Annotated in this window: 224 protein-coding genes, 6 tRNA genes, 2 other RNA genes and 1 riboswitch (2 of these 233 only partly in view); of the genes, 93 read left to right on the top strand and 139 right to left on the bottom strand. The window is 61.4% G+C overall.

Annotation, left to right across the window (positions count from 1 at the left end):
- The 4 genes from ACJ8HA_RS10580 to ACJ8HA_RS10595 all read left to right on the top strand — a co-directional run.
- On the top strand, window positions 1-490 hold the 3' portion of the coding sequence (locus tag ACJ8HA_RS10580; RefSeq protein WP_025302050.1) for a helix-turn-helix transcriptional regulator. It extends 164 nt beyond the left edge of the window; the window shows 490 of its 654 coding nt (coding positions 165-654); the start codon falls outside the window, past its left edge; it ends in the stop codon at window positions 488-490.
- A gap of 176 nt (window positions 491-666) precedes the next feature.
- A complete protein-coding gene (locus ACJ8HA_RS10585) occupies window positions 667-1,161 on the top strand; it encodes a DUF2878 domain-containing protein (protein WP_025302049.1) in 495 nt (164 codons plus the stop codon).
- Between the two features lie 110 nt (window positions 1,162-1,271).
- Complete coding sequence (yedA, locus tag ACJ8HA_RS10590) at window positions 1,272-2,192, top strand: drug/metabolite exporter YedA (RefSeq protein ID WP_049203915.1); 921 nt, start codon at window positions 1,272-1,274, stop codon at window positions 2,190-2,192.
- A gap of 106 nt (window positions 2,193-2,298) precedes the next feature.
- Complete coding sequence (locus tag ACJ8HA_RS10595; RefSeq protein ID WP_165698097.1) at window positions 2,299-2,475, top strand: hypothetical protein; 177 nt, start codon at window positions 2,299-2,301, stop codon at window positions 2,473-2,475.
- Here ACJ8HA_RS10595 and ACJ8HA_RS10600 read toward each other — a convergent pair.
- Window positions 2,463-3,374, bottom strand: coding sequence for a LysR family transcriptional regulator (locus tag ACJ8HA_RS10600; RefSeq protein WP_025302047.1), 912 nt, complete (start codon window positions 3,372-3,374; stop codon window positions 2,463-2,465). The genes ACJ8HA_RS10595 and ACJ8HA_RS10600 overlap by 13 nt on opposite strands.
- 134 nt (window positions 3,375-3,508) lie before the next feature.
- Between ACJ8HA_RS10600 and ACJ8HA_RS10605 the strand changes: the two genes are divergently transcribed.
- Window positions 3,509-4,228 carry an SDR family oxidoreductase gene (locus ACJ8HA_RS10605; protein ID WP_151429127.1) on the top strand — a complete coding sequence of 240 codons (720 nt, stop codon included), beginning with the start codon at window positions 3,509-3,511 and terminating at the stop codon, window positions 4,226-4,228.
- A 6-nt stretch (window positions 4,229-4,234) separates the two neighbouring features.
- Here ACJ8HA_RS10605 and ACJ8HA_RS10610 read toward each other — a convergent pair whose 3' ends face one another.
- The 9 genes from ACJ8HA_RS10610 to ACJ8HA_RS10650 all read right to left on the bottom strand — a co-directional run bounded on the left by ACJ8HA_RS10610 (window position 4,235) and on the right by ACJ8HA_RS10650 (window position 11,984).
- Complete coding sequence (locus ACJ8HA_RS10610) at window positions 4,235-4,996, bottom strand: phosphate/phosphite/phosphonate ABC transporter substrate-binding protein (RefSeq protein ID WP_442515369.1); 762 nt, start codon at window positions 4,994-4,996, stop codon at window positions 4,235-4,237.
- 28 nt (window positions 4,997-5,024) lie between these two features.
- Window positions 5,025-5,798, bottom strand: a complete 774-nt coding sequence (locus ACJ8HA_RS10615) for an ABC transporter permease (RefSeq protein ID WP_060432689.1) — start codon at window positions 5,796-5,798, stop codon at window positions 5,025-5,027.
- Window positions 5,795-6,730 carry an ABC transporter ATP-binding protein gene (locus ACJ8HA_RS10620; RefSeq protein WP_049203911.1) on the bottom strand — a complete coding sequence of 312 codons (936 nt, stop codon included), beginning with the start codon at window positions 6,728-6,730 and terminating at the stop codon, window positions 5,795-5,797. The genes ACJ8HA_RS10615 and ACJ8HA_RS10620 overlap by 4 nt, the downstream gene beginning before the upstream one ends.
- Window positions 6,727-7,887, bottom strand: a complete 1,161-nt coding sequence (locus ACJ8HA_RS10625) for an ABC transporter permease (protein WP_164099767.1) — start codon at window positions 7,885-7,887, stop codon at window positions 6,727-6,729. The genes ACJ8HA_RS10620 and ACJ8HA_RS10625 overlap by 4 nt, the downstream gene beginning before the upstream one ends.
- A 61-nt stretch (window positions 7,888-7,948) precedes the next feature.
- A complete protein-coding gene (gene osmF / locus ACJ8HA_RS10630; protein ID WP_025302041.1) occupies window positions 7,949-8,878 on the bottom strand; it encodes a glycine betaine ABC transporter substrate-binding protein OsmF in 930 nt (309 codons plus the stop codon).
- A gap of 40 nt (window positions 8,879-8,918) precedes the next feature.
- Window positions 8,919-9,950: a fatty acid desaturase gene (locus tag ACJ8HA_RS10635; protein ID WP_060432685.1), complete on the bottom strand. Its 1,032-nt coding sequence runs from the start codon at window positions 9,948-9,950 to the stop codon at window positions 8,919-8,921.
- An 89-nt stretch (window positions 9,951-10,039) separates the two neighbouring features.
- On the bottom strand, window positions 10,040-10,516 hold the full coding sequence (locus ACJ8HA_RS10640; protein ID WP_193402658.1) for an OsmC family protein: 477 nt from the start codon (window positions 10,514-10,516) through the stop codon (window positions 10,040-10,042).
- Window positions 10,517-10,656: 140 nt separating this feature from the next.
- The gene (locus tag ACJ8HA_RS10645) at window positions 10,657-11,031 is read right to left on the bottom strand and encodes a cell envelope integrity TolA C-terminal domain-containing protein (protein WP_049208916.1); all 375 of its coding nucleotides are present in this window, start codon (window positions 11,029-11,031) and stop codon (window positions 10,657-10,659) included.
- A 41-nt stretch (window positions 11,032-11,072) separates the two neighbouring features.
- Window positions 11,073-11,984, bottom strand: coding sequence for a LysR substrate-binding domain-containing protein (locus ACJ8HA_RS10650; RefSeq protein ID WP_025302038.1), 912 nt, complete (start codon window positions 11,982-11,984; stop codon window positions 11,073-11,075).
- 140 nt (window positions 11,985-12,124) lie between these two features.
- Here ACJ8HA_RS10650 and ACJ8HA_RS10655 point away from each other — a divergent pair, with 140 nt between their 5' ends.
- Genes ACJ8HA_RS10655 through ACJ8HA_RS10665 form a run of 3 tightly spaced genes read left to right on the top strand, consistent with a single transcriptional unit; the run spans window position 12,125 to window position 15,256 of the window.
- Window positions 12,125-12,769 carry a hydrolase gene (locus ACJ8HA_RS10655; RefSeq protein WP_004939390.1) on the top strand — a complete coding sequence of 215 codons (645 nt, stop codon included), beginning with the start codon at window positions 12,125-12,127 and terminating at the stop codon, window positions 12,767-12,769.
- 48 nt (window positions 12,770-12,817) lie between these two features.
- Window positions 12,818-13,363, top strand: coding sequence for an antibiotic biosynthesis monooxygenase (locus tag ACJ8HA_RS10660; RefSeq protein WP_099816756.1), 546 nt, complete (start codon window positions 12,818-12,820; stop codon window positions 13,361-13,363).
- Window positions 13,364-13,384: 21 nt separating this feature from the next.
- Window positions 13,385-15,256 carry an amidohydrolase gene (locus tag ACJ8HA_RS10665; RefSeq protein ID WP_049203907.1) on the top strand — a complete coding sequence of 624 codons (1,872 nt, stop codon included), beginning with the start codon at window positions 13,385-13,387 and terminating at the stop codon, window positions 15,254-15,256.
- A gap of 101 nt (window positions 15,257-15,357) precedes the next feature.
- Here ACJ8HA_RS10665 and ACJ8HA_RS10670 read toward each other — a convergent pair whose 3' ends face one another.
- From ACJ8HA_RS10670 to ACJ8HA_RS10680, 3 genes are all read right to left on the bottom strand, one after another.
- The gene (locus ACJ8HA_RS10670; RefSeq protein WP_049203906.1) at window positions 15,358-16,488 is read right to left on the bottom strand and encodes a Gfo/Idh/MocA family protein; all 1,131 of its coding nucleotides are present in this window, start codon (window positions 16,486-16,488) and stop codon (window positions 15,358-15,360) included.
- Window positions 16,489-16,716: 228 nt separating this feature from the next.
- Window positions 16,717-17,340 (bottom strand): glutathione S-transferase family protein, encoded by a 624-nt coding sequence (locus ACJ8HA_RS10675; RefSeq protein ID WP_025302034.1) that lies wholly within the window; start codon window positions 17,338-17,340, stop codon window positions 16,717-16,719.
- Between the two features lie 15 nt (window positions 17,341-17,355).
- The gene (locus tag ACJ8HA_RS10680; protein WP_193402659.1) at window positions 17,356-17,538 is read right to left on the bottom strand and encodes a DUF1127 domain-containing protein; all 183 of its coding nucleotides are present in this window, start codon (window positions 17,536-17,538) and stop codon (window positions 17,356-17,358) included.
- Between the two features lie 180 nt (window positions 17,539-17,718).
- On the opposite strand from ACJ8HA_RS10680, the gene ACJ8HA_RS10685 reads away from it, so the two are divergent.
- The 3 genes from ACJ8HA_RS10685 (at window position 17,719) to ACJ8HA_RS10695 (ending at window position 20,924) form a co-directional block, all read left to right on the top strand.
- Window positions 17,719-19,155 carry an aminotransferase-like domain-containing protein gene (locus ACJ8HA_RS10685; RefSeq protein WP_049203904.1) on the top strand — a complete coding sequence of 479 codons (1,437 nt, stop codon included), beginning with the start codon at window positions 17,719-17,721 and terminating at the stop codon, window positions 19,153-19,155.
- 81 nt (window positions 19,156-19,236) lie between these two features.
- Window positions 19,237-20,262, top strand: coding sequence for an AraC family transcriptional regulator (locus ACJ8HA_RS10690; RefSeq protein WP_025302032.1), 1,026 nt, complete (start codon window positions 19,237-19,239; stop codon window positions 20,260-20,262).
- Entirely contained in the window at window positions 20,259-20,924 is a 666-nt protein-coding gene (locus ACJ8HA_RS10695; protein ID WP_060447572.1) for an epimerase, read from the top strand. The genes ACJ8HA_RS10690 and ACJ8HA_RS10695 overlap by 4 nt, the downstream gene beginning before the upstream one ends.
- Window positions 20,925-20,934: 10 nt before the next feature.
- On the opposite strand, the gene ACJ8HA_RS10700 is transcribed toward ACJ8HA_RS10695, so the two are convergent.
- Window positions 20,935-21,357 carry an NUDIX hydrolase gene (locus ACJ8HA_RS10700; RefSeq protein WP_049203903.1) on the bottom strand — a complete coding sequence of 141 codons (423 nt, stop codon included), beginning with the start codon at window positions 21,355-21,357 and terminating at the stop codon, window positions 20,935-20,937.
- A gap of 106 nt (window positions 21,358-21,463) precedes the next feature.
- Between ACJ8HA_RS10700 and sseA the strand changes: the two genes are divergently transcribed.
- Entirely contained in the window at window positions 21,464-22,309 is an 846-nt protein-coding gene (sseA, locus tag ACJ8HA_RS10705) for a 3-mercaptopyruvate sulfurtransferase (protein WP_043136964.1), read from the top strand.
- On the opposite strand, the gene ACJ8HA_RS10710 is transcribed toward sseA, so the two are convergent.
- Window positions 22,306-23,175, bottom strand: coding sequence for a LysR substrate-binding domain-containing protein (locus tag ACJ8HA_RS10710; protein ID WP_025302028.1), 870 nt, complete (start codon window positions 23,173-23,175; stop codon window positions 22,306-22,308). The genes sseA and ACJ8HA_RS10710 overlap by 4 nt on opposite strands.
- A gap of 105 nt (window positions 23,176-23,280) precedes the next feature.
- Here ACJ8HA_RS10710 and ACJ8HA_RS10715 point away from each other — a divergent pair, with 105 nt between their 5' ends.
- From ACJ8HA_RS10715 to ACJ8HA_RS10735, 5 genes are all read left to right on the top strand, one after another.
- Window positions 23,281-23,850: a DUF4865 family protein gene (locus ACJ8HA_RS10715; protein WP_127146423.1), complete on the top strand. Its 570-nt coding sequence runs from the start codon at window positions 23,281-23,283 to the stop codon at window positions 23,848-23,850.
- Between the two features lie 76 nt (window positions 23,851-23,926).
- Window positions 23,927-25,162, top strand: coding sequence for an FAD-dependent oxidoreductase (locus ACJ8HA_RS10720; protein ID WP_049208920.1), 1,236 nt, complete (start codon window positions 23,927-23,929; stop codon window positions 25,160-25,162).
- A gap of 68 nt (window positions 25,163-25,230) precedes the next feature.
- Entirely contained in the window at window positions 25,231-25,491 is a 261-nt protein-coding gene (locus tag ACJ8HA_RS10725; RefSeq protein ID WP_193402661.1) for a type II toxin-antitoxin system Phd/YefM family antitoxin, read from the top strand.
- A gap of 1 nt (window position 25,492) precedes the next feature.
- Complete coding sequence (locus ACJ8HA_RS10730) at window positions 25,493-25,798, top strand: type II toxin-antitoxin system RelE/ParE family toxin (RefSeq protein WP_072270879.1); 306 nt, start codon at window positions 25,493-25,495, stop codon at window positions 25,796-25,798.
- A 24-nt stretch (window positions 25,799-25,822) separates the two neighbouring features.
- Window positions 25,823-26,335 (top strand): GNAT family N-acetyltransferase, encoded by a 513-nt coding sequence (locus ACJ8HA_RS10735; RefSeq protein ID WP_442515329.1) that lies wholly within the window; start codon window positions 25,823-25,825, stop codon window positions 26,333-26,335.
- 21 nt (window positions 26,336-26,356) lie between these two features.
- On the opposite strand, the gene ACJ8HA_RS10740 is transcribed toward ACJ8HA_RS10735, so the two are convergent.
- Window positions 26,357-26,869 carry a DUF2165 family protein gene (locus tag ACJ8HA_RS10740; protein WP_004939438.1) on the bottom strand — a complete coding sequence of 171 codons (513 nt, stop codon included), beginning with the start codon at window positions 26,867-26,869 and terminating at the stop codon, window positions 26,357-26,359.
- Window positions 26,870-27,003: 134 nt separating this feature from the next.
- On the opposite strand from ACJ8HA_RS10740, the gene ACJ8HA_RS10745 reads away from it, so the two are divergent.
- Entirely contained in the window at window positions 27,004-27,267 is a 264-nt protein-coding gene (locus ACJ8HA_RS10745) for a type II toxin-antitoxin system ParD family antitoxin (protein WP_004939442.1), read from the top strand.
- The gene (locus ACJ8HA_RS10750; RefSeq protein ID WP_049295232.1) at window positions 27,252-27,551 is read left to right on the top strand and encodes a type II toxin-antitoxin system RelE/ParE family toxin; all 300 of its coding nucleotides are present in this window, start codon (window positions 27,252-27,254) and stop codon (window positions 27,549-27,551) included. The genes ACJ8HA_RS10745 and ACJ8HA_RS10750 overlap by 16 nt, the downstream gene beginning before the upstream one ends.
- A gap of 7 nt (window positions 27,552-27,558) precedes the next feature.
- Here the strand turns inward: ACJ8HA_RS10750 and urtE are convergent, their stop codons facing one another.
- From urtE to trpS, 15 genes are all read right to left on the bottom strand, one after another.
- Window positions 27,559-28,257 (bottom strand): urea ABC transporter ATP-binding subunit UrtE, encoded by a 699-nt coding sequence (gene urtE / locus ACJ8HA_RS10755; RefSeq protein ID WP_260515377.1) that lies wholly within the window; start codon window positions 28,255-28,257, stop codon window positions 27,559-27,561.
- Between the two features lie 12 nt (window positions 28,258-28,269).
- Window positions 28,270-29,076 carry an urea ABC transporter ATP-binding protein UrtD gene (gene urtD, locus ACJ8HA_RS10760; protein WP_015377102.1) on the bottom strand — a complete coding sequence of 269 codons (807 nt, stop codon included), beginning with the start codon at window positions 29,074-29,076 and terminating at the stop codon, window positions 28,270-28,272.
- On the bottom strand, window positions 29,073-30,149 hold the full coding sequence (gene urtC / locus ACJ8HA_RS10765) for an urea ABC transporter permease subunit UrtC (RefSeq protein ID WP_442515330.1): 1,077 nt from the start codon (window positions 30,147-30,149) through the stop codon (window positions 29,073-29,075). The genes urtD and urtC overlap by 4 nt, the downstream gene beginning before the upstream one ends.
- On the bottom strand, window positions 30,149-31,729 hold the full coding sequence (gene urtB / locus ACJ8HA_RS10770; protein ID WP_060447578.1) for an urea ABC transporter permease subunit UrtB: 1,581 nt from the start codon (window positions 31,727-31,729) through the stop codon (window positions 30,149-30,151). Before urtB ends, urtC begins: the two co-directional genes overlap by 1 nt.
- Before the next feature lie 56 nt (window positions 31,730-31,785).
- Entirely contained in the window at window positions 31,786-33,054 is a 1,269-nt protein-coding gene (gene urtA, locus ACJ8HA_RS10775) for an urea ABC transporter substrate-binding protein (protein WP_049208925.1), read from the bottom strand.
- Window positions 33,055-33,089: 35 nt separating this feature from the next.
- Entirely contained in the window at window positions 33,090-33,800 is a 711-nt protein-coding gene (locus ACJ8HA_RS10780; protein WP_049208994.1) for a GntR family transcriptional regulator, read from the bottom strand.
- A gap of 14 nt (window positions 33,801-33,814) precedes the next feature.
- Complete coding sequence (gene uca / locus ACJ8HA_RS10785) at window positions 33,815-37,435, bottom strand: urea carboxylase (protein WP_442515331.1); 3,621 nt, start codon at window positions 37,433-37,435, stop codon at window positions 33,815-33,817.
- Between the two features lie 2 nt (window positions 37,436-37,437).
- The gene (atzF, locus tag ACJ8HA_RS10790) at window positions 37,438-39,267 is read right to left on the bottom strand and encodes an allophanate hydrolase (RefSeq protein WP_442515332.1); all 1,830 of its coding nucleotides are present in this window, start codon (window positions 39,265-39,267) and stop codon (window positions 37,438-37,440) included.
- Between the two features lie 223 nt (window positions 39,268-39,490).
- The gene (locus ACJ8HA_RS10795) at window positions 39,491-42,058 is read right to left on the bottom strand and encodes a putative mucin/carbohydrate-binding domain-containing protein (RefSeq protein WP_442515333.1); all 2,568 of its coding nucleotides are present in this window, start codon (window positions 42,056-42,058) and stop codon (window positions 39,491-39,493) included.
- Between the two features lie 177 nt (window positions 42,059-42,235).
- The gene (locus tag ACJ8HA_RS10800; RefSeq protein ID WP_004939471.1) at window positions 42,236-42,700 is read right to left on the bottom strand and encodes a DUF1456 family protein; all 465 of its coding nucleotides are present in this window, start codon (window positions 42,698-42,700) and stop codon (window positions 42,236-42,238) included.
- 231 nt (window positions 42,701-42,931) lie between these two features.
- On the bottom strand, window positions 42,932-43,831 hold the full coding sequence (gene phnE, locus ACJ8HA_RS10805) for a phosphonate ABC transporter, permease protein PhnE (RefSeq protein ID WP_025302015.1): 900 nt from the start codon (window positions 43,829-43,831) through the stop codon (window positions 42,932-42,934).
- Complete coding sequence (phnE, locus tag ACJ8HA_RS10810) at window positions 43,828-44,691, bottom strand: phosphonate ABC transporter, permease protein PhnE (protein WP_021503954.1); 864 nt, start codon at window positions 44,689-44,691, stop codon at window positions 43,828-43,830. Before phnE (ACJ8HA_RS10810) ends, phnE (ACJ8HA_RS10805) begins: the two co-directional genes overlap by 4 nt.
- A 78-nt stretch (window positions 44,692-44,769) precedes the next feature.
- The gene (gene phnD / locus ACJ8HA_RS10815) at window positions 44,770-45,702 is read right to left on the bottom strand and encodes a phosphonate ABC transporter substrate-binding protein (RefSeq protein ID WP_025302014.1); all 933 of its coding nucleotides are present in this window, start codon (window positions 45,700-45,702) and stop codon (window positions 44,770-44,772) included.
- Between the two features lie 47 nt (window positions 45,703-45,749).
- Complete coding sequence (phnC, locus tag ACJ8HA_RS10820) at window positions 45,750-46,583, bottom strand: phosphonate ABC transporter ATP-binding protein (protein WP_019454697.1); 834 nt, start codon at window positions 46,581-46,583, stop codon at window positions 45,750-45,752.
- 117 nt (window positions 46,584-46,700) lie between these two features.
- Window positions 46,701-47,708: a tryptophan--tRNA ligase gene (gene trpS / locus ACJ8HA_RS10825; RefSeq protein WP_049208928.1), complete on the bottom strand. Its 1,008-nt coding sequence runs from the start codon at window positions 47,706-47,708 to the stop codon at window positions 46,701-46,703.
- Window positions 47,709-47,998: 290 nt separating this feature from the next.
- Here trpS and ACJ8HA_RS10830 point away from each other — a divergent pair, with 290 nt between their 5' ends.
- Window positions 47,999-48,874 (top strand): NAD(P)-dependent oxidoreductase, encoded by an 876-nt coding sequence (locus tag ACJ8HA_RS10830; RefSeq protein ID WP_025302011.1) that lies wholly within the window; start codon window positions 47,999-48,001, stop codon window positions 48,872-48,874.
- Window positions 48,875-48,906: 32 nt separating this feature from the next.
- On the opposite strand, the gene ACJ8HA_RS10835 is transcribed toward ACJ8HA_RS10830, so the two are convergent.
- The 3 genes from ACJ8HA_RS10835 to ACJ8HA_RS10845 all read right to left on the bottom strand — a co-directional run bounded on the left by ACJ8HA_RS10835 (window position 48,907) and on the right by ACJ8HA_RS10845 (window position 51,599).
- A complete protein-coding gene (locus ACJ8HA_RS10835) occupies window positions 48,907-49,434 on the bottom strand; it encodes a cysteine hydrolase family protein (protein WP_049295228.1) in 528 nt (175 codons plus the stop codon).
- A 25-nt stretch (window positions 49,435-49,459) separates the two neighbouring features.
- On the bottom strand, window positions 49,460-50,563 hold the full coding sequence (locus tag ACJ8HA_RS10840) for a suppressor of fused domain protein (RefSeq protein WP_025302009.1): 1,104 nt from the start codon (window positions 50,561-50,563) through the stop codon (window positions 49,460-49,462).
- Between the two features lie 163 nt (window positions 50,564-50,726).
- Window positions 50,727-51,599, bottom strand: a complete 873-nt coding sequence (locus ACJ8HA_RS10845; RefSeq protein WP_442515334.1) for an oxygenase MpaB family protein — start codon at window positions 51,597-51,599, stop codon at window positions 50,727-50,729.
- A 242-nt stretch (window positions 51,600-51,841) separates the two neighbouring features.
- Here ACJ8HA_RS10845 and ACJ8HA_RS10850 point away from each other — a divergent pair, with 242 nt between their 5' ends.
- The 4 genes from ACJ8HA_RS10850 (at window position 51,842) to ACJ8HA_RS10865 (ending at window position 55,072) form a co-directional block, all read left to right on the top strand.
- Entirely contained in the window at window positions 51,842-52,285 is a 444-nt protein-coding gene (locus ACJ8HA_RS10850) for an acetyltransferase (RefSeq protein ID WP_016928596.1), read from the top strand.
- A gap of 262 nt (window positions 52,286-52,547) precedes the next feature.
- Window positions 52,548-53,573: a methionine ABC transporter ATP-binding protein gene (locus ACJ8HA_RS10855; RefSeq protein ID WP_049295227.1), complete on the top strand. Its 1,026-nt coding sequence runs from the start codon at window positions 52,548-52,550 to the stop codon at window positions 53,571-53,573.
- Window positions 53,566-54,234 (top strand): methionine ABC transporter permease, encoded by a 669-nt coding sequence (locus tag ACJ8HA_RS10860; RefSeq protein WP_004939505.1) that lies wholly within the window; start codon window positions 53,566-53,568, stop codon window positions 54,232-54,234. The genes ACJ8HA_RS10855 and ACJ8HA_RS10860 overlap by 8 nt, the downstream gene beginning before the upstream one ends.
- Before the next feature lie 19 nt (window positions 54,235-54,253).
- Window positions 54,254-55,072 carry a MetQ/NlpA family ABC transporter substrate-binding protein gene (locus ACJ8HA_RS10865; protein ID WP_049208930.1) on the top strand — a complete coding sequence of 273 codons (819 nt, stop codon included), beginning with the start codon at window positions 54,254-54,256 and terminating at the stop codon, window positions 55,070-55,072.
- 35 nt (window positions 55,073-55,107) lie between these two features.
- Here the strand turns inward: ACJ8HA_RS10865 and ACJ8HA_RS10870 are convergent, their stop codons facing one another.
- The gene (locus ACJ8HA_RS10870; protein ID WP_025302005.1) at window positions 55,108-55,752 is read right to left on the bottom strand and encodes a TetR/AcrR family transcriptional regulator; all 645 of its coding nucleotides are present in this window, start codon (window positions 55,750-55,752) and stop codon (window positions 55,108-55,110) included.
- A 176-nt stretch (window positions 55,753-55,928) separates the two neighbouring features.
- On the opposite strand from ACJ8HA_RS10870, the gene bhsA (ACJ8HA_RS10875) reads away from it, so the two are divergent.
- From bhsA (ACJ8HA_RS10875) to dapF, 3 genes are all read left to right on the top strand, one after another.
- Complete coding sequence (gene bhsA, locus ACJ8HA_RS10875; RefSeq protein ID WP_016928600.1) at window positions 55,929-56,186, top strand: multiple stress resistance protein BhsA; 258 nt, start codon at window positions 55,929-55,931, stop codon at window positions 56,184-56,186.
- A 191-nt stretch (window positions 56,187-56,377) separates the two neighbouring features.
- On the top strand, window positions 56,378-56,635 hold the full coding sequence (bhsA, locus tag ACJ8HA_RS10880; protein WP_016928601.1) for a multiple stress resistance protein BhsA: 258 nt from the start codon (window positions 56,378-56,380) through the stop codon (window positions 56,633-56,635).
- Between the two features lie 113 nt (window positions 56,636-56,748).
- Window positions 56,749-57,663, top strand: a complete 915-nt coding sequence (gene dapF / locus ACJ8HA_RS10885; protein WP_337148036.1) for a diaminopimelate epimerase — start codon at window positions 56,749-56,751, stop codon at window positions 57,661-57,663.
- On the opposite strand, the gene ACJ8HA_RS10890 is transcribed toward dapF, so the two are convergent.
- Entirely contained in the window at window positions 57,599-58,897 is a 1,299-nt protein-coding gene (locus tag ACJ8HA_RS10890; RefSeq protein ID WP_043136891.1) for an SLC13 family permease, read from the bottom strand. The genes dapF and ACJ8HA_RS10890 overlap by 65 nt on opposite strands.
- An 84-nt stretch (window positions 58,898-58,981) precedes the next feature.
- Entirely contained in the window at window positions 58,982-59,887 is a 906-nt protein-coding gene (locus ACJ8HA_RS10895; RefSeq protein ID WP_038629042.1) for a bifunctional helix-turn-helix transcriptional regulator/GNAT family N-acetyltransferase, read from the bottom strand.
- A gap of 500 nt (window positions 59,888-60,387) precedes the next feature.
- Here ACJ8HA_RS10895 and amyA point away from each other — a divergent pair, with 500 nt between their 5' ends.
- Together amyA and ACJ8HA_RS10905 are read left to right on the top strand one after the other, a co-directional pair.
- Window positions 60,388-61,878, top strand: a complete 1,491-nt coding sequence (gene amyA / locus ACJ8HA_RS10900) for an alpha-amylase (RefSeq protein WP_319869000.1) — start codon at window positions 60,388-60,390, stop codon at window positions 61,876-61,878.
- Between the two features lie 120 nt (window positions 61,879-61,998).
- Entirely contained in the window at window positions 61,999-62,847 is an 849-nt protein-coding gene (locus ACJ8HA_RS10905; RefSeq protein WP_099816737.1) for a PA4780 family RIO1-like protein kinase, read from the top strand.
- Between the two features lie 9 nt (window positions 62,848-62,856).
- On the opposite strand, the gene ACJ8HA_RS10910 is transcribed toward ACJ8HA_RS10905, so the two are convergent.
- Complete coding sequence (locus ACJ8HA_RS10910) at window positions 62,857-63,075, bottom strand: DUF7661 family protein (protein ID WP_049203872.1); 219 nt, start codon at window positions 63,073-63,075, stop codon at window positions 62,857-62,859.
- Window positions 63,076-63,144: 69 nt separating this feature from the next.
- Here ACJ8HA_RS10910 and ACJ8HA_RS10915 point away from each other — a divergent pair, with 69 nt between their 5' ends.
- Window positions 63,145-63,972 (top strand): AraC family transcriptional regulator, encoded by an 828-nt coding sequence (locus tag ACJ8HA_RS10915; RefSeq protein ID WP_149570886.1) that lies wholly within the window; start codon window positions 63,145-63,147, stop codon window positions 63,970-63,972.
- On the opposite strand, the gene ACJ8HA_RS10920 is transcribed toward ACJ8HA_RS10915, so the two are convergent.
- The 3 genes from ACJ8HA_RS10920 to lsrG all read right to left on the bottom strand — a co-directional run bounded on the left by ACJ8HA_RS10920 (window position 63,948) and on the right by lsrG (window position 65,908).
- Entirely contained in the window at window positions 63,948-64,538 is a 591-nt protein-coding gene (locus ACJ8HA_RS10920) for a LysE family translocator (protein WP_049295221.1), read from the bottom strand. The genes ACJ8HA_RS10915 and ACJ8HA_RS10920 overlap by 25 nt on opposite strands.
- A gap of 83 nt (window positions 64,539-64,621) precedes the next feature.
- Entirely contained in the window at window positions 64,622-65,527 is a 906-nt protein-coding gene (locus ACJ8HA_RS10925; RefSeq protein ID WP_025301996.1) for an EamA family transporter, read from the bottom strand.
- Window positions 65,528-65,614: 87 nt separating this feature from the next.
- Entirely contained in the window at window positions 65,615-65,908 is a 294-nt protein-coding gene (lsrG, locus tag ACJ8HA_RS10930) for a (4S)-4-hydroxy-5-phosphonooxypentane-2,3-dione isomerase (RefSeq protein WP_049203869.1), read from the bottom strand.
- A gap of 193 nt (window positions 65,909-66,101) precedes the next feature.
- On the opposite strand from lsrG, the gene lsrK reads away from it, so the two are divergent.
- The 6 genes from lsrK (at window position 66,102) to ACJ8HA_RS10960 (ending at window position 71,652) form a co-directional block, all read left to right on the top strand.
- Window positions 66,102-67,667 (top strand): autoinducer-2 kinase, encoded by a 1,566-nt coding sequence (gene lsrK / locus ACJ8HA_RS10935; RefSeq protein WP_025301994.1) that lies wholly within the window; start codon window positions 66,102-66,104, stop codon window positions 67,665-67,667.
- Window positions 67,668-67,887: 220 nt separating this feature from the next.
- Window positions 67,888-69,072, top strand: a complete 1,185-nt coding sequence (locus tag ACJ8HA_RS10940) for an MFS transporter (RefSeq protein WP_049295219.1) — start codon at window positions 67,888-67,890, stop codon at window positions 69,070-69,072.
- Window positions 69,073-69,131: 59 nt separating this feature from the next.
- On the top strand, window positions 69,132-70,049 hold the full coding sequence (locus ACJ8HA_RS10945) for a LysR family transcriptional regulator (protein WP_043136865.1): 918 nt from the start codon (window positions 69,132-69,134) through the stop codon (window positions 70,047-70,049).
- A 54-nt stretch (window positions 70,050-70,103) separates the two neighbouring features.
- Complete coding sequence (gene yajD, locus ACJ8HA_RS10950) at window positions 70,104-70,445, top strand: HNH nuclease YajD (protein WP_004939576.1); 342 nt, start codon at window positions 70,104-70,106, stop codon at window positions 70,443-70,445.
- A gap of 272 nt (window positions 70,446-70,717) precedes the next feature.
- Window positions 70,718-71,353: an AAA family ATPase gene (locus ACJ8HA_RS10955; RefSeq protein WP_025301991.1), complete on the top strand. Its 636-nt coding sequence runs from the start codon at window positions 70,718-70,720 to the stop codon at window positions 71,351-71,353.
- Window positions 71,350-71,652: a hypothetical protein gene (locus ACJ8HA_RS10960; RefSeq protein WP_033642294.1), complete on the top strand. Its 303-nt coding sequence runs from the start codon at window positions 71,350-71,352 to the stop codon at window positions 71,650-71,652. The genes ACJ8HA_RS10955 and ACJ8HA_RS10960 overlap by 4 nt, the downstream gene beginning before the upstream one ends.
- Before the next feature lie 40 nt (window positions 71,653-71,692).
- On the opposite strand, the gene ACJ8HA_RS10965 is transcribed toward ACJ8HA_RS10960, so the two are convergent.
- The 5 genes from ACJ8HA_RS10965 to ACJ8HA_RS10985 form a co-directional block, all read right to left on the bottom strand.
- Window positions 71,693-73,936 carry a molybdopterin cofactor-binding domain-containing protein gene (locus tag ACJ8HA_RS10965; RefSeq protein ID WP_442515335.1) on the bottom strand — a complete coding sequence of 748 codons (2,244 nt, stop codon included), beginning with the start codon at window positions 73,934-73,936 and terminating at the stop codon, window positions 71,693-71,695.
- Window positions 73,937-73,938: 2 nt separating this feature from the next.
- Window positions 73,939-74,391 (bottom strand): (2Fe-2S)-binding protein, encoded by a 453-nt coding sequence (locus ACJ8HA_RS10970; RefSeq protein ID WP_043136855.1) that lies wholly within the window; start codon window positions 74,389-74,391, stop codon window positions 73,939-73,941.
- A 16-nt stretch (window positions 74,392-74,407) separates the two neighbouring features.
- Window positions 74,408-75,739 carry a c-type cytochrome gene (locus ACJ8HA_RS10975; protein WP_080350746.1) on the bottom strand — a complete coding sequence of 444 codons (1,332 nt, stop codon included), beginning with the start codon at window positions 75,737-75,739 and terminating at the stop codon, window positions 74,408-74,410.
- The gene (locus tag ACJ8HA_RS10980) at window positions 75,736-76,260 is read right to left on the bottom strand and encodes a MarR family winged helix-turn-helix transcriptional regulator (protein ID WP_273830483.1); all 525 of its coding nucleotides are present in this window, start codon (window positions 76,258-76,260) and stop codon (window positions 75,736-75,738) included. The genes ACJ8HA_RS10975 and ACJ8HA_RS10980 overlap by 4 nt, the downstream gene beginning before the upstream one ends.
- Window positions 76,261-76,428: 168 nt before the next feature.
- Window positions 76,429-77,184 carry a CDP-diacylglycerol diphosphatase gene (locus tag ACJ8HA_RS10985; RefSeq protein ID WP_442515336.1) on the bottom strand — a complete coding sequence of 252 codons (756 nt, stop codon included), beginning with the start codon at window positions 77,182-77,184 and terminating at the stop codon, window positions 76,429-76,431.
- Between the two features lie 238 nt (window positions 77,185-77,422).
- On the opposite strand from ACJ8HA_RS10985, the gene ACJ8HA_RS10990 reads away from it, so the two are divergent.
- Window positions 77,423-78,223, top strand: coding sequence for an alpha/beta fold hydrolase (locus ACJ8HA_RS10990; protein ID WP_080350744.1), 801 nt, complete (start codon window positions 77,423-77,425; stop codon window positions 78,221-78,223).
- 28 nt (window positions 78,224-78,251) lie between these two features.
- Here ACJ8HA_RS10990 and ACJ8HA_RS10995 read toward each other — a convergent pair whose 3' ends face one another.
- From ACJ8HA_RS10995 to ACJ8HA_RS11030, 8 genes are all read right to left on the bottom strand, one after another.
- Entirely contained in the window at window positions 78,252-78,977 is a 726-nt protein-coding gene (locus tag ACJ8HA_RS10995; protein ID WP_089180661.1) for a substrate-binding domain-containing protein, read from the bottom strand.
- Window positions 78,970-79,749: an ABC transporter ATP-binding protein gene (locus ACJ8HA_RS11000; RefSeq protein ID WP_197758593.1), complete on the bottom strand. Its 780-nt coding sequence runs from the start codon at window positions 79,747-79,749 to the stop codon at window positions 78,970-78,972. Before ACJ8HA_RS11000 ends, ACJ8HA_RS10995 begins: the two co-directional genes overlap by 8 nt.
- Entirely contained in the window at window positions 79,742-80,743 is a 1,002-nt protein-coding gene (locus ACJ8HA_RS11005) for a FecCD family ABC transporter permease (protein WP_164099941.1), read from the bottom strand. The genes ACJ8HA_RS11000 and ACJ8HA_RS11005 overlap by 8 nt, the downstream gene beginning before the upstream one ends.
- The gene (locus ACJ8HA_RS11010; RefSeq protein WP_025301980.1) at window positions 80,740-81,789 is read right to left on the bottom strand and encodes an ABC transporter substrate-binding protein; all 1,050 of its coding nucleotides are present in this window, start codon (window positions 81,787-81,789) and stop codon (window positions 80,740-80,742) included. The genes ACJ8HA_RS11005 and ACJ8HA_RS11010 overlap by 4 nt, the downstream gene beginning before the upstream one ends.
- Before the next feature lie 186 nt (window positions 81,790-81,975).
- Entirely contained in the window at window positions 81,976-82,368 is a 393-nt protein-coding gene (locus ACJ8HA_RS11015; RefSeq protein ID WP_025301979.1) for a hypothetical protein, read from the bottom strand.
- Between the two features lie 971 nt (window positions 82,369-83,339).
- Entirely contained in the window at window positions 83,340-84,263 is a 924-nt protein-coding gene (locus ACJ8HA_RS11020; RefSeq protein WP_043136840.1) for a DUF7916 family protein, read from the bottom strand.
- 75 nt (window positions 84,264-84,338) lie between these two features.
- Complete coding sequence (gene bglX, locus ACJ8HA_RS11025; RefSeq protein ID WP_025301977.1) at window positions 84,339-86,636, bottom strand: beta-glucosidase BglX; 2,298 nt, start codon at window positions 86,634-86,636, stop codon at window positions 84,339-84,341.
- Window positions 86,637-86,748: 112 nt separating this feature from the next.
- Window positions 86,749-87,669, bottom strand: coding sequence for a LysR substrate-binding domain-containing protein (locus tag ACJ8HA_RS11030; protein WP_060432645.1), 921 nt, complete (start codon window positions 87,667-87,669; stop codon window positions 86,749-86,751).
- Window positions 87,670-87,787: 118 nt separating this feature from the next.
- On the opposite strand from ACJ8HA_RS11030, the gene ACJ8HA_RS11035 reads away from it, so the two are divergent.
- Together ACJ8HA_RS11035 and ACJ8HA_RS11040 are read left to right on the top strand one after the other, a co-directional pair.
- Entirely contained in the window at window positions 87,788-88,942 is a 1,155-nt protein-coding gene (locus ACJ8HA_RS11035; RefSeq protein ID WP_164099940.1) for a methionine aminotransferase, read from the top strand.
- A gap of 34 nt (window positions 88,943-88,976) precedes the next feature.
- Entirely contained in the window at window positions 88,977-89,756 is a 780-nt protein-coding gene (locus ACJ8HA_RS11040; RefSeq protein WP_164099939.1) for an ABC transporter substrate-binding protein, read from the top strand.
- Window positions 89,757-89,790: 34 nt separating this feature from the next.
- Here the strand turns inward: ACJ8HA_RS11040 and ddlA are convergent, their stop codons facing one another.
- Window positions 89,791-90,894, bottom strand: a complete 1,104-nt coding sequence (gene ddlA / locus ACJ8HA_RS11045; protein ID WP_015377061.1) for a D-alanine--D-alanine ligase — start codon at window positions 90,892-90,894, stop codon at window positions 89,791-89,793.
- A gap of 169 nt (window positions 90,895-91,063) precedes the next feature.
- Here ddlA and ACJ8HA_RS11050 point away from each other — a divergent pair, with 169 nt between their 5' ends.
- The 5 genes from ACJ8HA_RS11050 to ACJ8HA_RS11070 all read left to right on the top strand — a co-directional run bounded on the left by ACJ8HA_RS11050 (window position 91,064) and on the right by ACJ8HA_RS11070 (window position 96,073).
- Complete coding sequence (locus ACJ8HA_RS11050; protein ID WP_006324220.1) at window positions 91,064-91,267, top strand: ParD-like family protein; 204 nt, start codon at window positions 91,064-91,066, stop codon at window positions 91,265-91,267.
- Window positions 91,264-92,058, top strand: a complete 795-nt coding sequence (gene map / locus ACJ8HA_RS11055; RefSeq protein WP_043136821.1) for a type I methionyl aminopeptidase — start codon at window positions 91,264-91,266, stop codon at window positions 92,056-92,058. The genes ACJ8HA_RS11050 and map overlap by 4 nt, the downstream gene beginning before the upstream one ends.
- A gap of 125 nt (window positions 92,059-92,183) precedes the next feature.
- The gene (dld, locus tag ACJ8HA_RS11060) at window positions 92,184-93,890 is read left to right on the top strand and encodes a D-lactate dehydrogenase (protein ID WP_043136819.1); all 1,707 of its coding nucleotides are present in this window, start codon (window positions 92,184-92,186) and stop codon (window positions 93,888-93,890) included.
- Between the two features lie 228 nt (window positions 93,891-94,118).
- Window positions 94,119-94,544 carry a PAS domain-containing protein gene (locus ACJ8HA_RS11065; protein ID WP_023447580.1) on the top strand — a complete coding sequence of 142 codons (426 nt, stop codon included), beginning with the start codon at window positions 94,119-94,121 and terminating at the stop codon, window positions 94,542-94,544.
- Window positions 94,545-94,549: 5 nt separating this feature from the next.
- Complete coding sequence (locus tag ACJ8HA_RS11070; protein ID WP_442515337.1) at window positions 94,550-96,073, top strand: flavodoxin domain-containing protein; 1,524 nt, start codon at window positions 94,550-94,552, stop codon at window positions 96,071-96,073.
- Between the two features lie 13 nt (window positions 96,074-96,086).
- On the opposite strand, the gene ACJ8HA_RS11075 is transcribed toward ACJ8HA_RS11070, so the two are convergent.
- Genes ACJ8HA_RS11075 through ACJ8HA_RS11085 form a run of 3 tightly spaced genes read right to left on the bottom strand, consistent with a single transcriptional unit; the run spans window position 96,087 to window position 98,780 of the window.
- Window positions 96,087-97,094, bottom strand: coding sequence for a FecCD family ABC transporter permease (locus ACJ8HA_RS11075; protein ID WP_442515338.1), 1,008 nt, complete (start codon window positions 97,092-97,094; stop codon window positions 96,087-96,089).
- Entirely contained in the window at window positions 97,091-98,047 is a 957-nt protein-coding gene (locus ACJ8HA_RS11080) for an ABC transporter substrate-binding protein (RefSeq protein WP_025301970.1), read from the bottom strand. The genes ACJ8HA_RS11075 and ACJ8HA_RS11080 overlap by 4 nt, the downstream gene beginning before the upstream one ends.
- Before the next feature lie 16 nt (window positions 98,048-98,063).
- Window positions 98,064-98,780 (bottom strand): ABC transporter ATP-binding protein, encoded by a 717-nt coding sequence (locus ACJ8HA_RS11085; protein WP_049203840.1) that lies wholly within the window; start codon window positions 98,778-98,780, stop codon window positions 98,064-98,066.
- A 64-nt stretch (window positions 98,781-98,844) separates the two neighbouring features.
- On the opposite strand from ACJ8HA_RS11085, the gene ACJ8HA_RS11090 reads away from it, so the two are divergent.
- Window positions 98,845-99,135 carry a hypothetical protein gene (locus ACJ8HA_RS11090; RefSeq protein WP_127146440.1) on the top strand — a complete coding sequence of 97 codons (291 nt, stop codon included), beginning with the start codon at window positions 98,845-98,847 and terminating at the stop codon, window positions 99,133-99,135.
- 243 nt (window positions 99,136-99,378) lie between these two features.
- The gene (locus ACJ8HA_RS11095) at window positions 99,379-100,260 is read left to right on the top strand and encodes a DMT family transporter (RefSeq protein ID WP_442515339.1); all 882 of its coding nucleotides are present in this window, start codon (window positions 99,379-99,381) and stop codon (window positions 100,258-100,260) included.
- 54 nt (window positions 100,261-100,314) lie between these two features.
- Here ACJ8HA_RS11095 and ACJ8HA_RS11100 read toward each other — a convergent pair whose 3' ends face one another.
- The gene (locus ACJ8HA_RS11100; protein ID WP_019453944.1) at window positions 100,315-100,905 is read right to left on the bottom strand and encodes a Yip1 family protein; all 591 of its coding nucleotides are present in this window, start codon (window positions 100,903-100,905) and stop codon (window positions 100,315-100,317) included.
- Window positions 100,906-101,110: 205 nt separating this feature from the next.
- Here ACJ8HA_RS11100 and ACJ8HA_RS11105 point away from each other — a divergent pair, with 205 nt between their 5' ends.
- From ACJ8HA_RS11105 to ACJ8HA_RS11135, 7 genes are all read left to right on the top strand, one after another.
- Window positions 101,111-101,578, top strand: coding sequence for an acyltransferase (locus ACJ8HA_RS11105; RefSeq protein WP_025301966.1), 468 nt, complete (start codon window positions 101,111-101,113; stop codon window positions 101,576-101,578).
- Window positions 101,578-102,120, top strand: a complete 543-nt coding sequence (locus ACJ8HA_RS11110) for a GNAT family N-acetyltransferase (protein ID WP_025301965.1) — start codon at window positions 101,578-101,580, stop codon at window positions 102,118-102,120. Before ACJ8HA_RS11105 ends, ACJ8HA_RS11110 begins: the two co-directional genes overlap by 1 nt.
- Window positions 102,121-102,224: 104 nt before the next feature.
- Window positions 102,225-103,076: a DUF1460 domain-containing protein gene (locus ACJ8HA_RS11115; RefSeq protein WP_049295210.1), complete on the top strand. Its 852-nt coding sequence runs from the start codon at window positions 102,225-102,227 to the stop codon at window positions 103,074-103,076.
- A 129-nt stretch (window positions 103,077-103,205) separates the two neighbouring features.
- On the top strand, window positions 103,206-104,018 hold the full coding sequence (locus ACJ8HA_RS11120) for a MetQ/NlpA family lipoprotein (protein ID WP_049295209.1): 813 nt from the start codon (window positions 103,206-103,208) through the stop codon (window positions 104,016-104,018).
- 152 nt (window positions 104,019-104,170) lie between these two features.
- Window positions 104,171-104,620: a type II toxin-antitoxin system PemK/MazF family toxin gene (locus ACJ8HA_RS11125; RefSeq protein ID WP_442515340.1), complete on the top strand. Its 450-nt coding sequence runs from the start codon at window positions 104,171-104,173 to the stop codon at window positions 104,618-104,620.
- A 315-nt stretch (window positions 104,621-104,935) separates the two neighbouring features.
- Window positions 104,936-105,475: a GNAT family N-acetyltransferase gene (locus ACJ8HA_RS11130; protein ID WP_060432638.1), complete on the top strand. Its 540-nt coding sequence runs from the start codon at window positions 104,936-104,938 to the stop codon at window positions 105,473-105,475.
- 103 nt (window positions 105,476-105,578) lie between these two features.
- Window positions 105,579-105,662, top strand: a complete 84-nt coding sequence (locus tag ACJ8HA_RS11135) for a membrane protein (protein ID WP_016928643.1) — start codon at window positions 105,579-105,581, stop codon at window positions 105,660-105,662.
- A 42-nt stretch (window positions 105,663-105,704) separates the two neighbouring features.
- Here the strand turns inward: ACJ8HA_RS11135 and ACJ8HA_RS11140 are convergent, their stop codons facing one another.
- The 5 genes from ACJ8HA_RS11140 to ACJ8HA_RS11160 all read right to left on the bottom strand — a co-directional run bounded on the left by ACJ8HA_RS11140 (window position 105,705) and on the right by ACJ8HA_RS11160 (window position 110,295).
- Window positions 105,705-106,625: a DUF808 domain-containing protein gene (locus ACJ8HA_RS11140; protein WP_147822935.1), complete on the bottom strand. Its 921-nt coding sequence runs from the start codon at window positions 106,623-106,625 to the stop codon at window positions 105,705-105,707.
- A 122-nt stretch (window positions 106,626-106,747) separates the two neighbouring features.
- On the bottom strand, window positions 106,748-107,665 hold the full coding sequence (locus ACJ8HA_RS11145) for an AEC family transporter (RefSeq protein WP_025301959.1): 918 nt from the start codon (window positions 107,663-107,665) through the stop codon (window positions 106,748-106,750).
- An 11-nt stretch (window positions 107,666-107,676) separates the two neighbouring features.
- Window positions 107,677-108,681, bottom strand: a complete 1,005-nt coding sequence (locus ACJ8HA_RS11150) for a TauD/TfdA family dioxygenase (protein WP_342102625.1) — start codon at window positions 108,679-108,681, stop codon at window positions 107,677-107,679.
- A 184-nt stretch (window positions 108,682-108,865) separates the two neighbouring features.
- Entirely contained in the window at window positions 108,866-109,771 is a 906-nt protein-coding gene (locus ACJ8HA_RS11155; RefSeq protein WP_072271526.1) for an alpha/beta fold hydrolase, read from the bottom strand.
- 119 nt (window positions 109,772-109,890) lie between these two features.
- Window positions 109,891-110,295 (bottom strand): VOC family protein, encoded by a 405-nt coding sequence (locus ACJ8HA_RS11160; protein ID WP_049203833.1) that lies wholly within the window; start codon window positions 110,293-110,295, stop codon window positions 109,891-109,893.
- A 76-nt stretch (window positions 110,296-110,371) separates the two neighbouring features.
- Between ACJ8HA_RS11160 and ACJ8HA_RS11165 the strand changes: the two genes are divergently transcribed.
- Entirely contained in the window at window positions 110,372-110,827 is a 456-nt protein-coding gene (locus tag ACJ8HA_RS11165) for a GNAT family N-acetyltransferase (protein WP_033637538.1), read from the top strand.
- Window positions 110,828-110,861: 34 nt separating this feature from the next.
- Here the strand turns inward: ACJ8HA_RS11165 and pbpG are convergent, their stop codons facing one another.
- The 3 genes from pbpG to ACJ8HA_RS11180 form a co-directional block, all read right to left on the bottom strand.
- On the bottom strand, window positions 110,862-111,791 hold the full coding sequence (gene pbpG, locus ACJ8HA_RS11170; protein WP_025301951.1) for a D-alanyl-D-alanine endopeptidase: 930 nt from the start codon (window positions 111,789-111,791) through the stop codon (window positions 110,862-110,864).
- 151 nt (window positions 111,792-111,942) lie between these two features.
- A complete protein-coding gene (locus ACJ8HA_RS11175) occupies window positions 111,943-113,046 on the bottom strand; it encodes an adenosylhomocysteinase (protein WP_025301950.1) in 1,104 nt (367 codons plus the stop codon).
- Window positions 113,047-113,090: 44 nt separating this feature from the next.
- Window positions 113,091-114,035, bottom strand: coding sequence for a GlxA family transcriptional regulator (locus ACJ8HA_RS11180; RefSeq protein ID WP_049203829.1), 945 nt, complete (start codon window positions 114,033-114,035; stop codon window positions 113,091-113,093).
- Between the two features lie 91 nt (window positions 114,036-114,126).
- Between ACJ8HA_RS11180 and ACJ8HA_RS11185 the strand changes: the two genes are divergently transcribed.
- A complete protein-coding gene (locus ACJ8HA_RS11185) occupies window positions 114,127-114,804 on the top strand; it encodes a DJ-1/PfpI family protein (protein ID WP_442515341.1) in 678 nt (225 codons plus the stop codon).
- A gap of 50 nt (window positions 114,805-114,854) precedes the next feature.
- The gene (locus ACJ8HA_RS11190; protein ID WP_025301947.1) at window positions 114,855-115,418 is read left to right on the top strand and encodes a DedA family protein; all 564 of its coding nucleotides are present in this window, start codon (window positions 114,855-114,857) and stop codon (window positions 115,416-115,418) included.
- Window positions 115,419-115,434: 16 nt separating this feature from the next.
- Here the strand turns inward: ACJ8HA_RS11190 and ACJ8HA_RS11195 are convergent, their stop codons facing one another.
- Complete coding sequence (locus tag ACJ8HA_RS11195; RefSeq protein ID WP_025301946.1) at window positions 115,435-116,328, bottom strand: LysR family transcriptional regulator; 894 nt, start codon at window positions 116,326-116,328, stop codon at window positions 115,435-115,437.
- A 112-nt stretch (window positions 116,329-116,440) separates the two neighbouring features.
- Between ACJ8HA_RS11195 and ACJ8HA_RS11200 the strand changes: the two genes are divergently transcribed.
- Window positions 116,441-116,878, top strand: a complete 438-nt coding sequence (locus ACJ8HA_RS11200) for a PACE efflux transporter (RefSeq protein ID WP_004939694.1) — start codon at window positions 116,441-116,443, stop codon at window positions 116,876-116,878.
- A gap of 437 nt (window positions 116,879-117,315) precedes the next feature.
- Window positions 117,316-118,782 (top strand): L-asparagine permease, encoded by a 1,467-nt coding sequence (gene ansP, locus ACJ8HA_RS11205; protein WP_025301945.1) that lies wholly within the window; start codon window positions 117,316-117,318, stop codon window positions 118,780-118,782.
- Between the two features lie 37 nt (window positions 118,783-118,819).
- Here ansP and ACJ8HA_RS11210 read toward each other — a convergent pair whose 3' ends face one another.
- Entirely contained in the window at window positions 118,820-119,599 is a 780-nt protein-coding gene (locus ACJ8HA_RS11210; protein WP_025301944.1) for a HalD/BesD family halogenase, read from the bottom strand.
- 116 nt (window positions 119,600-119,715) lie between these two features.
- Between ACJ8HA_RS11210 and ACJ8HA_RS11215 the strand changes: the two genes are divergently transcribed.
- Together ACJ8HA_RS11215 and ACJ8HA_RS11220 are read left to right on the top strand one after the other, a co-directional pair.
- Window positions 119,716-120,615: a LysR substrate-binding domain-containing protein gene (locus ACJ8HA_RS11215; RefSeq protein WP_197758569.1), complete on the top strand. Its 900-nt coding sequence runs from the start codon at window positions 119,716-119,718 to the stop codon at window positions 120,613-120,615.
- Between the two features lie 197 nt (window positions 120,616-120,812).
- Window positions 120,813-122,633: a hypothetical protein gene (locus ACJ8HA_RS11220; RefSeq protein ID WP_049203821.1), complete on the top strand. Its 1,821-nt coding sequence runs from the start codon at window positions 120,813-120,815 to the stop codon at window positions 122,631-122,633.
- 32 nt (window positions 122,634-122,665) lie between these two features.
- Here ACJ8HA_RS11220 and ACJ8HA_RS11225 read toward each other — a convergent pair whose 3' ends face one another.
- Window positions 122,666-123,418, bottom strand: a complete 753-nt coding sequence (locus ACJ8HA_RS11225; protein ID WP_060447604.1) for an SDR family NAD(P)-dependent oxidoreductase — start codon at window positions 123,416-123,418, stop codon at window positions 122,666-122,668.
- A 151-nt stretch (window positions 123,419-123,569) separates the two neighbouring features.
- Here ACJ8HA_RS11225 and ACJ8HA_RS11230 point away from each other — a divergent pair, with 151 nt between their 5' ends.
- The 8 genes from ACJ8HA_RS11230 (at window position 123,570) to ACJ8HA_RS11265 (ending at window position 132,762) form a co-directional block, all read left to right on the top strand.
- Window positions 123,570-124,334, top strand: coding sequence for an arylamine N-acetyltransferase family protein (locus tag ACJ8HA_RS11230; protein WP_319868993.1), 765 nt, complete (start codon window positions 123,570-123,572; stop codon window positions 124,332-124,334).
- A gap of 122 nt (window positions 124,335-124,456) precedes the next feature.
- Window positions 124,457-125,086: a response regulator gene (locus ACJ8HA_RS11235; protein WP_442515342.1), complete on the top strand. Its 630-nt coding sequence runs from the start codon at window positions 124,457-124,459 to the stop codon at window positions 125,084-125,086.
- Window positions 125,086-126,627, top strand: a complete 1,542-nt coding sequence (locus tag ACJ8HA_RS11240; protein ID WP_060447605.1) for an MASE1 domain-containing sensor histidine kinase — start codon at window positions 125,086-125,088, stop codon at window positions 126,625-126,627. The genes ACJ8HA_RS11235 and ACJ8HA_RS11240 overlap by 1 nt, the downstream gene beginning before the upstream one ends.
- A 60-nt stretch (window positions 126,628-126,687) precedes the next feature.
- Window positions 126,688-128,016: an MFS transporter family glucose-6-phosphate receptor UhpC gene (gene uhpC, locus ACJ8HA_RS11245; RefSeq protein WP_227257841.1), complete on the top strand. Its 1,329-nt coding sequence runs from the start codon at window positions 126,688-126,690 to the stop codon at window positions 128,014-128,016.
- The gene (locus ACJ8HA_RS11250) at window positions 128,013-129,044 is read left to right on the top strand and encodes an ABC transporter substrate-binding protein (RefSeq protein WP_043136733.1); all 1,032 of its coding nucleotides are present in this window, start codon (window positions 128,013-128,015) and stop codon (window positions 129,042-129,044) included. Before uhpC ends, ACJ8HA_RS11250 begins: the two co-directional genes overlap by 4 nt.
- Before the next feature lie 67 nt (window positions 129,045-129,111).
- Entirely contained in the window at window positions 129,112-131,190 is a 2,079-nt protein-coding gene (locus tag ACJ8HA_RS11255) for an ABC transporter permease (RefSeq protein ID WP_060447606.1), read from the top strand.
- 11 nt (window positions 131,191-131,201) lie between these two features.
- Window positions 131,202-132,248 carry a ferric ABC transporter ATP-binding protein gene (fbpC, locus tag ACJ8HA_RS11260; RefSeq protein ID WP_025301935.1) on the top strand — a complete coding sequence of 349 codons (1,047 nt, stop codon included), beginning with the start codon at window positions 131,202-131,204 and terminating at the stop codon, window positions 132,246-132,248.
- A gap of 247 nt (window positions 132,249-132,495) precedes the next feature.
- Window positions 132,496-132,762: a hypothetical protein gene (locus ACJ8HA_RS11265; protein ID WP_004939738.1), complete on the top strand. Its 267-nt coding sequence runs from the start codon at window positions 132,496-132,498 to the stop codon at window positions 132,760-132,762.
- A gap of 41 nt (window positions 132,763-132,803) precedes the next feature.
- Here the strand turns inward: ACJ8HA_RS11265 and dusC are convergent, their stop codons facing one another.
- From dusC to rhlE, 3 genes are all read right to left on the bottom strand, one after another.
- Complete coding sequence (gene dusC, locus ACJ8HA_RS11270) at window positions 132,804-133,736, bottom strand: tRNA dihydrouridine(16) synthase DusC (protein WP_025301934.1); 933 nt, start codon at window positions 133,734-133,736, stop codon at window positions 132,804-132,806.
- Window positions 133,737-133,820: 84 nt separating this feature from the next.
- Entirely contained in the window at window positions 133,821-134,780 is a 960-nt protein-coding gene (locus tag ACJ8HA_RS11275) for a D-2-hydroxyacid dehydrogenase family protein (RefSeq protein WP_043136722.1), read from the bottom strand.
- 114 nt (window positions 134,781-134,894) lie between these two features.
- On the bottom strand, window positions 134,895-136,274 hold the full coding sequence (gene rhlE / locus ACJ8HA_RS11280; protein WP_025301932.1) for an ATP-dependent RNA helicase RhlE: 1,380 nt from the start codon (window positions 136,272-136,274) through the stop codon (window positions 134,895-134,897).
- A 297-nt stretch (window positions 136,275-136,571) separates the two neighbouring features.
- Here rhlE and cecR point away from each other — a divergent pair, with 297 nt between their 5' ends.
- Genes cecR through ACJ8HA_RS11305 form a run of 5 tightly spaced genes read left to right on the top strand, consistent with a single transcriptional unit; the run spans window position 136,572 to window position 142,290 of the window.
- On the top strand, window positions 136,572-137,270 hold the full coding sequence (gene cecR, locus ACJ8HA_RS11285; protein ID WP_049208961.1) for a transcriptional regulator CecR: 699 nt from the start codon (window positions 136,572-136,574) through the stop codon (window positions 137,268-137,270).
- A gap of 18 nt (window positions 137,271-137,288) precedes the next feature.
- A complete protein-coding gene (gene hlyD, locus ACJ8HA_RS11290) occupies window positions 137,289-138,275 on the top strand; it encodes a secretion protein HlyD (RefSeq protein ID WP_060447608.1) in 987 nt (328 codons plus the stop codon).
- 8 nt (window positions 138,276-138,283) lie between these two features.
- Entirely contained in the window at window positions 138,284-140,020 is a 1,737-nt protein-coding gene (locus ACJ8HA_RS11295) for an ATP-binding cassette domain-containing protein (protein WP_060447609.1), read from the top strand.
- Complete coding sequence (locus ACJ8HA_RS11300; RefSeq protein ID WP_049203801.1) at window positions 140,017-141,171, top strand: ABC transporter permease; 1,155 nt, start codon at window positions 140,017-140,019, stop codon at window positions 141,169-141,171. The genes ACJ8HA_RS11295 and ACJ8HA_RS11300 overlap by 4 nt, the downstream gene beginning before the upstream one ends.
- Window positions 141,172-141,183: 12 nt before the next feature.
- Window positions 141,184-142,290: an ABC transporter permease gene (locus tag ACJ8HA_RS11305; protein ID WP_049208965.1), complete on the top strand. Its 1,107-nt coding sequence runs from the start codon at window positions 141,184-141,186 to the stop codon at window positions 142,288-142,290.
- Between the two features lie 70 nt (window positions 142,291-142,360).
- Here ACJ8HA_RS11305 and ACJ8HA_RS11310 read toward each other — a convergent pair whose 3' ends face one another.
- The 6 genes from ACJ8HA_RS11310 to moaA all read right to left on the bottom strand — a co-directional run bounded on the left by ACJ8HA_RS11310 (window position 142,361) and on the right by moaA (window position 146,046).
- On the bottom strand, window positions 142,361-143,071 hold the full coding sequence (locus tag ACJ8HA_RS11310) for a Bax inhibitor-1/YccA family protein (protein WP_033637508.1): 711 nt from the start codon (window positions 143,069-143,071) through the stop codon (window positions 142,361-142,363).
- Between the two features lie 130 nt (window positions 143,072-143,201).
- Entirely contained in the window at window positions 143,202-143,669 is a 468-nt protein-coding gene (gene moaE, locus ACJ8HA_RS11315; protein WP_004939764.1) for a molybdopterin synthase catalytic subunit MoaE, read from the bottom strand.
- A 2-nt stretch (window positions 143,670-143,671) separates the two neighbouring features.
- Window positions 143,672-143,917, bottom strand: coding sequence for a molybdopterin synthase sulfur carrier subunit (moaD, locus tag ACJ8HA_RS11320; RefSeq protein ID WP_004939768.1), 246 nt, complete (start codon window positions 143,915-143,917; stop codon window positions 143,672-143,674).
- Complete coding sequence (moaC, locus tag ACJ8HA_RS11325; RefSeq protein ID WP_004939770.1) at window positions 143,914-144,393, bottom strand: cyclic pyranopterin monophosphate synthase MoaC; 480 nt, start codon at window positions 144,391-144,393, stop codon at window positions 143,914-143,916. The genes moaD and moaC overlap by 4 nt, the downstream gene beginning before the upstream one ends.
- 3 nt (window positions 144,394-144,396) lie before the next feature.
- The gene (gene moaB, locus ACJ8HA_RS11330) at window positions 144,397-144,912 is read right to left on the bottom strand and encodes a molybdenum cofactor biosynthesis protein B (RefSeq protein WP_122016865.1); all 516 of its coding nucleotides are present in this window, start codon (window positions 144,910-144,912) and stop codon (window positions 144,397-144,399) included.
- A gap of 147 nt (window positions 144,913-145,059) precedes the next feature.
- Window positions 145,060-146,046, bottom strand: coding sequence for a GTP 3',8-cyclase MoaA (gene moaA, locus ACJ8HA_RS11335; RefSeq protein ID WP_004939778.1), 987 nt, complete (start codon window positions 146,044-146,046; stop codon window positions 145,060-145,062).
- Window positions 146,033-146,177: riboswitch (molybdenum cofactor riboswitch) on the bottom strand. (Overlaps the previous gene by 14 nt.)
- A 260-nt stretch (window positions 146,178-146,437) precedes the next feature.
- Between moaA and ACJ8HA_RS11340 the strand changes: the two genes are divergently transcribed.
- Window positions 146,438-147,355 (top strand): gluconeogenesis factor YvcK family protein, encoded by a 918-nt coding sequence (locus ACJ8HA_RS11340; RefSeq protein WP_442515343.1) that lies wholly within the window; start codon window positions 146,438-146,440, stop codon window positions 147,353-147,355.
- Window positions 147,356-147,361: 6 nt separating this feature from the next.
- Here the strand turns inward: ACJ8HA_RS11340 and ACJ8HA_RS11345 are convergent, their stop codons facing one another.
- Together ACJ8HA_RS11345 and uvrB are read right to left on the bottom strand one after the other, a co-directional pair.
- Window positions 147,362-147,628 carry a VF530 family DNA-binding protein gene (locus ACJ8HA_RS11345; protein WP_004939783.1) on the bottom strand — a complete coding sequence of 89 codons (267 nt, stop codon included), beginning with the start codon at window positions 147,626-147,628 and terminating at the stop codon, window positions 147,362-147,364.
- 100 nt (window positions 147,629-147,728) lie between these two features.
- The gene (gene uvrB, locus ACJ8HA_RS11350) at window positions 147,729-149,741 is read right to left on the bottom strand and encodes an excinuclease ABC subunit UvrB (RefSeq protein ID WP_025301925.1); all 2,013 of its coding nucleotides are present in this window, start codon (window positions 149,739-149,741) and stop codon (window positions 147,729-147,731) included.
- Window positions 149,742-150,853: 1,112 nt separating this feature from the next.
- On the opposite strand from uvrB, the gene ACJ8HA_RS11355 reads away from it, so the two are divergent.
- Window positions 150,854-151,576, top strand: a complete 723-nt coding sequence (locus tag ACJ8HA_RS11355) for an ATP-binding cassette domain-containing protein (RefSeq protein WP_442515344.1) — start codon at window positions 150,854-150,856, stop codon at window positions 151,574-151,576.
- A 30-nt stretch (window positions 151,577-151,606) separates the two neighbouring features.
- On the opposite strand, the gene bioD is transcribed toward ACJ8HA_RS11355, so the two are convergent.
- From bioD to bioB, 4 genes are read right to left on the bottom strand one after another with little or no spacing between them, the layout of a single operon-like run.
- Window positions 151,607-152,281 carry a dethiobiotin synthase gene (bioD, locus tag ACJ8HA_RS11360; protein ID WP_060447611.1) on the bottom strand — a complete coding sequence of 225 codons (675 nt, stop codon included), beginning with the start codon at window positions 152,279-152,281 and terminating at the stop codon, window positions 151,607-151,609.
- Complete coding sequence (bioC, locus tag ACJ8HA_RS11365) at window positions 152,274-153,041, bottom strand: malonyl-ACP O-methyltransferase BioC (protein ID WP_049208970.1); 768 nt, start codon at window positions 153,039-153,041, stop codon at window positions 152,274-152,276. The genes bioD and bioC overlap by 8 nt, the downstream gene beginning before the upstream one ends.
- Window positions 153,025-154,176: an 8-amino-7-oxononanoate synthase gene (gene bioF, locus ACJ8HA_RS11370; RefSeq protein WP_025301919.1), complete on the bottom strand. Its 1,152-nt coding sequence runs from the start codon at window positions 154,174-154,176 to the stop codon at window positions 153,025-153,027. Before bioF ends, bioC begins: the two co-directional genes overlap by 17 nt.
- Entirely contained in the window at window positions 154,176-155,213 is a 1,038-nt protein-coding gene (bioB, locus tag ACJ8HA_RS11375; RefSeq protein WP_025301918.1) for a biotin synthase BioB, read from the bottom strand. The genes bioF and bioB overlap by 1 nt, the downstream gene beginning before the upstream one ends.
- 88 nt (window positions 155,214-155,301) lie before the next feature.
- On the opposite strand from bioB, the gene bioA reads away from it, so the two are divergent.
- Window positions 155,302-156,576 carry an adenosylmethionine--8-amino-7-oxononanoate transaminase gene (gene bioA / locus ACJ8HA_RS11380; protein WP_049208971.1) on the top strand — a complete coding sequence of 425 codons (1,275 nt, stop codon included), beginning with the start codon at window positions 155,302-155,304 and terminating at the stop codon, window positions 156,574-156,576.
- Between the two features lie 4 nt (window positions 156,577-156,580).
- On the opposite strand, the gene ACJ8HA_RS11385 is transcribed toward bioA, so the two are convergent.
- Window positions 156,581-156,982 carry a YkvA family protein gene (locus ACJ8HA_RS11385; RefSeq protein WP_025301916.1) on the bottom strand — a complete coding sequence of 134 codons (402 nt, stop codon included), beginning with the start codon at window positions 156,980-156,982 and terminating at the stop codon, window positions 156,581-156,583.
- Window positions 156,983-156,984: 2 nt separating this feature from the next.
- Window positions 156,985-157,260, bottom strand: coding sequence for a metal/formaldehyde-sensitive transcriptional repressor (locus ACJ8HA_RS11390; RefSeq protein WP_025301915.1), 276 nt, complete (start codon window positions 157,258-157,260; stop codon window positions 156,985-156,987).
- 78 nt (window positions 157,261-157,338) lie between these two features.
- On the opposite strand from ACJ8HA_RS11390, the gene dmeF reads away from it, so the two are divergent.
- On the top strand, window positions 157,339-158,307 hold the full coding sequence (gene dmeF, locus ACJ8HA_RS11395; RefSeq protein WP_342102659.1) for a CDF family Co(II)/Ni(II) efflux transporter DmeF: 969 nt from the start codon (window positions 157,339-157,341) through the stop codon (window positions 158,305-158,307).
- Window positions 158,308-158,339: 32 nt separating this feature from the next.
- On the top strand, window positions 158,340-158,822 hold the full coding sequence (locus ACJ8HA_RS11400) for a kinase inhibitor (RefSeq protein ID WP_442515345.1): 483 nt from the start codon (window positions 158,340-158,342) through the stop codon (window positions 158,820-158,822).
- 67 nt (window positions 158,823-158,889) lie between these two features.
- Here ACJ8HA_RS11400 and pgl read toward each other — a convergent pair whose 3' ends face one another.
- Entirely contained in the window at window positions 158,890-159,885 is a 996-nt protein-coding gene (pgl, locus tag ACJ8HA_RS11405) for a 6-phosphogluconolactonase (protein WP_025301912.1), read from the bottom strand.
- A 178-nt stretch (window positions 159,886-160,063) separates the two neighbouring features.
- On the opposite strand from pgl, the gene ACJ8HA_RS11410 reads away from it, so the two are divergent.
- Window positions 160,064-160,882 (top strand): pyridoxal phosphatase, encoded by an 819-nt coding sequence (locus ACJ8HA_RS11410; RefSeq protein WP_043137190.1) that lies wholly within the window; start codon window positions 160,064-160,066, stop codon window positions 160,880-160,882.
- A 31-nt stretch (window positions 160,883-160,913) separates the two neighbouring features.
- On the opposite strand, the gene modC is transcribed toward ACJ8HA_RS11410, so the two are convergent.
- From modC to ACJ8HA_RS11455, 9 genes are all read right to left on the bottom strand, one after another.
- Complete coding sequence (gene modC, locus ACJ8HA_RS11415) at window positions 160,914-161,981, bottom strand: molybdenum ABC transporter ATP-binding protein ModC (RefSeq protein WP_049203786.1); 1,068 nt, start codon at window positions 161,979-161,981, stop codon at window positions 160,914-160,916.
- Window positions 161,982-162,671, bottom strand: coding sequence for a molybdate ABC transporter permease subunit (gene modB, locus ACJ8HA_RS11420; protein WP_019454005.1), 690 nt, complete (start codon window positions 162,669-162,671; stop codon window positions 161,982-161,984).
- Window positions 162,668-163,441, bottom strand: a complete 774-nt coding sequence (gene modA / locus ACJ8HA_RS11425; protein ID WP_049208975.1) for a molybdate ABC transporter substrate-binding protein — start codon at window positions 163,439-163,441, stop codon at window positions 162,668-162,670. Before modA ends, modB begins: the two co-directional genes overlap by 4 nt.
- Before the next feature lie 158 nt (window positions 163,442-163,599).
- Window positions 163,600-163,749: an AcrZ family multidrug efflux pump-associated protein gene (locus ACJ8HA_RS11430; protein ID WP_004939813.1), complete on the bottom strand. Its 150-nt coding sequence runs from the start codon at window positions 163,747-163,749 to the stop codon at window positions 163,600-163,602.
- A gap of 146 nt (window positions 163,750-163,895) precedes the next feature.
- Window positions 163,896-164,657 (bottom strand): ABC transporter ATP-binding protein, encoded by a 762-nt coding sequence (locus tag ACJ8HA_RS11435; protein ID WP_405050716.1) that lies wholly within the window; start codon window positions 164,655-164,657, stop codon window positions 163,896-163,898.
- Window positions 164,658-164,680: 23 nt separating this feature from the next.
- A complete protein-coding gene (locus ACJ8HA_RS11440) occupies window positions 164,681-165,706 on the bottom strand; it encodes a FecCD family ABC transporter permease (protein WP_197832616.1) in 1,026 nt (341 codons plus the stop codon).
- A 1-nt stretch (window position 165,707) separates the two neighbouring features.
- Complete coding sequence (locus ACJ8HA_RS11445) at window positions 165,708-166,463, bottom strand: class I SAM-dependent methyltransferase (protein ID WP_148123203.1); 756 nt, start codon at window positions 166,461-166,463, stop codon at window positions 165,708-165,710.
- A gap of 1 nt (window position 166,464) precedes the next feature.
- Entirely contained in the window at window positions 166,465-167,460 is a 996-nt protein-coding gene (locus ACJ8HA_RS11450; RefSeq protein WP_442515346.1) for an ABC transporter substrate-binding protein, read from the bottom strand.
- Window positions 167,461-167,464: 4 nt separating this feature from the next.
- The gene (locus ACJ8HA_RS11455; protein ID WP_089180639.1) at window positions 167,465-169,627 is read right to left on the bottom strand and encodes a TonB-dependent receptor; all 2,163 of its coding nucleotides are present in this window, start codon (window positions 169,625-169,627) and stop codon (window positions 167,465-167,467) included.
- A gap of 188 nt (window positions 169,628-169,815) precedes the next feature.
- On the opposite strand from ACJ8HA_RS11455, the gene modE reads away from it, so the two are divergent.
- The 9 genes from modE to gpmA all read left to right on the top strand — a co-directional run bounded on the left by modE (window position 169,816) and on the right by gpmA (window position 178,874).
- Window positions 169,816-170,607, top strand: coding sequence for a molybdenum-dependent transcriptional regulator (gene modE, locus ACJ8HA_RS11460; RefSeq protein WP_442515347.1), 792 nt, complete (start codon window positions 169,816-169,818; stop codon window positions 170,605-170,607).
- A 90-nt stretch (window positions 170,608-170,697) separates the two neighbouring features.
- On the top strand, window positions 170,698-172,185 hold the full coding sequence (gene modF, locus ACJ8HA_RS11465; RefSeq protein WP_325977799.1) for a molybdate ABC transporter ATP-binding protein ModF: 1,488 nt from the start codon (window positions 170,698-170,700) through the stop codon (window positions 172,183-172,185).
- Window positions 172,186-172,280: 95 nt separating this feature from the next.
- On the top strand, window positions 172,281-172,853 hold the full coding sequence (locus ACJ8HA_RS11470) for a cysteine hydrolase family protein (protein ID WP_148123199.1): 573 nt from the start codon (window positions 172,281-172,283) through the stop codon (window positions 172,851-172,853).
- Between the two features lie 167 nt (window positions 172,854-173,020).
- Window positions 173,021-173,839 (top strand): CPBP family intramembrane glutamic endopeptidase, encoded by an 819-nt coding sequence (locus tag ACJ8HA_RS11475; protein WP_049203774.1) that lies wholly within the window; start codon window positions 173,021-173,023, stop codon window positions 173,837-173,839.
- A 284-nt stretch (window positions 173,840-174,123) separates the two neighbouring features.
- Window positions 174,124-175,176 (top strand): galactose-1-phosphate uridylyltransferase, encoded by a 1,053-nt coding sequence (gene galT, locus ACJ8HA_RS11480; RefSeq protein ID WP_099816699.1) that lies wholly within the window; start codon window positions 174,124-174,126, stop codon window positions 175,174-175,176.
- Entirely contained in the window at window positions 175,173-176,324 is a 1,152-nt protein-coding gene (gene galK / locus ACJ8HA_RS11485; RefSeq protein ID WP_060447621.1) for a galactokinase, read from the top strand. The genes galT and galK overlap by 4 nt, the downstream gene beginning before the upstream one ends.
- On the top strand, window positions 176,318-177,361 hold the full coding sequence (gene galM, locus ACJ8HA_RS11490; RefSeq protein ID WP_025301897.1) for a galactose-1-epimerase: 1,044 nt from the start codon (window positions 176,318-176,320) through the stop codon (window positions 177,359-177,361). Before galK ends, galM begins: the two co-directional genes overlap by 7 nt.
- A 197-nt stretch (window positions 177,362-177,558) precedes the next feature.
- On the top strand, window positions 177,559-177,906 hold the full coding sequence (locus ACJ8HA_RS11495) for a PsiF family protein (RefSeq protein ID WP_442515348.1): 348 nt from the start codon (window positions 177,559-177,561) through the stop codon (window positions 177,904-177,906).
- 215 nt (window positions 177,907-178,121) lie between these two features.
- A complete protein-coding gene (gene gpmA, locus ACJ8HA_RS11500; RefSeq protein WP_004939834.1) occupies window positions 178,122-178,874 on the top strand; it encodes a 2,3-diphosphoglycerate-dependent phosphoglycerate mutase in 753 nt (250 codons plus the stop codon).
- Window positions 178,875-178,926: 52 nt separating this feature from the next.
- Here gpmA and ACJ8HA_RS11505 read toward each other — a convergent pair whose 3' ends face one another.
- The 3 genes from ACJ8HA_RS11505 to aroG form a co-directional block, all read right to left on the bottom strand.
- Window positions 178,927-179,967, bottom strand: coding sequence for a M48 family metallopeptidase (locus ACJ8HA_RS11505; protein WP_197770556.1), 1,041 nt, complete (start codon window positions 179,965-179,967; stop codon window positions 178,927-178,929).
- A gap of 7 nt (window positions 179,968-179,974) precedes the next feature.
- The gene (locus ACJ8HA_RS11510) at window positions 179,975-181,165 is read right to left on the bottom strand and encodes a YjgN family protein (RefSeq protein ID WP_025301894.1); all 1,191 of its coding nucleotides are present in this window, start codon (window positions 181,163-181,165) and stop codon (window positions 179,975-179,977) included.
- A 257-nt stretch (window positions 181,166-181,422) separates the two neighbouring features.
- Window positions 181,423-182,475, bottom strand: a complete 1,053-nt coding sequence (gene aroG, locus ACJ8HA_RS11515; protein ID WP_025301893.1) for a 3-deoxy-7-phosphoheptulonate synthase AroG — start codon at window positions 182,473-182,475, stop codon at window positions 181,423-181,425.
- A gap of 212 nt (window positions 182,476-182,687) precedes the next feature.
- On the opposite strand from aroG, the gene ACJ8HA_RS11520 reads away from it, so the two are divergent.
- Genes ACJ8HA_RS11520 through zitB form a run of 3 tightly spaced genes read left to right on the top strand, consistent with a single transcriptional unit; the run spans window position 182,688 to window position 187,452 of the window.
- The gene (locus tag ACJ8HA_RS11520; protein ID WP_025301892.1) at window positions 182,688-183,293 is read left to right on the top strand and encodes a response regulator transcription factor; all 606 of its coding nucleotides are present in this window, start codon (window positions 182,688-182,690) and stop codon (window positions 183,291-183,293) included.
- A complete protein-coding gene (locus ACJ8HA_RS11525; RefSeq protein ID WP_442515349.1) occupies window positions 183,290-186,490 on the top strand; it encodes an ATP-binding protein in 3,201 nt (1,066 codons plus the stop codon). Before ACJ8HA_RS11520 ends, ACJ8HA_RS11525 begins: the two co-directional genes overlap by 4 nt.
- Window positions 186,490-187,452 carry a CDF family zinc transporter ZitB gene (zitB, locus tag ACJ8HA_RS11530; RefSeq protein ID WP_049208985.1) on the top strand — a complete coding sequence of 321 codons (963 nt, stop codon included), beginning with the start codon at window positions 186,490-186,492 and terminating at the stop codon, window positions 187,450-187,452. Before ACJ8HA_RS11525 ends, zitB begins: the two co-directional genes overlap by 1 nt.
- Before the next feature lie 35 nt (window positions 187,453-187,487).
- On the opposite strand, the gene pnuC is transcribed toward zitB, so the two are convergent.
- The 21 genes from pnuC to cydA all read right to left on the bottom strand — a co-directional run bounded on the left by pnuC (window position 187,488) and on the right by cydA (window position 199,825).
- Window positions 187,488-188,213, bottom strand: coding sequence for a nicotinamide riboside transporter PnuC (gene pnuC / locus ACJ8HA_RS11535; protein WP_025301889.1), 726 nt, complete (start codon window positions 188,211-188,213; stop codon window positions 187,488-187,490).
- A gap of 20 nt (window positions 188,214-188,233) precedes the next feature.
- Complete coding sequence (gene nadA / locus ACJ8HA_RS11540) at window positions 188,234-189,295, bottom strand: quinolinate synthase NadA (protein WP_015376982.1); 1,062 nt, start codon at window positions 189,293-189,295, stop codon at window positions 188,234-188,236.
- Window positions 189,296-189,619: 324 nt separating this feature from the next.
- A non-coding RNA gene (locus ACJ8HA_RS11545) (RtT sRNA) lies at window positions 189,620-189,744 on the bottom strand.
- A gap of 76 nt (window positions 189,745-189,820) precedes the next feature.
- Window positions 189,821-189,896: transfer RNA gene (locus tag ACJ8HA_RS11550), tRNA-Lys, on the bottom strand.
- A 6-nt stretch (window positions 189,897-189,902) separates the two neighbouring features.
- A tRNA-Val gene (locus tag ACJ8HA_RS11555) sits at window positions 189,903-189,978 on the bottom strand.
- A gap of 35 nt (window positions 189,979-190,013) precedes the next feature.
- A tRNA-Lys gene (locus tag ACJ8HA_RS11560) sits at window positions 190,014-190,089 on the bottom strand.
- Window positions 190,090-190,240: 151 nt separating this feature from the next.
- A non-coding RNA gene (locus ACJ8HA_RS11565) (RtT sRNA) lies at window positions 190,241-190,365 on the bottom strand.
- 15 nt (window positions 190,366-190,380) lie between these two features.
- Window positions 190,381-190,456 (bottom strand) — tRNA-Lys (locus ACJ8HA_RS11570).
- Between the two features lie 7 nt (window positions 190,457-190,463).
- Window positions 190,464-190,539 (bottom strand) — tRNA-Val (locus ACJ8HA_RS11575).
- A gap of 131 nt (window positions 190,540-190,670) precedes the next feature.
- Window positions 190,671-190,746: transfer RNA gene (locus ACJ8HA_RS11580), tRNA-Lys, on the bottom strand.
- Between the two features lie 178 nt (window positions 190,747-190,924).
- Window positions 190,925-191,719: a cell division protein CpoB gene (gene cpoB / locus ACJ8HA_RS11585; RefSeq protein WP_004939852.1), complete on the bottom strand. Its 795-nt coding sequence runs from the start codon at window positions 191,717-191,719 to the stop codon at window positions 190,925-190,927.
- 9 nt (window positions 191,720-191,728) lie between these two features.
- Window positions 191,729-192,238 carry a peptidoglycan-associated lipoprotein Pal gene (pal, locus tag ACJ8HA_RS11590; protein WP_025160033.1) on the bottom strand — a complete coding sequence of 170 codons (510 nt, stop codon included), beginning with the start codon at window positions 192,236-192,238 and terminating at the stop codon, window positions 191,729-191,731.
- Between the two features lie 44 nt (window positions 192,239-192,282).
- Window positions 192,283-193,575 carry a Tol-Pal system beta propeller repeat protein TolB gene (tolB, locus tag ACJ8HA_RS11595; RefSeq protein ID WP_025301887.1) on the bottom strand — a complete coding sequence of 431 codons (1,293 nt, stop codon included), beginning with the start codon at window positions 193,573-193,575 and terminating at the stop codon, window positions 192,283-192,285.
- Window positions 193,576-193,711: 136 nt separating this feature from the next.
- On the bottom strand, window positions 193,712-194,938 hold the full coding sequence (gene tolA, locus ACJ8HA_RS11600) for a cell envelope integrity protein TolA (protein WP_025301886.1): 1,227 nt from the start codon (window positions 194,936-194,938) through the stop codon (window positions 193,712-193,714).
- Window positions 194,939-195,019: 81 nt separating this feature from the next.
- Window positions 195,020-195,448 carry a colicin uptake protein TolR gene (gene tolR, locus ACJ8HA_RS11605; protein WP_004939859.1) on the bottom strand — a complete coding sequence of 143 codons (429 nt, stop codon included), beginning with the start codon at window positions 195,446-195,448 and terminating at the stop codon, window positions 195,020-195,022.
- A 12-nt stretch (window positions 195,449-195,460) separates the two neighbouring features.
- A complete protein-coding gene (gene tolQ, locus ACJ8HA_RS11610; RefSeq protein ID WP_004939862.1) occupies window positions 195,461-196,144 on the bottom strand; it encodes a Tol-Pal system protein TolQ in 684 nt (227 codons plus the stop codon).
- On the bottom strand, window positions 196,141-196,545 hold the full coding sequence (gene ybgC / locus ACJ8HA_RS11615; RefSeq protein WP_025160034.1) for a tol-pal system-associated acyl-CoA thioesterase: 405 nt from the start codon (window positions 196,543-196,545) through the stop codon (window positions 196,141-196,143). Before ybgC ends, tolQ begins: the two co-directional genes overlap by 4 nt.
- Before the next feature lie 130 nt (window positions 196,546-196,675).
- Window positions 196,676-196,972 (bottom strand): cyd operon protein YbgE, encoded by a 297-nt coding sequence (gene ybgE / locus ACJ8HA_RS11620; protein ID WP_025301885.1) that lies wholly within the window; start codon window positions 196,970-196,972, stop codon window positions 196,676-196,678.
- Entirely contained in the window at window positions 196,972-197,085 is a 114-nt protein-coding gene (cydX, locus tag ACJ8HA_RS11625; RefSeq protein ID WP_004939868.1) for a cytochrome bd-I oxidase subunit CydX, read from the bottom strand. The genes ybgE and cydX overlap by 1 nt, the downstream gene beginning before the upstream one ends.
- A 17-nt stretch (window positions 197,086-197,102) precedes the next feature.
- On the bottom strand, window positions 197,103-198,242 hold the full coding sequence (gene cydB / locus ACJ8HA_RS11630) for a cytochrome d ubiquinol oxidase subunit II (RefSeq protein WP_019454033.1): 1,140 nt from the start codon (window positions 198,240-198,242) through the stop codon (window positions 197,103-197,105).
- A gap of 14 nt (window positions 198,243-198,256) precedes the next feature.
- Entirely contained in the window at window positions 198,257-199,825 is a 1,569-nt protein-coding gene (gene cydA / locus ACJ8HA_RS11635) for a cytochrome ubiquinol oxidase subunit I (protein WP_019454034.1), read from the bottom strand.
- A gap of 683 nt (window positions 199,826-200,508) precedes the next feature.
- Between cydA and ACJ8HA_RS11640 the strand changes: the two genes are divergently transcribed.
- Window positions 200,509-202,407, top strand: a complete 1,899-nt coding sequence (locus ACJ8HA_RS11640) for a bifunctional metallophosphatase/5'-nucleotidase (protein ID WP_025301884.1) — start codon at window positions 200,509-200,511, stop codon at window positions 202,405-202,407.
- A gap of 72 nt (window positions 202,408-202,479) precedes the next feature.
- Here the strand turns inward: ACJ8HA_RS11640 and sucD are convergent, their stop codons facing one another.
- The 8 genes from sucD to sdhC all read right to left on the bottom strand — a co-directional run bounded on the left by sucD (window position 202,480) and on the right by sdhC (window position 212,235).
- Window positions 202,480-203,352, bottom strand: coding sequence for a succinate--CoA ligase subunit alpha (sucD, locus tag ACJ8HA_RS11645; protein WP_004939878.1), 873 nt, complete (start codon window positions 203,350-203,352; stop codon window positions 202,480-202,482).
- Window positions 203,352-204,518 carry an ADP-forming succinate--CoA ligase subunit beta gene (sucC, locus tag ACJ8HA_RS11650; RefSeq protein WP_025301883.1) on the bottom strand — a complete coding sequence of 389 codons (1,167 nt, stop codon included), beginning with the start codon at window positions 204,516-204,518 and terminating at the stop codon, window positions 203,352-203,354. The genes sucD and sucC overlap by 1 nt, the downstream gene beginning before the upstream one ends.
- 122 nt (window positions 204,519-204,640) lie before the next feature.
- Complete coding sequence (gene odhB, locus ACJ8HA_RS11655; protein WP_060447623.1) at window positions 204,641-205,858, bottom strand: 2-oxoglutarate dehydrogenase complex dihydrolipoyllysine-residue succinyltransferase; 1,218 nt, start codon at window positions 205,856-205,858, stop codon at window positions 204,641-204,643.
- 63 nt (window positions 205,859-205,921) lie between these two features.
- Window positions 205,922-208,729, bottom strand: a complete 2,808-nt coding sequence (gene sucA / locus ACJ8HA_RS11660) for a 2-oxoglutarate dehydrogenase E1 component (RefSeq protein WP_049208652.1) — start codon at window positions 208,727-208,729, stop codon at window positions 205,922-205,924.
- 275 nt (window positions 208,730-209,004) lie between these two features.
- Window positions 209,005-209,721 (bottom strand): succinate dehydrogenase iron-sulfur subunit, encoded by a 717-nt coding sequence (locus ACJ8HA_RS11665; protein ID WP_025301880.1) that lies wholly within the window; start codon window positions 209,719-209,721, stop codon window positions 209,005-209,007.
- Between the two features lie 16 nt (window positions 209,722-209,737).
- Window positions 209,738-211,504: a succinate dehydrogenase flavoprotein subunit gene (gene sdhA / locus ACJ8HA_RS11670; protein ID WP_015376974.1), complete on the bottom strand. Its 1,767-nt coding sequence runs from the start codon at window positions 211,502-211,504 to the stop codon at window positions 209,738-209,740.
- Window positions 211,505-211,852 carry a succinate dehydrogenase membrane anchor subunit gene (gene sdhD, locus ACJ8HA_RS11675; RefSeq protein WP_004939891.1) on the bottom strand — a complete coding sequence of 116 codons (348 nt, stop codon included), beginning with the start codon at window positions 211,850-211,852 and terminating at the stop codon, window positions 211,505-211,507.
- Window positions 211,846-212,235 carry a succinate dehydrogenase cytochrome b556 subunit gene (gene sdhC / locus ACJ8HA_RS11680; RefSeq protein WP_004939893.1) on the bottom strand — a complete coding sequence of 130 codons (390 nt, stop codon included), beginning with the start codon at window positions 212,233-212,235 and terminating at the stop codon, window positions 211,846-211,848. Before sdhC ends, sdhD begins: the two co-directional genes overlap by 7 nt.
- 729 nt (window positions 212,236-212,964) lie before the next feature.
- On the opposite strand from sdhC, the gene ACJ8HA_RS11685 reads away from it, so the two are divergent.
- The gene (locus ACJ8HA_RS11685; RefSeq protein WP_016928730.1) at window positions 212,965-214,257 is read left to right on the top strand and encodes a citrate synthase; all 1,293 of its coding nucleotides are present in this window, start codon (window positions 212,965-212,967) and stop codon (window positions 214,255-214,257) included.
- Between the two features lie 57 nt (window positions 214,258-214,314).
- Here ACJ8HA_RS11685 and nei read toward each other — a convergent pair whose 3' ends face one another.
- From nei to phrB, 10 genes are all read right to left on the bottom strand, one after another.
- Window positions 214,315-215,106 carry an endonuclease VIII gene (nei, locus tag ACJ8HA_RS11690; RefSeq protein WP_099816697.1) on the bottom strand — a complete coding sequence of 264 codons (792 nt, stop codon included), beginning with the start codon at window positions 215,104-215,106 and terminating at the stop codon, window positions 214,315-214,317.
- Between the two features lie 54 nt (window positions 215,107-215,160).
- Entirely contained in the window at window positions 215,161-215,805 is a 645-nt protein-coding gene (gene pcp, locus ACJ8HA_RS11695; RefSeq protein WP_016928732.1) for a pyroglutamyl-peptidase I, read from the bottom strand.
- A gap of 8 nt (window positions 215,806-215,813) precedes the next feature.
- Window positions 215,814-216,833, bottom strand: coding sequence for a DUF979 domain-containing protein (locus ACJ8HA_RS11700; protein WP_049205782.1), 1,020 nt, complete (start codon window positions 216,831-216,833; stop codon window positions 215,814-215,816).
- Complete coding sequence (locus ACJ8HA_RS11705; protein WP_016928734.1) at window positions 216,830-217,561, bottom strand: DUF969 domain-containing protein; 732 nt, start codon at window positions 217,559-217,561, stop codon at window positions 216,830-216,832. The genes ACJ8HA_RS11700 and ACJ8HA_RS11705 overlap by 4 nt, the downstream gene beginning before the upstream one ends.
- Window positions 217,562-217,623: 62 nt before the next feature.
- Window positions 217,624-218,364 carry a 5-oxoprolinase subunit PxpA gene (pxpA, locus tag ACJ8HA_RS11710; protein ID WP_043136590.1) on the bottom strand — a complete coding sequence of 247 codons (741 nt, stop codon included), beginning with the start codon at window positions 218,362-218,364 and terminating at the stop codon, window positions 217,624-217,626.
- Window positions 218,354-219,286, bottom strand: a complete 933-nt coding sequence (gene pxpC / locus ACJ8HA_RS11715) for a 5-oxoprolinase subunit PxpC (protein ID WP_025301875.1) — start codon at window positions 219,284-219,286, stop codon at window positions 218,354-218,356. The genes pxpA and pxpC overlap by 11 nt, the downstream gene beginning before the upstream one ends.
- Window positions 219,280-219,936, bottom strand: coding sequence for a 5-oxoprolinase subunit PxpB (gene pxpB / locus ACJ8HA_RS11720; protein ID WP_025301874.1), 657 nt, complete (start codon window positions 219,934-219,936; stop codon window positions 219,280-219,282). The genes pxpC and pxpB overlap by 7 nt, the downstream gene beginning before the upstream one ends.
- Window positions 219,937-220,095: 159 nt before the next feature.
- Window positions 220,096-220,839, bottom strand: coding sequence for a type 2 GTP cyclohydrolase I (locus ACJ8HA_RS11725; RefSeq protein ID WP_025301873.1), 744 nt, complete (start codon window positions 220,837-220,839; stop codon window positions 220,096-220,098).
- An 18-nt stretch (window positions 220,840-220,857) separates the two neighbouring features.
- Window positions 220,858-221,838 carry an MBL fold metallo-hydrolase gene (locus ACJ8HA_RS11730; RefSeq protein ID WP_043136583.1) on the bottom strand — a complete coding sequence of 327 codons (981 nt, stop codon included), beginning with the start codon at window positions 221,836-221,838 and terminating at the stop codon, window positions 220,858-220,860.
- A 22-nt stretch (window positions 221,839-221,860) separates the two neighbouring features.
- Window positions 221,861-222,071, bottom strand: partial view of a deoxyribodipyrimidine photo-lyase gene (gene phrB, locus ACJ8HA_RS11735; protein ID WP_099816696.1) — the end only. 1,220 nt of this gene lie beyond the right edge of the window; 211 of the gene's 1,431 nt are visible here — the last part of the coding sequence; its start codon lies off the right edge, out of view; its stop codon occupies window positions 221,861-221,863.

A 222,071-nucleotide genomic window follows, 5' to 3' on the forward strand; every position in this document is an offset into this window, starting at 1 on the left:
AGAGGGGCTGGTCGAAGCGGTGGCGGAAACGCGCGGCGTAGGCCGCCCGGTACAGCTGTGGCATTTGACCTCGGCCGGCAATGCGCGCTTTCCCGATACCCATGCGGACCTGACGGTTCAGCTGCTGCGCACCGTGCGCGACAAGCTGGGCGAACAGGCGCTCGACGTGCTGATCGAAACCCGCGAGCAGGAAAACCGCATCAACTACAAGCAGGCGATGATTGGCGCCGCCGATCTGCAGGAGCGCGTGGCACGCCTGACCGAGATCCGCTGTCGCGAAGGGTATATGGCCGAATGGCGCCAGGAGGAGGACGGTGCCTATCTGCTGGTGGAAAACCACTGCCCGATCTGCGCCGCTGCCACCGTCTGCCAGGGCTTCTGCCGGGCGGAGCTGAGTATCTTCACCGAAGTGCTGCAGGCGCAGGTGGAGCGCGCCGAACACATTCTGGCCGGCTCGCGCCGCTGCGCCTACCGGATTTCGCTCCTGTAACACCGGTTTTTGCCCACGTTTTCAACCGGTACAGATTATTCTGCTTGTGCACCCCACACCTTCCCTTCTAAGGTTGAATTAACGAACATTCAGGCAAACAGCGGGCCTCGCGCCCGCTTGGCAAATCCGTCGGCGCTAAGCGCGCAGCGGCAGAGTAACCCCACGGGAGTTGAACGATGAAGAAGCCGCATGCCGGATTCTGGCTGGCGACGCTGGGACTGGGCGTTTGCTGGCTGCTGGCGCTGCTGACTCGCGATCGGCTCAACGGCCTACTGCTGGCCGGCGCGGCGCTGGCGCTGATCTTTACCCCTGCCACCCGCCGTAAGGGCGCGGCTCTGGCTGCCCTGGGCGGTATCGGCATGGATGGGCTATGGAGCTACAGCGGCGTGCTGCACTACAGCGGGCAACACGGCCTGCCGCTCTGGACCCTCGCGCTGTGGATCGGCTTCGGCTGCTGGTGGTATTGGCTGCTGGACGTGGTCAGAGCGGCGCCCTGGCCGCTGGCGGTGCTGGGCGCCGCCGTCGGTCCTTTCGCCTACGCCGTCTCCTGGAAGCTGGGCGTGTTACTGCCCGGCGTGCCGCCGGAGTTCATGCTGCTGTTGCTGGCCGTCGGCTGGTCGATTTACCTGCCGGCCGTCAGTTGGCTGCAGTGGAAGCGGCGGAACAGCTGAACGGCTTGCGGCAGTCGGGAAAAATAATGCCGAAAGCCATTGCTTATCGGTTGCCCAATCGGGTTTACTGAGCGTTCTAATAATAATCATCCCTGCAAAAACACATCCCTATGCTTAGCCAACAAAGCCGTAGCGTCCTGCCGTTGATCGGGGCGTTGTTCACGTTATATATCGTTTGGGGTTCCACCTATTTCGTCATTCGCCTCGGCGTCGCGCAGTGGCCGCCGCTGATGATGGCCGGGATTCGCTTTCTGATTGCCGGCATCGTGCTGTTCAGTTTCCTGGCCTGGCGCGGCCACGCGCTGCCGACGCCGAAGCAGTGGCTGGCCGCCGGCGCCATTGGCATTCTGTTGCTGGCGGTAGGCAACGGCCTGGTGACGGTGGCGGAACACCAACATGTGCCGTCCGGCATCGCCGCGGTGATGGTGGCGACGGTGCCGCTGTTCACCCTCTGCTTCAGCCTGCTGTGGGGCATGCGCAACACCAAACTGGAATGGGCCGGTATTGCGCTCGGGTTAGTGGGCATCGTGCTGCTCAACACCGGCAACAACCTGGTGGGCAACCCGACCGGCGCGCTGTTGATCTTGCTGGCGTCGGCCAGTTGGGCCTTTGGCTCGGTATTGGGATCGCGCATCTCGCTGCCGGCCGGGCCGATGGCCGGCGCGGCGGAGATGCTGGTCGCCGGCGTGGTGTTATTGGTCGCCAGCCGGCTGAGCGGCGAGCACCTGGCTCAGATGCCGAGCACCGGCGGCTTTCTGGCGCTCGGGTACTTGATTGTCTTCGGCTCGATGCTGGCGATCAGCGCCTATATGTTCTTGTTGAAGAATGTGCGCCCGGCGGTCGCCACCAGCTACGCCTACGTCAACCCGGTGGTGGCGGTGCTGCTCGGCATCGGCTTTGCCGGCGAATCACTGGCGCCGCGCGAGTGGCTGGCGCTGGTGATCATCGTGGCGGCGGTGGTGCTGGTGACGCTGGGAAAATACCTGTTCGCCCGCCCGGCCCGCGTGCAGGCCATCGACAGCGAACGGTAGCGATCGCAAAGGGCGGTCAGCGGGCCGCCGTTAAAAACGATTCTTGTTTCACCCGGCGAAGGGGCTATAATTCCCGCTGTTCCAAGCAACCTGCGAAATTATTCCTATGCTGAAAAAAGCGTTCCTCATCGTCATCGCCCTGTGCGCCTTCGGTTCTCTGGGCGGCGTATTCCTCGCCGGGTTGAACATCTACACCCGTTCCACCACCCCGCATGAAGAAAGCGCGCCTGCCGGGGATAGCGCGGCCACGCCGGCGCAAACCGAAACCCTTCAGGCCAAGTGATCGTCCATCCAACGCTGACAGCGCTGCTGTAAAAAGCGCTGCAGCTGCCTGACGCGTTCCGACACCTGCGAGCGATGCGGGCAAACCAGATTGATCGGCACCGCGTCGCTGCGCCATTCCGGCAACAGCTGCACCAGCCGCCCGGCGCGAATGTCGGCCACCACGTCGATCGCCGACTTGCGCACCACCCCATGCCCGGCCAGCGCCCAGCGCCGCGCCACCTCGCCGTCATCGGTAAAATAGCTGCCGTTCAACGGCACTTCGATCAGTTCCTCACCGCGCCATAGCCGCCATTCCACCTGTCGTTTGCCGCTGGGCTGATACACCAGAATGCTGTGCCGAACCAGATCGGCCGGCGTTTGCGGCGCGCCATGCCGCCGCAGGTAATCCGGGCTGGCGCAGATCAGCCGCCGGTGCTGCGGCAAAATGGGCAGCGCCACCAGCGAAGAGTCGGCCAACGGCCCGAAACGGAGCGCCACGTCCACCGGTTCGCGAAACAGATCGGCCTGCCGATCGTTGATCAGGAGCTGCAGCTGAATATGCGGGTGCTGCAGGCGGAACTCATCCAGCCAGCAGAGCAGCAAATTGCGGCCAAAATCCGACGGCGCGGAAATCTGCAGTACCCCGGACAGCCCCTGATGCTTCTCGCGGATCGCCTGCTCTCCTTCGGCCAACGCGCCCAGCGCCAGGCGCGCGCTGTCGAGATAGCGGGCGCCCTCCTCCGTCAACCTCAGGCTGCGGGTGGAACGCACCAGCAGCCGCGCGCCCAGCTGCTGCTCCAGCCTTTTCACCGCGATGCTGGCCGCCGCCGGCGTCATGTCCAGCGCGCGCGCCGCGGCGGAAAAACTGCCGCCGTCCACCGTGCGGACAAACACCTCGAGATCGACAAATGAGGTCATGTATTTCCCCTCTTTTTAGCCCAATCAATTATTAATATTAATTTACAAGTGTTTGCTATTAGGCGGGCTTTTTTCCTCATTTTCAATCAGGAAAGATAGATCCCGTTGAAACTTACCTAAAAAGAGGCCTTAACATGACGATTCCCGACTCCCCCCTGAAACGACAAAAGCTGGTGATCCTGGGCGGCACCAGCGGCATTGGCGCCGCGGTGGCCTACGCGGCGGCGGCGCGCGGCGCTGAAGTGGTGCTGGCTTCACGTCGCCTTCCCCACGCCGGGGAGAAAAACGACGCGCTGCATCTGATGCAGGCCGACCTGACCGATGAAGCATCACTGCATGCGCTGTTTGCCGCCATCGGCGCTTTCGACCATCTGGTGATCACCGCCGGGCCGTTGGTGGACGCGAAACCGCTGGCGGAAACTGCCTTTGAGCAGGCGCAGGCCGACTTCAACGTCAAATTCTGGGGCAGTTTGCGCGCGGTGCAGGCGGCGCTGCCGACGCTGGCGCCGCAGGGCTCCATCACCCTGACCTCCGGCCAACTGTCGCGTAAATACCTTGGCGGTCAGTTGATCAAAACCGGCATCAACGCCGCGCTGGAAGCGGTCGGCAAACAGTTGGCGAAGGAGCTGGCGCCGCGGCGGGTGAACGTGGTCAGCCCCGGCATCACCGCCACCGAAGCCTACGACGGCATGAGCGCCGCGCAGCGTCAGGCGCTGTTCGAGCGCGTAAGCGGCAGCCTGCCGGTCGGCCGGATCGGCCAGGCGGCCGACGTCGCGGCGGGTTACCTGCTGGCGATGGAGAACGGTTTCGTCACCGGCAGCGTGATCGACATCGACGGCGGCGGCCTGCTGTAACGGCGGCTAGAGCGCCGTCACGCCCTGTGCGGCGGCCTGCTGCTCCAGCACGGTGATAATCTGGTAGGCCGAGCGCGGCACCAGGCTGAAATCGCCGATCAGCAGGCGGTCGCTGACCGCCTCATCCAGCATCGCTCGGGCGCCGGCGCGCAGGATGTCCACCTGTTCCGGCGGCGTGCCGGCTGCGGTGATCAGCGGCAAACCGGGCACCGCCGCCGTGCGGCCGATGATTTTCAGTCCCTCCAGCGCCTGTGGCTGCGCGCGGCGCAGCAGTTCCATGCTGATGGAATCGATGGCGGCGATATCCGCCTGCCCGCTGCGGATCAGCTTCAGCGACTGATAATGCGCGCCGGAGGCGATAGCCGCACCGAAGAATTTCCCGTCCTGCACCAGCGGCGCGATCAGCGCGCGCAGGCCGTTGTAGCCGGACTGGGAATCGGTGCTGTTATACGCCGCCGTTCGGCCGCGAAAATCCGCCAGCCGCTCGCCGGGATCGTCCGCGCGCACCACCAGCCAGCTGCGGTAATTCGGCCCGTCGCACCCTTCCACCCGGTAGTGGTAGGTGCCGATTAGCTGCACCTGCGGCAAGGTGCTGACCAACGGATAACCGCAGGTTTGGCTGAGCAGCAGATCCTCGCGCCGCCAGTGTTGCGCCAGATCGTCCGGCCAGCTAAGCCGTTCCGGCGCCGCCGGCAACCCCAGCCGCAGCAGCTTGCCGCGCAAGACCTGCCAGAAGGATTCGGCCTGCTCCCGGCCAACGCCGTACATCGGTAGAGACACCTGCATCATTTCCCCCTTACCCCGCCGGAGTGGCCGCCAGCGTCTGCTGGCGCCAGGCGGTGAGATAACGCACCCAACGTTCGAACAGCATATCGGTGATAATAGCCAACAACGCCACGACCGCCGCGCCCTGGATCACATAGGCGGTGTTAAACCCGCTCAGGCCGATGATGATCGGCGAACCGAGCGTTTTGGTGCCGACGGTGGAAGCGATGGCCGCCGTACCGATGTTAATGATCACCGACGTGCGGATCCCGGCGACAATCACCGGCGCCGCCAGCGGCAGTTCAACCCGCCACAGAATTTGCCAGGCGCTCATCCCCACGCCGCGGGCGATCTCGCGCGTGGCGGGCGGTACCGATTCGATGCCCGCCAGCGTGCCCTGCAGGATCGGCAGCAGGCCGTACAGCACCAACGCAATGATCGCCGGCTGCTCGCTGAAGCCCATCACCGGCACCGCTACCGCCAGCACCGCCACCGGCGGGAAGGTCTGCCCCACCGCCACTACCGTTTCCACCAGCGAACGAAACTCCCGGCCGCTGCGTCGGGTCACAGCGACGCCCGCCGCCACGCCGATTACCACCGCGATCAGGCTGGAGATCGCCACCAGCGACAGGTGCGCCCCCACCAGCGCGATAAAGCTGTCCTGCTGATAAATGGGCCGCTCCAAATCAGGGAACCAGGCGGCGAACAGGCCGCGCAGATGATCCATGCCGAACACCAGCGCCAACAGCAGCGCCAACGTCCAGGGCAGCGGATCGCGCAGCAGGCGCCCGATGCGCCCGCTCATGACAGCGCCTGCCCGGCGATCAGATCGTTGAAATGCAACACCCCCAACGCTTCGCCCCGTTCATCCACCACCGGCAGGCAGTCGCTGCCGCGCGCCACGAACACCGACAGCGCCTCGCGCAGGCTCATGGCGGCGGCGATCGGCTCGCCCCCAGCGACGCCGGGCCGCACCCGCTCCGCCACCGTACCCAGCGACAGCAGCTTGATGCCGCGATCGCTGCGCCCGAAGAAATCGCGCACGAAGTCGTTGGCCGGGGCGGTCAACAGCGCCAGCGGCGTGCCCTGTTGCACCACGCGCCCCTGATCGAGCAGCACCAGGCGATCCGCCAGGCCCAGCGCCTCGTCGATATCGTGCGTCACCAGCACGATGGTGCGGCCCGAGAGCTGATGAATGCGGGCGATCTCCGCCTGCAGCGCCGCGCGGGTGACCGGATCCAACGCGCCGAACGGTTCGTCCATCAGCAACACCTCGGGATCGGCGGCCAGCGCACGCGCCACCCCCACCCGCTGCTGTTGCCCGCCGGACAGCTGGTGCGGGTAGCGACGGCGAAACAGATCCGGTTCCAGGTGCAGCAGCTCCAGCAACTCGGTAACCCGATCGCGAATGCGCGCGCGCGGCCATTTCAGCAGCTGCGGCACGGTGGCGATGTTCTCCTCCACCGTCCAATGTGGAAACAGGCCGATCGATTGGATCGCATAGCCCATGCGTCGCCGCAGATCCTGCGGTTTGAACGACTGGATCTCTTCGCCGGCAAAGAGGATCTTGCCCCGATCGTGTTCGATCAGGCGATTGATCATTTTTAACGTCGTGGACTTGCCAGAACCCGAGGTGCCGATCAACACGGTGAATTCGCCCTCGGCGATGTGCAGCGTGAGATCGTCGACCGCCGGCTTGCCCTGAAAAATTTTGCTGACTTGCTCAAAGTGAATCATCGGCGCGATACGTCCAGGATTGAAACCCAAAATTTAAACAGCGAATCGACGATGACCGCCATCATGACCACCGGGATCACCCCCAGCAGAACCAGATCCAGCGCGCTGCTGAGCAGCCCCTGGAACACGATGGCGCCAAAACCGCCGGCGCCGATCAACGCCGCCACCACCGCCATGCCGACGGTTTGCACCGCCAGGATGCGCACGCCGGTCAGGAACAGCGGCAGCGCCAACGGCAGCTGCACGCGCAGGAAAATCTGCCCGCGCGTCAACCCCATGCCGGTGGCGGACTCAATCACCCCGGCCGGCACGCTCTGCAGCCCCGCCACCACGCTGCGCACCAGCGGCAACAGCGCGTACAGCACCAGCGCCACAATCGCCGGCGCCATGCCGATGCCGCTGACGCCGTGCTCCGCCAGCCAGGGCACCGCCGCCGCCAGCCCCGCCAGCGGCGCAATCAGCAGGCCGAACAGCGCGATGGAAGGCACGGTCTGGATAATGTTCAGCGCGGAAAAAATCGGCCTCTGCCAGCGCTCGGAGCGAAAACACAGCACCCCGAGCGGCACGCCGATCGCCAGCGCCGGGGCCATCGTCGCCAGCAGAATGGTCAGGTGCTGCAACAGCGCGGCGTCAAACACCTCCTGACGATTGTGGTACTCCTTCAGCAGCGACAGCTGATCGAGCTGATGCCCGAACAGCAGCAGCGCCGGCGGCACCAGCACCAGCGCGTTGCCCAGCATGCGCCACAGATGCGACGCGGTGAGGCGCGCCATGGCGTCGGCAGCGATCAGCAGGCTCAGCGCCATCGTCAGCCAGCAGCCGCTGCCCCAAGAGGTGCGCGCCAGGCGCGACCCCTCCTGCGCCAGACGCCCGGCGGCCTGCCCACTGATCCAGAACGCCAGCGTCAACACCCCGCAGGCGGCCAGCGCCGCCAGCAGCGCCCGCCCCCGCGTCGGCGGCAACAGGCTGAGGCTCGCCAATGCCGCCAGCGGCAACAGCAGCCACAGCGCCGGGCCGTGCAGCAGGGAGAACAAGGAGAGACTTTTGCCCGACAACAGGCGATTGGGGGCATAACTGAGGAACGGCAGGCCGAACGCGGCCAGCAGCAACAGCATGAACAGCGTCAACAAGACGCGATGTTTTACGGCGATAGTCAAAGAAACGCTCCGGCTCCCTCGGTTAACCCCCTCTCCCGACGGCAGAGGGGGCACCTCGGCATTATCCCTTAACAAACCCTTTCTCTTTCAGATAAGCGGCCGCCACCTGTTTGGCGTCCTGGCCTTCCACGGCGATCTGGGCGTTGAGTTTTTGCAGCGTCGGCCCGTCCAGCGAGGCGAACACCGGCTTCAGCAGCTCAGGCAGATTGGCGTGCGCTTTCAGCGCCGCTTCGCGCACGATCGGCGCCGGCGCGTAGATCGGCTGTACGCCTTTCGGGTCCGCCAAGGTCTGCAACCCCAGCGCCGCTACCGGGCCATCGGTGCCGTAGGCCATCGCCGCGTTGACGCCGGAGGTCTGCTCCGCCGCCGCCTTGATGGTCACCGCCGTATCACCGCCGGCCAGGGACAGCAGCTGATCCTGATTCAGTTTGAAACCGTAGGCACTCTGGAACGCCGGCAGCGCATCCGGCCGTTCGATAAATTCCGCCGAGGCCGCCAGCTTGAACTTGCCGCCACCGTTGATCCACTTGCCGAGATCCGACAGCGTTTTCAGATGATTGGCCTCCGCCACGTCCTGGCGAATAGCGATGGTCCAGGTGTTGTTGGCCGGCGCCGCGTCCAGCCAGACGATTTTGTTTTTGTCGTAGTCGAGCTGTTTCACTTTCTCGAAGCCGGCCTGGGCGTTCTTCCACGCCGGATCTTTCTCATCGGAGAAGAAAAACGCGCCGTTGCCGGTGTACTCCGGGTAGATGTCGATCTCACCGGAGGTGATGGCGCCGCGCAGCACCTTGGTGGTGCCGAGCTGCAGCTTGTTGGTGGTCTTGATGCCGTTGGCTTCCAGCACCTGCACGATGATGTTGCCGAGCAGCGAACCTTCGGTATCGATCTTGGAGCCGACGCGCACCGAGTCGGCCGCCTGCGCCAGGCCGCCGGTGGCCAGCAGAGCCAGCGCGACGGCAAAGGAACGTCCGCGTGATAAGGTGATTGCCATACTTTTCCTCTGGTTATACGTTTTCCGGCTCATGGGCCAGTTAGGTTGGAAAATCCTGAGAAACGCGCTTCCAGCGCGCAATAAATTTTTCCGTCGGCAGGGCATCGCCTCCCCCCTGCGGTTCACCGGCGCGCAACGGATGCACGCCGACGTCGATCGGCGTCAGGGCGTAATCGCGCAGCCACTCGCCGTAACCTTGCGCGACAAATCCCTGACTGCGCCGCTGATACGCCTCACGCTCCGCCAGATAGACTTCGCGCAAACCATACCAGGGCAGGCCGGGCAGATCGTGATGCACTAAATGGTAGTTCAGATTGAGAAACAACAGCCGCCACGGCCAGCCCGCCTCATTAATAATAGAACGTGCCTGCGGTGCGTCCACGGCGCGATGCTCAAAAAACGATCTCACCTTGGTCAGCGCCAACGCCGGATAGCTGATGGCCAACAGGTAAAACGCCGTGCCGATACCCTGCATCTGCAACCAGTGCAGCAGTACCACCAACAGCGACAGGTGCGCTAACCACCTCGCCCAGGCGCGCCACTCCCCTCCGGCGAGCGCTTTCACCGCCCCGGCCAGGGTCGCGGCAATATCCAGCGCCGGGCCGAGGAGCACCCGGCCGATCAGCGTATTGCGCACGGCGGCCAACAGCGGCAACAGGCGGGGATAACGCCGCCACTGCGCGGCGCTGAAGTAATAGCTTTCGGGATCTTCGTGCGGATCGGTCAGGTGGTCGTTGCGGTGGTGGCGCAGATGCGAATCGCGATACAGCCCATAGGGATACCACACCGCCAGCGGCAACAGGCCGAACAGCTGATTGACGCGCGGCCAGCGCGTCGGGTGGCCGTGGATCAGCTCGTGTTGCAACGACAGGTACCAGGTGGTCAGGAGGATCAGCAGCGGTGCGCCAAGCCACGGGCCCAGCGCCTGCCAAGAATACGCCACGCCGAACCAGCCGCCGTACACCGCCGCCATGATCCCCCAGGTGGGCAGCTCCAGCCGCCAATGCCGGCGCCGATAAAGCTGCCTGATTCGTTCGCGCTGTTCGGGGTGCAAATAGTGGGCGTGGGACATGCTGCGGCTCGCGGTAAGAGATTTTCTCTCAGTATCCGTGAGCCGTTGCGGCGTTCAAAATAACGAAAATGGCAAAGCTAAGTGAAAATTCAGCGGGTTGCGTACGCGGCCTGCGGTTCGCACGCCACCGGGAAATTCACCGAATTGGCGATAAAGCACAGGTGATGCGCCTTCTCATGCAGCTGTTGCGCCAGTTGCAGATCGTCGCCATCGCGCACCGTGACCTGCGGCCGCAGCGTCACCGAGGTGAAAAAGCCGCCGCGCGCGGCGTCTTCGCGCATCACGCCCACGGCATCGTCCTGATAGGCCAGCACCGAAATCCCCGAGGTGGCGCACAGATGCAGGTACCATAATTTGTGGCAAGCGCTGAGCGATGCCACCAGCAAATCCTCCGGATTCCAGCGCGTCGCGTCACCGCGGAAGGCCGGATCGGCTGAGCCGGCGATATCTGCCTTGCCCACGGCGCCGATCCTGTGATCGCGTCCATAAGCGCGATAATCTTCCGTGCCTGCGCCTACATTCCCCTGCCAGGTCACCGAGACCTGATAATGATGCTCGCCTTTCATGTCTTTTGCTCCCGTTGGCCGGCCAATGAAAAATTGTCTGGGTGCATGCCCGGAGAACACTATTGGCGGAAAAGCGTGAATACGCAAACGGCGAAACGAGAAAAAACGGGCCGCGCAGGCGGCCCGTCGGTCACATCCCTTCAGGGAACGAAATCGAGCACCACGGCGTTGAACAACGCGTATTCAGTGGCGCTGGCCATCGGCGGAAACTGCGCGCGCTGCACCGCCGCGTTGGCCGCCGCGCACAGCGGCGCATCGCCTCTTACGATCTTGCTGCTCGCCAGTTTCCCGTCCGGCCGCAGCCGTATGCTGATGGTGCAGCGTTGGCCGCGCGCGTGCTCCGGCAAACGCAGCTCGCGGCTCACCGCGTTATGCACCCGCACCGGATAGCTGAGCGGCGCCGCAACCGGCGCCTCGGCCTGCGGCGACGGCAAGGGGGTGCCGGCCTGACGCCCGGCACCCGCGCCGCAGCCGCTCAACAACAACAGCGCCAACAGGCCTAGTGTCTTTTTCATTCCCGATGTCCTTATTGGGGATTAATCTTTATCGAGCGCCCTTACTGCGCCGCTGGGTAAGCCTCACCGTCATCCGCGTAACGCTGCAGGCGCTCGCGCCACCACTTGGCCGCCAGGCCGCTGGCGCTTTCACGCCAGCCGAAATAGGCAGCGTCGCTGCAGCGCTCAGATTCAACGCGTTTCGCTACCAGTTCGCCGCTGTTCAGGTAAGGTTCCGCCAGAGAACGCGGCAGATAGCCACAGCCCAGCCCGGCCAACTGCGCCTGCAGTTTGGCGTCAAAGCCGAAGACCGTCAGCGTATCCTGTTCTTCCAGCAGGTTCAGGCTCTGCGGCGCGTTGACGCGCGAGGTATCGCGCACCACCACCGCCCGGTGCTGACGGATCTCATCCTTCGGCAACGGTTCCGGCAGCGCCGCCAGCGGATGCTGCGGCGCGACGGCGAACACGTAATCCAGCTGCCCCAGGCGGCTGAACGCATAGCCCACCCGCGACGGCGGCTCGCAAATGGCGCCGATGATAATGTCGGCGCAGCCGTAAACCAGCGACTCCCAGGAACCGGCCAGCACCTCGTGGCTGAAGCGCAGCCGGGTATGGTGATGCTGCCGATAGAACTCGTCGATCAGCGGCAACAGGCGGGCAAACGGGAAGGAGGCGTCGATCCCGAGCGTGATCTCGCTTTCCCAGCCGTTCTCCACGTAGCGCGCCTGCTGTTCCAGATCCTGCGCCGCGCGCAGCAGCACCCGCCCTTTTTCCAGCATCAGCTTGCCGGTATCGGTGAACTTCGCCCGATGGCCGGAGCGGTCCAGCAGGGTGATGTCGAGATCGTTCTCGAGCTTTTGCACCATATAGCTCAGTGCCGAAGGGGTTTTAAACAGTGCAGCGGCCGCGGCGGCGAAAGATCCGTGCCGGTCCAGCGCGTCCAAAATCAGCAGCGCTTCCAGGTTTAATCTCATGCTTTCTCCCGTGTATAAAAAAACTCAACAAGTCGGCAAAAATTCTGCGGTATCTTTGAAATCGCCCTCTGCCTACCATGGGTTTTATCGGCGTTACACTCATCAGATGTTCAACCGAAATATCACTGGGAAGGTAAATTATGTCCAAGTTTCAACTGCTTGATAAAGACAATTCCGCACTGATTTTTATCGATCATCAACCACAAATGGCCTTCGGCGTGGCTAATATTGATCGTCAGCAACTGAAAAACAACGTTGTTGGTTTGGCGAAGGCAGGCAAAATTTTCAACGTCCCCACCCTTTTCACCTCGGTCGAAACCGAAAGCTTCAGCGGCTATATCTGGCCGGAACTGCTGGCGGTACACCCTGAAATCACCCCGATTGAACGTACCTCGATGAACTCCTGGGAAGACGCGGCCTTCGTTAAAGCCGTGGAAGCCACCGGCCGCAAAAAGCTGGTGATCTCCGCGCTGTGGACCGAAGTTTGCTTGACCTTCCCAGCGCTGATGGCGCTGGAAGCCGGCTATGAAGTGTATGTGGTGACCGACACCTCCGGCGGCACCTCCGTCGATGCGCACGAACGCTCGATCGATCGCATGGTGCAGGCCGGCGCCGTACCGGTGACCTGGCAACAGGTGCTGCTGGAGTACCAACGCGACTGGGCACGCAAAGACACCTACGACGCGGTGATGGCGCTGGTGCGCGAACACAGCGGCGCGTACGGCATGGGCGTCGACTACGCTTACACTATGGTGCACCACGCACCGGCCCGCACGGTGAAATAATTCCCCCTGCCCCGGCCCCGCGCCGGGGTATTTTCAGGAGTCGGTTTTATGGCCCATCCGCAGCATGTCACGCTGGTGATCACCCACCGTTTGGCGCCGGGGAACGAGCAGGCCTATGAGGCCTGGCTGAACCGCATCATGCCGGACGCCGCGGGCTTCACCGGCCATCTGGGCGTCAACGTCATCCGCCCATCCGACAGCGAACAGGCCTATACGGTGCTGGTCCGCTTCGACAATGTCGACAATCTCTACCGCTGGCTCAACTCGCCGCTGCGCAAGCAATACATCGAAGAAGTCACTCCGTTGTTGCTGGAGAACGACCATATCGAGATCCGCCCCGGCGCGGAGTTCTGGTTTACCCCACCCAACCCCAACGTGCGCCAGCCGCCCCAGTGGAAGCAGTTCATCATCACCCTGCTGGTGATCTTCCCTTCCACCAATCTGGTGCCCTGGTTTTGGGGGCTGGCGCTGCCGCAGTTGAACGGCACGCTGCTCGGCCATTTTCTCAATGACGCCACCGTGGTCGCCCTGGTGGTGTACCTGTGGATGCCCATCGTGACTCGCGTTTTTCATCAATGGCTGACCCGCCGCTAGGCGGTTCGCCGGGAGAATGTTATGAACCACCACGCTTCATTGATCATCACCAACGGCAAGTTTCACACCGTCGATCGCCAAAATCCTACCGCACAGGCGGTCGCCATCCGCGACGGCAAGTTTCTGGCGGTCGGCAGCGAAGGCGAAGTCATGCAGCACGCCGGGCCGGAAACCCAGGTGATCGATCTGCACGGCCACACCGCCATTCCGGGCCTGAACGACTCGCACCTGCACCTGATCCGCGGCGGCCTGAACTACAACCTGGAGCTGCGCTGGGAAGGCGTGCCTTCGCTGGCCGACGCGCTGCGCATGTTGAAAGAGCAGGCGCTGCGCACGCCGAGCCCGCAATGGGTGCGGGTGGTCGGCGGCTGGACCGAATTCCAGTTTGCCGAACGCCGCATGCCGACACTGGACGAAATCAACCAGGCGGCGCCGGACACGCCGGTATTTATTCTGCATCTCTACGATCGCGCGCTGCTCAACCGCGCGGCGCTGAAGGTGGTCGGCTACACCAAAGACACGCCGAACCCACCGGGCGGCGAGATCCAGCGCGACGCCAACGGCAACCCGACCGGCATGCTGATCGCCAAACCCAACGCCATGATCCTGTACGCCACGCTGGCGAAAGGGCCGAAGCTGCCGCTGGAACAGCAGGTCAACTCCACCCGCCAGTTCATGCGTGAGCTGAACCGCCTCGGCCTCACCAGCGCCATCGACGCCGGCGGCGGTTTCCAGAACTACCCGGAGGATTATCAGGTGATCGCCGAGCTGCACGAGAAAAAGCAGCTGACCATCCGTATCGCCTATAACCTGTTCACCCAACGGCCGAAGCAGGAACTGGAAGACTTCGAGCTGTGGACTGATATGCTCAAGCCAGGCCAGGGCACCGATTTCTATCGCCACAACGGCGCCGGCGAGATGCTGGTGTTTTCCGCCGCCGACTTCGAAGACTTCCTGCAGCCGCGCCCGGATCTGCCGCCGGGCACCGAAGACGAGCTGGAGCGGGTGGTGCGCCATTTGGTCGAGCACCGCTGGCCGTTCCGCCTGCACGCCACCTATGACGAGTCCATCAGCCGCATGCTGGACGTGTTCGAGAAGGTGAACCGCGACATTCCGTTCAACGGGCTGCACTGGCTATTCGACCACGCCGAAACCATTACCGAACGCAATATCGAACGGGTCAAGGCGCTGGGCGGCGGCATTGCGGTGCAGCATCGCATGGCGTTCCAGGGCGAATATTTCGCCGATCGCTACGGCATCGAAGCCACCAAACATACGCCGCCGGTAGCGAAAATGCTGGCGGCTGAGCTGCCGGTCGGGCTGGGCACCGACGCCACCCGCGTCGCCAGCTACAACCCGTGGACGGCGCTGTACTGGCTGGTCTCCGGCCGCACCGTCGGCGGCATGGCGATGTACGACGACAGCGCCCGTCTGGATCGCGAAACGGCGCTGATGCTGTGGACGCAAGGGAGCGCCTGGTTCTCCACCGAACAGGGCAAGAAAGGCCAGATCAAGGTCGGTCAGTTGGCGGATATGGCGGTGCTGTCGCAGGACTATTTCAGCGTGCCGGAAGAGCAGATCAAAGGCATCGAGTCGGTGATGACGGTGGTGGATGGCAAAGTGGTCTACGCCGCTGGCAGCTTCTCGCCGCTGGCGCCACCGCCGCTGCCGGTGCTGCCGGAGTGGTCACCGGTCACCCAAGTGCCGGGCCATTACCGCTCCGCGCCGCCGTCGGCGGCAGCTCGCGTCGGGGTCGTGAGCCAGGCGCACCAATGCTGCGGCCCGTGCGGCGTACACGCGCATCAGCATGACATTGCGCGCCGCTCCAGCATCCCGGTGTCGGACGAGAATGCCTTCTGGGGCGCGTTCGGCTGTTCGTGCTTCTCGTTCTAAGTTGCCAGCCCAGCAACTTATTACGTAACTAGCTTAATAAGATACTAAGTTAGCAAAGTAGCAAATTAATGGCGCTGTCCGCGGAGAGCGCCATTTTATTGTCAATCGCGGTTGATCTCCAGCCAGCACCGCTGCTCGGCGGAGGCGGCTATCGCATCCAGCACGCAAGACACCTTCCAGCCTTCTTCAAAGTCCGGCCACATGCGATCGCCCGCGGCGATGCCGTTGACCAGATCGCGGATCTCCACCGTCTTCTGATCGTTAAAACCAATGCCGTGCCCGGCGCTGATGCAAAACGCCGCATAGTCCGGGTGCTTCGGCCCCACCAGCAGCGTCTTGAACCCCTGCCGCTCCACCGGTTCATCGTGCCGATACAGCTTCAGCTCCGCCATCCGTTCCTGGGTATAGCTCAGCGTGCCTTTGGTGCCGGTGACCACATAGGTCAGCCCCATCTTGCGCCCGCAGGCGATGCGCGACGTTTCGATCGTGCCCATCGCCCCGCCGGCGAAACGCAGCAGTGCACTGGCCTGATCTTCGTTTTCCACCGGCAGCAGGCGCGCCGGGTCTTGCGGGTCCGGGCGCTGCTTGATCACGGTCTGCATATCGCCAGAGACCGCCACGATATCGCCCACCAGGTAGTGCGCCATATTGACGATATGCGCCGCCAGATCCCCCAACGCGCCCAGCCCGGCGCTGGCGCGGCGGCAGTGCCAGTCGATCGGCGTGCGCGGGTCGGCCAGGTAATCCTCATTGTGGGTGCCGTAAAAATGCACCACCTCGCCGATTTCGCCGTTGGCGATGATCTCGCGCGCCAGCTGGCTGGTCGGGTTCTTCATGTAGTTGAAACCGACCAGCGTTTTCACGCCCTTGGCGCGGGCGGCCTGCACCATCTCCGCCGCGTCGGCGGCGTCCAGCGCCAGCGGTTTTTCCGAATATACGTGCTTGCCGTGGCGGATCGCCGCCAGCGCCATCTCTTTGTGCAAGAAATTAGGGGCGCAGATGTCTACCACGTCGATCGCCGGATCGGCCACCAGCTGCCGCCAGTCGCCGGTCGAACGCGCAAAGCCGAACTCGGCCGCGCGCTGCGCCGCCAGCTCGGGCGTCACCTCCGCCAGCATCTCCAGCACCAGATCCCCTTTAAGGGGAAAGACCGTGGGGGCCTGCGCATAGGCGATAGCGTGACAACGCCCGATATAGCCGGTGCCGATTAACCCAACGCGTACCTGTTTCATCATTTTCTCCCGTGACCGAAATTCTGTGTAGAACCAGGCGCGGCTCAATGAAACGCGCCGATTGATAACGGGTTTATATGGAATATAAATTTCAATAACAAGCACGCGGGAAAATAAAGTTCATATTCGTGATGCCGTTCATGAAACGTTGACGGGATGATGCAATGAGGAAAGCCCGGACGCGGCTGGTCGTATCCGGACGGGATAAAATGAACCATTTATTTCATATTACGGCAAACCGTTGGCACCGTGTTGCACGTAGCCAGGGCGTTGCAGCAGGCGCTGCTGATAGGCCGCCAGCGCCGCATAATTCGGCCGCTCGAACGGCGTCATCAGCCAGCGGTTCAGCGACAGCCCCAGCACCACGTCCGCCAGCGTGAAGGTGGCGCCGGCGGCATAAGGGCCGTGCTGCGCCAAATGCCTGTCCAGCAGCCCCATCAGCCGATTCCACTCGCGTTCGGCGGCGGCCAGGCTGGCGGCATCCTGGTAATCCGCATGCCCGCGCACGCGCGACATGAACACATAGCGCCAGGCGCCGTTCAGATCGGTGGCCTGCCAGTCCATCCACATCTCCACCGCCGCGCGCGCGCCGGGTTCCTGCGGCAGCAGATCGCGGCGCCCTTCCCGCCCCACCAGATAGCGGCAAATGGTGTTCGACTCCCACAGCACCCGCTCGCCGTCAATCAGCACCGGCACCAGGCCGTTGGGATTCAGCGCCAGAAACGCCGGCTCCTGCGTGGAGCGAAAGCCGCTGCCCCAGTCTTCCCGTTCCAGCGTCAGCCCCAGCTCCTGACAGGTCCATAACACTTTGCGCACGTTGATTGATGAAGCCTTGCCCAAGACTCTCAGCATCGGTTTTCCTCTTATCTATTCTTTCCAGAAAGGTTTACATCCTTCACGCAGCGCTTCTGCACGCGACAAACCAATATCGATCAGCCGCGCATCGTCCAGCAATAATAATTCTTTTCGCGTCCTGTAGCGTTGCAGATACAGACGCCAGCGTGCCCCACCGAATGAGCGCCGCCGCGGCGCGCCAGTAAACAGAGCCATCTTGTTATTCTCCCTGATGTTTTCGCGTTGCAGTCATCATGCTCGCCGAGAGAAAAACAATACAGATTCACGCTGGCGCTATTTTTTTCATACAGCTGCACCAAAAAACCCACTGAATGGTTTACTTTGAAAGCATCTGTACCGGTTTTTTAATTCTTACCGCCGATGAGAGGCCTCTGTATGACACGCTACGCCACGCTGGCCGCCATTCTCAGCCAACGCATTCAGCAAGGGTTGTATCCGGCCGGCCATCGCCTGCCTTCGGTGCGCGCATTGAGCCAGGAGCACGGCGTCAGCATCAGCACGGTGCAGCAAGCCTACCGGCTGCTCGAGGAACAGCGCCTGGTGGAAGCGCGGCCGAAGTCGGGCTACTTCGTGCATACGCGGCGCGCGCAGGCCGAGCTGCCCGCTATGACGGCGCCGGTGCAGCGGCCGGTGGACATTTCGCAATGGGAGCAGGTGCTGGAGCTGGTGCGCAGCCGGCCGCGCGAAGGCCTGATCCAACTGGGGCGCGGCATGCCGGACGTCGCCGAGCCGACGATGAAACCGCTGATTGTCGCCCTGCGCAACGCCGCCCGCCACGGCGACCTGCGCAGCCTTTATTACGACAGCATTCAGGGCGTGACCGCGCTGCGTGAACAGGTCGCTCGTCTGCTGCTGGATTCCGGCTGCCATATCGGTGCCGATCAGTTGCTGATCACCACCGGTTGCCAGGAAGCGATCTCCGCCGGGCTGCGCGCCGTTTGCCAACCCGGCGACATCGTGGCGGTCGATTCCCCCTGCTTCCACGGCACCATGCAAACGCTGAAGGGATTGGGCATCAAAGCGCTGGAAATCCCCACCGATCCGCTCACCGGCGTCAGCCTGGCCGCGCTGGAGATGGCCCTTGAACAGTGGCCGATCAAGGCCATTCTGCTGACGCCCAACTGCAACAACCCGCTGGGCTACATCATGCCCGACGCCCATAAACAGCGGCTGCTGACGCTGGCGCAACGCCACGATGCGGCGATCATCGAGGATGACGTTTACGGCGACATCGCCTATCACTACCCGCGGCCGCGCACCATCAAGTCGTTCGACGACGACGGCCGCGTGCTGCTGTGTAGCTCGTTTTCCAAAACGCTGGCGCCGGGGCTGCGCGTGGGCTGGATCGCGCCCGGCCGCTATCTGGAGCGGGTGCTACACATGAAGTTCATCGGCTCCGGCGCCACCGCCACCCAGCCGCAGCTGGCGATCGCCGAATTTATCCGCAGCGGGCACTATCTGCAGCACCTGCGGCGCATGCGCGCCCGCTACCAGCAGAACCGCGATCGCATGACCGATCTGATCCTGAAACACTTCCCGGTCGGCACCCGCGTCAGCCGGCCGCGCGGCGGTTTTATGCTGTGGATCGAATTGGACGAGGCGTTCGATACCCTGCGGCTAAACCGCCATCTCGAGCAGCAAGGCGTACAAATCGCCGTCGGCAGCATTTTTTCCGCCGCCGGCAAGTACCGCAACTGTCTGCGCATCAACTATGCGCCGACGCTGACGACGGAGATCGAACAGGCGGTACAACGGGTCGGCGCCACCATCCAGGCGCTGATGCCAACCGACAGTTTGGCGCAATCGGATTAAATCTTGACGCGATCGGATTATCGGCGCACGGACAGGCTGTTTTAGAGTAATGCCTTCTCTTACCACTGGCAGGCAACAACCATGAGCAGCGATCAAATTCCGGTTTCCAACGCGTTGGCGGTGCGCCTCGCGGCGCAAGGCGTCGATCTCGAACGGGTCGGTCAGTTAGCCGGCTTGCCCGCCGGGCTGCTCAGCGAGCGGCGCGTAAAAGTGCGGTTGACCACCCACCAGTTCTTCGCCGTCTGGCGCGCCCTCGCCCAACTGAGCGACGATCCCGCCTTTGGTCTGCGGCTGGGCGGCGACGTCGCGCCGGAGCATTACGATATCGCGTCAGTCGCCGCACTGCACTCCGCCACGATGGGCGAGGCCCTGCGTAAAGTCGCGCGCTACAAACGGTTGGTGTGCCCGGAAGAACTGATGCTGGAGGAAGATGGCGACAGCGTTCGGCTGCATACGCGTTGGACGATGATCGAGGACCATACGCCGGAATTGCTGATAGACACCATGTTCGCCTCTATCACCACCCTGTGCCGCCGTGGCACCGGTTTACCGCTGCAGCCCAAGGCGCTTGAGGTGACCCGCCGTCGCGATCCCCACTCACCGCTGCTGCGCCACTTCGGCTGCCCGGTGCGATTCGACGCGCCGCTGGACGTGCTGGTATTTGACCGTGCGCTGATGCAGCAGCCGCTCATCACCCACGACCAGGACATGCTGGCGCTGCTGCTGCCGGAGCTGGAGGCCGAGTTGGCCGAAGCGCGCGCCGAGCAAGACTTGCCCACACAGGTGATGACGATCCTCGGCCGCAGCATGCGCGGCCAGCGCCCCAGCGTCAACAGCGTGGCCGCGGAGCTCTATCTCAGCCCGCGCACGCTGCAGCGCCGTCTGCAACGGCACGGCTACAGCTACCAGCAGCTGCTGGACAAAACTCGCCATCGTACCGCCTGCCGCTTGTTGGCGGATACCGATCTCGAGCCGGGCGAAATCGCCTTTGTGCTGGGATTCGAAGAGCTGAACTCGTTCAGCCGCGCCTTTATTCAGTGGGAAGCGCTGACGCCCAGCCGCTGGCGCACTCAGCGTGCAGCCGACCATCGGGAGGACAGAGCATGAAAGTGATTATCTTCGGCGCCAGCGGCATGGTGGGCCAGGGCGCGCTGCGAGAATGCCTGCGCGATCCGCGGGTCAGCAAAGTGCTCAGCATCGGCCGGCGCCCGTTGGCGCAGAGCCACGCCAAACTGCGCCAGCTCTCCCTGCCCGACCTGCGTGACCTGTCGGCGCTGGAGCCGCAGCTCGCCGGCTACGACGCCTGTTTCTTCTGTCTGGGGATTTCGTCCGCCGGCCTGAGCGAAGCCGAGTATCGCTCGGTAACTTACGACCTGACGCTGGCCGCGGCTCGCCCGTTGGCGACGCTGAACCCGACGATGGTCTTCATCTACGTTTCCGGCGTCGGCACCGACAGCAGCGAACGCGGCCGCAGCATGTGGGCCAGGGTCAAGGGCGCCACCGAAAACGCGCTGCTGGCGCTGCCGTTCCACGCGGTGATGTTCCGCCCCGGCGCCATTGTGCCGCTGCACGGCATTCGCTCCAAAGTCCGTACATACGATCTGATTTATCGGCTGTTCAAACCGCTGTGGCTCGGCGCATTGCGGCTGTTTCCCTCGCAGGTGAGCAGCACCGAACGAATCGGGCTGGCGATGCTGGCGGTGGCGCGCCGGGAAACCGCCTTGCGCATCCTGGAGCCGCCGCAGATCAATCAACTGGCGACGCGCTGAAATACCGTCATCAACCGCGCCGCCGCCAATACGCCGCCACCCGGCGGCGCAGATGCTCGATGCCCTGCGGATGCTCAATAAACTGCGCCACCGGCATCATCCGCCAGCGCTGGCCTTCGTCGCCAAAGCGAATGGCGGCGATCTGCGCCGGGGCGATCTCGCCGGCCATAAACCAGGTCGGCGGGGAGCCGGGCAGAACGCCATCGTAGCGCCGCCGCCAGACAACCTGACATTCCGCGATCGTCACGCCGAACTCTTCCTGCGTTTCCCGCTGCACGCACTGCAGCGGCGTTTCGCCGTTTTCCCGCCCGCCGCCAGGCAGATCCCATTGACCGGGCCATGGAATGCCCGGCTTGTCGTCCCGTTGGTAAACCAGCAAGCGATCGTCGCACAGCAGCGCGATCTTGGCCCCGCCAAACGCCTCGTCCGTCATGATTTCTCCGCTCCCGGCCCATCGCCTTTGACCGAACATCATACTTCATCCCCGCGCGGCCTGGTGTATAGTGAAAATCCGTTTTCACAACAGGCGAACAATAACGATGAACTCTCCGTTTCTGGTGACTCCCCAATGGCTTGCGCAACATATCAACGATGAAAATCTGGTGGTGATCGACGTTCGGATGTCGCCGGTGGGGCTAACGCCGAAAAAGGACATGCTTGCCGAGTTCGAACGCGGCCATATCCCCGGCGCGGTCTATTTTGATATCGACGACGTGGCGGACAAAAACACCGCGCTGCCGCACATGCTGCCGACGGCGGCGGAGTTTGGCGCGGCGGTGGGCAAACTGGGCATCAGCGAGCGCGATACCCTGGTGATTTACGACGAGGGCAACCAGTTCTCCGCACCGCGCGGCTGGTGGACCTTCCGCAATTTCGGCGCCGAGCATGTTTACGTACTGGACGAAGGGCTGAACGGCTGGACCGCGCTGGGGCAAGCGCTGGCAACCGGCCCGGCGCAGCCTGCCCCGCAGACGTTCAACGCCCGGTTCAACGCCGACGCGGTGGTGGATATGCGGCAAGTGGAACAGGCGCTAGGCACGCCGGTGCAAATTCTCGACGCGCGCGCCGCGCCGCGTTTCCATGCCGAAGCGCCGGAGCCGCGTCCCGGCCTGCACCGCGGCCACATTCCGGGCAGCATCAACATTCCGTACGGCGAGCTGCTGGAGAACGGCCGTTTCAAATCGCTGGAGGCACTGCGCCAAACCTTCAGCGACAAGGGGGTGGACATCAACGGCCCGATCATCACCAGCTGCGGCTCCGGCGTGACGGCGGCGGTGCTGGCGTTTGGCTTGTTGTCGCTCGGCGCGCCGCAGGTCAAGCTGTATGACGGTGCCTGGAGCGAATGGGGCCAGCTGAGCGGCAAGCAGCCAATCGCCCAAGATTAGGTTTCGATCCGCTCGACCACGATCTGCGCCAGCCGCTGCACGGCGGCCGAAGGCTGATCCTCGGCGCGGTGCAGCACCACGCCGAGTTGGCCAAGAGCGGGCAGCAGATCGGGGGCCAGCGGTGACAGGCCGGGCGGTAAGCCCGCCGCCGTGCGCACCGTGACGCCCAACCCGGCGCTCACCGCCGCCCAAACGCCATTCAGGCTGCGGCTGGTAAAGGCGATGCGCCAGGGAATACCGGCGCGATCCAGCGCCTGCGTCGCCGCGCTGCGCATCAGACAGGGCGCGTCGAACATCACCAACGGCAAGGGCTCATCCCCTTCTCGCCACGGCGCCAGCGCGAAGCCGGGCGAGGCGATCCAGTGCAGCTGCCGCTGCCCCAGCGCCTGATGAAACGGCGTGCTCAAACCGCCATCCCACGCCAGCGACAGGTCCAGCTGGCCTTTCAGCACCCAGTCGATCAGCTCGGCATTGCGGGCGATGCGCGCCTCGATGCGCACCTTCGGATTGGCGCGCGCGAAGCTGCCCAACACCTGCGGCAGAAACGTCTCGCCGAAATCCTCCTGCAACCCCAGCCGCACCGTGCCCTGCAGATCCAACCCGCGCACCGCGGCGGCGGCTTCGTCATTGAGCTCCAGCAGACGGCGCGCGTAGCCGAGCAGGGTTTCCCCCGCCTCGGTCATCACCATGCCGCGCCCAGCCTTGCGCAGGATCGGCGCGCCGACCTGCTGTTCCAGCTTTTTCAGGTGGGCGCTGACCGCCGACGTCGAACGCCCCAGCCGTTCAGCCGCCTTGGCGAAGCTGCCCAGCTCGACGCCGGTGACGAAGCTGCGCAAATCCTCGAGATCGAACGTTATTCGCCCCATGCTGACCGTCCTGATTTTTTGAACCATCAATCAAAATAATACCGATTTTACTGATAAAGATGGCGTGTCACGCTCTCCGGGTCAATGTCTTTCCGGAGAATCCTTATGCTCGCGATGCAATACCGTTTCACCCTGCCCGCCGATTACGACATGGCGATCGTCCGCCGCCGTATCGCCGATGTCGGCCACCGGCTCGACGCCTGCCCGCAGCTGATCGTCAAAGCCTATTTGTACGCGCAGCGCAGCGAAGGCAGCGCCGAGAATCTCTACGCCCCCTTCTACCTGTGGAACAGCAGCGCCGGCATGAGCGACTTCCTGATCGGCGAAGGTTTCAGGGGCCTCAGTCAGGCGTTCGGCTGGCCGCGCGTCAATCACTGGCTGCCGTGGCTGACGCATTTCGATCGCCCTCATTTGGCCGAGGCCGCCTGGGCGACCTGTCAGGAGCAGATTATCGCCCCCTACAGCGATCTGCCTGCGCTGCGGCGGCAACAGCAGGCGGCACCTGGCGCGCTGGCCTCCATCGTGGCGTTCGATCCCGCCGAGTGGCGATTAGTGCGGCTGGATGTCTGGCGTGCCCCCCCGCAGGCACGGCCGCAAAACCGCCAACTGTTCCGCGTCGGCCATCTGTCTGCCCCCTTTGACCACACTGCGCCGCGGGTTGACAGCCAAACTTGATATTGATAATCATTATCAACATTAAACATTCACTTGCGGCTCGCGGGATGCGGGCCGCTCTCCGGGGTCAACCGCCATGTCGTCATCACCGATCACACCTTACGCCACCACCTGCTGCATCGTGGGGGGCGGCCCCGCCGGGCTGATGCTCGGCTATCTGCTGGCGCGGGCGGGGATCGACGTGACGGTGCTGGAGAAGCACGCCGACTTCCTGCGCGATTTTCGCGGTGACACCATTCACCCATCGACGCTGGAAGTCATGCATCAACTGGGCCTGCTCGACGAGCTGCTGACGCTGCCGCATCAGCGCGCGGAATCTCTGCACGCCGAAGTCGCCGGACGCGACATCAAGCTGGCGGATTTCACCCGCCTGCCGACGCGCTGCAAATTTATCGCCTTTATGCCGCAGTGGGAGTTCCTCAACTTTTTGGCCCAGCAGGCCGCCGCCTTCCCCAACTTCAGGCTGCTGACCTCAACGCAGGTTCACCAGTTGCTGTACGACCGCGGCCAGGTGTGCGGCGTGCTGGCCGACACGCCTGAAGGGCCGATCCGCGTGCGCAGCCAGTTGGTGGTCGGCACCGACGGCCGCAACTCGGTGGTGCGCGAACAGGCGGCGCTCAGCAGCCGATCCTTCGGCGCGCCGCGCGACGTAGTGTGGATGAAGCTCAGCAAGCAGCCGGGCGATCCGGCCTGGTCGATGGGCCATACCGGGCCGAAGCAAAACTTCATCATGATCGATCGCGGCGACTACTGGCAGTGCGGCTACTCGATCGATAAAGGCAGCTTCGACGCGATCCGCCGCAGCGGCCTGGAGAAATTTTTGCTGCACCTCGCCGAGGTGGCGCCATTCCAGGACGATCGCCTGCAGGAGATCGTCGAGTGGGATCAGGTGAAGTTGCTGAGCATCCGCATCGATCGTCTGGATCGCTGGGCCAAACCGGGGGTGCTATGCATCGGCGACGCCGCGCACGCCATGTCACCGATCGGCGGCGTGGGCGTCAACCTGGCGATTCAGGACGCGGTGGCCGCCGCCAATGCCCTGATCCCGCCGCTGCGCCAGCATCGGCTGCAGCTGAAGCATCTGCTGAGCGTGCAGCGCCGGCGCGAATTCCCCACCCGGGCCATCCAGTTTTTGCAGATAAAAATGAGCCAGCGCAAGCCGGGCGAACGCCGCGCGGCGGGCGGTTCGCGCCTGATCGCCCGCGTCGGCAACAGCCGCTGGCTGCCGCGCCTGTTCGGCCGCATCATCGGCCTGGGTTTTCGTCGTGAAACGCCGCGACATCTGTCCAACGAAACCTGCCCGCCGGAATAGCATTGGTGATTTTTTCATCGCGCCGTATAATGGTTAAATCGAACGATTTAATTAACTGGAGCGATTAAATGTACGCACTCACCGCGAACGAGGCCAAAACCCAATTCGGCGATTTGCTGCTCAAGGCGCAGCGTGAACCGGTGCAAATCAATCGCAACGGCAAACCGGTCGCCGTCGTCATGTCTGTAGAAGATTACCAGGCGCTGGAAGATCTCAAATTAAGCGCACTGCAGCAAAAAATCGCGCAGTCTACCGCCGAGGAAGACGCCGGTAAGGCGGTAGACGGCGATGCCTTCTTCAACCGTCTGCTCACCGATGAAACAGACTGAGATGCCCGCGTTTCGCCTCACCCCGCAGGCCCAACAAGATCTGCTGGCTATTCGTCATTTCACCATCGAGCACTGGGGCCAAGCGCAATCTCGCCGCTATCTTGAGCAGTTGAGAGAGGTGATGCATCATTTGGCAGATATGCCGGAAGCGGGTAAAGCTCACTTCCACGATCTGGGCGAAGAGATACGCAGTTTTCCTTACGCCAGCCATAGGATCTACTACCGCAGCCGCCCTGCCGGCATCACCGTTCTCGCCATTTTGCATCAGGCGATGGTGCCCCACCGGCATCTGGAACAGCGGCTGTAATTTTTCTTACTCAAAGGAGCACTGATGTTCACCGTTCGTCAGGCATTGCTGGAAGATTTAACCCTGGTGCGCGATATCGGCATCCGCACCTATCGCGCCCACTTCGGTGAGCTGTGGCGCTACCCGCACGAGCTGGAGGCCTTTCTGGCGGAGGATTTTTCCGTCTCCGCACTGGAACGGACGCTGCGCGATCCCGACGTGTGCTGGCTGTTGGCCTATGAGAATGACGCCCTCGTCGGCTATGCGCGGCTCAACGTCGACAGCCTGCTGGCGCCAACGCAAACCCGCGGCGCAGAGCTGCAGAAAATCTATTTCCTGCCGGGCCATGCCGGCAATGGCTATGGCCAGCGCCTGTACGAACAGGTGCAGCAACGGGCTATCGAGCGCCGGCAAAAAACGCTGTGGCTGGAAGTGCTGCAACGCAACACCGGCGCCCAACGCTTTTATCAGCGCCAGGGATTGAGCATTTGTGGCGAGACCTGCTACACCAGCGCCCAGGGCTCGATAGGCATCTGGTATATGAGCAAGGCGCTGTAACCGCGCCCCGCTCCGCCGTCGTTAGCGCGGCTCCCGCTGCAGCATCAGGAACAGCAAGGCAAACGCATTGGGCGCCAGGTAGATCAGCGCCCCCAGCTGCACCGCCAGCGGATCCTTCTTGGCCTGCCAGGCCATAAACCAGTCGCCGGCGACCACCATAAAACCGACGCCCCACACCGCAATTGCGCAAAGCGCCCCCAGCATCGCCCAGGCTTTGCCCTTGGCGAAGGCGGCGTAAGGGCCTTTCAATCGCCCGATCATCAGCACCACGCCCGCGGCCGCGAATAGGCCGGCCAGCGTTTCCAGCGTGGTGATGACCGCCAACCCCAACATGCAGGCCCAGTCGGCGCGGATCGCGCGCCACATCAGCCCCGGCGTTTGATAAGTATCCTGCATGGCAAGCAGCGGCCCCACCGCATTGCGCGCGGTGCCGGCGAAATCCGCCGTATTGTTCAACAGGCTGAACAGCCCCCACAGAGCCGGAAACAGAGACAGGACGATGCAACCGAGGCGTGACACAGTGATTTCGTTCATGGTTATCCTTAATGAATAAACGGGTGGCTCCCGTCCTCATGACGGGACCGCTATTGAGATCCTGATAGTTTGACGTGCACAATGTAAGAACTAATCTTACAATGACGCAGCATAGCCGAAAGTGAGGAGGAACAATGGGCAGAACACTAACGGTAGATCTGGGTGACGAACTGCGTAGCTTCGTCGAAGACCTGGTGGCCAGCGGCGATTACCGAACGCCCAGCGAAGTCATCCGCGAATCCGTGCGCACTTTGCGCGAACGTACCGCCGCCTCAAAACTGGAAGAGCTTAGGCGCTTGATCGCCGAAGGAGAGAACAGCGGCGAAGCCGTCGAATGGGATCGTGATGTGTTCATGGAAAGAATACGGAGCAAAGCAAAAGGATGCGCAGGAGAGTAACCGTTCGTCCAAAAGCGTTGGACGATATGGAAGAGATCTATTTTTACGGGTTGGCGCACTTTGGCTTGCAGGTGGCCGAAGATTATCTGCGCCGCCTGCATCAGGCTTTCGATAACCTTAGCCACCACCAACTCGGCAGAAACATCGATGCAATCGGCCCCGGCCTATGGGTATTGCCCGTCGCCAACCACCTGATTTATTTTCGACAGCACAGGCGGGAGGTGAATATCATCAGAGTGCTGCATCATTCCCGCGATCCGCTCAGCCAATCCTTTTTCAGCTGACCCAACGTTAAATCGCCACCAGCGCGCGGACGCCGTCCTGTTCCATAGCGCTGCCGGCGCCGCGCTGCACGATGCTGCCGCGCGACATCACCAGATAGCTATCCGCCAGGTCAGCGGCGAAGTCATAGAACTGCTCCACCAGCAGGATCGCCATATCGCCCCGCGCCGCCAGCTGTTTGATCACCGCGCCGATCTCCTTGATCACCGAAGGTTGGATCCCTTCCGTCGGTTCGTCGAGGATCAACAGCTGCGGCCGGCAGGCCAGCGCCCGGCCAATCGCCAGCTGCTGTTGCTGCCCGCCGGAGAGATCGCCGCCGCGCCGCTCCTTCATCTGCCGCAGCACCGGAAACAGTTCATAGATCGGATCCGGCACCGCGCGCGCGTCAGCGCCGGAAAAACGCGCCAGCCCCATCAGCAGATTTTCCTCCACCGTCAGGCGCGGGAAAATCTCCCGCCCCTGCGGCACATAGGCGATGCCCGCCTGCACCCGCTGATGCGGCTTTTTACCGGTGATGGTTTCGCCCCGCCAACGGACGCTGCCGCTGCGCGCCGGGATCAGCCCCATCAGGCATTTCAGCAGCGTGGTCTTGCCCACGCCATTGCGCCCCAGCAGGCAGGTCACCTCGCCGATACGCGCCTCGAACGACAGGCCGCGCAGAATGTGGCTGCCGCCGTAATACTGATTCAATTCCTCTACCTGCAGCATGATTACGCCTCCTCAGCGCCCCAGATATACCTCAATCACCCGTTCATCGGCCTGCACCTGCGCCAGCGATCCTTCCGCCAGCACCTGCCCCTGATGCAGCACCGTCACGCGATCGGCAATGGTTTCCACAAACCCCATGTCGTGCTCCACCACCATCAGCGAATGCTTGCCCGCCAGCTCGCGGAACAGTTCGGCGGTGTAGTCGGTTTCGGCGTCGGTCATGCCGGCCGCCGGCTCGTCGAGCAGCAGCAGGTGCGGCTCCTGCACCAGCAGCATGCCGATCTCGAGAAACTGTTTCTGCCCGTGGGACAGCAGCCCGGCGGGCCGGTGGCGCTCATGCCCCAGCCGCAGGGTCTTCAGCATCTCGTCGATGCGGTCGCGCTGCTCGCTGCTTAGGCGGGCGCGCAGGCAGGCCCACACCGACTTACGGGTTTTCTGGGCGATCTCCAGATTTTCGAACACCGTCAGCGCCTCGAACACCGTCGGTTTTTGAAACTTGCGGCCGATGCCGGCGTGGGCGATCTGCATCGGCGCCAGCCGGGTCAGATCGACGGTCTGATCGTAAAACACCCTGCCGCTGTCCGGCCGGGTTTTGCCGGTGATCACATCCATCAGCGTGGTCTTGCCGGCGCCGTTGGGGCCGATCACGCAGCGCAGTTCGCCGACGCCAATGCGCAGCGACAGATCGGTCAGCGCGCGAAAACCGTCGAAGCTGACGTTGACGTTGTCGAGCTGCAGCACCGGATCGGTTTGCTGCCGGTATTTGTCCGCCGGCAGCGGATGGGTAAACAGTTCGTCGGTCACTTGCATCGCCTTCATGAGCTTTTCCTCCGCCGCAGCAGGCCAATCACTCCTTTCGGGAGAAACAGCGTGACGACGATAAACATCAGGCCGAGGAAAAACTGCCAGTATTCAGGAATGGCCATGGTGAACCAGCTCTTGGCGCCGTTGACGATGCCGGCGCCGAGCAGCGACCCCACCAGGGTGCCGCGCCCGCCGAGGGCGACCCAAATGGCGGCCTCGATCGAGTTGGTCGGCGACATTTCGCCGGGGTTGATGATGCCGACCTGCGGCACATAGAGCGCGCCGGCCAGCCCGCACAGCACCGCCGACAGCGTCCAGACGAACAGCTTGAAGCCCTTCGGATCGTAGCCGCAGAAGGTCAGGCGGTTTTCCGCATCGCGCACCGCGGTCAGCACCCGGCCGAACTTGCTGCGCGCCAGCGCAAAGCCGATGGCCAGGCTGGCGGCCAGCAGCAGCACCGTCGCCAGGAACAGCGCCACCCGCGTGCCGGCGGCGGTGATGGGAAAGCCGAGCAGCGTGGTGAAACCGGTAAAGCCGTTATTGCCGCCGAAACCGGTCTCGTTGCGAAAGAACAGCAGCATGCCGGCATAGGTCAGCGCCTGGGTCATGATCGAGAAGTACACCCCTTTGATTTTCGAGCGAAAGGCGAAGTAGCCGAACAGGAAAGCCAACAGGCCCGGCACCAGCACGATCAGGCACAGCGCCCAGGCGAAATGCTGGGTGCCGCTCCAGAACCACGGCAGCTCGTTCCAGGAGAGGAACGCCATAAACGCCGGCAGCCCGTCGCCCGCCGCCTGCCGCATCAGGTACATGCCCATGGCGTAGCCGCCGAGCGCGAAGAACAGCCCGTGGCCGAGCGACAGCAGCCCGGCATAGCCCCACACCAGATCGAGCGCCACCGCCACCACCGCGTAGCACAGGATCTTGCCCGCCAGCGTCAGGGTATAGGTGGACACCGCCAGCGGATGATCCGCCGGCAACAACGTCATGAACGGCATGACCAGCAGCGCCAGCAACGCCAGCCCGCCGATGCTCAACGCCAGCCGGGGCGCTTTCTGCACGCCGGTTACGGTCAATGGTTGGCTCATCAGTCAATCACCCTGCCCTTAAGGGCGAACAGCCCCTGCGGACGCTTTTGAATAAACAGAACGATCAGCACCAGGATCAGGATCTTGCCCAACACGGCGCCGATCTGCGGCTCGAGGATCTTGTTGACGATGCCGAGGCCGAAGGCCGCCGCCACCGTCCCCGCCAGCTGGCCGACGCCGCCGAGCACCACCACCAGGAACGAGTCGATAATGTAACCTTGCCCCAGCTCCGGCCCGACGTTGCCCAACTGCGACAGCGCCACCCCGCCAAGCCCGGCGATGCCGGATCCCAACCCGAAGGCCAGCATGTCCACCCGCCCGGTGGGCACGCCGCAGCAGGCCGCCATCGCGCGGTTTTGCGTCACCGCGCGCACGTTCATGCCGAGCCGGGTTTTGTTCAGCAGCAGCCAGGTCAACGCCAGCACCAGCAGCACGAACGCGATCACCGCGATACGGTTCCACGGCAACACCAGGTTCGGCAACAGCTGCACGCCGCCCGACAGCCACGCCGGGTTGGCGACCTCGACGTTCTGCGCGCCGAACAGCACCCGCACCAGTTGGATCAGCACCAGGCTGATGCCCCAGGTGGCCAGCAGGGTTTCCAGCGGCCGGCCGTACAGGTGGCGGATCACCGTGCGCTCCAGCAGCATGCCGATCCCGGCGGTGATGGCGAACGCCACCGGCAGCGCCGCCAGCGGGTAGAGCGCCAGCCACTGCGGCGCAAATTGCTGAAACAACCCCTGCACCAGATAGGCGGAATAGGCGCCGAGCATCAGCATTTCGCCGTGCGCCATATTGATGACGCCGAGCAGGCCGTAGGTGATCGCCAGACCAAGCGCCGCCAACAGCAGGATCGAGCCGAGCGACAGGCCGCTGAACGCCTGGCCGAGCAGATCGCCGATCATCAGGCGGTGCTGCACGCGCTGCAGGCTGCGCTGCGCCTCGGCGCGCACCGCGGCGTCCGGCTCATTGGCCGCGTCGGTCAAGGCTTGCAGCCGCGCGCGGGTTTCCGGCTCGCCCGATTCCCCCAGCAGCCGCACCGCATTGAAACGCACCTGCGGGCTGGCGTCGGCCAATTGCAGGTTCGCCAGCGCAATGCTCAGCGCGTCGCGTACCTGCGGGTCTTTCTCCTGCGCCAGCCGCCGGGTCAACAGCGGCAACTGCTCGCCCTGCGCCTCGCGCTGCAGCGCGGTCGCCGCCTGCAGCCGCACCGCCGCGTCCGCGCTGACCAACCGCTGCGCCGACAATGCGTTGGCGATCAGAATGCGTAGCCGGTTGTTCAGCCACACCTTCTTCGGCTCGCCAACCGGGGCCGCCTCACCTTCAAGCGGCAGATAGCGGTCGCCCTGGCGGATAAAGGCGCGTTTCGCCCCGTCGATCGCCACGGTTTCCTGCTGCAGCCCCTGCAGCAACGGCAGGCGCGCGGCGTCCGGCTCGGCCGCCCACGCCTGCAGCAGTTTAGCCTGCTGCGCGCGAGTGGCCGCCGCGAACTCATCGGCCGGCCCGGCCTGCGCCAGCAGGGGCCAGGCGCACAACAGCCACAGCCCGGCGCGCAGAGAGGATAAAAACGGAGATTGCATCAGCTGCCTCTTCTGTTGGGCCGGCGCGCGTCGAGCCGCGCCGGCGCTGAGTGACGTTACTTGCCGCCTTTCACCGGGTAATCCGGTTTTTTGTCGTTGCCGGCAATATACGGACTCCACGGCTGCGCGCGCACCGGCGCCTCGGTCTGCCACACCACGTTGAACTGGCCGTTGCCCTCGATCTCGCCGATCATCACCGGCTTGTGCAGGTGGTGATTGGTCTTGTCCATGGTCAGCGTGAAGCCCGACGGCGCGGCGAAGGTTTGCCCAGCCATCGCCGCGCGCACCTTATCGACGTCGGTGGTGCCGGCCTTTTCCACCGCCTGCGCCCACATGTGGAGGCCGACGTAGGTGGCCTCCATCGGATCGTTGGTCACCGCAGTGGCGTAATTCGGCAGATTGTGCGCCTTGGCGTAGGCTTTCCACTGGCTGACAAACTGTTTGTTGGTCGGGTTATCCAGCGATTCGAAGTAGTTCCAGGCCGCCAGGTTGCCCACCAGCGGTTTGGTGTCGATGCCGCGCAGCTCCTCCTCGCCGACCGAGAAGGCGATCACCGGCACGTCCGTGGCCTTGACGCCCTGGTTGGCGAGTTCTTTGTAGAACGGCACGTTGGAATCGCCGTTGATGGTGGAGATCACCGCGGTATTGCCGCCGGCGGCGAACTTCTTGATGTTGGCGACGATGGTCTGGTAATCGCTGTAGCCGAACGGCGTATAGACCTCTTCGATATCCTTGTCCTGCACGCCTTTACTGTGCAGGAAGGCACGCAGGATCTTGTTGGTGGTGCGCGGATAGACGTAATCGGTGCCCAACAGGAAGAAGCGCTTGGCGCCGCCGCCGTCCTCGCTCAGCAGGTATTCCACTGCCGGGATCGCCTGCTGGTTCGGCGCCGCGCCGGTGTAGAACACGTTCGGCGACATCTCTTCGCCTTCGTATTGCACCGGATAGAACAACAGTCCGTTCAGCTCCTCAAACACCGGCAGCACCGACTTGCGCGACACCGAAGTCCAGCAGCCGAACACCGCCGCCACCTTGTCCTGGCTCAGCAGCTGGCGCGCCTTTTCGGCGAACAGCGGCCAGTTGGAGGCCGGATCTACCACCACCGGCTCCAGCTTTTTGCCGAGCACCCCACCTTTGGCGTTGATCTCGTCGATGGTCATCAGCGCCACATCCTTGAGCGGCGTCTCGGAAATCGCCATGGTGCCAGAGAGCGAACTCAGAATACCGACCTTGATGGTGTCGGCGGCCTGCGCGCTCCAGGCCAGGCCCATGCCGACAGCGGCGGCGGACAGCGCAAAAGCTTTGATAAAACGACGACGTTGCATAGTTCAAACTCCTGATGTGTGTGAAATCAAAATCGTTACGCCGAGCGCGCAGGCTGCTGAGCCCGCGCCTGGTGCAACATGTGCAGCGTTATTTTTCGCACTTCTGCCTTGCTGACGGCGATGTGCTCGCCGAGCAGCGTTTGCGCCTCCTCACTTTGCCGCTGCAGGATCGCCTGCAAAATGGCGGCGTGCTCGCGGTAGGTGGCGTCCACCCGCGCCTGCTGGGTGAAATCCAGCCGGCGAATGATGCGGATCTTTTCGGTCAGCTCGCGGTGGATGCGCGCCATTTCACCGTTGCCCGCCGCGGCCACCAACGCCTGATGAAACTGCTCATCGTGCTGCGACACCGCCTTGCCGTCCGCCAGGCGCGGCGCTTCGGTCCAAAAACGGCTCAGCGCCGCCAGCGCGTCCGGCGTTTCCCCGGCCGGGCGTTCGCACAGCCGTTTCACCGCCTCTTGTTCCAGCACGATGCGCAGGTCATACAGCTCTTCGAAGTAGGCGAAGTCGAACGGCCGCACCTGCCAGCCGCTGCGAAACAGCACCTCGACATAGCCTTCGCGCTCCAGCCGAAACAGCGCCTGACGCACCGGCGTGCGGCTGGCCGCCATGCGCTGCGCCACGTCGCTTTCGCTGAAGCGATCGCCCGGCAGCAGGCGAAACTCGAAGATGTCGGCCTTGAGCTGCAGATAAATGCGCTCCGCCAGCCCTTCCGGACGCGCCTTGTGCTCTCCGTTGGTGATTTGCATCATAGCCCCTCCGTTCAGACCGCTTTTTCCAGCCACAGCAGGGCGTCGCCCGGCCCGACCGGCCGCCCCTGCCGGCAGCTGATGCGTTTAACGACCCCGGCGCGCGGCGCGGTGACCGCCAGCTCCATTTTCATCGCCTCGACCACGATCAGCGGCTGCCCGGCCGCCACCGCCTGCCCCGGTTCCACCAGGATCTTCCACACGCTGCCGTTCAGATCGGCGCTGACCAAATCGCCGTCGATGGCGTCTTCTTCCTCCGGCGGCAACAGCTGCGCCTCGGCCTCGTCGTCATCGCTGCGCCAGCGCGCCACTTCGGCGCTGAACGCCTGCTGCTGGCGATGCTGGAAGTCGGCGATCGCCCCGGCGTTGTCGGCCAGGAAACGGGTGTAGGCGGCGAAGTCGAACTCGCTCTCTTCGATGCGCACCTGCATGCGCCCTTCACGGAACGCTTCGCGCTGCTCGTCCAACTCTTGCTCGCTGACCGGATAGAAGCGCACCTGATCGAAGAAGCGCAGCAGCCAGGGTTCACCGGCGGTGAACTGCGGGTTTTTGAGAAACTTGTTCCAGATCGGCAGCGTGCGCCCCACCAGCTGGTAACCGCCCGGCGAGTCCATGCCGTAGATGCACATGTACATGCCGCCGATGCCGACCGTCCCTTCGGCGGTGTGGGTGCGCGCCGGGTTATATTTGGAGCTCAGCAGGCGATGGCGCGGATCGAGCGGCACCGCGCAGGGCGCGCCGAGGTAGACGTCGCCCAGCCCGAGGATCAGGTAGCTGGCGTCGAACAGAATGTCGCGCACCTGCTCGCGTCGGCTCAGGCCATTGATGCGCTGAATGAAATCGACGTTGTTCGGCAGCCAGGGCGCCGAGGCGCGCACCGTCTGTTGATAGCGATCCACCGCCCCCAGCGTGGCCGAATCTTCGAACGCCATCGGCAGCCACACGGTGCGCGTCGGCACCTTCAGGCGGCTGACGTCCCCCAGCGCCCGTTCACGCGCCAGCAGGCGCTGCAGCAAGTCGGCCTGGCTAATCTGCCGGCTGTCGTAGCGGATCTGCAGTGAACGCACGCCCGGCGCCAGCTCCGCCACGCCCGGTATCACCTCCTCCCGCAGCGACTGCATCAGCAGATGAATGCGCAGCCGCAGCGCCAGATCGAGCACGTTGTCGCCGTACTCCATCAGGATGTAGCCGTCCCCCGCCTGGCGATACGCCACCGCCGGGCGCCCGTCCGCCGCCGGCAGCGCCGCCAGCACCGCGGCGGAAACGGTCTCCGCCGGGGCCAGATCCGGCGGCGGCAGGGTGATGGCCTTCACCGCCGCCAGCGCTTCGATGCTGCCGAGCTGCGCCTGCTCCAGCGACTGCGCCTGCCGGAAGCCGATCGGATGGAAACGGATGCGGTCGCCCGGCTTCACCTGCCCCACTTTCCACAGCTCGGCCTTGGCGATGGTCACCGGGCAGACGAAGCCGCCAAGGCTGGGCCCGTCGCGGGTCAGGATCACCGGGAAGTCGCCGGTGAAGTTGATGGCGCCGATGGCGTACTCGCAATCGTGCACGTTGGAAGGATGCAAACCGGCCTCGCCGCCGTCCTCCCGCGCCCACTCGGGCTTTGGCCCCGCCAGGCGCACCCCGAGGCGGTTGGAGTTGTAATGCACCTGCCAGTCGGTGGCAAAAAAGGCCTCTATCGATTCAGCGGTGAAAAAGTCCGGCGCGCCGTGCGGCCCGTACAGCACGCCGATGTGCCACTGGTCGCCGTAGTGCGGGATCAGGCTGTCGTCCATCGCCTGCGGCGCGGCGATCGGCGCCGGCGTAGTGCTGGCCGCCAGCGCCGGTTGGGCGATCGCCAACATGTCCGCCACGCGCAAGGTGCGCCCGGCGTGGCCGCCGAACTGGCCCAGCGCGAAGGTGGAGCGGCTGCCGAGATACACCGGCACGTCAAAGCCGTTACGTACCGCCAGATAGGTGCGGCAGCCTTGCGTGGCGCGCCCCAGCGTCAATACCTGCCCGGCCCGCACCGCGATCGGCCGCCAATACGCAACCGCTTCACCGTCCAGAGCGGCCGGGCAGCTCGCGCCCGTCAGCGCGAGGGTGGCGTCGCAGTGAAAGCGCAGCGTCGGCCCCTGCAGGGTAAACTCCAACCCGGCGGCCGCCGGGTGGTTGCCGACGATGCGGTTGGCCAGCCGAAACGCGAAGTCGTCCATCGGGCCGGACGGCGGCACGCCGATGTCCCAATAGCCGAGGCGGCCGGGATAATCCTGCACGCTGCTGTAGGTGCCGGGTTGCAGCACTTCGAGGCAGTGCGGCTGGAAACGCACATCGTCCAGCAGGCGCGTCCAGACGTCGCCGCACTGAAATTGCGGCGTGGCGATCACCTGCCGCAGATAGTCGAGGTTGGTGGCGATGCCGTGCAAACGGGTCGCCGCCAGCGCCACGCGCAATTTTTCCAGCGCCTGCGCCCGATCGGCGCCGTGCACGATCAGCTTGGCGATCATCGGGTCGTAAAACGCCGACACTTCGCTGCCGGTCGCCACCCAACCGTCGAGGCGCACGTCGTCAGGGAAATGCACCTCGGTCAGCACGCCGGGGCTAGGCTGGAAGTTTTTCAGCGGATCTTCGGCGTAGAGGCGCACTTCGATCGCCGCGCCCTGCGGCGCGCGCTGCAACGCCGCCCAATCCAGCGCGTCGCCCGCCGCCACCTGCAGCATGCATGCGATCAGATCCAGGCCGGTGACCATTTCTGTAACCGGGTGCTCGACCTGTAAGCGGGTGTTCACTTCCAGGAAATAAAACTCGTCGCGCGCGGCGTCATAGATAAACTCTACGGTGCCGGCGCTGCGGTAATTCACCGACTCGCCCAGCGCCACCGCCGCCCGATGCAGCGCCTGGCGAGTCGCCGCCGGCAGGTGCGGCGCCGGCGTTTCCTCCACCACCTTTTGGTTGCGCCGCTGCAGCGAACAGTCGCGCTCGCCGAGCGCCGCCACCCGCCCCTGGCCATCGCCGAAAATCTGCACCTCGACGTGGCGCGCCCGATCGACAAAGCGTTCGATAAAGGCGCCGGCGTCGCGGAAGAATTGCTCTCCCAGCCGTTTGACGCTGTCGTACGCGTCGCGCAGCGCCGCCTCGTCGTCACAGCGCGTCAGGCCGATGCCGCCGCCGCCGGCGGTGCTTTTCAGCATCACCGGGTAGCCGATGCGCGCGGCGGCCGAGACCGCCTGCTCAACGCTCTCCAGCAAGCCGGTGCCCGGCGTCATCGGCACCCCGGCCAACGCCGCCAGCTCGCGCGCCCGGTGCTTGAGGCCGAACTCGCGGATCTGCGCCGCCGTCGGGCCGATAAAGGCGATGCCCGCCGCTTCGCAGGCATCGGCAAACTCGGCGCTCTCGGACAAAAAGCCGTAGCCGGGGTAGATCGCCTGCGCGCCGGTGGCCGCTGCCGCCGCGAGGATCTTGTCGATGCGCAGGTAGCTGTCGGCGGCCTTGTCGCAGCCAAGCGCCACCGCCCTGTCGGCCTCGGCGACGTGCGGCGCATTGCGGTCGGCGTCGGAATAGACCGCCACGCTGGTTACGCCCAGGCGTTTCAGGGTGCGAATGGCGCGGCAGGCGATTTCGCCGCGGTTAGCGATCAGTACGGTAGTAAACATGTTCATGCCCCCTTAACGCTGGCGAGATAGTCGCGCCAGCCGCCAAACTCAGTGATATCCGTCGCGTCTTCCAGCGCCCAGGCTTCGCAGATAAACCCCTTCACCCGCCGGCCGTCCGCCAGCAGCAGCGTGCCGATGCCCAATGGCGCCGGGATTTCCGCCACAAACTCGCCGAAACGGGCCAGCGGGATGTCCCACAGCTCAACGCGGATCGCCGCCCCCTGCGCCGCGCGCGCCAGCCCCGGCTTCGGCGGCTCGGTATCGGCCAGCGCATACAGGCGATAGCAGGGGGCGGTAGCGGTTTGCTCCACCTGCACCGCGTCGCGCTGTGTCAGCTGGACGTTGAGCGGCATGCCGCTAAGGTGAGCGCCCACTACCGCCAGACTCACGTGCCCTGTGGACGGCGCAGGCACAGGCTGCGGCGGCAATGCCCGGCCGATAGCGCCGAGCGGCAAGGCGCTTTGCCGTTGCCAGCGCAGGCCAAACGCCGCCAACGCCCGGTCATGCCAGGCGGGCGCAATCAGGGTGATGCCCGCCGGTAGACCGTCTTCGCGCAGCGGCCCCGGCAGCGCCAGCGCGCTCAGATCGGCCAGGTTGGTGAAATTGGTGTAAGTGCCGAATTGCGAGTTGAACAGCACCGGCTCCTGCGCCATCTCCGCCAGGGTGCGGATAGTGGGCGCGGTCGGCACCACCAGCGCGTCGAACGGCGCCAGCCGCTGGGCGATTTGCCGCGCCAGCTCGGCACGCAGGTATTCCGCCTTATAGGCGTCGCAGGCGCTGTAGCCGAGGCCGTTGCCGACGATGCCGCGCACCACCGGATCGATGGCCTGCGGGCTCGCTTCCAGCACCTGCTCAATGGCTACCGTGCGCTCCGCCACCCAGGGGCCGTAATACAGCTGTTCCGCCAGAGTGCGAAACGGCGCGAAATCGAGGGGTTCCAGCGTGGCGCCGCCCGCCTGCAGCTGCGCCAGCGCACGGTGAAACGCCCGTTCGGCCTGAACGTCGCCGAAAAACTCCAGCTGGGCGGGAACGGCGAAACGCGGCGCGGCGGAGATATCCGCCGGCGCGGTATGCGGATCGGGGCGGGAATACGGATCTGCTTCGTCAAAGCCGCTCGCCAACTCCGCCACCTGCGCCGCATCGGCCACGGTCAGCGCGAAGACCGACACCGTATCGTTCAACCGGCAGGCCGGCACCACGCCGCGGTTGGACAACCGCCCTTTGGTCGGCTTCAGCCCGACGATGTTGTTGAACCCGGCGGGCACGCGCCCCGAACCGGCGGTGTCGGTGCCCAGCGCGAACGGCACCAGGCCGCGCGCCACCACCGAGGCGGAGCCGGAGCTGGAACCGCCGCTGACGTAGCGGCTGTCGAAGCTGTTGACCACCGCGCCATACGGTGAGCGAGTGCCCACCAACCCGGTAGCGAACTGGTCGAGGTTGGTTTTACCGAGGGCGATCGCCCCGGCGGCGCGCAGGTGGGCGACCACGGTGGCGTCCGCCGCGGCCTGATAGGTGAACGCCGGGCAGGCGGCGCTGGTCGGCCAGCCGCCGACGTCGATATTGTCTTTGATGGCGAAGGGCACGCCGAACAGCGGCAGGCGGGTGAGATCGCCGGCGACTGCTTCCAGCCTTTGCGCCAGCTGCCGATACTGCTGCTCGCGCTGCGCCGGCGTGGCGAGATACAGCCAGGCGTTATCGTCTGGGCTCAGCCCGGCGACCAACGTTTCGATCGTCGCACTGACGCAGGCAAGGCGCTCGCCCGCCGGGCGGGTTTGGTAATGGTGTTGCCATTCACTGAGGGTAAAACCGCACGCTACAACAGATTCGCTCATCGACTGAATTCCATCTGGTACACAAGATGGGATTCAACAGAGCAACCGGCGTGCCAATTTTTAATCTCATGATTTCAATAAATTATAATTAAAACTTATGACGACGAAGGTGAACGGCCTGCACCAGCGGCGCGCAGCGGGAGAACAAAAAGAGTGCAATAAGGGGATGATGCAGAGGAAAATCGGGGCGGCGATACTTGCCGCCCCGGGAGGCCGATGGGGATCAATCCTTGATGCGTTTCAAACCGACCGGCGTAATGCAGTAGGTCTGTTGCTTGCCCTTCTCCGCCAGCCGCACATGCTGCATCTCGTTGACGATCGCCAGGCGGTTGTCCGGCTCTTCATGCCGCAGATGGATCACTTCACCGCCGTAGCCTGACAACGGCAACACCCAGGTTTTGGCCGATTGATTCTGGCTGCCGATGACGTCGTAACTGAGCAAGACGTTGCCGTCCGCATCCGTCACGCTGAGGAAGGCGTAGCTGTCGGTAAAGTAGTGGTGAGCAATCCCCGCCGCCAGCGTCACGGTCACGGTTTTCTTCACCAGATCGACGGCGCAGGTCAGAAACTGGCGATCGCCAATCCCTTTGCACGCCACGGTAAACGCATTGCCGACGTTAGCGCCCGGCGGCGTATTGTCGGCCGGCAGGCAATCCCGATAGGTCGCCAACAGTGACTCGCGCTGCGGCTCGGCAAAGGCGCCGATCGCCAGATAAATATCGTCCTTGAACGACGACGATGGCGCATAGTAAGCCGGCAACAGGCGACGCAAACGCTGCGCCGCCTGTTCCAGGCGCGCCAGCAGCGCCTGCTCGGGATCGCCGGGCAACGCCGGGTTTTTCAGCCCGCTGGTTTCGATACGCAGCACGTTGGTTTTGTTTTTGTTATCGATGACGCCGGCCGCCGCCGGATTCAAACGCACCCGGCTCGGCTCCACATGGTAAATCTCGATGTCATCACCCTCGGCAAACGGCAGCTCGTCATGACTCAACGTAGCCTGAGTGCCCTGAATCTCTTTGCTGAAGCGCACCGCACCCTGCCGATCGCGCAACGTCACCCGGGCATAGGTTTCACCGGGGAAGTAGGCGTGCGGCGTGGTGCTGGTCACGTCAACCACCACCGCCCCTTTGGCGCGATCGACGACCACGGTGGCGAAGACCGCATCGCTCAGGCCCAACAGATTGATCTCCTGCGAAACGATCGGCGAAGCGGCTTTGCGCTCAAAGCGAAGCGTCATCGCGTTTTTCCCCTGTTTCACCGTCAGGTATCCCGCCGTCGGCCGATATTTACGATCTTTGCCGGTCGGCAACCGCAAGGTATACACGCCGATCGGCAGCGCAGTCAGCGCCAGGGTCGGCGTGTCGATACGGACTTTGTGGGCATAGCGCGCCCCTTCCATCAGAATCAGGTCTTCACCGTAGATCTGCGCAAAGTCATCGATATCCAGACTCAGGGTGACGTCGCCTTTCAGTCCGCTGGCCTTGAGCTGACAGGAGTCGACCAGCCGCAGCGAGGAATCCAGCTTCAGCTGTGCCTGCACCACCGGCAGACTCTGCGCGTCCACCAGTTGATACAGCGGATACACCGCCTTGGCGTGGCTGAACGCGTTGCGGTCGCGCTGCGCTTGGGTGATCACGCCGCCGGTCAGCTCGACGAACGGCGTCACGTCGATTTGCTCGCCGGCTGCGGCGAAGCTTGCCGACAGCAGATCCAGCAAGGCATGTTCCGACGGCACGAAACCCGCCGTGTTGCAGCTTTGGCGATACTGCTGATTAAAGTGCGTGAAGGCGTTCTTGCCTGCCTTGTCGACCATCAGCATCGCGAAGAACAGCTTGGAGCGCAGATCCCACTGGTTGAGTGGCGTGCCCTGAGCGATCAGATCGATGATTTTCTTCTCGACGCCGGCCGCGTTGCCGTAGTTATACAGCCACCCCTCCTGGTATTTACGTTCCCCCAGCATCACGTCCTGATAGCAAGCGGCATAAATATTGTTCCACATCTCACCGGTGGAGAAATATTTGTCGCCCATAAAGTGCCCCTGATAGCCGTGCGCGATCTCATGCAGGCTGCCCCAGTTGCTGTCTTTCGGCGTCAGCCAGAAGCTGCTGACCGAGCTGCTGGTTTCCGCCGTCCAGCGGCCGCCGTAATACGCGGCGCCGGAGCCGTGCTTATCGGCTTTCATAAAGTAGCGGTTGCGAATATTGCGATCGGATTCGTGTTCAGCCTCGAACGAGACGCCGGTCAGCGCATTGTAGAAGGTGAAAATGCGATCGTAGTAGGCGATCAGCCCGTCGATGTTTTTCGCTTCGCCCAGCGACTTCAGCGCCGGTTTACTGATTTTCGGCACCAGCAACACCGCGTATTCCGCATCGACCAGGGCAAACTCGGCGTCCCGATCGTCCCAGCGGGCAAAGAATGCGGCTTCGTTTTCGCCACGGCGATAAACCGGCAGCGCTTTCGCCGTGTCCGGGTACTCGAACTCCAGCACCGGCTCGCCCTGCCCATACGGCGTATCGATGAACGGCACCGAGACGGCATTGACCTGGGCCTCGACCCAGCTCGCGCCGACGCTGAATTCCGCCTCCGTTTTGCTGTCGTCATTCAGCAAGCGCAGCGTTAACTTGCCGGTAAACGCCGCGTTGGTCTGGCGCACTCGCAGCACTTGCCCGGCGGCGAGAATGACGCCCAGGTGCTGGCGATCGTGATCGATGCCTTTGCTCATGCCTGCCGCATCCAGCCAGACTGGCCGGGTCAACGTGTAAAGTGATTGGGTTTTCGTGATGGTTGGCATCCTGCTTTCCTCATGGTTTGGGTGATTGAATTGACCATGAAAAAGTAACCGGACGGGCGGCACGCCCTCCATCGATGACGGGTGGCTGAGGGCCAGTACAACAACGGCGAGCGGGAGAGCGGCAATAAAAAAGGCGCAACCTTACGATTGCGCCTGATGTTCGGTGAACGCTGCGCGTTACTCGCCGCGAACGCGCTGCGCCAGCCCTTTGAGGAAGTAGCGCAGCATCTGATCGCCGCACGGGCGGTAGTTCTTGGTGCCCTCTTTGCGGAACAGCGCACTCAGCTCCGGCTTGGAGATGCGGAAGTCCACCGCGGTGAAAATCTGATGCATGTCGGTGTCTTTCAGCTCGAACGCCACGCGCAGCTTTTTCAGCACCAGGTTATTGGTGATCGGCAGTTCAACCGCCGGCGCCGGGAACTTGTCGTCCTTGCCGCGCTTGAAGAACACCAGGCCGTTGAGGAAGTGCGCCATCACTTCGTCAGGGCACTTCTCGTAGCCCGGCTCGCCTTCTTTGATCACGTAAGCGTCCATCGCCGACACCGCCACCTCGAAATCGTCCAGTTTGATAATCTCGACCATTTTGGCGTTGTTAATGCTCAGCATATAGCGCACGCTGCGCAGCACGTCGTTGTTCATCATGGGATTGCATTGCCTTTACTTGTCTAACGGGGACGTGCGCATTGTAAAAAAATGCCCCATACCCAAAATAATTGGAGTTGCATCGCGGCGGCAAATTTGTAAGCCCCCGGAGCATAGTTAACTATGTGACCGGGGCGCGCAAATGCAGCCAACAAAGAGGCAGCTCCAAGTATGACGGGTATGGCCGCACACCTTGAATGTGCGGCAGTATAGGGATCGGCAAGGGGTTTCTCAATCGATTTGGCTTTTTTGCTGATACAGCGGGATGTCTTCGCCGATGATGTACTTGTTGCGCAGCATCGACGAGACCTTGTCCATGATCATCACCACCACCACCAGGATCAGGGTGATGAACATCACCACGTCCCAGTTCCACAGCCGCATATTCTCCGCATACACCAGGCCGATGCCGCCGGCGCCGACGAAGCCCAGCACCGCCGCTGAGCGGGTGTTGGACTCAATCTGGTACAGGCTGAGCGCCAGGAAGGTGGGGAACGACTGGGTGAAGATGCCGTAGCGGTGCTTCTGCAACCCGTTGGCGCCCACCGCCGTCAGGCCGCGGCTGGGGGACTTGTCCACCGCCTCATGGCCTTCGGCGTACAGTTTGCCCAGCAGCCCGACGTCCTGCATCACGATAGCCAACACCCCGGCCAGCGGCCCCATGCCGACGGCGCGCACGAAGATCAGCCCCCAGATCGCCATGTCGATGCCGCGCAGCACGTCCAGCAAGCGGCGCACCAGCACGGAGATCGGCCGCAGCAGCGGCGTCGACATCACGTTGCGCGCGGCGAAGAACGACAGCGGCAGCGCGATCAGCGACGCGGTGATGGTGCCGGCGAACACAATGGCGATGGTGATGCCGATCTGCTGGAAGTAGTACATGAACGGCCAGTTGGCGAAGTCGTGCCAGACGAACATGCGCAGGAAATAGCGCCCCAGCTGCTGGCAGCCGTTGATAAACTGCGGCCAGCTAATGCCGAAGACCAGGAAGAAGAACACATAGTACAGCACGATCGCCAGCGCGATCAGGCCGACGGTGCGCAGGTAGCGCCCCTGCTGCGCGAAGATCGCCGGATGCTGCTGTTTCAACTGGCGCAGCGTTTCCGCCGATGCCGGAGTGCCCGCTATCATTTTGCCCCCTCCACCACACGCTTGCGCAGCTCGCCCGACACGTAGTCGAGCACGGAAACCACCACGATGATCAGCAGCAGCGTCATGCTGACCTGATCGTAACGGTCGAGTTTAATGTTGGTCATCAGCTCCTGGCCGATGCCGCCCGCGCCCACCAGCCCCAAAATGGTCGACTGACGAAAGTTGATCTCCAGCCGCATGAAGCTGTAGGAGAGAAACACCGGCTTCACCTGCGGCCACAGGCCAAAGCGCATGCGCTGCAGCGGCGTGGCGCCGCAGGCCGCCAGCCCGCGCACCGGCTTGTTGGAGGCGGTTTCGATCGATTCGTAGAACAGCTTGGTCAGGCTGCCGATGGTGTGCAGCGCCAGCGCCAGGAAGCCGGGAATGGCGCCGATGCCGAACGCCATCACGAACATCACCGCCCACGCCAGCTCCGGCATGGTGCGCAAGAACGCCACCAGCGTGCGGATTGCCAGCCGCACCGAGGCCGGGGTATAGGTATTGCCGGCCGCCAGAAACGCCAGCACGGTCGCCACCAGCACCGAAAAAATGGTCGCCGCCAGCGCCAGCTGCAGGGTCTCCCAGATCAGCGGCAGCTGGATGTTCAGGCGGTAACCCCAATAGGCCAGCGAACCTTCGGTGCGCCCATCGGCGAACAGCAGGTGCCAGTGCAGCGTCGGCACGGTTTCGGCCAGGTAGTCGAAGAAGTGCGGAATAGACACCCAGACGGTGTGCAGGTTGAACTCGGCGAGGTTGCCGGCGCCCAGGTACAGCACCACCAGCCCGAGCGACCACAGCAGCGCTTCGCGTTTTTGCTTGCTGCGGATCCGTTGGTAATAGTGTGCGAAATCGGTATTCAAAGCAGGTCTTCCATCTTGATGGAACAAGGGGTTCAGCACGCTGAACCCCTTCATTCGGACGGCCGAGGCAGCCGGGAATTAACGGTCGCCTTTGGTCAGCTCGCGCTTCATATCGATGATGGTCTGGTATTCCGCCAGGGTAGTGTCGCCGATGTGCTGTTTGCCGCCCATCGCTTTGATAAAGCACTGGTGATCGTCTTTATCCAGCTTCTTGATGGCGGTGACCACTTTGGCTTTGAAGTCGGCCGGCAGCGAGTTGCTCACCAGGATCGGGCCGTTCGGGATCAGCGGCGACTGCCAGATGATGCGGATCTGTTTCATCAGGTCCGGGTGATCCATGCGGATCATGCGGGTGAACGCGCCGCTGGTGTAGCCGGTGTTGTAGTCGCCGATCATCGACGCCCAGGTCACCGCGCCTTCGAACTGGCCGTTCAGCACGCCAAGGATATCCTGCTCGTGGCCGCCGGAGAAGGTGACGCTGGAGAAGGTGTTGTTGTATTTGTTGTCGACCGTGCCGCCGAACAGCTTTTTAAACGCCTGATTCGGGATCAGGAAGCCGGAGGTGGAATCCGGATCGGCGAAGCCGATGGCCTTGCCCTTCAGATCTTCCAGTTTCTGGTACGGGCTGCCGGCCTTCACCACCACCACCGAGTGGTAGCCGCGCGACTGGTCGACGTCGTCGACCGCGATGCCGACGATGTCCACCGCTTTCGGATCCTTGATGTAGACCGAAGCGAACGATGACGGCGACATGCTCAGCACCAGGTCAATCTTGCCGCCCAGCAGGCCCTGGATCACGCCGGAATAGTCGGACGAGTTGCGCAGCTTGGTATCGACATTCAGTTCCTTGTCCAGGAACTGCTTCACGCACTGGTTATCGCCGATCTGCTGGGTGGCGTTCTGGCCGCCGAGAATGCCCAGGTTCAGCTCTTTCGGCGCATCCGCTGCGGCAGCATTAAATACCATCATCGCGCCGGCCATCAGGGTGGTCAGACTCAATACTTTTTTCATTAGGTGTGCCTTGTGTGTAAAGGTAAAGGGTAAAGGTCAAAAGTGCTTCAATGGATCTGATTGGCTTCTTCGCCATACAGCTGGTGCAGGATCCGTTCGTTCAGTTGCGAAGGATGCCCGTCAAACACGATCTTCCCGTGGGCGATGCCGATCACCCGCGAGCAATACTCTTTCACCAGTTCGACCGAGTGCAGGTTCACCATCACCGCGATGCCGTCTTCGCTGATTTTCTGCAGCGCGTCCATGATGCGGCGGGTGTTTTTCGGATCGAGCGACGCGACCGGCTCATCGGCCAGCAGGATTTGCGGGTTTTGCATCAGCGCGCGGCAGATGGCGACTCGCTGCATCTGGCCGCCGGAGAGGTGCTCGGCGCGCTGCAGCGCGTGCGGCAGCATGTTGAGCCACTGCAACAGCTCGATGGCGCGAGCGCGGTCGGCGTCATCGAACAGTTTGAAGAAGGATTTCAGGGTGGAGGTGTGGCTCAGGCGCCCCAGCAACACGTTGGTCATCACGTCCAGCCGCGGCACCAGGCAGAAGTCCTGGAAGATCATGCCGCAGCGCGCGCGCCATTGGCGCATCTGGCGGCCGGCAAGCTGGGCGATATCCTGCGCCACGCCATCGTCTTCGAAGTGCAGCATCTCGCCGCAGCTGGAAGGAATGGTGCCGTTGAGGGTATGCAGCAGCGTGGACTTGCCTGCGCCGGAGCGGCCGATCACCGCCACGAACTCGCCGGCGTGCAGATCGAAATTGATGTCATCCAGCACGCGCTGCTGCGCTTTATAGGCCTTGCCGAGTCCCTTTACCGATAATACTTTGCGGGATGCGGCGGCGTGCTGCCCTGGAAAGTCGTGCTGTGCCAATTTTAACAGTGCCTGAGCCATATGATTTCTCTGGTTTCAGTGGCTAATCATTATGGGCACCTATTAACGGATAAGTTTATGACAGTGGGATGATCGTTTTATGGCCGGGGCGTGACGCGTGCCGCCCCGGCGTGCGCATCATTCCAGGCTAAAGAAGTCCAGCCCCAGCGCCATCTTGACCTGCTGCAGCGTCTGCTGGCTGACCTGATGCGCGCGGCGGGTGCCGTGCTGCAGGATACGCGTTAGCTCGCCTTTATCGGCAATGAATTCGGTGCGGCGGGTGCGGATCGGCTCGAGCAGGCTCTGCAGGCAATCCTCCAGCAGCCGTTTGATTTTCACGTCCCCCAACCCGCCGCGCCGATAGTGCGCCTTCAGCTCCGCCACCAGTGCGGCGTCTTCGCAGAAGGCGTCCAGATAGGTGAACACCATGTTGCCCTCCACCCGGCCGGGATCGCTGACGTTGAGATGGCCAGGATCGGTGAACATGCTCATCACCGCCTTGTGAACCTCGTCGGCGCCGGCGCCAAGCGGGATGGCGTTGCCGCGCGATTTCGACATCTTGCCCTGCCCGTCCAGCCCCGGCAGACGCCCGACGTTGCTCAACAGCGGCTGACACTCCGTTAATATCGGTTGGCCAACGATGTGGTTGAAGCGCCGCACGATCTCGTTGGTTTGCTCCAGCATCGGCAGCTGATCCTCGCCGACCGGCACGTGGGTGGCGCCGAAGGCGGTGATGTCCGCCGCCTGGCTGACCGGATAGATCAGAAAACCGGCCGGCAGGCTGCGGGCGAAATCCTTCTCGGCGATTTCGTTTTTCACCGTCGGGTTGCGTTCCAGCCGCGCCACGCTGACCAGATTGAGGTAGTACATCGTCAGCTCGGCCAACGCCGGCAGCGCCGACTGCAGGCAGATCGTGGTCTTGTGCGGATCGATGCCGACCGCCAGATAGTCGGCCACGACATTGAGCACGTTGGCGCTGATTTTTTGCGGGTTGTTGCCGTTGTCGGTCAGGCCCTGCAGATCCGCCACCATCACCGTTTGGTTATGCTGGTGCTGCAGTTCGACGCGTTGGCGCAGCGAGCCGACAAAGTGACCTAAATGCAGTGGGCCGGTAGCGCGATCGCCGGTAAGAATGGTGTAGCTCATGACAGTGCTCCTGAAGGTCTGTAGACCGCCGGATCAACGCCACAAAAGATAATGCCGCCAAACCGGCGGCATTAAAAAGAGATGTGAATACTCGTGCCGCCTCAGAAGAGGCGCCACCATGACTGATTGTGGGTGGAGTGCATCGATATATTCATGCCATCAAGGTATACCCGCAGCGGCAATGCGTCAATAGCCCGCCGCCGGCGCGTAAGAAGGCGTTACACTCCGGCATTTGCGTTCCTGGCCCGGCGCGCTAGGGTAAAACCTTCAACCTGAAAAAGGAGCGCATGATGAAGATCGGATTTGCCGGACTGGGTGGGATGGGCAGCGCCATGGCAACTAACCTGGTGCAGGCGGGCTTCGCGTTGACGGTATGGAACCGCTCGCCGCAGGCGGCGCAGCCGCTGGTAAACGCCGGCGCGCGGCAGGCCGAACGGCCAGAACAGTTGGCCGATGCCGACGTGCTGATCACCATGCTGGCCGACGATGCCGCCACGCAACAGGTGGTGGTGGACAGCGGATTGCTGCAGCGGATGAAACCGGGCGCGCTGCATATCAATATGGCGACCATCTCGGTCGAGCTAGCCAAACGCCTGACGACGCTGCATGCGGAACACGGCATCGGCTATCTCGCCGCACCGGTGCTGGGGCGGATCGACGTGGCCGCCGCCGGCAAGCTGAATATTCTGGCAGCCGGCGATAGCGAACGGCTGAAGCAAGCGCAGCCGCTGTTCGATGCCCTCGGCCAGAAAACCTGGCACTTCGGCGCCGACCCGGCGCAGGCCAACGTGGTCAAAATCGCCACCAACTTTACGCTGGCCAGCGCCATTGAAGCGATGGCGGAAGGCAGCGCGCTGGTGCGCAACTACGGCGTTTCCGGCGCCGACTACCTGCAGATGCTGAGCAGCACCGTCTTCGCCGCCCCGGCTTACCAAGGCTATGGTGCGCTGATCGCCGCCGAGAAGTATTCACCCGCCGGATTCCGGCTGGCGCTGGGGCTGAAGGACGTCGGGCTGGCGCTGGCCGCCGGCGCCGACAGCCATACGCCGATGCCGTTCGCCGGAGTGCTGAAGGACAACTTCCTCGACGCGATGGCGCAAGGGGATGCGGATCTGGACTGGGCCGCGCTGGCCAAGGTGGCGGCGCGGCGGGCGGGCCTGAAATAACGAACGGGGGCGCTGGCCCCCGTTTTCCGTTATCAGAACACGATGTCCGCTGCGGGCACGGCGCGGATCGGCACGCCGAAGCTGTCGATATTCGACAGCGTCTCGTTATGGTGGGTACGGATCAGCAGGCCGTCGGCATAGGATTTGTCGTGGCAGGTGTGGGCATCCGCCGCCAGCGTCACCGGATAGCCGTGCGCCGCGGCGCTGCGCACCGTGGTATCGATGCAAAACGGCGTGGAGTAACCGCAAACCACCAACTGCGATACGCCGTTGGCGATCAGCAACGCGCCAAGCGAAGTGCGCAGGAACGAGTCCGGCGTGGTTTTATCCACCCGATGGTCGCCCGGCGCCACCTTCAGCGCCGCGAGCACTTGCCAGGCGGCGCTGCCGTGCGGCAGCTCGTCGTCCGGCGTATGGTGCTGAATGACGACAACCGGCACGCCCGCCCGGCGGGCGCGCTCGCTCAGCTGATTAATGCGCGTAACGGTGCCCGTGGCATCCGCCGGCGGCGGCGTAAACAATCCTTCCTGCACATCGATAATCAACAACGCGGTGGTCATGGCGGCTCCCGAAGATTAAGCCGCGTCAGCACACCGGCTGGCGCGGGCGGAAAATATGATCGACGCCCTGCTCACGCAACCGGTTCACCAGATCGTGCCCGCCGTTCGGCGTGGCGTGCGCCAGCTGGCGCTCGGCGGTAAACACCGGGCTGGCCCAAAACAGGTTCACCGGGTCGCCGTACTGCTGCGGCAGAGTCAGGTGCGCGTGATGCGGGTAGAAGGACGACGATAAAATATAGCCCTCGTAGCCCAGCGGCGCCACGTCCGACTCCAGCGTATGCCCTTCGCCGATCCAGGTCAGCCGCGCCCAAGGCGCGTGCGCGAAACCGGCCAGCGCGCTGGCCATCTGCACCGCGTTGTCTTCGGTCATGTATTGGCTGTCGATGGCGATCGCCATCTCCATGCGGCGATAGCGCGAAGCCTCGTCGTTGAACAGAATCTCCACCCACGGCATCGGCCGAATGCTGACGCCCATGGTGAGGAAGTAATAGATGCCGTCGCGCTCATGCTGGGTGATGGCCATCGGCGGCCACTTGCCCTGATCGATGGCGTAGTATTTTACCGACGGGCCGAAATGCGGCTCATAGCGCGCCTGAAAATCGCGCTGCATCTTCGGCCACGGGTTGCCCTCTTCACGCTGCCAGCTGCGCCAAAACTGGCGGGTGCTTTCCGCCTGCGCATATTGCGTGTTGGTCGAGGCCGAGCCGAGCGGATAGGCCAACGGGCTCTCCTTGATGCAGCTGGCCGAATAGCACACCGAATGGTCGATATACAGGCTCCAGCCGGGGATCACCGCCAGCAGCTGGCCGTAATACCACAGGGCCGCGCCGTCGTCGCTTTCGCTCCACACCACCATCAGCCCTTCCGGGTTCAGCGGCGCTTCCCCTTCCAGGTTGCGGCAAAATTCCGCCGCCAGCATCGGCGGCTGCCCCTGCTCGAGCGCGGCGCGGTCTTCCTGCAGCGGCGCGGCGGCCAGGTTGCGCAGCCAGCAGGCGCGCACCTGATAGCGATCGCTGTAGGCTTCGGCGGGATAGATGTAAAAATAGGCTGCCCGGTGATCTTGCTGAACCACCGCGACCAGCGTCTGGTTCTCATTGCTGACTTCAGCAAGTACGTATGACTCGTTCATATCACCTCAATAGGGTCAGGGCGCGGCAGAATCGGCTGCGCGCAAAAAATGGAATGTGGCTTTGCCCCCAAGTGTAAAACGCATTACTGGCCGGATCACCCGTAAAAGTCTCAAAAGCGGCCGTAAACGAAGATAAACAAAGACTAATTATAGCGGCTGTGGCTCATGACGGCCGAGTAATGCGCCTCACCGCGCGCTGATAGGAACCGTTGCGCATCGACGCGCCCAGCACTTTGCCGAGGCCTGCGGCCCCCGTTCGCACCAGCCGCCGCCGCAGTGCGCCCGGATGAAAGCCGAACTGCCGCTGCGCCCAATCGGGCAACAGATCGATGCCTGCCTGCATCACCACCCCGCCGAGCGGGCGCGCCAATGCGCTCGGCGCCGGCGCTTTCAGCAGAATGCGCGCCACCTCTTGCGTGCGTTCATCGCAGACCAGCTGCGGCCGCATCGCCTGCAGGTACTCTTCGACCTCCGCGCAGGACTGAGGAATGGCGGTCGCCCCCAGCGCGGCGGCCACGCGCGCCGCTTCGCGGTAGTATTGATCCTGCAAATCGCGGGAAAGATGCGGGTTACGGTAGCGCAGGTGGCTGGCCAGAAAACGGCTGCTCTCCGCCACGTGCACCCAGGTGAGCAGCGCCGGATCGCTGGCGGCATAAGGCGTGCCGTCGCTGCCGACGCCGGTCACCCGCAGATGGATGGCTTTGACTTTGGCGATCAGCCGCTCCGCCTCGGCGGTCGGACCGAAGGTGGTGACCGACACGAACTGGCTGGTGCGGCGCAGGCGGCCAATCATATCGTCGCGGAAGTTGGAGTGATCCCATACGCCGGCCAGCGCCAACGGGTGCAGCATTTGCAACAGCAAGGCGCTGACGCCGCCGCACAGCATCGGGGTGAAATCGCGGTGTACCTGCCAGATGACCGACTGCGGGCCGAACAGCCCCGGATCGCCGGGCGGATTCTCAAAATCGACGCCGCCGAGCGCCAACCCGGTCATGCTGAGCACCTGTTTTTCTATCGCTGCACGTACCGCTTCCATCCTGCCGCCCTCTTGCTCATTCAGCGGCCAGTGTATCACGCGGCGAGCGCCTCATTGCGCCCTGCGGCGGTTGAAAGCATTAACTTACTGAATTACAGTTGTTATACCGCTTGCAACCAGGCGGGCCTATTCGATCCACTGCAGAGGCGCTTTGCAGGGCGTTAACCCACGTTAATTCGGCACTAACCCCACAAAACCTCTATCTAGTTTCTTTTCCTTCAACTTAGATAGCAGAGAGTTCGATGATTACCATCAGAGCACGCGCGGCGGAAGACAACGCGCAATTGGCAGATATCTGGCTGCGTTCGGTGCGCGCCACTCACCACTTTTTAACCGAAGACAACATCGCACAGCTGTTCCCGCTGGTGCTGAACGACTACCTGCCGGCGGTCAACGTTTGGGTGGCCGAAGAGCGGCCGGGGCATCCCTGCGGCTTTATCGGTCTGAACGGCAACAAGGTGGAGATGCTGTTTATCGACGCCGATCAGCGCGGCAAAGGGGTGGGCAAAGCGCTGCTGACCCACGCGGAAACGCTGCACGATGAGCTGCAGCTGGACGTGAACGAGCAAAATCCGCAGGCCAGCGGCTTCTACCGCCACTACGGTTTTGTCATCACCGGCCGCTCGCCGCTCGACGGCCAGGGCAACCCGTTCCCGCTGCTGCACATGAAGCTGGAAAAACGCTAGCCCTCCACCGGCCGCCCAGCGGCCGGTTTTCTCCCCCCATGGCGCCCGCCGTTTAATATATCAAATCAGAATAAGTAATAGATTTTACATTCTTCCTGTCACTATCAACCCTCGGTAGGATTGCCCGGTATTCACCCGCAACAGAGGTTCCGTCCGCCACTTCCCGCCGGGTCGTGCCCCGCCGAAAAGCCGAACGATCCCTGTCCGGCGCAACGCGCTCCGGACGGAATGCTGTGATGTATCGATAAGGATCCGCTTCGTTATGATCGTTCTTTCGAACGTTTGCAAAACTTTTGACAGCGCACAGGGCCGCGTCGTGGCAGTTGACGACGTCAGTCTGGCGATAGAGGCCGGGCAAATTTACGGCATCATCGGCTACAGCGGCGCCGGGAAAAGCACGCTGATCCGCCTGCTCAACGGCCTGGAAACGCCCACCAGCGGCCGCATTGACGTGGGCGGTTTCGATATCGCCCGCGCCAAAGGGAGCCATCTGCGCCAGGCGCGCCTGAAAATCAGCATGGTGTTTCAACACTTCAACCTGCTGTGGTCGCGCACCGTCAGCCAAAACATCGCTTTTTCCATGCAGATCGCCGGCGTGCCCAAGGCGCAGATTGCGCCGCGCGTGGCGGAACTGATCGCGCTGGTCGGCCTGCAGGGGCGCGAAAACGCCTATCCGTCGCAGCTCAGCGGCGGCCAGAAACAGCGCGTCGGCATCGCCCGCGCGCTGGCCAATAACCCGAGCGTGCTGCTGTGCGACGAGGCCACCTCGGCGCTCGATCCGCAAACCACCGACGCCATTCTCGACCTGCTGCTGGACATCAATCGCCAGCTGAAATTGACCATCGTGCTGATCACCCACGAGATGCACGTGGTGCGCAAAATCTGCCACCGCGTGGCGGTAATGGAAAACGGCCGCATCGTCGAAGAAGGCCCGGTGCTTGACGTGTTCACCCGGCCACAACAGCCGATCACCCGGCAATTCGTCAAACAGGTGTCGCAGTATGCGGACACGGAAGAGAGCTTCAATCCACTGCTCACCGCTCATCTGCCGGGGGCGATTTTCAAGCTGACCTTCGTGGGCGTGCAAACCCATCAGGCGGTGATCTCCGAAGTGATCCGGCGCTACGCCCTGACCGTCAACATTCTGCACGGCAAGATCAGCCACACCCTCAACGGTTCGTTCGGCGAACTGTACATTCACGCCGAAGGCAACGAACAACAAGTCGCCGACATGCTCAGCCTGCTGCACGAAAGAGATATCGCCGTCGAGGTTATCCAACATGATTGAATCCCTGTTCCCCCACCTGCGCCTGGACCAACTGTGGGACGCCACCTGGGAAACGCTGTACATGACCGGCATCGCCGGTTTGGCCACGCTGGTGCTGGGCATCGTGCTCGGCGTGCTGCTGTTTTTAACCTCGAAGGGCCAGTTGCTGCAGAACCGGGCGGTCTACTCGCTGATCTCCGTACTGGTCAACGTCTTCCGCTCCATTCCGTTCATCATTCTGATCGTGCTGCTGATCCCGTTCACCAAGTCGCTGATCGGCACCATTCTCGGTGCGGACGCCGCCCTGCCGGCGCTGATCGTCGGCGCCGCGCCGTTCTACGCCCGGCTGGTGGAGATCGCGCTACGCGAGGTCGACAAAGGGGTGATCGAAGCGGCGCGCTCGATGGGCGCCAAAAACCGCACCCTGATTTTCCGCGTATTGCTGCCGGAGAGCTCGCCGGCGCTGGTTTCCGGCATCACCGTCACCCTGATCGCGCTGGTGAGTTACACCGCGATGGCCGGGGTGATCGGCGCCGGCGGCCTGGGAAATTTGGCCTATCTGGAAGGCTTCCAACGCAACCACAGTGACGTGACGCTGGTGGCGACGCTGACGATCCTGCTGATCGTTTTCGTCATTCAGTTCATTGGCGACACCCTGACAAGAACGCTCGATAAACGTTAATTAACCAAGGAAAACGATGATGAAAAAGCACCTACTGATGTTGGCTTTCGCCTCTGTCGCCACCCTCGCCTCTTACGGCGCCGCCGCGGCGACCAAGCTGGTGGTCGGCGCCTCCAACGTGCCGCACGCCGAGATCCTCGAACAGGCCAAACCGATACTGGCGAAGGAAGGCATCGATCTGCAGATCAAGCGCTTCCAGGATTACATTCTGCCGAACACCGCCTTGGCCAGCCACGACATCGACGCCAACTACTTCCAGCACGTGCCTTACCTGAACTCGGTGCTGAAAGACCACGCCGACGACAAGAGCTACGACTTCGTCAGCGCCGGCGCGATCCATATTGAGCCTATCGGCATCTACTCGAAGAAGTACAAGAGCCTGAAAGATCTGCCGGAAAACGGCAAAATCATCATGCGCGACGCGGTGGCGGAAGAAGGCCGCATTCTGTCAATCTTTGAACAGCAAGGCGTGATCAAGCTGAAGCCAGGGGTGAGCAAGGTGGATGCACGCATCGCCGACGTGGTGGAAAACCCGAAACACCTGAAGTTCCAGGCGAACGTTGAAGGCGCGCTGCTGCCGCAGATGTACAACAACAACGAAGGTGACGCCGTGGTGATCAACGCCAACTACGCCATCGACGCCGGGCTGAATCCGACCAAGGATCCGATCGCGGTCGAAAGCGGCGAAAACAACCCGTACGCCAACATCATCACCGTGCACAAAGCCGACGTGAACAAGCCGGAGATCGTGGCGCTGGTGAAGGTGCTGCACTCCAAGCCGATTCAGGACTTTATCCGCGAGAAATACCAGGGCGCGGTGATCCCGGTCAACCAGTAGTAGGTTATACGGCCCGGTGAAAACCGGGCCTGTTGTTACACCTTATTGCCAATCTGGCTGAGCCGCGGCCACACCAGCATCAGCGCCTCCAGCAACCGCAACAGATCGCTCCGGCTTGCCCCTTCTCGCGCCTGCACCGACATGCCTTCAATGGTGCAAATGACGTATTTCGCCAGCAGCGCAGTATCGGTTTTCGCCAGCAATTCGCCCTGCTGCACCTTGCGATCGAAGCAGACTTTCAGCGCCGCTTCCTGGGCATGATGTTTTTTGCGCAGCATCTGGGCGACGTCGTCGGAAGCGGACGACAGTGCCGCGGAGGCGCACACCATAAAACAGCCTGACGGCGTATCGGGGTCGGTAAACACTTCGACGGAAGAGCGCACGTAGGCCTCGACGATCTCGGCCACCGGCACATCCTGTTCCAACAGCTGGTTGGTGCAGGTGGTGTATTTTTGCAGATAGCGTTCCACCGCCGCGCGGAACATCCCCTCTTTGTTGCCGAATTCCGCATACAGCGTCGGCGCCTTGGCGCCGGTCACTTCCACCAGATCGGCCAGCGAGGTGGCTTCATAACCGTGCCGCCAGAACAGATCGAGCGCGCTTTCCAGCGCCCGGTCGCGATCAAATTGTTTTGGTCTGCCACGGCTTTTCTTGCCGCAGACCGCTTCATTGATGCTCATCGTTCCTCTCCTATCCCGCTCCACGGCAGGCTTAGCACAAATAACTTAACGATCATTATAAAAAAATATTGCGCGCTCGTCGAGAACCGATTAGCATTTAGTTATCGATCGTTAAGATAATTTAACGAAGCAGATTAAAACCCTCTATTGACCGTTATCGGAAAGGAATTAACATCATGAAAAACTTAAAATTAACCTTAGCAGCTCTCACTCTGGCCAGCGTTTCCTTCGGCAGCTTCGCCGCCGATTTAGTCCAGAACCAACCGGCAGACCAGCAGAAAGTGGGCGTTATCACCGTCAGCGGCGCATCCGATCTGACCTCGCTGGAAAACAGCCTGGCCGCCAAAGCCGATCAGGCCGGTGCAAAATCCTTCCGCATCATCGGTGCCGGCGGTAACAACCAGCTGCATGGCACCGCAGAAATCTATCAATAACAAAGTATTAAGCCAACTGATTGCCTGTCCTTTTGCTCACAACGCCAGGGCGTAAAAAAATTAATTAACGAGCATTAAAAAAATACTTGCAATCCGTCAAACCGGCATCTAACATTAAATTATCGATCGTTAATCAATTTAACGACCTTACAAAACAAACATCGTAAAGAACAAAGATAGGAAATAAGACCATGAAAAACCTGAAAATGACCATCGCAGCCATCGCACTGGCTTCCGTCTCCTTCGGCAGCTTCGCCGCCGATCTGGTTAACGCACAACCCGCCGACCTGCAAAAAGCCGGCGTCGTCACCGTCAGCGGTGCGTCCGACCTGAGCAGCCTGGAAAACAAACTGGCGGCCAAAGCCGACGCGGCGGGCGCCAAATCCTTCCAGATCATCGCCACCACCGGTGACAACAAACTGCACGGCACCGCGATCATCTATAATTAATGGCCAGATAGGCAATCGTGCAAAAGGGCGGCTCAGGCCGCCTTTTGTTTGTTTTGACGCCAACGTTCTGTTGTAAGCTGTAGCCACCTTTTCTTGCTGAGCCGAGCAACGCCATGACTCCCCTGCTGTTTCACAAATATCACGGCCTGGGCAACGACTACCTGGTCTGCCATCGTTCGGTCGCCGATCGTCTGAGCCAGGAACAGATCCGCCTGTTGTGCCACCCGCATTACGGCATTGGTTCCGACGGCCTGCTGATCGACAGCGGTGACGCCGTCAATCCCACCCTGCGCATCATCAACCCGGACGGCTCCGAAGCGGAGAAAAGCGGCAACGGCCTGCGTATCTACGCGCGGTATCTGTTCGACAGCGAGCGCGTAGTGCATCAGCCGTTTCTGGTGCACACCGCCGGCGGCGACGTGCGTTGCCAGGTGGCGGAAGACGCGCATCAGATAGCCGTGGAGATGGGGCGCGCCAATTTCAGCCCGGCGGCGCTGCCGGCCTTGATCGATCTGCCGGAGGCGCTGAACTATCCGCTGCCCCTGAAGGAGGAGACGTTAAGCGTTTCGCTGGTGTCGATGGGCAACCCGCACTGCGTGGTGCCGGTGGAAAAACTGGATCTGGCGCAGGTGCATCGGCTGGGACCGCAGATTGAGCGCCATCCGCTGTTCCCGAAACGCACCAATGTACAACTGGTGGAAGTGGTCGATCGCCAGACGCTGCGCATCGGCATCTGGGAGCGCGGCGCCGGCTTTACCCTCGCCTCCGGCAGCAGCAGCTGCGCCGCCGCCAGCGTGATGCGCAAGTTGGGACGAGTCGGCGATCGGGTTAGCGTGCGGATGCCGGGCGGCGAACTGCAGATCGCCTTCAGCGGCGATTTTCAGGTCAGCATGCGCGGGCCGGTGCATAAAATCGCCACCCTGACGCTGGACGAAGATTGTTTTGCCGGCGGTGCGGGGCTGTTTACGGGATCCACCCCAGCAGCCGGAACCACAGATAATCCAACGGCACCAGCAGTGCGAAGCTAAGCGCGGCCAACAGCAGGCACAGCTTTAGCCCTTCGCGTGCCGGCACTTTGCCCATCCCCATCGCCACCACGATCGGCGAGGCCTGATACGGCAACAGCGGTGTGGCATAACCGATCACCTGGGTCATCAACACCGTCAGCAGCGGCAGGCCGCTGCCCGCGGACAGCGCCTGCGCCAGCGGGGTAAACAGCGCCGGTACGCCGTTGGCGGTCACCACGAAATTCAACAGCGCGGTGATCCCCACCAGCGAACCGAATGCGGTAAACGGCTTGCCGTGCAGATCCGGCATCATCGCCAGCAGCGCGCCACCCAACCGATCGCCGAGCCCCGAGTGGCTGACCAATGCGGTCAGCCCCAGGATCCCCGCCACGTAAATACAGGTGCGCACGTTAACGCCGGCGGCGAACTGTTCGCCGTTGAGAAAACCGAGGCGCGGCAGCAGGCAGACGCAGGCCGCCGCCAACCCGATCCAGGCGGGGGCGATGCCGTGCCAGCTGTCGGTCATCCACAGCAGCACCGTAATGCCCAACAGCGCGATCAGTCGCCACTCGGCGGCACTGAGCGGCGTTTGCCCCGCCTCGGCCACCACCGGTTGCGGCCGCGCCCGGAACAGGCCGCAGATGCACAGTGTCAACAATGCGCCTTTGGCCACCCCGAGCACCGGGGCATGCAACAGCAGATAAGAGAGATAAGCGAAGTGGCTGCCGTAGGCGCTTTCCGCCGCACCGCTCATCACCAGGTTGGGCACGTTGGCCGGCAAAATGCTGGCGGAGAGCTGGAAGGTGCCGAACCCCACCGCCAGCGCCAAACCGATGCGGCCGCGCGAGCCTTCCGCCAGGCCGGCGCGCTCGGCCAACGCCATGACGATCGGCATCAGCAGCGTAATCCGCCCCATGTTCGAGGGCATGACAAACGCCAACGCGTAGCTTATTGCCACCACGCCGCCCACCAGGCGCGGCCAGGAACCGGCCAGATGCGGCAAGAGCCGGTTGGCCAGACGATCCGCCAAGCCGGTGCTGCGGATGGCGCTGCCCAACACGAAACCGCTGAGCACCAGCCAGAATGCGGAGGACGCGAAACCGGAAAAGGTCACCGCGGCGGGCGCCAGCTGCAATACCATCACCGCCGCAAAGAACAGCAGCGCGACCAAATACTCCGGTAAGCGGGCGCTGGCCCATAGCGCGATGACCACCAGCGTGACCAGCGCGGACAGCGCCATCGGATCCCCCAACATAGTTTCCTCCCTGATAAAACGTTGTGATTGTTATCAAACGGTTAACAGGGTGACACAAGGCGCAGGCGTTAACCTTGAAACCGCTCACATATCGTCGTTCTGCAGATTTTTCAGCATGCACACATTGCAGCCGTGGTGGCCGGTATTGCCGCGCCGTTCCGTCAACAGCGTGAAACCCAGCGCGTAATACAGCCCAATCGCCTCTTTCAACTGTTCGGTGGTTTCCAGATAGCAATAGCGATACCCTGCCGCCCGCGCCGCCTTCATCGCCTGCACCACCATATAGCGCGCCATGCCCAGCCCGCGCGCGCCGGGCTTGAAAAATAGCTTCTGCAGCTCGCAATAGCCGGGCTCTTCGCCCGCCAGCGGCGCCATGCCGACGCCCCCCACCACCTGCCCGTCCCGCTCCAGCACCCAGTAGCGGCCGCCGTTGTCGCGATACAGGCCGGTCAGCCGATCGAGATCCGGATCGTGCAGGCTGACCCCTTCCATGTTGTCCATGCCGTACTCGCGAAACACATCGCGAATGATCGCCGCCATCGCCGCATCGTCGCGCACGGCGATCGGCCGCACCCGCAGATTGGCGTCGCGCTGTTTGCGCGCGCTACGCAGCGCCGCAGTCATCTTTTTCATCGCCGCAGTGGTGCTCGCCAGCTCATCGTCGTCCAACTGCGCCAGCGCCGCCTGCATAAAGCCGTCGGCGTCGCTCTCGATGCCGGCCAGCGCCTTGCCGCCCTGTTTACTCAGCCGATGCAGGTTGTGCCGCTTGTCATCCGGATGATCCACCGTTTCTATCACGCCGGCGGCGACCAGGCTGCGCAGCGCCCGGCTGGCGCTGGCCTTGTCGATGCAAAGTCGGGCCGCCAGCTCGGTGACGCCCAGCGGCTGCTCGCTGACTTCGATCATCAGATGGATCTGCAGCGGCGAAAAGCGCGAGCCGTTGCTCTGCTTGTTCAACATGCCGAATTCTCTGACCAAACTGCGCGCCAATGCTCTGAAATCCCTGATGTTCACGGCGTTATGCTCCCCTGTACTTCCACCTTCACGCTGCGTTGGATGGATTATTGGTTGATAGTGTTACCTAATTTAGAACATAACGATAACGCATAAACAATTGCGAATGAATAACCAACGGGGCATCTGAATATGTCAAAACATTTCATTAACCAGAATTTAAAACCATTTAATTAATTATTTTAAAAACTTAAATACAAATTAATATTTAAAATTAAAATAAAAAACCAATAAAAATGAGAGTAAAAACATCAAAATTTGACATAACAAAAAACAAAGCAAATATCTATTTGAAAAATAGTTAATAAAAACTAAAACGTGAAAACTTGATAGCAGCAACTTAATCGCTATCCCGTCAATATCGGTTACATATTTACGCCTGCCTTCGCGCGCCTCCCTACGCCATTGTCCCTTTTGCCAAAAGTAGCCCATGCTTTAACTGCTCCTTTCCTTCTGGCTAACCGGGACGCTGGCTCATGACGAAAAAAACCACCCTGCTGCAATTCTTCCACTGGTACTACCCCGACGGCGGCAAACTGTGGCAGGAGGCCGCCGAGCGTGCCCCGCACCTTGCCGAACTGGGCATCACCGATCTGTGGCTACCCCCCGCCTGCAAGGGCGCTTCCGGCGGCTACTCCGTCGGCTACGACACCTACGATCTGTTCGATCTGGGCGAATTTGACCAGAAAGGCAGCGTGGCCACCAAATACGGCGACAAGGCGGCGCTCGAACATGCCGCCACTACGCTGCGCGAACACGGCGTGGGGGTGATCTACGACGTGGTGTTCAACCACAAGCTCGGCGCGGACGAAAAAGAACGGGTACACGTGTTCAAGGTGGACGCCAACAACCGCAACGACATCGACGACCAGGGCTTCGACGCGCTGGCCTACACCCGCTTCACCTTTCCCGGCCGCCAGGGCGTGCATTCCGAGTTTATCTGGGATTACAAATGCTTCAGCGGCGTCGATTACGTTGAGCAGCCGGACGACAAAGGGGTGTTTAAAATCGCCAACGACTACGGCGACGACGGCTGGAACGATCAGGTCGACGACGAGAAAGGCAACTATGACTATCTGATGGGCGCCGACGTGGAGTTCCGCAATACCGCCGTGACGGAGGAGCTCAAATACTGGGCGCGCTGGCTGCTGGACACGCTGCCGTGCGACGGCTTCCGCCTCGACGCCGCCAAACACATCCCCGCCTGGTTTTTCAAAGAGTGGGCGGATCACGTGCGCGACAGCGCGCAGCGCGATCTGTTTATCGTTGCCGAATACTGGTCGCACGACCTCGGCGCGCTGCAACAATACATCGAGTTGGTGGACGGCAAGGTGATGCTGTTCGACGTGGCGCTGCACCTGAAGTTTCATCAGGCGTCAAAACAGGGCGACGGCTTCGACATGGCGCAGATCTTCACCGATACCCTGACCGCCGCCGATCCGGCCCACGCGGTGACGCTGGTCGCCAACCACGATACCCAGCCGCTGCAATCGCTGGAGGCGCCGGTGGAACCCTGGTTCAAACCGCTGGCCTACGCGCTGATCCTGCTGCGCGAACAGGGCGTGCCCTGCGTGTTTTACCCCGACCTGTATGGCGCCAGCTACCGCGACAAGGGGCGCGACGGCGGCGAGTACCAGATTGACATGCCGGCGATCCCGGAGCTGGAGAAGCTGATCGCCGCCCGCCAGCGTTTCGCCAACGGCCCGCAAACCGACTACTTCGATGACAGCCACTGCGTGGCCTTCAGCCGCGCCGGCACCGCCGAGGCCCCCGGCTGCGTGGTGGTGCTGACCAACGGCGGCGAGAGCGGCAAGACCGTCGCGCTGGGCGCCGATTTGGCGCACACTGCCTGGCGCGATTTCCTCGGCAACCGTCAGGAGGAAATCACCACCGACGACCAGGGCAGCGCCCATTTCCCGGTCAACGCCGGCAGCGTCAGCGTCTGGGTGCCGGCCGCCAGCCTGTGAGGACCCGCCGCCGTGCAATGATGCCGCGGCGGCAAAACTAATGTTTGCCTTTCGGGTCTAACTTACGCTATCAACTGCGCAAGCCATTCACACCGGAGCCTAAATAGGGTACAAGGCTGCATGAAAATTCCAAAACGACTCCAGCCGCTGGTTGATGACGGGTTAATCGACGACGTCATCCGCCGGTTGAAAAGCGGCAAAGAAGCCGACGTGTTTATCGTGCGCTGCGGCGATGAGATCCGCTGCGCCAAAGTGTACAAAGAGGCCGAGAAGCGCAACTTCAAGCAGGCCGTTCACTATCAGGAAGGGCGCAAGGTGCGCAACAGCCGCGACGCGCGCGCCATGAGCAAAGGCTCCAAATTCGGCCGCCAGCAGCAGGAAGAAGCCTGGCAAAACACCGAAGTGGACGCGCTGTATCTGCTGGCCAAGGCCGGGGTGCGGGTGCCGCAGCCGGATATCTGCCTGGACGGCGTGCTGCTGATGGAGCTAATTACCGACGAAGAAGGTCTGGTGGCGCCGCGCCTGAGCGATGTCATCCTGACGCCGGAACAGGCGCGGGCCGATCACGCCCTGATGATGAACTACGCGGTGCGCATGCTGTGCGCCGGGCTGGTGCACGGCGATCTGTCGGAATTCAATGTGCTGATGGATAAAGACGGGCCGGTGATCATCGATCTGCCGCAGGTGGTGGACGCCGCCGCCAACAACCACGCCAAAAGCATGTTCGAGCGCGATATCAACAATTTGGCGGAATATTATGGCCAATTCGCGCCGGAACTGCGCGACAGCCAATACGCCAAAGAGATTTGGGCGCTGTATCAGGAAGGCAATCTGACGCCGGACAGCGCCCTCAGCGGCCGGTTCAGCGAAATCCAGAAGTGCGCCGATGTCGGCTCGGTGCTGGAAGAGATCCAGGCCGCCAGCGAGGAACACCAGCGCCGCATCATGGCGCGCAACGCGGAAGAGTAACGCGCCGCGCTATTCGACGCGAAACACGTCCGGCCGCTGCGGCGTCGCGGCCTCGTGATAAATATCCCCCAGATAGCCGGCGATCTCCTCTTCGTGCAGATCGGCCGGCAGCACGATATCGTGGCTGGGGGCATACTTGCGCTCCGGCAGCGTCACGCGGAACAGCCGCCACTCATCCCCGATGCGCTTCACGCCCAGCAGACGGCCGAACACGTTAAAAATCATCATCCGCCATTCCCCCTCTCGTCGCTTTCAGGCTATAACACTGTGATGCCACCGCAGTGAAAAGGAAAGCGTATGAGTGAAAAAACGCCGCAGTTCTGGCGCGATCCGCAGTTGCCGTTCGTCGAAGCCCGCGCCATCGCGGATGGCCGCCAGGCGTGTTACAGCCTGCACAGCCACGAATTCTTTTCCATCGGTGCCATCACCGGCGGCGTCAGCACCTATGTCAACGGCGAGCGGCGCATGCAGGTTAGCGCCGGCGATCTGGTTGTCATCAACCCGCAGCAGGCGCACGCCTGTAATCCGATCGCCGACCGCCGTTGGTCATACATCATGTTCTATCTCGATCTCGCCTGGATCGGCGCGCTGCAGCAGGAGCTGCTCGGGGGCGAAGGCGAGCGTTTTGTTCCGTTCAGCCAGCCGCTCAGCCGCGATCCGGCGCTGTTCCACGGCCTGAATCGGCTTTATGCGCTGCTGACGGATCCGCTGTGCAGCGCGCTGGAAAAACAGATCGCCATGGTGGAGTATTTCAGCGCCCTGCAGCTCGGGCTGGGCAGCGGCCGCCAGCCGGAGACACCGCCGCATGCCCGGCTGGAAGCGGCGGCGGCGTTTATCGACGCGCACTGCACCCGGCCGCTGACGCTGGACGATATTTGCCGCGCCGCCGCGCTCTCGCCCTCTTACCTGATCCGCGCCTTCCGCCAGCGTTACGGCATGACGCCGCACGCTTATCTGGTCAATCGCCGCGTGCAGCACGGCCATCGGCTATTGAAAAGCGGCCTGCCGATCGCCGCGGCCGCCAGCGAAAGCGGCTTTGCCGATCAGGCGCACTTTCAGCGCACCTTCAAACAGCTGCTGGCCGCCACGCCCGGCCAGTATCAAAAACCCTCCGCCAACAGATAGCAGGCGCTGGCCGCCAGCAACGCCGCCATCACGCGGTTGAAACGCTGTACGTTGCGTGCCTGCCTGAGCAGGCCGCGCAGCATCGCACCGACATAGGCCCAGCAGGCCACTGAGGCATAGCAAATCACGAAGTAGAGCCCGGCGAATTGCCACAGCAGCCGGATGTCGCCGTCGCCGACAAAAGCGCCGAGGCTGGCCACCGACGCCAACCATGCCTTGGGATTCAGCCATTGCATCAGCGCGCCGTACCAACAGGAAGGCGCCTGCGCCGCGCCGTTGCCCAGCCTGCCGTCGTCAAACGCCAGCCGGTAGGCCATAAACAGCAGGAAGGCCACGCCGGCCCACTGAATCAAGCGCGTCAACGCCGGCCACAGGATCAGCAGCTGGTGCATGCCCAATCCCAGCAGTAACAGCAACAGGGTAAACCCCAGCGTGGCGCCGAATACGTGACGCTGGGTCGCGCCAAAGCCGAATTGCGCCCCGGCGCTCAATGCGACGATGTTGACCGGGCCGGGGGTGATGGAGGCCGCCAGCGCGAACGCGGCCATGGAAAAGTAGATATTCATGATGGGCACCTGAGAAAATATTCACAGGTGCCAGAGTGCCGGGCCGCGCCGACAACGTATTGAACAGAATTGCCCTGTTCAATTTAGCGCACGGCGACGGCCCGGCGGCGCGGCAGCCCAAAGGTGTTGACCGCCATGCCGGCCAGCACCAGCAATGCGCCGCCGAACTGCGCCGGCGACAGCGCTTCGTCCAGCAGCAGCCAGGCGGCAAACAGCCCGACCAACGGTACCAGCAGCGTCAACGGCGCGACGCGCCAGGTTTCGTAGCGCCCCAGCAGGCTGCCCCACACAGAATAACCGAACAGCGTGGCGGCGAACGCCAGATAGGCAATCGCCAGCCAGGTGCCGACCTGCACATGGCTCAGGCTGGCGAGCACCACCTGCGGGCCGTCGAACAGCCAGCTGCAGACCAGGAACGGCACGACCGGGATCGGCGCGCTCCACACCACCAGCGACAAAATGTTGCGCTGCGGGAAACCGGCCAGGATCTTCTTGTTGGTCAGGTTGCCCAGCGCCCAGGAAAACGCCGCCGCCAGGGTCAGCAGCAGGCCCGCCAGGGGGACCGCGCCGCTGCCCGGCTTATGCAGGCTGGCCTGCGCCAGCACCAGCATGCCGCCGCTGGCGATAGCAATGCCGACGAAATGGTTGACGCGCAGCTTTTCGCCCATCAGCACGACACCCAACAGCAGGGTGAAAAACACCTGCGCCTGCAGCACCAGTGAGGCCAGCCCCGCCGGCATGCCCACCTTGATGGCGACGAACAAAAACGCGAACTGCGCGAAGCTCATGGTCATGCCGTACAGCAACAGCCATTTCCACGGGATCGTCGGGCGCGGAATAAAGAAGATCGCCGGCAACGCCACCAGCAAAAAGCGCATCCCAGCCAGCAGAAACGGGGGCATGCCCTGTAAACCGAACTTGATGACGACGAAATTCACACCCCAGATCACCACCACCAACAGCGCCAACAGCCGATCGCGCAATGTCATCCTCGCCCCGCTTATCCCATTGAAAATTCGCTTTACCTTGCAGATTACAACCAAACCGGGGACATGGACACCGGCAAACGCCGGCGCTTATTCCGGCAGCAGGCCGATAAAGGTGGTTTTCTTGCGCGGGCCGGTCATCAGCGCTTCCAGCTTCTCCACGCACTGCAGGTAATGCGGGGTCTGCTTGTGCGCCGCCACCGCCTGCTCGTCGCGATAGGCTTCGTAGATGTAAAACCGCGTCGGAATATGCTCATCCTGCAGCACGTCGAAGCGCAGGTTACCCGGCTCTTCGATCGCCCCCAGATGATTGGCGCGGAAAACGTCGATAAATTCGTCGATTTTGTCCTGTTTAACGTTGATCTCTACCAATGTGACGTGCATGACAGCTCCTTGTTTGAACGGCGCGCCGTAGCATGGCGCTTTCCAACCATAGGTTCATTCCCGTCGATTGCCCTGCCGCAACGGCAATTTTGCCGCCTGGCTCACAAATCGCACCGGCGATGCCCACCCCACCCCCGGCGAGGGAAGATGGCGGCATCTATAGTTAACACTCCTCCCCCTGAGAGCATAGGCTATGGATAACTACTTGATGGCGCTGGATGCAGGAACAGGCAGCATTCGCGCCGTGATCTTCGATTTGGCGGGTAACCAGATCGCGCACGGCCAGGCGGAGTGGCAACACCTGGCGGTGCCGGGCGTACCCGGCTCAATGGAGTTTGACCTCAACCGCAACTGGCAGCTGGCCTGCCAGTGCATCCGCCAGGCAATGCAACGCGCTGGATTGAGCGCTCAGGCGATCCGCGCGGTGGCCTGCTGCTCGATGCGCGAAGGCATCGTTCTGTACGATCGCAACGGCGTGCCGATCTGGGCCTGTGCCAACGTCGATGCGCGCGCCAGCCATGAGGTCAGTGAACTGAAAGAGCTGCACAACCACGGCTTCGAACGCGAGGTGTATCAATACTCCGGCCAGACGCTGGCGCTGAGCGCCATGCCGCGCCTGCTATGGCTGGCGCACCACCGCCCGGACATCTATCGCCAGGCGGCGACGCTGACCATGATCAGCGACTGGCTGGCCAACATGCTGAGCGGCGAGCTGGCGGTCGATCCTTCCAACGCCGGCACCACCGGCATGCTGGATCTGAGCAGCCGTGACTGGCGGCCGGCGCTGCTCGATATGGCCGGGCTGCGCGCCGATATTCTGTCGCCGGTGAAAGAGACCGGCAGCGTGCTGGGGTGCGTCACCGAACAGGCGGCGCAGGAAAGCGGGCTGCTGCGCGGCACCCCGGTGGTGATGGGCGGCGGCGACGTGCAGCTCGGCAGCCTGGGGCTTGGCATCGTACGCGCCGGGCAGACGGCGGTGCTCGGCGGCACCTTCTGGCAGCAAATCGTCAACCTGCCGGAGCCGGCCATCGATCCGGAGATGAACATCCGCATCAACCCTCACGTCATTCCCGGCATGGCGCAGGCAGAATCCATCAGCTTCTTTACCGGCCTGACCATGCGCTGGTTCCGCGACGCGTTCTGCGCCGAAGAGAAACTGCTGGCGGAGCGGCTGGGCGTCGATGCCTATAGCCTGCTGGAAGAGATGGCGGCCAGAGTGCCGCCGGGCGCCTACGGCGTGATGCCCATCTTTTCCGACGCCATGCATTTCAAAACCTGGTATCACGCGGCGCCGTCGTTCATCAACATGTCTATCGATCCGGAGCGCTGCAACAAACAGACGCTGTTCCGCGCGCTGGAGGAGAATGCCGCCATCGTCTCCGCCTGCAATCTGGAGCAGATCGCCGCCTTCTCCGGCGTGCAGGCGCGCTCGCTGGTGTTCGCCGGCGGCGGTGCCAAGGGCAAACTGTGGAGCCAGATCCTCAGCGACGTCACCGGGCTGACGGTACGGGTACCGGTGGTGAAAGAGGCCACCGCGCTGGGCTGCGCGATCGCCGCCGGCGTCGGCGCCGGGTTATACGAGTCGCTGGCCGAAACCGGCGAGCGATTGGTGCGCTGGGAGCGCGAGCATCAGCCGGACATGACCCACCACGCGCTGTATCAGGAACAGAAAGAAACCTGGCGGCGGGTCTACGCCGATCAGCTGACGCTGGTGGACAACGGCCTGACCACCTCGCTGTGGAAAGCGCCGGGGCTATAAGCGCCACGCGGCATTCGGTCATAACCTTATGCCGTTTTATTCCTTTCTCTTAGGCGCGGCGCGAGCCGCGTTTTCACTCGCCGCCGCGATTGTTTCCCTTCAGAAACAGTGTAACCACCGCAGATGGATTTATCTGCGCCTTCGGCCTGCCGTAGATTGTGACTTTGATCACGCCGCGCCCCGAGCGCGGCCTGCGCATTCACCTGAGACGAGCGGCATTATGCTGAATAATAAAGATAACTCTGCATTATCCCCGTGGCCGGCGATCTTTTCGCTGACGGTCGCCTGTTTTGTCATGGTCACCACCGAGTTCTTGCCGATCGGCCTGCTGACCAACATCGCCCCTTCACTTGGCGTCAGCACCGGCACCGCCGGGCTGATGGTCACCATGCCCGGCATCGTGGCGGCGGTGGCCGCTCCCGCATTGAGCCTGATTTCCGGCCGTCTGGATCGGCGTTTACTGATGCTGGGGCTGTCGCTGCTGCTGATGGTGTCCAACCTGGTGGCGGCGCTGGCCGTCAACTTCCCGATGATGCTGCTGGGCCGCGTGCTGCTGGGCATCTGCGTCGGCGGTTTCTGGTCGTTCGCCGCCAACTACGGCCGCCATCTGGTGCCGGAAGCCAGCCAGGGCCGCGCCACCGCGCTGATCCTCAGCGGCATCTCGGTCGGCGCGGTGTGCGGCGTGCCGGCCGGGGCGCTGATCGGCGATCTGTTCGGCTGGCGCGCCGCCTTCTTCGGCGGTGCGGCATTGGCGGTCGGCGTGCTGTTGGCGCAGCTGCGTTTGCTGACCTCGGTACCACCGTCCCGGCCGGTCACACCGCGCGATCTGGTACTGCCGCTGCGCCTGCCGATGGCGCGCATCGGCCTGATCGCCATCGTGCTGTTGTTCATCGGCCACTTCGCCGCCTACACCTACCTGCGGCCCCTGCTGCAGCAGGTGTTCGTCCTCAGCCCATCGGCTATCTCACTGCAGCTGTTGGCCTATGGCGCCATCGGCCTGCTGGGCACCTTCCTCGGCGAGCGTCTGGGGGAATACAGCCTGCGCGCCACCTTCATACTGATCGCCGCCATGCTGGCGGGCATTTTGATCGTTTCGCCGCTGCTCAGCGGCCTCGCCGGCGCCACGCTGATGGTGCTGGTATGGGGGCTGGCCTTTGGCGCCGTGCCGGTCTGCGCCACCAACTGGATGTTCGCCGCCGTGCCGCAGGCGCCGGAAGCCGGTCAGGCGCTATTGGTGTGCGTCATCCAGATCGCGCTGGCTTCCGGCGCCCTGCTGGGCGGCGAGGTGGTGGACTGGCAGGGCGTCAGCAGCGCCATGCTGTTCGGCGGCGCGCTGATCCTTTCCGCCACGCTGGTATTCGGCCTCAGCTTGCGCTCCGGCGCGATTGGCGCTAAACAGTGTTAATCATTATCTATCTGCAGAAACATGCCCCGGCCGTCGCCGGGGCATGGCGTTGAGAACCTATGGACCATCATTTGCTCGCTATCCGGGTATTTAACCGCGTGGTGGAAACCGGCGGCTTTACCCGCGCCGCCGAGTCGCTGGGCATGCCGAAAGCGACGGTCACCAAGCTGATCCAGAATCTGGAGGATCACCTGCAGACCAAGCTGTTCCAGCGCACCACCCGCAGCGTGTCGGTCACCCGCGAAGGTGAATGCTATTACCAGAATACGGTGAAATGGCTGGCGGATTTGGAGCAGATGGAAGGCTGCCTGACCGAATCGCAAAGCTCTCCGCAGGGCGTGCTGCGTATCGACACCGGTGGTGGCACCGCACGTCGCTTACTGCTGCCGGCACTGCCCGACTTTCTGGCACGCTATCCGCAGATACAGATCGATCTGAGCGTCGGCGACCGCGTGATCGATCTGATCAGCGACAGCACCGACTGCGTGATCCGCAGCGGTCCGTTGGCCGACTCCAGCCTGATCGCCCGGCGCCTGTTCGATTTGGACTGGGTCAGCTGCGCCACCCCAGCCTACCTGGCGCTTCACGGTACGCCGCGCCACCCGTGCGATCTGGAACAGGGTTTTCCGATGGTGCACTATCGCCACCCGCTTAACGACCGCATCCACCCGCAGCGCTATGCCGAACACGGCAAAGAGATCGCCATTCAACAGCGCTCCCCGGTCAGCATCAATGAAGGCAACGCGCTGCTGGCGGCGAGCCTGGCCGGATTGGGCATCATCCAGATCTATCGGTTTATGGCGCAGCCGCACCTCGACAGCGGCGAGCTGGTCAGTCTGCTGCACGATTGGCAGCCGCCGCCGGAGCAAATGTACGTGGTCTACCCGTCCAATCGCCACCTCAGCGGCAAGCTGCGGGCGTTTATCGACTGGGCGGTGGAGACTTTTGACAACGGCAAGATGAGCCGCACGTTGTAGCCGCACGCAGTGTGGTATTATTTGCCGCATAGCGATTCACGACGGACAACCACCATGGCCTATATCCCCAAAAACTATGCGAAGCTGGAAACCGGCTACCGCGAAAAAGCGCTGAAACTGTTCCCCTGGGTGTGCGGGCGCTGCTCACGCGAATTCGTTTATTCCAACCTGCGCGAACTGACGGTGCACCATATCGATCACGATCACAGCAACAACCCGGAAGACGGCAGCAACTGGGAAATGCTGTGCCTGTATTGTCACGACCACGAGCACTCGAAATACACCGAGGCCGATCAATACGGTTCAACGGTGGTGGCCGGTGAAGACGCTCAGAAAGATATCGGCGTCGCCACCCACAACCCGTTCGCCAACCTGAAGGCGATGATGAAGAAGTAACGCCATCGACAGCTTAATGAGCCACTAACTTATTAAGCTGTTAAATTAACAAAAACTCTCTTCCGTTCCGCCACTTCCCAGAGAATTCCTACTTACCCACCCGGCCGATTCACCGCAAAATAAGCTGCGCAGTTAACAACATACTGGCTTGGCAAGCCGCCGCAGTTGGTGCATATTGTTCGCGAGTTGTTCTTGTTAACCTGTTTGATTATCAACCTAATAAGCACATTAACTTAATAAGTTATCAGCTTAATAACTTGAGAGATGGCAGCATGATTGTCCTGATTGGCTCGCAAAAAGGCGGCGTCGGCAAGTCGACGAAAGCGGTGAACATCGCCGGGTATCTGATTCTTAAGCAAGGCAAAACGGCGATCATCGTCGATGCCGACGACCAGAAGTCGATCATGACCTGGTACAACGACCGTCAGAATGTCGAAGGGCTGCCGCACATTCCGGTGGTGGCCGCGTCGGGTAAAATCAAGGAAACGCTGCTGGAGCTCGATCGCCATTACGACTACGTGATCGTCGACACCGCCGGCCGCGACAGCGCCGAACTGCGCTCCGGCCTGCTGGCCGCCGATCTGTTCCTCTCGCCGCTGCGCCCTTCGCAGATGGATCTCGACACCATTGGCTATCTGTCGGAGATGTTCTCCACCGCGCAGGAATACAACGAGAAGGTCAAAGGCTACATCGTATTGAACATGTGCCCGACCAATATCTTCATTAATGAAGCCAACGAAGCGGCGCAGGTGCTGAGCGAATACCCGGAGTTCACCCTGGTGAGCAACCGCCTGTGCGACCGCAAGATTTACCGTGACGCCTGGGGTGAAGCCATCACCGTGCACGAGGCGAACAACGAAAAGGCGCAGAGCGAAATTGAATGCCTGGTGAAAGAGGTGATCCTGTGAAAAAACGCACCCCCACCCACCGCATGTCGGAAGACGAATTCATCAACAGCGCCACCTCGCACACGCTGCCGGTCGCGGCGCCCGCGCCAGAAGCCAAACCGGCCGGCCGCAAGCGCACCTATAAGGCGATCTCCGTCAGCCTGACGGACAACCACATTGAGGCTATCGATGAAGTGATCGTGCAGGCGGCGCGCAACGGCATCGTGCGCATCACCCGTTCCGACATCATCAAACTGGCGATCGACGGATTGGCGGAGAAAAGCGAAGCGCAACTGCTGGCGCTGCTGAAAAAGCTCTGACCTCAGGACAACCGCCGGCTGGCCAAACCGGCGGCTGCCGTTACACCGACGAGAACTCGCGTGGGAACGGCATAGTACGATAGGTTTTACCGGTGGCCTTATGCAGCGCGCTGGCTATCGCCGGGGCGACCACCGCAGTCGATACTTCCCCGCATCCCTGCGGTGCACGCGCGCTATCGAGCACCACGACCTCCACCTTGGGCATTTCGGCGATCGCGAGCAGCGGATAGCGATCGAAATTCCCTTCCACCACGCCGCCCCGTTCAAAATGCAGCTCGCTGTGCAGACAGGTGGTCAGCGCAAAGCCGATGCCGCCCTCTACGTTGGCACGCACCAGGTTCGGGTTTATCACCTTGCCACAGTCAATCGCACATACCGCGCGCAGCACCCGTAGTCGCCCCCCCTGGATGGCGATTTCAACCACCAAACCGACGTAGGTGGTGAAAGCGTTATTGCGGCCGACCCAAATATTGCACGCCATACCGCGATAAACGCCCAGCGGCGGCTCATGCTGCCAACCGGCCGCCGCCGCGGTGGCGTCCAGGACGCGCAACGCTTCCGGGCTGTCTTGCAACAGATGCCGCCGATACGAATATTCGTCCCGGTTGGCCTTATGGCTGAGTTCGCTGATAAAGCTTTCCAAAAAGAACAGGCTGGCGACGCTGCCGACACCGCGCAGATAGCTCAGGGAGATCGGCTGTTCGACGATGCCGGCCTCCACCTTCAGGTGTGGGATGCGATACGGCGTGCTGTAAACGCACTCCACCATACTTTCATCCCATCCCCCGGCCTCGTTGACCGTTTCGCGCCGCATTTGCCAGAAGAGAGACTGCCCGGCATAGCGCGCCCACAGCGCCTGCGGATAGTCGTTTTCATCCAACAGCGCCCGATAATGGCTGATGCAGGCCGGACGATAGTATTCATGCCGCATGTCGATCTCGCGCGGATAGATCACTTTGACCGGTTTCCCCACCGCCCGGGAGGCGGCGGTAGCATGCATCACGGCATCCGGCAGATATTTGCGCCCAAAGCTGCCCCCCAGATAGGTCGTATTCACCACCACATCCGTCGGCTTCAGCCCGAACATTTTCGCCAGAACGTTGCGTACCATGTCCTGGCCCTGGAAAGGGCCCCAGGTTTCGATACGGCCCTCGCCGTAATGGCTGGTGGCATTGCAAGGCTCCAGGGTGGCGTGCGCCACATAAGGTGCGCTGTAACGCGCCTCATGCAAGCGTGAACCTTGTTCAGCGCCACGAATCAACGCCGACGCCTCGCCGCGATCGACCGCCGGCACCAGCGTATCGCCATCCAGCATCGCCAGATTCTCTGCCGCAATCGCACTATCGGTCAGCGCTTTTCCTACGCCCGGCAGCCAGTCGACCTCCAGCAAATCCGCCGCCTTTTTGGCCTGCCAGTAGCTCGCCGCCACCACGATCACCGTATTGAGCGACATATCGTGATCCAATCCGACCATGTTGTTCATCGACCACTGCCGGGTCAGCACCAGATCCACCACGCCCGGCATGGCCCGAATCTGCCGTTCATTGCGCACGGCGACCAGCTTTCCGCTGAGATCGGGCACCATCCAGGGAACGCCGATCAGCATCTCCGGCAAGTCGATATCGATACCGTAAATCGCACTGCCGTCCACTTTCTCCGGCGTATCAACCCGCAACAGCGGCTTGCCAATGACACTCTCTCGCTCTTGCGCCTCACTCTTTAAACCAGGCTGCGGATCCAACGGCAGCTCGGCGGCATAGCGCACCAGATCGCCGTAGGCGACCTTGCGCTGCCCGCCTTTCTCAAGCACCCAGCCTTTCTCCGTGCGGCACTGCGCCGGTGAAAGCGCGAAATGTTTTGCGCCGGCCCGCAGAAAAAAATCTCTCGCCTGTGCGCCGGCCAGCCGGGCACGCTGATAAAATTTGGTCATGGAGGTTGAGGCGGCGACAAACTGTGCGAAAGCCTCGCCCCCGGCAACCTGACGGTAAGCGTCACGGCCGGTGACGAATTTCACCGTCACCTGCGCCCAATCGGCATCCATCTCCGCCGCCACCACTTCGGCCAGGCCGGTGTAAATCCCCTGCCCGACCTCACATTGCGACACGCCGATAACGATGCGCCCATCGCGATCGATCCAGATCCAATCGTTCAATTCATGCTGACCGTCCGGTGGCGCCACGTCCTGTGAAACCACGGCCGCCAGGCTGCGCGTCGATATCGGCAGCAGCATGGCGGCCACTGCCAACGCGCTGCCTTTTATCAAGGCTCTGCGGGTGAGCGCCATACTCAAGATCCTCCCTTGTCCGCGGCGCGGTGCACCGCCGCACGGATCCGGTGGTAGGTGGCGCAGCGGCACAGATTGGTCAGGCCCGCATCTATCTGCCGATCGTCCGGCCTCGGGTGTTCCGCCAGCAGCGCGCTGACCGCCATGATCATGCCTGATTGGCAGTAGCCGCACTGCGGCACATCCTCCGCAATCCAGGCCTGCTGCACCGGATGACGGCGATCGAGGGACAGCCCTTCGATGGTGGTCACCTGCCGATCGCGCACCAATTGCAGCGGATAGCAACATGAACGCACTGCCTTACCGTCGACATGTACCGTACAGGCGCCACAGGCGCCAATACCGCAGCCGAACTTGGTGCCGGTTAACTTAAAATGTTCTCGGATCACCCACAGCAGCGGCGTATCCGGCTCGCCGTTAAATTCGACCGCCTGGCCGTTCAAATTGAACTTCATGCCATCCTCTCTTGGATCAATGCTTCACCCGACGTTTCACCCACGCCCCAATGACGATCAATACCAGCAATACGCCGCCCCAGAACACATAAGGCAATGACGTAATCAACAACGGTTTTTCACCGCCAGCCCGCTGCAGAGCCACTTGCTCCGGCGTTATCCTGACCGCCGGATTGCCGAATTGCTGCAATACGTAATTGCCCAACTCGGCCAGTTGCCGGTCATCCAGGCTATCGGCGAACCCCGGCATCCAGGTCTGCAGCGTCTCCCCCTGGCGCTGCACGCCATGCAGCATCACCATGATCAGGTTATTGGCCTGCTCGCTGCCTACGGTGGAGTTGTGCGTCAAAGAAGGGAAATGGCCGTCGTAAGCCCCCTCGCCGCCCAGGCGATGGCAGCTGGCGCAGGCAGCAGCATACAGCGCCTGCCCAGCAGGGTCGCCTTGGCCGCCTCCCTGATAGTGATAGGCCGCTTTCGTTCCTTGTACGGTGACGATCGGCGGCGTTTGTTTAAGCCAATCGGCGATAGCGTCGAGATCATCGTCACTCAGGAAACGCAGGCTATGCTCCACCGCCTCCGCCATGCCGCCGGCCGCCTGGGCTTTGTCATTGCGCCCGGTACGCAGATACTGCACCAATTCTTCCCGGCTCCAGCCGCCGATGCCGCTCACGGGATCCGAGGTGATATTCGGCGCGATCCAACCGCCTGCCTCCCCGCCCGCCAGGTAGCGATCGTCGCGTTCAGCCATCATCCCATTACGTGGGCTGTGACACGCCGAGCAATGCCCCAACACATCCACCAGATAGCGACCACGCGCCTTCTTCTCGTCTGCATCGACGGGCGTTTTTTTCAGAAACAGCCAGTTCCAGCCGTGGATCGCATAACGCCAGGAAAAAGGGAACCTCAGTTGGGTCTCAGGCACCGCACGATCGACCGGTGCGACCCCGGCCATAAAATAGCGATACAACGCGTGCAGATCGTCATCGCTCAACCCCTGATAAGCGGTATAGGGCATGGCGGGATACAAGGGTTGACCGTCCCGCCGAATGCCCTGCGTTAAGGCGCGGCGAAACTCCGGTTCACTGTAGTCGCCAATGCCGGTTCCTTTGGCGGGCGTGATATTACTGGCGATGATGTCGCCCATCGGCGAAGCGATGGCATAACCGCCGACATAGGGGGCGTCCTGTTGGGCGCTGCCGCGGTGACAAGCCGCGCAATCTGCGGCGGTAGCCAGATATTTTCCCCGTGCGATGACCTGTTGGTCATTCTGGCTGGCGAAGACCGAGCAGGAGAAGATCCCCAACGCGATAACGCACCGCTGTTGTGCTCTCCGCCAGCGGCCGTTCACGCTTCACCTTCCGGCTTCATCGCCCCCGCTCGCTCCTCCGCCAACAGCGCAAACTCGTCCGGCAACAGATTGTCCTGTTCGAGCATCGCTATCGCGTTATGTTTGATGCCAAACAATACGCGGTAAAAAGCCTCCAGATCGTCGGCCGAAATACCGTTGAGCAGTTTTTCCCGCGCTTGCTGGCTGGAATGATCCAACTGCGCCAGCATCTCCTGCCCGGCCTCGGTCATTCTCACGCCTTTGGCGCGCTTATCTTCGGACAGAGCATCGCGAGCGATAAGCCGATTTTTTTCCAGAAACAGCAGCGCGCGCGACATCGTCGAGACTTCGGCGTTCAAATGCTGCGAAACGTCTTTCAACGTGCAGCCCTCCCCCAAGTCGGCAATCGCACTCAGCGCCAGCCAATGCGGGCGCGTCAGATTGGTCATTTTCACCGACTGGTCCATCGCCGTGCGCCACAGGCGATTGGTCACATCCAGATGGATGCCCAGTGCAGCAGGAAGTTTACGTGGTTGTGGCATATCGGATTGCTCTCGATTATTTATTTGCTTGTGCAAACAAATAGTAGATCGAACATGAGAACAGGATCAAGCAGATGAGGGAAAATAAAGTAAAAACGAGTTAATACAATTGGTTAGTTCGTATCGCACGGCATACGCTCCCCCACGACGGGGAGCGATAAGAAAAATTCAGTTCCCCGCCACCTCGCACCGGTAGTCCTGAATTTCACCGGCCGAGCCCAGGTTGAGATCGGTCAACTTCAAACGGTTTGCCAACAGCAGCATTTCGCCCTGCGGGCTGACCACCAGCGCCAGGCCGTAATTGCCGATGCTGTCGCCCTGCTCGACCACGTAGTTTTGCAACAAGCGGAAAGGATCTTCCTGGGTTAAATCGGTGCCCGCCAATTTTCTGGCCAGATAGTGATGGCCGACTAATTTCACCGCCAGCGGCCGCCACTGTTGATCTAATTGCTCCGCCTGTTCCCCCAGCGCGTTATAGACATCCTGGCGCAAGCAGGCAACGTGAATATGCAGCTGATTTTGAGAGCGGCCATATTTCGAATTGACCGCCAGAGAAACCCATGCGTCTTTTAACGGTTTACCCAGCTCGCCGGATATATGTTCCCTATTATTCCAGGCCAGGGAGAAATAAGGCGGCGTCCGATCCGCTTGCAATATCGGGCTCTCGATGCCGCTAACCTTTTCGGTCGGCATCACCAGATCGTGATAGGGGCCTTTGCTGTCCTTAAACAGCACATAATCCTCGGTTAAATCAACCTTTAAGCAGGGCGCCGGATCGTGGTTCTGCTGCTGATTGGGCACGCACTGTTGGCTGATGATTTGCCACAGCGCATTCGGATTGCCGCGCCCAAAGAACCACCACAGCACCGCCGCCAGCAGCAAAATGACAAGCAAAATAATTAATAGTCTGAAAAGTCTTTTCATCGTGACGCCCTGTTTATCTATTCCATACCGAAAGGAGCGCCAGCATAAACCAAGGCTCTGGCATCGACCAGAATATTATCCTTAATGTCACCTTTCATTGACGTCTTGTTAGCAATGGATAATTAAAAATAAGCCTCCACCTGAGTAATTTAAGGTAAATTAATACCGCAGGTTGAATATGAGTGTGATATAAGCAGCCGGGACTCTCTTTATATAAGGAACCGATAAGATGCCAACGATGGGCAAATCCCTCCATTACCTCGACGTAGGGTCGGGCTTTCCGTTGCTGCTGGGCCACAGCTATCTGTTCGATCTGAATATGTGGGCGCCGCAGTTCGAAGCGCTGGCTAAACGCTACCGCCTGATCGTGCCGGATCTCTGGGGCCACGGCGATTCACCGGCGCTGCCGCCCGGGCGAAACAGCCTGTCGGATATCGCCGCCGACCATTTGGCGCTGATGGATCGTTTGGATATCGAAGAGTTCGGCATCGTCGGCCTGTCCGTCGGCGGCATGTGGGGCGCCGAACTGGCGGCGCTGGCGCCGGAGCGGGTGAAAGTGCTGGCGCTGCTGGACAGCTACCTGGGCGACGAAACCCCAGAAGCGCGGCAGCGCTATATGGGCATGTTGGCCGCCGTGGAGCAGGCCGGCGCCATCACGTCGCCCCTGCTGGAACATGTCGCGTCGCTGTTTTATTCCGATGATGTCCCCGATGCCTTATTGCAATCGCTGTTGTGTCAGCTCCAGAGCCTGCCTGCCGATCGCCTGCGCGAGAGCATCGTACCGCTGGGCCGGATGATCTTTGGCCGCCCCGACAAGCTGGCGCTGCTGGAACACATCACCGCCGCCAGCATCGTCATTACCGGCGCACAGGATAAGCCGCGCCCACCGGCAGAGGGCCAGCGCATGGCGGATCTTCTCGGCTGCCAACATGTGCTGATCCCCAACGCCGGGCATATCAGTAACAAGGAAAACCCGGCGGCGGTCAACGAAACGCTGCTGGCATTTCTGGCTGAAAACACCACGCCGCTGTTCTGGTAAGATTCTCCGGGCCGCCAGGCCCGGCGAGTCATTCCGTACGCCTCATAAATCCGTGTCGGCTCAGTATGCCCTGCCCTTGTTCGCTCAAGATAAATGCGGCCAACCGCTGCGCACCGTCATCCAACAGGCATAAACCATAATCCGCCTCGATATCCAACGGTGGCGCCAGCGGCCGCACCGCCAACGCCGGGTAGGCCGCCAACGCCGGAGCATAGCTGGCGTAGCCGAGAAAAATATCTGCCTGCCCGCCGGCTATCAGATATTCCGCCGCCAGTCGGCCTGCCGGCACCGGGGCAGAATCTATCCCGCCGACTAACGGTAACGCCCGGCGGCGTAGCGCTTCCCCCTGCCCTGGCCAGTATTGCTCGCAGCGTTCAAAAAGCTGCAGCGCATAATCGCCGGAAGGATCCGCTCCCGGTGTCGAAGTGGCCAGCCGCCAGCGCGGATCGCACAATACCTCAGGAAGCGGACGCTCGGTTAATGCCGGCACGTTGCGTACCGTGGCGCATAGCCGATTGCGCGCAAAAACTTGCACCGCCCCCGCCATCCCGAGATCCGCCAACCTTTGCGGGTGCGCCACGTTGGCCGAGGCGAACAGCTGTGGCCGCTCGCCGTTCTCTATCCGTTGGCGCAACAACCCCGCCGGGCCGAATTCCGCCGAAACCTTTTGCCCGGTGTCGCGCTGAAATGCCGACAGCAGCGGCGTAAACGCCAGCCGCAGGCTGCCGGCGGCAAACAGCAGGATATCACTCATCATGTCGCTCCAATTGGCTGCGATACAGCGGCACCAGCGTCGCGTAGCGGCGGCCCGCCACCGTCAGCGGCACCCGTTCGATCGCCAGGCCGAACAAGGGTGACAGGGAATGTGCCGTTAACACCTCGCGGCAGGCACCGAGCTGGCTGCGCCCTTCCTTGCCCAGCAGCAAAGCCCGATCCGCCACCGCATGTGCATGGTTGGGCTGATGCGTGGAGAACACCACCGCCAACTGCTGTTCCCGCGCCAGGCGCGCCATCAGACTCAATACCCGATCCTGGTAGTGCAGATCCAGCGCCGAAGTCGGTTCATCCAGAATCAACACCTCGCAGCGCATCGCCAATGCGCGGGCGATCATCACCAACTGGCATTGGCCGCCGGATAGGCTGCCAAACTCACGCTCTGCCAGGTGCTGTAAATCCAACGACTGCAACGCTTCTCTGGCCAGCCGATGATCCTTGGCTGACGGTGAACGGAACAGGCCAACATGGCGTGCTCGCCCCATCAACACGATATCCAGCACCCGGTAGGCAAACGGCGGCGAAAAGTGCTGCGGGACAAAGCCTATCTCGCCGCGGCGCTCAATCTCGCCGGATTGCGGCGTCAGGCTGCCTAACAGCAGCTGCAGCAGCGTGCTTTTACCGCGCCCATTCGGGCCCAATACCGCCAGCACTTCACCGCGCCGCAGCTGAATATCCAGGTGTTGGAACAGCGGGGGCCCGCCAGGCCAGGCAAAACTCACGCCCTTGGCGGCCAATAACGTGTCAGTCATGCCAGCCTCTCACTTGCGCGCGGCGCAGCAGCAGTGCGAACAATGGCGCGCCAATCAGCGCAGTCAAAATGCCCAGCGGGATTTCGCTGCTGCTCAACGTGCGCGCCAAATCGTCGATCAACAGCATGTACAGGGCGCCCAGGCAAAGCGAAGCCGGCAACAGGCGCCGGTGATCCGGCCCCACCAGTCGTCTTGCGACGTGCGGGATCACCAAGCCGACCCACCCGATGCTGCCGCTGACCGCCACCTGAGCGGCCACGATGGCGGCACACAGCGTCAGTATCAGCCAGCGGGTACGCTCAACGTTGATGCCGAGCGCACCGGCATCTTCATCGCCCAGCGACAGCAGATTGATGCGCCAGCGCAGCGCCAGCAGCAAGCCGCCGGCCAACAGCAAAGGCAAAAACAGCATCAGCAGCTTTTGCCGATCGGCGGTGGCAAAGCTGCCGAGCAGCCAAAACACAATGCTCGGCAGCTTCTCTTCGGTATCCGCCAGATATTGCATCAGGCTGACGCAGGCGGAGAAAAAACCGCTGAGGATCACCCCCGCCAGTACCAACGAGAGAATATTGCGCCGTGCAATGGCGCTGGTGAGGGTGAAAATCAACAGCAGCGCCGCCATGCCGAAAACAAAAGCCGACAGCAGCAGCGCCGCCAACGGCAGGCTGAGCAGGATAGCCAGCGTACCGCCAAAGGCCGCGCCGGAAGACACGCCGATAATATGCGGATCGACTAGCGGGTTGCGAAAGACGCCTTGCAAAGCCGCGCCACACAGGGCCAGCGCCGCGCCGGCGCCCATCGCCAACAGCACCCGCGGCACGCGCACCCCCAGGATCACCTGGCGTTGGACAGCATCGATGCCTGCATAATGCTGCCCGGTGAACGGCTCCAGCAAAATCATCAGGCTGTGCGTAATCGGCACCTGAAAGCGGCCAACGCCGAGCGAAAACAGCGCGCAGCACAGCGTCAGCAGCGCCAACCAACCCAGCTTCATTGCCCGCTCTGGCAACAGGTGGCGCGGTAATAGCGTTGATAGTAAGTATCGACCCGCTGCTGCAGATGGATATCGGCAAAACGCTGCGGGTAAAGTTTTTTCGCCATCCACAACTCACCCAACGCCATCGCTTCCGGCATCGGATATCCCCAGGCCTTGGCGTACTCCGGCATCAGGTAGACCCGCTTATTCTTCACCGCGTCAATCGGCTGCCACTGCGGTGACGTCAGGATCTGTTTCACCACGTCCGGGTAGCGTTCTTGCACGAAAATCACCGCCGGATCCCACTTCAGGACATCCTCGATAGAGACCTGTTTAAACCCCTGGATCTCTTTCGCCGCCACGTTGAGCGCACCCGCGTGCCGCATCATCAACCCGGTATATTTGCCGGCACCGTAGGTGGTGAGATCGGGGTTGGCCATATACACCCGCACCCGCCGATCGTCCGGCAGCGTGCCCAGCCGTTCGGCGACCAGGGCACGCTGCTGAGTGACGTCCTTAATCAGCGCTTCGGCCTGAGGCTGACGCTCCATCACCTCGCCAATCAGCCGAATACCGTCCTGCAGCCCCAGCGTATAGGCCCGATCTTCATCGCTCAGTTGAGGGTTCATTTTGCCCGCCTGATCGGCCGCCTCGCGGCGCAGCGAGATAGCCACCACCGGAATGCCCACCCGTTCGATCTGTGCAATCATTTCCGGCGGCGCATAGTTGGCCACAAACACCACCTGTGGATGCAGGCCGAGCAGGCTTTCAATATTCACCGAAGTCAGATCGCCCGGCATCGGCAGGGTTGCCAGCGTCGGTGCCAGCCGCAGGTAGTTTGGCCCCAGCTGCTTTTTCCAACTGCTAAGCACGCCGACCACCTGCGGCATCGCATCAAGCTGCACCAATAGGTTCAGCGTCTGGTGTTGCAACACCACGGCACGGGTAATGTGATCGGGCAGCGTGACCTGACGGTTGAGCTGATCGGTGACCTGGCGATCCGCCAGGGCGGCGGTAGAGAACAACGCGAGCGCCAGCATCAGGCGCGGGAGAAAGTTAAACATGGCAGTGACCGGTTGATTATCGTTATATATCTAATAATATAGCGATGGGCATGGCGAAACAATCAGCGAGATCAAACCCTATTCCATGTATGTAGGAAGAAAAACGAGGAGATAACGATGGGAAAGAAGCGGATCCGCCGGAACGCCGGCAGATCCTGAGCACCAGAACGAGCGCGTGAAAAGCGCTTATTGGCCGATAGACGTCAGGCCCTGGCGGATCCCTTCGTCAGCCTGCTGGCACCACGCCTGCAGCCCCTGCGGCGCTTCCTTCTCCAACGCGACCACTTTGCCGTCGTCGTTCAGCACATTGCCTTCACGGCCCATCGCTTCACGCTTGTCGCCATCGCGGGTATCAACGCCGCCCGGAATAGCCGCCACGTAGGCCACCATTTTCTTGGCGTTGTCGATGCTCTCCGCTTTCAGGAAACCTTTATCGACGCAGTAGGACATCAGCCCGGCGGTATTACGCGTGATGTCATAGACGTTCTTCAACGCGGCAGGATCCATCCCTTCGGCATTGGCGGTGTTAAACAGGCCCAGAGTCGCGGCAATCATGCCGGTCAGAATGCTCTTTTTCATTGTTATCTCGTTTTAATAATGAAGTAGTTAATTTTTAATTATTCACAAAAAAATGTGAATACCGGTACGATATAACGGCGCCCTAGATTAACACAACACTAACGCGTTAATAACTGTGGTTAAGTTAGCGCCTAATAAAATAAAAACGCATGGTGGGGTTATTGCCTCCTCCCGGCGTCAGTTTTTTACGTTCGACATTGACCGCGCTCAATTCAAATTTAAAATAGTCTCATCATGGAATTATTCGTAACGAAATCGTTGGCCCGCGGTCAATCACGTTCCGCACTTTGCCAACCCGCCCCGGCGTGGCATAGCCTGTTAAGACGCGCCATGCCATAGTGGAAGGGGATTCGCTTGAACCCTTCCGTCCGGCCGCCGCAATGCGACGATAAAACCCTTCTCGATATCACGATGAATTTATATCTTTATCCGGCGGTGCTTATTGCGTACCGCTTGGGCATCTTTGAGTTTATTGCTCAGCCCCCCGCAGCCTGGCCAATATATGCACTCAGGCCAATCTGGAAAGACGCCCAGCGGAAACGTTGGCCATGGCGCTATTGGCATTGAAATTGATCGCCAGAGACGGCGATACATTCTCTCTCTAGCCGGAAGCGGAAACCTTTTTGTTAAAAAACAACCCGCATTACTTCGGTTATTTTTGGGATTTGATGATTGAAAACAGCGAGATTTTCTCGCTGAAAAACCTGGAAAACGCCATCAGAAAAAATACCTCGCCGATCTACGACGAGCAGGAGCTGTTCGAAGCGCATACGCTCGACGCCGACAGAATGCGGCGTTTTACCCACGCCATACCCAGCCTGAGCGTGGGATCGGCCAGCGTTTGGCCGCGCTGCCCCCCCTCGCTCGGCGCTGGATATCGCCGACCAACTGCTCGACGTCGGCGTCGGGCCTGCTCAATTACTGCCGTCGCTCGGCTACTACAGCATCGTGACGGCGCAAAAAACCCAGGCTTAGCGGTTCACCGAACGCGCCATGCGGCTGTAGGTGTGGCGCACGCCGCGAATCGCCACGCTGTAGGCGAAGATGTTTTCCGGCAGCGCCAGCCCCAGATAGCCGGTATCGCCGATATGGTGCAGGTCCGCGCCGGCCATTTTGCTCATCAGCGCAATCTGCCGCACGGTCTGCACGTCGGCCCCCTCTTGCGAGGTGCCGATCGCCGTCATCGCCAGCGCTCCCTGCCGCTGGGCATAGGCGATCAGCGCCGCCACTTTTTCCTGCGACATGCCGGGAATGGTGCCCGGCGCCGGCAACAGCACGATGTCGGCACCGTTTTCCACAAACAGCGCGATGTCCTGCTCGCCGATCAGCTGGCTGCCGCTTTCGCGCACAATGCCGGCGCCGTGCATCTTCCCGGTCACCAGCACCATCTCGTCGCCCACTTCATCACGAATCGCTTTCAGCGCGGCGGCGATCGCCTGATTGCTGACGCCGTTGTTCGGGTTGCCGGTCAGCACCAGCATGCGCGCACCGAGCTGATACAGCTTGCGGGCATTCTCGGCGGTGGCGGCGCGGCCCGCCGTCATCTGCCAGAAGTCGTTATGTTCGGTGGCGAAAGCCGGATCGACGGCCTCCAGATTCACCCCGATCACCCGCCCGGTCAGGCGCTGCAGCGTGCGCAGCGCCTCCTGCGGCGACACGTCGGCGGGCAGGCCCGCGATATGCGGACGATCGACGTCGAACAGGTTCAACAGCAGCAGGTCGGCGCCCTGGCTGGCCGCCAGTTCGGCGTTGGTGACGTTATTGAGCAGCGGCTGAGTGACCGCGATGGTTTCGCTGACCAAGATGCGCCCTTCGCTGGCGCGGATGGCATAGAGCAGATCGGCTTTGCCGATATCGGCCAGATCGCTGGCGCTGCAGTCCAGATAGCGTTTCATGAGGCAAGCTCCGGTGACGTTAGCGGAAAGGGATGGATGCCCCCTCTCCCACCGCAGTGAAAGAGGGGGAAAAGGTTACTTCAGCGTAAAGCTTTGCGCCTGCACGTTGTCGGAATCCAGGCCGACGAACACGTTGAATTTGCCCGGCTCCGCCCCCCATTTCAGGCTGGCGTTGTAGAACTTCAGATCGTCTTCGCTAATCGGCAGCTCAACCTGCTGCGACTGACCGGCCTTCAGCGTCACTTTCTTGAAGTTGCGCAGCTCTTTCACCGGGCGGCTGACCGAGGCGGTCACGTCCTGCAGATACAGCTGCACCACCGTGGCGCCGTCGTACTTGCCGGTATTCTTCAGCGTGACGCTGGCGGTTAACTTGCCGTTACGCGCCATCGTCGGGCTGGACAATTTCAGGTCCGACAGGCTGAAGGTGGTGTAGCTCAGGCCGTAGCCGAACGGATACAGCGGGCCGTTCGGCGAATCGAAGTAGCGTGAGGTGTACTTGCCCGGATTCTCCTTGCCGAACGGCCGGCCGGTGTTCAGGTGGTTGTAGTACATTGGGATCTGGCCGACCGAGCGCGGGAAGGTCATCGGCAGCTTGCCCGACGGGTTGTAATCGCCGAACAGCACGTCCGCCACCGCGTTGCCGCCCTCGGTGCCGCTGTACCAGGTTTCCAGCATCGCGTCCGCCTGCTCGCTCTCCCAGCTCAGCGCCAGCGGCCGGCCGTTCATCAGCACCAGCACCAGCGGCTTGCCGGTGGCTTTCAGCGCGGCGATCAGATCGCGTTGGCTCTGCGGGATCGTGATGTCGGCGCGGCTGGAGGCCTCGTGCGCCATGCCCTGCGATTCCCCCACCACCGCCACCACCACGTCGGCCTTGTTCGCCGCCTGTACCGCTTCGTCGATCATTTGCTGCGGCGAACGGGTATCGAACGCCACCGCCGGCTCATACTCGTTCAAATAGTCGATGATGCCTTTATCCTGCGTGACGTTGGCGCCCTTGGCGTACAGAATGCGCGCCTTGTCGCCCACCGCCCGCTCCAGCCCCTCACGCAGGGTGACCGACTGTTTGACCACCCCGGCGGCCGACCAACTGCCCATCACGTCACGCTGGCTGTCGGCCATCGGCCCGACCAGCGCGATGGTCGCCTGCTTGCTCAGCGGCAGCGTCTGCTTATCGTTCTTCAGCAGCACCATCGTCTTGCGCGCCACCACCCGCGCTTCGGCGCGGTGCAGGCGGCTTTCGGCGTTGGTGTCCTGCGGATCGGAACCCGCCGGGCCCAGATGCACGTAAGGATTGGTGAACAGCCCCATGTCGTATTTGGTGTTCAGCACGTCGCGGCAGGCGCGGTCGATATCGCTTTCAGGCACCAGCCCGTCTTTCACCAGGCCCGGCAGGTATTTGTCGTAAAACTCGTCGCTCATGCTCATGTCGACGCCGGAGGTGATCGCCAGCCGCACCGCGTCGCGCGCATCGGCGGCCACGCCGTGTTTAATCAGCTCTTTGATCGCGCCGTGGTCGCTGATGGTGATGCCTTTAAAGCCCCACTGCTCGCGCAGCAGATCTTTCAGCAGCCACGGGTTGGCGGTGGCCGGCACGCCGTTGATCGCGTTGAGCGACACCATTACCCCGCCGCTGCCGGCGTCCACCGCCGCTTTATAAGGCGGCAGATAGTCCTGATGCATGCGCAGCGGGCTCATGTCGACGGTGTTGTAATCGCGGCCGCCTTCGACGGCGCCGTACAATGCAAAGTGCTTGACGCTGGCCATCACCGAACCGGGTTTGGCCGGATCGCCGTTCTGGAAACCGTCGACCATCACCTTGGCGATTTTCGAGACCAGCCAGGTGTCTTCGCCGAAGCCTTCGGAAACCCGGCCCCAGCGCGGATCGCGGGTGATATCGACCATCGGCGCGAAGGTCATGTTCAGGCCGTCGTCGCTGGCCTCTTGCGCCGCGACCCGGGCGCTGAGCGCGATGGCTTCCAGATCGAAGCTGGCCGCCAGCCCCAGGCTGATCGGGAACACGGTGCGCTGACCGTGCACCACGTCATAGGCGAAGAACAATGGGATTTTCAGGCGGCTGAGCTGCATCGCCTGATCTTGCATCACCCGGATATCCGGCCGGGTGACGGTATTGAAGATGGCGCCGATCTGCCCTTTGCGAATTCCCTCGCGGATCGCTTCTTTCGGGTTATCCGGCCCGACGCTGATCAGCCGCAGCTGGCCGATCTTCTCTTCCAGCGTCATCTGCTTCATCAAATTGGACACGAAGGCGTCGCGCTGCTGGGCGTGAATGCCCTGCGTTATCGGCGTTTCCTGCGCAAAAGCCGGACTGAGGGCCAGACCGGACAACATACTCACCACACAAAGCCATTTCATCTTGTTTTATCTCAGGCGTGTTTCCGCCGCTAAAGCCGCGGGGTTTAATCGGAGTGAAGAAACAGTTTGCCACACTCTGTTTCATCGCCAAGGGAATTCGCATCGCTAATGTTTACAAAGCATTACAGGTCATCGGCAGGTAATTCTGTAGCCGGGCGCGGCTGTCGGCGGCCTCCGCCGCCAGAAAATCGACCAGCGCGGTTAACGTCGGCGGCGCCACCGTGCGTTCAGGATAGACCAAATAATAGGCCGCGCCGCTGCTGACGCAGAGCGGGAACGGCGTCACGATACGCTGCGCCTGAATATCCTCCTCCAGCAGGCACAGATCGCCGATGGCGATGCCAAACCCCTGCAGCGCGGCGCTCATCGCCAGATCGAGGGTATCAAAATGCTGGGCCTTGCCGGACGGCAACGCATCGGCGCCCGCTGCCTTCAGCCAGCGCAGCCAGTCGCGCCGATCGCGCGTCGGGTGCAGCAGGGTTTTGTCCGTCAAGTCCGTCAGCCGAGGCGTCGGCGGCAGAAATGTCGGCGTGCAGACCGGCGTGAGGATTTCATCGAACAGCAGGTGCGCGGTCAGCTTTTTACCCGGCGGCCGGCCGAATACCACCGCGGCGTCAAACTGCTCGGTACTGAAATCCAGGCCGTGCGACACCGAAGCGGTCAGCTCGATATGCATGTCCGGCCGTTCATTTTGCAGGCGAATAATGCGCGGCAGCACCCAACGCATGGCGCAGGTCGGGCATTTGATGCGCAGCGCCCCTGGCGGGGCGGCGGCCCGCGTCAGGGCTTCATCCAACTGCCCCAGCGCTTGCTGCACCGGCGCCAGCAGCTGCGCGCCCTGCGGCGTCAGCGCCAAACCGCGCGCCTGACGGCTGAACAGCGGATAGCCCAGACGCTGTTCCAGCCCGAGAATTTGCCGGCTGACCGCCCCCTGCGTCAGGTGCAGCTGCCGGGCGGCATGGGTAAAGTTGAGGCGTTGCGCCACCACCACAAAGGTTTTCAATACGTCGAGCGACGGCAGGGATATCGGCATAGCGTGCCTCGATTAGGTATGATCGTAGTGCATGGCAAGTATGACAAACTTTCCCTTGTCCGCCTACGCCGGCTGATGCTTAATCGCTCAACACTTCCCTGTTTGCCTGGAGCCCATCATGCAGAGCGCCTGCTCACCCCGCTCGAAGCTGCCGGACGTCGGCACCACCATCTTCACCGTCATTGGCCAACTCAGCGCCGCACACCAGGCCCTCAACCTGTCGCAGGGCGCGCCCAATTTCGCCGGAGACCCGCAGCTGATCGAGGCAACGGCACAAGCCATGCGCGCAGGTCATAACCAATACGCGCCGATGAGCGGCGTGGCGGCATTACGTGCTGCTCTGGCGGAAAAAGCTGAACGATTGTATGGCGCGCGCTATGACGCCGACGAAGAAATCACGGTGATCGCCAGCGCCAGCGAAGGGCTGTACTCGGCGATCAGCGCGCTGGTGCATCCCGGCGACGAGGTGATCTATTTCGAACCGGCGTTCGACAGCTATGCGCCGATCGTGCGCCTGCAGGGCGCCACGCCGGTGGCGATCAAACTGTCGCTGCAGGACTTTCGCGTCGACTGGGACGAAGTGGCCGCCGCCATCAACGGCAAAACGCGCATGATCATCGTCAACACGCCGCACAACCCGACCGGCGCCGTGTTCGACGCGCAGGATATCGACCGCCTGACCGCCCTGACCCGCGACACCGACATCGTGATCTTGTCCGACGAGGTCTACGAGCACGTGGTGTTCGACGGCGATATTCACCACAGCATGGCGCGCTATCCGCAGTTGGCCGAACGCAGCGTGATCGTGTCGTCGTTCGGTAAAACCTACCACGTCACCGGCTGGCGCGTTGGCTATTGCCTGGCGCCGGCGGCGTTGATGGACGAGATCCGCAAGGTGCACCAGTTCATGGTGTTCTCCGCCGATACGCCGATGCAGCACGCCTTCGCCGCCGCGCTCGCCAACCCGCAGAGTTACCTGGGGCTGGCGGCGTTTTACCAACAAAAGCGCGATCTGCTGGCCAGCGCCCTGCAGGATTCGCGCTTTGAGCTGCTGCCCAGCCGCGGCAGCTTCTTCATGCTGGCCCGCTTTAGCGGCTTCAGTCACGAAAGCGACAATGATTTCGCCGTGCGCTTGATCCGCGAAGCGAAGGTGGCGACGATCCCGCTGTCGGCGTTCTACAGCGACGGCACCGATACCGGCCTTATTCGGCTGAGTTTTTCCAAAGATAACGAGACCCTGCTGGAAGGCGCGCGCCGTCTGAGCCAGGTGTAATTTTTTGTCCGACCATGGGAAAGGGGCACTGCCTATGAAAGCTTTAAAAATGCTGTTCGCCGCCGGATGCCTGCTGGCCGCCGGCTCTTCTCTGGCGGCGGAAAACAGCCTGCGCTTCGGTCTGGAAGCGCTGTATCCGCCGTTCGAATCCAAATCCGCCAGCGGCAAACTGGAAGGGTTCGACATTGAACTGGGCGACGCGGTGTGCGCCGCCGCGCAGTTGCAATGCAGCTGGGTGGAAACCTCGTTCGACAGCCTGATCCCGGCGCTGCAGGCGCGCAAGTTCGACGCCATCAACTCGGCGATGAACGTGACCGAACAGCGGCGCCAGGCGATCGCCTTTACCGACGCCATCTATCAGGTGCCGAACCGCCTGATCGCCAAGGCCGGCAGCGGCCTGCTGCCGGACGCCAACGCGCTGGTGGGCAAACACGTGGGCGTGCTGCAAGGCTCGATTCAGGAGATTTACGCCAAAACCCATTGGGCGCCGGCGGGCGTGGACGTGGTGTCTTACCAGGATCAGAATCAGGTTTATCTCGATCTGGCGGCCGGTCGGCTCGACGCCACGCTGGTGATGGCACCGTCGGGGCAAAGCGGCTTCCTGTCGCAGCCGGACGGCAAGGGCTTCGCCTTCGTCGGCGAGGCGGTGCGCGACGACAAAATCCTCGGTGAAGGCATCGCCTTCGGTCTGCGCAAAGGGGATGAGGCGCTGAAGAAAAAACTGGATGCCGCCATCGCCAAAGTGAAGCAGCAAGGCACGGTGGCGGCGCTGTCGAAGAAGTATTTCGGCGATATCGACGTAACGGTGAAGTGATGGACGGGGGCGGCACCGCCGCCCCCTGCCGCGTTTAGCGATCGAACACCGAACTGTTCAGCGCGCGATCCTGCTGGTGGCGCTCCAGCGCCAATTCGATCAGGCGCGTGATCAGCGCCTGGTAGCTGACGCCGCTGGCGGCCCACAGCTTGGGATACATGCTGATGTTGGTGAAGCCCGGCAGCGTGTTGATCTCGTTGATCACCACCTGGTTATCCGGCGTCAGGAACACATCCACCCGCGCCAACCCGAAGCACTCCAGCGCGCGGAACGCCTTCAGCGCCACCTCACGGATGTGGTCGCTCACTTCCGGCGCGATCGCCGCCGGCACCACCACCTGAGCGCCCTGCTCATTGATGTATTTGGTGTCGTAGGAGTAGAAAGCGTCGCTCAGCACGATCTCGCCGCACACGCTGGCCTGCGGATCGTCGTTCCCCAGCACCGCGCACTCGATCTCGCGGCCGACGATCGCCGACTCCACCAGCACTTTGTGATCGAAGCTGAAGGCCAGTGCCACCGCCGCGTCAAACTCGGCGCGGTTTTCCACCTTGCTGACCCCGACCGACGAGCCCTGGTTGGCCGGCTTGACGAACAGCGGCAGGCCTAGGCGCTCGCTCAGTTGCTCAAACGTGAACCCGGCGCGGTTGGCGCGGGTCAGGGTGACGAAAGGCGCCACCGCCAGCCCGGCGTCGCGCAGCAGGCGCTTGGTCACGTCTTTATCCATGCTGACCGCCGAGCCGAGCACGCCGGCGCCGACGAACGGCATATTGGCCATGCGCAGCAGCCCCTGCAGCGAGCCGTCTTCCCCCAGCGTGCCGTGTACGATCGGGAAAATGACGTCGAGCTGGCCCAGCGCACCGGCGCTGCCCGCTTCGATCAGCTGCTGTTTTTCCTGGCCCGGGATCAGCGCCACGTTCTTGTTCGAGCGGTTCAGCGCGATCAGCGCCGGGTTCTCGGCGTTGAGCAGGTAGTTGGAGGCGTCGTTGATGTGCCACTGCCCCTGTTTGTCGATCCCCAGCAGCGTGACGTCAAACTTCTCTTTGTCGATTGCATCCACAATGTTTTTGGCCGACTGCAGCGACACCTCATGCTCCGCCGATTTACCGCCAAAAATCACCCCAACACGTAGTTTAGTCACGCCTTAAATCCTTCTGAAAAAATCATGGCAAAAAAGTCGTTCATCACAATAAACGCATTGCCTGGCGGCGGCAATCGTTGTTGCCAGAATCTTCTTACGCCACGGAATGCCACATCGCGACCATCCTAAACGTATACACTTCATATATTGTTTACTTATGGAGACGCCGATGGGCATCGTAAAAATTTCGGACGCGCTGCATGACGATCTGCGCCTCGCCAGCCTGACCATGACGCGTTCGATCAACGCGCAGGCCGAGTACTGGATCAAGATTGGCATGCTGGCGGAGTTCCATCCGGAACTGACTTACCCGCAACTGGTAAAAAAAATGATGAAAGATAACGCGCTGACGCTGAAGGAGATTGTCGGGTGAAAGAGATTGTGATTAAAACGCCGGAAGAGATTGCCAAAATGCGCCATTCCGGCGCTCTGCTGGCCAAAGTGTTTGCTATGCTCGATGAGGTCATCGTCGAAGGCATCTCCACCATGGAGATCAACGACCGCGCCGAGGCGTTTATCGTCGAAGAACTGAAATCGCGCCCGGCCAGCAAGGGGCAGTATGATTTCCCCTATGTGCTCAACACCTCAATCGACGATGTGGTGTGCCACGGGGTGCCGTCGGCCAGCAAAATCCTGCGTTCCGGTATGATTGTCAACGTAGATATCACGCTGGAAAACGGCGGCTACATCGCCGACTCCAGCAAGATGTACTGCATCGGCCAGGTGACGCCGCTGGCCAAACGGCTGGTGAACAACGTCTATGAATCGATGTGGCAGGGCATTCGCGCGGTGAAACCGGGCGCCACCCTGGGTGATATCGGCCACGCCATCCAGCGGCATGCCGAGCAGGCCGGCTACAGCATCGTGCGGGAGTATTGCGGCCACGGCATCGGCCGCGACATGCACGAAGAGCCGGCGGTATTGCACTACGGTCAACCCGGCAGCGGTCTGGTGCTGCAAGAGGGCATGGTGTTCACCATCGAGCCGATGATCAACCAGGGCGACCGCCGCATCAAGCAGAAGAAGGACGGCTGGACGGTGGTGACGCGCGACAAAAAACTGTCGGCGCAGTGGGAACACACCGTAGCGGTCACCGCCGACGGCGTGGAGATCCTGACGCTGCGCGACGAAGAGCGCCGCGCCGGCTACGCCGAACGCTACTAAATACGCAAGCCATTAGCTTAACAAGCTGATAGCTTAATAAGCTATTCACTTGATAACCTCTTAGCTTATGTGCGGCACTCCGGCGCCGCGGTTAAAGCGACGGGGATGACAGGGAGACAGGCAGCATGCAGTCAGGCAATCAGACGTTTATCAATCAGCTCAAAGACATCGTCGGCGGCCCGCAGCTGTTGACCGGCGATCGCAACACCGAGCGGTATCGCAAGGGGTTCCGCTCCGGCGAAGGCCAGGCGCTGGCGGTGGTGTTTCCCACTAGCCTGCTGCAGCTGTGGCGCATTTTGCAGGCCTGCGTGGCTGCCGACAAAATCGTCATTATGCAGGCCGCCAATACCGGCCTGACCGAAGGGTCAACCCCCAGCGGCAACGACTATGACCGCGACATCGTCATCGTCAGCACTCTGCGCCTCGATCATATTCAGGTGCTGGACAACGGCAAGCAGGTGGTCGGCTTCCCCGGCAGCACCCTGCACCACCTCGAGAAATTGCTCAAACCCTACGGCCGCGAACCGCATTCGGTGATCGGCTCCTCCTGCATCGGCGCCTCGGTGATCGGCGGCGTATGCAACAACTCCGGCGGCTCGCTGGTGAAACGCGGCCCGGCCTATACCGAAATGGCGCTGTACGCCCAGTTAGGGGAAGACGGCCAGCTGCGCCTGGTGAACCATCTGGGCATCCGGCTTGGCGACACGCCGGAAGAGATCCTCACCCGGTTAGAAAAAGGCGACTATCGCCCGACAGACGTCGAGTACGGCGAGTTGCGCGCCTCGGATAACGAATACGCCAGCCGGGTGCGCGACGTCGATGCCGACACCCCTTCCCGCTTCAACGCCGACAAACGCCGCCTGTACGAAGCTTCCGGCTGCGCCGGCAAGCTGGCGGTGTTCGCGGTGCGGCTCGACACCTTCGAGAAAGAAGGCAAAGAGCAGGTGTTCTATATCGGCACCAACGACACCGCGGTGCTGACCGAACTGCGCCGCCACATGCTGAGCAAATTCGAAAACCTGCCGGTGGCCGGTGAATACATGCACCGCGATATCTTCGACATCGCCGAGGTGTACGGCAAAGACACCTTCATGATGATCGACAAGCTCGGCACCGATCAGATGCCGCGCTTCTTCACCCTGAAAGGCCGCATGGATGCCAGCCTCAACAAGCTGCCGCTGCTGCCGCACAACCTGACCGATCGGCTGATGCAGGGCCTGAGCCATCTGGCACCGAGCCACCTGCCGAAGCGCATGAAGGAATACCGCGAACGTTTCGAACACCACCTGCTGCTGAAGATGGCCGGCCCCGGCGTAGACGAAGCACAGCGCTACCTGACCGACTATTTCGCCCAGGCCGAAGGCGCCTTCTTCGCCTGCACGCCTGACGAAGGCAAAAAGGCCTTCCTGCACCGCTTCGCCGCCGCCGGTGCCGCCGTGCGCTACCACGCGGTGCACGCCGACAAGGTGGAGGATATTCTGGCGCTGGATATCGCCCTGCGCCGCAACGACACCGACTGGTTTGAAACGCTGCCGCCGGAAATCGACAGCCAGCTGGTGCATAAGCTGTATTACGGCCACTTTATGTGCCACGTCTTCCATCAGGACTACGTGGTGAAAAAAGGCGTGGACAGCCATGCGCTGAAAGAAAAGATGCTCGAGATCCTCAACCGGCGCGGCGCCGAGTACCCGGCGGAGCATAACGTTGGCCACCTGTACCACGCCAAACCGGATCTGCAAACGTTCTACCGCACCGCCGATCCAACCAACAGCTTCAACCCCGGCATCGGCAAAACCAGCAAACGCAAAGGCTGGGCCGAAGACCCCCGCTAAACGCCGGACGATCGGCCCGCCGCCGCACCCGGCGCGGGCCTCCTCTGCCCTACCTGCCTCATCGCGATCTTTCTGCGCCTTTAAAGATGTATTTTTATTGCAACTTATAAAATTCCCGATTACCATTCACCCCATCATCGCAAATGAGAATTAATTACAAAGCTGTCATGACGGATACATGACATCCGCCGTGGCATTCACCGCGAAGTTAATGAGAAGGAACCTACCATGAGTCAAACCCTCGATTCCGCCCAGCTGCTGGCCGCGCTCGATAAAGTGATGGTGATCTCCACCACCGATCTGCAGGGCACCATCACCTACGTCAACGATCTTTTTTGTCAGCTGACCGGCTTTTCCCGGGAAGAGCTGGTGGGCCAGCCCCACAGCATCGTGCGCCACCCTTCCGTGCCGAAAGCCGTTTACAAAGCGATGTGGGACACCATCAAGGCGGGCGGTATCTGGACCGGCATCATTCCGAACGTCGGCAAGGGCGGCGTGCTGTACGTGGTCGACACCACGGTGCAGCCGCTGTATGACGCCCAGGGCAATATCGAGGCCTATATCAGCATCCGCCGCGTGATCAACGATCTGATGACCGACTTCGAATCGGTGGAATTCGCCAAAGAACAGTTCGACAACCACTACGACAAGTAACCGCTATGGCCGACATCATCGAACGCATCCTGATTGGTTACGGTTCGGAGTCGGGCAACGCCCGGGCGCTGGCGATGCGCCTGGGCGAGCAAAGCAGCCTGCAACCCTACCGCCCCATGGTTAAAGAACTCAACGCCATCCAGCCCGCCGATGTGGGCGAGCGTGACATCCTGTTGATCGTCTCGAGCTCATTTGGCGACGGCGAACCGCCCGCCAACGCCGAGCGTTTTTCCGACGCGCTGGCGCAATGGCCGGATCCCCCCCGGTTGCGCTACGCCATCTTTGGTATCGGCGACACCGCGTACCCGCATTTCTGCGGCTTCACGCAGGCGCTGGATGCGCGCCTGACGCAATACGGCGCCCGCGCCATCGTCAATCGCGTCGACGCCGACGTTAACTTCGAACCGTTCTTCACCACCTGGCTGACGACGCTGGGTAAGGTGCTGGCCGGCGATGCCCAGGCGGGTCGCGACTTGCATCTGCGCGTGACCGCCTACGGTGAAGACCATGCGTTCAGCGCCGCCCTCCTCGAACGACGGCCGCTCAGCGCTCGCACGCCGCAAGCCTGGCATCTGCGGCTGAATATCGCCGGCAGCGGCATCGTTTACCGGGCGGGAGATACCGTCTATCTGTTGCCGGAGAACGACGAAGGATTATTGTCCCGGCTGGCAGACTGGCTCGGCAGGCCGGAGGCCGTCGACGCGCTGCGGCGCCGGGAGCTGCGCCAGCTCAGCAAAACGACGCTGCGCGAACTGGCGCAGTTGGCCGACAGCGAAGAGCTCAAAGGCCTGCTGAAGATCCGTCAGCGCAAAGCCCTGGAGAGTTATCTGTACGGCGCCGATCTGCTGGACGTGCTGCACGATTTTTGCCCGCCGCACGCGATCACGCTGGAGAACCTGTTGGCGCTGCTGCCCGTTTGCCTACCGCGCGCCTACTCCATCGCTTCGGCAACGCGGGAAGAGAGCCTCGATCTGTGCGTTCGCGACGTGCGTTATGAACGCGGCGACCGCACACGGCGCGGCACGGCAACCGGCTGGCTGCTCAAGCATCCCGGTCCTTTCCGCCTTTTCTGCCGCGCCAACCCCGGCTTTTACCTGCCGCGCGACACCGCCTTGCCGGTGCTGCTTATCGGTACCGGTACCGGCATCGCACCGTTGATTGGCTTACTGCGCGAAATGGCCGCCCAGGTCGAACGGCGTGAAACCGTCCTGATCTTCGGTGAGAAAAGGCGCGATGAAGACTTCCTGTATGGCGAGGAGTTGGTCACGCTGAACGCGACGGGCGTACTCACACGGCTCATCACGGCATTCTCGCGCGACGCCGCCGACAAGTATTACGTGCAACACGCCATCGACGATCGCGCCGATGTCGTCAGCGGCCTGCTGCAGCGGGGCGCGCATGTCTACCTGTGCGGCAATCGTCAGTATCTGGAACATGCCGTGGCGACGGCGCTGGAGCAAGCCTGCGGGGCGGAAAACCTGTGGCAGACGCTGATTGAGCAGCAGCGCCTGCACCTGGAACTCTATTGAGACAGGGCGGCGTTCACCGCTCCGCGCGCAGCAGCAAGGAGACGATGAACGCGCCCCCCAGCCCCGCCGTAATGATGCCGATGGGCAGCTCCTGATGGGGGATCAGGCTGCGGCTGAGCATGTCGCCGCCGGTCAGCAGCATCGCCCCCAGCAGGCCGCACATCGGCACGGACAAGCGATGGCGCACGCCCACCAGGCGCCGGGCCAGATAAGGCACCATCAGCCCGACAAACCCAATCACGCCCGTCAGCGAAACGAGAAACGCCGTAGACAATGCGCAGCACAGAAAGATCTCGGTGCGCAGGCGCGCCACATTGACCCCCATCGAATGGGCGGTTTGCTCGCCCGCCAGCAGCGCATCCAGCGCCCGCCAACGCAGCGCCGTAAACCCGGCCAGCAGCACAAAACTCGCCAGCGGAATGAACAGATTATCCCAACGCGCCAACCCCAGCCCGCCCAGCGACCAGAACAACACCGAACCGGCCGCCCGCTGATCGCCGGAAAACACCAGGTAGCTGGTGAGCGCGCTGAACAAAAACGAGACCGCCAGACCGCAGACGATCAGCTGCTCGGCGCGCCTGACCCGGCTGACGTGAAACAGGATCATCACCGCCATCGCCGACAAAATACCGCCGGCGAAAGCGGACAGCGGCAACGTCAGCGCGCCCAGCGCATCGCCAAAGCGCGTGATGACCAGCACCGCGCCGGCGGAGGCGCCGGAGGAGAGCCCAAACAAAAAAGGATCGGCCAGCTCATTGCGGGTGGTGGTCTGCAGCAGCGCGCCGGTCATCGCCAGCCCGGCGCCGGTTAACGCCGCTAACAAGGCCCTGGGCACCCGCAGTTGCACGACGATGGTGTCCAGCATGCCGGAAAGCGGCGCCGAACCGAGCCCTAACGCCGCAAACGCCTGTCGCCATGACAACGCGACGCTGCCCAGCTGCAGGCTCCAGATCATTAGCCCGCACAACACTGACAGCGCCAGCGGTGCGAGCAGCATAAACCGCCGGGTCGGCGAATTCATTCAGCCTCCGGCGCGTACAGCGCCCGCGCCAGCTTTTCCACCGCGCCGATGTTGGCCGGCCCCGGCGTCAGCTCCGCATACTGCAGTTTCAGATAACGGTGGTGCCGTACGGCGGGGGTCAATTTCATCAACGGGTGAGACTCGAGGAAGCGCCGCAGCGCATCGGCGCCTGACCCGGTCTGGTAATCCAGCAGAATAATGAAGTCGGGCTCGGCCGCCGCCACCGCTTCCCAGGACGCCGTCGTCCAGCTCGCCGGCAAATCGTCCATCACGTTGCGGCCGCCCGCCGCTTCGACGATCGCCGTCGGCATAGCGTATCTGCCGCTGGTGAAAGGCTTCTCCTCCCCCGAGTCATAGACGAACACTTTAAGCGGCGGCTGGCCCGCCGGCCTGGCGGGAAGCGCAGCCAACCGGCGCTGCCAGCCCGCAACCAGCGCGGTGGCCTCTTGCTGCTTGCCGAAAATCTTGCCGAGCTTCAGCTCATCGTCATACAGCAGGTTCATATCGGCCTTTTGCGGCCGCCCGCCGGCCTGTACGCAGCTCTCGCTCAGCACCAGCGTTTTGATGCCGAACGGGGCGAGCGTCTCCGGTGTGACGTCACCGCCGATCTTCATGCCGTAATTCCAGCCGGCGAAGAAGAAATCCGGCTGCGCTGCCAGCAGCGTTTCCAGAGCAGGATATTTCGGCGCCAGTTCGGGAATGGCGCCCATCGCGGCCTTGAAGTCGGGCGTCAGTTTGTACCAGCCGGTGATGCCGGTCAGCCCGACAATGCGATCCTGCAAATGGAGCGCAAAGGCCATCTCGGCCATATTGATGTCGTTGATGACGGCGCGTTGCGGCGCCTGGTTGAAGGTGACCGGCGTACCGCAGCTTTCTACGGTGACGGGAAATTTTTCGGCCGCCGCCGCCCCGCCGGCCAGCAGCAGGAGCAGGGGGAATACGCGTGTGTTCATGTTTCTCTCTGGTTTATCAAGCGCAATGGGGAACGTCAAAAATACGCAGCGTTTTCCCGCTGACGGGGTGCGCCACCTTGAAACTGTTCATGCCGAACACCGGCAAAATCACCGGGGTCTGCAACACCGCCTCGGGCGTACCACAGGCTACCTGGCGGCTTTCGTTGAGCACCAGGATCCGATCGGCAAACGCCTCTGCCACGGGCAAATCGTGCAGCACTGCAATCACGGCAATGTCTTTATTTTTCACTAACGACAGCAGCGCCGAGCGCCCGGGCGGATCGAGGTGATTGGTCGGTTCATCCAGCAACAACAGATCGGGAGACTGCGCCAACGCCCGGGCCAGTGCAGCACGCTGACGCTGACCGCCCGAGAGCCGCCCCAACGGGCGGTGCCTGAGCGGCGCCAGCCCGGTTTCCCCGATGGCCTCGTCAACAATGCGCTTTCCCGTCGCAGAGCGTTCGCCATGCGGTAAACGGCCCAACGCCACGTAGTCCTCAACCGACAGCCGCAAATCCGGCAGATCGTTTTGTGCCAGAAAGGCGATGCTTCTGGCACGTTCCGCCGCCGGCCACTCGGACAAGGCGCGCCCTCGCCAGTAAATGCCGCCGCTGTCCGGCCGCGTTTCGCCGATCAGGGCGCGCAACAGGCTGGACTTGCCGCTGCCGTTAGGGCCGATCACCGCCAGCTTTTCACTGGAACGGAGCGCGAAATGGATGTTGTCGAGTATCAATGCCCCGCCGTGGCCGGTCAGGCTAACTCCATCAACGCGGAGGGTGTCGTGAATTGAATTCATTATGCGTCAATTGTTATATTATAACATATCAATATTTTTACCACGATTCCGCGCCTTCTGCAAAAGCGAATCGCAACCTCTTTTGCCGCACGCGCTGCGTGCCGCGAGACTGGGAGCAAGCCGCGCCCCTGCGTCAACACTGCGCGGCAAAAGCAACATAGCACACCTTTTAATTAATGATAATGATTTTCATTATCATTTGAATCATTGTGATTTCCGATTGCACGCACCGCTGAACTTGGTTATGTTTGAAGCGATTAGTTTTATTTCCGGTTTGCAGGAACCCCTATGACTCCGTTGGCGCACAGCACAGATCCGACTCTTACGACCGCTCCGGCCGTCGTTTTGCTGTGTGCTTCCTCTGCCCCACCCGCCGTTTCCTCTGTCGTTTCAGCGGTTGCCGCTTACCCGCCACGCATTGTGGTTGTGCGCTAAGCCACACCGACTTTTACCTCCGGCTTATTGATCTGTTGCGTTCAGGCGTAGACCGCCGCGCGCGCCGGAGCCTGTAATTTTCACGACAGGTGAAATTGATATGCGATTACCTTCTCTCTGGGCCAATGCCGGCCTGGCTACGCTGTTCGTCCTGCTTTGGAGCAGCGGCGCGATCTTCTCCCGTTGGGGGTTGGAGCACGCCTCCGCCTTCGCTTTTCTGTTCTTCCGCTGCGCCATCGCGCTGGCGGTGCTGTTGGTCATCGGCCTGTGGCAGCGCCAGTGTCTCCCCGCCCCCGGCACCCGCTGGCGCGTCGTGCTGATCGGCGTGCTGATGATCGGCAGCTATCAAATCTGCTATCTGCTGGCGCTGGAACAAGGTATTACGCCCGGCGTGCTGGCGACGCTGCTCGGCGTACAGCCGATCCTCACCCAGTTCATCACCGAGCGGCGTTGCACCGGGCTGCGGGCACTCGGCCTGGCGCTGGCGATGGTCGGGCTGACGCTGGTGGTGTACCAAAGCCTGATGGTGGCCCACTTCTCGCTGAGCGGCATGCTGTTCGCCTTTATCGCGCTGGGCTGCATGACCGCCGGCACCCTGCTGCAAAAAGGCATGACGCAGCCGCCGCTGGCGGTCTTGCCGCTGGCGGTCTTGCCGCTGGCGGTCTTGCCGCTGCAGTATGCCGTCGGATTATTGATGTGTACGCTGGCACTGCCGTTTGAGCCGCTGCGGGTCGAATGGCGGCCGGCGTTCGTGCTGCCGCTGCTGTGGATGGCGGTGGTGATCTCGGTGCTGGCGACGTTCTTGCTGTATCGCCTTATCCAGCGCGGCAATCTGGTGCAGGTGACCAGCCTGTTCTACCTGATCCCGGCAGTGACCGCCCTGCTGGATTACCTGCTGCTCGGCCACGCGCTAGCCGCGCTGAGCCTGCTGGGCATGGCGGGCATCGTGCTCGGCGTGATGCTGGTTTTCCGCCGCGCATAAAAGCAAAAGCCCCCGCGCCGTTCCACCGGCGCGGGGGCAACAACAGCCGTTAACTCAGAACAACCAGGAACCGTACCCCCACAGCAGCACCGTCACCCCAAGCAGCAGCTCGAGCAACAGAATGCCGATGGCGAAGGTCGAGCTGGAGAAGATGAACCCTTCCTTACTGTCGATATTCAGGAAGTGCGGGATCCCCAGATTCAGCAGATAGCCCGAATAGCACAGGCCGATAATGCCGACAAACAGACACAGCCAGACGACCGGATAGAGCGCCACTACCCCGCTGAGGAACATCGGGGTCGCCACGTAGCCGGCGAACACCATGCAGCGGTGCAGGCTTGGGCGCGATTCATAACGCCGCGCCATCCAGTGAATGACTTTCCCCATGGCCGCTACGCCTGCCAGCATCAGCAGGTAGAACGCCACGGCGGTATAAAACGCGGTAAACATGTCGAGCCTGATGGCATGTCCCTCGCCGGAGAGCCAGCCCAACTGGGTGGTGCCGATAAAGGCGCAGACCACCGGGATGGCTGCCAAGAGCAACACGTGATGGGTGTATAGGTGCGAGACGCTTTCATTCTCGCTTTTGATCTGTTCGAACTCGGCGCTGGGATGCGCCAGAAGTCCCCAAACATGACTGACCATGAGACACCTCCTATCTCGCCGTAGGCCGCGATCGGCGAACGAATTTCACACCTCCGACGGACTGCTACCCGTGCGAGGATTGCGGCCACGGGGCTCTCTCCCCTGTACTAATTATAGTCTTTCGGCGAAAAAACGTGCGGAAAGCGCAACGCCGCAGCGCTTTGTCTTATACTCCCACCATAAAAACCAGGCTGCGAGGAAGGTCATGTCATCCGTAATCACCACCCGTCAGGCGGGGATCGTCGACGTCGACGCCGGGCGCAACGTTACCGTTGTCGAGCCCTGCAATCTTTACGGCTGCCGGCTCGGCGACGATGTCTTCGTCGGCCCGTTCGTCGAGATCCAGCGCCACGTCAGCATCGGCGCACGCAGTAAAATTCAGTCGCACAGCTTTATCTGCGAATACGTCACCCTCGGCGAAGCGTGCTTTGTCGGCCACGGCGTCACCTTCGCCAACGATCTGTTCAAAGAGGGCGCGCCCAACGCCGATCCGGCCAGTTGGGGGCGCACGCGCATCGGCGATCGGGTGTCCATCGGCTCCGGCGCCACGATCCTGGCGGTAGAGATCTGCAACGACGCGGTGATCGGCGCCGGGGCGGTGGTGACCCGCGACATCACCCGCAAGGGGATCTACGCCGGCAACCCGGCGCGTCTTTTGCGGGAGCTGCCGTAATGAACCCGGCCATCCGCATCGCGGCCATTGAGGCGCTGCCCGACGATTATCTGACGCGCGGCGATTTCAGCTTCACCATCGCCTGTTACGCTCTGCCGCAGTTCGACAGCCCGGTCGACAGCTGGCCAACCCGCCCGGTGGCACCATTTCGCAAACGGTATCCGCTGGCGCCGTTCGCCAACGAAGACAGCGTGACCTTCCTGGCGTATCGTCAGAACGACGCCGTTGGCCATATCACGCTGAGCAAAAACTGGAACGGTTACACCCTGATCGACGAGATCGCCGTCAGCGCTCATGCGCGCCGTCAGGGCATCGCCGGGGCACTGCTGGACTGCGCCAAACGGTGGGCGCGGCAGCAGGAAACCTCAGGTATGATGCTCGAAACGCAGAACAACAATCTGGCGGCCTGCCGCTGTTACCAGCATTACGGGTTTATCCTCGGCGGCATCGACCGTTTGCTGTACCGCGCCGAACCGGAGATCGCCGATCACGAAATCGCGCTGTTCTGGTATTTGCCGTTCAATAGCGAAATCGGTTACTGATTTATCGATTGCCATTGAGGTGATGTTTACTTTTTAACCCCTACCATCGGATGAGAACTGTTATCACTTACTCTGATAAGCCAGCGACACCCATGGAGGGCCGTATGAACAAGAACAAGGCTGTTTTACTGATGTTAGCTATCGCCATGAGCGGATGCGCCGAACGCTCCACCACCGTCGCCCCCGCGACGCCGCCGACCGACGTCACCGTTTCGCCGCCGGGCGTGCAGCCGGAGATGGACGCCAGCACCCGCAGCAAGCTGCGTGAGATCCTCGCGCTGCGCGCCGGTTGGCCCGCCGCGCAGCCGCATGGTCGCACCGTCGATTTGATTTCGCGCGAGTTTCTCGGCACGCCGTATCTCGCCAACCGTCTGATCGGTTCGCAGAACACGCCCGAGCAGCTGGTGATCGACTTCCGCGGACTGGATTGCTTCACCTACATCGATTATGTGGAAGCGCTCAGCACCGCCCGCAGCGAAGCCGAGTTCGTTCAGCGCCTGGTAGACATTCGCTACGTCGACGGCAACATCGCCTTCCCGCAGCGCAAACACTTCTTCACCGACTGGGCGCAGCGGCCGAAAAAAGTGGCCGAAGACATCACCGCCCAGCTCAGCCCGCACGCCGTCAGCCTCGTGAAAAACCTCAATCAAAAGGCGGACGGCAGCAGCTACCTGCCCGGCTTGCCCAACGTGCAGCGCAGCGTCACCTACATTCCCAGCGACAACGTCGACGACAAGGTGCTGGCCCAGCTGCGCACCGGCGACTACATCGGTATTTACACCAACCTCGCCGGGCTGGACGTGACCCACACCGGCATCTTCGTGATGACCGACCATGGCCCGGTGCTGCGCAACGCCTCCTCGCGCAAGGCCAACATGCAGGTCGTCGACTCACCCTTTATGGATTACGTGATGGCTACGCCGGGCATCGTGGTGCTGCGTTCGCTCAGCCGATAATCACCGCCGCATAACGGCTATAAGCTATAGCCGTTTATGCTGAACGAGCGTTTGACTTCACCGGCGGTTCAGGCTTAGCTGTAAGGACAAAAACCAACTGATTTTATTGTTCTTTTCAGGGAGACTTCGATGACCTTACGCTGGCGTATCACCCCTCTGGCGGCGGCCTTCGCCGCTGTATTGGCGCTTCAGGGCTGCGATCAAAAAACCGACCAAAACCATATCAAAGTCGGCGTCATCAACGGCGCGGAACAGGACGTGGCGGAAGTCGCCAGGCAGGTGGCGAAAGAGAAATACGGGCTGGAGGTCGAGCTGGTCGGCTTCAGCGGTTCGCTGCTGCCGAACGACGCCACCGACAAAGGCGAACTGGACGCCAACGTGTTTCAGCACCGCCCGTTCCTCGAACAGCAAAACAAAGATCACGGCTATAAGCTGGTGGCGGTCGGCAATACCTTCGTGTTCCCGATGGCCGGCTACTCCAAAAAGATAAAATCGCTGAAAGAGCTGCCGGACGGCGCGGTGATCGCCATCCCGCTCGATCCGACCAACCTGGGGCGCGCCCTGCTGCTGCTGGAAAAAACCGGGCTGATTAGCCTGAAGCCTGGCAAAGGGTTGCTGCCCACCGCGCTGGATATCAGCGCCAACCCGCATCATTACCAGATCATGGAGCTGGAAGGTGCGCAGCTGCCGCACGTGTTAGACGATCCGAAAGTCACCGTCGCCGTCATCAGCACCACCTACATCAACCAGACCGGCCTGTCGCCGACCAAAAACGGCATCTTCATCGAGGATAAGGACTCGCCGTACACCAACATCATCGTCACCCGCGAAGACAACAAGGACGCGCCAAACGTACAGAACTTCATCAAGGCCTATGAGTCGGACGAAGTCGCCAAAGCCGCCGAGAAAATCTTCAACGGCGGCGCGGTGAAAGGCTGGTAAATTCGGCCACCATCAAGGCGGATTCTGCGCACGAATCCGCAATATTTCACTTTCATTCCCCGTTTCCTTACGCCACACCTTTCTCTAAAAGCAAAACGCCCGCATGCTCATTCCTCCATAACACGGATTGTTCACAACAAAGGAGTGTATCGATGCCGATCAAATTTGCCCCCAAGGTCGGGGAAATTCTCGAGTGCAACTATGGCAACTATCCCCTATCAGTCTGCCAACCGCATGAAGCCAGCTTTTATGATGGCCACATTCCACCGGAAATGGTGAAGAACCGTTTAGTTGTTGTGTTAAACGGCAAAATTAACGGCAACGCCTGCATTATCGTACCGCTGTCGACCACCAGAGATTCGAACAAGATCGAACGGGGATTGCACATCGAAATTACGCGTGAACTCATCGAAGATATGAGATTCTTTCATCCGCAAACGCGCTGGGCAAAGGGCGAACTGGTGCAGCAAGTCAGCCGCCAACGGCTGAACAGAGCCCGTAAAGAGAGAGGCTTTCTTACCCAGTGTCTGTCGCGCGAGCTTGTTGCTGACATACAACGCGCCGTCATTAAGTCGATCAATGCCAAAAATATGCTGTTCTGACCAGTACGCTGTTGTTGACAAAACAGACAAATCAGGTGAAATTGTCGCCGTAGCCGATAAAGGCCCTTATGCTATACCCTCCCTTTCAGGGACCTGCGAAGCCCAGCCATCCAGCTGGGCTTTTGCCTATCAAGCGCCCACCGATTTCTTATCTTTCCGCTCTTGCCCCCTCAGCCTTTCTACCCTGACCGATGCGCGGCGAACGTTCCCATAGGGTTTTCTTATCTCACCATAAGAAAACCCGATTTATCCCGGCGGCGAGCGGCGCGCATAATGGCGTTTATCCGCTGATTTCCAAGGTAAACAGGCATTACCATGACGCTCTCCGCTCCCGTACTCAGCCTCCTCGATGCCACGCCGGACGATATGGCCGCCGTGCTGCAAATTTACACTCACCACGTGCTGTACGGTGCCGCCTCGTTTGAAGAACAGCCGCCGACCTTGGCGGAAATGCAGCTGCGGCTAGGCAAGGTGCGGGAAGCCGGGTTGCCCTGGCTGGTGGCGAAAAGCGAAGGCCGTGTTATGGGCTACTGCTATGCCACGCCATATCGCCCCCGGCCGGCCTATCGCTTTACCGTAGAAGACTCGGTGTATATCGCCGAAGGGCAACAGGGGAAAGGCGTCGGCAAGGCGCTGCTGAGCGCGCTGATCGCCCGCTGCGAGCAAGGCCCCTGGCGCCAGATGCTGGCGATCGTCGGTGATTCCGCCGCCAACCGCGGTTCGTTGGCGCTGCACCAGTCGCTCGGCTTTACCAGCGCCGGAACGTTAAAGGCCGTGGGGTTCAAACTGGGGGAATGGCGTGACACGCAGATTATGCAGCGCGCGCTGGGTGACGGCGACAATCGGCATCCTTGAATGCATGGCGACGCACGATAGGAAGTTAGCGTCTATAGTGAAGAGGGATTTCATTGAGTTAGCGCCAATCGCGCACGCCATCTAACCGGTAAGGGAGAAGTGAATGAAAATTATTCTGTGGATTGTCGCCATCATCTTCATCGTGGGTTTGTTGACGATTACCGGCGTTCTCAAACTGATCTTTTAATCCGTCTCATACGTCCCGCCCCTTCCGGGGCGAGACTTTTCATCATGCCTTGAAACGCGTGCGTACCGCGCCCAGCGCCGACACCACCGCCAGCACCACGCCGCCGGCTACCAGCCCGAATGCCACGTTCAGCAGTGCCGGAACCACACCCTGCAAAAGATGGCCAAACGTCGGCACCACGGTGGTGTACGAGGCCCAGTCTTCGAACAGGTGATGCACCGGCGGCAGGCCGTGGGTCAGGATGCCGCCGCCGACCATAAACATGGCAACAGTGCCGACGATCGACAGCGTTTTCATCAGATAAGGCGCGGCGCGCACGATGCCGCCGCCGAGGGAGCGCGCCACTGCGCTGCGTTTGCGGCTCAGATACAGCCCCAGATCGTCCAGCCGAACGATGCCGGCGACGATGCCGTACACGCCGAGCGTCATCACAACGGCGATGCCGCACAAGACGATCACCTGCTGGCTAAAGGTGGCGCCGGCGACGGTGCCCAAGGTAATGGCGATAATCTCGGCGGACAGCACGAAGTCGGTGCGTATTGCCCCCTTCACCTTGCGCTTCTCATAGGCCGCGGCGTCCTCATTGGCGCCGGGCCCGTCCGATTTTTCCTCTTGCGCCGCCTTGCCGTGGCTCAGGCTGTGAAACACCTTTTCGAACCCTTCGTAACACAGATAGGCGCCGCCCACCATCAGCAGCGGCGTAATCGCCCAGGGCGCGAAGGCGCTGATCAGCAGCGCCAGCGGCACCAGGATCGCCTTGTTGATCAGTGAGCCTTTGGCGACGCTCCACACCACCGGCAGCTCGCGGTCGGCTTTAACGCCGGTGACCTGCTGCGCGTTGAGCGCCAGATCGTCCCCCAGCACCCCGGCGGTTTTTTTCGCCGCCATCTTGCTCATTAACGAGACATCGTCCAGCAACGAGGCAATGTCGTCGATGAGGGTAAGTAAGCTACTTCCTGCCAAAATAATTCATCCTTTTCATATTCACGGGCCGTTCTATGTTTAGCATAGCGGTAAAACATCATGAAAGGATATGGGAGGATCTCGGAAAATGCCGGGCGGGCGATTGCCGCCCGGCGCCGGCGTTAAAGCGCTACGCTGCCCAGGATGAAGGTGACGGTAATCACCGACAGCAGCGTCGTCCAGGTGATGATGGAGGCCATCGCTTCATGATCGCCCCCCATTTGCCGCGCCAGGATATAGGCGTTGCCGGCGCAAGGCACGGCGGAGTAGAGAATGGCGATGCTGGCCGGCACGCCGGTGGCGCCGAAATAGTGCACCAGCGCAATGGTAATCAGCGGCATGGCCACCAGTTTCAGCACGGTCGCATAAGAGATGGAAACCAGCTTGCGAATATGCATGCTGACGATCAACCCTGCGCCGACCGACATCAGGCTCAGCGGCGTGGCGGCGTTGGAGAGATAAACGAACAGCTGTTTAAGCGCGCCAGTGATGTGCAGGTTGCACAGGTTCATCAGCACCCCGAACAACGCGCCGATGATCAGCGGGTTTTTCGTCAGCGCCAGCAGCGCGCCGCTCAGGCTTTTCTTGCTGCCGGTGCCGTAATGGTTCATCACCAACACGCTCATGATGTTGGTCAGAATGATCATATAGGCCACGAAGAAACCGGACAGCGCCACCCCCTCGCTGCCGAACAGCGATTGCGACAGCGCGATGAATACATAAGAGTTGTATCTGACTCCCCCCTGAAAAATAGAGGTAAACAGATCGGCCGACGTATTGAAAAACAGTTTGCCAACGAAAATAATCAACGCGATGGCCAGCGTGGAAACTATGGTCGCCACAACGGGATAAAAGCTGTCCGCGCCGCTAAAATCCGCCTCGCTGATATCCAATATCAACAGCGCCGGAAAAAACAGGTAATAAACGAATTTGTCTGAGAAGCCCCAAAATACGGCAACGTCTTTAACATAGAGTTTTGACAAATAGCCCAGCACGATTAACAAAAAAATCGGCAATATAGAAAGAAAAACGTTCAGCATGAATAATAACCTTAAATCGAGAAAATGCGCTCTTCAACCTGATTGAGGTTGCGGTGATTCCACAAGCTTGCCGAAATGAAGACGCGTTGCACCCAGCGCAACGGCGTATCTCTTTCATCGAAAGATGGCGTGAATTTATCGCGTGAATGCAGCGCAAAACGGTTATCGATATACACCAAATCGCCCGGGCAAATATCGATGCCGATGGCATTTTCTTTCACCAGCCCGTAGAAACGCTCCAGCGCGGCTTCCGCTCGCGGCGTGCTGGCGGCAATCATGCCGGGATAGAAAACGGCGCTCACATCCGGCAGAACATGATTTTGCGAAATCAGCGGCACCAGCGCGGTTTCTTCGCGCCCGGCCTGCGTGGACTGGCGCCAACGGTATGGCAGCTTGATGCTGTACAGCGGGCTGGCCAGCGTTTCGACGTCCTCGCGGCTCAGTTGAGCGATAGCCAAACGCGAATCGGAGATACGCGTCATCGGGCTGTGCGGATCGCGGCGCACGCCGGCCAACAGCAACCCCATCGGCGAGACGTTGAACTGCTCCAGGTGTTTCAGGGCCGCATTTTCAATATGGAAATCCAATTCAACATCGAACCCCAGACCGGTATATTCTTTTTTGGCTTCGCGTTTGGGGATCAGATTATTAATCAGTTCTTTCCCTTCGAAATACATCGAATAGGGTTCACCAATTAGCGAAGAGATGCCGACCAACAGGTTTTCACTGATATTCCCTGACTTGGCCGAAGGCGTATATTGGTTTGGACAAGGGGAAAAGAACACTTCTTTATCTACCGGCACATTTTTTAAAATAAGATAAGGCCGTGGTTTGATTGACGCCTTTTGCTGGCTTAATGCGGCACTTAATCTGTGGGGCAAGTGGGTGATCATGGTCGAACGTATAGCGTGAATATACGCATCACCGCCGGCGGGATCGTAAGCAATTTTATCTAATGCCGAAAATAACTCGTTTCTTTCCTGATCCGTCAATTGAAAGACGTTTTGGTAATCCATCCTGAGCATTCCTTGACAATAAGAATATCATTAGCAAGCCTAATGAAAGCGGCAGGATGTTAACATTATGCAATCAAATTCATAAAGATTTATTAACTAATTTCGTGATCTTAATCACCACTCCTCCGTCCAGTTAGCGGTGGAGAAGAAGTGATTAATAAACAAACAGCTACGCGCATACGTCTCAATCGGATGCGATAGCGAATACGCCCGCGAGATAGCGCAGGACATGACCGTGGGCCTCAAAAACGCACGATAAATGCGTACTGCCCTCAAGCAAGCCAAAGGCAACATGCGCACTGCCATGCTGTTCGACGAAGCGCTGCATCGCTTGCGCATTGAACAGCTCATCCTGCGCTGCCGCCAGCAGCAAGGTCGGCAATCGCAGCGCCGCCAGTTGCTTTGCCGGGGTGCGTGGCGTCAACGCGTTAGCCATATTGACGCTGTATTGGCAGACAAAATCGGGGGCGGCGGCCAGCACAGCCGGGGGAAAATTCAGGCTGACCGCCCGGGATTGCCCAAACCAGCGCCCGCCGCTGAGCGCATTGGCGACAAACGGCCATTGTCGCACCTTAGCAAAACGGGCCGCCGCCGCCAGATCGCGGGCCATCCCGGAAAATGGACCCAGCTCGGGCGCCAGCATGATCAGGCTGTCCGCCTGCTGTTCGCCAGGGTAACGGGTCAAGTAGTTGAGCAACATGCCGGCGCCGCTCGAATGGCCAAGCAGGTGTCTGCGCGCCAGCGGAAACCGGCGGCGCATTTCTGCCAGGATGATATCGACATCGCGCCAAATACGCTCAGGCCGCTCAACCGTCCCCCGCTCTCCCGTGGAATCGCCATGTCCGCGAATATCGACCAGACACACCGCGAGCGTCGGCTCGGCGGCCAGCTGGCGCGCAAGGACGTCATACCCGGCGGCGCTGTTAACCCCGCCGCCGTGATAGACCAGGATCACGTCTTCACTCTCGGCAGTGTGCCGATACAGACGATAGCTCAACCCATCTATACGACCGGACGACATGTCCACATGCCCGCCCGGCCACTCACCGTAAGACTTCGCTTGCTCAACATAGCGGTCAAAATCAATCAAAGCGCACCTTTCCATGAATATTGTCGGTATTTCCTACGGCAAAGCTCCTCGCCAAAATGGTTATAACAATATGAAATAACAGCAGTAATTACCATTCTTTTGCACGTTCTCCCTTAGCGTCAGGGCAGATCGCCCGCCGGCACATTGAGCTGCCAGGAAAGGCCGAAACGATCGTTGAGCCAGCCGAAACGGGCGCTGAAGCCGTAGTCATCGAGCGGCATCAGCACCTTGCCGCCCTCCGCCAGCCGGTGGAACGCCCGCTCCAACGCTTCTTCGTTAGGCAGGTTGATGAACAGCGACACCGCCGGGGTGAAGCTAAAGTCATGGCTGATCGGGCTGTCGATAAACACCAGGTTCTGCCGATCGAAATCGATGGCAGCATGCTTGATCAATCGCCGGCCGTCCGGCGTCGGGTCGTAATGCTGTACCTGCATGAGCCGAAAACGCTCGAACACCTGGCTGTAGAGATCGATCGCCCGCTGCGCCTCTCCCTGGAACATGACAAAGGTCGAAACCTGACTCATAACATCCCCTCCGGCAAACGTTGTGGTATTAATGGAGGATAGCGGATTACCGTTGAAGCGGCGGAAAGGAGCAACCATGAGCATCATTCATCGCCTGGCGCAGCCGGACGATCTCAACGGCCTGTTAGCCTTGTATCGCGAGCTGCGCCCGCAGGACGCGCCGCTGCGCACCGACGATGCGCGCCGCACCCTGCAACGTCTGCTGGACGATCCGGCGATCCGTCTGGTGGTGGCAGCGGACGAGGAACAACCGATCGCCACCTGCATGCTGGCGCTGATCCCGGGGCTGGCGCACCAGGCGCAGCCGTTCGGCGTCATCGAACACGTGGTGACGGCGGAGCCCTACCGCGGCCACGGCGTGGCGCTCGCCATGATCGAATACGCGCTGCAGCTAGCCTGGCGAAAAGGCTGTTACAAGGTGATGCTGTTGTCGGGGCAGCAACGCACCGGCGCGCACCAGCTCTACCTGAAAGCGGGCTTCGACGGCGATCGCGAGCGGGGATTTGTCATCAGACGGCCCGAGGGCCGATAGCGGCCCGCCGCAAACGGGCGGACCGCCAGGCGGGTCATTCGGTGGCGTTTTTCGCCAGGCTGGCGTCTTTTTGGCGACGATAGTCGCGGGCGGCGGCCGGGATCGGCGTCACCTTGCCGGTTTCGATCCAGCTGCGCAGCCGGTTGGCGTCGGCGAAGTGGGTATATTTGCCGAAGGCGTCCAGCACCACCAGCGACACCGAGCGGTTACCGATCATGGTGCGCATCGCCAGGCAGTGCCCCGCCTGGTTGGTGAAGCCGGTCTTGGTCAGCTGAATGTTCCATTTCGGGTTGTACACCAGGTGGTTGGTGTTGCGGAACGGCAGCGTGTAGTTGGGATCCTTGAAGCTGGCCATGCGTTCGGTGGTGGTACTGAGCTGGCCGATCAACGGGTATTGTTTGGTGGCGATCAGCAGCTTGGTCAGATCGCGCGCCGTCGACACGTTATGAATAGAGAGCCCGGTCGGTTCCACATAATGGGTATTGGTCATGCCGAGCGCCCTGGCCTTGGCGTTCATCGCTTTGATGAAGGCGTTGTAGCCCCCCGGATAGTGGTGCGCCAGGCTGGCGGCCGCGCGGTTTTCCGACGACATCAGCGCGAGCAGCAGCATGTCCTTGCGGCTGATTTCGCTGTTCAGCCGTACCCGCGAATACACCCCTTTCATCTCCGGCGTCTGGTGGATGTCCACTGACAGCATCTCGTCGAGCGGCAGGTGCGCGTCCAGCGTGACCATGGCGGTCATCAGCTTGGTGATCGAGGCGATCGGCACCACTTCATCCGGGTTGCGCGCGTACATCACCTTATGGGTTTGCATATCGACAACCATCGCGCTGCCGGAGGCCAGCTCCGGCTGGGTGGCGTGTACGGCGGCGGCGTTGTCGCTGGCCAGCGCGCGCGGCGCAAAGCCTGCGCCCGCCTGCAAAGCGAGCAGGGTCAGAACCAAAACACGTATTTTCACAGGCATTACTCTGAAATGGGGGCTTGAACTCAGCGAATTATATGTGAGGGTTCAGCGCTTGGCACTGGGATTGTATGGCGGATTTGTGACAAATTCTGTCGGCCGAAAAACGACGCAGCCCGCGGGCGCTCTGGGATGAACGCCCGCGTAGAAAAAGTTACAGCGCCGGCTGCCAGGCCGACTGAGGCAGCAGGTACAGCCCCGGCGTTTGCCGCGCCCCGGCGCCGACGATATGGCCGATGCCGGCCGCCATCACCGCCAGCGTCACGTCGAAGGCGTTGAGGCTGTCGCCATAGCCGGCGGTCAGGTTGAACATCGAGCCATTGGCCAGCAAATAGACCGTCTTTTCATTCAGTTGGTAAGCGTTCACATAAGGCATCGGCTCGTGGTGCGGCAAGCCCTTGAGGAAGCCGACGTCGATCTCTTCCGCCACGTGGCCGACGTTGAGGATAAACACGCCGTCCTGCGCCTGTTGCAGATGCTGCGCCGAGAGCACGTTTTTCGCGCCGGTCGCGGTGGCGATCACGTCCGCCTGCGCGATCGCGCTCGCCAGATCCACCACCTGCCAGCCGTCATAACGCGCCTGCAGCGCGCGCGCCGGATCGATTTCCGCCACCATCACCTGGCCGCCGTAGGCCCTGGCCGCCGCTGCCGTCCCCTGCCCGACCAGGCCGTAACCGATCACCAGCACGCGCTTCTCGTGCAGCGTCAAATGGGTGGTCTGGAAGAAGGTATGCCAGGCGGTCAGCCCAACCATATGCCGATTGTGCAGCCCTTCTTTCACCGGCAGATCGTCCCAGTTGAAGATCGGATAGCGCGGCGCCACGCCGTTCAACCGGCTGATGCCCGAGCCGGTGGCCTCCAGCCCGGCGACGATCTGCGGGCCACCCGGCGACTGGTGCAGACGGGTGGTCAGATCCGCCCCCATTTCGCACAGGTGGGTCGGCCGCCAGGCCAGCGCGCGGTCGAAAGATTCCGACCATTCGCCGGCGCTCATGTCACGCCAGGCATAGGCCTGCGCGCCCCGCCGTTCCAGCCAGGCCACCACATCGTCCTGCACCGTGGTGGGATTGCAGGTGGTCAGGAAGATCGCCGCGCCCTTGTCCAGCAGGCCGGCCACCAGCGGCGCCATTTTCAAATCCAGGTGCATGTTGCACGCCAGCCGCACCCCGTGCAGGTCCGGCAACGCCGCCATCGCCGCCCGGGTGCGCGGCATATGACGCGTCGCCCAGCTCAATTCGCTCTCGAAGTCCTGATACATCCGTTGCTCCTCTGATGTGCCCCGCCGCCAGGCGTGGCAAAAAATTATCCCGCGCGGCCGAGCCGGCGGATCGCCTGCGGCGACAGGCCAAAGACGCGGATAAACGCCCGTCTCATGCGTTCTGGATCGCTGAACCCCACCGAACGGGCGATCGCCTCCAGCGGCTCGGCGCTCTCTTCGACGCGTACCCTGGCCGCCTCTACCCGCAGCTGCTCGATCACCTTGGCCGGCGTCTGCCCGGTTTCGGCGCGGAACAGCCGGCCGAACTGACGCTCGCTCAGGCAGGCGGCGTCAGCCAGATCCGCTACCGACAGCGGCAGGTGCAAATGTTCGCGCGCGAACGACAGCGCTGCACGCATGCGATCCGACGACGGATTCAGCGCCAGCAGCAGCGAGTACTGCGACTGCCCGCCGGGGCGTCGGTGGTAGACCACCAGCTGCCGCGCCACGGCCGCCGCCAGGGTGGCGCCCAGATCGTCTTCGATCAGCGCCAACGCCAGATCGATGCCGGCACTGATGCCGGCCGAGGTCCAGATATCGCCATCGCGAATGAAAATGCGGTTGCTGTCGACACGGATACGCGGATAACTCTGCTGCAATCGCGCCGCGTGATACCAGTGGGTGGTGGCGCGCTTGCCGTCCAGCAAGCCGCAGGCCGCCAGAATAAACGCGCCGGTGCACACGCTGGCGATGCGGCGCGCACGCCGGCTGTGGGTTGTCAGGAACCCCGTCAGCGCCGGTGACTGCGCCGCCATCACGTTGCCGCTGCCGCCAGCCACCACCAGCGTATCGAAACGCTCGTCGCCGCATGGCTGCGTGGCGATCTCCACCCCGGCCGAGCTGGCGACCATGCCACCCTGCGGCGAAATCGCCACGCAGCGGTAGGCCGGCGGATCGGTAAACTGGTTGACATTATCGAACGCCGCCAGCGGGCCGGCAAAGTCCAGCAGGTTGAAACCGGGAAAGACCACAAAACCGATCGTTTTCATGATGGCGCTTTTTGAGGGTTATCTGTCATATCAGCCAAAAACAGGGCGGCTATTATGGCCCAGGTCCAACGATAAAAATGAGGCGAATGTCATGTCTGAACCACTCGTGATTGTATTTCCCATCTATCAAGGCGTCACCCAACTCGACTTCACCGGCCCGCTGCAGTTTCTGCGCCGCATGCCGGGCGCGGAAATCATCGTCGCTTCGGTAGACGGTGCGGATGTCGAATCGGAAGGCTTGCACTTCACTCAGCTGCGCCCGCTGCCGGAGATCGCGCGCTGCGACGTGCTGTGCGTGCCGGGCGGCAGCGGCTGCACCCAGGCATTACAGGATGAAGCATTCATGCGGCAAATCCGTCGGCTGGGCACCGATGCTCGCTACCTGACCTCGGTGTGTACCGGTTCGCTGATCCTAGCCGCCGCCGGGCTATTGCTGGGTAAACGCGCCGCCTGCCACTGGTCTATGCGCGATAGCCTGAAGCTGTTCGGCGCCATACCCAGCGCTGCTCGCGTAGAACGCGACGGCAACGTAATCAGCGGCGGCGGCGTCACCGCCGGCATCGATTTCGCGCTGGCGCTGATCGCCGAACTGCACGGCGAAGACACCGCTCAGACGATCCAACTTTATCTGGAATACGCCCCGGCCCCGCCGTTCGAGGGCGGCACGCCGGAACTGGCCCCGCCGCACATTTACGCCAAGGTACAGGCACAAATGGCGGAAAGCCTGGCGCGGCGCAGAGCGTTGGTGGCCCAAATCGTCCAAGGCTAGCGATCGGGCGTATACTTGCCCTTATGCGTCAGCCACATAAGGAGTAAGGAATGACCGATTTGGCCCACTACATTACGGACTACGGTTACTGGGCGTTGTTTATCGGCTGCCTGGCGGAAGGGGAGACCATCACGCTGCTGGGCGGCATCGCCGCCCACGAAGGGCTGCTGCACTGGCCGTGGGTGATCGCGGTGGTGGCGCTGGGCGGCATGATGGGAGACCAGTTGCTGTACTTCGCCGGCCGCCGGTTTGAAGGCCGCGTCATCTCGCGGCTCAAGGGACAGGAAAAGCGCATCGCGCGCGCCAGAAGGCTGATCGCTCGCCACCCGATGCTGTTCGTTATCGGGGTGCGCTTTATGTACGGTTTCCGCATCATCGGCCCGGTGCTGATCGGCGCCAGCCGCCTGCCGCCGTCGCGCTTCGTACCGCTCAATATCCTCGGCGCTATTTTATGGGCGACGATCTTCGTCATGCTCGGTTATTTTGGTGGCCAGGCGATCGAACGCTTCGTTACCGGCTTCGACAAAAAACTCTCCGGCCTGCTGTTTGTCGCGCTGGCGATCGCCGCCATCCTGCTGGTGCGTTTCTGGTGGCGTAAACGCCACCCGGAGTAAGCAAACGCAGCGGGCGTCAGCTTTCCTGCGGCGCCGTGCGCATCAGCTCGACCAGCTCGCGCGCCGCCTTGTCCAGCGGGCGGTTCTTCAGCCAGATCAAATGCATCGGCAAGCGCAGCTCGTTCTTGGTATTTTTGAATTTCAGCCGCACCAGCCGCCCCTGCGCCAGCAGCGGCTCGGCCAGCGACAGCGGGAAATTGCCCCACCCCAGCCCCGCCTCCACCATGTTCAGCGCCATCGGTAGGCTGTCGGTGCGCCAATACGCCTCCGCCACCTGCGGACGCAGATCGCCGATCGGCAGATCGCGGCTGGCCACCATGATCTGCCGCACGTTGACCAGATCTTCGAGAAACAGCTCACCCGCCGCGCCGTCCAGCGCCGGATGCTGCGGCGACAGCATCGCCACCAGCGATTCCGCGCCGACGAAGTGAAACTGTTCCGCGCTGTTGACGTTCAGCCCGCCGAACGCCAGACAAACGCCGATGCGCTCCTGATGCAGCATGTGCAGCACGTCGTCCTGCGGCGCGCTGAGCACTTCAATGTTCAGCAGCGGATAACGCTGCGACAGCGTTTTCACCGCCGCCAGCAGGCCGGCGCCGTTAATATCCGACGCCACGCCGATCGAAAGCCGGCTCTCCAGCCCCTGGGATAGCTCGATGGCGTGCACCTGCAGCTGCTTGAGCTGCCCGGCGATCAGGCGGGCGTGCGGCGCCAGGGCCAGCGCCAGCGCGGTCGGCGTCGGTTCGCGGTGAGAACGGTCGAACAAGGCGAAACCGAGCTCCGCCTCCATGTTGGCGATGCCCATGCTGACCGCAGACGGTACGCGCCGCAACGCGCGGGCGGCGGCGGAAAATGAGCCGCGGTCGAGCACCGCCAAAAACAGTTCGATGTTGTCGCTGGAAAAATTCATCGCTCAACCTGTCAGAAAAACTGACAGCTCCTGACTTTTTCTATCAATGTGATTGACGTTATCTTAGCCGCCGTCGCCACAGAGGCAACTAAAAACAGATCGGGAGAAAACGATGCAAGGCGTCAAACGCAAACTGGTGTATGTCACCGCTTATGAAATCATCGGCATGGCGATCTCGGCGCTGGGGCTGGCGCTGCTGTCGGGCCATGCGCCAAGCAGCACCGGGCCGCTGGCGGTGGTGATCACCACCATCGCGGTAAGCTGGAACTTTATTTACAACTATTTATTCGAGTGGTGGGAAAGCCGCCAGGTGTCGCGCACCCGCACGCTCAAACGCCGCATTTTGCACGCCGTCGGCTTTCAGCTGACGCTGGTGGTGTATCTGATCCCGCTGATCGCCTGGTGGATGGGCATCACGCTGTGGCAGGCGCTGCTGCTGGATATGGCGCTGATCGTCATCATTCCTTGCTACACCTTCCTGTTTAACTGGGCGTTCGACAAGCTGTTCGGCCTGCCGGCTTCGGCTCTGCCGGCCGGTGAATCCGCCTAAGCCTGCTCCTCGTCCGATTCGCCTGCGCACGCTCATTGCCGCGCAGGCGCCATCGCTTTATTTTCCGCCCGCCTTCCCCCCTCACGCGAAATAACCTCCAAATCCCTTTAATTTGCACGGTAATTATTATTCTGTGATTTCAATCACTTTTATCGTTCGATATTTCCGTGTTGATAATGAGACTCATCTTACTGAATAATATGCGCTTTTGTTTTCAGTTTAAAAAATACACACCATTGTTCACACTTTGTACGCAGGTTTTTTTGCCACATTTATCGGGAAACGGTAGCATGCCACGCCGTTATTTAATGGCGGCTGTATACACAATAAACAGCGGAATGATGCCACGACCTCATTCTCATTACGATTGTTAATGGCAATCGTTTGCTCTGCAGCTCAGAGCGGAGTTCATCATAGACAGGTAAACAGGACGGATAATGCACTCACAAAAAAAGTCGGCGGATGACAAACACGCCGCCAGAAGACGCTGGCTAGACTCTCATGAATCCGGTTATCACAAAAGCATGGGCAACCGGCAAATCCAAATGATCGCCATCGGTGGCTCTATCGGTACCGGCTTGTTCCTCGGTACCGGCGGCCGTCTCGAGTTGGCCGGGCCGGCGCTGGCGCTGGTCTACCTGGTGTGCGGGATTTTCTCTTTCTTCATCCTGCGCGCGCTGGGCGAACTGGTGCTGCATCGCCCTTCCAGCGGCAGCTTCGTTTCTTACGCCCGCGAGTTTCTCGGTGAGAAAGCCTCTTACGTCGCCGGCTGGATGTATTTCCTCAACTGGGCGATGACCGGCATCGTCGACATCACCGCGGTGGCGCTATATATGCACTACTGGGGCACCTTTGCCGACGTGCCGCAGTGGCTGTTTGCCCTCGGCGCGCTCGGCATCGTCGCCACCATGAACATGATCGGCGTGAAGTGGTTCGCCGAGATGGAGTTCTGGTTCGCGCTGATCAAGGTCGTCGCTATCGCGCTGTTCCTGATTGTCGGCGTCGTCTTCCTCGGCACCGGCACCCCGGTCGCCGGCCACACCACCGGCATGCACCTGATCACCGAAAACGGCGGCATGTTCCCGCACGGCCTGCTGCCGGCGCTGGTGCTGGTGCAAGGGGTGATCTTCGCCTTCGCCGGCATCGAGCTTATCGGCACCGCCGCCGGCGAGTGTAAAGATCCGGCTAAAATGATGCCCAAAGCGATCAACAGCGTGATCTGGCGTATCGGTCTGTTCTACGTCGGCTCCGTGGTGCTGCTGGTGCTGCTGCTGCCGTGGAACGCCTATCAGGCCGGCCAAAGCCCATTCGTGACCTTCTTCAGCAAGCTGGGCGTGCCTTACATCGGCACCATCATGAACATCGTGGTGTTGACCGCCGCGCTGTCCAGCCTCAACTCCGGCCTCTATTCCACCGGCCGCATCCTGCGTTCACTGGCGATGGGCGGCTCCGCGCCGAAGCTGATGGCTAAAATGAGCAGCCAGCAGGTGCCTTACGCCGGCATCCTGGTTACCTGCGGCATCTACGTGATCGGCGTGGTGCTCAACTACCTGGTGCCGTCGCGGGTTTTCGAGATCGTGCTAAACATCGCTTCGCTGGGCATCATCGCCTCCTGGGCGTTTATCATCGTTTGCCAGATGCGCCTGCGCAAAGCCGTGCGCGAAGGCCGTGCGCAGCCGGTATCGTTCAGAATGCCGGGCGCGCCGTTCACCTCCTGGCTGACGCTGGCGTTCCTGCTGGTCGTCGTGGTGATGATGGCGTTCGATTATCCGAACGGCACCTGGACCATCGCCACCATTCCGGTGCTGGCGGTGCTGCTGACGCTGGGCTGGTTCGGCCTGCGCAAGCGCGCGCAGGAAGTGAAGCGGGAGCAGCAGGCTCACGAAGAGCAGAACCCGCACTGAATCGACAAACCGCCCCCTGGGGCGGTTTTTTTATCCGCTATAACCGGCCGTAAAACGTCATTCTGGCGCTTTCCGACAGCATGACATCCGGCTGCGCATTGTAGGCCAGCACCACCAGCATGCGCGTGGTGTCGCCTTCGGTCGGCGTCACCCGGTGCATGGCGTTACGCCCGCGAAACAGCACTAAATCCCCCTCCTCCATCGCCAGCTGTTTGACCGCCCGCTCACCGTCCAGCACCTGCGTGACCCCGGCATAGTTCATCTCGCCGCGGTCGGCGTCGCGCAGGTTCTCCACGTATTCGAAACGGCCGCCCCCCTGCGGTTTCTGGATCAGCAGCGTGATGGCGAACGAGGAGTTGTCAAAATGCCAGCCCAGCTCCTGACCGGTGTGGGCGTAATGCAGGTTGATCGACGACAGCCGATCGGCGTAGGGATACAGCTGCGCCTCATCCAACACCGCGCAGAGAAACTCGCGAAACGCCGGAGCGTCGTACAGCGCACGCAGCGGCGACTGCGATGGGATATCCTCGTCGGTAATGCAGCCCTTGGATGACACCACCAGCCGGTTGCGCGCATGGTCGGCCGGCAGCGCGTCGTCCTGCGGCCGTAGATACACGTTGTGTTTGCTGCTGGCGTAAAACGCCGCGTGGTGCTGTTCGGCACCTTCCAGCCTTACCGTCGCCAGCGCGGCGGGGCGCAGAAATCCCGGCAGCACCAGCGCGCCGGCGCGCGCCAGCGTTTGCCTGCAACGGGCGCGGAATGCGGCGTCGTCGATGGGATGGGCGGACAGATCGATAATATCGGCAAGTTGCGGCATGACGTTCCCCTCGTGTGCGATAGCCGGATGCTTCTCACTGTAGCGAATGGCGCATTGCCGCCATAACAAAAATACGTTATGGATAAGCTAACGAATTCTTAGCGATAGTCCTGCCCATGCCGCCACCGTCCCGTGCTCGCCTGCCCAAGCTGAGCGCCATTCTGGCGTTCGAAACCGCCGCTCGCACCGGCAGCCTGGCCCGTGCGGCGGATGTGCTGGCGCTGACCGCCGCCGCCGTCAGCCAGCAAATCCGCCAGCTCGAACAGCATCTGGGCATCACGCTGTTCATTCGCGCCAAAAGCGGCGTCACGCTGACCGAACAGGGCGCGGACTACCTGGCCTACGTGCAGGAGGCGTTCGAAACGCTGCGCGTGGCGCAGCAGCACGTCGAACGCCAGCGCGGCAAACAGGCGCTGACGGTGTTCGCCCTGCCGGCGCTGGCGTCTAAATGGCTGAATCCGGCGCTGGGCGACTGGCTGGCGCAGTGCCCCGACGGCGATTTGCGGCTGCACGCCACCCATGCGGCGGTCGATTTCGCCCATTCGGCGGCGGATTTCGCCCTGTGCTTCGGCGCTCAGGATTACCCGCTGCTGGAAAAGGTGCAGCTGTTTCAGGATTGGGTGCAGCCGGTGTGCAGCCCGGCGCTGCGCGAGTGCGGCGACTGGACGCAGCTGCCGCTGATCCACGTCGACTGGGGCAAGGAGAGCCAGTTTTTGCCGGGCTGGCACGAGTGGTTCACCGCCGCCGATCGGCCGCCGCCGCCGCGGCGCGGGCTAACCTATAACCTGACCTCGCTGGCCATCGACGCCGCCGTGCAAGGGCGCGGAGTGCTGCTCGGCCAGCGGCGGCTGATCGCCCGTGAACTGGCGGAAGGCCAGCTGGTCACCCTGGCCGAACCGGCGCTGCGGCTCAGCAAACCCTACTACGTAGTTTACCCGCCGCGCACGCTGGAAAAACCCGGCGCAGCGGCGTTTCTGGCCTGGTTGCAAACCCTCGTATCTACAGACCAAACCTGAACCCCGGCGGCGATGTTTGCTGGCGTCAGGCACAACCTTGAACGCTTAAGCCTCTCACCTCAGCCTGTTAATTTATCTCTGCCGACCGGGATCGCGAACCGATTCGCCCTTCGGCCACAATGTCATTTCCCTATGCCGCCGCCCCTGCAATCGCCATATTGCATCGGCCTCTTATTGTCCAAAACGAGGGCTATTCCATGATTTCATTAAATGATTACGCCAACCTGCGCAGCTATGCCGGTAGCGAAACCGCGGTGATGCTCGAAAACCGCTACCATCACGGCGTATTTACCCGAGACGATACGGATACCACCAGCCAGGACAACGGCGTCACCCTGCTCGTCGACGCGCAAAACCGCCGCTGGAAGCGCATCATCAATGACGGCGATTACAGCATCGATTGGTGGCACCTGCCGGGCGATGAACTGGATTACTCGCTGACCATTACCCGCGCGTGCAACTTCTTGCAGGTCAAAGGCGAAGAGTGGTGGCAGTTGCCTATCCCAACGACCCCGGCGGGGATTACTCTGGTTGGTCCCGGCGGCGTTCGCTCTTGTAAAACCACCGCGAACCTGAAGCTGTGGAAAAACGCCGTCGATTTTAAGGGCACCATTCTGGACTTCAGCGGCGCCACCAACATCGAGTGCGTACGCGTGCAATATTCGCTGGGAGCGCCGGCGATTTATAACCTGCGCATCGTGGGTGCCCCTGGCGCGGCGGCCAACCTGCGCGGCCTGTGCGTCTACAGCGATGCCTCAAACATGCACGGCCTGCCGGCCTGCCAACTGCTGGTGCAAAACGTCTGGCTGACCAACCTGTATAAAGGCATCGTCTTTGGCAATAACGCCTATATTCAGAGCTGGCATAGCATCATGGTGCGCGGCTGCTTCTGGCCGATCTGGTCTGAAACCACCGCTAACGCCGGCGAAAAAATCGTCTTCTACAAATGCCTGTTCGGCGACAGCAGAAACTATTATCAGGGGGTGCATGCCTTGGCCTTCCGCGATTGTTCATTCGACTACAGCGGCTTTAGCAATGAAACCGAACAGTTGGCCAATACCGACTATGGTTTGTTCGACCTTAAGGGCGGCACGCTGGACTTCAAAAATTGCCACTTCGAATGGGGCAACGCCAATTGCCGCAACTACCGGCCGGTCTTTACCAGCAACAACGGCGGTACGGTAAAAATCAAAGACAGCCAATGGCACAGCGTGATGACCAACAACACCGATGCCGGCAGCAACGTGCCCTACCAATACGTCGAGTATTTCTTCTTCGATAAGTCCAGCGATCTGAGCGGAAAATGTTATATCGACGGTTTCGATCTGGTGAACGCCGACATTAAAAAAGGCTGGTCCAACAACCATATTGAGATGAAAAAGATCGTCGCGCCCGGCTACATCAACATGTGGCGCCTGCTCTATCTGGGCGATGGCGTCAACCATCTGCCGGAGCCGAGCTGGAAAGAGAGCGGCGCGCTGGCATTGAATAACGTCTATGCCTTCGGCGGCGCACGCCTCTCGCAAACGGAGACCGCCGATCTGGCGGTGACGCTGCAAAACGGCGTGCTGACCGCCACCACCAAAACGGCGACGACAACGGACAAACGCGTCGAGATCTACTTCCCAATCGCGAAAAACGATCTGGTACTGTGGCGCGCCACGCTGGCAAACCTGAAAGGCCAGAGCAGCCTTGATGTCACCATCGGCACTTACCAAGGCAAGTATGTCCTGAATGGCGATGCCGGCGTCACTACCCTACTTGAAAAAGCTTGCCAGTGGGGGCGCACCGGCACGGTAACGCCGGCCGCTTCGGCAACGATGACCTCGGATCGCATCACTGCGCTTAACTCGTCGGAATATTTGCCGTTGCCTGAGGGCTATGTCAATTATGCCCGCATCGCCATCGTGCTGAAAAACTTTGTCGGCAGCGCCGCTCAGCCCACCTCGGTGGACATCACCCAACTGTTGTGTCAAAAGATCGACATCGTCTCCCGCAACCCGCGTAAATCCTGGTAACCGAACGGGCCCCGTCAGGGGCCTGTTTGCCATTAACGCGCGGTATAACCGCCGTCGATGCTGTAAAACGCGCCGGTGGTGAAACTGCTGTCGTCCGAAAGCAGAAAAGCCACCGTTTTCGCCACCTCTTCCCGCGTCGCCATCCTCCCCATCGGGTGCGAAGCGGCCATCTGCGCCCGCGCCGACGCTGGCAGTTTCCCCATCGCTGGCGTATCCACATAGCCCGGCCCGACGGCATTAACGCGCACGCCGCGCGTGGCGAATTCCAGCGCCGCCGAGCGCGTCAGGCCCAGCACGCCATGCTTGGCGGCGGTATAAGGTGCGATCCCGGCAATGCCCACCACGCCGTTGGCGGAAGAGAGGTTCACCACCGCCCCGCCGCCGCCGGCGACGATCGCCGGCAGGCCGTACTTCATGCCGAAAAACGTGCCGCTCAGGCAGGTGGCGATCACCTCATGCCAATCGTCGACCGCGTACCGATCGATATCCACCTCGTGCGGGCCGGTGATCCCGGCGTTGTTGACCAGCAGATGCAGCGCGCCGCAGCGCCGCACGATCTCTTCAATACCCTGCCGCACCGACGGCGCATCGCGCACGTCCATCCGCAACGTCATCACCCGTCGGCCGTCGGGATCGAGCCGCGCGGCGGCGGCGGCGAGAGGCACTGCGTGGCGGCCGGTCATCACCACCGTGGCGCCGCGCCGAAACAGCTCGCCGGCGATCGCTTCGCCAATGCCGGTGGACGCGCCGGTCACCAGCGCCACCCGATGTTTGAAATCTTGCATAGCCGTTCTCCTGTAACGTTGAACTCAGGGGAACAGGCTAGCGCCGGCAAGTGACAGTTTGCGGCAGCAGCGACAGCACAGCACGTAATGCGCTCACAAACGCCGCAAAGCCCGCTATTTTATGCCTACTTTTTCTCATGCGAGACACCCTGTGGATACCCAACGCTACCTGCAGCATATCGGCTTTACCGGCGGCGCCCGCCCTGACCTCCCCACGTTGCAACAGCTGCACCATCGCCACATGCTGAGCGTCCCGTTCGAGAACCTGAGCATTATTTATCATCAGGGTATTCAGCTGACGCCGGAGGCGCTGTTCAGCAAGGTGGTCGAGCGTAACCGCGGCGGTTTCTGTTATGAGCTGAACACGCTGTTTGCCCTGCTGCTGCGGGAGATCGGTTTCAAGGTGAGCTTCATCTCCGGCGAGATCCGCGCGCGCGACGGCCATTTCGGCCCGCCCTACGACCATCTGGCGCTGCGGGTGGATCTGGCGGGGCAGGCCTGGCTGGTGGACGTCGGTTTCGGCGATTCCTTCCTGACGCCGCTCAAAATCGTCGTTGCCGAGCCGCAACCGCAGGCAAGCGGCACTTTCCACCTGGAGCGGGAAGGCGAGTATTACCTGCTGGAGCGCCGCAACGGCGACCAACGCTCGCATGCCAAAACCCTGTATCGCTTTACCGTTCAGCCGCGCGAATTGCCTGAGTTCGACGAGATGTGCCACTTCCACAGCACCTCGCCGCAGTCGCATTTCACCCAACGCCTGGTGTGCTCACGGCCGACGGAGCACGGCCGGGTGACCCTCAGCGACATGAAGCTGATCGTGACCGAAGATCACCAGCGCCACGAAACGACGCTGCATTCGGAAGAGGAACGCCGCGCCGCGCTGTGGCAGCATTTCGCCATCGATTTGGATCGTTGACGACGCCGGTGGCGCCCTTTTATTACGATTCTGTTACATCGATTGCATAACCGCGCTTGGCTGATTGCCAGCACCGCGGCGGCAGGCATCATAGGGTCATGATTCGGCAACAGAGTGCGAAAATGATCCGTGTGATACTGGTGGATGACCATGTGGTGGTGCGCTCCGGCTTTGCGCAATTGCTCAGCCTCGAGGACGATATCGACGTGGTGGGGCAATACAGCAGCGCGGCGGCGGCCTGGCCGGCATTGCTGCGCGACGACGTCAGCGTCGCGGTGATGGACATCGCCATGCCGGATGAAAACGGCCTGAGCCTGTTGAGACGCCTGCGGGCGCAGAAGCCGCAGTTCCGCGCAATCATCCTCAGCATCTATGACTCCCCCACCTTCGTGCAGAGCGCGCTGGACGCCGGCGCCAGCGGCTATCTGACCAAACGCTGCGGGCCGGAAGAACTGGTGCAGGCGGTGCGCTCCGTCGAGATGGGCGGCCATTACCTGTGCGCCGACGCGCTGCGGGCGCTGCGCGGCGGCGAGCAGCCGGCCACGGCGCTGGAAGTGCTGACCCCGCGCGAGCGTGAAATATTCGATCTGCTGGTCAGAGGCGACAGCGTAAAGGAGATCGCTTTCAAGCTCGATCTCAGCCATAAAACGGTACACGTACATCGCGCCAACGTCCTGGGCAAGCTGCAGTGCAACAGCACCATTGAGCTGGTGCATTTCGCCCTCGATCATCAGCTGCTGGCGGGGCATTGATGTCACTCCGTTCACGGCGCTGGGTTATCTCGCTGTTTATCCTGTTGGCCTGGGGCAGCGGCTGGCTGATGCTGTGGACGCTCGGCTTCTATCTGACCCACAACGGCAATCAGGCAGCGCTGTTTCTGTCTCACGGCGTCTATCTCGCGCTGCTGATCTTGCTGGCGCGCCGCTATTGGCCCGCTCTGATAATACCGCCGGTGCTGCTGCTGTTCTGGCTGCACGGCGAACGCCTGCTGAGCGGCTACGGCCTGCTGGCCGCGCCGTTCATCACCCTGCTCCCGGCCGCGCTCGCGCAGCGATTCTGGCGCCGTTTTCCGCTCTACTGGCAGCGGCTGACGCTGCTGCTGGCTACCGTGACCGCCGCCTCGCTGCTCAATACCGCCCTGCTGTCGCCTTTCGCGCACAGCCCGGCGATGTTGCTCGGCCTGGCGTCGTTTACCGGCGGCGTTTTGCTGACCCCGTTCGTCTACCTGATCTTTGAATTTCTGCGCCAACAGCACCGTTACCACCTGCTGGGGCTGGACACCACCAATCCGCCGCTGCGCGCCTCCTTAATCATCTGGTGCAGCCTGTTTTTCGTTATCGGCATCGGTACGCAGATGGTGCTATCGCCGGAAATCGAGCGCCTGCTGCTGATCGTGGTGTTTTTGCCGAACGTGGTGATGGCGTGGAAGTTCGGTTGGCAGGGCGGCGTGTTGTCCGGCCTGCTCGGCAGCATGATGATCACCCTCGCCCGGCAGGTCGGCGTGGGGTTCGGCAATCTGGTCGAGCTGGAAATCTTTCTGGCGACGCAGGCGCTGCTCGGCATCGGCCTGGGCATCGCCATCAGCCGCCAGCAACACCTGGCGCAAAACCTGCACCATTATCGCCGACGCCTGGAAGAAGAGCTGGCGGCGCGGCGGGCGCTGACCGAAAAACTGATCCACACCGAAGAAGACACGCGAAAAAACCTGGCGCGCGAGCTGCACGATGAAATCGGCCAGAACATCACCGCGATTCAAATCCAGTCGCAGCTGGTCAAGCGGGCGCGCGATCCGGCGCAAACCCAGGCCGCCGCGAACCAGATAGCCGATCTCGCCCGGCGCATTCATCACTCCACGCGCCAGCTGCTGCGCCAGCTTCGCCCGCCCGCGCTGGACGAGCTGGCGTTCAAAGACGCGCTTCACCACCTGCTGAATGAATTCGCCTTTAGCGAACGGGGCATCCGTTGCCATTTCGACTACCGACTCATCGACACGCCCGCCGGCGAGACGGTGCGCTTCACACTCTACCGGCTGCTGCAAGAGCTGCTCAACAACGTGTGCAAACACGCCGAAGCCAGCGAAGTCGCCATCGTCTTGTATCAACAGGGTGAGCTTTTGCACCTCGAGGTGCGGGACAACGGCATCGGCATCCGTGCGGACAAGGAGCCTGGCTTCGGCATTCAGGGGATGCGCGAACGGGTCAGCGCACTCGGCGGCGAACTGACGCTGGAAACGCAGCGCGGCACCCGGGTAATTGTTAACCTGCCCACAAATTTGCAACAAACCGCCGACTAACTAGGAAAAAGTCTTAGCCACTCCGGACTTTCTCTCATCCCCTTTCCCTTTCACCTTCTTATAGTCAGCACCAGGGAGGCGGCTATGCAAGCACGCTCGGCATCTGAAATCGATCATCGTTACCGCGCGCTGCGCCCGCGACTGCTGCTGTATATGGTCATCGGGTACGCCGCCTTTTACCTGACGCGCAAAAGCGTGAATTACGTGCTGCCGGCGCTGCAAACGGATTTGGGGCTGGATAAAGGGGACATTGGCCTGCTCGGCTCGCTGTTTTATCTGAGCTACGGCCTGTCGAAATTCGCCGCCGGGTTGTGGCACGACGGCCATGGGCAGCGCGGGTTTATGGGGATCGGCCTGTTCGCCACCGGTTTGCTGAACGTGGCGTTCGCCTTCGGCGAATCGCTGACGCTGCTGCTGGCGGTCTGGGCGCTGAACGGCTTCTTTCAGGGCTGGGGCTGGCCGCCCTGCGCGCGGCTGCTGACCCACTGGTATTCGCGCAATGAGCGTGGCTTCTGGTGGGGCTGCTGGAATATGTCGATCAACCTCGGCGGCGCGATCGTGCCGTTGATCAGCGCCTTCGCCGCCCAGCGCTGGGGCTGGCAGGCGGCGATGTTGATCCCGGGGGCCGTCAGCATGGTGCTGGGCATCTGGCTCACGCGGCAGCTGACAGGCACGCCGCAGGAAGAAGGCCTGCCGTCGGTCGGCCAGTGGCGCCACGATCCGCTGGAGCTGCGCCAGGAACAGCAAAGCCCGCCGATGGGGCTGTGGCAGATGTTGCGCACCACGATGCTGAAGAACCCGATGATCTGGCTGCTCGGCGTCTCTTACGTGCTGGTCTACCTGATCCGCATCGCGTTGAACGACTGGGGCAACCTGTGGCTGACGGAAAGCCACGGCGTCAACCTGCTCAGCGCCAATGCGACGGTGATGCTGTTCGAGATAGGCGGCCTGCTCGGTGCGCTGTTCGCCGGCTGGGGTTCGGATGTGCTGTTCGGCGGGCAGCGCGCGCCGATGATTTTGCTGTTCACGCTCGGGCTGATGGTTTCCGTCGCCGCGCTGTGGCTGGCGCCGGTGCATCACTACGCGCTGCTGGCGGGCTGTTTTTTCGCGGTGGGCTTCTTTGTCTTCGGCCCACAGATGCTGATTGGCCTCGCCGCCGTGGAATGCGGGCACAAAGGCGCCGCGGGCTCCATCACCGGCTTTCTCGGCCTGTTCGCCTATCTGGGGGCGGCGCTGGCGGGCTGGCCGCTGTCGCGGGTTATCGAAGGCTATGGCTGGTCAGGCATGTTCAGTTTGCTGTCGATCGCCGCCGTTCTTATGGGTTTATTGCTGATGCCGCTGCTGATGGCGAGCGTTACCACCTCTACCGAGAGAAGGATAAAACAATGAAAAAAACGTGGGTCACTACCCTGATAGCATCCGGCATCGCGTTGGCCACGCTGAGCGGCGCCGCGCACGCCAAGGGCCGCCTGGTGGTTTACTGCAGCGCCACCAATGAAATGTGCGAAGCGGAAACCAAAGCCTTCGGCGAGAAATATGACGTGAAAACCGCGTTTATCCGCAACGGTTCCGGCAGCACGCTGGCAAAAGTGGACGCCGAGAAGAAGAACCCGCAGGCGGACGTCTGGTACGGCGGCACGCTCGATCCGCAATCCCAGGCCGGTGAAATGGGGCTGCTGCAACCGTACAAATCGCCCAACCTCGAACAAGTCATGACGCAATTCCGCGATCCAGCCAAGCTGAAAGGCAACTACTCCTCGGCGGTCTACGTCGGCATTCTCGGCTTTGGCGTCAATACCCAGCGCCTGAAAGAGAAAAACCTGCCGGTGCCCAAGTGCTGGAAAGACCTGACCAAACCGGAATACAAAGGCGAGATTCAAATCGCCGATCCGCAAAGTTCCGGCACCGCCTACACCGCGCTGGCGACCTTTGCCCAACTGTGGGGAGACGATCAGGCGTTCGATTACCTCAAGCAGCTGAACGCCAACGTTTCGCAGTACACCAAGTCCGGCATTGCCCCGGCGCGCAACGCCGCCCGCGGTGAAACGGCGATCGGCATCGGTTTCCTGCATGACTACTCGCTCGAAAAAGAACAGGGCGCGCCGCTTGAGCTGATCTCGCCGTGTGAAGGCACCGGCTACGAAATCGGCGGCGTCAGCATCCTCAAAGGCGCGCGCAACCTCGATAACGCCAAACTGTTCGTGGACTGGGTGCTGTCGAAAGAGGCGCAGGAGCTGGCGTGGAAGAAAGGCAAATCCTATCAGATCCTGACCAACACCACCGCCGATACCTCGCCGAACTCGCTGAAGCTCGACGATCTGAAACTGATCAACTACGACATGGACAAGTACGGCTCGACCGAGGTCCGCAAGGCGCTGATCAATAAATGGGTCAGCGAAGTCAAGATGGGTAAATAAACCCACATTCTGCGCCTGTTGCCGGGTAAGCTTCACGCCTTACCCGGCCTGAACATCCGGGAAACTTATGTCACATACACATGCACTCCATCTCGTGAAAAAACGAGATGCGATATTCCTTTGGGTTTTGCTTGGCTGGCTGGCGTTCGCCCTGCTGCCGAGCTGGAGCCTGGATTACGGCCTGCTGGAATCCACCGGCGATGAAATCCTCGCGGCCTACGGCTGGTCACACCGCAATATCAGCTGGCTTTGGTGCCTGTTGCCGAGCCTATTGCTGCTTCGCCCCTACGCCGCGGCGGGCGGTGAACGGCGGCGGCGGCACGCGTTCGATGCCGGCTGGGCGCTGCTGTGCATGGCCTTTATCGTCGTCAGCGCCACGGTGGCGGGACGCGGTTTAGGCTACGCCACCCTGGTGCAATTGACCGCGCTGGGCGCCATCATGACGCTGGCGCTGACCCGCCTCGACTGGCTGGGCGGCGACCGTTTCGTTATCGGTGCGCTGGTCACCATCGTGGCGCTGATCGGCGTCTTCATCGTCTGGCCGAGCATCGCGATTTTCATTCCGATGTTCACCGACCAGACGGGGGCATTCGCGCCGCTGGCGTTTATGAACGTGCTGTCGCAGGCGCATATCGTTCAGGTGATCCTCAACTCCATCGCCCTGTCGATCGCGGTGGGCGCCGGCTGCACCTTCTTCGGCCTGGTGCTGGCGATTTACACCACCCGCATCGCCAAGCGCAGCGCCATTATCGGCCGCATCTTCTCCATCCTGCCCATCGTCACGCCGCCGTTCGTCGTCGGCCTGGGCGTCACGCTGATGATGGGGCGTTCCGGCTACGTCACCGAGTGGATGGTGGCCTGGTTCGGCCTGACCAACACCAACTGGCTGTACGGTTTTACCGGCATCTGGCTGGCGCAGGTGCTGGCGTTCACCCCGATGGCGTTCATGATCCTCGACGGCGCGATCAAGACCATTCATCCTTCGCTGGAAGAGGCCTCCTACACCCTGCGCGCCAGCCGTTGGCAAACCTTTAACGGCGTGTTCGTGCCGCTGCTGAAACCGGCGCTGGCCAACGCGTTTCTGATCGTGGTGGTGCAATCGCTGGCCGACTTCAGCAACCCGCTGGTGCTCGGCGGCAACTTCGACGTGCTGGCGACGCAAATTTATTTCTACATCACCGGCTCGCAGCTCGACTATCAGGCCGCCAGCACCCTCGGCGCCTTCCTGCTGCTGTTCTCGCTGCTGGTGTTCTGCATCCAGTACCTGTGGATCGGCAAGCGTTCCTACGTCACCGTGTCCGGCAAATCCTACCGCGGCGACGTACAGCCGCTGCCGGTCACGCTGGTGTGGGGCGTGATCGCGTTGCTGGCGGTGTGGATAGCCTTTAACGCCCTGCTCTACGGCAGCATTTTCTACGGCAGCTTCACCGTCAACTGGGGAGTGGATTACACGCTGACGCTGGATAACTTCATCAAGCTGTTCGGCCAGGGCATGAGCGACGGCGCGTGGCCTTCGCTGCTCGACACGCTGCTGTACGCCGGGATCGCCGCGCCGATCACCGCCGCCTTCGGCCTGCTGATCGCCTGGATCGTGGTGCGCCAGCAGTTCAAGGGCAAAAAGACCATCGAGTTCACCACCATGCTGTGCTTTGCGGTGCCGGGCACCGTGGCGGGCGTCTCTTACATTCTCGCCTTTAACAGCGCGCCGGTGTACCTCACCGGGACGGCCGCCATCGTGATTATCTCGATGGTGATGCGCAACGTGCCGGTGGGCATTCGCGCCGGGATCGCCGGGCTGGGCCAGATAGACAAATCGCTGGACGAAGCCTCGCTCAGCCTGCGCGCCGGCTCGCTGCGCACCATCACGCACATCCTGCTGCCGCTGCTGCGCCCGGCGATCCTGTCGGCGCTGATCTACAGCTTCGTGCGCGCCATCACTACCGTCAGCGCCATCGTCTTCCTGGTCACCCCCGATACCCGCGTGGCCACCGCCTACATCCTCAACCGCGTGGAAGACGGCGAATACGGCGTGGCGATCGCCTACGGTTCAATTCTGATCGTGGTGATGCTGGCGATTATTTTCCTCTTTGACTGGCTGATCGGTGAGGCACGCATCTCCCGTTCAAAAGCCAAAAACCAGGCGTAATGGAGCCCATGATGAGCCAGAAAAATTTCGTTGAACTGCGTAACGTCTCCAAACGGTTCGGCAGCAACACGGTAATCGATAACATCACGCTCACCATCCCACGGGGGCAAATGGTGACGCTGCTCGGCCCTTCCGGCTGCGGCAAGACCACCATTTTGCGCCTGGTCGCCGGTCTGGAGAAACCGAGTGACGGGCAGATATTCATTGATGGTGAAGACGTTACCCATCGTTCCATCCAGCAGCGTGACATCTGCATGGTGTTTCAGTCTTATGCCCTGTTCCCGCATATGTCGCTGGGGGAGAACGTCGGCTATGGGCTGAAGATGCTCGGCATTCCGCGCGCCGAAGTGAAAGCGCGCGTGCAGGAAGCGCTGGCGATGGTGGATCTGGCGGGGTTCGACGATCGCTATGTCGATCAGATCTCCGGCGGCCAACAGCAGCGCGTGGCGCTGGCGCGCGCGCTGATCCTCAAGCCGAAAGTGCTGCTGTTCGACGAGCCGTTGAGCAATCTCGACGCCAACCTGCGCCGCAGCATGCGCGAAAAGATCCGCGAGCTGCAAAAGCAGTTTGATATCACTTCGCTGTACGTTACCCACGATCAGAGCGAGGCTTTCGCGGTCTCCGACACCGTGCTGGTGATGAACAAGGGCCATATCATGCAGATGGGCTCGCCGCAGGATCTCTATCGGCAGCCGGCGTCGCGCTTTATGGCGAGCTTTATGGGGGACGCTAACCTGTTCCCGGCCAACTTCAGCGCCGATCATGTCGATATCAGCGGCTATCGCCTGCCACGTCCTGCGCATTTTGCCGCCCAGGGCACCGGCACGGTGGGCGTGCGACCGGAGGCGATCACGTTGAGTGAGCATGGCGATGAAAGCCAGCGCTGCGTGATCCAACATGTCGCCTACATGGGGCCGCAGTATGAGGTGACGGTGGCATGGCACGGGCAGCAGATTTTGCTGCAGGTTAACGCCACCCGCCTGCAGCCGAACGTCGGCGAGCACTATTATCTGGAAATTCATCCCTACGGCATGTTTATGCTGGCGGACGCGGCATAATAAGCATCACCCTTAAGCGTTAGAATAACGGTCATTCCGTATGGAATGACCGGAAATAATTGCCAAAAAAAACCGTATTTATCTATTTTTACAATTCCGCCCAAGTCCTTGTTCAGCCGAGAAATAAACACATCCGCATTCATTAAAAAATAACCAATAAGGCCACCGAGGGTGATATTTTTATTTGGATAGGGTAAGCTTAATCCCGCAGTCGAAATTATTTAACGGCCAACTCAAGGAGAAATTCATGAGCAACAATGCAAACGCACAGGCGCAGCTGGATAATTTACGCAACGTCGCTTCCCAGCTGAAGGAAATGCGCCACTATGCGCAGGCGAATACCGAGACGCTCTCCGCACACTGGCTGGCCTTCGATCAGGGGGAATGCAAAAATAAGGCGTTCGCCGAAGCCATTAACGACCTGTTAAATAAACAGGGCGCCTGCCTGGAAGGGCTGGAAAAAACCATTCAGGATATCGAGATAGAATTAAATCGTCTTGATAAAGCCGCCTGATAATACATATTTAAATAAACCCGCCGCGCGCGGGTTTATTTTTAGCTGCGGCAGATGACGCGCGCAATATCCCCTGACGTCGTCAGCGCGCGTATTTCGCTGAACAGTTCAGTTGCTTCATCATATTCTTTACGCAAATAGCCCAGCCACTGTTTGATGCGCGCCACGTGATACAGACCGGTGTCGCCCTGCTTTTCCAGATGGACGTATTTTTGCAGCAACTCAACCACCTGCGGCCAGGGCATACGCGGTTCGTTATACTTCACCACCCGGCTCAGGTTCGGCACGTTGAGCGCGCCGCGCCCCAGCATGATGGCGTCGCAGCCGGTCGCCTGCAGGCAATCCTGCGCGCTCTGGTAATCCCAGATCTCGCCGTTGGCGACAACCGGGATGCTCAGCCGCTGACGGATCTCACCGATCGCCGCCCAGTTGATGCGATCCGCCTTGTAACCGTCCTCTTTGGTGCGGCCGTGCACCGTCAGTTCGCTGGCGCCCGCCTGCTGCACCGCATCGGCGATTTCAAAGCTGCGACTGGAGGAATCCCAGCCCAGACGCACCTTCACCGTGACCGGCAGATGGGCCGGCACCGCCGCGCGCATCGCCTTGGCGCCCTGGTAGATCAATTCCGGATCTTTGAGCAGCGTCGCCCCGCCGCCGCTGCCGTTCACCAGCTTGGACGGGCAGCCGCAGTTGAGATCGACGCCGTAAGAGCCCAGCTCTACCGCACGCGCGGCGTTCTCCGCCAGCCACTGTGGGTACTGCCCCAGCAGCTGTACCCGCACCTGCGTGCCCGACGGCGTGCGGCTGGCGTGACGCAGCTCCGGGCACAGCCGGTAGAACGACTTGGCCGGCAGCAGCTGATCGACCACGCGCAAAAATTCGGTGATGCACAGATCGTAGTCGTTCACTTCGGTGAGCAACTCACGCACCAAAGAGTCGAGAACGCCCTCCATCGGAGCCAATAATACGCGCATGACCAATCCCAGCTAAAAAAAGACCCGCAATGATACGGGTGAATGCCCGCGCCAGACAAGCCTCTGCGGGCATTAAAAATGCCGTCAGCCTAGCCGGCGAATCGGTTGACCCGCGAGGAACGCCGCTATGTCCTCGACCGCCTCGGTGAAGTAGGCGCGATAGTTGTCGTCCGCCACGTAACCCACATGCGGCGTCGCCAGCACGTTGGGCAATTGACGGAATGCATCGTCGGCCGGCAGCGGTTCCGTCTCGAACACGTCCAGCCCGGCGCCGGCAATCTTCCGCTGTTGCAGCACGTCCACCAGCGCCACCCGATCGACGATCCCCGCGCGCGAGGTGTTGATCAGGTAAGCAGTGGGCTTCATCGCCATCAATTCGTCGCGCCCCACCAACCCGCGGCTGCGATCGCTCAGCACCAAGTGAATGGAGACAAAATCGCTCTGCTCAAACAGCGCCCGCTTGGACGGCGCCAGCAAAGCGCCCTCCTGCGCCGCCCGTTCCGCCGTCAGGTTCTGGCTCCAGGCCAGCACCCGCATGCCGAACGCCTGTGCCACCTTGGCCATTTGGCCGCCGATCTTGCCCAACCCCAGCAGCCCCAGCGTCTTGCCCTGCAGGGTGACGCCGAGATCCCGTTGCCACGGACCGTTGTTTTGCAGCCCGACGCTTTCCGGCACGATATGCTTCGCCAACCCGAGCAGCAGCGCCCAGGTCAGCTCCATCGGCGCCGCCGATCCGCTGCTGGTGCCGCATACCACCACGCCGCGCTCGGCGGCGGCGGCCAAATCGATAGACGCGTTGCGCATGCCGGAGGTGATCAGCAGCTTCAGCTTCGGTAGCCGCGCCAGCAGCGAGGCAGTCATCGGCGTGCGTTCGCGCATGATGACCAGAATGTCGCACTCCTGCAGATGCACCGCCAGCTCCGTCTCATCGGTAAAGTGCGCGCTGATGGCGGACACCTCCACCCGATCGGCCAGCGCCGACCAGTCCGCCATCTTGAGCGCCACCTGCTGGTAATCATCGAGAATTGCGCACTTCAATTTCATCTCCGTCTCCTGGAATGTAGGGTTAGCCACCGTCCAGCCTAGTACGAAAATGCCGTTCCGCCAGGCAAAAAAAAAGCCGCCCGTATCGGCGGCTTACTCTTTGAGCAATCAGGCTTATTCGGCCGGTTTGCGACTACGTGGACGACGCGAGGCCGGCGCGCCGGAACGGCGTTGACCGTCACCCTGCGGGCGAGCGTTACCGTTACCGTTGCCACGGTTTTCACGCTGGCCGCCGTTCGCGTTACCGCTGCGCTGACCGCCGCCGTTACCGGAACGCTGGCCACCGCCGTTGCCGCGCGGCGCGCCGCGTCCGCCGCCCTGGCGGCCGTTGATGATCGGCTCGGCCTTGATGGTCGGATCCGGCTCGTAGCCCGGCAGCGCAATGCGCGGAATTTCACGCTTCAGCAGACGCTCGATGTCGCGCAGCAGCTTGTGTTCATCCACGCACACCAGCGAGATAGCTTCACCGGTGCGTTCCGCGCGGCCGGTGCGGCCGATGCGGTGCACGTAGTCTTCCGGCACGTTAGGCAGCTCGTAGTTCACCACGTGCGGCAGCTGGTCGATATCCAGACCGCGCGCCGCGATATCGGTTGCCACCAGCACGCGGATGCGGCCGTCTTTAAAATCGGCCAGCGCACGGGTACGGGCACCCTGGCTCTTGTTGCCGTGGATCGCCGCAGCGGTGATGCCGTCTTTGTTCAGCTGTTCCGCCAGGTGGTTGGCGCCATGCTTGGTGCGGGTAAAGACCAGCACCTGTTTCCAGTCGCCTTCGCCGATCATCTGCGACAGCAGTTCCCGCTTACGCTTCTTGTCGACGAAGTGCACGCTCTGCTCGATCTGCTCGGACGCGGTATTGCGGCGCGCCACTTCCACCGAGGCCGGGTTATGCAGCAGTTTGTTGGCCAGCGCCTTGATGTCGTCGGAGAAGGTGGCGGAGAACAGCAGGTTCTGGCGCTTGGCCGGCAGCTTGGCCAGCACGCGACGGATGTCGTGGATAAAGCCCATGTCCAGCATGCGGTCCGCTTCGTCCAGCACCAGAATTTCGATTTTGGACAGGTCAACCGCGTTCTGATGTTCCAGATCCAGCAGACGGCCCGGCGTCGCCACCAGGATATCGACGCCGCCGCGCAGCTTCATCATCTGCGGGTTGATGCTCACGCCGCCAAACACCACCAGCGAACGCAGGCGCAGGTGTTTGCTGTAGGCCTCGACGTTTTCGCCGATCTGCGCCGCCAGCTCACGGGTTGGCGTCAGGATCAGCGCGCGCACCGGGCGACGGCCTTTGACCGGATGGTCATGCTTGCTCAGCAGCTGCAACAGCGGCAGGGTAAAACCGGCGGTTTTACCGGTGCCGGTCTGGGCGCTGGCCATCAGGTCACGACCTTCCAGCACGACAGGGATAGCCTGACGCTGGATTGGCGTCGGTTCGCGATAGCCCTGTTCTTCAACAGCGCGCACAATTTCAGCACTTAAGCCGAGGGTTTCAAATGACATAAAGAGAAAAACTCCAGATCCCCCCTAACCTAACGGTGTTCGGTGCAGTTTCCTGGGAGGATGATCAGACGGGGCATTAAGCATGACCACGAGGGATTGGCACAAACTGCAGTGCACCAGGCGCCGATTGTAACAGAAGTCGCGCAATAAAAAGCACTTTTACGCACCTAGAGCACAATCTGCCGTAAATTCAGCATTGTCTGAAGCCGATCACATAACTCATTGTGGTTAGCGGTTGCGTTTTAGACAATCTGGCATAAAGTTAATCATATGATTGATTAACTTCGAGCGTGACCCATGTCAGCTTCCGTCCCTCATCAGGCCGCCGGCCGGGCGCGCGGCGAGCAAACGCGCCGGCAACTGCTCGCCGCGGCGACCGAACTGTTCGGTGAATATGGCCTGGAAGGCGCCACCACGCGCGACATCGCCCAGCGCGCCGGCCAGAATATCGCCGCCATCACCTACTACTTCAGCTCCAAAGAGGGGCTGTACCTGGCCGTGGCGCAGTCGCTCGCCGATTTCATTCAGCAGGCGTTCGCCCCGCTGGTCGCGGAAGTCGATCGCTTCCGGCAAGAACCAGCCGCACAACGGTCATCTGACGCGGCGCTGCGCTTGTTGCAACGTGGCCTGCTGGCCTTCAGCGAGCTGATGACCCAACCGCACACGCTGAACCTGAGCAAAATCATGTCGCGCGAACAGCTCGCCCCGACCGAGGCCTATCCGCTGATCCACAGCCAGGTGATCGCGCCGATGCACGAGCGGCTGTGCCGCCTGCTGTCGGCCGCCACCGGCATCGACGAACACGCCCCCCGCCTCGTATTGCATACCCATGCGCTGATCGGCGAGGTGCTGTCGTTCCGCGTGGCGCGCGAAACTATCCGCCGTCAGGCAGGTTGGCAAGACATTGGCGAGGGCGAAGCGGCGCAAATCGCGGCGGTACTGAGCGAACATATTGAGATTCTGGTTACTGGGCTGCGCCAACGTCATGGCGCGTAAATTCAGGCAGGGAGTGTTATGAACAAAAAACGCAGTGCCTTGATCGTGTTGTTAATTCTGCTGATCGCGGCCGTCGCATACGGGGTTTGGCATTACCAACAGCAGCAGGATCGGCCGCTGACGCTGTACGGCAACGTCGATATTCGCACGGTCAACCTCGGCTTTCGCGTCGACGGGCGCCTGGCGTCGCTGACGGTGGATGAAGGCGATACCGTTCAGCCGGGCCAGCTGCTTGGCAAGCTGGACGATGCCCCCTACCGCAACGCGCTGCAGCAGGCCGAAGCCAACGTCGGCAGCGCGCGCGCCAAACTGTCGCTGCTGCAGGCCGGCTACCGCAGCGAAGAGATAGCCCAGGTGCAGTCAGAAATGGCGCAGCGCCAGTCCGCCTTCACCTATGCCGACAGCTTCCTGAAACGCCAGCAGGGGCTGTGGGCGAAAAACGCCACCTCCGCCGACGCGCTGGAGGATGCGCGCACCGCCCGCAATCAGGCGCAGGCCAACCTGCAGGCGGCGAAGGACAAGCTGTCGCAATACCGCAGCGGCAACCGCCCGCAAGAGATTGAACAGGCCAAGGCCGAGGTGGCGCAAAGCGAAGCGGCGCTGGCGCAGGCGCAGTTGAACCTGCAAGACGCCACGCTGATCTCCCCTTCCGCCGGCACGGTGCTGACCCGCGCGGTGGAGCCGGGCACCATGCTCGGCGCCGGCGGCACGGTGTTCACCCTGTCGCTGACCCGGCCGGTGTGGGTGCGCGCCTACGTCAACGAAACCAGCCTGAACCAAGCGGTGCCCGGCACCGAGCTGGAGATCTACACCGACGGTCGCCCCGGCAAGCCTTACCACGGCAAGATCGGTTTCGTCTCGCCGACCGCGGAATTCACGCCGAAAAGCGTTGAAACGCCGGACCTGCGCACCGATCTGGTATACCGCCTGCGGGTGATCGTCACCGACGCCGACGACGCGCTGCGCCAGGGCATGCCGGTCACCCTACGCTTCGCCAAACCCTGAGGCCGGCCATGGAACAGGCGCACACCATCGAGTTGGAAGGGCTGGAAAAGCGCTTCCCGTCGCTTGAGAAACCGGCGGTCGCCAGCCTGACCACCACCCTGCGCAGCGGCGCGGTCATTGGGCTGGTCGGCCCGGACGGCGCCGGTAAAACTACCCTGCTGCGCATGCTGGCCGGGCTGCTGCAGCCCAGCAGCGGCAAGCTGCGGGTCGCCGGGCTGGATCCGATCGCCCAGGATCGTCAACTGCACGCGATCCTCGGCTATATGCCGCAGAAGTTCGGGCTGTATGAGGATCTGACGGTGATGGAGAACCTGACGCTGTACGCCGATCTGCGCGGCGTCACCGGCGATCTTCGCCGCCAGACCTTCGAACGGCTGCTGAAATTCACCGACCTGACCCGCTTCACTGAGCGCCTGGCGGGCAAGCTGTCCGGCGGCATGAAGCAGAAACTCGGCCTGGCCTGCACGCTGGTGGGTGAACCTCAGGTGCTGTTGCTGGATGAACCGGGCGTCGGCGTCGATCCGATCTCGCGCCGCGAGCTGTGGCGCATGGTGCACGAGCTGGCCAACGACGGCATGTTGATCCTGTGGAGCACCTCTTATCTCGATGAAGCCGAGCAGTGCCGCGAAGTGCTGCTGCTCAACGAGGGCGAGCTGCTGTTCAGCGGCGCGCCGCAGGATCTGACTCGCCGTATGGCCGGGCGCACGGTGTTGATCGCCGCGCCCCCCGGCAGCCATCGATCGTTGCTGCAGCGGGCGATCTGCCTGCCGGCGGTCACCGACGGCGTGATCCAGGGCAAGTACCTGCGCCTGATCCTGAAAGAAGGCGAAGATCACCGGCAGCTACTGCAGGCGCTGGATCTGCCGGACGCCGAACTGAACGAAGCGGATCCGCGCTTCGAGGATGCGTTTATCGATCTGCTCGGCGGCGGCCCCAACCATCGCTCGGCGCTGGCGGAGATCATGCCGACCGTTGACGGAGAAAGTGGTGAAACGGTGATCGAAGCGGTGCAGTTGACCAAGAAATTCGGCGATTTCGCCGCCACCGATCACGTCGATTTTCAGGTGCGGCGCGGCGAAATTTTCGGCCTGCTCGGCCCGAATGGCGCCGGCAAGTCCACCACCTTCAAAATGATGTGCGGTCTGCTGGTGCCATCCGGCGGCAAGGCGCTGGTGTTGGGCATGGATCTGAAAACCAGTTCCGGCAAAGCGCGCCAACGCCTCGGTTACATGGCGCAAAAGTTCTCGCTGTACGGCAACCTGACGGTGGCGCAGAACCTGAAGTTCTTCTCCGGCGTCTACGGCCTGAGCGGCAAGGCGCAGCGCAAAAAAATCGACGAGATGTCCCACGCCTTCAACTTCGCGCCGATCCTCGATCAAACGCCGGACGCGCTGCCGCTCGGCTTCAAGCAGCGCCTGGCGCTGGCCTGCGCGCTGATGCACGAACCGGATATTCTGTTCCTCGACGAACCGACTTCCGGCGTCGATCCGCTGACGCGGCGCGAGTTCTGGTTGCACATCAACGGCATGGTCGACAAGGGCGTCACGGTGATGGTGACCACCCACTTTATGGACGAAGCGGAGTACTGCGACCGCATCGGCCTGGTGTATCGCGGCAAGATCATCGCCGCCGGCACGCCGGACGATCTCAAACAGCAGGTGGCGCGCGACGACAATCCCAACCCCTCGATGGAGCAGGCGTTTATCGAGCTGGTTCAGGGCTACGACGAGGAGGAATCACGGTGAGCGCTAACCGTACCCCCATCGACGACGGCGGCTTCTCCTGGCGCCGACTGCGCGCGCTGTGCCTGAAGGAAACGCGGCAGATACTGCGCGATCCCAGCAGCGGCCTGATCGCCTTCGTTATCCCGCTGATGCTGCTGTTCATCTTCGGCTACGGCATCAACCTGGACTCCAGCAAGCTGCATCTGGGCATTCTGATGGAGCAACAGAGCGAAGACGCGCGCGATCTGGCCCAGGCGTTTGCCGGCTCGCCCTATATCGAACCGACCATCAGCGACAACCGCCAACAGCTGATCCAGCAGATGCAGGCCGGCACGATCCGCGGCCTGGTGGTGATCCCGGTGGATTTCGACCAGCGCATGGCGCGCCCGCACGACAGCGCCCCTGTCCAGGTGATCACCGACGGCAGCGAGCCGAACACCGCCAACTTCGTGCAGGGCTATGCCCAGGGCGTATGGCAAGTTTGGCAGCAGCAGCGCGCCGCCGATCGAGGGAGCAGCGACAAGCCGCTGATTGACGTGCAGATGCGCTACTGGTTCAACCCGGCGGCCATCAGCCGGCACTACATCATCCCCGGCGCCATCACCATCATCATGACGGTGATCGGCGCCATTCTCACCTCGCTGGTGATCGCCCGCGAATGGGAGCGCGGCACCATGGAAGCCCTGCTGTCCACCCAGGTGACGCGCAGCGAGCTGCTGCTCTCCAAGCTGATCCCATATTACTTCCTCGGCATGATCGCCATGGCGCTGTGCATGGCGGTGGCGGTGTGGGTGCTCGGCGTGCCCTATCGCGGTTCGCTGCCGATCCTGCTGCTGATCAGCAGCCTGTTCCTCGCCAGCACCCTCGGCATGGGCCTGCTGATCTCCACCCTCACCCGCAACCAGTTCAATGCGGCGATGGTGGCGCTGAACGCCGCCTTCCTGCCGTCGATCATGCTGTCCGGCTTCATCTTCCAGATCGACAGCATGCCAGCCATCGTGCGCGCGGTGACCTACATCATTCCGGCGCGCTACTTCGTCAGCACGCTGCAAACGCTGTTCCTGGCGGGTAACGTCGGCACCGTGCTGGTGATCAATCTGTTGTTCCTAATTGCTTCCGCCGTGGTGTTCATCGGCCTGACGGCCTGGAAAACCCAGCGCCGGCTGGATTGAGGAGAAAGAGCGATGTTTCATCGTCTGTTGACGCTCATCATCAAGGAAATGCAGGCGCTGCTGCGCGATCCGCAAACCCGTGCCATTTTAATCATGCCGGTGATCCTGCAGGTGCTGCTGTTCCCGTTCGCCGCGACGCTGGAAGTCACCAACGCCACCATCGCGGTCTACAGCGAAGACAGCGGCCAGGCCTCGGTGGAGTTGACCCAGCGCTTCGCCAAGGCCAAGGCCTTTCAACACGTGCTGCTGCTGCGCAGCCCGCAGGAGATAAAGACCACCATCGATAACCAACGGGCGCTGCTGCTAATCCGCTTCCCGGCGCAGTTCTCGCGCGATATCGCCACCGGCAACACCGCGCCGCTGCAGCTGCTGCTCGACGGGCGCAACTCCAACAGCGCGCAGATCGCCGCCAACTACGTACAGCAGATCGTGCAGGAATATCAGAAGGAGCTGCTCGGCAACCGCGCCAAACCCAACAACAGCGAGCTGGTGGTGCGCAACTGGTATAACCCGAATCTGGACTACAAATGGTTCGTGGTGCCGTCGCTGATCGCCATGATCACCACCATCGGCGTGCTGATCGTCACCTCGCTGTCGGTGGCGCGCGAACGCGAACAGGGCACGCTGGAACAGCTGCTGGTCTCGCCGCTCACCACCTGGCAGATCTTTATCGGCAAGGCGGTGCCGGCGCTGATCGTCGCCAGCTTCCAGGCCAGCATCGTGCTGTTGATCGGCATCTTCCTGTATCAGATCCCGTTCGCTGGATCGCTGCTGCTGTTCTACGCCACCATGTTGATCTACGGGCTGTCGCTGGTCGGTTTCGGCCTGCTGATCTCGTCGCTGTGCGCCACTCAGCAGCAGGCGTTTATCGGCGTGTTCGTGTTCATGATGCCGGCGATCCTGCTCTCGGGGTATGTCTCGCCGGTGGAGAATATGCCGGTGTGGCTGCAGGATCTGACCTGGGTGAACCCGATACGCCACTTCACCGACATCACCAAGCAGATCTACCTGAAGGACGCCAGCTTCAGCATTATCTGGCGCAGCCTGTGGCCGCTGCTGGTGATCACCGCCACCACCGGCAGCGCCGCCTACGCGCTGTTCCGCCGCAAGATCGCATAAAAAAAGCTCTGCATGTCACATGCAGAGCTTTTTGATCGCCAGATACCCTAAGGCTTGAAAGACAAGGGATTTAGCGGCGGTTGCCGAAAATGCGCAGCAACATCAGGAACAGGTTGATGAAGTCGAGATACAGCGTCAGCGCGCCGACGATGGCGTACTTGCGGAAGCTGTCTTTATCATCGGCGTTCAGCTGCTCACCCATCGCCTTGAGTTTTTGCGTGTCGTAGGCGGTCAGACCGACGAACACCACCACCCCGATGTAGGTAATCGCCCACATCAGCGCGGTGCTTTTCAGCCAGATGTTCACCAGCGAAGCCAGCACGATGCCGATCAGCGCCATGAACAACATGCTGCCGAAGCCGCTCAGATCGCGCTTGGTGGTGTAGCCGTACAGGCTCATGGCACCGAACATGCCGGCGGTGACCACAAAGGTGCTGGCGATCGAGCTGTAGGTGTAGGCGATGAAAATGCTCGACAGCGTCAGCCCGGTCAGCGCCGAGTACAGCATGAACAGCGAGGTGGCCACCGCGCCGCTCAGGCGGTTGACCATGCCGGAAATCACGAACACCAGCGCCAACTGGGCGATGATCAGACCGAAGAAGGTGATCTGGCTGGAGAAGATGAAGTTGAGGATCGCGGGCGTATTGGCCGCATACCAGGAAACGAACGCCGTCAGCAGCAGACCGCAGGTCATCCAGCCGTAAACCTGCGCCATGTAGGCCTGAATGCCGCTGTTGGCACGTTCGACGATTGAACCATTAGAGCGTGGATATCGGTCCATGACGGTTACCTTTTGCGTTATAAACAAGATTCCGAAGCCCCGCGAACGGGGCTTCGCCTGCTATAAGCGTACCACAGAATAGGCCGCGCGAAAGCGGCAAAGGTCTTGATTTGTTTCCGCTGTTGACGCGTTATTTAGCCGCGTCGTGCCAGCGTTGCGCGGCCTCGCGATCGCTGTCGCGAGCGTCCACCCAACGATCACCCTGGCCCGTGGCTTCGCGCTTCCAGAACGGGGCGCGGGTCTTCAGATAGTCCATGATGAATTCGCTGGCGGCGAACGCCATGCTGCGGTGTGCGCCGGTCACGCCGACGAACACGATCTCGTCGCCGGGATACAGCGCACCGACGCGGTGGATCACCGTCACGCGCTGCAGCGGCCAACGGCTGCGCGCCTCGGCCACGATCTCCGCCAGCGCCTTCTCGGTCATGCCGGGGTAGTGTTCCAGCGTCAGCGCGCTGACGTCGTCCCCAAGGTTATGGTTGCGCACCTTGCCGGTGAAGGTCACCACCGCGCCATCGGCGTCGCACTGCGCCAGCCACTGGTACTCATCGCCGACGTTGAACGGCGCTTCGCCCACGCGAATGCGGGTATTTTCCATGCTTACCCCCCGGTAACCGGCGGGAAGAAGGCCACTTCATCGCCGGCACGCAGCGGGTGATCCGCCGCCACCAGCGACTGATTGACCGCCGCCAACAGCTTGCCGGATTCCAGCGCCAGCGCCCAGCGATCGCCGCGCGCACACAGCGCCTGGCGCAGCGCCTCGACGGTCGGGTAATCCGCCGGCATCGACAGCGCGCCGGTGCCCACCAGTTCGCGCACCTGCGCGAAGAAAAGAATATCGATCATGCGTTCACCTTAAAATCACCGGATTTGCCGCCGCTTTTCGCCAGCAGGCGCACCGGGCCGATCACCATGTCTTTCTGTACCGCTTTGCACATGTCATAGATGGTCAATGCCGCCACCGAGGCGGCGGTCAGCGCTTCCATCTCGACGCCGGTTTTGCCGGTCAGCCGGCAGCAGGTTTCGATGCGTACCCGGCTGTGCTCCGTTTGCGCCTCTAGCTGCACTTCGACTTTGCTCAACATCAGCGGGTGGCACAGCGGGATCAGTTCCCAGGTGCGTTTGGCCGCCTGAATGCCGGCGATGCGCGCCGTGGCGAACACGTCGCCCTTGTGATGGCTGCCGTCGACGATCATCGCCAGCGTGGCGGGCAACATCTCGACGAAGGCTTCGGCGCGCGCCTCGCGCACCGTTTCGGCCTTGGCGGATACGTCGACCATATGGGCTTCGCCGGCGGCGTTAATGTGGGTTAGCTGTGTCATGACTCAGGGCTTCTTCAAATGGGGCTGGAAGTTGCACGGGCGATGGCGCGCGTCCAACTGCTCTTCGATAATCCGCTCCCAGGCGGTGCGGCAGGCGCGGGTGGAGCCCGGCATGGCGAAAATCACCGTGCGGTTCGCCAGGCCGGCCAGCGCGCGCGACTGGATCGTCGCGGTGCCGATCTCCTCGTACGACACCATGCGGAACAGTTCGCCGAACCCTTCAACCTCTCTGTCGAACAGCGGCAACAGCGCTTCCGGCGTGTTGTCGCGCGCGGTAAAACCAGTGCCTCCGGTGATCAGCACCGCCTGCACGTTGTCATCGGCGATCCACGCGGAAACCCGTGCGCGGATCTGGTAAATGTCATCTTTGACGATGGCGCGCTCCACCACCTGATGGCCGGCTTCCTGCGCCGCGTCCTGAAGATATTGGCCGGAGGTGTCTTCCGCCGCGCCGCGGCTGTCGGACACGGTCAGGATGGCGATATGCGCCGGAATAAACTCGCTGCTCGCATGGCTCATGGTTCAATAAGCTCCTATTCTGAGATACCCAACAGATTTCAAGCTGCAGCCAGGCGGCCAGTGCGTAAATCCCCAGGAGCTTACTCCGGTAAGTGACTGGGGTGAGCGCACGCAGCCAACAACGCTGCGGCTTGAAATAGGCGGGTATCAGCCGCCGATAAACGACAGGTTCTGGGTGATCCCGCTGTTGCCCTGATGCAGGAAATGGGTCTGCTTCTTGCTCAGCAGCCCGCTCTGGATGCGCGCCTTCAGCGCGTCGAGCTGGCCGTCATCCGCCAGCAGATCGCGCAGAGGCACCCCCTGCTCGCCGAACAGACACAGGTGCAGATTGCCGATGGAAGAAACGCGCAGCCGGTTGCAGCTGGCGCAGAAATCTTTTTCATACGGCATGATAAGACCCACCTCACCCTGGTAGTCCGGGTGGCTGAACACCTGCGCCGGACCGTCGCTGCGGCCGCGCGCCTGGCGCTGCCAGCCCTGCTGCTCCAACTGCCGGCGAATCACTTCGCCGGAAACGTGGTGTTTGCGAAACAGCTCGCCGCCCTCGCCGGTTTCCATCAGTTCGATAAAGCGCAGCTGGATCGGTCGGTCTTTGATCCAGGCGAGAAAGGCGCCAAGTTGCTGATGATTGACGTCACGCATCAATACTGCGTTGACCTTGACCTTGCTGAAACCGGCGCTGAAGGCGGCATCGATGCCGTCCATCACCTGGCGGAACTTGTCCTGACCGGTGATGGCGTGAAACTGACGGGGATCCAGGCTGTCGACGCTGACGTTGATCGCCGTCAGACCGGCGTCACGCCAGGCGGCGACGTCGCGCGCCAGACGGTAGCCGTTGGTGGTGACCGCCAGGGTACGGATGGCCGGGTTTTCCCGCACGGCGGCGATGATCTCGGTAAAATCGCGGCGCAGCGAAGGCTCGCCGCCCGTCAGGCGCACCTTTTCGGTGCCCAGTTCGGCAAACGCACGGCTGACGCGGCGGATTTCATCCAGCGACAGGAAGCTTTTCGGGCTGCCGCTCGGCTTGTAGCCATCGGGCAGACAATAGGTGCAACGAAAATTGCACACGTCGGTGATCGACAAGCGCAGGTAATAGAACTTGCGCTCATAAGCATCTATGAGTTGCGGTACCATAACACCTTTCCAAAGTCGGGAGATGCGAGCGTTTCCCCTCTGCACCCTGGTGGCTGACTTCGCCACGGCCCAGGCGCCATATCGTTCCGGATGAACAACGTAGGCACAGGGGCTAGGAGTTTGATTTCTCTTCCCGCTACCTTGAGTAGCCGGAATGAAACCGTGGTTTTCAGCAGAATTCTAGCGCTAATCGGCAACGATAGCCAACGCGTTAATTCGCTATATAATTGTCTATACAGCGTTTTTAGACGCCGCCTATTCTGGTAAACCATGATAAACATCGCTTGCGCGGACGAATTGACCAGAATCACGCAAATGACACTCTTTATCGCGTTTTTATGCCGGATCCGCTACCTTATGCGGGCAGTTCAGCCCCTTTGTAAGGAAATTTATGCGTAATCGTACCCTGGCCGATCTCGACCGCGTGGTGGCGTTAGGCGGCGGACATGGCCTGGGCCGTGTGATGTCGGCCCTGTCGTCCTTAGGTTCCCGCCTGACCGGCATCGTCACCACCACCGACAACGGCGGTTCCACCGGCCGCATCCGCCGTTCGGAAGGCGGCATTGCCTGGGGCGATACCCGTAACTGTCTCAACCAGCTGATCACCGAACCGAGCGTCGCCTCGGCGATGTTCGAATACCGTTTCAGCGGCAACGGCGAACTGGCCGGCCACAACCTCGGCAACCTGATGCTGAAAGCGCTGGATCACCTGAGCGTGCGCCCGCTGGAAGCGATCAACCTGGTGCGCAGCTTGCTGAAGGTGGACGCGGCGCTGATCCCGATGTCGGAGCAGCCGGTGGATTTGATGGCGCACGATCACGAAGGCAATCACGTTTACGGTGAAGTGAATGTCGATCAACTGGCCCACATGCCGCAGGAGCTGATGCTGTCGCCCCCGGTCAACGCCACGCGCGAAGCGCTGGACGCCATCGCACAGGCCGACGTGATCCTGATCGGGCCGGGCAGCTTCCTCACCAGCCTGATGCCACTGCTGCTGCTGGACGATCTCACCCAGGCGCTGCGCCGCAGCAGCGCCAGCATGATCTATATCGGCAACCTCGGCCGCGAGCTGAGCGTGGCCGCCGCGGCGCTGTCGTTAAAGGATAAGCTGACGCTGATGGAAGAGAAGATCGGCCGCCGGATGATCGATGCGCTGATCGTCGGCCCGGCGGTGGATGTCAGTGAAGTGCAGGATCGGGTGGTGATTCAGCAACCGCTGGAAGCGAGCGACATCCCCTACCGCCACGATCGCCAGCTACTGCGCCAGGCGCTGGATCACGCGCTGGTGGAGCTGGCCGCGCGCCGCTGACCGAATTTAACCGTCTCGCCCGCGCAGCCAGGGATTATCGCTGGCTGGGGCGGGATGGCTGACCATATCGATATACAGATCTTCCACCTCTTTGCGCGCCCAGGGCGTGCGACGCAAAAACTTCAGGCTGGACTTGATGCTCGGATCGCTGCGGAAGCAGTTGATGCGAATGCGCGCACCCAGTTCGGACCAACCGTAGTGATCCACCAGTTTATTCAGCAGTTGCTCCAGCGTTACGCCGTGCAGCGGGTCTTTAGACTGGTGTTGGCTCATGTTCGGTACTCTTCGTGGTCAAATCGGGCCGCACACCATAACAGCTTTGGCGCGGCCGACAAGGAATTTTGACGCCCACGGCGCGGGCGCCGTCCAACGGTCAGGAAATCGCGATGAACTGCTCGCGCAGCTGGTGGATTTCGTCGCGCAGCGCAGCCGCCTGCTCGAACTCCAGGTTTTGCGCGTGGGTGTACATCTGCGCTTCCAGATCGCGAATTTTCTGATCCAGCGCTTTCGGCGTGAGGTTCTGCAGCTGAGCGCCGCCCTCCACCGCCTTGCCCTTGCCTTTGCTCTTGGTGCGGTTGACCGGTTGGCCGATCTGCAGAATGTCGCCGATCTTCTTGTTCAGCCCCTGCGGCACGATGCCGTTGGCTTCGTTGTAGGCCTGCTGCTTGGCGCGGCGCCGCTCGGTTTCACCGATCGCCTTGGCCATCGAATCGGTGATGCGATCGCCATACAGGATCGCCTTGCCGTTCAGGTTACGCGCCGCGCGGCCGATGGTCTGGATCAGCGAACGCTCGGAACGCAGGAAGCCTTCCTTGTCGGCGTCCAGAATCGCCACCAGCGACACCTCAGGCATGTCGAGCCCCTCACGCAACAGGTTGATGCCCACCAGCACGTCGAACTCGCCCAGACGCAGGTCACGGATGATTTCGACCCGTTCCACGGTATCGATGTCCGAGTGCAGGTAGCGCACGCGCTCGCCATGCTCTTCCAGGTATTCGGTCAGGTCTTCCGCCATGCGTTTGGTCAGGGTGGTCACCAGCACGCGCTCGTTGATCGTCGCGCGCTTGCGGATCTCGGAGAGCAGATCGTCCACCTGGGTGGCGACCGGCCGCACTTCCACGATCGGATCCAGCAACCCGGTCGGCCGCACCACCTGATCGATCAGATCGCCGCCGGATTTCTCCAGCTCATATTTGCCCGGCGTCGCGGAAACATAGATGGTCTGCGGTGCCAGCGCCTCAAACTCCTCGAAGCGCAGCGGGCGGTTGTCCAGCGCCGACGGCAAACGGAAGCCGTACTCCACCAGCGTTTCCTTGCGCGCGCGGTCACCCTTGAACATCGCGCCGATCTGCGGAATGGTGACGTGGGATTCGTCGACCACCAGCAGGCCGTCCGCCGGCAGGTAGTCGAACAACGTCGGCGGCGGCTCGCCCTCGGCGCGCCCGGACAGATAGCGCGAGTAGTTTTCGATGCCCGAGCAGTAACCCAGCTCGTTCATCATCTCCAGATCGAACTGGGTGCGCTGCGTCAGGCGCTGCTCTTCCAGCAGCTTGCTGTTGGCCAGCAGCACCTTGCGGCGGTCCGCCAGATCAACCTTGATCTCTTCCATCGCCTGCATGATCCGCTCACGCGGCGTCACGTAGTGCGATTTCGGGTAGATGGTAAAACGCGGCACCACCTGCTCAATCTGCCCGGTCAGCGGATCGAACAGCGACAGCCGTTCCACTTCTTCATCGAACAGTTCGACGCGCAGCGCCAGCTCGTCTGATTCCGCCGGGAAGATATCGATCACCTCGCCGCGCACGCGGAAGGTAGCGCGCTGGAAAGCCTGATCGTTGCGGGAATACTGCAGCTCCGCCAGGCGGCGCAAAATGGATCGCTGATCGATGATCATGCCCTGAGTCAGGTGCAGCATCATCTTCAGGTAAAGATCCGGATCGCCCAGGCCGTAGATCGCCGACACCGACGCCACCACCACCACGTCGCGCCGCTCCAGCAGCGCCTTGGTGGCGGAAAGACGCATCTGCTCGATGTGCTCGTTCACCGAAGCATCTTTTTCAATGAAGGTGTCGGAGCTGGGCACGTAGGCTTCCGGCTGGTAGTAGTCGTAGTAGGAGACGAAGTACTCCACCGCATTCTCCGGGAAAAACGCTTTCATTTCGCCGTACAGCTGCGCCGCCAGCGTCTTGTTCGGCGCCAGTACCATGGTCGGCCGATTCAGATCGGCTATCACGTTGGCGATAGTGAACGTCTTGCCCGAACCGGTAACCCCCAGCAGCGTCTGGTGCGCCAGGCCGTCTTCCAGCCCCTCTTCCAGCTTGCGGATGGCTTCCGGCTGATCGCCGGCCGGTTTGAACTCGGAATGCAGTTTGAAAAGTTTACTCATTGCTCGGCTACCCTGTGGAGATGCGCGCGCTCAGGCGGCCAGCCGGCTCTGCGCCGGATATGGCCCCTAATTATGGAAAGTGTCGGCGATTTGCGCCAGTGCCCATGATACTGGATATAAAACCAGCTTCAAGCGGATTCGTCGCTGCACCCGGCACTGCGGCAATGTCGTTGCACCGTGACGTTACAGCCGGGTGACATTTTTATTGTCAATAACAGATTTATCCCCAGAACTTGCCGCGAATTAACTTATTGATAGCACCGCGTCGAAAAATCATACATAGAGACCTGATCAATACCCCTGCGTCTTGATTTTAGTTAATATATTGATATATAACAGTTTTAATAAAAAGACGAGAATGCGGGCAAAGCGAACAGAACCCGCGTCCGCTCTCGCTTTACAGCGTTTTTCTAAATCTAATACACAAGGTTATCCACAGGAATAGTGGATAACTCTCACCGTCCCGCCCGGGGCGGGAGTTACGGAAAGAAAGCTTTTCGCCCTTTACACCCGCTAAAATGGCTTTTTTAGTTATTTTTTCATAAAAATATCGCTTTGTTTATGCCGATTAATACTAAAAATCCCCATTGCCAAAATCGCATCGGCCCCTTTCTCGCGGATCGCTCTTGACGGCGACGCAATGCCTTGCACCATGTCCTCACCAAAGGGCACCACAAGAGTGCAAAAAACGTCCGGGTTAACTTCTCGGCGTATTTTCAGGCCACCGCGGCAGAGCGCGTCAGGCCTAGCAGAGGGTTAACAAAGCGATAACATCCCCCCTTTTCGGCCAGTAGCAAAACTGGCCTGGGAGTTGCTTTATCTTTCAGCGTGCGAACGAGGCGCGACAGCATAATGCGCTGCCGAATACGGCGTGCAACCACCGCCTGGCTACCCCTCGTAAAAGCGCGAGAACGACACCAAGTCGTCATAAACGTCGTTTTTCACGACATACTGACTGTCTTTCCGTCCACCGCAGACATTGCTCAGGTGAATCGGATGGACGGCATTTTGTTCCAGACATTGCCACACTCGGGAAATCAACCGCCAATGCGGCCTTTGTTGCACCCCACCAACGAGTGGATGGGCGCCTGTGTCTATGAGGAGAATGCCAAATGCTGAGCCTGAGATCGGTCAATCAATTTTACGGGCAAAATCATACCCTGTGGGACATCAACCTGGAGCTGCCGCGCGGCCAGTGTACCGTGCTGCTTGGGCGCAACGGTGTGGGCAAGACCACGCTGGTCAATTGCATCATGGGGCATGTGCCGGTGGTGAGCGGCAGCATGACCTGGCAGCCCGCGGATCAGCCGCCGCAAAATCTGCTGCTGCAACCGATGGAGCGCCGCGCCGCACTCGGCATCAGCCACGTCCCGCAAGGGCGGCAACTCTTCTCGCAGCTGAGCGTGGAGGAGAATCTGCAGGTGGCGCAGATGGCCGGGCGCGGTGCCCCTCGCCGCATTCCGCCGCTGATCTACAGCCTGTTTCCCAATTTGCGCCAGATGCGTACCCGCCGCGCCGGCGATCTGTGCGAAGGCGCTCAACGCCAGTTGGCGATCGGTCGTGCGCTGGCGCAGGAGCCGGCGCTGCTGATCCTCGACGAACCGACGACGGGTGTGCCCCCTTCAATCGCCGCCGACATCGGCAACGTGATCCGCAGGCTCAACTATGAGTTGGGCATGACCATTTTGCTGGTAGAGCATCAGCTGCCGTTCGTGCGCCGGGTGGCGGATCGTTTTTGTCTGCTCGATAGCGGTCGCACCGTGGCGCACGGCGCGCTGGCGCAGCTGGATGAGGCGCTGATCGGCGCCGGGCTGGTAGGGCAAGAAGAAGGATGAGGGAGAGCCCCCCCCCCCTTCATTGAGCGTTTATAGCAGGCTGATATCCAGATACTCCCCCAGCGGCGCCCGTTCGGCCTGCGGCAGGTGTGGTATTTCACCCAGCAGCGGCGCGGGCAGCATGCGGCGCAGCGTGGCCAGGTATTCCTGATGCCGCCGCCCCGGGGGCGCCACGTCGTTGGCGATCCAACCGGCCAGCGTCAACCCCGCCTGTTGCACCGCCTGCGCCGTCAGCACTGCGTGGTTGATGCAGCCCAGTTTAATGCCCACCACCAGGATCACCGGCAATTGTTCCTGCTGCACCCAGTCGGCGAAGGTGTACTCCGCCGACAGCGGGGTAAACCACCCGCCGGCGCCTTCGACCAGCACCCAGTCGGCGCGCTGCTCCAGCCGGCGCAGGCCGTCGGACAGCCGCGCCGCGTCGATCGGCCGACCTTCATCGGCGCTGACGATATGCGGCGAGGTCGGTTCGGCAAAAACGTAAGGGTTCACTTCGTCGTAACGGAGCGCCACGCCGCTGTTGGCTTGCAGCGCCAGCGCGTCGCCGTTGCGCAGCCCCTCGGCGGTCATCTCGCTGCCGGAGGCCACCGGCTTATAGCCGGCACTGCGGTAGCCCGCCCGGTTGGCGGCCTGCAACAAGGCGCTGCTGGCAACGGTCTTCCCCACCTCGGTGTCGGTGCCGGTCACGAACCAACGTTTAATCACGATAAATCACTCCATAAGCCAGATGATAGCTGAGGGGGAACTGCCCCTGCCGGCACGGGTAAGCCGCCTGCAACGCGGCGAGACGGCCTCGCGACATCAGGCCGCCCTCGCGCCCCTGATGCAAATGCGTCGCCCCGATGCCCTTGAGCGAGCGCATCAGCGTCATCACGTCCGGGTAGTTCAGGGTGCGTAACTCCGTGACCAGCTCGTGCCGGTATTCAGCACAGGCGGCGCGGATCTGCGCCAGCGGCAGGAAGGCGTTCACGTGGCGCTCGCCGTCCACCTGTTGCCAGGCGTCCCCCAATTCCTGCAGCGATCCCGCCGCCAACGTGGAAAACAGGATCACGCCGCCGGGGCGGGTCACGCGATACAGCTCCGCCAGCGCGGCGGGCAGATCGCTGCACCACTGCACCACCAGGCTGCTGAAACAGATGTCCATCGCCGCATCGGGCAGCGGTACCTGTTCGATATCGCCCAGCAGATAATGGTGCGCCGCCTGCCGTTGGCGGGCGACCTCCAGCATGCCCGGCGCCAAATCGAGCGCGGTCACCTGCTTGCCGCGCTCGCGCCACAGGCGGCTGAAATAGCCGGTGCCGCAGCCGGCATCCAGCAGCTGCTCGCCCGGATGGGGACTCCCCATCCCCAGTAAGCGCTCGCCAACATCACGCTGCAGCGCGGCGGCGGCGTCGTAGCTGCCGGCCGCGCGGCTGAAGGCCGAGGCGACCGCCTGTTTGTTCACCGTGTCATTGGCTGACGTCATTCAGCACCTCCAGCAGGCGATCGATATCCTGCGGCTGATGCGCCGCCGTCAGGGTAATGCGTAGCCGCGCGCCGCCCGGCGGCACCGTCGGCGGGCGAATGGCGCTCACCCACAGTCCGCACTCGCGCAGGCGGGTCGCCAGATCGAGCGCGCGCTGATTATCCCCCACCAGCAGCGGCTGGATGGCGGTGTCGGAATCCGTCAGGGTCAGCGCCAGCGGCGCCGCGCCCTGACGGAAACGCCGAATGTTGTCCTGCAGCCGGGCACGCAGTTCATCGCCCTCGCGAATGCAGGCCAGCGCCGCCTGCAGCGCGCAGGCTTGCGCCGGCGGCATTGCGGTGCTGTAGATTAGATGGCGGGCGAACTGCAGCAGATACTCGGCGGTCGCCTCATCGCACAGCACCGCCGCGCCGCTGACGCCGAACGCCTTGCCGAAGGTCGCCACCAGCAGTTCAGGGCGCACGCCCTGCTGCCAGCAGCTGCCGCGGCCTTGCTCACCGCGCACGCCGACGCCGTGGGCATCGTCCACCATCAGCCAGGCGCCCGCCGCACGGGTTAAGCGATGCAGCTCCGCCAACGGTGCGCCGTCGCCGTCCATGCTGAACACCCCTTCGGTCACCGCCAGCCGCTGCCCGTCGCAGGGTTTGGCCAGCAGATCCGCCAAGGCCTGCGGCTGATTGTGCTGGAACCGGCGCAGCTCGGCCGGCGACTGCGCCGCCGCCTCCAGCAGCGAGGCGTGGCTGAGGCGATCGGCTAAAATGCGATCGCCCTTCTGCATCAACGCCGCCAGCACCGCCTGATTGGCGGCATAGCCGGAGATGAACAGCAGCGCGCGCGGATAGCCGAGCCACGCCGCCAGTTGCTCTTCCAGCGCCTGATGCGCCACGCTAAAGCCGGTGACGTGGCCCGACCCGCCGCTGCCGACGCCGTAACGCTGCGCGCCCTGCTGCCAGGCGGCGATCACCCGCGCATCCTGGCTCAGCCCCAGGTAGTCGTTGCCCGAGAAGTTCAGATAGAGACGATCGCCGAGCCGGATCTGGCGGCCGTTGCCGCCCTCGGTGGTCTGTCGCCGACGGTAGGCGGCGTTGAGACGCCGTTCTGCCAGCGCCTGTTCGATACGTTGTTGCCAGCTCATCACAGCGCCGCGTTGTAAAACTCGGCGGTATCGGCGTTCAGCAGCTGCTTAGCCAGCACCTGCTGTTGCTGGTTGTCGCCATGTTCGGTGGCGGTCTGCTGCGGGTTCAGCCCCAGCTTGCGGAACAGCTGCAGATCCTTGTCTTCTTCCGGGTTCGGCGTGGTCAGCAGCTTGCAACCGTAGAAGATCGAGTTGGCGCCGGCCATAAAGCACATCGCCTGCGTCTGTTCGTTCATCTGTTCACGGCCGGCGGAAAGGCGGACATAAGAGGACGGCATCATGATGCGCGCTACCGCGATGGTGCGGATGAAATCGAACGGATCGACGTCGTCGTTATCCGCCAGCGGCGTGCCTTTTACCTTCACCAACATGTTGATCGGCACGCTCTCCGGCGGTTTCGGCAGGTTAGCCAGCTGCACCAGCAGCCCGGCGCGATCGCGCACCGTTTCCCCCAGCCCGACGATGCCGCCGGAGCACACTTTGATGCCGGCGTCGCGCACCTTGTCGAGCGTATCCAGGCGTTCCTGGTAGCTGCGGGTAGTGATGATGCTGCCGTAGAACTCCGGCGAGGTGTCGAGGTTATGGTTGTAATAATCCAGCCCGGCTTCCGCCAGCCGTTCGGCCTGAGTGCCGTCCAGCGTGCCCAGCGTCATGCAGGTTTCCATGCCCATCGCTTTCACGCCCTGCACCATCTGCTGCAGATAAGGCATATCGCGCTCGTGCGGGTTCTTCCACGCCGCGCCCATGCAAAAACGGGTCGAGCCGTTCGCTTTGGCCTTGCGTGCCGATTCCAGCACCTGCTCGACCTGCATCAACCGCTCCGACTCCAGGCCGGTCTTGTAGCGTGAGCTCTGCGGGCAGTATTTACAGTCTTCCGGGCAAGCGCCGGTCTTGATCGACAGCAGCGTGCTGACCTGCACCTGACGCGGGTCGAAGTGCTGGCGGTGTACGGTTTGCGCTTCGAACAGCAGTTCCAGCAGCGGTTTATCAAACAGGGCCTGGGCTTGCCCTACTGTCCAGTGAATGCGGTCAGCCATCATGGCGTCTCCAAAACGAAAAAGTGTCGCCAGTTTAAATATTGTGGATATACTGTCAACCAATCTTAATTCAATTTGGTTTACAAGTATGTCTGTGACCGCTTCCGACCTGGCGTTTGACCAACGCCATATCTGGCACCCCTACACCTCCATGAGCCGCCCGTTACCCTGTTACCCGATCGAATCGGCCAGCGGCGTCGAACTGCAGCTGGCGGACGGCCGGCGTCTGGTGGACGGCATGTCCTCCTGGTGGGCGGCGATCCACGGTTACAACCATCCGCACCTGAATCAGGCCGCCAGCCAGCAGTTGGAGAAGATGTCACACGTGATGTTCGGCGGTATTACCCATCCGTCCGCCATCTCGTTGTGCCGTCGGCTGGTGGAAATGACGCCAGAGGCGCTGCAGTGCGTGTTCCTGGCGGACTCCGGTTCGGTGGCGGTGGAAGTGTCGTTGAAGATGGCGCTGCAGTACTGGCAGGCGCGCGGCGAGCGCCGGCAGCGCATCCTGACGCTGCGCCACGGCTATCACGGCGATACCTTCGGCGCGATGTCGGTCTGCGATCCGGACAACTCGATGCACAGCCTCTATCAGGGCTATCTGGCGCCGCACCTGTTCGCGACCGCGCCGCAGTGCCGCTTCGACGAAGAATGGCGTGAAGAAGATATTGCACCGTTCGCCGCGCTGCTGGAGCAGCACGCCGGTGAAGTGGCGGCGGTGATCCTGGAACCGGTGGTGCAAGGCGCCGGCGGCATGCGCATCTACCACCCAACCTACCTCAAGCGGGTGCGCGAGCTGTGCGATCGCCATCGGGTGCTACTGATCGCCGACGAGATCGCCACCGGCTTCGGCCGCACCGGCAAGCTGTTCGCCTGCGAGCACGCGCAGGTGGTGCCGGACATTCTCTGCCTGGGCAAGGCGCTGACCGGCGGTTACATGACCCTGTCCGCCACCCTGACCACCCGCCATGTGGCGGAGACCATCAGCAACGGCGCGGCCGGCTGTTTTATGCACGGCCCGACCTTTATGGGCAATCCGTTGGCCTGCGCGGTGGCGGACGCCAGCATGGCGCTGCTGGCGGAAAATCGCTGGCAGGCGCAGGTGAGCGCCATCGAAGCCCAGCTGAAACAGGAACTGCTGCCGTTGGCGGCGCTGCCGAAGGTGGCGGACGTGCGGGTGCTGGGGGCGATTGGCGTGGTGGAGATGCGCGAACCGGTGAATGTCGCCGAGCTACAGCGCGGGTTCGTCGAGCGCGGGGTATGGATCCGGCCGTTCGGCAAGCTGATTTACCTGATGCCGCCTTACATCATCGAAGCGGAACAGCTCAGCCGCCTGACCGCCGCCGTGGCCGCCGCCGCGCGTTAATGCCTTACCAATGCTGGTCCAGATAGCGGGCCAGCAACCCCAGGCACAGCAGCCAGAGTAAAATGATCATCGCCGCCGCCATGCGGCCGGTGGGGTTGTCGACGCGTTTTTGCGCCTTCTCGCGCAGCTCGGCCATCAGCGGCTTGGGGATCAGGCGAACCGCCAGCATGATGCCCAACGGCACGATGATCACATCGTCCAGATAGCCCAACACCGGAATAAAATCCGGGATCAGATCGATCGGCGAGATCGCATAGCCGGCCACCAGCAGCGCGATCAGCTTGGCGTACCACGGGGTGCGCTTATCACGGGCGGCCAGCCACAGCGCGTAAATATCGCGCTTGATGCCTTTGGCCCAACGGCGCAGCCAGCCGAACCACGGCGTGCGTTTTTTCAGTGAAATCATGATTACTTCATATAAGAACGTAAAACGGTCATCAATTGCTCGATGTCCTGCTCGCGCTGCTGCGGCGTAGCGTCCGCGGCAGCCAGATGTTCGCGCACATGCCCTTCCAGCACCTGCGCCATCAAACCGTTGACCGCGCCGCGCACCGCCGCGATCTGCTGCAGAACAGCCGAACATTCGCCGCCGCTCTCCAGCGCGCGTTCCAGCGCTTCGGCCTGCCCTTTAATGCGGCGCACCCGCGCCAACAGCTTCTTTTGATCTCTGTGGGTATGGCTCATCATTTCCGCCTGATTGTTATTTACTATACTGAGGTATAGTATATTTCAGCACACTATCTTTTGCTGAGGAACTTCACCATGACGTCTCACGCGCCCGTTTTGCACCGCGAACACAGCCACGTTTTTGACGATGGTAACCCATTGGCCGAAAGAAACACCAGATGGGCGGTGATACTCACCGCCAGTATGATGGCTATCGAGATCGCCGGCGGCTGGCTGTTTAACTCGATGGCGCTGCTGGCCGACGGCTGGCACATGAGTTCGCACGCGCTGGCGCTGGGCCTGTCGGTGCTGGCTTACGGCGCCGCACGCCGGCTGGCCAAAGATCGCCGCTTTAGCCTCGGCACCTGGAAGATCGAAGTGCTGGCCGGTTACACCAGCGCGGTGTTGTTGGTGCTGGTGGCGGCGCTGATGCTGTTTCAGTCTGGGCAGCGGCTGCTGAATCCCAGCCCGATTCATTACAACGAAGCCATCGCCATCGGCGCGATCGGGCTGGCCGTCAACCTGCTCTGCGCCTGGCTGTTGCGCGGTGGCGGCCATCATCATCATCACGGGGATGACCACGACGACACTCATCATGACCTCAACCTGCGTTCCGCCTATGTTCACGTGCTCGCCGACGCCGCCACCTCGGTACTGGCGCTCATCGCGCTGTTCGGCGGTAAGCTTTGGGGCGCCGCCTGGCTCGATCCGCTGATGGGCATCGTCGGCGCGGTGATGGTGGCCGCCTGGGCCTATAGCCTGATGCGCGATAGCGGAAAGATTTTGCTGGATGCCGAAATGGACGCCCCCGTGGCGCAAGACATCCGCCAGGCCCTGGCCGCTTCCGGCCACGCGCTCACGCTGACCGATCTGCATGTAGGCCGCATCAGCAAAGGAAAATATCATTGCGTCCTCGCCCTGAGCAGCGCCGATCGCGCCCTCACCGCCGATCGGGTGCGCCAACTGTTGGCCACGCATCCCGAACTGGTGCATGTCACTGTCGAGATCAACCGTCCGCCGTTGGCGCAAGGGGTTGTATTGTTCCACCGAAAAGATCTAGCTTAAGGGTCCGCGTTTATCGACAACTGGGAGTCATTATGGCTTTTCGTTTGTACAGCAACGATCTGCAGGACGGCGGCACAATGCCGCAGACGCAGGTCTTCAACGGCATGGGCTACCACGGCAATAACCTGTCGCCGCACCTGGCCTGGGACGGCGTGCCCGCCGGCACCAAGAGCTTCGTCGTCACCCTGTACGATCCCGATGCCCCGACCGGCTCTGGCTGGTGGCACTGGGTGGTGGCCAATATTCCGGCCGACGTGCGTGAGCTGCCGCAGGGCGCAGGCTCCGGTAAAGCGCCGCTGCCGAGCGCCGCGCTGCAAACCCGTACCGACTTCGGCTCGACCGGTTACGGCGGCGCAGCGCCGCCGAATGGCGAAAGCCACCGCTATCAGTTCACCGTGCATGCGCTGGACGTAGAAAGCATTGAGGTGGATGAAGGTTCCAGCGGCGCGCTGGTGGGCTTTAACGTGCATTTCCACAGCCTCGGCAGCGCCACGCTGACAGTGATGTTCAACTGATCTCCCACCCATAAAAAAGCGCGGCTCAACCGAACCGCGCTTTTTCCATACTCGTCTGACCGCCGAATTACTTCGCCAGCACGCTGACCCACATCGGGCCTTTGCCCACCGGATAACGTGCCAGCGTGGTCAGCTCGCCGCTGGCCTGGTCAATTTCATGCACCGCGATGTGATCGGACTTCTGGCCGGACGAAATCACAAAGCGGCCGCTGTGATCGATATTGAAACCGCGCGGCTGCGTTTCGGTCGGATAATAGCCGACCACGCTCAGCGTGCCGCCGTCTTCGGAAACGCTGAAGAGGGTCAGAATGCTGGCGGTGCGATCGCTGGTGTACAGGAAACGGCCGTTCGGCGTGATATGAATGTCCGCCGCCCAGCGGGTGCCGTCGAAGTCGGCCGGCATGATATCCAGCGTCTGCGTCACGGTGTATTTGCCGCCGTTTTCCGAAATGGCCAGCACGTCCACCGTGCCGTTCAGCTCATTGACACAGTAGGCGAACTTGTCGTTGTGGTGGAATGCCATATGGCGCGGACCGGCGCCGGCGGCGATATCCACCGCCTCCTGCACGTGCGGCGTCAGCTGGCCCGCCAGGCTCAGGTTGAACAGGCGGATGCGGTCCTCTTTCAGACACGGCACCAGCACCAGTTGGTTGGTCGGGTCGATGTTCGCCGAGTGCGGCGCGTTCAGGCCGTCAATCTGCTGAATAGGCGCCGTCACCACGCCGTCGTGGCCGATCGGGCTGATGCTGGCGCAGTTGCCGCTGTAGGAGGCGGAGAACAGGTAACGCCCCTGCAGATCGGTGGAGATATGGGTCGGGCTGCCCGGCAACGGCGCCATGCCCGCCTGCTGCAGCGTGCCGTCCGCCTCGATGCGGTAGCTGACGATGCCGAACGCCGGACGCACGCCGACGTACAGGTGGGTCTTGTCCGGATGAAGGGTCATCGGCTGCACCTGGCCCGGCACGTCAACGGTTTGCAGCAGCGCCAGCGCGCCGGCGTCGTCCAACTGCCAGACGTGGATCTGCTGGCTCTCCGGGCTGGCGACATAAACGATTTGCTTCATGTGTTCTCCTTGCAAAGGGTAAAAGAGGAACCGGTTTCAGGCCGTTCGATTGCTCCTAGCTTACCGCACATCCGTCGCATGGCAACCCTGCTTAGCACCGGATGTTCACGCGGTTTTCTCCGTTGGCTATCCGGTGTACCATCGGATTAATTTTATGGCTAACGATAACGAGAACCCTATGAGCTACCGCGTCATCGCCCTCGATCTTGACGGCACCCTGCTGGACAATCAAAAACGCATCTTACCGCAGTCGCTGGAAGCGCTGGCGCAGGCGCGCGCCGCCGGCGTCCAGGTGGTGGTGGTCACCGGCCGCCATCACGTCGCCATCCATCCGTTCTACCAGGCGCTGCAGATAGACACGCCGGCCATCTGCTGCAACGGCACCTACCTGTATGATTTTCAGCAGAAAAAGGTGCTGGCCGCCGATCCGCTGGCGAAAGATCAGGCCAAACAGGTGCTGCAGATGCTCAAACAGACCGACATTCACGGGCTGATGTACGTTGACGACGCCATGCTGTATCAGGAACCGAGCGGCCACGTGACCCGTTCGCTGGCCTGGGCGGAAACCCTGCCTGCGGCGCAGCGCCCAACGCTGCTGCAGGTCGGCAGCCTGGCGCAGGCGGCCGACGACGCGCAGGCGATCTGGAAATTCGCCACCTCGCACGCCGATATTCCGGCGCTGCGCGAGTTTGCCGACACGGTGGAAAAAGAGCTGGGGTTGGCGTGCGAATGGTCCTGGCACGATCAGGTGGATATCGCCAAAGGCGGCAACAGCAAAGGCAAGCGCCTGCGCCAATGGGTGGAATCGCAGGGACTGAACATGGATCAGGTGGTGGCGTTCGGCGACAACTACAATGATATCAGCATGCTGGAAGCGGTCGGTTTGGGCGTGGCGATGGGCAACGCCGATGACGCGATCAAGGAACGCGCCGATCTGGTGATCGCCGATAACCTGCAGCCGGGCATCGCCGAGGTGATCCGCACCCGCGTACTCTAGTCTTTTCGCCCTCCCGCCGGGAGGGCCTGTCTTAGCGGCTCTCGCGGCTGATCGACACGCTCTTCACCTGCGCGTACAGCCACTGCCCGGGGCGGATCGCCAGTTCGTCTCGCGCCCACGGCGTGATGCGCGCCCACAGCACGTGTTCCCCGACCGCCAGCTTCACTTCCACCTGCCCGCCCACGTCCAGACACTCGCTGACCTTGGCCGGCAAAACGTTGCGAATGCTGCTGTTGACCGGCGGTTGCAGCACCAGCGAGACGTCGGCGGCATTGATGCGAATGCGCAGCTGAGTGCCCAGTTCGGCGTCGATGCCGCTGACCCACAGCCGCTGATCGCCGAGCGCCAGCGCGGTCATGGCATAGCGTTGATGATGCTCAATCACGCTGACGCGCAGCACGCTGCTCTGATCTTCACGCTGCAGCCACGGCCGCAGCGCGCTGCTGGCCCAGACGGCTTCCAGCCCGCCGAACGCGCGCACCTCGCCGCGATCCAGCACCATCACCTGCTCGGCCAGACGCAGGATCTCGTCCAGGCTGTGGCTGACGTAGAGGATAGGGATGTTGACATCCTGCGCCAGCCGCTCCAGATACGGCAGCAGCTCGCGTTTGCGCGGCAGATCGAGCGAGGCCAGCGGTTCGTCCATCAGCAGCAGTTCCGGCGCGGTCAGCAGCGCGCGGCCGATCGCCACCCGCTGTTTTTCACCGCCGGAGAGCGTCAGCGGCAGCCGATTGAGCAGTGGCCCGATGCCCAACAGCTCGACAATGGTATTGAACTGCGCGCGCATGCCGGCCGCCATGCCGTACTGCAGGTTGCCGCGCACCCGATAATGCGGGAACAGGCGCGCATCCTGAAATACATAGCCGATACGGCGCTTTTCCGGCGGCAGGCAGAGACCGGTGGCGGTATCCACCAGCGTGCGGCCATTGAGCGCGATACGCCCCTGTTGCAAACGGGTCAGGCCGCCGATGGCGTTGATCAATGAAGTTTTACCCGCGCCGGACAGGCCGAAAATCGCGGTGATGCCCTGCGCCGGCAAATCGGCGCGGACGTTGAGATTAAGGTCGCCCAGCTGCTGCGAGAAATCCAGCTCCAGCATTTACACCCCCATCCGTTTGCGGCCCCAGCGGGCCAGCCATTCGGACACCATCAGGGAAGCCAGCGACAGCACGATGGCGATCGCGCACAGACGCGCGGCGGCGGCTTCCGCCCCCGGCGTTTCGATCAGCGTATACATCGCCAGCGGAATGGTGCGGGTTTCACCGGGAATGTTGGAGACAAAGGTGATGGTGGCGCCGAACTCCCCCAGCGAACGGGCAAAGGCCAGCACCACGCCGACAATGACGCCGGGCAGCGACAGCGGCAGCGTGATGGTGAAAAACACCCGCCACGGGTTGGCGCCCAGCGTGCGCGCCGCCTGCTCCAGCCGGGTATCCACCGCCTCCAGCGCCAGCCGGATGGCACGCACCATCAGCGGAAACGCCACCACCGCCGATGCCAGCGCGGCGCCGCGCCAGCTAAAGCTGAAGCTGAAGCCGAACCAGTCGTACAGCCACTCGCCGATGACGCCGCGCCGCCCCATGGCGATCAGCAGCAAATAGCCGACCACCACCGGCGGCAGCACCAGGGGCAGGTGAATGACGCCGTCCAGCAGCGCCTTGCCGGGAAAGCGGCAACGCACCAGCACCCAGGCCATCAGAATGCCGAACGGCAGGCTGCAGACCACCGCCAAACCGGAGACTTTCAGGCTCAGCTCAACCGCCTGCCACTCGTACTCACTCAGAATCATTTACGCGGGGTGAATCCATAATGTTCAAAAATAGCGGCGGCTTCCGGGCCCTTCAGATAGGTATAGAAAGCGCTGACCGTCGGATTTTGACGATCTTTCACCATCGCCATCGGATATTCAACCGGTTTGTGGCTGTCTTCCGGGAATACGCCCACCACTTTCACCTTGTCGCTGGCGACCGCGTCGGAGCCGTAGACGATGCCAAGCGGCGCTTCACCGCGCTCCACCAGCGCCATCGCGCTGCGCACGTTGTTGGCGCGCGCCAGTTTCGGCTCCAGCGCGCTCCAGGCGCCCAGGTGTTCCAGCGCCTCTTTGGCGTAGATGCCGGCCGGCACGTGATCCGGATCGCCCACCGCCAGGCGGCCGCCGCTGAGCAACTTGGCCCAGTCGGTCTGCTTGTCGATGGCGATCTTGTCTAGTTTATCGCTCTTGGCGGCGATCAGCACCAGCTCGTTGCCCAGCAGCGTGTAACGGGTGTCTTTCACCATCTGCTGCTTATCGATGGCGTAATCCATCCACTGCTGATCGGCGGAGATAAACAGATCGGCCGGAGCGCCCTGCTCAATTTGGCGCGCCAGCGTAGAAGACGACGCGAAGGAGGAAACCACCTGCACGTCCTTGCCTTTTTGATATTGGGTGGCGATGTCCTGCAGCGCGTTGGTCAGCGACGCGGCGGCGAACACGGTGATCTTTTCCGCCGCCGAGGCCTGAGCCACCAGGCCCGATGCCAACACGATCCCGCCAACCCATTGGGTCCATTGCTGTTTCATTGTTTTTCTCCGCAAGTTAACGTGCATTATCACTCTTCGTTATATAAAAAATAATATAACGTGGCGCGAAAGCTTGTCATGCGGTTTATCGGCAAAGCGTGAGATAACTTGAGGAATGCCCGCCGGGCGATGCCGACGGGTATCGGGATAGGGAACGGTCAGTGCTGGGTGCGGTTTTCTTTCGAACGGCCCACTTTGGAGAAGACGTTGAACACTTCGCCAAAACCGTAGATCAGACCGAGAATGAGCGCCATGACCACCGGCACCATCACCACGGCGAATAACAGACTTTTCAATAATTCCAACATGATAGCCTCGCTTAACTGCCCATTGAGCGGCAAATGCCTTTCACCGCATATCGGGTTATTCTAACCCAAAAAAATCGCTAAAACCGGAGTTATTTTAGCCAGCGAGGCGAAATTGTGATCGGCCAAACGTGCCCTTTTGACCGATCTCATCCCGCCGCGGGGTAATAGATCAGCGGCGGCGCATAGCCGGCGGGCGCCGCCAGCCGGGCCTCCACCCCGTATACCGCGCGAATGTGCTCCGGCGTCAGCGCCTGCTGCGGCGTGCCCGCCGCACAGATCCCGCCCCGCTGCAGCAGCGCGACCCGATCGCAATAACAGGCCGCCAGATTCAGATCGTGCAGCGTCACCACCACGCTGAGCTTCAGCCGCCGCAGCAATGCCATAAACTGCTGCTGATGAGCGATATCCAGGTGGTTGGCGGGTTCGTCCAGCAGCAGCCACGGCGTTTGCTGCGCCAGCGCGCGCGCCAGGTGCACCCGCTGCTGTTCACCACCGGACAGCCGCTGCCAATCGCGATCGGCCAGGTGGCTGATGCCCACCTGCTCCATCGCCTGCCCGGCGAGGCGGCGATCCTCGGTACCAAAACCGCGCCAGCGGCCGATATGGGCCAGACGCCCCAACAATACCGCCTCCTTCACCGGCAGCGCGAAAGTGCCGGGGGCGGATTGCTCGAGAAAAGCGATGCGCCTGGCGCGTTCCCGCGCGGAAAACGCGGCGATCTCGCGCCCCTCCAGCCAAACGCGGCCGCCGGCGGCGGGCTGCAGCCCGGCCAACAGCTTGAGCAGCGTGGATTTACCGCTGCCGTTGACGCCGAGCACGCCGGTGATCTCACCGGGCAAGGCGCAGAAACTGAGGTTTTCCAGCACCGTGCGCGCGCCCACTCGCCAACTTACCCCCTCGGCGCACAGACCGGATTGCGTTTTTTCAACCGTCATGCATTGACCTTCCGATACAGCAACAGCAGGAATACCGGTACTCCCAATAGCGCCGTCAACACGCCGACCGGCAGTTCGCGCGGGGCAAACAGCGTTCTGGCCAGCGTGTCCGCCGCCACGGCGAACAAAGCGCCGCACAGCGCGCTGGCCGGCAACAGCTGACGATGCCGCGAGCCGACCAGCCGCCGGGCGACGTGCGGCACCGTCAACCCGATAAACCCCACCGCGCCGCTGAACGCGACGATCGTCGCCGTTAGCGCGGTGGTCGCCACATACAGCAGCAGCTTCAGCGGGGCCACCGCCACCCCCAGCGAAGCGGCGGTCACGCCGCCGAACGCCAGCGCGTCCAGCTCACCCGCCCGCAGCCAGCAAAGCAGCAGCGTCGCCGCCAGCGCCAGCCCGCACAGCCCGACCTGTGGCCAGCGCGCGTCGCTGAACGATCCCAGCAGCCAGAACATCACGCCGCGCGTGGCGTTGGCGTCTGCCTGCCAGAGGGTGATCAGCGAAGTCAGTGCGGAGAGCAGTTGCGTCACCGCCACCCCGGCCAGAATAAACAGCGTGGACTCCCCCTGCAGCGAACGCCCGGCCAGCAACATCACCAGCGCAAACGCCCCCAGCGCGCCGCTAAACGCCCCGCCGGACACCGACAGCAGGCCGCCCCCCAGCCCCAATACCAGCACCGTCACCGCCCCCACGCCCGCGCCGGAGGAGATCCCCAGCACCCAGGGATCGGCCAGCGGGTTGCGGGTCAGCGACTGCAGCACGGTGCCCGCCAGCGCCAGCCCGGCGCCGGCCACCGCCGCCAGCAGCGCGCGCGGCATCCGCAGCGACCAGATGATGCGCTGATACACCTCGGCATCGGTCGCCGCGCCGCCGCTGACGCCGAATACGATGCGCCAGGCGTCGTGCCACGCGATCGGCGCAGGCCCCGACAAGGTGGCGCTCAGCAGGGCCATCGGCAGCGCCGCCGCCAGCAACAGCAACCAGCCGGTCTCACGGCCGGGCAGTAACCGCCGGCTCATGCTATTTCCAACCTGCGATCACATAGTCGTCCAACAGCTGCCACACCGTCCCCGCCTCGCTGAAACCGGCCTGCCTGAGGGCCGCGAGCTGGAAATCCACCGGCGTCGGCGGCGGCACCGGGCGGCCGGCGAATAGCGCCTCACGCTCGGCCTGATAAGCGGCCAACGCCGGCAATTGCAGCGCGCCGGCGAACCAGCGATCCCAATCCTCGACGCCGTTGTCCCAGGCGCGTTGCTGGGTCTGCTCATCGTGCCGCTCGGCCAACGCCTTCAGCCGTGGCTGACGGTGGTCATAGCGCTGATGATCGGCATTGAGGAATACGCCGCCGTCGGCCAACAGCCCGGCGACGTTGCGGTACAGCGCCAGTTGCTGCTCCGGCATCAGCCAGTGCAGCGCCGTGCTGGACACCGCCGCCTGCGGCGCGGGGCCGGACAGCGCGGAAAAACAGGCCGGATCCGCCAGATCGGCCTGCAGAATGCGGATCCGATCGCCATACTCCGCCAGTGCGCCGCGCGCCACCGCCAGCAGCAACGGATCGAGATCGATGGCGGTTACCCTGGCCTGCGGAAAGCGCTGCAAAATGCGCAGGCTCAGCGATCCCGGGCCACAGGCTAGATCCACCACGTGAAAATCCTGGCCGACGGCCAGCGCCAGCACCTCCAGCTGGGCGTTAAAACGCGCTTCCCGCTCGGCGATGTAGGCCGCCTGCTGGCGATCCCAGGAGTCCAGCAGCGAAGATAATGAAACGGCAGTCATATCAAGGTTCCTTGTTGGAAAAAGTCGCAGCCTGCGGCGGCAAGGCCGCCAGGCCCCGAATCAAACGGCCCAGCGCCGCCACGGTGCGGGCGGAAGGGTCCATGTCGTAACCGGGGAGGATCACGTAGCGCCGCTGACGCACGGCGCGCAGCGTCGCGGTCAGCGGGTGATGCTCCAGAAAGGCGATCTTGTCCGCTGCGCTGTCGCCGAAGCCGCCGCGCGGCAGATCGCCAAGCACGATCGCATCCGGATCGCGGGCGGCGATAACCTCCCAGGATACCGTCGGCCACAGCTCGGGCCGATCGCCGAACAGGTTCTCGCTGCCGATGCTGCGGCTCAGCAAACCTGGTGCGCCGCAGCAGCCGGCCACGTAGGGCGTCTGCGTGCCGGCATACCACCACAGCAGACGTAAATGCGGCAGCGGCGCGCGCTGCGCCTCAAACGCCTGCAGTTGCCCGCGCAGCCGCGCGATCGGCGCTTCACCGCCGCGGCTGACGTTGAAAATGCGCGCCAGCTCCCGCAGCTCGGTGAAGATGTCTTCAAACGTCAGCGCAGCGGCGATCGCGCTTTGCTGGCCGCTGCAGGCGCCGGGAGAGAGGTAAGTGCCGATGCCCCATTCCGCCAGCCGCGTCCGATCGGGCGTTTCCGGGCTGTGCAGCCAGTAATAGCTGGCCGAATAGACAAAATCCGGCCGCATCAGCAGCAACGCTTCCGCCGTGGGCGGCGCCGGGCTGGTGGGCGCCCGCAGCGCATCGGCCGACGCCGTCGGCGCGGGATCGCGCATGCGGTCATACCCGACCACGCCGATTGCACGGGCGGCCAGCCCCAGCGCCAGCAGGTTTTCCAGCGCCGGATTGGCATAAACCAGCACCCGCTGCGGCGGCTGCGGGTAATCGCGCGTGACCCCGCAATTTTGCAGGCTGACGCTATCGGCACGCAGCGGCACGCCCCCGCCCAACCCCAGGGCGCACAACAACAGGCAAAGCCGGCGTTTCACGCCGTCAGAACCTGACCGACACGAAGGTTTCATAGCTGCGCGGCGGCGCGATCAGCGCCTGATCCGGGTAGGTGCGCTGATAGGCGTACAGCTGGTTGGTGGCGTTGCGAATGCGGAAACCGACATCGACGATCGGCGTCAACTGATAATCCACCGCCAGATCGAGCGTGGTGTACGCGCGCATCTTGCGCTGGTTGGCGTCGTCGTTATAACTGCTGCCGACGTAGCGCAGCGAAGAAGCCAGCCCCAGGCGCGCCGTCGCCTGATAATGCACGCTGAGGTTGGCGGTCCAGTCCGGGATATAGGCCGGGCGATTGCCGTTGTAGCTGCGCAGCGGGCTACCGCCGCGATAGTCGTCGTAGCGGGCGTGCGTGTAGGCGGCATTGCCGGCCAGCTCCCAACGATCGTCGGGACGCAGCACCACGCCAAGCTCGATGCCGCGCGACGTCTGCCTGCCTACCGCGTTCAACGCATCCGGCCGCTGCGCGTCGGGCACAAACAGGTTGTCCTTGCGCAGTTCGTACAGCGCCAGCGTCGCCTCTCCCTTGTTATCCCAAAACTGCCCTTTGGCGCCGGCCTCCCACTGGCGCGCTCGCGTCAGCGGCAGATCGGTCTGCGTCGGGCTGAGGAAGAACAAATCGTTGCCCGGCTCCTGGCCGGTGGTGTAGTTGGCGTAAAGCGTGAGGTTATCGGTCAGTGCATAGCTGGGGCCCAGGCTCCAGGTGCTGAAAACGTAGGTGCGCGCGCGGCTCTCTTCCTGCGGCCCCTGGAAGCGCCAATCCATGTTCATATGGTTGTAGCGCAGCTGGCCCAGCAGCGCTAAACGCTCGGTCAGGCTGAAGCGGTCTTCAAGAAAGGCGGCGTACTGATTCTGAGTGACGTGGCGCACCGGCGCACGCTGGCTGGCGGTGCCCTGAGCGAACGGCTCTCTGGGCGGCGCGCCGAGCGGCACGTCCTCGGAGCCGGGGAAACCGTTGGAGTAGTACTGAAAATGCCGCTTGCTCAGATCGAAGCCGACCAGTAACCGATTATCGAAACCGGCGATAGCGCGATCGAACACCAGCGAACTGCGGTTGCCGATCAGATCGTCGTCGTGCGCCAGAGCGCCGAAAGAGTCGCGGTTGACGTCGCCGGGCCGGGCCGCCGCCGCGACGCGGAAACGCTCGACGTTGCGCCATTCGCGAAAGCCGCTGTAGTAATAGAATTGGTTATGCCACTCCACTTCGGGCGTCATAAACCAGTCCAGACTGGCCTGAAATGCGGTGGCGTTGCTCTGGATACGGCTGTCGGTCAGGTTGTTGTAATTGATGTCGCGCAGCTCGCCGGCAATGCGCCCATTCAGCAGCGGCGTGCCGTAGTAAGGGTTGTTGGTGCGGTTGAGCATGCGGTCCAGGCTCAGCGTCAGCAGCGCATCGTCCGTCAATTTAAACAGCAGCGAGCCGGATACCCGCTTCTGCCGATCGCGTTCATACTGCACGTTGCTGCCGCTGTCGTTGCCGCTGACGTCCAACCGGTACGCCATCACATCGTCCACCAGCGCGCCGCCGGCCCCCAGATGCAAACGCTGGCTGCGGTAGCTGCCGAGGCCATAATCGAGCTCGAACGGCTGCCGGTTGAAGGTCGGCCGCCGCGAGATCAGGTTGACGCTGCCGCCTGCGGCGCTCAGCCCGTTCAAGGCCGACCCCGGCCCACGCAGCACCTCGATGCTGTCGTAATGCGCCGGATCGCCCAGTTGCAGCGTACTGCCGGGCATCTCTACGCCGTTATACAGCCAGGCGATCGGCCGAAAACCGCGTGCGGAAAAGTTGTTGGACAACGTTGGCGAAGCGACGCCGGACAGACCGGTAGCGTGCTCGACGGCGGCGGCCAGCGAACGATCGCCCCGCTGTTGGATCGCCCGCGCGCTGATAATATCGACGCTGCGCGGCGTCTCCCGAGCGGTCAGCCCGATCTGCGAAGCGCTGCGGCTCACGGCGTTCAACGCATCGTAACGCCCGGCGGGGGCCGCCGCCTCCACGGTGAGCTGTTCTTCACACCCCGTGGCATTGCGGGCTTTATCGCAGTCGGCGGCGAAAGCCAGCGGCGCTGTCAGTGCGCCGCCGATCCATGCGGCGGCAAGACATAAAGATTTTTTGGGCGTGCCAAGACGCCGGCGTGTCGTACTCATGTGGAGCATCCCTGTGGTGAAATAAAAACCGGCCGCAGCCGGCGTAAAGCCTTATCGTTTTTCTGTTATGTTATATTATTACAATATTACAATACCAGTCTTTATTGCCCCACTCTCCCACGCACGGCGTTTGGCGCTTTGCCGCCAAATCGGCGACAATACGGTTTTTGCCGTCGACAGGATGCGCTATGCAGGCCGAAATTCTTCTGACTCTCAAACTCCAGCAAAAGCTGTTCGCCGATCCGCGCCGCATCGCGCTGCTGAAACAGGTGCAGCACACCGGCTCCATCAGCCAGGGCGCCAAACTGGCGGGCATCAGCTACAAAAGCGCCTGGGACGCCATCAATGAGATGAACCAACTGGCGGAACACACGGTGGTGGAACGCGCCACCGGCGGCAAAGGCGGCGGCGGCGCGCATCTGACGCACTACGGCCAACGGCTGATCCAGCTGTATGACCTGCTGGGCCAGGTGCAGCAAAAGGCCTTCGACGTGTTGCAGCAGGACGATCTGCCGCTCGACAGCCTGCTGGCGGCCATCTCGCGCTTCTCGCTGCAAACCAGCGCGCGCAATCAGTTCTTCGGCACCGTGATCGAACGCGATCATCAGCAGGTGCAGCAGCACCTGGCGATTTTGTTGAACGACGGCACCACTCGCCTGACGGCGGCCATCACCCAGCAAAGCGCCGACCGGCTGCAGCTGGTGCCCGGCAAAGAGGTGCTGGCGCTGATCAAAGCGCCCTGGGTGCGGTTAAGCGTCGAGACGGGGGAGCATACCGGTGCGGATAACGCGCTGGCGGGCGTGGTAGCCGGCATTCAGCCGGGGGCCGAACACAGCGAGGTGCTGGTGACGCTGGCGGGGGGCGAAACCCTGTGCGCCACCCTGACGACGGCGGAGTTGCAGCGCCTGCAGCTGAGCGTCGGCGCCGCCGTACACGCCCTGTTCAACGCCGACCACGTGATTGTCGCCACGTTGTGTTAAGCGCAACGTAACGTTGCGTTTTTGCTGATTGACATCACCGTGCAATGCGCCTATTTCTAAGGCAAATAATTGCAAAAAAAGGAACAGGTGATGTCGTCGTTGCACATTTCGCAAGGTTCATTCCGCTTAAGCGATACCCGTACCCTGACGTTGGACGCGCTGGCGATCCAGGCCGGCGACAGCTGGGCCTTCGTCGGCGCCAACGGCAGCGGCAAATCCGCCCTGGCGCGTGCGCTGGCCGACGAACTGGTTCTGCTGAGCGGCGAACGGCGCAGCGATTTTCAGCACGCGGTGCGCATCTCCTTCGAACAGCTGCAAAAAATGGTCAGCGACGAGTGGCAACGCAACAACACCGACCTGCTCAGCGCGGACGAGGACGATACCGGCCGCACCGCGGCGGAGATCATTCAGGAAGAGGTGAAAGACGCCGCGCGCTGTGAGCGGCTGGCCGCGCAGTTCGGCATCACCGCCCTGCTGACGCGCCGCTTCAAGTACCTCTCCACCGGCGAAACGCGTAAAACCCTGCTGTGCCGGGCGCTGATGCCCGAGCCTGACCTGCTGATCCTCGACGAACCCTTCGACGGGCTGGACGTTCACTCGCGCGCGCAGCTCGCCGCGTTGCTGAGCGAGCTTTCCGCCCAGGGCCAAACCGTGGTGCTGGTGCTCAACCGGTTCGACGAAATACCGGATTTTGTCCGGCAAGTGGGCGTGCTGGCGGACTGCACCCTGACCAGCCGCGGGCCGCGCCGCCAGGTGATGGCAGACGCGCTGGTGGCGCAGCTGGCACACAGCGAAAACCTCAGCGGGCTGGCGCTGCCGGAGACCGAGGATCCGACGCAAAAGGTGGCCCTGCCGGCGGATCGGCCGCTGATCGTCCTGCGCGACGGCGTAGTCAGCTATAACGATCGACCGATCCTCAATCATCTCGACTGGCAGGTTAACCCCGGTGAACATTGGCAGATCGTCGGCCCGAACGGCGCCGGCAAGTCCACGCTGCTGAGTTTGATCACCGGCGATCATCCGCAGGGCTACAGCAACGATCTGACGCTGTTCGGCCGCCGCCGCGGCAGCGGGGAAACCATCTGGGAGATCAAGCGCCATATCGGCTACGTCAGCAGCAGCCTGCATCTGGATTATCGCGTCAACACCAGCGTGCGCAACGTGGTGCTGTCGGGGTTCTTCGATTCGATCGGTATTTATCAGGCGGTCTCGGATCGTCAGCGGCAGCTGACCGAACAATGGCTGGCGCTGCTCGGGCTCGACGGCGCGCGCGGCGACGCTACGTTCCACAGCCTTTCCTGGGGCCAACAGCGGCTGGCGCTGATCGCCCGCGCGCTGGTGAAACACCCGGCGCTGCTGATCCTCGACGAACCGCTGCAAGGGCTGGATCCGCTCAATCGCCAGCTGGTGCGCCGCTTCATCGACGTGCTGATCGGCCAGGGCGCCACCCAGTTGTTGTTCGTTTCGCACCATGCCGAAGACGCGCCGCAGTGCATCACTCACCGCCTCAGCTTCGTGCCCGACGGCGAGGGCGGCTACGGCTATCAACACCAGCGGCTGGAGGCGGCCTCCGCCTGAAACGCGGCGTAAACATATCCGGCAACACTTCACCGCAGCACATCACATTTGGCCTTTTATCATAGAAAGAAAGAAGGCCATTTTCTGGAGACGCCATGTCCGCTGCGTTGATTATCATCGACCTGATCGAGGATCTGATCGGGCCCAAAGGGCGCGCCAACCACTGCCGTGAACAGGTGGTGGCAACCCACCTGCTCGCTAACGTCAATGCCGCCACGGCCTATGCCCGGGTGCGAAAAATTCCGGTGATCTGGGTGCGGGTGGGATTCGCCGACGATTATCATGATATCCCGCCCCACTCGCCGTTGTTCAACCATCTCAAGCAGATCGGTGCGCTGCGGCTAAATGGCCCGGGCTGCCGCTGGGTGCCCGACCTGCATCAGGAAGAGAGCGATCTGCAGTTTGAAAAAACGGCGGTTAGCGCCTTCTCCGGTAACAATTTGTTAGCCTGGCTGCGGCAACATCGGTGCCACCATTTGCTGCTGGCGGGCATCAGCACGCCGCTCGCCATCGAAAGCACCGCACGTCAGGCGCACGACGCCGGCTTTCAGGTGACCGTACTGCACGATCTGTGCGCAGCCCCTACGCAGGAGATCCACCAGCAGAGTCTGGATACCCTGCAAAACCTGGCCGAAATCACCCGTTCGCAGGCATGGATGAAAGGCTGACCCGCATCGCCGACGATCGTGTGGGCCGGCATCATGCACGGATGCATCACTGCCCCGACCTTTAGCGTCATCCTGGTGTGCTACTATCCGCTCTAGCGCTCAATTTCGCCATCATCGCACGCCGCAAAGGCGCTGAGCGCCGTGTACATATTTTAAAGGGACATATTATGTGGGGCGTACTGGCTGCTTCGTTATTTTTCTTGCCGTTTAACCGGCTGATAGCCTGGGTGATCCTGGCCGCCTCGGCGGGTATGGGGCTTTATCATGGGGTATTGACGCCACTCAGCCTGAGTTATCTGCTGGCGATCGTAGCGCTGGCGGGGTTGCGTCACCATTTTCGCGCGCAGCGCAATCTGGCGATCGCGCTCGAAGGGTTGGTGGTCGCCAGCTGCGTGGCGCTGTTTTTGCATCTGGTGCCGGGCATCCACAACCAGCTGATGATCGACGGCGAAAAAGCCGGCCCGCTCAGCGCGCCGTTCACCATGTATTACAACTTCGATAAGGCGATGGTGCCCTTCCTGCTGTTCGCCTGCTTGCCCACGCTGTTTTCCGCCGAACGCGACGGCAACGCCGGCAGAGCGGGCTGGATTGCGCTGCTGCTGGCCGTGCCGGCGCTGTTGCTGCTGGCCGTAGCGCTGGGCGGCTTAAAAATCGAGTTGCATGCGCCCGCCTGGATCCTGCCTTTCGTGATGGCGAACCTGTTCTTCGTCTGCATGGCCGAGGAAGCGCTGTTTCGCGGCTACCTGCAACAGCGCCTCAGCCAGTGGCTGGGCGCCTGGCCGGCGCTGATCGTCGCCTCCCTGGTGTTCGGCGCCGCACATTTGGCGGGCGGTATGCTGATGGTGATCTTCGCAACCCTCGCCGGGGTGATCTACGGCCTGGCGTGGATGTGGAGCGGCCGTCTGTGGGTGCCGATTCTGTTCCATTTCGGGCTTAATCTGACCCATCTGCTGTTCTTCACCTACCCGCTGTATCAGCATTCTTAACGGCTGACGCCGGCAGAGAGCCCCTCTCTGCCGGCTGGTCGGGTGAAAACGCTATCACCAGCACCTCACCGTATGACCTCAATCATGCCGCCCCCTGCTTTTCTCCACCCATCCAGCGCTTTTTAATGAAGTGTAAACGATTCCATTTTTCGCGTTAGATCACCTTTTTATCGCCGCGGGCGTGCTATCTTTCTGCGCAATAGCCTCTCCCTGTTCAGCAACGGGCGTCTCAAGACGGTAATTGGAAGCGATTACACTTTCGTCGGCGCCAAGAAAGGAACCGTATGACGGAATTTAACCCTATCGATCATCCGCACCGCCGCTACAACCCGCTGAGCGGCCAGTGGGTGCTGGTCTCACCGCACCGCGCCAAGCGCCCCTGGCAAGGCCAGCAGGAGGCCGTCCCCACGGAAACGCTGCCGGCGCACGATCCCGACTGTTTCCTGTGCCCGGGCAACGCGCGCGTCACCGGCGATCGTAATCCGGATTATCGCGGCACCTACGTTTTCACCAACGATTTCGCCGCGCTGATGAGCGATACGCCGCCGGCGCCCGACAGCCACGATCCGTTGATGCGCAGCCAGAGCGCGCGCGGCGTCAGCCGGGTGATCTGCTTCTCTCCCGATCACAGCAAGACTCTGCCCGAACTGACGCTGCCGGCGCTGGAGCAGGTGGTCACCACCTGGCAGGCGCAAACCGAGGAGCTGGGCAAGCACTACCCCTGGGTGCAATTGTTCGAAAACAAAGGCGCGGCGATGGGCTGCTCCAATCCGCACCCGCACGGGCAGGTCTGGGCCAACAGTTTTCTGCCAAACGAGGCCGAGCGCGAAGATCGCCTGCAACACGACTATTTCCGGGAACATGCCTCCCCGCTGCTGCTGGATTATGCGCAGCGCGAGCTGGCCGCAGGCGAACGCATCGTGGTGAACACCGAACACTGGCTGGCGGTGGTGCCCTACTGGGCCGCCTGGCCGTTTGAAACGCTGCTGCTGCCGAAAACGGCGGTGCAGCGCATCACCGATCTCAGCGCGGCGCAGAGCCGCGATCTGGCGCTGGCGCTGAAGAAGCTGACCAGCCGCTACGACAACCTGTTCCAGTGTTCTTTCCCCTATTCGATGGGATGGCACGGCGCGCCGTTCAACGGCGCCGACAACCGACACTGGCAGCTGCACGCCCATTTCTATCCGCCGCTGCTGCGTTCAGCCAGCGTGCGTAAATTTATGGTCGGTTACGAGATGCTGGCGGAAACCCAGCGCGATCTGACCGCCGAACAGGCCGCAGAGCGTTTGCGCGCCGTCAGCGATATTCATTACCGTGAAGCCGGAGCCCAAGCATGAGCCTGAAACCGCTTACCCATTCCCTGTTTACCGAACACTTCGGCTACGCGCCGGCGTTGACCATCCAGGCGCCGGGGCGGGTGAATTTGATCGGCGAGCATACCGATTACAACGACGGCTTCGTGTTGCCCTGCGCCATCGATTACCAAACCGTCATCGCCTGCGCCAAGCGCGACGACCGCCAGATCCGCGTACTGGCCGCCGATTATCAGAATCAGCAGGATCAATTCTCGCTCGACGGGCCGATCGTCAACCACCCCGATCAGCGCTGGTCCGACTATGTGCGCGGCGTGGTGAAACATCTTCAGCGACGCAACCCCGATTTCGGCGGCGCGGATCTGGTGATCGCCGGCAATGTGCCGCAGGGCGCGGGGCTCAGCTCCTCCGCCGCGCTGGAAGTGGCGGTAGGCCAGGCGCTGCAGGCGCTCTATCAGCTGCCGCTGGACGGCGTGGCGCTGGCGCTGAACGGCCAGGAGGCGGAAAACCAGTTCGTCGGCTGCAACTGCGGCATCATGGACCAGCTGATCTCCGCGCTCGGCCGGCGCGACAGCGCTCTGCTGATCGACTGCCGCTCGCTGGAGACCCGTGCGGTGCCGATGCCGGACAGCGTCGCGGTGGTGATCATCAACTCCAATGTGCAGCGCGGGCTGGTGGACAGCGAGTACAACACCCGCCGCAAACAGTGTGAAGAAGCGGCTCGGTTCTTCGGCGTCAAGGCGCTGCGTGACGTCAGCCCGGAACAGTTTGAAGCACGTCAACATCAGTTGGATCCGTTGGTGGCCAAACGCGCGCGCCATGTCATCAGCGAGAATGCCCGCACGCTGGCGGCGGCCGATGCGCTGGCGGCTGGCGATCTGCAACGCATGGGCCGGCTGATGGCGGAGTCCCACGCCTCGATGCGTGACGACTTCGAAATCACCGTGGCGCCAATCGATCGGTTGGTCGAGATTGTCAAAGCGACGATCGGCTCGCGCGGTGGCGTGCGCATGACCGGCGGCGGCTTTGGCGGTTGCATCGTCGCGCTGATGCCACAGGATCTCGTGGAGACGGTGCGTGCCGCCGTGGCGCACGAGTATCCGCGGCAAACCGGCGGATTACAGGAAACGTTCTATGTCTGCCAGGCTTCACAGGGGGCCGGTACATGCTGACGATGAGCACGGCAGCGGCGCCCGATGGGGAGCCTTATCAGCTGACGCAGCTGCAAAACGCCGCCGGCATGACGGTGACGCTGATGGACTGGGGCGCCACCTGGCTGTCCGCCGTCTTGCCGCTCAAATCCGGTGAAAAACGCGAACTGCTGCTCGGCTGCCGCAGCCCGGCAGACTACCCGCGCCAGGGCGCCTATCTGGGCGCCACCGTCGGCCGTTACGCCAACCGCATCGCCAACGCCAGCCTGCCCATCGATGGGACTCCCCATGCGCTGGCCGCCAATCAGGGCGTCCACCAGCTGCACGGCGGCCCCGACGGTTTTCATGCCCGCCGCTGGCGCCGGGTCCAGCAGGATGCGCAACAGGTCTGCTATGCGCTGCACTCGGCGGAGGGCGATCAGGGTTTCCCCGGCAATCTCGACGTGCAGGTCTGCTACCGTCTGACCCCGGATAATCGTTTGGAAATCAGCTATCTGGCACAGGTCGATCGCCCCTGCCCGGTCAACCTGACCAACCACGCCTATTTCAATCTGGACGGCGCCGGCACCGACGCCCGCGCCCAACGGCTGCAGCTGTTCGCCGATCGCTATCTGCCCGTCGACGCCGAGGGCATTCCCTGCGCCGATCTGACGCCGGTGGACGACAGCGGCATGGATTTTCGTCAGCCGAAAACGCTGCTGCAGGATTTCCTGCGCGATCGCGACCAGCAGCGGGTAAAAGGCTACGATCACGCATTCTTGCTGCACCGCACCTGCGGCGCGCTGGAGAGCCCGGCGGCCCATTTGTGGTCCGCCGACGGCCAGGTGCAAATGAGCGTGTTCACCGACGCGCCTGCACTGCAACTCTACAGCGGCAATTTTCTGGCCGGCACGCCGGCGCGCGATGGCGGCAGCTACGCCAACCATGCCGGCGTGGCGCTGGAGAGCGAGTTTTTGCCGGACAGCCCGCACCATCCCGAGTGGCCGCAGCCGGACTGCTGGCTGCAACCGGGGAGTCGCTACCGCAGCGCCACGCATTATCAGTTTTATCCTATCTGACCCGCTACGCCCCTCGCCGTGCGGCCGGGGGCAATTTGTTATAAATGCTTACCTTTTAGCGCTATCCCCCTACCGGCGCCCACCTTCCCTTATTCCAAAGCGCGCACTACACTCAGGCTACCGTGATAAGCACAACGCCTTGTGCAACGTCACCATTTTCGGCCGATGGCGGCCAATCAATAGCTGAAGGAACACCTATGCGTCTGATTACTGCACTTCCATTGCTGGCGGGCTTAATGCTGAGCATCAATCTGATGGCGGCCGACGCGACGACGGCGACGAAAACGCCTTCTCCGGCGCAGGCCGCCCAACAGAAACGCATGACCGATTGCAACCAGCAGGCATCCACCAAATCGCTGAAAGGCGCCGATCGCTCCACCTTCATGAGCACCTGTCTGAAATCCGAAGGCTCCGCCGCGGCGGGCAAAACCCTGACGCCGCAGCAGCAGAAAATGAAAAGCTGCAACGCCGACGCCAAGACCAAGGATCTGAAGGGCGACGCGCGTAAAACCTTCATGAGCAACTGCCTGAAAAAATCGGCCTGATTTCCCCCACGCCACGGCGCGCCCGGAGCGATTTCGGCGCGCCGTTTCCCCCTCACAGCGCCAGCCTGAACGATTCAGCTTTTTCCTTTCGCCAGCCCTTACTTTGCGGCAAGAAATTGGCTATGGTTAGACACTATCGATTGCCGAGCCCCGGCCCGCGGCAATATAATGATTTTCGTTATCATTGAAATGTCAGATTATTAAGGAGTTAAGCTATGGCTGTAACTAAGCTGGTTCTGGTGCGTCACGGCGAAAGCCAGTGGAACCAAGAAAACCGCTTCACCGGTTGGTATGATGTTGATCTGTCCGACAAGGGCCGCACCGAAGCGAAAGCCGCAGGCAAGCTGTTGAAAGAAGAAGGTTTCACTTTCGACTTCGCTTACACCTCCGTACTGAAGCGCGCGATCCACACCCTGTGGAACATCCTCGACGAGCTGGATCAGGCCTGGTTGCCAACCGAAAAATCCTGGAAGCTGAACGAACGTCACTACGGTGCGCTGCAGGGTCTGAACAAAGCCGAAACCGCTGAAAAATACGGCGACGAGCAGGTGAAGCAATGGCGTCGCGGCTTCGCGGTGACCCCACCTGAGCTGACCAAAGAAGACGAACGTTACCCTGGCCACGATCCGCGCTACGCCTCCCTGACCGAACAAGAGCTGCCGCTGACCGAGAGCCTGGCGCTGACCATCGATCGCGTTATCCCTTACTGGGACGAAGAGATCCTGCCACGCATCAAGAGCGGCGAGCGCGTGATCGTTGCAGCACACGGCAACTCGCTGCGCGCGCTGGTGAAATACCTGGATAACCTGAGCGAAGACGAAATCCTCGAACTGAACATCCCAACCGGCGTGCCGTTGGTGTATGAGTTCGATGAGAACTTCAAGCCAACCAAACGTTACTACCTGGGTAACGCCGACGAAATCGCTGCAAAAGCGGCCGCCGTGGCGAACCAGGGTAAAGCGAAGTAATTTCGCCCGTTAACGAAAAAGCCCCCGGTGAAAACCGGGGGCTTTTTTATTACTATCGCGGCTGCTGCGCCATCGCCTCATTCACCGCGTCCAGCCGTTCCTGCATCGCCGGATGGGTGCTGAGCCAGGCCGGCAGCGCCCAGTCATCGGTCTTTTCTCGTTCAGGCGCCTGCGCCAACGCGCGATAGATCGCCGCCATTTCCGCCAGCGAACGCCCCTGGCGCTGCATTTCCGCTATCGCAAACGCATCGGCCTCACGCTCCATCCCGCGAGAAAACTGCATCTCATTCACGAAGGACGCGGACTGCAGCAACGTGTCGCCGATGCCGCTGACGTCACCCGTCATCCACATCAGCGTCAACGCCACCAGTGACGAACGCACCAGCATGCGCATCGGATGACGATAAGCGTGATGCCCCATTTCGTGCAGCATCACCGCCGCCAAGCCATCGTCGTTTTTCGACAAAGTGACCAGCTCATCGCTGAGCACCAGCGTGCCGTCTGGCAACATAAAGGCGTTCGGCGCACCGGGCGCCGCCATCAACTTCAGCGACAGCGGCGTGCGCTCCTGGCGCATCTCAGGCGGCATCACCTGCCGGAACAGCTGTTGCAACGCCTGCTGCCTCTCGACCGGGAGTGCGGAGGGCGCGAAGCCGCTCTGGTCCAAAAACGTCTGTGTATGCTCGCCCAGCGTCTGTTCCACCGAGGTGGGGATGCGCATGGCGATCTCGCTGCTCGCCCACGGCAGCACCACGTAAACGTAAGCCACTACCGCCAGCAGCGTCATCAGCAGCGCCAGGGCAACGCCGCGTTTATGGCGTTCCAGCCGATGTACCCACCCCGGCGAACGGCGCTGATAGAACCAGCGGCGAAAGGCCGCATCGTCATCCGGCACAAAGCGCGCACCGTCGCTAAAGGTGAGCGTCAGCGGAATATTGCCCAGCGCGGCAGAAACGGTGATGTCCGCCAGCGGGATGTAACGCTGTTCATCCTGCCGCTGCAGCGTCACGCCTTCGCCGCTTTCGTTCACCAGTAAACGGGCCGCCTCACGTGCGGCCCGCCCCGGCAATTGATAAGCGCCTTCAAGGATCATCGGCGCCTCAGAAGCTGCCGCCCAGATCCAGCGCCTGCACCGCTTCTTCGGCCACCGCGCTGTTGGCAGTTTCCTGATGCGCAGTAATGTTCAGCAGCGCCAAATCGCCTTCAACCGCCGTGCAGGCCGCCAGATAACGGGCATGGCGCACTTCCGCCACCGGCGCCGCCAAACCGAGCGAGAACAGGGTAATCAGGGTATTGGTGATCAACAATCCCATGTACGGCATCGTTTTCATTGAGGAATGCAGCTTGATGTCGCCGTTCAGCCTTGCCTGGTTAAACAGGTAGTTGCGTTGGGCGACAACCTGGTAACTGCTGGCCACCAGGGCGCCGATCAGCAGCACCACCATCATCAGCAGCAGGCTGCTGATATTGTCCAGCACCAGCACATCAATGGCTTCATTGGTCAACATGCCCATCAACACCATCTGATAGAGGGTAAGGAAGAACGAACCGATGCACACCAGCGCGACCAACATGAACGGCAGGAATATGAGCAGGCCAACCAAGGCAAATTTGATAAAGGCCGATTTCTTCAGTTCGGCAATAAATGGTGTCTTCCCGAAAAACAGGTTATTAACGTACAAGTCATGCTGCAGTGCGCTAATAATGCCGTTTACCGCCGCAAATGCCGGCACGGCCAAAATCAGCGTCAGCACCAGCATAAAAGCAATGGCGTTGATGCTGCCAAGACCGCTGCCAATGCCGAGCAAGACGATCAGACCGACATACAGCCCGATAATCAGCAATAACGGGCAGAACAGTAAAGCCCAATAGGCGCGCCCGGTGCGGCAGACATAATTAAAACGCACGCCGCGATAGCTCGACATAATCGCATTGTAACGCCAGCTGCGGATAACGATCCACGGCAACAGGGCGAGCAACACCAGCAAAGCCAGCAGCCCCAGCAGAGGCGTTATCGCCAGCAAGATATAAAACACGATGATGCCGCCGATCACCAACAGCCGCCCTTTCAGAATTTGCAGCGGTTGTGCATGATAATCGAAACGATCGCCGTCCAATTCCGTGTTGCCGTAAAAATAGCGACGACGACGCACCGTCGCCCAGGCGGAATAGATGCCCAGGGTCAGAGCCGTCAATAACGCGTTGACTAACCAAATAGCGAAGTACTCACCACCTTTCCCATGGAATTTAATCCGGTGCAGCCCCAGCGGCTGCGAGGTATTACTTGTCATAATTCTTTCGTCCTGAAAGGAATAGGTCATACCACTCCCCGCTTATTCGTCATGCGGAGTTTGTGGAATAAAAAAGCGTCTTATATAAGCACAATGCCGAGAGCGGTGACAATTATTCTTTTATTAAATAGGAATAATGCGAAGACGGTCGCTTAATGATTTAATAAGCCTATTAACTGTAGGCCTTAAATTGACAGGAGATATAAGAATTTAAGATAAATAGAAAAGGGCCCGCTGGCGAGCCCTTCTTTACGCGATTAACCGCGGCGCGCTTTCACCGCCGCCGCCAGATCGCGCAGCACGGTTTCGGTATCCTGCCAGCCGATGCAGCCGTCGGTGACGCTCTTGCCGTAAACCAGCGGTTCGCCGCTTTCGAGGCTCTGGTTGCCTTCCACCAGATGGCTTTCGATCATCACGCCGATAATCGCTTTTTCACCGCCGCCAATTTGCCCGCAAACATCGGCGCTCACGTCCATCTGCTTTTTGAACTGTTTGCTGCTGTTGGCATGGCTGAAGTCGATCATCACCTGCGCCGGCAGCCCGGCTTTGCTCAGACCGGCTTTGACGTCCTTCACGTGCGCCGCGCTGTAGTTCGGCTCTTTGCCGCCGCGCAGGATAATGTGGCAGTCGCCGTTGCCGCTGGTGTTAACAATCGCCGAGTGGCCCCATTTAGTCACCGAGAGGAAGCAGTGCGGCGCGCCGGCGGCGTTGATAGCGTCGATCGCCACCTTGATGGTGCCGTCGGTGCCGTTCTTGAAGCCGACCGGGCAAGAAAGGCCGGAAGCCAGCTCACGGTGCACCTGCGATTCCGTGGTGCGCGCGCCGATGGCGCCCCAGCTCATCAGATCCGCCAGGTACTGCGGCGTGATCATGTCGAGGAATTCGCCGGCGGCCGGCAGGCCGCTGTCGTTAATCTCCACCAGCAGCTTGCGCGCCAGGCGCAGGCCGTCGTTGATGTTGAAGCTGTTGTCCATTTGCGGATCGTTGATCAGGCCTTTCCAGCCCACGGTGGTGCGCGGTTTTTCGAAGTACACGCGCATCACCACTTCCAGCTCGCCGCTCAGTTCTTCACGCAGCGCCAGCAGGCGCCCCGCGTACTCTTTGGCGGCTTGGGTATCATGGATGGAGCAAGGGCCAATCACCACCAGCAGGCGATCGTCGCTGCCGCGGAGGATATTGTGAATTGCGCTGCGGGCCTGGGACACCGTCTTTGCCGCGCGTTCAGTGGCCGGGAATTTCTCCAGCAAAGCCACCGGCGGCAGGAGTTCCTTAATATCATTAATGCGTAAATCGTCGTTTTGGTAATTCATAGCTTTTCCATTCGGTATCGTGGGGTATTTCGCAGTGCGTAACGGTGTAGATCCCAACAATCTAGCCTGTGAGAATGGCGCTGTAAATCACCTTTGCCCCCCACCGCTGGAACCGCCAAATTAACAGCAGATTGTGCTGTTTCATCTGGCGAGCGCAGAGCCTCCTTTTTCGCTATGCTAGCGATCAGAATATAAAGTGACCCGAGTTGAACATGCCCTCTCTGCTATTAGTTGATGACCACCCGGTGGTTCATGTCGCACTGGAAGCGGCGCTAATGAAATCATCCCGCCCCTACCGCCTGCAGGCGGCACAGGATGACGTACAGGCGCTGGCCCTGCTGGCCGAGGCCGCTTTTGGCCTGGTGATCCTGGATATCGGCCTGCCGCAGGCCGACGGGCTGCAGCTGTTGAAAAAAATCCGCCGCCGCTATCCGCAACAAAAAATCCTGATCTATACCGCGCAGGAAGCCGATGTCTATGCGCGCATGGCGCATGCCGCCGGCGCCGACGGTTTCGTCAATAAAGGCAGCTCGCTGGCGGAGTTGGTGCAGGCGATCGAGCAGGTGCTGGACGGTGAAACCCGCTTCCCCGCCGCCGCGCTGGCCGAAGAGCCGCCGACGGCGGACGGCGGGCAGCTCACCCCCAAGGAGCTCGAGGTGCTGGGCTTGCTGAGCCAGGGGCTGTCCAACCTGCAGATCGCCGACCGGCTGCACATCAGCAACAAGACCGTCAGCACGCACAAAAAAAACATCCAGCGTAAAACCGGCGCCGGCAACCTGCTGGAGCTGGTGGCGGTGTTTAAAGAGCTGGCGCCATGATGCGCCGCGCCCTGCTGCTGCTGATCCTGTGGTGCGGCCTGGCGCAGGCGGCGGAGCCGGTGCGCTATCAGTTGGTCAGCAACCTGAATACCCCCGAGAACATGCTGATCGTCGGCGAGAAAAATCCCTGGCGCGATCGCACGCTGCGCGTCGGCATCATCAGTGAGAACACCAGCCCATACAACATCATCGTGGACGACGATCTGTATGGGCTGAACGCCGACTACCTCGGCTATATTCAGCAGGTGACCGGCATCCGCTTCGCCATTTACGGCTTCGCCGACCTGACGCAGCTGGAGCAGGCGCTGCACGACGGCAAGGTCGATCTGCTGTACGGCATCCCGCAGAGTGAAGCGCTGCACGGGCTGGAGATCTCTCAGCCCTACTACGTCAGCAATCTGCGCGTATTGCGCGATCGCAGCAACGATCGGCCGGTGATGCTCAATTCCGCCAACGCCCGCGTCGCGATCGGCGCGCTGACCGACATGCAGTCCGGCGGCGCCCTGCAGGCGGTGGCATCGCAGATCCAGCGCTACGACAACAACCTGCAGGCGGTCTATTCGCTGCTCAACGGCAGCAGCGACTACTTTATCGCCGACGAGGCCAGCGCCAGCTTTATCATCGACCAGCTGCAGCTCGGCCAGCTCTATCAGATTGAAAGCAACGAGAACCTGGGCAACCTCTCCTTCGTGTTCGCCGCCGCCGATCCGCGCCTGATAGACACGCTGGACACCGCCATCGCCGACGCGCCGATGGAGCTGATGAATGCCCTGCAGAGCCGCTGGAGCAAAAAGATCCCCAGCTACCTCGACACCGGCAATGCCGATCTGACGGCGATGGAGAAAAACTGGGTGGCGAGCCACCGCGTGGTTTACTACGCCGCCATCGAGAACAACTTCCCGTTCGCCTACCGCGGCTCCGACGGCCAGCCGCGTGGCTACGCCATCGACATTCTCAACATCATCGCGCAAAACACCGGACTGCGTTTCGCGCCGCTGTGGGCGCGCAACGCCGAGCAGGCCGATGAGCTGGTGCAGTCCGGCCAGGCCAGCTTCCGCGCCGCCCTGCCGCTGGCGCGCGGCGTCAAGGCGCGCTACGGCGCCAGCATGCCGATCCACCGTTCGCTGTGGGGCGTTTACGTCGGCCAATACGCCAACGGAATCTCAACCTGGAGCGATTTGGCCGGTAAGCGCATCGGCGTGCTGCAGGGCGATTTGGCGCAGGGGCTGGTACCGGAACAGGAGCAGACCGTCAGCTTCGCCGACAGCAAGTCGATGTACGACGCGCTGGCCAACGGCCAGTTGGATGCGCTGGTGGATAACGTCATTTCCGCCAACTTTTTGGCGCTGTCGCGCTATTCCGGCGCCATCAAACTGGCCTTCGCCGCCAACAATATCCCCTATCCGGTGGCCTTCGGCGTGCGTCGCGATCAGACGCTGCTACTGGCAATCCTCGATAAGAACCTGATGCAGATCCCGGCGGACACCCTGCAATCGCTGCGCGACGAGTGGATCGTCGATCGCAGCAACCTGATCGATGCGGTGAACGATAACCGCATGCCACCGCAGACTACCTGGCTGCTGGCGCTGCTGGCCGCCGCCACCGTGCTGCTGTTGGCGCTGACGCTGCGCCGTTTCATGCTGCAGCGCCGTGAAAAACGCGAACGCGAAGAGCTCGAGCAGGCGCGCCGCCGCGCCGAAGCGGAAAACCGCATGAAGAGCAAATTCCTCGCCACCGTCAGCCACGAGTTGCGCACGCCGATGCACGCCATCCTCGGCCTGCTGGAACTGGAGCTCAAACGCCAACCCGCGCAGGAAGGCCTGCCGGTGATATACAGCTCGGCCTCTTCGCTGCTCAACCTGCTCAACGACCTGCAGGATCACGCTCGGCTGGAAACCGGTTCGCTGACGCTGGCGCCGAAACCGGTGGCGCTGCGCCCCTGGGTCGCGCGCATCGACGCCCTCTACCGGCCGCTGATCGGCGAACGGCCGTTGACGCTGAGCGTAGTGGCGGATCCGGCGCTGCCGGAGGCGGTGATTATTGATGGTGAGCGTTTACTTCAGGTGGCTAATAACTTGATAAACAACGCGATAAAGTTCACGCCGCGCGGCACCATTCAGGTCGAGGTCGGCTGGCACGCGCAGGATGAGCGGCAGGGGGAATTGCATCTGACGGTGAACGACAGCGGCTGCGGCATCGCCGCCGATGAGATAGGCAAGCTGTTCCAACCGTTTTACCGTGCACGCGGCGCGCAACGCATCTCGGTGCAGGGCACCGGTTTGGGGCTGTCGATCTGCAAAGAAATCGTCGAACAGATGGGCGGCCGCATCGAACTGCACTCGCAGCCGGGCGTCGGTACCCGTGTCAAGGTCGCGATACCGGTCGAGCTGAGCGGCGCGCTGCCGGCTGTCGCCCCGGCAGAGCGCACCTTTGCTCTGCCGTCTTCCGCCTTACGTACCGCGCTGATCGACGATCATCCCACCAATCTGTTGCTGATGGAACGCCAACTGCGCCACTTCGGATTACAGCCGGCCCGCTTCGAACAAGGCTATGCGCTGCTGAAGGCCCAGCGCCGACAGCCGTTCGATCTGCTGTTTATCGACTATAACATGCCGCGCCCGGACGGCCTGACGCTGGCCAGACTGATCCGACGCGACGAACAGCGGCTGCAGCGCCCGCCTTGCCGCATCGTGCTCTGCTCGGCAGACGTGCAGGAGTTTACCCGCATCCCGCCGGGGCTGGTGGCGATCGACCACTTCCTGACCAAACCGATTTCACTGGCGGCGATCGGCCAGGTATTGGCTCAACAGCCGCAGGCTCAGGAAGAAAAGTCAGTCCTTACTGACCTGCGGCAAACGCTGGCCGAAATGGCGGGTGGCGATCGCGCCATGCTGCAGCGGCTGGCGCAGACGCTCGGCGATACGCTGCGGCAAGACCGGCAGCGGCTCGCGGACGCCGTCGACGCGCACGACTGGCCGCGCCTGGAGCAGGCGGCGCACCGCATCAAGGGCAGCCTGCTGATGCTGCAGCTGCCGGAAGCCGCGCAGCTGTGCCAGCAGCTGGTGGATACCGCACGTCGGGGCGAGCTTGCCGCCGCCGCTTATACTAAATTAAAGGCGTTAGTGGCGCAGATAGAACCGGAGCTGGACGCTCTGCTCGCCGCCGCCCCCTCTTTCGCTATGCATAAGGATGAATAATGTCGGACACTCCACACGTACACCTGCCGAAAGACAGTAATAGTAAACGCCTACTGACCGCTTTTTTAGTCACCGCGGTCTTTATGGTGGCCGAGGTGGTCGGCGGCCTGTTGTCCGGCTCGCTGGCGCTGTTAGCCGATGCCGGCCACATGCTGACCGATGCCGCCGCGCTGCTGGTGGCGCTGATGGCGGTACATTTCTCCCAGCGCAAGCCCAACGCGCGCCACACCTTCGGCTATCTGCGCCTGACCACCCTGGCGGCCTTCCTCAACGCCGCGGCGCTGCTGGTGATCGTGGTATTCATCCTGTGGGAGGCGATACGGCGTTTCTTCGAACCACAGCCGGTGATGGGTACCCCGATGCTGATCATCGCCATAGCGGGGCTACTGGCGAACCTGTTCGCCTTCTGGCTGCTGCATCGCGGCAGCGAAGAGAAAAATATCAACGTGCGCGCCGCCGCGCTGCATGTGTTGGGCGACCTGCTCGGCTCGGTGGGCGCCATCGTCGCCGCCATCGTCATTCTCGCCACCGGCTGGACGCCGATTGACCCGATCCTGTCGGTGCTGGTCTCCTGCCTGGTGCTGCGCAGCGCCTGGCGGCTGCTGAAGGAGAGCTTCCACGAGCTGCTGGAAGGCACGCCGCAGGAGATCGACATCGCCAAGCTGCAAAAAGACCTGTGCCTGAATATCCCGGAAGTGCGCAACATCCACCACGTACACGTCTGGCAGATTGGCGACCAAAAGCTGATGACGCTGCATGCGCAGGTGATCCCGCCGCATGACCACGATGGGCTGTTGCAACGCATTCAGGCTTATCTGTTGGAACACTACAAAATTGGCCACGTGACCATTCAGATGGAGTACCAGCACTGCGAGACGCCGGACTGCGGTATCAACCGGGCGCCGGAGCCGAGTGAACACTCACATGCCGAAGCGCATTCCCATCTGGGACATCGCCACTAAGCTAAGAGGGCGCCACCACGGCGCCCTCTGCGTTGTTACGGTGCGGAAGAGAGCGGATTGGAACGGTTGCGCCCAGCGCTCTTGATCCACAGCCAGGAGCCGTTCAGGGCGATCAGCGTCAGAATGACGTACTCCAGCGCCATCGCGTACACCCCTTGGTAGGCGAAGATCGCCACGCTGATGACATCAATAACCACCCACAGCAGCCAGTTTTCCACGTACTTGCGCGTCATCAGGATCATCGCCACGATGGAGAGCACCATCATCGCCGAATCCCAGAACGGGAAGGCGTCCGGCTGCAGCGTCGGCATCTGTACGTTCAGCCCCAGCCCTTGCATCACCGCCACCGCAACCTGCGTCAGCCAGGCGAACACGCGGTCGATGTTGAAGGTCATCAGGCCGATGCCGATGACGCAGACCGCCGCCCAGGCCAACGCTTTCGGCAGCGGCAGCCAGCGGATCTGCAGCTCGGCCTGATTATCCTGGGTCTGGCGGCTCCAGGCATACCAACCGTAAATATTGGCGCCGAAGAAAAACAGCTGCAGCAGCAGGCTGGCGTACAGCTGGATCTGGAAGAAAATCACCGCGAACAGCGTGACGTTGATCAGGCCGAACAGGTAGTTGATGATTTTTTCCTTGCTGGCGTACCAGATGCACAGCAACCCGAACAATGTGCCGATAGCTTCGATCCACGACAGATCGTAACCGCCTGCACCAAGCGGAATGTGCACCAGAATATTGCTGGTACTGAAGAAGCTCATGAGGTCATCCTTTTAAACGGTTAAGCGTTGCCTTTAACCTGCATCTTAAGCTGAGCGGCGAAATCCAGCATGCGGTTCAGCGGCACCAGCGCCTTCTCACGCAGCGCGGCGTCCACGTGGATCTCATGCTGCGCGCCCCCCTGCTCCAGCCCTTCGGCAATTGCCTTCAGGCCATTCATCGCCATCCACGGGCAATGCGCGCAGCTGCGGCAGGTCGCGCCTTCTCCGGCGGTCGGTGCTTCGAATAACTCTTTGTCCGGGCAGGCCTGCTGCATCTTGTAAAAGATACCGCGATCGGTGGCGACAATCAGCTGTTGATGCGGCAATGTTTTCGCCGCCTGGATCAGTTGGCTGGTAGAGCCCACCGCATCCGCCAGCTCGACCACCGCCTGAGGCGATTCGGGATGCACCAGGATCGCCGCCTGCGGATAAAGCGCCTTCATGCGCCGCAGCGCCTGGGTCTTGAACTCGTCATGGACAATGCAGGCACCTTGCCAACACAACACGTCAGCGCCGGTCTGCTTCTGCACGTAGCTGCCGAGATGACGATCCGGCGCCCAGATGATCTTCTCGCCCAGGCTATCCAGATGCTCGATCAATTCGACGGCGATGCTGGAGGTCACCACCCAGTCAGCGCGCGCTTTGACCGCCGCCGAAGTGTTCGCATAGACCACCACGGTGCGATCGGGATGGCTGTCGCAAAACGCATGAAACTCCTCTTCCGGGCAGCCCAGATCCAGCGAACATTCGGCAAACAGCGTCGGCATCAGCACCTGCTTTTCCGGGCTGAGGATTTTGGCGGTTTCCCCCATGAAACGCACGCCGGCCACCAACAGCGTGGAAGCCGGATGGGCGCTGCCGAAGCGCGCCATTTCCAGCGAATCTGCCACGCAGCCGCCGGTTTCTTCAGCCAGCGCCTGGATTTCCGGATCGGTATAATAGTGGGCGACCATCACCGCATTGCGCTGCTTGAGCAGGGTTTTGATCTTCTCGCGATAAAAGGCTTTTTCGGCTACGTCCAGCGGTACCGGTTTAGGCGGGAAGGGATACACCGCCGCATTGACATCAAACATTTCACTCATCGCTGCAATCTCATGCTAGGCTGGGCGCCTGCCGCGTGAATATCGCCTACCGCAACGCCCTTCGTTTTATATACTAAACAAAATACCTAAAATCGCGCGAAAAGTCCGCTGATATTTTCAATTTTGCGCACTCAATGTTTAATAGATTAAAAACATAGGCATTAGCCGCGCAGTTCACAGCGGATTAACAGCCTGAGGAGAACGTATAGCCGTTCAGAAAAGAGCGGGATGATAGTCGGTGTCATGTTGAAACGAGAAAGCAGCGGATTCAGATTGCGGTGATGCGGATACGAAAAAAGCGCCAAAAGGCGCTTTTTTCTGAATGGGTGGGTCGTGCAGGATTGATTCGGCCTTTGGCCTCACCCTACGGGCAACGCTGCGCGTTGTCATATCGCTACGCGATGCTCGAACCTGAGCGCAGGATCTCACCCGCACGACTCAGTGGGCTATATCAGCAAGAAGATAAAGGTAGAGTCAGGTGGGCGCAGATGCGAAAAAAGCGCCAAAAGGCGCTTTTTTCTGAATTGGTGGGTCGTGCAGGATTCGAACCTGCGACCAATTGATTAAAAGTCAACTGCTCTACCAACTGAGCTAACGACCCGCAGTGTGGTGGGTGATGACGGGCTCGAACCGCCGACCCCCTCCGTGTAAAGGAGATGCTCTACCAACTGAGCTAATCACCCACTGCTGTGGTACTGCTATTTTCACTCTCAAAGAGTGGTGGGTCGTGCAGGATTCGAACCTGCGACCAATTGATTAAAAGTCAACTGCTCTACCAACTGAGCTAACGACCCACTGATGTGGTTTACTGCTGATGGCGAATAGGTTATTGGAACCGACTCGCGGAAAACAAGGATGGGGATGTTCAGGACAACTCGACGGGTACTCGACTCGGACCTTTACTTGCCACATCAAACCGATTCTGAAGCTGCCATTCTTAAAGAATGGTGGGTCGTGCAGGATAACTCGGCCTTTGGCCTCGCCCTTGCGGGCCATCACCGGAGTGATGTTGTCTCGCTGCGCGAGACTCGAACCTTTACGGTTCTCATCCTTTACGATTCTCTATCGCAGCCATTCGCGAAGAATGGTGGGTCGTGCAGGATTCGAACCTGCGACCAATTGATTAAAAGTCAACTGCTCTACCAACTGAGCTAACGACCCATAACAGTGGTGGGTGATGACGGGCTCGAACCGCCGACCCCCTCCGTGTAAAGGAGATGCTCTACCAACTGAGCTAATCACCCACTGTTGTGGTTACTGCTACTTCAGAAATTGGTGGGTCGTGCAGGATGACTCGGCCTTTAGCCTCGCCCTGACGGGCCATCACTTCGTGATGTTATCCTTCCCGATTCCACTTCATTTCTTGCTTCAAAATTGGTGGGTCGTGCAGGATTCGAACCTGCGACCAATTGATTAAAAGTCAACTGCTCTACCAACTGAGCTAACGACCCAATTTCCCTGCCGCTTTAACATCTTGCAAGATGTCTTGGCAACGGCGGCATATATTACTAATTTATCTTGGCAGCGCAACCTAAATTTTTTACCGATGCGTTCAACTGCTTGTTCTTCACGCGAATGAGCCCAGAAATCGGTCAAATCGACTAACTTCTGGGCTCATTTTTCTGACTGTTAACCGCCTACGCGACTTTTCGCCTGTTTGGCCGCCGCACTGGTTGGGTATTGTTTAATCACCTGCTGGAACACGGCTTTGGCTTTATCGGCCTGCCCTTTCTCCTGCATGATGATACCCACCTTGTACATGGCGTCCGGCGCCTTCGGTGATTTAGCGTAATTCTTCACCACCACCGCAAAATAGTAGGCCGCGTCGTCTTTTTTGCCCTTGTTGTAGAACAACTGACCCAGCCAATAATTGGCGTTGGGCTGATAGGTAGACTTCGGGTACTGTTTTACGAAGGACTGAAAGGCAGAAATCGCCTGGTCATACTGTTTTTTTTCCAGCGCCAGAGAAACAGCGGCGTTGTAGTCGCTGTTCTCATCACCGCCGCTCGGCGTTGCAGACGCGGCTGCAGGCGCGCTGCTGCCCGCATCGGAAGATGCGCCTGCGGCTGCCCCACCGGCAGCGCCCGCGGCCGCAGAGGCGCTCTGAGCGCCGCCCTGGCTGAGGCTATCCATCTGCTGATAGATTTGCTTCTGGCGTTCAACCACCTGATTCAACTGATACTGACTTTCCTGGATTTGCCCACGGAGAGAATCAATGTCGCGTTGGTTATCAGAGAGTTGTTGCTGGAGTTGGTTTAAAAGCTGGCCTTGAGCATTGCTGATGCGCTCAAGCGAGGTGACGCGGTCTTCGACCGAGCCGGAGCCGACATTACTGATTGGCGCTTGGGCAGTAGCGGCCCAGGGGGCCGCTACGCCAACCAGTAACGACAGACTCAACAGGTGACGTCTGAAGTTACTGTTCATGCGATTCTCTTAGTAAACCAGAACGGCACGACGGTTTTTAGCATAAGCCGCTTCGTCGTGGCCCAGTACTGCTGGTTTTTCTTTACCGTAAGAAACGATAGAGATCTGGTCAGCGGAAACGCCTTTACCCTGCAGGTACATTTTAACGGCGTTAGCACGGCGCTCACCCAGAGCGATGTTGTATTCCGGCGTGCCGCGTTCGTCAGCATGGCCTTCAACGGTCACTTTGTAAGACGGGTTGTTACGCAGGAATGCAGCGTGCGCGTCCAGCATCTGAGCGAATTCGGAGCTAACGTCATACTTGTCCAGGCCGAAGTAAACGATGTTGTTCTTCTGCAGTTCTTGCATCTGCAGACGAGCTTGTTCTTCGGAAGACAGGTTGCTGCTGCCGTTTTCCATACCAGTGCCAGCGCCCATACCAGATTGGTCGTTGTTCGCGCTTTTGTTAGAACTACAAGCTGCTACAGCCAGAACTGGCAGTGCCAGCAGAAGCCCTTTCAGCACTTTGTTCAGTTGCATTTCTTTGATCCTTTTATAGTTTGCCATACATATTTACACATGCATCACAGATACGGCGACCAGGCAGGGAATTTGACCTGTCCATCAGTTGCCGGAAGACGCGCTTTGAAACGCCCATCAGTTGACACCAACTGCAGCACGGAGCCCATACCTTGCGTGGAGCTATAGATCACCATGGTGCCGTTTGGCGCAATACTAGGCGTTTCATCCAGGAAGGTGCCGGTCAAAACCTGAACGGCGCCCGATCCAAGATCTTGTTTGGCGATGTGTTGTGCACCACTGTTGGTGCTCACCATCACCAGGAATTTACCGTCGGAGCTGACTTCAGAATCCTGGTTCTGAGAGCCTTCCCACGTCAGACGCTGTGCGGCACCGCCGCTGGCGCTGATTTTATAAATCTGCGGACGCCCGCCCTGGTCGGAGGTAAACGCCAGCGACTGGCCATCCGGGAACCAGGTCGGTTCGGTGTTGTTGTTGCGACCATCGGTCAGCTGCGTGATTTGGCCGGAGCCGAGGTTCATCACGTACAGGTTCAGGCTGCCGCTCTTGGACAGCGCGAACGCCAGCCTGCTGCCGTCCGGAGAGAACGCCGGCGCACCGTTGTGGCGCGGGAACGAGGCGATCTGGCGGATAGCGCCGTTAGCCAGGGTCTGTACCACCAGCGCGGAACGGCCGCTCTCGAAGGTCACGTAAGCCAGTTTGCTGCCGTCCGGCGACCAGGCCGGCGACATCAGCGGCTCAGGCGAACGGTGCACCGTGAACTGGTTGTAACCGTCGTAATCCGCTACGCGCAGCTCATACGGGAATTTCCCCCCGTTGGTCTGCACGACGTAGGCGATACGGGTACGGAACGCGCCCTTGATGCCGGTCAGCTTCTCGAACACTTCGTCGCTGGCGGTATGGGCAGAATAACGCAACCACTGTTTGGTCACTTTATACTGGTTCTGCGCCAATACGGTGCCCGGCGAACCCGAGGTGTCCACCAGCTGGTAGGAGATCAGGTAGCTGCCGTCGGCGCCAGGCTGAACCTGGCCGACAACCACGGCGTCGATGCCCAATGCAGTCCAGGCCGCCGGCGTCACTTCAGACGCGGAGGTCGGTTGCTGCGGCATGCGCGCCACGTCGATCGGGTTGAATTTGCCGCTGTTGCGCAGATCCGCGCCGACAATCTTGCCGATATCTTCCGGCGGCGTGCCTGGGCCCGCCCACTTAAACGGCACCACGCCAATCGGGCGAGCGGAGTCGACCCCTTGGGTGATTTCAATGCGAACTTCCGCGTGCAACACGGACGCCCACAGAATTAAAAAACCTAGCGCTACTCGAAATGCCTGCTTCATCTCATCTCCCTTATCCAGGCGGGATGCCTGCGATAAATTAGCAGAATTTTAACAAACCAACTTACGTAAAACTACATAATCCCTGTTGGTTACCTTAGTACATCCCTGTGGTCTTACTCAGCTCAAACAACCATTATTAAGGTTTGAATTCAAGGGTAGCATTCTTAACATGCTGATAAACGGCATCGCTCGGCGGCTTCGGTATATGCGCCAACTTGGCGGCAGATACCGCGGCCTGACACAATGCCGGATCGCCTCCCGCCGGTTGTACACTTATCAGCAGGCCGTCCGGCGCCAGCTTGATACGCAGGTCACAGGTTTTTCCGGCGAACGAACTGGCGTCATAGAACTTGCTTTCAATCGCGTTTTTAACCTGCCCAATATAACCATTGATATCCGCCCCGCTGGCGCCTGCCGCCTTGGCATTGCCCTGCCCGGCCGGTTTACCATCACCTTTCGATTTGGCACCGCCGCCCTTCGGCGCGTTCTTGCCGTCCGCCAGGCCGCCAAACAGATCGCTAACTTCATCCGATTGTTTCGCAGCCTCAGCGGCGGCCTTCTTCTTGGCGTCCGCAGCGGCTTTCTTGGCTGCCGCAGCTTTCTCAGCGGCGGCCGCTTTCTTCTCTGCCTCAGCGGCAGCCTTCTTCTCGGCTTCCGCTGCGGCTTTTTTCTCGGCTTCAGCGGCCGCTTTCTTCTCCGCGGCCTCTGCGGCTTTTTGCTCTGCGGCGGCAGCTGCGGCTTTCTTCGCCTCTTCCGCCTGTTTCTTGGCGGCGGCAGCGGCGGCCGCTTCTTTCTTGGCTTCCGCTTCGGCTTTCTTCTGCGCGTCCGCCTGTGCCTTGGCGACCTTTTCCGCTTCGGCCTTCGCCTTGGCGGCGGCGGCTTCGGCGACCTTCTGTTGCTCTTTGGCCTTGGCTGCGGCGGCTTCCGCCGCTTTTTGCTGCTCGGCGGCCTGTTTCTGCTGCTCCGCTGCCTTCTGCTGTTGCTCAGCCTGCGCCTTGGCGTCCTGCGCAGCTTTCTCCTGCGCCGCCAAACGCTCTTTCTCCAGCTCCTTCAGGCGCTGCTGCTGCTCCGCCTGCTTCTGCTGAAGCTCTTCGGCCTGTTGCTCCGCCTTTTTCTGGCGCTGCTTCTCGGCACGCTGCGCATCGTTGCTCTGCTGCTGCTGGCGGTTGTATTGCTCCACCACCGCGCCAGGATCGACCATCACTGCGCCCACCACGGTGCCATCACCGCCACCGCCGGCGCCCATGTCGACCTTTTCCTGCAGCGATCCCCAAATCAGCAGGGCAATCAATATGAAGTGCAGAACGACCGAAACAATAACGGCGCGGTTCAGCTTATCGTTTTGCTCAGTTGCCTTTACCAAAATAGATTCCCAAAAACTGGTGTTGCTTATACGGGGTTCCTGGGCCGCAGCGCAGGAACCGGGTTGCCGTTCGCCTTACGGTCAGATCGGCTGGGTCATCAGCCCCACGGAAGCCACGCCCGCCTGATGGAGAATATTCAATGCCTTGATAATCTCATCGTAAGGGACTTCCTTCGCACCGCCGATCAAAAAGACCGTTTTCGGGTTAGCCGCCAAACGCGACTTGGCTTCGGCCGCGACTTGCTCAGGCGGCAGCAGCTCCATACGGTTGTGATCCACCACCAGGGTGTATTGACCTACGCCGGAAACCTCAAGGATCACCGGCGGATTGTCATCGCTGGACACCGTTTTGGAATCGGTGGCGTCCGGCAGGTCAACCTCCACGCTCTGCGTGATGATTGGCGCGGTTGCCATAAAGATCAGCAGCAGCACCAGCAACACGTCGAGCAGCGGAACAATGTTAATTTCGGACTTCAGCTCGCGCCGACTACGTCCACGTACTCTCGCCATGCTACCTCCTACTTATTTGCTGTCGCTGGAGAAGGCCTGACGATGCAGAATAGCGGTGAACTCTTCCATAAAGTTGTCGTAATTCTGCTCAAGCTTGTTGACGCGCTGGTTGAGGCGGTTGTAGGCCATTACCGCCGGGATAGCGGCGAACAGACCGATCGCGGTGGCGATCAGCGCTTCGGCGATACCCGGCGCTACCATCTGCAGCGTGGCTTGTTTCACCGCGCCCAGCGCGATAAAGGCGTGCATGATCCCCCACACGGTGCCGAACAGGCCGATGTACGGGCTGATCGAACCGACGGTGCCGAGGAACGGAATATGGGTTTCCAGCGTTTCCAGCTCGCGGTTCATCGAAATGCGCATCGCGCGCGACGCCCCTTCGATCACCGACTCCGGCGCATGGTTGTTGGCGCGGTGCAGGCGGGCGAACTCTTTGAAGCCGGAATGGAAGATCTGCTCGGAACCGGTCAGGCTATCGCGACGCGCCTGACTTTCCTGGTACAGACGGGAAAGCTCGATACCGGACCAGAATTTGTCTTCAAAGGCTTCGGCGTCACGCGTCGCCGCATTGAGGATGCGGGTGCGCTGAATGATGATCGCCCAAGAGGCTACCGAGAAGCATATCAAAATCAACATGATAAGCTTAACCAGCAGGCTCGCCTTCAAGAATAAATCTAGGATGTTCATGTCAGTCACTGCTTAAACTCCGCGACAATAGACTTAGGAAGCGCTCTTGGCTTCATTTGGTGTGGATCAATACAGGCAATCAGGACATCTGCCTGGCTCAGTAGGGCCCCGTCAGAATTGACAATGCGTTGAGCAAACGTGAGAGAAGCCCCGCGCAGACAGGTGATTTCACTCTGGACCTCCAGTTGCTCGTCGAGACGAGCCGGAGCCAGATAATCCACCGTCATGCGCCGGACGACAAAAGCGACTTGTTCACTGAGCAGCTGCTGTTGATGAAAGTTGTGCTGACGCAGCATCTCTGTGCGCGCTCTTTCAAAAAAGGCGACGTAGCGGGCGTGATAGACCACACCACTGGCATCGGTATCCTCGTAGTAAACGCGAACCGGCCATCGAAACAACGTATTACTCACTCTACTTCCCAGCAATGCAATTTAACGCTGCTACTATACGCAAGACGGATCGGGTTGGGAATGGGTTACAAGATGGGAATGAAAATAATTATGGGCCGTGAGGGCCCATAACAAGGGGACATCGGGGAGATTATAAAGAAACGTAAAGTAATCCTGCGAACAAGATCACAATGGCGGGAAGCGGCGCGAAAAAAGCGCGCCAGACGCTGCGCTGCGGGCGGAATCCGAAACCGTGGATCACCCCGGCGCACACCGCCCAAATCAGCAACAGCCCTTCCCAAATCTCCAGCGAGCTGGTTTTGGCGGCGAAACGCGTCGGATCCCAGAACACGCACCCCGCCAAAATCAACGCCAGCACCAGGGAAAGGGCCCGGATCGGGCCCTTGTCGGTGACAGCGTACAGCTTGTCAATCACGGACGAGCTCATCACTTACCGTCTTGCTGAGCTTTGGTCGCTTCGCTCTGCTCAAGCGCCAGCGCCGTGATAATGCCGAAGGCGCAGGCAAGAAGCGTTCCGAGAATCCAGGCAAAATACCACATGGTTTAGCTCCTTATCCTTAGTACAGCGAATGCTTGTTGTTTTCGATGTAGTTCTTGTCGAGGCGACCGAACATTTTGTAGTACGACCAGCTGGTGTACGCCAAAACGATAGGCACGAAGATCGCAGCCACGACGGTCATCACTTTCAGCGTCAACAGGCTCGAGGTCGCATCCCACATGGTCAGGCTGACGTTAGGCACAGTGCTCGACGGCATCACGAACGGGAACATGGTGACCCCGGCGGTGAGGATGACGCAGGCGATGGTCAACGACGAGGTGACGAACGCCAGCGCGCCCTTCTCCAGACGCGAGAACAGGATGGTGAACAACGGCAGCACTACGCCCAGCGCAGGCAAGGCCCACAGCAGCGGATACTTGTTGAAGTTGATCAGCCAAGCACCGGCCTGATGCGCCACTTCTTTACGCATCGGGTTGGATTCCGCCAGGGTGTCCAACGCCGACGTCACAACGAAGCCGTCGATGCCTTTCACCAGCCATACGCCCGCCAGCAGGAAACATACCGCCATGATCAGCGTCGCGATCTGTGCCGCAGCGCGTGAACGCAGGTGGATCTCGCCGGTGGTGCGCATTTGCAGGTAGGTCGCGCCCTGAGTGACCAGCATGGTCAGGCTGACCACGCCCGCCAACAGACCGAACGGGTTCAGCAGTTGGAAGAAGTTGCCGGTGTAGAACAGGCGCATGTACTCGTCCATGTGGAACGGCACGCCCTGCAGCAGGTTACCGAACGCCACGCCGAATACCACTGCAGGCACGAAGGAGCCGATGAAGATGCCCCAGTCCCACATGTTGCGCCAGCGGCTGCTCTCCAGCTTGGAACGGTAGTCGAAACCGACCGGGCGGAAGAACAAGGCGGCCAGCACCAGGATCATGGCGACGTAGAAGCCGGAGAAGGCCGCTGCGTAGACCATCGGCCAGGCGGCGAACAGCGCGCCGCCGGCGGTGATCAGCCACACCTGGTTACCGTCCCAGTGCGGAGCGATGGAGTTGATCATCACCCGGCGCTCGGTGTCGGTTTTGCCGATGATGCGCACCAGAATGCCGACGCCCATGTCGAAACCGTCGGTGACGGCGAAGCCGATCAGCAGAACGCCAACCAGGACCCACCAAATAAATCGCAGTACTTCATAGTCAAACATACGTGGACTCCTGTTTAGCGCGCTTCCTGCACGGCGGCAGTCGGTTGTTCAAAGTGATAGCGGCCGGTTTTCAGGCTGCTTGGACCGAGACGCGCAAACTTGAACATCAGGTACAATTCAGCCACCAGGAACAGGGTGTACAAGCCGCAGATCAGCCCCATTGAGAACAGAATGTCGCCCGCGGTCAGCGAAGAGTTGGCGACCGCCGTCGGCAGCACCTCACCAATCGCCCACGGTTGACGGCCGTATTCCGCCACGAACCAACCCGACTCGATCGCGATCCAAGGCAGCGGCAAACCGTACAGCGCCGCGCGGTGCAGCCATTTTTTCTGGCCGATGCGGCCGCGGATCACGTTCCAGAACGACAGGCCGATGATCAACAGCATGATCACGCCACAGGCCACCATGATGCGGAAAGCGAAGTACAGCGGCGCCACGCGCGGAATGGAGTCCTTGGTCGCCAGCTGGATTTGCGCTTCCGTCGCGTCGGTGACGTTCGGGGTATAGCGCTTCAGCAACATGCCGTAGCCCAGGTCTTGCTTGGTTTTGTTGAATTCGGCACGCACCGCAGGATCGGTATTGCCGCCGCGCAGCTCTTCCAGCAGCTGGTAGGCTTTCATCCCGTTGCGGATACGCACTTCATGCTGCGCCATCAGATCTTTCAGGCCGGTGACCTGAGTGTCCGTGGAGCGGGTGGCGATCAGGCCAAGCGCATACGGGATCTGAATAGAGAAGGAGTTTTCCATCTTGTCCTGATCGGGAATGCCGAACAGGGTGAAGGAGGCCGGCGCCGGCTGAGTGTCCCATTCCGCTTCGATAGCGGCCAGTTTGGTTTTCTGCACGTCGCCCATTTCGTAGCCGGATTCATCACCCAGAACGATAACGGACAGAATGGCAGCCATACCAAAGCTGGCAGCGATGGCGAAGGAGCGCTTGGCAAAGGCGATGTCGCGGCCTTTCAGCAGATAGTAGGAACTGATACCCAGCACGAACATCGCGCCGCAGGTGTAGCCGGAAGCCACGGTGTGAACGAATTTCACCTGCGCAACCGGGTTAAGCACCAGTTCGGAGAAGCTGACCATCTCCATGCGCATGGTTTCGAAGTTGAAATCCGAAGCGATCGGGTTCTGCATCCAGCCGTTGGCGACCAGGATCCACAGCGCGGACAGGTTGGAGCCGAGAGCCACGAACCAGGTTACCGCCATGTGCTGCACCTTGCTCAGACGATCCCAGCCGAAGAAGAACAGGCCGACCAGCGTCGATTCAAGGAAGAACGCCATCAGACCTTCGATAGCCAGAGGGGCCCCGAAGATATCGCCGACGTAGTGAGAGAAATACGACCAGTTAGTCCCGAACTGGAACTCCATGGTCAAACCGGTGGCCACACCCAGAGCAAAGTTAATCGCAAATAACTTTCCCCAGAATTTGGTCATGTCTTTATAAATTTGTTTGCCAGACAGGACATATACCGTTTCCATAATTGCCAGCAAGAACGCCATACCGAGCGTTAATGGGACAAATAAGAAATGGTACATCGCCGTTAAAGCAAACTGTAAGCGCGACAGTTCGACAATATCAAACATCTTGACTCCTTGCTCCTCGCAGGAAGACTCCGACACGCGGTTATCGGCACGCTTCTTTCAAAGCTGCCAGTAACGCCCCGCAGTGAATGCCCTTAAACACAACAAATTTGATCCAGCTTCTCCGCTTTCAACCGCACACTCGGCCAATAGCCCCTCGGGCCCTCGACAAGCACGCCACTGAAAACCGACAACGGGTAACAAATGCAACAAGATCAACCATCCATAATCACAACATGGATGATACTCGCCCAATCCCACACAATAAATAGGTTTTTACGTGACGTGGGTTAGACTTTTGGTTACAGGTCAAATCTTAGCCGAAAGAGGTACTTCGGGCTAATTTGATCTGAGACAATTTAAGCCTATCCGCATCTTATTTCCATATTCATCAGCACATTTCGCATAATTTTCTTAGGGTCATGTTGCGCAATGGTTTAATTGTTTTTTAATGATATTTTTGTGTTAAATAAATGTAATTTAAAAGAGCCGCCATTGTATTATTACGCGCTTATTATGCGACATAATTAACCTTTTATTTCCAATAAGCCGTGACAGTGATAGCAGTCACAAAACAACAAATCTCTCTCCAATATTAGTCTATTTCTCGCGATGGGATCGTAAAGGTTGCGATTTTGTAGCAAAATGACCACTAATGTTAAAATTACATTGAGTGACAATAACTTATGAAAAAAATCATCTTTGCCTCTGTATTGGGACTCTCGGGAAACGTCATGGCCGCCGAAACGGTAAATATCACCTTGCTGGGTACTTCCGATCTGCACGGCACTTTCGTGCCCTGGGACTACGCCAGCGACACGGAAAATCTGGCGGGCAGCCTGAGCCAGATAGCCACTCAGGTCAAACAGGTGCGGGCCGAGCAGCCCGACCTGATCCTGGTGGACGCCGGCGACACCATTCAGGGCAACTTCGTCGAAACCTTCAAGCATGAGGCCGTCAGCCCGATGATGCTGGGCCTCAACGCGCTCAATTATGATGTCTGGGTAATGGGTAACCACGAGTTCGACTTCGGCCTGCCGGTGCTGGCGACGCCGCTCAAGCAGTTCAAGGGCGCGGCGCTGGCGGGCAATATCGTCTGGGACAGCGGCAAGCCCTACCTGCCGGCCTACACCATCGTCGAACGCCAGGGCGTGAAAATTGGCATTATCGGTATGGATACGCCGATGACCGCCGAATTCGCCAAGGGCACCGATCGCATCAAAGGGCTGAACTTCACCGATCCGGTGCAGGCGGTGAAACAGGTCATCAGGCAAATCGACGGCCAGGTCGACGCCATCGTGCTGGTGGCGCATATGGGCATCGACAACGAGAACCAGCGCCCCGGCACCGGCGTGGCCGACATCGCCAACGCCAACCCGGAGCTGGCGGCGATCGTCGCCGGCCACATGCATGTGAAGATCGATAAAGCGGTGGTTAATGGCGTCATCATCACCGAGCCGGATAAATACGGCCGCGCACTGTCGCGCATCGACCTGCAGTTTGAACACCGCGACGGCAAATTCACGCTGATCGACAAAAACAGCTACACCTACCCGATCAAAGGGCTGGCGCCGGACAGCGCCATGCAAGCGCTCTACCAGCCGTACCATGACATTTTGCGCGCCAACGCCAACCGGGTCGTGGCGAAGCTGAGCGGCAGCGATCTGGTGCCCGCCGACGAGTTTCGCGGCATTCCTCAGGTACACGTGCAGGATACCGGCATCAGCGCGCTGTTCCAGCAGGCCGCCCGCCACTATGCGCCGCTGGCGCAGGTGATTGCCCTGCAGATCGACAACGATCGCGCCAAATTGGACGTCGGCGACATCAAAGCTAAGGACATCGCTTTTAACTACCAATACGCCGGTGGCGAGATCACCGTGTATCAGCTCAACGGCAAAGCGCTTAAACGCTACATGGAGTGGTCCGCCGACTATTTCAATCAGCTGCAGCCTGGCGACGTCACCTACAGCTTTAACCCGGCGCGGCGATCGTCCAAATATTCCACCAACGATTTCTTCGACGGCGTCACTTACACCATCGATCTGCGCCAGCCCGCCGGCTCGCGCATCGTCGATCTGCGCCTGGCGGACGGGACGCCGGTCACCGACGACATGCCGATCCGCCTGGGCATGAACAGTTACCGCATGGGCCACCTGACGCAAAAGGGCGGCGCGCTGGAGGGGCAATCCTTCCCGGTGCTGTTTGACAGCAAAGCGCAATACGGTGAAGAAGAAGGCACTATTCGCCACCTGGCTCTGCGCTACCTGACGGAAGTGAAACACGGCCAGTACCAAGGCGTGACGCCGCAGCGCTGGAAGCTGGTCGGCCTGGAGGGGTACGAACCGCAGCGGGCGATCGTCAAACGGTTGCTCAATGAAGGCGTTATCCAAGTGCCGACCACCGACGATGGCCGCTACACCAACGTCGCCTCGATCAACGTCAAAGACGCGCTGTTCCGCAACGCCGACGATTACCGCACCGCTCTCACCTCGCTGGAAAAACAGCGGCAAACTACCGTGGATCCGGTACAACAGCGCCGCCTGCAGGATCGGATCGCGCTGATCAAAGCACTCAACGATTTCTGATCTTCGCCCATAAAAAAGGCCACCCAATGGGTGGCCAAACATGTCGAGATATTATTATTTCGTACTAAGATCTTAGCGCTTCAGCACCGCTTTTACCGCGTCGCCGATGTCCGCCAGGCTGCGAACGGTTTTCACGCCCGCCGCTTCCAGCGCAGCAAACTTCTCGTCCGCCGTGCCTTTGCCGCCTGCGATGATGGCGCCCGCGTGGCCCATACGCTTGCCTTTCGGCGCGGTTACGCCGGCGATGTAGCCGACAACCGGTTTGGTGACGTGTTCTTTGATGTAAGCTGCCGCTTCTTCTTCAGCGCTGCCGCCGATCTCACCGATCATCACGATCGCTTCGGTCTGCGGATCCTGTTGGAACATCTTCAGGATATCGATGAAGTTGGAGCCCGGGATCGGGTCGCCGCCGATACCCACGCAGGTGGACTGGCCCAGACCGGCATCGGTGGTTTGTTTCACCGCTTCATAGGTCAGGGTACCGGAGCGGGAAACGATGCCCACTTTGCCCGGCAGGTGGATGTGGCCAGGCATGATGCCGATTTTGCACTCGCCCGGGGTGATCACGCCAGGGCAGTTCGGCCCGATCATGCGCACACCGGCTTCGTCCAGCTTCACTTTCACGGTCAGCATATCCAGGGTCGGGATGCCTTCGGTGATGGTGATGATCAGTTTGATGCCGGCATCGATCGCTTCCAGGATGGAGTCTTTGCAGAACGGCGCTGGAACGTAGATGACCGAGGCAGTCGCGCCGGTCGCTTCAACCGCTTCGCGCACGGTGTTGAACACCGGCAGACCCAGATGCTGAGTGCCACCTTTGCCCGGGGTGACGCCGCCAACCATTTTGGTGCCGTAAGCGATAGCTTGTTCGGAGTGGAAAGTCCCCTGGCTACCGGTGAAGCCCTGGCAAATTACTTTGGTGTTTTTATCGATTAAGATGGACATTATTTACCCTCCACTGCTGCAACAACTTGCTGAGCCGCATCAGTCAGGCTGGTCGCAGCAATGATATTCAGGCCGCTGTCCGCCAGTTTCTTGGCGCCCAGTTCGGCATTGTTCCCTTCCAGGCGCACCACGACCGGGACGTTAACGCCCACTTCGGCCACTGCGCCGATGATGCCGTCGGCGATCAGATCGCAACGTACGATACCACCGAAGATGTTAACCAGAACCGCTTTCACCTTGTCATCGGACAGGATGATTTTGAACGCTTCGGTCACGCGCTCTTTGGTCGCGCCGCCGCCAACGTCCAGGAAGTTGGCCGGTTCGCCGCCGTGCAGTTTAACGATGTCCATAGTGCCCATCGCCAGACCGGCGCCGTTAACCATGCAGCCGATGTTGCCGTCGAGGGCAACGTAGTTCAGCTCCCACTGAGCAGCACGGGATTCGCGCTCGTCTTCCTGCGAAGGGTCACGCATTTCACGCAGTTCCGGCTGGCGGAACAGGGCGTTACCGTCGGCGCCCAGTTTGCCGTCCAGGCACACCAGATCGCCCTGCTTGGTGATCACCAGCGGGTTGATCTCAACCATCGCCAGATCGCGCTCCAGGAACAGCGTCGCCAGGCCCATGAAGATCTTGGCGAACTGGCTGACTTGCTTACCGGTCAGACCCAGTTTGAAGGCCAGCTCACGGCCCTGATAGGGCTGTGGACCCGCCAGCGGATCGATGGTCATTTTGTGGATCAGTTCTGGGGTTTCTTCCGCCACCTTCTCGATTTCCACGCCGCCTTCGGTAGACGCCATGAACACCACGCGACGGGTAGAACGATCCACTACCGCGCCCAGGTACAGCTCTTTATCGATGTCGGTCGCCGCTTCTACCAGGATCTGGTGAACCGGCTGGCCCAGCGCGTCAGTCTGGTAAGTCACCAGACGCTTGCCCAACCAGGCTTCCGCGAAAGCACGGATATCTTCTTTGCTGTTGACGACTTTAACGCCGCCCGCTTTACCACGGCCGCCAGCATGAACCTGACATTTCACCACCCACGGGCCGGAGCCGATTTTGGATGCGGCTTCTTCTGCTTCACGCGGAGTGGTACAGGCGTAACCGGTTGGTGCCGGCATGCCATACCGAGCAAACAGCTGTTTTGCCTGATATTCGTGTAAATTCATGATGTTCTATCCATTCAGTTCTGAAGGTTTTTAGCCGGACCATTATTACGCGGTAAACCGCATGGTTTTCCGGCCACATAGCACAGAGTGCGGGCGCGGCACGCCGCGCCCGGCAAGGGTTACTAGACGTCCAGCAGCAGACGAGCCGGATCTTCCAGCATCTCTTTGACCGTCACCAGATAGCCGACGGATTCTTTACCGTCGATCAGGCGGTGGTCATAAGACAGCGCCAGATACATCATCGGCTGGATCACCACCTGACCATTGACCGCCATTGGGCGATCTTTGATGGCGTGCATGCCCAGGATGGCGCTCTGCGGCGGGTTGATGATCGGGGTAGACATCAGGGAGCCGAATACGCCGCCGTTGGTAATGGTGAAGTTACCGCCGGTCAGCTCTTCAACGGTCAGTTTGCCGTCGCGGCCCTTAACGGCCAGCTCTTTGATTTTCTTCTCGATGTCAGCCATGCTCATGGCGTCTACATCGCGCAGTACCGGCGTCACCAGGCCGCGCGGGGTAGAAACCGCGATGCTGATGTCGAAGTAGTTGTGGTAAACCACGTCGGAACCGTCGATCGACGCGTTCACTTCCGGGAAGCGCTTCAGCGCTTCAACCACGGCCTTGATGTAGAAGGACATGAAGCCCAGACGCACGCCGTGGCGCTTCTCGAAGGCTTCGCCGTACTGCTTGCGCAGGTCCATGATCGGCTGCATGTTGATTTCGTTGAAGGTGGTCAGCATCGCGGTGCTGTTCTTCGCCTCCAGCAGACGCTCGGCAACGCGTTTGCGCAGGCGGGTCATCGGCACGCGTTTTTCGCTGCGGCCGGCCAGAACAGGCTGCGGTGCGGCTTCAGCGGCGGCGGCCGGTTTGGCAGCGGCGCCGCCTTTGGCCAGGTGCGCTTCCACGTCTTCACGCGTGATGCGGCCACCCACGCCGGTGCCTTTGATGGCGCCAGCATCGAGATCGTGTTCAGCGATCAGGCGGCGAATCGCCGGGCTGAGCGCGTCATTGCTTTCTTCTTCCAGGCTCGCGGTAGCGCGCTGTGCAGGCGTGGCTTCTTTCTCTTGGCTCTTCTCAGCGGTCGGCTTGCCGGAGCTGTCGCCCGGACGGATGCGGCCGAGCAGCTGGCGAGACAGCACGGTCGCGCCCTCTTCTTCCACGATAGCATCGAGAATACCCGCTTCACTGGCCGGCACTTCCAACACCACTTTGTCGGTTTCGATTTCAACCAGGACTTCATCACGCTGCACGCTGTCGCCCGGTTTTTTGTGCCAGGTGGCTACGGTCGCATCGGCAACCGATTCAGGAAGGTCAGGAACCAGAATATCTACGCTACTCATTTAGCTTTCCCTTAAGTTTTTTATCATCTGCTTGCCGGCCCTCGGCCAGCAAGCGAGCGAACATTAGTCAATATTCAGCGCGTCGTTCACCAGAGCCTGCTGCTGCTTCTGGTGTACGGACATATAGCCCACCGCCGGAGAGGCGGAGGCCGGACGTCCTGCGTAACGTAAAGAAGCCCCGAACGGCACCACTTCACGGAAGTTGTGTTGGCTGCAGTACCAGGCGCCCTGGTTCAGCGGCTCTTCCTGACACCAGACGAAATCATGCACGTGCGAGTATTGTTCCAGCACGGCCTGCACGGCCTGATGCGGGAACGGATACAGCTGCTCGATACGCACGATGGCCACGTCTTTCTGCTCGTTCTTGCGACGCTGTTCCAGCAGGTCGTAGTAGACCTTGCCGGAGCACAGCACGACGCGCTTGACCGCTTTCGGATCCAAGTCGTCGATCTCGCCGATCGCCGGCAGGAAGGTGCCGTTGGCCAGCTCGTCCAGCGAAGAAATCGCCAGCGGGTGACGCAGCAGCGACTTCGGCGACATCACCACCAGCGGACGGCGCATACCGCGCAGCGCCTGACGACGCAGCATATGGTAAACCTGCGCCGGCGTAGACGGGACGCACACCTGCATGTTCTGCTCTGCGCACAGCTGCAGATAGCGTTCCAGACGCGCGGAAGAGTGCTCAGGGCCCTGGCCTTCATAGCCGTGCGGCAGCAGCATCACCAGGCCGCACATACGGCCCCATTTTTGCTCGCCGGAGCTGATGAACTGGTCGATAACGACCTGTGCGCCGTTGGCGAAGTCACCGAACTGCGCTTCCCAGATGGTCAGCGTGCGCGGTTCCGCCGTGGCGTAGCCGTATTCGAACGCCAGCACCGCCTCTTCAGACAGCACGGAGTCCCAGACCTTGAATTCGCCCTGGCCGCTGTGAATATTCGCCAGCGGAACATAGACGGAACCGTTTTTCTGGTTGTGCACCACCGCGTGACGGTGGAAGAAGGTGCCGCGGCCGGCGTCTTCACCGGAGATGCGGATCGGGATGCCTTCATCCGCCATAGTCGCGTAAGCCAGCGTTTCGGCAGCGCCCCAGTCGAACGGCTTGTTGCCCGACGCCATCTCGGCGCGGTCAGCGTAGATTTTCGCCACGCGCGACTGCATTTCAATCGCTTCCGGCACGGTGCTGATGCGACGTGCCAGCTCTTGCAGGCGCTTCATCTCAACCTTGCTCGGGTACTCCTCGTCCCACTCATGGTTCAGATACGGTGACCAGGTGAAGGAGTGCAGGTTCATCGGACGCCACTCTTCAACCACGCAATCGCCGCGGTCGAGCGCGTCGCGGTACAGGTTGACCATTTCCGTGGCATCTTCCAGGCTGGCCACTTTCTGCTCGGTCAGCACGTCAGCGTAGATTTTGCGCGGCGTAGGGTGTTTCTTGATCTTCTGATACATCACCGGCTGGGTAGCGCTCGGCTCGTCGGCCTCGTTGTGCCCATGGCGACGGTAGCAGACCAGATCGATCATCACGTCACGCTTAAAGGTGTTACGGAAATCCAACGCCAGGCGGGTGACGAAGGCCACGGCCTCCGGATCGTCCGCGTTAACGTGGAAGATCGGCGACTGAACCATTTTGGCGATGTCGGTGCAGTATTCGGTAGAGCGCGCATCCAGCGGGTTGGAGGTGGTGAAGCCAACCTGGTTGTTGATGACGATACGCACGGTGCCGCCCACTTCGTAACCGCGAGCCTGAGACATGTTCAGGGTTTCCTGAACCACGCCCTGGCCGGTGATGGCGGCGTCGCCGTGGATGGTGATCGGCAGCACCATGTTGCTGCGCGCTTCGTCCAGACGATCGCGACGGGCACGTACCGAGCCCATGACCACCGGGCTGACGATCTCCAGGTGCGACGGGTTGAACGCCAGCGCCAGGTGAACCATGCCGCCTTCGGTTTCCACGTCGGAAGAGAAGCCCTGGTGATATTTCACGTCACCGGTGCCGAGGTGTTCTTTATGCTTACCGGCGAATTCGTCGAACAGATCGGCCGGCTTTTTGCCCAGCACGTTGATCAGCACGTTCAGACGGCCGCGGTGGGCCATGCCCAACACCACTTCGCGCGTGCCGTTCTTACCGGCGTGGCGCACCATCTCTTTCAGCATCGGCACCAACGCGTCGCCGCCTTCCAGCGAGAAGCGTTTGGCGCCCGGGAATTTGGCGCCCAGGTAGCGTTCCAGGCCTTCCGCCGCAGTCAGCTCGTTCAGGAAACGGCGTTTTTCGTCGGCGGTAAAGCTGGCGCGCCCCACCACCGATTCGATGCGCTGCTGGATCCAGCGTTTCTCTTCGGTGTTGGTGATATGCATGTACTCAGCACCGATCGACCCGCAATAGGTCTGCTTCAGCGCGGCGTACAGATCGCCCAGCTTCATGGTTTCTTTGCCGATGGCGAAAGAGCCCACGTTGAAGGTTTCCTGGAAATCGGCTTCGGTCAGGTTGTGGTAAGCGGGATCAAGGTCAGGAACTTGCTCGCGCTGCCACAGGCCGAGCGGATCGAGGTTGGCATGCTGATGCCCGCGGAAGCGGAAGGCGTTGATCAGCTGCAGTACCTTGACCTGTTTGGCGTCGGTTTCCGGATCGGTGATGGTGGTATTGTAGCGCGCGGAGTCTTTCGCCAGGCGGCGGAAGTAATCGCGCGTTTGAGAGTGAAGCTGATCGGGTTTGACACCCGCGGTTGGTAGCTGTTGAAAAATGGAACGCCAGCTATCTTCAACGGAACCCGGATCGGTTAAGAAGTCTTCATAGAGCTGTTCTATGTAAGACTGGTTCGCGCCCGCCAGATAGGAGGAATCCAGCCAGGCCTTCATTGCGCCGTTCTGCATCATGATCCCTTAAGCTTTGAAGCTTTAGTTTTCGCCGTGGTTAACATAATTACCGTGATGAATACGGTTTGCCGTAAAACGGTTCACTCGACGTACTTGCGGCCATGACGGCCCGATACGTTCTGTTATGGACCTTGCGGTCCCTTACAAGGAACCTCTAAAAACCGGCGGAAGAACCAGGCTGCATAGCGCCGCAGCCGCGGGTCAGTTTTTAGAGGTTCCCTCCCCTATGGGATGTGCGCCGGAAAAGAGCCCGGCGCAGCATCTCATTCCGTTTATGCGCCGCGTTGCAGCAGCATGGACTTGATATGCCCGATCGCACGCGTCGGGTTCAAGCCTTTAGGACATACACTGACACAATTCATAATGCTATGGCAGCGGAAAACACTAAAAGCGTCGTCCAGATCATCTAAACGTTCTTGCGTTTCCGTGTCACGGCTGTCGATCAGGAAGCGATACGCCGCCAACAGACCGGCTGGGCCAATGAACTTGTCCGGGTTCCACCAGAACGATGGGCAAGAGGTCGAGCAACAGGCGCACAGGATGCACTCGTACAGACCGTCCAGCTTGGCGCGTTGGTCCGGCGACTGCAGGTGCTCGCGCGCCGGCGGGTTCTTGCCGTCGTTCAGCAGGTATGGCTTGATCTTTTCATACTGGGTATAGAACTGGCCCATATCCACCACCAGATCGCGCACCACCGGCAGGCCCGGCAGCGGACGGATCACGATCTTGCCGTTGCCTTTGCGCAGCGACGAAATCGGGGTGATGCACGCCAGGCCGTTTTTACCGTTCATGTTCAGGCCATCGGAACCGCATACGCCTTCACGGCATGAGCGACGGAACGACAGGGTCGGGTCTTTTTCTTTCAACTGGATCAACGCATCCAGCAGCATCATGTCGCGACCTTCTTCCGCTTCCAGGGTGTAATCCTGCATGTGCGGCGCGTCATCGACATCCGGGTTGTAGCGATAAATGGAAAATTCGAGTTTCATCTGTCGATCTCCGCAATTAGTAAGAACGCACTTTCGGCGGGAATGCCGGGCGCAGCTTCGGTTGCATGTTCACTTCACGACGCGTCATGCTTTCCGATTGCGGCAGATACAGCGAATGGCACAGCCAGTTGGCGTCATCGCGTTCCGGGTAGTCGAAGCGGCTGTGCGCGCCACGGCTCTCGGTACGGAAGTTGGCCGACACGGCGGTGGAATACGCGGTCTCCATCAGGTTATCCAACTCCAGGCACTCGATGCGCTGGGTGTTGAACTCGCTGGAGGTATCGTCCAGGCGTGCGTTCTTCAGACGTTCACGGATCACTTTCAGTTCTTCCAGGCCCTTGGCCATCGCATCGCCTTCACGGAATACCGAGAAGTTGTGCTGCATGCAAGACTGCAGCGCTTTGCGAATTTCGACCGGGTCTTCACCGGAACGGGTGTTGTTCCAACGGTTCAGACGGTCCAACGAGGCTTCCACGTCGGAGTCGCTGGCGTCACGGCTCACGCCCTGCTCTTCCAGCGATTCCTGCAGGTGCATGCCGGCGGAACGGCCGAACACCACCAGGTCGAGCAGCGAGTTGCCGCCCAGGCGGTTGGCGCCGTGCACCGATACGCAGGCGATTTCGCCCACGGCGAACAGCCCCGGGATCACCACGTCTTCACCCTTCTCGTTCACGGTCAGCGCCTGGCCGGTCACCTTGGTCGGAATGCCGCCCATCATATAGTGACAGGTTGGGATAACCGGGATCGGCTCTTTCACCGGATCGACGTGCGCGAAGGTGCGGGACAGCTCCAGAATGCCCGGCAGACGGGATTCCAGTACCTCTTTGCCCAGGTGATCCAGCTTCAGCTTGGCGTGCGGGCCCCAAGGACCGTCGCAACCGCGGCCTTCGCGGATTTCGATCATGATCGAACGGGCAACCACGTCGCGGCCCGCCAGATCTTTGGCATTCGGCGCATAACGCTCCATGAAGCGCTCGCCGTGTTTGTTCAGCAGGTAACCGCCTTCGCCGCGGCAGCCTTCAGTCACCAGTACGCCCGCGCCAGCGATGCCGGTCGGGTGGAACTGCCACATTTCCATGTCCTGCACCGGCACGCCAGCGCGCAGCGCCATGCCGACACCGTCGCCGGTGTTGATGTGGGCATTGGTGGTGGACTGATAAATACGGCCTGCGCCGCCGGTCGCCAGCACGGTGGCCTTGGCTTTGAAGTAAACCACTTCACCGGTTTCGATGCAGATAGCCGTGGTGCCGACCACCGCGCCATCCTGGTTTTTCACCAGATCGAGCGCATACCACTCGGAGAAGATGGTGGTGTGGTTTTTCAGGTTCTGTTGGTACAGGGTGTGCAACAGCGCGTGACCGGTACGGTCGGCTGCAGCTGCGGTACGCGCCGCCTGCTCGCCGCCGAAGTTCAGCGACTGACCGCCGAACGGGCGCTGATAAATGCGGCCGTCGTCCAGACGAGAGAACGGCAGGCCCATGTGTTCCAGTTCCAGAATTGCTTCCGGGCCGGTTTTACACATATATTCGATGGCGTCCTGGTCACCGATATAGTCGGACCCTTTCACCGTGTCGTACATATGCCATTCCCAGTTGTCCTCGTGGCTGTTGCCCAGCGCGACGGTAATGCCGCCCTGTGCAGACACGGTATGGGAACGGGTCGGGAAAACTTTGGACAGCAGGGCACAGGTCGAGCCCGCTTGGGAAATTTGCAGCGCGGCACGCATGCCCGCACCGCCGGCGCCGATTACGACGGCATCAAACTCTCTGACTGGCAGTTTCATTTAAGCACCCCACACTACGATTGTTCCGTACAGTAAATAGACCAGCAACGCGACCACGACAGCCAGCTGCAACACCAGGCGAACCGCCAGCGGCTTGACGTAGTCCGTCAGCACCTGCCACAGCCCGATCCAGGCGTGCACCAGAATCGACAGCAAGGTCAGCAGAGTGAACACTTTCGTAATGGAAGTGGCGAAGAAACCGCGCCAAATGTCATAAGTGAGTTCCGGAGCCGTGACGAAAAAGCCCAGGATATACAGGACGTACAGGGTGATGATGATCGCGGAAGCACGCAGCAGCAGCCAATCGTGCACGCCGTTGCGCCCTAATGCAGAAACGTTGTTTACCATACGAGGACTCCAGCCAGAACTGACAGCACGACGGTCAGACCGATCGCCACCTGGGCGGAACGGGTACCGGCGGCCAAACTCTCTTCGATGTAGCCAAAATCCATTAACAAGTGACGGATGCCACCGCAAATGTGATAGGCCAGCGCCGTGAGGATGCCCCAGAATATGAATTTGACGATGAAGCTATTCATGATGGCGGCCGCCTGCAGGAACCCCTCTTGGGAAGAGAGTGACAGGCCCAGCAGCCAGAGGAGGATACCCACGGCAACGAAGGTAATTACGCCAGAGACTCGGTGTAAGATAGACGCTATCGCAGTTACGGGGAACCGGATCGTTTGCAGATCCAAGTTGACAGGTCGTTGTTTTTTCACGTATTTGCCCACACAGCTCTTATTATTTTCCTTCCTCCGGGCCTGGGCGGGGATCAGACAGCGTTAAGAGCCTAAAACCCTTACACGTCACGCGCTCAAACATCAACATCCTCTGTGCTCAAACGGCGCGCATTTATAACGCTGGGTGCTCCTACTTCAGGGTAATCCGGAGACCTGGCGGCAGTATAGGAGGATCACATTCTGATTACAATTCTCATACAACCGCTTTGATAACATTTCCCCCGAACAGTGATTCAGATCACGGATTTCACAATTAGTGCAAAATTAATTATCTGATTTGACAAGAGATCAACATTTCCATTACATATAGGGGCACAAACGGTCCTATGATGCGCTATGGGTCAGCAGATACACTTCCTCCCGGGTTCGAGTTATGCAACAGTGTATTTGGCGAACCTATCCCAATAGACGTTGTTTCCCGCTCGAGTTTGCCGGCGTCAAAAGCAAATAAAGCACATAAAAACAGATTATTGGGATAGGTTCACATCTCTTCGAACAGCTCATAGGTAAGATTAACAGACTATAACGAATTACTCTGAATCGTTAACAACTGGTCACCCGTCTCGTTCGCCTGGTCAGCACTCTGTACCCTACCCGCGCACAGTTGCGCAGTCGCTCACAGAGTTAGCGTCCGCACCATTTTTTGCGGGCAACCTGCAGAGATTTAAGGTATTTCAGTTGTTAGTGGTTTTTTAAAATAAGGCGCTAAGGAGACAGTAAATGACTGATAAGAAAGCGACGCTAACCATTAACGACAGCGAAGCTCCGATCGAACTGGGCGTATTGACACCGACACTGGGCCCTGATGTCCTCGATGTCCGCGCTCTGGGTTCCAAAGGTTATTTCACATTTGATCCCGGCTTTACCTCCACCGCTTCTTGCGAATCCAAGATTACCTTCATCGACGGCGACAAAGGCGTGCTGCTGCACCGCGGCTTCCCTATCGAGCAGCTGGCGAAAGAATCTTCCTACCTGGAAGTGTGCTACATCCTGCTGTACGGCGAGACCCCAACGCCGGAAGAGTTCGAAACCTTCAAGACGACCGTAACCCGTCACACCATGATCCACGACCAGATCACCCATCTGTTCCGTGGCTTCCGTCGCGACTCGCACCCGATGGCGGTGCTGTGCGGCGTGACCGGTGCGCTGGCGGCGTTCTACCACGATGCGCTGGACGTCAACAACGAACGTCACCGCGAAATCACCGCGTTCCGTCTGCTGTCCAAAATGCCGACCGTGGCCGCGATGTGCTACAAATACTCCCTGGGCCAGCCGTTCGTTTACCCGCGCAACGATCTGTCCTATGCCGGCAACTTCCTGCACATGATGTTCGCCACCCCGTGCGAAGAGTACGTGGTGAACCCGGTGCTGGAACGCGCCATGGACCGCATCCTGATCCTGCACGCCGACCATGAGCAGAACGCCTCTACCTCGACCGTGCGCACCGCCGGCTCTTCCGGCGCCAACCCGTTCGCCTGCATCGCGGCCGGTATCGCCTCCCTGTGGGGGCCGGCACACGGCGGCGCCAACGAAGCGGCGCTGAAAATGCTGGAAGAGATCAAGACCGTCGAGCACATTCCAGAGTTCATCAAGCGCGCCAAGGACAAGAACGACTCCTTCCGCCTGATGGGCTTCGGCCACCGCGTGTACAAGAACTACGATCCGCGCGCCACCGTGATGCGCGAAACCTGTCACGAAGTGCTGAAAGAGCTGAACAAGAAGGACGACAACCTGCTGCAGGTCGCGATGGAGCTGGAACACATCGCGCTGAACGACCCGTACTTCATCGAGAAGAAACTGTACCCGAACGTCGACTTCTACTCAGGCATCATCCTGAAGGCGATGGGCATTCCTTCTTCCATGTTCACCGTGATCTTCGCCATCGCACGCACCATCGGCTGGATCGCCCACTGGAACGAAATGCACGACGAAGGCATCAAAATTGCCCGTCCGCGTCAGCTGTACACCGGCTATGCCGAGCGTGATTTCAAATCCCAGCTGAAAAACAAGTAAGCCGCTTTCCTGGCTGAAACCGCACAGCGCCGCCCCTTCGGGCGGCGTTTTTTTTGGTTATTTCTGGCAACCCGGGCACCAATAAAACGGCCGCGATGACAGCTCGGTGCGCACAATCATCGCGCCGCAGCGTTCGCAAGGCTCACCGCTGCGATGAAATACCTTGAAGCGAAACAGCGCGCCGTGATGCCGGTTGTCATCCGCCTGCCCGCGCGTCTGGTAGGAAAGGCGCGGCACTGCCAGCAACGCCTCCGCCAGACGGCGCAGCGCCTCTGGCGTCAGATCCTGCGGTTTATGCTGCGGCGCCAGTTCGGCCTGCCACAGGATTTCGGCACGCAGATAATTGCCCAATCCGGCAAGAAACGCCTGGTCGAGCAGCATGCCGCCCAGCTGCCTGCGACGGAAACGCGGCGTCAGCAACCGCTCCGCCACCTCGTCTACCGTCAGCGACATGTCCAACACGTCAGGGCCGATGCGTTGCAAAAACGGGTGTTGTTCTATTTCCTCGCGCGGCCCGACGGTAATGTCGGAAGCGCTGTAGAGCAATATCGCGCTGCGGGCGGTTTCCAGCCGCACCCGCAGATCGCGTTTGGTCTCCGGCGTCTCTCCTGCCGCCGCCACTTTCCACACGCCATACAGTTGGTTATGGCTGTACATCGTCAGCCCATTGGAGAAATGGGTCAGCAGCGCCTTGCCGCGCGGCTCGATGGCGACGATACGCTCGCCGATCAGACGCTGGCGATAGTGTTTCAACTGAGGAAAAGCGAAATCGACGGCGGTCAACGGCTGATCGATCACCGCCGCCGTCAGTTTGTCCGCCGCCCGGCGAATCTCCGGTCCTTCCGGCATAGACCACTCCTTGCGTAGACCCGGCGCAGCCCGATGCGCCGGGGATTCTCTTGATTAATGCGTCGCGCCGCCCACCACTTTCAGATCGTGTTCCACCTGCAAAGCAATGGAAACGGCCAGCTCCAGCGCAAACAGCACCGTCGAAGCCGCCATGCTCGGCGCACCGGGGTGGGCCGCCGCCTGTTCCGGCAGGTACGGAATATGGATAAAGCCGCCCTTCACCTCACGCTGGCCGCTCAAACGGTGCAGCAGCCCATACATCACATGGTTGCACACGTAGGTGCCGGCAGTCTGCGAAACGGCGGCCGGAATGCCGGCCTCGCGCATCGAACTGACCATCGCCTTGATCGGCAAGGTGCTGAAATAGGCCGCCGGGCCGCCGGCGACGATCGGCTCGTCCACCGGCTGCTGCCCCTGATTGTCGGGAATGCGCGCATCGTCGACGTTGATCGCCACCCGTTCAATCGTGATATCGGTGCGGCCGCCGGCCTGGCCGATAGCCAGCACCATCACCGGCTGCACCTCATCGATCGCCGCATTGAGCGCCTCCAGCGCCGCGCCGAACACGCACGGCAGCTGGCGCGCCACGATGCGCGTGCCGACCAGCTCCATATCATTGAGCTGCTTCACCACTTCCCAGGAGGGGTTAAGGCGTTCTCCGCCAAACGGCTCAAAGCCGGTAATCAATACTTTTTGCATCCTTACTCCTACAGGAACATCAGGAAATACAGCAGGAACACGTTAACCAACAGCAACAGCACGCCGGTCGGCACCTGCGCCTTGATCACCGCATTCTTGTCCGGCAACTCCAGCAGCGCCGCCGGCACGATGTTGAAGTTCGCCGCCATCGGCGTCATCAGGGTGCCGCAATAGCCGGAGAACATACCGATCGCCGCCATCACCGCCGGGTTGCCGCCATGCTGCAATACCAGGATCGGAATGCCTATGCCGGCGGTAACGATCGGGAAAGCGGCGAAGGCGTTGCCCATCACCATGGTCAGCACCGCCATACCGATAGCGTAGACCGCCACGGCGATAAAGCGGTTATCGACCGCCAGATACTCCTGGGTCAGATGCGAGATCGCAGTGCCGACGCCGGCGACGGTAAACAGCAGCCCCAGCGTGGCGAGGATCTGCGGCAGAATGAATGCCCAGCCGATCGAATCCAGCAGGCGCCGCGCTTCCTGTATTGGCTGCAGGGCCTTCTCATGGGTCATTTTCACGGCGATCGCCAGACCGATCAGGCAGCCGACGGTCATCGAGAACAGGGTGATCAGCGTCGCGTGGTTACCGCTGCCGAATACCGCGCTCTGCAACGCCGGCACGTTGTTGAACAGCAGCACGCCGATCACCGTCACCACCGGGATCGCCAGCGCGGGGATAAACAGCTTGTTGCCCAGGCGCTTAGCGCTGGCCTCGCGTTCCTGCGGCGTCCGCTGGTGATAGCTGCCGAGGCGCACGCCGCCGAAGCCGGCAATCAGGGCCATCACCACCACCACCGCGCCAACGATGATGTGCAGCATGCGTTTTTCGTTGCTGCCCTCGCCCAGTACGTCGCCCAGCAGGCGGTAAGTCCAGTCGCCGACCAGGAATACCAGGCCGTACAGCCCCCAAAACAGCCCGGTGGTGATGCGGCGCGGGTTGGCGCGATCGCGGAAGGACATCACCGCCACAATCAGCAGCACCGCGCCGGCCAGCCAGTAGAGATATTGTTGCTGGAAGTTCATCGCGCCTCCCCCTTCGCCTGCAGCGCCGCCTGATTCAGCTGCGCCAGCTCGGCGCTCAGCTGCTTATCCATCCGATACAGCCGGAACGCGTGGATCAGGAAAGCGAAAATGGCGGTCGGAATGCCCCACAGCGCGATATGCAGCGGCTCGGTCTGAATGCCGCCGGACTCCAGCATAAAGTTATGCATGAAGATGATCGCGCCGAAGGCCACGAAGATATCCTCACCGAAGAACAGCCCGACGTTGTCGGTCGCGGCCGACATGGCGCGCAGGCGGTGGCGCGTACGCTCCGGCAGTTCGCCATAGCGGTTTTCCGTTGCCCCTTCCGCCATCGGCGCCAGCAGCGGCCGCACCATTTGCGGGTGCCCGCCCAGGCTGGTCAGCCCCATCGCCGCGGTGATCTCGCGCACGAACAGGTACACGATCAGCAAACGGCCGGCGGTGGCGCTTTTGATCTTGGCGATCCACGCCTGCGCCCGCTCTTTCAGCCCGTGGCGCTCCAGCAGGCCGATCACCGCCAGCGGCAGCAGCAGGATCAGCGGCAGGTTGCGGGTGTTGAGAAAGCCCTCGCCGAGCTTTTCCAGAATGACGTCCAGCGGCATCAGCGCCGCCAAACCGGTGATGATACCGGCGGCGATCACCACCAGCACCGGGTTGAAACGCAATACAAACCCGACCACGATGGCGGCGATGCCGATCAGTGGCCAGAGATTCACAGCCTGTTCCATAGTCTTCCCTCGATATTTTCTAATAGTTTTTTGCTTGTGATGTTGTGTCTTGCTTTACGGCTTTATTGCTCCGCGCTGACGCGAATACCCTGTTGAACAAAACTGTCCCGCAGCTTGCGCGCATACGCCAGCGCATGCTCGCCGTCCCCGTGCAGGCAGACAGTTTCCGCCTGAACGGCGGCCCAGACGCCATCCACGCTGCGCACCCGGTGATGGCGCACCATCTCCAGCGTTTGCGCCAGCGCCTGTTCGTCATCCTCGATCAATGCCCCCGGCAAACCGCGCGGCACCAGCGTGCCGTCGGCCTGATAACCGCGATCGGCGAACACCTCCTGCCGGGTGGTCAGACCGAGCCGTTGCCCGGCGCGGATCAGCTCGCTGCCGGCCAGCCCCACCAGCCGCAGCGCCGGATCGACCGCCTGCACCGCCCGGGCGATCGCTTCCGCCAGCGCCGGTTCAACCGCCGCCTGGTTATACAGCATGCCATGCGGCTTAACATGTACCATCACTCCCCCCTCAGCGCGGGCGATCGCCGCCAGCGCTCCGAGCTGATACACCACCTGCGCGTACACCGTTTCCGGCGGCAGCTGCATGCGGGTGCGGCCGAAGTTCTCCCGATCGGGAAAACTCGGATGGGCGCCGATCGCCACGCCGTACTGCAATGCCCAGCGCACCGATTGACGCATGGTCTGCGCATCGCCGGCGTGGAAGCCGCAGGCGATGTTGGCCGAGCTCACCAATTGCAACAGCGCCTGATCGTTGGCGCAGCCTTCGCCGAGATCGGCGTTCAAATCAACGATCATGTAACCCCCAGGCAATCTGTCGAAGGAAGAGATCCTGCTCGGCTTTGGCGCGCTGCGCCTCCGTCAGTGAGCAGAGAACGAAGTGGATCGGTTCGCCGAGACGGATCTGCGCCAAGTGGTAGAGATCGGCTTCGATCACGCAGGCGATACGCGGGTAACCGCCGGTGGTTTGCGCATCGGCCATCAGCACGATCGGCTGGCCGTTATGCGGCACCTGCACCACGCCGGGCATCAGGCCATGCGACAGCATCTCGCGGTCGGTGGTGCGCTCCAGCGGCGTACCGCCGTGCAGGCGGTAGCCCATGCGGTTGCTCTGCGGACTGAGCTGCCAGGCGGTGCGCCAAAACGTATCCTGCGCCTCTTCGCTGAATTCGGCGTACTCCGGCCCCGGCAGCGCGCGGATGCGGTTGGTGAACAGCAGCTGTTTCACGCCGCAGCGATGTTGCGGTTGAGCGGCTGATTTGCCCAGCGGCAGCCGATCGCCGTCCTTCAGGTTACGGCCTTCGTGGCCGCCAAAGGCGGCTTTCATGTCGGTGCTGCACGAGCCCAGCATTTCCGGCACGGCGATACCGCCCGAGATCGCCAGGTAGCTGCGCATGCCGCGTTTCGGCGTGCCCAGCGCCAGCCGCTGCCCCTTTTTCACCGGGTAGCGCCAGCCGGTCCACAGCGGCTTGCCGTCCAGCTGCGCGTCGCAGCCGGCGCCGGTCAGGGCAATCCAGCCAGAGCGGGTAAACTCGGCGCTGAACTGGCCGAGCGTGATCTCCAGCCCGGCGGCCTCCGGCGCGTTGCCCACCAGCAGGTTGGCGATCTTCAGCGCCGGTTGATCCAACGCCCCGCCGGTGCTGATGCCCAGGCGGCGGAATCCCTCGCGGCCCAAATCCTGCACCGTGGTATAGATGCCGGCACGCAGAATAATCAGCATACGCCCTCCTTCTGCGGCACGAAGCGCACGCTATCGCCCGGGCGCAGCAGCGTCGGCGGCATTTCATGCGGATTGAACAACGCCAGCGGCGTGCGGCCAATCAGTTGCCAGCCGCCGGGTGTCACCAGCGGATAGATGCCGGTCTGGCCGCCGCCGATGCCGACGGAGCCGGCCGCCACCGCCAGACGCGGTTCGGCGCGGCGCGGCGTCGCCAATTTTTCCGGCATGCCGCCCAAATAGGAGAAGCCCGGCTGAAAACCGAGGAAATAGACCACATAGGCCGCCGCCGCGTGGCATTCCACCACCTGCCGCGGGGTCATGCCGGTATGGCGCGCCACGTCATCCAGATCGGGGCCTTGCTCCCCGCCGTAGACCACCGGAATATCCACCTGGCGCGACTCCGGCGTCAGGCGCTCTTTGCTTTCCCAGCCCTGCTGCAGCAACGCAAGCATCGCTTCGGCGTCGGCCTGCGGCGTATGCAGCAACAGCGTCAGGTTGTTCATCCCCGGCACCACTTCCCGCACGTCGGGGTGGTGATTCAGCTTTTCCGCCAGCGCCCAGATGCGCTGCTGGCTCGGTAACGTCACCGGCGGCGACAGTTCAAGCACTACCGCTCTTTCACCCAACAGGTAATAACGTGCTTGTTGCACCCTTATTCTCCTTATTATTATCGCGATGAAAAACACACCAGTTATGCGTGACGCGGCCCCGGCTGTCAATAGAACGCAACCATAAGGAAAATAAGGAAATAGCGCGGTAAAAGGATTCAGCCGGCACACAGGCCGGGCTGGATCCGGGGAAGAAAAAAATCAGGCGGGATTCGGGATATCGATAAAGGTCACATCAAAGCCGTGGTGCTGGGCCAGCCAGTCCCCCAACGCTTTCACGCCACCGCGCTCGGTCGCATGGTGACCGGCGGCGAAGAAATGCACGCCCATTTCGCGCGCGCTATGAATGGTCTGCTCAGACACTTCACCGCTGATGAACGCATCGACGCCGAAGCGCGCCGCGCTGTCGATAAAGCCCTGGCCACCGCCGGTGCACCAGGCCACCCGGCGAATGTGCTCAGGCGCGTTATCGCCGCAGTGCAGCACCGCGCGCCCCAGCCGGCTTTCGATACGCTGCTGCAGCGCCTCGCCGGTCAGCGGCTGTTCAAATTCGCCGTGTGGCACCAGCGGCTCGACGTCGCCAATCACCCGAATGCCCAGCGCCTGCGCCAGCTGCGCGTTGTTACCCAGCACCGGATGCGCGTCCAGCGGCAGGTGGTAGCCGTACAGGTTAATATCGTGAGTCAACAGCGTTTTCAGACGATTGCGCTTCATGCCGCGCACCGCCGGCGCCTCATTTTTCCAGAAATAGCCGTGGTGCACGATAATCGCGTCGGCCTGATGCGCCACCGCGGCATCCAGCAGCGCCTGACAGGCGGTGACGCCGGTCACGATGCGCTGCACGTGCGGGCGGCCTTCTACCTGCAATCCGTTAGGGGCGTAGTCCTGAAACGCCGCGGCGTTCAGTTCCGTATTGATCAGTTGTTCCAGATCGAGGTTACGCATTCTCTTCTCTCTTCATAGTCAAAATGTCTGCCGGTCGCCCTGCGCCATCAGGATGAATTTCACGCCCAGATCGTTGCCCTGCGCCAGCTGCTGCGCAATGGCGGCGCGCGTGTCTTCGCCCTGCTTCAGGCTGGGCTTGATGTGGCTGATCACCACCGGCAGACCGTTCAGCGAACCTTCACCGCCGCTGTACTGCGTCAGGTTCTTCAACTCCTTCAGCAGCCAGGCCGGCGTCAAATGGCCGTACAGATGTTTATCCTCCATCCCATTGGGGTACGAGGTTTCGATAATCATGCCTTTGAGCTTTTTCTGCTCGACAAGCGGCCCCAGCGTGCGCCAGACGGTATCGAGATCGCGTGATTGCTCCACCTTATCCGGCCCGGTATCGCCGAAGTAGGCGAAGAACTCGCTGCCGTTGGAAATCAGCAGCATCGACGACGGGTAGCGATCGTGGCTAAGCGGGTACATCACGCCGGTCAACCCGGTCAGGCCGAGGGTAAAGCGCTGCTGCGGCCGCACCGTTTGCAGCCGGTAAGTGCCCAGCCGCGAACCGTTGCCGGCGTCGGTAAAGTTCGGCCAGGCCTTCCAGTTGAAGTAGTGATTACGCAGGGTCAGCACGGTGTCCGCCTGGGCGTAAACGGTTTTTTTATTGTCCTCGGGCGAGCCGACGATCAGCCCCGCCACGTGGTCCAGATGGCCATGGCTGATAAAGTAACTGCCGATCAACTGCCGGAACACATAGCCCTGTGGCGTGTAAGGCGCGGCCAGCTCTGACGTCACCTGCGGGAAGCTGCCCTTCTCCAGCCCTTTGGCGATGCCCGGCAGCAGTGAACCGGCGTCCAGCGCCACATACTGCGGCTGATTATCGCTGCGGATCAGATAAGAGGTCAGGTTGCCGTCGCTAACGCCGCCGTCGACGCCCAGCGCCACCACGTCAAAGCCGGCTATCGCCAGCGCCGAATAGCCGCTCAGGCACAGGGCCAGCACCTTTTTCATCATTGCGTCGCTCCTTGCAGTTGCCTCAAGACTCTCCCCGTTTCGCCGCCTCGAACGCCGCCAACGTCTCCATGCGGGCTTGTTTGTGATCGACGATCGGCAGCGGGTAGTTCAGCGTGCATCGCTGCTTTTCCGCCCAGCGATGGGGATGATGGATGTCATTGTCGGGCACATCCGCCAGTTCCGGCAACCATTTACGGATAAAAGTGCCTTGTGGATCAAAACGTTCACCCTGG

This window comes from Serratia sp. CY33802 (genome assembly GCF_052169095.1).
In the GTDB taxonomy this organism is placed as follows: domain Bacteria; phylum Pseudomonadota; class Gammaproteobacteria; order Enterobacterales; family Enterobacteriaceae; genus Serratia; species Serratia bockelmannii.

Excerpts from the sequence above, each read along its gene's own strand:
- ACJ8HA_RS10585 (WP_025302049.1), top strand. The coding sequence starts at position 667 with ATGAAGAAGCCGCATGCCGGATTCTGGCTGGCGACGCTGGGACTGGGC.
- yedA (WP_049203915.1), top strand. The coding sequence starts at position 1,272 with ATGCTTAGCCAACAAAGCCGTAGCGTCCTGCCGTTGATCGGGGCGTTG.
- ACJ8HA_RS10595 (WP_165698097.1), top strand. The coding sequence starts at position 2,299 with ATGCTGAAAAAAGCGTTCCTCATCGTCATCGCCCTGTGCGCCTTCGGT.
- ACJ8HA_RS10600 (WP_025302047.1), bottom strand. The coding sequence starts at position 3,374 with ATGACCTCATTTGTCGATCTCGAGGTGTTTGTCCGCACGGTGGACGGC.
- ACJ8HA_RS10605 (WP_151429127.1), top strand. The coding sequence starts at position 3,509 with ATGACGATTCCCGACTCCCCCCTGAAACGACAAAAGCTGGTGATCCTG.
- ACJ8HA_RS10610 (WP_442515369.1), bottom strand. The coding sequence starts at position 4,996 with ATGTACGGCGTTGGCCGGGAGCAGGCCGAATCCTTCTGGCAGGTCTTG.
- ACJ8HA_RS10615 (WP_060432689.1), bottom strand. The coding sequence starts at position 5,798 with ATGAGCGGGCGCATCGGGCGCCTGCTGCGCGATCCGCTGCCCTGGACG.
- ACJ8HA_RS10620 (WP_049203911.1), bottom strand. The coding sequence starts at position 6,730 with ATGATTCACTTTGAGCAAGTCAGCAAAATTTTTCAGGGCAAGCCGGCG.
- osmF (WP_025302041.1), bottom strand. The coding sequence starts at position 8,878 with ATGGCAATCACCTTATCACGCGGACGTTCCTTTGCCGTCGCGCTGGCT.
- ACJ8HA_RS10635 (WP_060432685.1), bottom strand. The coding sequence starts at position 9,950 with ATGTCCCACGCCCACTATTTGCACCCCGAACAGCGCGAACGAATCAGG.
- ACJ8HA_RS10640 (WP_193402658.1), bottom strand. The coding sequence starts at position 10,516 with ATGAAAGGCGAGCATCATTATCAGGTCTCGGTGACCTGGCAGGGGAAT.
- ACJ8HA_RS10645 (WP_049208916.1), bottom strand. The coding sequence starts at position 11,031 with ATGAAAAAGACACTAGGCCTGTTGGCGCTGTTGTTGTTGAGCGGCTGC.
- ACJ8HA_RS10650 (WP_025302038.1), bottom strand. The coding sequence starts at position 11,984 with ATGAGATTAAACCTGGAAGCGCTGCTGATTTTGGACGCGCTGGACCGG.
- ACJ8HA_RS10655 (WP_004939390.1), top strand. The coding sequence starts at position 12,125 with ATGTCCAAGTTTCAACTGCTTGATAAAGACAATTCCGCACTGATTTTT.
- ACJ8HA_RS10660 (WP_099816756.1), top strand. The coding sequence starts at position 12,818 with ATGGCCCATCCGCAGCATGTCACGCTGGTGATCACCCACCGTTTGGCG.
- ACJ8HA_RS10665 (WP_049203907.1), top strand. The coding sequence starts at position 13,385 with ATGAACCACCACGCTTCATTGATCATCACCAACGGCAAGTTTCACACC.
- ACJ8HA_RS10670 (WP_049203906.1), bottom strand. The coding sequence starts at position 16,488 with ATGAAACAGGTACGCGTTGGGTTAATCGGCACCGGCTATATCGGGCGT.
- ACJ8HA_RS10675 (WP_025302034.1), bottom strand. The coding sequence starts at position 17,340 with ATGCTGAGAGTCTTGGGCAAGGCTTCATCAATCAACGTGCGCAAAGTG.
- ACJ8HA_RS10680 (WP_193402659.1), bottom strand. The coding sequence starts at position 17,538 with ATGGCTCTGTTTACTGGCGCGCCGCGGCGGCGCTCATTCGGTGGGGCA.
- ACJ8HA_RS10685 (WP_049203904.1), top strand. The coding sequence starts at position 17,719 with ATGACACGCTACGCCACGCTGGCCGCCATTCTCAGCCAACGCATTCAG.
- ACJ8HA_RS10690 (WP_025302032.1), top strand. The coding sequence starts at position 19,237 with ATGAGCAGCGATCAAATTCCGGTTTCCAACGCGTTGGCGGTGCGCCTC.
- ACJ8HA_RS10695 (WP_060447572.1), top strand. The coding sequence starts at position 20,259 with ATGAAAGTGATTATCTTCGGCGCCAGCGGCATGGTGGGCCAGGGCGCG.
- ACJ8HA_RS10700 (WP_049203903.1), bottom strand. The coding sequence starts at position 21,357 with ATGACGGACGAGGCGTTTGGCGGGGCCAAGATCGCGCTGCTGTGCGAC.
- sseA (WP_043136964.1), top strand. The coding sequence starts at position 21,464 with ATGAACTCTCCGTTTCTGGTGACTCCCCAATGGCTTGCGCAACATATC.
- ACJ8HA_RS10710 (WP_025302028.1), bottom strand. The coding sequence starts at position 23,175 with ATGGGGCGAATAACGTTCGATCTCGAGGATTTGCGCAGCTTCGTCACC.
- ACJ8HA_RS10715 (WP_127146423.1), top strand. The coding sequence starts at position 23,281 with ATGCTCGCGATGCAATACCGTTTCACCCTGCCCGCCGATTACGACATG.
- ACJ8HA_RS10720 (WP_049208920.1), top strand. The coding sequence starts at position 23,927 with ATGTCGTCATCACCGATCACACCTTACGCCACCACCTGCTGCATCGTG.
- ACJ8HA_RS10725 (WP_193402661.1), top strand. The coding sequence starts at position 25,231 with ATGTACGCACTCACCGCGAACGAGGCCAAAACCCAATTCGGCGATTTG.
- ACJ8HA_RS10730 (WP_072270879.1), top strand. The coding sequence starts at position 25,493 with ATGCCCGCGTTTCGCCTCACCCCGCAGGCCCAACAAGATCTGCTGGCT.
- ACJ8HA_RS10735 (WP_442515329.1), top strand. The coding sequence starts at position 25,823 with ATGTTCACCGTTCGTCAGGCATTGCTGGAAGATTTAACCCTGGTGCGC.
- ACJ8HA_RS10740 (WP_004939438.1), bottom strand. The coding sequence starts at position 26,869 with ATGAACGAAATCACTGTGTCACGCCTCGGTTGCATCGTCCTGTCTCTG.
- ACJ8HA_RS10745 (WP_004939442.1), top strand. The coding sequence starts at position 27,004 with ATGGGCAGAACACTAACGGTAGATCTGGGTGACGAACTGCGTAGCTTC.
- ACJ8HA_RS10750 (WP_049295232.1), top strand. The coding sequence starts at position 27,252 with ATGCGCAGGAGAGTAACCGTTCGTCCAAAAGCGTTGGACGATATGGAA.
- urtE (WP_260515377.1), bottom strand. The coding sequence starts at position 28,257 with ATGCTGCAGGTAGAGGAATTGAATCAGTATTACGGCGGCAGCCACATT.
- urtD (WP_015377102.1), bottom strand. The coding sequence starts at position 29,076 with ATGAAGGCGATGCAAGTGACCGACGAACTGTTTACCCATCCGCTGCCG.
- urtC (WP_442515330.1), bottom strand. The coding sequence starts at position 30,149 with ATGAGCCAACCATTGACCGTAACCGGCGTGCAGAAAGCGCCCCGGCTG.
- urtB (WP_060447578.1), bottom strand. The coding sequence starts at position 31,729 with ATGCAATCTCCGTTTTTATCCTCTCTGCGCGCCGGGCTGTGGCTGTTG.
- urtA (WP_049208925.1), bottom strand. The coding sequence starts at position 33,054 with ATGCAACGTCGTCGTTTTATCAAAGCTTTTGCGCTGTCCGCCGCCGCT.
- ACJ8HA_RS10780 (WP_049208994.1), bottom strand. The coding sequence starts at position 33,800 with ATGCAAATCACCAACGGAGAGCACAAGGCGCGTCCGGAAGGGCTGGCG.
- uca (WP_442515331.1), bottom strand. The coding sequence starts at position 37,435 with ATGTTTACTACCGTACTGATCGCTAACCGCGGCGAAATCGCCTGCCGC.
- atzF (WP_442515332.1), bottom strand. The coding sequence starts at position 39,267 with ATGAGCGAATCTGTTGTAGCGTGCGGTTTTACCCTCAGTGAATGGCAA.
- ACJ8HA_RS10795 (WP_442515333.1), bottom strand. The coding sequence starts at position 42,058 with ATGCCAACCATCACGAAAACCCAATCACTTTACACGTTGACCCGGCCA.
- ACJ8HA_RS10800 (WP_004939471.1), bottom strand. The coding sequence starts at position 42,700 with ATGATGAACAACGACGTGCTGCGCAGCGTGCGCTATATGCTGAGCATT.
- phnE (WP_025302015.1), bottom strand. The coding sequence starts at position 43,831 with ATGATAGCGGGCACTCCGGCATCGGCGGAAACGCTGCGCCAGTTGAAA.
- phnD (WP_025302014.1), bottom strand. The coding sequence starts at position 45,702 with ATGAAAAAAGTATTGAGTCTGACCACCCTGATGGCCGGCGCGATGATG.
- phnC (WP_019454697.1), bottom strand. The coding sequence starts at position 46,583 with ATGGCTCAGGCACTGTTAAAATTGGCACAGCACGACTTTCCAGGGCAG.
- trpS (WP_049208928.1), bottom strand. The coding sequence starts at position 47,708 with ATGAGCTACACCATTCTTACCGGCGATCGCGCTACCGGCCCACTGCAT.
- ACJ8HA_RS10830 (WP_025302011.1), top strand. The coding sequence starts at position 47,999 with ATGAAGATCGGATTTGCCGGACTGGGTGGGATGGGCAGCGCCATGGCA.
- ACJ8HA_RS10835 (WP_049295228.1), bottom strand. The coding sequence starts at position 49,434 with ATGACCACCGCGTTGTTGATTATCGATGTGCAGGAAGGATTGTTTACG.
- ACJ8HA_RS10840 (WP_025302009.1), bottom strand. The coding sequence starts at position 50,563 with ATGAACGAGTCATACGTACTTGCTGAAGTCAGCAATGAGAACCAGACG.
- ACJ8HA_RS10845 (WP_442515334.1), bottom strand. The coding sequence starts at position 51,599 with ATGGAAGCGGTACGTGCAGCGATAGAAAAACAGGTGCTCAGCATGACC.
- ACJ8HA_RS10850 (WP_016928596.1), top strand. The coding sequence starts at position 51,842 with ATGATTACCATCAGAGCACGCGCGGCGGAAGACAACGCGCAATTGGCA.
- ACJ8HA_RS10855 (WP_049295227.1), top strand. The coding sequence starts at position 52,548 with ATGATCGTTCTTTCGAACGTTTGCAAAACTTTTGACAGCGCACAGGGC.
- ACJ8HA_RS10860 (WP_004939505.1), top strand. The coding sequence starts at position 53,566 with ATGATTGAATCCCTGTTCCCCCACCTGCGCCTGGACCAACTGTGGGAC.
- ACJ8HA_RS10865 (WP_049208930.1), top strand. The coding sequence starts at position 54,254 with ATGAAAAAGCACCTACTGATGTTGGCTTTCGCCTCTGTCGCCACCCTC.
- ACJ8HA_RS10870 (WP_025302005.1), bottom strand. The coding sequence starts at position 55,752 with ATGAGCATCAATGAAGCGGTCTGCGGCAAGAAAAGCCGTGGCAGACCA.
- bhsA (WP_016928600.1), top strand. The coding sequence starts at position 55,929 with ATGAAAAACTTAAAATTAACCTTAGCAGCTCTCACTCTGGCCAGCGTT.
- bhsA (WP_016928601.1), top strand. The coding sequence starts at position 56,378 with ATGAAAAACCTGAAAATGACCATCGCAGCCATCGCACTGGCTTCCGTC.
- dapF (WP_337148036.1), top strand. The coding sequence starts at position 56,749 with ATGACTCCCCTGCTGTTTCACAAATATCACGGCCTGGGCAACGACTAC.
- ACJ8HA_RS10890 (WP_043136891.1), bottom strand. The coding sequence starts at position 58,897 with ATGTTGGGGGATCCGATGGCGCTGTCCGCGCTGGTCACGCTGGTGGTC.
- amyA (WP_319869000.1), top strand. The coding sequence starts at position 60,388 with ATGACGAAAAAAACCACCCTGCTGCAATTCTTCCACTGGTACTACCCC.
- ACJ8HA_RS10905 (WP_099816737.1), top strand. The coding sequence starts at position 61,999 with ATGAAAATTCCAAAACGACTCCAGCCGCTGGTTGATGACGGGTTAATC.
- ACJ8HA_RS10910 (WP_049203872.1), bottom strand. The coding sequence starts at position 63,075 with ATGATGATTTTTAACGTGTTCGGCCGTCTGCTGGGCGTGAAGCGCATC.
- ACJ8HA_RS10915 (WP_149570886.1), top strand. The coding sequence starts at position 63,145 with ATGAGTGAAAAAACGCCGCAGTTCTGGCGCGATCCGCAGTTGCCGTTC.
- ACJ8HA_RS10920 (WP_049295221.1), bottom strand. The coding sequence starts at position 64,538 with ATGAATATCTACTTTTCCATGGCCGCGTTCGCGCTGGCGGCCTCCATC.
- ACJ8HA_RS10925 (WP_025301996.1), bottom strand. The coding sequence starts at position 65,527 with ATGACATTGCGCGATCGGCTGTTGGCGCTGTTGGTGGTGGTGATCTGG.
- lsrG (WP_049203869.1), bottom strand. The coding sequence starts at position 65,908 with ATGCACGTCACATTGGTAGAGATCAACGTTAAACAGGACAAAATCGAC.
- lsrK (WP_025301994.1), top strand. The coding sequence starts at position 66,102 with ATGGATAACTACTTGATGGCGCTGGATGCAGGAACAGGCAGCATTCGC.
- ACJ8HA_RS10940 (WP_049295219.1), top strand. The coding sequence starts at position 67,888 with ATGCTGAATAATAAAGATAACTCTGCATTATCCCCGTGGCCGGCGATC.
- ACJ8HA_RS10945 (WP_043136865.1), top strand. The coding sequence starts at position 69,132 with ATGGACCATCATTTGCTCGCTATCCGGGTATTTAACCGCGTGGTGGAA.
- yajD (WP_004939576.1), top strand. The coding sequence starts at position 70,104 with ATGGCCTATATCCCCAAAAACTATGCGAAGCTGGAAACCGGCTACCGC.
- ACJ8HA_RS10955 (WP_025301991.1), top strand. The coding sequence starts at position 70,718 with ATGATTGTCCTGATTGGCTCGCAAAAAGGCGGCGTCGGCAAGTCGACG.
- ACJ8HA_RS10965 (WP_442515335.1), bottom strand. The coding sequence starts at position 73,936 with ATGGCGCTCACCCGCAGAGCCTTGATAAAAGGCAGCGCGTTGGCAGTG.
- ACJ8HA_RS10970 (WP_043136855.1), bottom strand. The coding sequence starts at position 74,391 with ATGAAGTTCAATTTGAACGGCCAGGCGGTCGAATTTAACGGCGAGCCG.
- ACJ8HA_RS10980 (WP_273830483.1), bottom strand. The coding sequence starts at position 76,260 with ATGCCACAACCACGTAAACTTCCTGCTGCACTGGGCATCCATCTGGAT.
- ACJ8HA_RS10985 (WP_442515336.1), bottom strand. The coding sequence starts at position 77,184 with ATGAAAAGACTTTTCAGACTATTAATTATTTTGCTTGTCATTTTGCTG.
- ACJ8HA_RS10990 (WP_080350744.1), top strand. The coding sequence starts at position 77,423 with ATGGGCAAATCCCTCCATTACCTCGACGTAGGGTCGGGCTTTCCGTTG.
- ACJ8HA_RS10995 (WP_089180661.1), bottom strand. The coding sequence starts at position 78,977 with ATGAGTGATATCCTGCTGTTTGCCGCCGGCAGCCTGCGGCTGGCGTTT.
- ACJ8HA_RS11000 (WP_197758593.1), bottom strand. The coding sequence starts at position 79,749 with ATGACTGACACGTTATTGGCCGCCAAGGGCGTGAGTTTTGCCTGGCCT.
- ACJ8HA_RS11005 (WP_164099941.1), bottom strand. The coding sequence starts at position 80,743 with ATGAAGCTGGGTTGGTTGGCGCTGCTGACGCTGTGCTGCGCGCTGTTT.
- ACJ8HA_RS11010 (WP_025301980.1), bottom strand. The coding sequence starts at position 81,789 with ATGTTTAACTTTCTCCCGCGCCTGATGCTGGCGCTCGCGTTGTTCTCT.
- ACJ8HA_RS11015 (WP_025301979.1), bottom strand. The coding sequence starts at position 82,368 with ATGAAAAAGAGCATTCTGACCGGCATGATTGCCGCGACTCTGGGCCTG.
- ACJ8HA_RS11020 (WP_043136840.1), bottom strand. The coding sequence starts at position 84,263 with ATGAAACGCTATCTGGACTGCAGCGCCAGCGATCTGGCCGATATCGGC.
- bglX (WP_025301977.1), bottom strand. The coding sequence starts at position 86,636 with ATGAAATGGCTTTGTGTGGTGAGTATGTTGTCCGGTCTGGCCCTCAGT.
- ACJ8HA_RS11030 (WP_060432645.1), bottom strand. The coding sequence starts at position 87,669 with ATGCCGATATCCCTGCCGTCGCTCGACGTATTGAAAACCTTTGTGGTG.
- ACJ8HA_RS11035 (WP_164099940.1), top strand. The coding sequence starts at position 87,788 with ATGCAGAGCGCCTGCTCACCCCGCTCGAAGCTGCCGGACGTCGGCACC.
- ACJ8HA_RS11040 (WP_164099939.1), top strand. The coding sequence starts at position 88,977 with ATGAAAGCTTTAAAAATGCTGTTCGCCGCCGGATGCCTGCTGGCCGCC.
- ACJ8HA_RS11050 (WP_006324220.1), top strand. The coding sequence starts at position 91,064 with ATGGGCATCGTAAAAATTTCGGACGCGCTGCATGACGATCTGCGCCTC.
- dld (WP_043136819.1), top strand. The coding sequence starts at position 92,184 with ATGCAGTCAGGCAATCAGACGTTTATCAATCAGCTCAAAGACATCGTC.
- ACJ8HA_RS11065 (WP_023447580.1), top strand. The coding sequence starts at position 94,119 with ATGAGTCAAACCCTCGATTCCGCCCAGCTGCTGGCCGCGCTCGATAAA.
- ACJ8HA_RS11070 (WP_442515337.1), top strand. The coding sequence starts at position 94,550 with ATGGCCGACATCATCGAACGCATCCTGATTGGTTACGGTTCGGAGTCG.
- ACJ8HA_RS11075 (WP_442515338.1), bottom strand. The coding sequence starts at position 97,094 with ATGAATTCGCCGACCCGGCGGTTTATGCTGCTCGCACCGCTGGCGCTG.
- ACJ8HA_RS11080 (WP_025301970.1), bottom strand. The coding sequence starts at position 98,047 with ATGAACACACGCGTATTCCCCCTGCTCCTGCTGCTGGCCGGCGGGGCG.
- ACJ8HA_RS11090 (WP_127146440.1), top strand. The coding sequence starts at position 98,845 with ATGCGTCAATTGTTATATTATAACATATCAATATTTTTACCACGATTC.
- ACJ8HA_RS11095 (WP_442515339.1), top strand. The coding sequence starts at position 99,379 with ATGCGATTACCTTCTCTCTGGGCCAATGCCGGCCTGGCTACGCTGTTC.
- ACJ8HA_RS11100 (WP_019453944.1), bottom strand. The coding sequence starts at position 100,905 with ATGGTCAGTCATGTTTGGGGACTTCTGGCGCATCCCAGCGCCGAGTTC.
- ACJ8HA_RS11105 (WP_025301966.1), top strand. The coding sequence starts at position 101,111 with ATGTCATCCGTAATCACCACCCGTCAGGCGGGGATCGTCGACGTCGAC.
- ACJ8HA_RS11110 (WP_025301965.1), top strand. The coding sequence starts at position 101,578 with ATGAACCCGGCCATCCGCATCGCGGCCATTGAGGCGCTGCCCGACGAT.
- ACJ8HA_RS11115 (WP_049295210.1), top strand. The coding sequence starts at position 102,225 with ATGAACAAGAACAAGGCTGTTTTACTGATGTTAGCTATCGCCATGAGC.
- ACJ8HA_RS11120 (WP_049295209.1), top strand. The coding sequence starts at position 103,206 with ATGACCTTACGCTGGCGTATCACCCCTCTGGCGGCGGCCTTCGCCGCT.
- ACJ8HA_RS11125 (WP_442515340.1), top strand. The coding sequence starts at position 104,171 with ATGCCGATCAAATTTGCCCCCAAGGTCGGGGAAATTCTCGAGTGCAAC.
- ACJ8HA_RS11130 (WP_060432638.1), top strand. The coding sequence starts at position 104,936 with ATGACGCTCTCCGCTCCCGTACTCAGCCTCCTCGATGCCACGCCGGAC.
- ACJ8HA_RS11135 (WP_016928643.1), top strand. The coding sequence starts at position 105,579 with ATGAAAATTATTCTGTGGATTGTCGCCATCATCTTCATCGTGGGTTTG.
- ACJ8HA_RS11145 (WP_025301959.1), bottom strand. The coding sequence starts at position 107,665 with ATGCTGAACGTTTTTCTTTCTATATTGCCGATTTTTTTGTTAATCGTG.
- ACJ8HA_RS11150 (WP_342102625.1), bottom strand. The coding sequence starts at position 108,681 with ATGGATTACCAAAACGTCTTTCAATTGACGGATCAGGAAAGAAACGAG.
- ACJ8HA_RS11160 (WP_049203833.1), bottom strand. The coding sequence starts at position 110,295 with ATGAGTCAGGTTTCGACCTTTGTCATGTTCCAGGGAGAGGCGCAGCGG.
- ACJ8HA_RS11165 (WP_033637538.1), top strand. The coding sequence starts at position 110,372 with ATGAGCATCATTCATCGCCTGGCGCAGCCGGACGATCTCAACGGCCTG.
- pbpG (WP_025301951.1), bottom strand. The coding sequence starts at position 111,791 with ATGCCTGTGAAAATACGTGTTTTGGTTCTGACCCTGCTCGCTTTGCAG.
- ACJ8HA_RS11175 (WP_025301950.1), bottom strand. The coding sequence starts at position 113,046 with ATGTATCAGGACTTCGAGAGCGAATTGAGCTGGGCGACGCGTCATATG.
- ACJ8HA_RS11180 (WP_049203829.1), bottom strand. The coding sequence starts at position 114,035 with ATGAAAACGATCGGTTTTGTGGTCTTTCCCGGTTTCAACCTGCTGGAC.
- ACJ8HA_RS11185 (WP_442515341.1), top strand. The coding sequence starts at position 114,127 with ATGTCTGAACCACTCGTGATTGTATTTCCCATCTATCAAGGCGTCACC.
- ACJ8HA_RS11190 (WP_025301947.1), top strand. The coding sequence starts at position 114,855 with ATGACCGATTTGGCCCACTACATTACGGACTACGGTTACTGGGCGTTG.
- ACJ8HA_RS11195 (WP_025301946.1), bottom strand. The coding sequence starts at position 116,328 with ATGAATTTTTCCAGCGACAACATCGAACTGTTTTTGGCGGTGCTCGAC.
- ACJ8HA_RS11200 (WP_004939694.1), top strand. The coding sequence starts at position 116,441 with ATGCAAGGCGTCAAACGCAAACTGGTGTATGTCACCGCTTATGAAATC.
- ansP (WP_025301945.1), top strand. The coding sequence starts at position 117,316 with ATGCACTCACAAAAAAAGTCGGCGGATGACAAACACGCCGCCAGAAGA.
- ACJ8HA_RS11210 (WP_025301944.1), bottom strand. The coding sequence starts at position 119,599 with ATGCCGCAACTTGCCGATATTATCGATCTGTCCGCCCATCCCATCGAC.
- ACJ8HA_RS11215 (WP_197758569.1), top strand. The coding sequence starts at position 119,716 with ATGCCGCCACCGTCCCGTGCTCGCCTGCCCAAGCTGAGCGCCATTCTG.
- ACJ8HA_RS11220 (WP_049203821.1), top strand. The coding sequence starts at position 120,813 with ATGATTTCATTAAATGATTACGCCAACCTGCGCAGCTATGCCGGTAGC.
- ACJ8HA_RS11225 (WP_060447604.1), bottom strand. The coding sequence starts at position 123,418 with ATGCAAGATTTCAAACATCGGGTGGCGCTGGTGACCGGCGCGTCCACC.
- ACJ8HA_RS11235 (WP_442515342.1), top strand. The coding sequence starts at position 124,457 with ATGATCCGTGTGATACTGGTGGATGACCATGTGGTGGTGCGCTCCGGC.
- ACJ8HA_RS11240 (WP_060447605.1), top strand. The coding sequence starts at position 125,086 with ATGTCACTCCGTTCACGGCGCTGGGTTATCTCGCTGTTTATCCTGTTG.
- ACJ8HA_RS11250 (WP_043136733.1), top strand. The coding sequence starts at position 128,013 with ATGAAAAAAACGTGGGTCACTACCCTGATAGCATCCGGCATCGCGTTG.
- ACJ8HA_RS11255 (WP_060447606.1), top strand. The coding sequence starts at position 129,112 with ATGTCACATACACATGCACTCCATCTCGTGAAAAAACGAGATGCGATA.
- fbpC (WP_025301935.1), top strand. The coding sequence starts at position 131,202 with ATGAGCCAGAAAAATTTCGTTGAACTGCGTAACGTCTCCAAACGGTTC.
- ACJ8HA_RS11265 (WP_004939738.1), top strand. The coding sequence starts at position 132,496 with ATGAGCAACAATGCAAACGCACAGGCGCAGCTGGATAATTTACGCAAC.
- dusC (WP_025301934.1), bottom strand. The coding sequence starts at position 133,736 with ATGCGCGTATTATTGGCTCCGATGGAGGGCGTTCTCGACTCTTTGGTG.
- ACJ8HA_RS11275 (WP_043136722.1), bottom strand. The coding sequence starts at position 134,780 with ATGAAATTGAAGTGCGCAATTCTCGATGATTACCAGCAGGTGGCGCTC.
- rhlE (WP_025301932.1), bottom strand. The coding sequence starts at position 136,274 with ATGTCATTTGAAACCCTCGGCTTAAGTGCTGAAATTGTGCGCGCTGTT.
- cecR (WP_049208961.1), top strand. The coding sequence starts at position 136,572 with ATGTCAGCTTCCGTCCCTCATCAGGCCGCCGGCCGGGCGCGCGGCGAG.
- hlyD (WP_060447608.1), top strand. The coding sequence starts at position 137,289 with ATGAACAAAAAACGCAGTGCCTTGATCGTGTTGTTAATTCTGCTGATC.
- ACJ8HA_RS11295 (WP_060447609.1), top strand. The coding sequence starts at position 138,284 with ATGGAACAGGCGCACACCATCGAGTTGGAAGGGCTGGAAAAGCGCTTC.
- ACJ8HA_RS11305 (WP_049208965.1), top strand. The coding sequence starts at position 141,184 with ATGTTTCATCGTCTGTTGACGCTCATCATCAAGGAAATGCAGGCGCTG.
- ACJ8HA_RS11310 (WP_033637508.1), bottom strand. The coding sequence starts at position 143,071 with ATGGACCGATATCCACGCTCTAATGGTTCAATCGTCGAACGTGCCAAC.
- moaE (WP_004939764.1), bottom strand. The coding sequence starts at position 143,669 with ATGGAAAATACCCGCATTCGCGTGGGCGAAGCGCCGTTCAACGTCGGC.
- moaD (WP_004939768.1), bottom strand. The coding sequence starts at position 143,917 with ATGATCGATATTCTTTTCTTCGCGCAGGTGCGCGAACTGGTGGGCACC.
- moaC (WP_004939770.1), bottom strand. The coding sequence starts at position 144,393 with ATGACACAGCTAACCCACATTAACGCCGCCGGCGAAGCCCATATGGTC.
- moaB (WP_122016865.1), bottom strand. The coding sequence starts at position 144,912 with ATGAGCCATGCGAGCAGCGAGTTTATTCCGGCGCATATCGCCATCCTG.
- moaA (WP_004939778.1), bottom strand. The coding sequence starts at position 146,046 with ATGGTACCGCAACTCATAGATGCTTATGAGCGCAAGTTCTATTACCTG.
- ACJ8HA_RS11340 (WP_442515343.1), top strand. The coding sequence starts at position 146,438 with ATGCGTAATCGTACCCTGGCCGATCTCGACCGCGTGGTGGCGTTAGGC.
- ACJ8HA_RS11345 (WP_004939783.1), bottom strand. The coding sequence starts at position 147,628 with ATGAGCCAACACCAGTCTAAAGACCCGCTGCACGGCGTAACGCTGGAG.
- uvrB (WP_025301925.1), bottom strand. The coding sequence starts at position 149,741 with ATGAGTAAACTTTTCAAACTGCATTCCGAGTTCAAACCGGCCGGCGAT.
- ACJ8HA_RS11355 (WP_442515344.1), top strand. The coding sequence starts at position 150,854 with ATGCTGAGCCTGAGATCGGTCAATCAATTTTACGGGCAAAATCATACC.
- bioC (WP_049208970.1), bottom strand. The coding sequence starts at position 153,041 with ATGACGTCAGCCAATGACACGGTGAACAAACAGGCGGTCGCCTCGGCC.
- bioF (WP_025301919.1), bottom strand. The coding sequence starts at position 154,176 with ATGAGCTGGCAACAACGTATCGAACAGGCGCTGGCAGAACGGCGTCTC.
- bioB (WP_025301918.1), bottom strand. The coding sequence starts at position 155,213 with ATGGCTGACCGCATTCACTGGACAGTAGGGCAAGCCCAGGCCCTGTTT.
- bioA (WP_049208971.1), top strand. The coding sequence starts at position 155,302 with ATGTCTGTGACCGCTTCCGACCTGGCGTTTGACCAACGCCATATCTGG.
- ACJ8HA_RS11385 (WP_025301916.1), bottom strand. The coding sequence starts at position 156,982 with ATGATTTCACTGAAAAAACGCACGCCGTGGTTCGGCTGGCTGCGCCGT.
- ACJ8HA_RS11390 (WP_025301915.1), bottom strand. The coding sequence starts at position 157,260 with ATGAGCCATACCCACAGAGATCAAAAGAAGCTGTTGGCGCGGGTGCGC.
- dmeF (WP_342102659.1), top strand. The coding sequence starts at position 157,339 with ATGACGTCTCACGCGCCCGTTTTGCACCGCGAACACAGCCACGTTTTT.
- ACJ8HA_RS11400 (WP_442515345.1), top strand. The coding sequence starts at position 158,340 with ATGGCTTTTCGTTTGTACAGCAACGATCTGCAGGACGGCGGCACAATG.
- pgl (WP_025301912.1), bottom strand. The coding sequence starts at position 159,885 with ATGAAGCAAATCGTTTATGTCGCCAGCCCGGAGAGCCAGCAGATCCAC.
- ACJ8HA_RS11410 (WP_043137190.1), top strand. The coding sequence starts at position 160,064 with ATGAGCTACCGCGTCATCGCCCTCGATCTTGACGGCACCCTGCTGGAC.
- modC (WP_049203786.1), bottom strand. The coding sequence starts at position 161,981 with ATGCTGGAGCTGGATTTCTCGCAGCAGCTGGGCGACCTTAATCTCAAC.
- modB (WP_019454005.1), bottom strand. The coding sequence starts at position 162,671 with ATGATTCTGAGTGAGTACGAGTGGCAGGCGGTTGAGCTGAGCCTGAAA.
- modA (WP_049208975.1), bottom strand. The coding sequence starts at position 163,441 with ATGAAACAGCAATGGACCCAATGGGTTGGCGGGATCGTGTTGGCATCG.
- ACJ8HA_RS11430 (WP_004939813.1), bottom strand. The coding sequence starts at position 163,749 with ATGTTGGAATTATTGAAAAGTCTGTTATTCGCCGTGGTGATGGTGCCG.
- ACJ8HA_RS11440 (WP_197832616.1), bottom strand. The coding sequence starts at position 165,706 with ATGAGCCGGCGGTTACTGCCCGGCCGTGAGACCGGCTGGTTGCTGTTG.
- ACJ8HA_RS11445 (WP_148123203.1), bottom strand. The coding sequence starts at position 166,463 with ATGACTGCCGTTTCATTATCTTCGCTGCTGGACTCCTGGGATCGCCAG.
- ACJ8HA_RS11455 (WP_089180639.1), bottom strand. The coding sequence starts at position 169,627 with ATGAGTACGACACGCCGGCGTCTTGGCACGCCCAAAAAATCTTTATGT.
- modE (WP_442515347.1), top strand. The coding sequence starts at position 169,816 with ATGCAGGCCGAAATTCTTCTGACTCTCAAACTCCAGCAAAAGCTGTTC.
- modF (WP_325977799.1), top strand. The coding sequence starts at position 170,698 with ATGTCGTCGTTGCACATTTCGCAAGGTTCATTCCGCTTAAGCGATACC.
- ACJ8HA_RS11470 (WP_148123199.1), top strand. The coding sequence starts at position 172,281 with ATGTCCGCTGCGTTGATTATCATCGACCTGATCGAGGATCTGATCGGG.
- ACJ8HA_RS11475 (WP_049203774.1), top strand. The coding sequence starts at position 173,021 with ATGTGGGGCGTACTGGCTGCTTCGTTATTTTTCTTGCCGTTTAACCGG.
- galT (WP_099816699.1), top strand. The coding sequence starts at position 174,124 with ATGACGGAATTTAACCCTATCGATCATCCGCACCGCCGCTACAACCCG.
- galK (WP_060447621.1), top strand. The coding sequence starts at position 175,173 with ATGAGCCTGAAACCGCTTACCCATTCCCTGTTTACCGAACACTTCGGC.
- galM (WP_025301897.1), top strand. The coding sequence starts at position 176,318 with ATGCTGACGATGAGCACGGCAGCGGCGCCCGATGGGGAGCCTTATCAG.
- ACJ8HA_RS11495 (WP_442515348.1), top strand. The coding sequence starts at position 177,559 with ATGCGTCTGATTACTGCACTTCCATTGCTGGCGGGCTTAATGCTGAGC.
- gpmA (WP_004939834.1), top strand. The coding sequence starts at position 178,122 with ATGGCTGTAACTAAGCTGGTTCTGGTGCGTCACGGCGAAAGCCAGTGG.
- ACJ8HA_RS11505 (WP_197770556.1), bottom strand. The coding sequence starts at position 179,967 with ATGATCCTTGAAGGCGCTTATCAATTGCCGGGGCGGGCCGCACGTGAG.
- ACJ8HA_RS11510 (WP_025301894.1), bottom strand. The coding sequence starts at position 181,165 with ATGACAAGTAATACCTCGCAGCCGCTGGGGCTGCACCGGATTAAATTC.
- aroG (WP_025301893.1), bottom strand. The coding sequence starts at position 182,475 with ATGAATTACCAAAACGACGATTTACGCATTAATGATATTAAGGAACTC.
- ACJ8HA_RS11520 (WP_025301892.1), top strand. The coding sequence starts at position 182,688 with ATGCCCTCTCTGCTATTAGTTGATGACCACCCGGTGGTTCATGTCGCA.
- ACJ8HA_RS11525 (WP_442515349.1), top strand. The coding sequence starts at position 183,290 with ATGATGCGCCGCGCCCTGCTGCTGCTGATCCTGTGGTGCGGCCTGGCG.
- zitB (WP_049208985.1), top strand. The coding sequence starts at position 186,490 with ATGTCGGACACTCCACACGTACACCTGCCGAAAGACAGTAATAGTAAA.
- pnuC (WP_025301889.1), bottom strand. The coding sequence starts at position 188,213 with ATGAGCTTCTTCAGTACCAGCAATATTCTGGTGCACATTCCGCTTGGT.
- nadA (WP_015376982.1), bottom strand. The coding sequence starts at position 189,295 with ATGAGTGAAATGTTTGATGTCAATGCGGCGGTGTATCCCTTCCCGCCT.
- cpoB (WP_004939852.1), bottom strand. The coding sequence starts at position 191,719 with ATGAACAGTAACTTCAGACGTCACCTGTTGAGTCTGTCGTTACTGGTT.
- pal (WP_025160033.1), bottom strand. The coding sequence starts at position 192,238 with ATGCAACTGAACAAAGTGCTGAAAGGGCTTCTGCTGGCACTGCCAGTT.
- tolB (WP_025301887.1), bottom strand. The coding sequence starts at position 193,575 with ATGAAGCAGGCATTTCGAGTAGCGCTAGGTTTTTTAATTCTGTGGGCG.
- tolR (WP_004939859.1), bottom strand. The coding sequence starts at position 195,448 with ATGGCGAGAGTACGTGGACGTAGTCGGCGCGAGCTGAAGTCCGAAATT.
- ybgE (WP_025301885.1), bottom strand. The coding sequence starts at position 196,972 with ATGAGCTCGTCCGTGATTGACAAGCTGTACGCTGTCACCGACAAGGGC.
- cydX (WP_004939868.1), bottom strand. The coding sequence starts at position 197,085 with ATGTGGTATTTTGCCTGGATTCTCGGAACGCTTCTTGCCTGCGCCTTC.
- cydB (WP_019454033.1), bottom strand. The coding sequence starts at position 198,242 with ATGTTTGACTATGAAGTACTGCGATTTATTTGGTGGGTCCTGGTTGGC.
- cydA (WP_019454034.1), bottom strand. The coding sequence starts at position 199,825 with ATGTTTGATATTGTCGAACTGTCGCGCTTACAGTTTGCTTTAACGGCG.
- ACJ8HA_RS11640 (WP_025301884.1), top strand. The coding sequence starts at position 200,509 with ATGAAAAAAATCATCTTTGCCTCTGTATTGGGACTCTCGGGAAACGTC.
- sucD (WP_004939878.1), bottom strand. The coding sequence starts at position 203,352 with ATGTCCATCTTAATCGATAAAAACACCAAAGTAATTTGCCAGGGCTTC.
- sucC (WP_025301883.1), bottom strand. The coding sequence starts at position 204,518 with ATGAATTTACACGAATATCAGGCAAAACAGCTGTTTGCTCGGTATGGC.
- odhB (WP_060447623.1), bottom strand. The coding sequence starts at position 205,858 with ATGAGTAGCGTAGATATTCTGGTTCCTGACCTTCCTGAATCGGTTGCC.
- sucA (WP_049208652.1), bottom strand. The coding sequence starts at position 208,729 with ATGCAGAACGGCGCAATGAAGGCCTGGCTGGATTCCTCCTATCTGGCG.
- ACJ8HA_RS11665 (WP_025301880.1), bottom strand. The coding sequence starts at position 209,721 with ATGAAACTCGAATTTTCCATTTATCGCTACAACCCGGATGTCGATGAC.
- sdhA (WP_015376974.1), bottom strand. The coding sequence starts at position 211,504 with ATGAAACTGCCAGTCAGAGAGTTTGATGCCGTCGTAATCGGCGCCGGC.
- sdhD (WP_004939891.1), bottom strand. The coding sequence starts at position 211,852 with ATGGTAAACAACGTTTCTGCATTAGGGCGCAACGGCGTGCACGATTGG.
- ACJ8HA_RS11685 (WP_016928730.1), top strand. The coding sequence starts at position 212,965 with ATGACTGATAAGAAAGCGACGCTAACCATTAACGACAGCGAAGCTCCG.
- nei (WP_099816697.1), bottom strand. The coding sequence starts at position 215,106 with ATGCCGGAAGGACCGGAGATTCGCCGGGCGGCGGACAAACTGACGGCG.
- pcp (WP_016928732.1), bottom strand. The coding sequence starts at position 215,805 with ATGCAAAAAGTATTGATTACCGGCTTTGAGCCGTTTGGCGGAGAACGC.
- ACJ8HA_RS11700 (WP_049205782.1), bottom strand. The coding sequence starts at position 216,833 with ATGAACTTCCAGCAACAATATCTCTACTGGCTGGCCGGCGCGGTGCTG.
- ACJ8HA_RS11705 (WP_016928734.1), bottom strand. The coding sequence starts at position 217,561 with ATGGAACAGGCTGTGAATCTCTGGCCACTGATCGGCATCGCCGCCATC.
- pxpA (WP_043136590.1), bottom strand. The coding sequence starts at position 218,364 with ATGATCGTTGATTTGAACGCCGATCTCGGCGAAGGCTGCGCCAACGAT.
- pxpC (WP_025301875.1), bottom strand. The coding sequence starts at position 219,286 with ATGCTGATTATTCTGCGTGCCGGCATCTATACCACGGTGCAGGATTTG.
- ACJ8HA_RS11725 (WP_025301873.1), bottom strand. The coding sequence starts at position 220,839 with ATGCGTAACCTCGATCTGGAACAACTGATCAATACGGAACTGAACGCC.
- ACJ8HA_RS11730 (WP_043136583.1), bottom strand. The coding sequence starts at position 221,838 with ATGATGAAAAAGGTGCTGGCCCTGTGCCTGAGCGGCTATTCGGCGCTG.